The sequence below is a fragment of the Aurantimonas sp. NFXS3 genome (assembly GCF_049132005.1).
In the GTDB taxonomy this organism is placed as follows: Bacteria; Pseudomonadota; Alphaproteobacteria; order Rhizobiales; family Rhizobiaceae; genus Aurantimonas; species Aurantimonas coralicida.
The window spans coordinates 1-230,686 of sequence record NZ_JAGDDZ010000001.1 but is presented as its reverse complement, the minus strand read 5'-3'; the positions used below and the strand labels follow the sequence as shown (position 1 = coordinate 230,686).

191 protein-coding genes, 3 tRNA genes and 2 pseudogenes (1 of these 196 cut by a window edge) are annotated in these 230,686 nt (G+C 67.4%); 91 read left to right on the top strand and 105 right to left on the bottom strand.

All coding sequences use genetic code 11. The features are described 5' to 3' along the window. Window positions 1-882 carry the 3' end of an HAD-IIB family hydrolase gene (locus J3367_RS00980; protein ID WP_024349163.1) on the top strand. 1,200 nt of this gene lie to the left of the window's left edge, so 882 of the gene's 2,082 nt are visible here — the last part of the coding sequence; its start codon lies beyond the left edge, outside the window; its stop codon occupies window positions 880-882. Next, the gene (locus tag J3367_RS00975) at window positions 879-1,742 is read left to right on the top strand and encodes a glycosyltransferase family 2 protein (RefSeq protein ID WP_024349164.1); all 864 of its coding nucleotides are present in this window, start codon (window positions 879-881) and stop codon (window positions 1,740-1,742) included. The genes J3367_RS00980 and J3367_RS00975 overlap by 4 nt, the downstream gene beginning before the upstream one ends. Before the next feature lie 36 nt (window positions 1,743-1,778). Here the strand turns inward: J3367_RS00975 and J3367_RS00970 are convergent, their stop codons facing one another. From J3367_RS00970 to J3367_RS00960, 3 genes are all read right to left on the bottom strand, one after another. After that, complete coding sequence (locus J3367_RS00970) at window positions 1,779-2,903, bottom strand: glycosyltransferase (protein WP_024349165.1); 1,125 nt, start codon at window positions 2,901-2,903, stop codon at window positions 1,779-1,781. A gap of 241 nt (window positions 2,904-3,144) precedes the next feature. Beyond that, window positions 3,145-3,759 carry a hypothetical protein gene (locus tag J3367_RS00965; protein ID WP_024349166.1) on the bottom strand — a complete coding sequence of 205 codons (615 nt, stop codon included), beginning with the start codon at window positions 3,757-3,759 and terminating at the stop codon, window positions 3,145-3,147. A gap of 98 nt (window positions 3,760-3,857) precedes the next feature. Next, window positions 3,858-4,154: an HNH endonuclease gene (locus tag J3367_RS00960; protein ID WP_024349167.1), complete on the bottom strand. Its 297-nt coding sequence runs from the start codon at window positions 4,152-4,154 to the stop codon at window positions 3,858-3,860. Window positions 4,155-4,421: 267 nt separating this feature from the next. Here J3367_RS00960 and dinB point away from each other — a divergent pair, with 267 nt between their 5' ends. Further along, window positions 4,422-5,543, top strand: coding sequence for a DNA polymerase IV (gene dinB / locus J3367_RS00955; protein ID WP_024349168.1), 1,122 nt, complete (start codon window positions 4,422-4,424; stop codon window positions 5,541-5,543). A 123-nt stretch (window positions 5,544-5,666) separates the two neighbouring features. Here the strand turns inward: dinB and J3367_RS00950 are convergent, their stop codons facing one another. From J3367_RS00950 to J3367_RS00895, 12 genes are all read right to left on the bottom strand, one after another. Further along, window positions 5,667-6,491, bottom strand: a complete 825-nt coding sequence (locus tag J3367_RS00950) for a manganese catalase family protein (RefSeq protein ID WP_024349169.1) — start codon at window positions 6,489-6,491, stop codon at window positions 5,667-5,669. A gap of 66 nt (window positions 6,492-6,557) precedes the next feature. Next, window positions 6,558-7,007: a DUF2383 domain-containing protein gene (locus J3367_RS00945; RefSeq protein WP_024349170.1), complete on the bottom strand. Its 450-nt coding sequence runs from the start codon at window positions 7,005-7,007 to the stop codon at window positions 6,558-6,560. A gap of 362 nt (window positions 7,008-7,369) precedes the next feature. Beyond that, entirely contained in the window at window positions 7,370-7,579 is a 210-nt protein-coding gene (locus J3367_RS00940; RefSeq protein ID WP_060576852.1) for a hypothetical protein, read from the bottom strand. 30 nt (window positions 7,580-7,609) lie between these two features. Beyond that, the gene (locus J3367_RS00935) at window positions 7,610-9,082 is read right to left on the bottom strand and encodes a mannitol dehydrogenase family protein (RefSeq protein ID WP_024349171.1); all 1,473 of its coding nucleotides are present in this window, start codon (window positions 9,080-9,082) and stop codon (window positions 7,610-7,612) included. A gap of 118 nt (window positions 9,083-9,200) precedes the next feature. Further along, window positions 9,201-10,205, bottom strand: coding sequence for an ABC transporter ATP-binding protein (locus J3367_RS00930; protein ID WP_024349172.1), 1,005 nt, complete (start codon window positions 10,203-10,205; stop codon window positions 9,201-9,203). Window positions 10,206-10,217: 12 nt separating this feature from the next. Next, a complete protein-coding gene (locus J3367_RS00925; RefSeq protein WP_024349173.1) occupies window positions 10,218-11,048 on the bottom strand; it encodes a carbohydrate ABC transporter permease in 831 nt (276 codons plus the stop codon). 13 nt (window positions 11,049-11,061) lie between these two features. After that, on the bottom strand, window positions 11,062-11,934 hold the full coding sequence (locus tag J3367_RS00920; RefSeq protein WP_024349174.1) for a carbohydrate ABC transporter permease: 873 nt from the start codon (window positions 11,932-11,934) through the stop codon (window positions 11,062-11,064). A gap of 286 nt (window positions 11,935-12,220) precedes the next feature. Continuing rightward, on the bottom strand, window positions 12,221-13,555 hold the full coding sequence (locus tag J3367_RS00915; protein ID WP_024349175.1) for an ABC transporter substrate-binding protein: 1,335 nt from the start codon (window positions 13,553-13,555) through the stop codon (window positions 12,221-12,223). A gap of 256 nt (window positions 13,556-13,811) precedes the next feature. Beyond that, window positions 13,812-14,321: a 2'-5' RNA ligase family protein gene (locus tag J3367_RS00910; RefSeq protein ID WP_024349176.1), complete on the bottom strand. Its 510-nt coding sequence runs from the start codon at window positions 14,319-14,321 to the stop codon at window positions 13,812-13,814. Between the two features lie 86 nt (window positions 14,322-14,407). Beyond that, window positions 14,408-14,758 (bottom strand): hypothetical protein, encoded by a 351-nt coding sequence (locus J3367_RS00905; protein ID WP_024349177.1) that lies wholly within the window; start codon window positions 14,756-14,758, stop codon window positions 14,408-14,410. 84 nt (window positions 14,759-14,842) lie between these two features. Continuing rightward, window positions 14,843-15,385 (bottom strand): sterol desaturase family protein, encoded by a 543-nt coding sequence (locus tag J3367_RS00900; protein ID WP_024349178.1) that lies wholly within the window; start codon window positions 15,383-15,385, stop codon window positions 14,843-14,845. A gap of 128 nt (window positions 15,386-15,513) precedes the next feature. Then, on the bottom strand, window positions 15,514-16,119 hold the full coding sequence (locus tag J3367_RS00895) for a DUF2585 family protein (RefSeq protein ID WP_024349179.1): 606 nt from the start codon (window positions 16,117-16,119) through the stop codon (window positions 15,514-15,516). A gap of 193 nt (window positions 16,120-16,312) precedes the next feature. Between J3367_RS00895 and J3367_RS00890 the strand changes: the two genes are divergently transcribed. Next, the gene (locus J3367_RS00890) at window positions 16,313-17,116 is read left to right on the top strand and encodes a fatty acid desaturase (protein WP_202814795.1); all 804 of its coding nucleotides are present in this window, start codon (window positions 16,313-16,315) and stop codon (window positions 17,114-17,116) included. Window positions 17,117-17,161: 45 nt separating this feature from the next. Here the strand turns inward: J3367_RS00890 and J3367_RS00885 are convergent, their stop codons facing one another. From J3367_RS00885 to J3367_RS00855, 7 genes are all read right to left on the bottom strand, one after another. Further along, a complete protein-coding gene (locus J3367_RS00885) occupies window positions 17,162-18,385 on the bottom strand; it encodes an MFS transporter (RefSeq protein ID WP_024349181.1) in 1,224 nt (407 codons plus the stop codon). Between the two features lie 120 nt (window positions 18,386-18,505). Beyond that, a complete protein-coding gene (locus tag J3367_RS00880; protein ID WP_024349182.1) occupies window positions 18,506-21,865 on the bottom strand; it encodes a DEAD/DEAH box helicase in 3,360 nt (1,119 codons plus the stop codon). 159 nt (window positions 21,866-22,024) lie between these two features. Next, on the bottom strand, window positions 22,025-23,071 hold the full coding sequence (locus J3367_RS00875) for an Ldh family oxidoreductase (RefSeq protein WP_024349183.1): 1,047 nt from the start codon (window positions 23,069-23,071) through the stop codon (window positions 22,025-22,027). Between the two features lie 3 nt (window positions 23,072-23,074). After that, the gene (locus tag J3367_RS00870) at window positions 23,075-23,944 is read right to left on the bottom strand and encodes an ABC transporter permease (RefSeq protein WP_024349184.1); all 870 of its coding nucleotides are present in this window, start codon (window positions 23,942-23,944) and stop codon (window positions 23,075-23,077) included. Continuing rightward, window positions 23,941-24,750, bottom strand: coding sequence for an ABC transporter ATP-binding protein (locus tag J3367_RS00865; RefSeq protein ID WP_024349185.1), 810 nt, complete (start codon window positions 24,748-24,750; stop codon window positions 23,941-23,943). The genes J3367_RS00870 and J3367_RS00865 overlap by 4 nt, the downstream gene beginning before the upstream one ends. Beyond that, entirely contained in the window at window positions 24,750-25,778 is a 1,029-nt protein-coding gene (locus tag J3367_RS00860; RefSeq protein WP_024349186.1) for an ABC transporter substrate-binding protein, read from the bottom strand. Before J3367_RS00860 ends, J3367_RS00865 begins: the two co-directional genes overlap by 1 nt. A 62-nt stretch (window positions 25,779-25,840) precedes the next feature. After that, window positions 25,841-26,773, bottom strand: a complete 933-nt coding sequence (locus tag J3367_RS00855) for a fumarylacetoacetate hydrolase family protein (RefSeq protein WP_024349187.1) — start codon at window positions 26,771-26,773, stop codon at window positions 25,841-25,843. A 238-nt stretch (window positions 26,774-27,011) separates the two neighbouring features. Here J3367_RS00855 and J3367_RS00850 point away from each other — a divergent pair, with 238 nt between their 5' ends. Continuing rightward, entirely contained in the window at window positions 27,012-27,692 is a 681-nt protein-coding gene (locus J3367_RS00850) for a FadR/GntR family transcriptional regulator (RefSeq protein WP_024349188.1), read from the top strand. Window positions 27,693-27,699: 7 nt separating this feature from the next. Here J3367_RS00850 and J3367_RS00845 read toward each other — a convergent pair whose 3' ends face one another. Next, window positions 27,700-28,386 (bottom strand): fumarylacetoacetate hydrolase family protein, encoded by a 687-nt coding sequence (locus J3367_RS00845; protein WP_024349189.1) that lies wholly within the window; start codon window positions 28,384-28,386, stop codon window positions 27,700-27,702. 107 nt (window positions 28,387-28,493) lie between these two features. Here J3367_RS00845 and J3367_RS00840 point away from each other — a divergent pair, with 107 nt between their 5' ends. After that, window positions 28,494-29,210, top strand: coding sequence for a FadR/GntR family transcriptional regulator (locus J3367_RS00840; protein WP_024349190.1), 717 nt, complete (start codon window positions 28,494-28,496; stop codon window positions 29,208-29,210). A 28-nt stretch (window positions 29,211-29,238) separates the two neighbouring features. Here the strand turns inward: J3367_RS00840 and J3367_RS00835 are convergent, their stop codons facing one another. Continuing rightward, complete coding sequence (locus J3367_RS00835; protein ID WP_024349191.1) at window positions 29,239-30,222, bottom strand: ABC transporter substrate-binding protein; 984 nt, start codon at window positions 30,220-30,222, stop codon at window positions 29,239-29,241. 116 nt (window positions 30,223-30,338) lie between these two features. On the opposite strand from J3367_RS00835, the gene J3367_RS00830 reads away from it, so the two are divergent. Further along, window positions 30,339-31,040, top strand: coding sequence for a class II aldolase/adducin family protein (locus J3367_RS00830; RefSeq protein WP_024349192.1), 702 nt, complete (start codon window positions 30,339-30,341; stop codon window positions 31,038-31,040). A 4-nt stretch (window positions 31,041-31,044) separates the two neighbouring features. On the opposite strand, the gene J3367_RS00825 is transcribed toward J3367_RS00830, so the two are convergent. Further along, window positions 31,045-32,271, bottom strand: coding sequence for a LysR family transcriptional regulator (locus J3367_RS00825; RefSeq protein ID WP_024349193.1), 1,227 nt, complete (start codon window positions 32,269-32,271; stop codon window positions 31,045-31,047). Between the two features lie 251 nt (window positions 32,272-32,522). On the opposite strand from J3367_RS00825, the gene J3367_RS00820 reads away from it, so the two are divergent. From J3367_RS00820 to J3367_RS00795, 6 genes are all read left to right on the top strand, one after another. After that, window positions 32,523-34,349 (top strand): thiamine pyrophosphate-binding protein, encoded by a 1,827-nt coding sequence (locus tag J3367_RS00820; protein ID WP_024349194.1) that lies wholly within the window; start codon window positions 32,523-32,525, stop codon window positions 34,347-34,349. 114 nt (window positions 34,350-34,463) lie between these two features. Next, window positions 34,464-35,450 carry a tripartite tricarboxylate transporter substrate binding protein gene (locus J3367_RS00815; protein ID WP_024349195.1) on the top strand — a complete coding sequence of 329 codons (987 nt, stop codon included), beginning with the start codon at window positions 34,464-34,466 and terminating at the stop codon, window positions 35,448-35,450. 40 nt (window positions 35,451-35,490) lie between these two features. Further along, on the top strand, window positions 35,491-35,955 hold the full coding sequence (locus J3367_RS00810; protein WP_024349196.1) for a tripartite tricarboxylate transporter TctB family protein: 465 nt from the start codon (window positions 35,491-35,493) through the stop codon (window positions 35,953-35,955). A gap of 18 nt (window positions 35,956-35,973) precedes the next feature. Further along, window positions 35,974-37,515 carry a tripartite tricarboxylate transporter permease gene (locus J3367_RS00805; protein ID WP_024349197.1) on the top strand — a complete coding sequence of 514 codons (1,542 nt, stop codon included), beginning with the start codon at window positions 35,974-35,976 and terminating at the stop codon, window positions 37,513-37,515. Beyond that, a complete protein-coding gene (locus J3367_RS00800) occupies window positions 37,512-38,990 on the top strand; it encodes an aldehyde dehydrogenase family protein (RefSeq protein ID WP_024349198.1) in 1,479 nt (492 codons plus the stop codon). Before J3367_RS00805 ends, J3367_RS00800 begins: the two co-directional genes overlap by 4 nt. Continuing rightward, complete coding sequence (locus tag J3367_RS00795; RefSeq protein WP_024349199.1) at window positions 38,977-40,113, top strand: AbrB family transcriptional regulator; 1,137 nt, start codon at window positions 38,977-38,979, stop codon at window positions 40,111-40,113. Before J3367_RS00800 ends, J3367_RS00795 begins: the two co-directional genes overlap by 14 nt. Window positions 40,114-40,370: 257 nt before the next feature. Here the strand turns inward: J3367_RS00795 and J3367_RS00790 are convergent. Then, window positions 40,371-40,444: transfer RNA gene (locus J3367_RS00790), tRNA-Gln, on the bottom strand. Between the two features lie 809 nt (window positions 40,445-41,253). Here J3367_RS00790 and J3367_RS00785 point away from each other — a divergent pair. Both J3367_RS00785 and J3367_RS00780 read left to right on the top strand, forming a co-directional pair. Further along, a complete protein-coding gene (locus tag J3367_RS00785; RefSeq protein WP_244495397.1) occupies window positions 41,254-42,579 on the top strand; it encodes a Ppx/GppA phosphatase family protein in 1,326 nt (441 codons plus the stop codon). Continuing rightward, a complete protein-coding gene (locus tag J3367_RS00780) occupies window positions 42,576-43,343 on the top strand; it encodes an RlmE family RNA methyltransferase (RefSeq protein WP_024349201.1) in 768 nt (255 codons plus the stop codon). Before J3367_RS00785 ends, J3367_RS00780 begins: the two co-directional genes overlap by 4 nt. Window positions 43,344-43,374: 31 nt before the next feature. On the opposite strand, the gene J3367_RS00775 is transcribed toward J3367_RS00780, so the two are convergent. Then, window positions 43,375-44,763: an MFS transporter gene (locus J3367_RS00775; protein WP_024349202.1), complete on the bottom strand. Its 1,389-nt coding sequence runs from the start codon at window positions 44,761-44,763 to the stop codon at window positions 43,375-43,377. 193 nt (window positions 44,764-44,956) lie between these two features. Between J3367_RS00775 and J3367_RS00770 the strand changes: the two genes are divergently transcribed. Further along, on the top strand, window positions 44,957-45,994 hold the full coding sequence (locus J3367_RS00770) for an MBL fold metallo-hydrolase (protein WP_024349203.1): 1,038 nt from the start codon (window positions 44,957-44,959) through the stop codon (window positions 45,992-45,994). Window positions 45,995-46,061: 67 nt separating this feature from the next. Here the strand turns inward: J3367_RS00770 and J3367_RS00765 are convergent, their stop codons facing one another. Then, complete coding sequence (locus J3367_RS00765) at window positions 46,062-46,301, bottom strand: excalibur calcium-binding domain-containing protein (RefSeq protein WP_024349204.1); 240 nt, start codon at window positions 46,299-46,301, stop codon at window positions 46,062-46,064. Between the two features lie 191 nt (window positions 46,302-46,492). Here J3367_RS00765 and guaB point away from each other — a divergent pair, with 191 nt between their 5' ends. After that, window positions 46,493-47,998, top strand: a complete 1,506-nt coding sequence (gene guaB / locus J3367_RS00760) for an IMP dehydrogenase (RefSeq protein ID WP_024349205.1) — start codon at window positions 46,493-46,495, stop codon at window positions 47,996-47,998. Window positions 47,999-48,052: 54 nt separating this feature from the next. Here the strand turns inward: guaB and J3367_RS00755 are convergent, their stop codons facing one another. The 9 genes from J3367_RS00755 to J3367_RS00715 form a co-directional block, all read right to left on the bottom strand. After that, on the bottom strand, window positions 48,053-48,358 hold the full coding sequence (locus tag J3367_RS00755) for a hypothetical protein (protein ID WP_024349206.1): 306 nt from the start codon (window positions 48,356-48,358) through the stop codon (window positions 48,053-48,055). A 133-nt stretch (window positions 48,359-48,491) separates the two neighbouring features. Beyond that, window positions 48,492-49,172, bottom strand: a complete 681-nt coding sequence (gene rpe, locus J3367_RS00750) for a ribulose-phosphate 3-epimerase (protein ID WP_024349207.1) — start codon at window positions 49,170-49,172, stop codon at window positions 48,492-48,494. A gap of 21 nt (window positions 49,173-49,193) precedes the next feature. Next, window positions 49,194-50,135 carry a CbbX protein gene (gene cbbX / locus J3367_RS00745; RefSeq protein WP_029702687.1) on the bottom strand — a complete coding sequence of 314 codons (942 nt, stop codon included), beginning with the start codon at window positions 50,133-50,135 and terminating at the stop codon, window positions 49,194-49,196. Window positions 50,136-50,263: 128 nt separating this feature from the next. Further along, a complete protein-coding gene (locus J3367_RS00740) occupies window positions 50,264-50,686 on the bottom strand; it encodes a ribulose bisphosphate carboxylase small subunit (RefSeq protein WP_024349209.1) in 423 nt (140 codons plus the stop codon). Window positions 50,687-50,800: 114 nt separating this feature from the next. Then, window positions 50,801-52,261 (bottom strand): form I ribulose bisphosphate carboxylase large subunit, encoded by a 1,461-nt coding sequence (locus J3367_RS00735; protein ID WP_024349210.1) that lies wholly within the window; start codon window positions 52,259-52,261, stop codon window positions 50,801-50,803. 174 nt (window positions 52,262-52,435) lie between these two features. After that, window positions 52,436-53,518 (bottom strand): class II fructose-bisphosphate aldolase, encoded by a 1,083-nt coding sequence (fba, locus tag J3367_RS00730; RefSeq protein WP_024349211.1) that lies wholly within the window; start codon window positions 53,516-53,518, stop codon window positions 52,436-52,438. A gap of 34 nt (window positions 53,519-53,552) precedes the next feature. Continuing rightward, window positions 53,553-55,553 (bottom strand): transketolase, encoded by a 2,001-nt coding sequence (tkt, locus tag J3367_RS00725; protein WP_035694443.1) that lies wholly within the window; start codon window positions 55,551-55,553, stop codon window positions 53,553-53,555. Window positions 55,554-55,579: 26 nt separating this feature from the next. Next, window positions 55,580-56,455 (bottom strand): phosphoribulokinase, encoded by an 876-nt coding sequence (locus J3367_RS00720; RefSeq protein WP_024349213.1) that lies wholly within the window; start codon window positions 56,453-56,455, stop codon window positions 55,580-55,582. 55 nt (window positions 56,456-56,510) lie between these two features. After that, a complete protein-coding gene (locus J3367_RS00715) occupies window positions 56,511-57,548 on the bottom strand; it encodes a class 1 fructose-bisphosphatase (RefSeq protein WP_024349214.1) in 1,038 nt (345 codons plus the stop codon). Window positions 57,549-57,677: 129 nt separating this feature from the next. Here J3367_RS00715 and J3367_RS00710 point away from each other — a divergent pair, with 129 nt between their 5' ends. Further along, the gene (locus J3367_RS00710; RefSeq protein WP_024349215.1) at window positions 57,678-58,670 is read left to right on the top strand and encodes a LysR family transcriptional regulator; all 993 of its coding nucleotides are present in this window, start codon (window positions 57,678-57,680) and stop codon (window positions 58,668-58,670) included. Between the two features lie 10 nt (window positions 58,671-58,680). On the opposite strand, the gene fni is transcribed toward J3367_RS00710, so the two are convergent. Further along, window positions 58,681-59,751, bottom strand: coding sequence for a type 2 isopentenyl-diphosphate Delta-isomerase (fni, locus tag J3367_RS00705; RefSeq protein WP_024349216.1), 1,071 nt, complete (start codon window positions 59,749-59,751; stop codon window positions 58,681-58,683). Between the two features lie 148 nt (window positions 59,752-59,899). Between fni and J3367_RS00700 the strand changes: the two genes are divergently transcribed. Beyond that, window positions 59,900-60,856, top strand: coding sequence for a polyprenyl synthetase family protein (locus J3367_RS00700; protein ID WP_024349217.1), 957 nt, complete (start codon window positions 59,900-59,902; stop codon window positions 60,854-60,856). A 109-nt stretch (window positions 60,857-60,965) separates the two neighbouring features. Here the strand turns inward: J3367_RS00700 and J3367_RS00695 are convergent, their stop codons facing one another. The 7 genes from J3367_RS00695 to J3367_RS00665 all read right to left on the bottom strand — a co-directional run bounded on the left by J3367_RS00695 (window position 60,966) and on the right by J3367_RS00665 (window position 69,901). Further along, window positions 60,966-61,955 (bottom strand): phytoene/squalene synthase family protein, encoded by a 990-nt coding sequence (locus J3367_RS00695; protein WP_024349218.1) that lies wholly within the window; start codon window positions 61,953-61,955, stop codon window positions 60,966-60,968. Between the two features lies 1 nt (window position 61,956). Next, a complete protein-coding gene (locus J3367_RS00690) occupies window positions 61,957-63,471 on the bottom strand; it encodes a phytoene desaturase (protein WP_202814793.1) in 1,515 nt (504 codons plus the stop codon). Then, window positions 63,468-64,652 (bottom strand): lycopene beta-cyclase CrtY, encoded by a 1,185-nt coding sequence (crtY, locus tag J3367_RS00685; protein ID WP_024349220.1) that lies wholly within the window; start codon window positions 64,650-64,652, stop codon window positions 63,468-63,470. The genes J3367_RS00690 and crtY overlap by 4 nt, the downstream gene beginning before the upstream one ends. Before the next feature lie 11 nt (window positions 64,653-64,663). Further along, window positions 64,664-65,941, bottom strand: a complete 1,278-nt coding sequence (locus tag J3367_RS00680) for a glycosyltransferase (protein ID WP_024349221.1) — start codon at window positions 65,939-65,941, stop codon at window positions 64,664-64,666. A gap of 206 nt (window positions 65,942-66,147) precedes the next feature. Further along, window positions 66,148-67,707 (bottom strand): ATP-binding protein, encoded by a 1,560-nt coding sequence (locus J3367_RS00675; RefSeq protein ID WP_009208337.1) that lies wholly within the window; start codon window positions 67,705-67,707, stop codon window positions 66,148-66,150. Between the two features lie 197 nt (window positions 67,708-67,904). Beyond that, complete coding sequence (locus J3367_RS00670; RefSeq protein WP_024349222.1) at window positions 67,905-68,588, bottom strand: D-lyxose/D-mannose family sugar isomerase; 684 nt, start codon at window positions 68,586-68,588, stop codon at window positions 67,905-67,907. Continuing rightward, entirely contained in the window at window positions 68,585-69,901 is a 1,317-nt protein-coding gene (locus tag J3367_RS00665) for a glycerate kinase type-2 family protein (RefSeq protein WP_024349223.1), read from the bottom strand. Before J3367_RS00665 ends, J3367_RS00670 begins: the two co-directional genes overlap by 4 nt. A 218-nt stretch (window positions 69,902-70,119) precedes the next feature. Here J3367_RS00665 and J3367_RS00660 point away from each other — a divergent pair, with 218 nt between their 5' ends. From J3367_RS00660 to J3367_RS00650, 3 genes are read left to right on the top strand one after another with little or no spacing between them, the layout of a single operon-like run. Then, entirely contained in the window at window positions 70,120-71,541 is a 1,422-nt protein-coding gene (locus J3367_RS00660; RefSeq protein WP_024349224.1) for a cytochrome ubiquinol oxidase subunit I, read from the top strand. A gap of 13 nt (window positions 71,542-71,554) precedes the next feature. Then, window positions 71,555-72,556: a cytochrome d ubiquinol oxidase subunit II gene (gene cydB / locus J3367_RS00655; protein ID WP_024349225.1), complete on the top strand. Its 1,002-nt coding sequence runs from the start codon at window positions 71,555-71,557 to the stop codon at window positions 72,554-72,556. Next, window positions 72,553-72,705: a DUF2474 domain-containing protein gene (locus J3367_RS00650; protein WP_202814792.1), complete on the top strand. Its 153-nt coding sequence runs from the start codon at window positions 72,553-72,555 to the stop codon at window positions 72,703-72,705. Before cydB ends, J3367_RS00650 begins: the two co-directional genes overlap by 4 nt. Here the strand turns inward: J3367_RS00650 and J3367_RS00645 are convergent. From J3367_RS00645 to J3367_RS00625, 5 genes are all read right to left on the bottom strand, one after another. Beyond that, on the bottom strand, window positions 72,702-74,165 hold the full coding sequence (locus J3367_RS00645) for a UdgX family uracil-DNA binding protein (protein ID WP_024349226.1): 1,464 nt from the start codon (window positions 74,163-74,165) through the stop codon (window positions 72,702-72,704). The genes J3367_RS00650 and J3367_RS00645 overlap by 4 nt on opposite strands. Window positions 74,166-74,268: 103 nt before the next feature. Next, the gene (locus J3367_RS00640) at window positions 74,269-75,513 is read right to left on the bottom strand and encodes a putative DNA modification/repair radical SAM protein (RefSeq protein WP_024349227.1); all 1,245 of its coding nucleotides are present in this window, start codon (window positions 75,511-75,513) and stop codon (window positions 74,269-74,271) included. Between the two features lie 203 nt (window positions 75,514-75,716). Next, a complete protein-coding gene (locus J3367_RS00635; protein WP_024349228.1) occupies window positions 75,717-76,523 on the bottom strand; it encodes an FAD binding domain-containing protein in 807 nt (268 codons plus the stop codon). A gap of 136 nt (window positions 76,524-76,659) precedes the next feature. Further along, window positions 76,660-79,005 carry a xanthine dehydrogenase family protein molybdopterin-binding subunit gene (locus tag J3367_RS00630; protein ID WP_024349229.1) on the bottom strand — a complete coding sequence of 782 codons (2,346 nt, stop codon included), beginning with the start codon at window positions 79,003-79,005 and terminating at the stop codon, window positions 76,660-76,662. A 94-nt stretch (window positions 79,006-79,099) separates the two neighbouring features. Further along, window positions 79,100-79,588, bottom strand: a complete 489-nt coding sequence (locus J3367_RS00625) for a (2Fe-2S)-binding protein (RefSeq protein WP_024349230.1) — start codon at window positions 79,586-79,588, stop codon at window positions 79,100-79,102. Window positions 79,589-80,112: 524 nt separating this feature from the next. Here J3367_RS00625 and J3367_RS00620 point away from each other — a divergent pair. From J3367_RS00620 to J3367_RS00565, 12 genes are all read left to right on the top strand, one after another. Continuing rightward, window positions 80,113-82,050, top strand: coding sequence for an autotransporter assembly complex protein TamA (locus tag J3367_RS00620; protein ID WP_024349231.1), 1,938 nt, complete (start codon window positions 80,113-80,115; stop codon window positions 82,048-82,050). Next, window positions 82,050-88,325 (top strand): translocation/assembly module TamB domain-containing protein, encoded by a 6,276-nt coding sequence (locus J3367_RS00615; protein WP_024349232.1) that lies wholly within the window; start codon window positions 82,050-82,052, stop codon window positions 88,323-88,325. Before J3367_RS00620 ends, J3367_RS00615 begins: the two co-directional genes overlap by 1 nt. A gap of 171 nt (window positions 88,326-88,496) precedes the next feature. Next, window positions 88,497-88,721: a hypothetical protein gene (locus tag J3367_RS00610; protein ID WP_024349233.1), complete on the top strand. Its 225-nt coding sequence runs from the start codon at window positions 88,497-88,499 to the stop codon at window positions 88,719-88,721. Window positions 88,722-88,857: 136 nt separating this feature from the next. Beyond that, window positions 88,858-90,219 carry an NAD-dependent succinate-semialdehyde dehydrogenase gene (locus J3367_RS00605; protein WP_024349234.1) on the top strand — a complete coding sequence of 454 codons (1,362 nt, stop codon included), beginning with the start codon at window positions 88,858-88,860 and terminating at the stop codon, window positions 90,217-90,219. Window positions 90,220-90,442: 223 nt separating this feature from the next. Further along, a complete protein-coding gene (gene pgi, locus J3367_RS00600; protein ID WP_081651807.1) occupies window positions 90,443-92,095 on the top strand; it encodes a glucose-6-phosphate isomerase in 1,653 nt (550 codons plus the stop codon). Next, window positions 92,092-94,590: a glycogen/starch/alpha-glucan phosphorylase gene (locus J3367_RS00595; protein WP_155898371.1), complete on the top strand. Its 2,499-nt coding sequence runs from the start codon at window positions 92,092-92,094 to the stop codon at window positions 94,588-94,590. The genes pgi and J3367_RS00595 overlap by 4 nt, the downstream gene beginning before the upstream one ends. A gap of 156 nt (window positions 94,591-94,746) precedes the next feature. Then, complete coding sequence (gene glgC, locus J3367_RS00590) at window positions 94,747-96,018, top strand: glucose-1-phosphate adenylyltransferase (RefSeq protein WP_009208321.1); 1,272 nt, start codon at window positions 94,747-94,749, stop codon at window positions 96,016-96,018. Next, window positions 96,018-97,469 carry a glycogen synthase GlgA gene (gene glgA / locus J3367_RS00585; RefSeq protein WP_024349237.1) on the top strand — a complete coding sequence of 484 codons (1,452 nt, stop codon included), beginning with the start codon at window positions 96,018-96,020 and terminating at the stop codon, window positions 97,467-97,469. Before glgC ends, glgA begins: the two co-directional genes overlap by 1 nt. Beyond that, window positions 97,466-99,094 carry an alpha-D-glucose phosphate-specific phosphoglucomutase gene (locus J3367_RS00580; protein ID WP_024349238.1) on the top strand — a complete coding sequence of 543 codons (1,629 nt, stop codon included), beginning with the start codon at window positions 97,466-97,468 and terminating at the stop codon, window positions 99,092-99,094. The genes glgA and J3367_RS00580 overlap by 4 nt, the downstream gene beginning before the upstream one ends. Before the next feature lie 13 nt (window positions 99,095-99,107). Continuing rightward, entirely contained in the window at window positions 99,108-101,162 is a 2,055-nt protein-coding gene (gene glgX / locus J3367_RS00575; protein WP_024349239.1) for a glycogen debranching protein GlgX, read from the top strand. A 122-nt stretch (window positions 101,163-101,284) separates the two neighbouring features. After that, entirely contained in the window at window positions 101,285-103,153 is a 1,869-nt protein-coding gene (gene mutL / locus J3367_RS00570) for a DNA mismatch repair endonuclease MutL (RefSeq protein WP_024349240.1), read from the top strand. Window positions 103,154-103,250: 97 nt separating this feature from the next. Continuing rightward, on the top strand, window positions 103,251-103,463 hold the full coding sequence (locus J3367_RS00565; protein WP_024349241.1) for a DUF2093 domain-containing protein: 213 nt from the start codon (window positions 103,251-103,253) through the stop codon (window positions 103,461-103,463). 19 nt (window positions 103,464-103,482) lie between these two features. On the opposite strand, the gene lpxK is transcribed toward J3367_RS00565, so the two are convergent. From lpxK to J3367_RS00535, 6 genes are all read right to left on the bottom strand, one after another. Further along, on the bottom strand, window positions 103,483-104,511 hold the full coding sequence (lpxK, locus tag J3367_RS00560; protein WP_024349242.1) for a tetraacyldisaccharide 4'-kinase: 1,029 nt from the start codon (window positions 104,509-104,511) through the stop codon (window positions 103,483-103,485). Continuing rightward, window positions 104,511-105,839, bottom strand: coding sequence for a lipid IV(A) 3-deoxy-D-manno-octulosonic acid transferase (gene waaA / locus J3367_RS00555; protein ID WP_024349243.1), 1,329 nt, complete (start codon window positions 105,837-105,839; stop codon window positions 104,511-104,513). The genes lpxK and waaA overlap by 1 nt, the downstream gene beginning before the upstream one ends. Then, window positions 105,836-106,609, bottom strand: a complete 774-nt coding sequence (locus tag J3367_RS00550) for a lysophospholipid acyltransferase family protein (protein ID WP_244495391.1) — start codon at window positions 106,607-106,609, stop codon at window positions 105,836-105,838. The genes waaA and J3367_RS00550 overlap by 4 nt, the downstream gene beginning before the upstream one ends. A gap of 54 nt (window positions 106,610-106,663) precedes the next feature. Continuing rightward, window positions 106,664-106,900, bottom strand: coding sequence for a DUF4170 domain-containing protein (locus tag J3367_RS00545; RefSeq protein WP_024349245.1), 237 nt, complete (start codon window positions 106,898-106,900; stop codon window positions 106,664-106,666). Between the two features lie 110 nt (window positions 106,901-107,010). Next, window positions 107,011-107,808: a 3'(2'),5'-bisphosphate nucleotidase CysQ gene (locus tag J3367_RS00540; protein ID WP_024349246.1), complete on the bottom strand. Its 798-nt coding sequence runs from the start codon at window positions 107,806-107,808 to the stop codon at window positions 107,011-107,013. Then, the gene (locus J3367_RS00535; RefSeq protein ID WP_024349247.1) at window positions 107,805-109,148 is read right to left on the bottom strand and encodes a TldD/PmbA family protein; all 1,344 of its coding nucleotides are present in this window, start codon (window positions 109,146-109,148) and stop codon (window positions 107,805-107,807) included. Before J3367_RS00535 ends, J3367_RS00540 begins: the two co-directional genes overlap by 4 nt. Window positions 109,149-109,267: 119 nt before the next feature. Here J3367_RS00535 and J3367_RS00530 point away from each other — a divergent pair, with 119 nt between their 5' ends. Then, window positions 109,268-111,160, top strand: a complete 1,893-nt coding sequence (locus J3367_RS00530; RefSeq protein WP_024349248.1) for a monovalent cation:proton antiporter-2 (CPA2) family protein — start codon at window positions 109,268-109,270, stop codon at window positions 111,158-111,160. A gap of 63 nt (window positions 111,161-111,223) precedes the next feature. Here the strand turns inward: J3367_RS00530 and J3367_RS00525 are convergent, their stop codons facing one another. Then, entirely contained in the window at window positions 111,224-111,442 is a 219-nt protein-coding gene (locus J3367_RS00525; protein ID WP_024349249.1) for a DUF2945 domain-containing protein, read from the bottom strand. Window positions 111,443-111,618: 176 nt separating this feature from the next. On the opposite strand from J3367_RS00525, the gene J3367_RS00520 reads away from it, so the two are divergent. Then, window positions 111,619-112,749: a DNA topoisomerase IB gene (locus J3367_RS00520; protein ID WP_024349250.1), complete on the top strand. Its 1,131-nt coding sequence runs from the start codon at window positions 111,619-111,621 to the stop codon at window positions 112,747-112,749. Window positions 112,750-112,769: 20 nt separating this feature from the next. On the opposite strand, the gene J3367_RS00515 is transcribed toward J3367_RS00520, so the two are convergent. The 5 genes from J3367_RS00515 to J3367_RS00495 all read right to left on the bottom strand — a co-directional run bounded on the left by J3367_RS00515 (window position 112,770) and on the right by J3367_RS00495 (window position 118,775). After that, a complete protein-coding gene (locus tag J3367_RS00515) occupies window positions 112,770-113,642 on the bottom strand; it encodes a patatin-like phospholipase family protein (protein ID WP_024349251.1) in 873 nt (290 codons plus the stop codon). Between the two features lie 4 nt (window positions 113,643-113,646). Beyond that, window positions 113,647-115,026, bottom strand: a complete 1,380-nt coding sequence (locus J3367_RS00510; protein ID WP_373279274.1) for a M16 family metallopeptidase — start codon at window positions 115,024-115,026, stop codon at window positions 113,647-113,649. After that, entirely contained in the window at window positions 115,007-116,461 is a 1,455-nt protein-coding gene (locus J3367_RS00505) for a M16 family metallopeptidase (RefSeq protein ID WP_024349253.1), read from the bottom strand. The genes J3367_RS00510 and J3367_RS00505 overlap by 20 nt, the downstream gene beginning before the upstream one ends. A 109-nt stretch (window positions 116,462-116,570) precedes the next feature. Beyond that, complete coding sequence (rsmD, locus tag J3367_RS00500) at window positions 116,571-117,131, bottom strand: 16S rRNA (guanine(966)-N(2))-methyltransferase RsmD (RefSeq protein WP_024349254.1); 561 nt, start codon at window positions 117,129-117,131, stop codon at window positions 116,571-116,573. Between the two features lie 6 nt (window positions 117,132-117,137). Beyond that, a complete protein-coding gene (locus tag J3367_RS00495; RefSeq protein ID WP_024349255.1) occupies window positions 117,138-118,775 on the bottom strand; it encodes a pseudouridine synthase in 1,638 nt (545 codons plus the stop codon). A 193-nt stretch (window positions 118,776-118,968) separates the two neighbouring features. Here J3367_RS00495 and J3367_RS00490 point away from each other — a divergent pair, with 193 nt between their 5' ends. Then, window positions 118,969-119,451, top strand: a complete 483-nt coding sequence (locus J3367_RS00490; protein WP_024349256.1) for a nucleoside deaminase — start codon at window positions 118,969-118,971, stop codon at window positions 119,449-119,451. 69 nt (window positions 119,452-119,520) lie between these two features. Here the strand turns inward: J3367_RS00490 and J3367_RS00485 are convergent, their stop codons facing one another. The 4 genes from J3367_RS00485 to J3367_RS00470 form a co-directional block, all read right to left on the bottom strand. Then, entirely contained in the window at window positions 119,521-120,204 is a 684-nt protein-coding gene (locus J3367_RS00485) for a hypothetical protein (RefSeq protein WP_024349257.1), read from the bottom strand. 181 nt (window positions 120,205-120,385) lie between these two features. Next, a complete protein-coding gene (gene ileS, locus J3367_RS00480) occupies window positions 120,386-123,385 on the bottom strand; it encodes an isoleucine--tRNA ligase (protein ID WP_421459965.1) in 3,000 nt (999 codons plus the stop codon). A gap of 245 nt (window positions 123,386-123,630) precedes the next feature. Next, window positions 123,631-124,611, bottom strand: a complete 981-nt coding sequence (locus tag J3367_RS00475; protein ID WP_024349259.1) for a bifunctional riboflavin kinase/FAD synthetase — start codon at window positions 124,609-124,611, stop codon at window positions 123,631-123,633. After that, on the bottom strand, window positions 124,611-125,501 hold the full coding sequence (locus J3367_RS00470; protein ID WP_024349260.1) for a TIGR01459 family HAD-type hydrolase: 891 nt from the start codon (window positions 125,499-125,501) through the stop codon (window positions 124,611-124,613). Before J3367_RS00470 ends, J3367_RS00475 begins: the two co-directional genes overlap by 1 nt. A gap of 300 nt (window positions 125,502-125,801) precedes the next feature. Between J3367_RS00470 and groES the strand changes: the two genes are divergently transcribed. From groES to J3367_RS00420, 10 genes are all read left to right on the top strand, one after another. Further along, window positions 125,802-126,098, top strand: a complete 297-nt coding sequence (groES, locus tag J3367_RS00465; protein WP_024349261.1) for a co-chaperone GroES — start codon at window positions 125,802-125,804, stop codon at window positions 126,096-126,098. An 83-nt stretch (window positions 126,099-126,181) separates the two neighbouring features. Further along, window positions 126,182-127,840 (top strand): chaperonin GroEL, encoded by a 1,659-nt coding sequence (groL, locus tag J3367_RS00460; protein ID WP_024349262.1) that lies wholly within the window; start codon window positions 126,182-126,184, stop codon window positions 127,838-127,840. 133 nt (window positions 127,841-127,973) lie between these two features. After that, on the top strand, window positions 127,974-128,393 hold the full coding sequence (locus tag J3367_RS00455; protein ID WP_024349263.1) for an RrF2 family transcriptional regulator: 420 nt from the start codon (window positions 127,974-127,976) through the stop codon (window positions 128,391-128,393). Between the two features lie 205 nt (window positions 128,394-128,598). After that, window positions 128,599-129,369 (top strand): sulfite exporter TauE/SafE family protein, encoded by a 771-nt coding sequence (locus tag J3367_RS00450; RefSeq protein WP_024349264.1) that lies wholly within the window; start codon window positions 128,599-128,601, stop codon window positions 129,367-129,369. A gap of 95 nt (window positions 129,370-129,464) precedes the next feature. Then, window positions 129,465-129,647 (top strand): CsbD family protein, encoded by a 183-nt coding sequence (locus tag J3367_RS00445; RefSeq protein WP_024349265.1) that lies wholly within the window; start codon window positions 129,465-129,467, stop codon window positions 129,645-129,647. 270 nt (window positions 129,648-129,917) lie between these two features. After that, a complete protein-coding gene (locus J3367_RS00440) occupies window positions 129,918-130,376 on the top strand; it encodes a (2Fe-2S)-binding protein (protein WP_009208293.1) in 459 nt (152 codons plus the stop codon). Window positions 130,377-130,380: 4 nt separating this feature from the next. After that, window positions 130,381-132,537, top strand: a complete 2,157-nt coding sequence (locus tag J3367_RS00435; RefSeq protein ID WP_024349266.1) for a xanthine dehydrogenase family protein molybdopterin-binding subunit — start codon at window positions 130,381-130,383, stop codon at window positions 132,535-132,537. Between the two features lie 26 nt (window positions 132,538-132,563). Next, on the top strand, window positions 132,564-133,247 hold the full coding sequence (locus tag J3367_RS00430; protein ID WP_024349267.1) for a hypothetical protein: 684 nt from the start codon (window positions 132,564-132,566) through the stop codon (window positions 133,245-133,247). Between the two features lie 171 nt (window positions 133,248-133,418). Next, window positions 133,419-134,807 (top strand): class II fumarate hydratase, encoded by a 1,389-nt coding sequence (fumC, locus tag J3367_RS00425; RefSeq protein ID WP_024349268.1) that lies wholly within the window; start codon window positions 133,419-133,421, stop codon window positions 134,805-134,807. A 204-nt stretch (window positions 134,808-135,011) separates the two neighbouring features. Then, window positions 135,012-135,392 (top strand): DoxX family protein, encoded by a 381-nt coding sequence (locus J3367_RS00420; RefSeq protein ID WP_035694448.1) that lies wholly within the window; start codon window positions 135,012-135,014, stop codon window positions 135,390-135,392. Window positions 135,393-135,833: 441 nt separating this feature from the next. Here the strand turns inward: J3367_RS00420 and hisG are convergent, their stop codons facing one another. The 6 genes from hisG to J3367_RS00390 all read right to left on the bottom strand — a co-directional run bounded on the left by hisG (window position 135,834) and on the right by J3367_RS00390 (window position 141,274). Then, complete coding sequence (gene hisG / locus J3367_RS00415; RefSeq protein WP_024349271.1) at window positions 135,834-136,535, bottom strand: ATP phosphoribosyltransferase; 702 nt, start codon at window positions 136,533-136,535, stop codon at window positions 135,834-135,836. Further along, window positions 136,532-137,701 carry an ATP phosphoribosyltransferase regulatory subunit gene (locus tag J3367_RS00410; RefSeq protein ID WP_373279275.1) on the bottom strand — a complete coding sequence of 390 codons (1,170 nt, stop codon included), beginning with the start codon at window positions 137,699-137,701 and terminating at the stop codon, window positions 136,532-136,534. The genes hisG and J3367_RS00410 overlap by 4 nt, the downstream gene beginning before the upstream one ends. Beyond that, window positions 137,682-139,244, bottom strand: coding sequence for a histidine--tRNA ligase (hisS, locus tag J3367_RS00405; RefSeq protein ID WP_024349273.1), 1,563 nt, complete (start codon window positions 139,242-139,244; stop codon window positions 137,682-137,684). The genes J3367_RS00410 and hisS overlap by 20 nt, the downstream gene beginning before the upstream one ends. A gap of 433 nt (window positions 139,245-139,677) precedes the next feature. Beyond that, a complete protein-coding gene (locus J3367_RS00400) occupies window positions 139,678-139,965 on the bottom strand; it encodes a GIY-YIG nuclease family protein (protein ID WP_024349275.1) in 288 nt (95 codons plus the stop codon). Between the two features lie 391 nt (window positions 139,966-140,356). Next, window positions 140,357-141,001: a DNA-3-methyladenine glycosylase I gene (locus J3367_RS00395; protein WP_035694588.1), complete on the bottom strand. Its 645-nt coding sequence runs from the start codon at window positions 140,999-141,001 to the stop codon at window positions 140,357-140,359. 78 nt (window positions 141,002-141,079) lie between these two features. Continuing rightward, window positions 141,080-141,274, bottom strand: coding sequence for a hypothetical protein (locus tag J3367_RS00390; RefSeq protein WP_024349277.1), 195 nt, complete (start codon window positions 141,272-141,274; stop codon window positions 141,080-141,082). Between the two features lie 429 nt (window positions 141,275-141,703). Here J3367_RS00390 and J3367_RS00385 point away from each other — a divergent pair, with 429 nt between their 5' ends. Beyond that, complete coding sequence (locus J3367_RS00385; protein ID WP_029702714.1) at window positions 141,704-142,567, top strand: L,D-transpeptidase; 864 nt, start codon at window positions 141,704-141,706, stop codon at window positions 142,565-142,567. Between the two features lie 148 nt (window positions 142,568-142,715). Next, window positions 142,716-143,450: a L,D-transpeptidase gene (locus J3367_RS00380; protein ID WP_228238449.1), complete on the top strand. Its 735-nt coding sequence runs from the start codon at window positions 142,716-142,718 to the stop codon at window positions 143,448-143,450. Window positions 143,451-143,514: 64 nt separating this feature from the next. Here J3367_RS00380 and glcF read toward each other — a convergent pair whose 3' ends face one another. From glcF to J3367_RS00360, 4 genes are all read right to left on the bottom strand, one after another. Continuing rightward, entirely contained in the window at window positions 143,515-144,858 is a 1,344-nt protein-coding gene (gene glcF, locus J3367_RS00375) for a glycolate oxidase subunit GlcF (RefSeq protein ID WP_421459958.1), read from the bottom strand. Between the two features lie 63 nt (window positions 144,859-144,921). After that, window positions 144,922-146,163, bottom strand: coding sequence for a glycolate oxidase subunit GlcE (gene glcE, locus J3367_RS00370; RefSeq protein ID WP_024349281.1), 1,242 nt, complete (start codon window positions 146,161-146,163; stop codon window positions 144,922-144,924). Between the two features lie 2 nt (window positions 146,164-146,165). Continuing rightward, complete coding sequence (locus J3367_RS00365; protein ID WP_024349282.1) at window positions 146,166-147,659, bottom strand: FAD-linked oxidase C-terminal domain-containing protein; 1,494 nt, start codon at window positions 147,657-147,659, stop codon at window positions 146,166-146,168. A 79-nt stretch (window positions 147,660-147,738) separates the two neighbouring features. Next, the gene (locus J3367_RS00360; RefSeq protein WP_024349283.1) at window positions 147,739-149,037 is read right to left on the bottom strand and encodes a DUF3422 family protein; all 1,299 of its coding nucleotides are present in this window, start codon (window positions 149,035-149,037) and stop codon (window positions 147,739-147,741) included. Here J3367_RS00360 and J3367_RS00355 point away from each other — a divergent pair. From J3367_RS00355 to J3367_RS00330, 6 genes are all read left to right on the top strand, one after another. Further along, a complete protein-coding gene (locus tag J3367_RS00355; protein WP_228238453.1) occupies window positions 149,027-149,977 on the top strand; it encodes a (Fe-S)-binding protein in 951 nt (316 codons plus the stop codon). The genes J3367_RS00360 and J3367_RS00355 overlap by 11 nt on opposite strands. Window positions 149,978-150,091: 114 nt before the next feature. Further along, entirely contained in the window at window positions 150,092-151,528 is a 1,437-nt protein-coding gene (locus J3367_RS00350) for a LutB/LldF family L-lactate oxidation iron-sulfur protein (RefSeq protein WP_421459953.1), read from the top strand. After that, a complete protein-coding gene (locus J3367_RS00345; protein WP_024349286.1) occupies window positions 151,525-152,199 on the top strand; it encodes a LutC/YkgG family protein in 675 nt (224 codons plus the stop codon). Before J3367_RS00350 ends, J3367_RS00345 begins: the two co-directional genes overlap by 4 nt. A 135-nt stretch (window positions 152,200-152,334) precedes the next feature. Further along, complete coding sequence (locus J3367_RS00340) at window positions 152,335-152,706, top strand: hypothetical protein (protein WP_024349287.1); 372 nt, start codon at window positions 152,335-152,337, stop codon at window positions 152,704-152,706. A gap of 130 nt (window positions 152,707-152,836) precedes the next feature. Next, entirely contained in the window at window positions 152,837-153,502 is a 666-nt protein-coding gene (locus tag J3367_RS00335; protein WP_024349288.1) for a LysE family translocator, read from the top strand. A gap of 90 nt (window positions 153,503-153,592) precedes the next feature. Next, entirely contained in the window at window positions 153,593-153,805 is a 213-nt protein-coding gene (locus J3367_RS00330; protein ID WP_024349289.1) for a hypothetical protein, read from the top strand. Between the two features lie 113 nt (window positions 153,806-153,918). On the opposite strand, the gene J3367_RS00325 is transcribed toward J3367_RS00330, so the two are convergent. Then, window positions 153,919-154,716 (bottom strand): SDR family NAD(P)-dependent oxidoreductase, encoded by a 798-nt coding sequence (locus J3367_RS00325; protein WP_024349290.1) that lies wholly within the window; start codon window positions 154,714-154,716, stop codon window positions 153,919-153,921. Window positions 154,717-154,845: 129 nt separating this feature from the next. On the opposite strand from J3367_RS00325, the gene J3367_RS00320 reads away from it, so the two are divergent. The 4 genes from J3367_RS00320 (at window position 154,846) to J3367_RS00305 (ending at window position 159,692) form a co-directional block, all read left to right on the top strand. Further along, window positions 154,846-155,592 carry a 16S rRNA (uracil(1498)-N(3))-methyltransferase gene (locus J3367_RS00320; RefSeq protein WP_024349291.1) on the top strand — a complete coding sequence of 249 codons (747 nt, stop codon included), beginning with the start codon at window positions 154,846-154,848 and terminating at the stop codon, window positions 155,590-155,592. Window positions 155,593-155,722: 130 nt separating this feature from the next. Then, the gene (locus J3367_RS00315) at window positions 155,723-157,096 is read left to right on the top strand and encodes a glutamate--cysteine ligase (RefSeq protein ID WP_024349292.1); all 1,374 of its coding nucleotides are present in this window, start codon (window positions 155,723-155,725) and stop codon (window positions 157,094-157,096) included. Between the two features lie 169 nt (window positions 157,097-157,265). Beyond that, window positions 157,266-158,273, top strand: a complete 1,008-nt coding sequence (locus J3367_RS00310) for a hypothetical protein (protein WP_024349293.1) — start codon at window positions 157,266-157,268, stop codon at window positions 158,271-158,273. 111 nt (window positions 158,274-158,384) lie between these two features. Next, window positions 158,385-159,692 (top strand): hemolysin family protein, encoded by a 1,308-nt coding sequence (locus tag J3367_RS00305; RefSeq protein ID WP_024349294.1) that lies wholly within the window; start codon window positions 158,385-158,387, stop codon window positions 159,690-159,692. 100 nt (window positions 159,693-159,792) lie between these two features. Here J3367_RS00305 and J3367_RS00300 read toward each other — a convergent pair whose 3' ends face one another. Then, on the bottom strand, window positions 159,793-160,071 hold the full coding sequence (locus J3367_RS00300; RefSeq protein ID WP_024349295.1) for a DUF1127 domain-containing protein: 279 nt from the start codon (window positions 160,069-160,071) through the stop codon (window positions 159,793-159,795). 175 nt (window positions 160,072-160,246) lie between these two features. On the opposite strand from J3367_RS00300, the gene J3367_RS00295 reads away from it, so the two are divergent. Then, on the top strand, window positions 160,247-161,200 hold the full coding sequence (locus tag J3367_RS00295; RefSeq protein WP_024349296.1) for a LysR family transcriptional regulator: 954 nt from the start codon (window positions 160,247-160,249) through the stop codon (window positions 161,198-161,200). A 32-nt stretch (window positions 161,201-161,232) separates the two neighbouring features. On the opposite strand, the gene J3367_RS00290 is transcribed toward J3367_RS00295, so the two are convergent. Next, window positions 161,233-162,042, bottom strand: coding sequence for a pentapeptide repeat-containing protein (locus J3367_RS00290; RefSeq protein ID WP_244495390.1), 810 nt, complete (start codon window positions 162,040-162,042; stop codon window positions 161,233-161,235). Window positions 162,043-162,192: 150 nt separating this feature from the next. Between J3367_RS00290 and xseA the strand changes: the two genes are divergently transcribed. From xseA to J3367_RS00275, 3 genes are all read left to right on the top strand, one after another. Continuing rightward, window positions 162,193-163,836: an exodeoxyribonuclease VII large subunit gene (xseA, locus tag J3367_RS00285; RefSeq protein ID WP_024349298.1), complete on the top strand. Its 1,644-nt coding sequence runs from the start codon at window positions 162,193-162,195 to the stop codon at window positions 163,834-163,836. A gap of 201 nt (window positions 163,837-164,037) precedes the next feature. Beyond that, window positions 164,038-164,820, top strand: coding sequence for a glycosyltransferase family 25 protein (locus J3367_RS00280; protein WP_051141492.1), 783 nt, complete (start codon window positions 164,038-164,040; stop codon window positions 164,818-164,820). Continuing rightward, window positions 164,817-166,157 carry an O-antigen ligase family protein gene (locus J3367_RS00275; RefSeq protein WP_421459944.1) on the top strand — a complete coding sequence of 447 codons (1,341 nt, stop codon included), beginning with the start codon at window positions 164,817-164,819 and terminating at the stop codon, window positions 166,155-166,157. The genes J3367_RS00280 and J3367_RS00275 overlap by 4 nt, the downstream gene beginning before the upstream one ends. Before the next feature lie 107 nt (window positions 166,158-166,264). Here J3367_RS00275 and J3367_RS00270 read toward each other — a convergent pair. Then, window positions 166,265-166,341 (bottom strand) — tRNA-His (locus tag J3367_RS00270). Window positions 166,342-166,605: 264 nt separating this feature from the next. Further along, a complete protein-coding gene (locus J3367_RS00265) occupies window positions 166,606-167,067 on the bottom strand; it encodes a phasin (RefSeq protein WP_009208261.1) in 462 nt (153 codons plus the stop codon). A gap of 286 nt (window positions 167,068-167,353) precedes the next feature. Between J3367_RS00265 and J3367_RS00260 the strand changes: the two genes are divergently transcribed. The 4 genes from J3367_RS00260 to J3367_RS00245 all read left to right on the top strand — a co-directional run bounded on the left by J3367_RS00260 (window position 167,354) and on the right by J3367_RS00245 (window position 175,325). Continuing rightward, entirely contained in the window at window positions 167,354-171,403 is a 4,050-nt protein-coding gene (locus J3367_RS00260) for a PAS domain S-box protein (RefSeq protein WP_421459941.1), read from the top strand. Window positions 171,404-171,646: 243 nt separating this feature from the next. Next, entirely contained in the window at window positions 171,647-172,690 is a 1,044-nt protein-coding gene (locus J3367_RS00255) for a Fe(3+) ABC transporter substrate-binding protein (protein ID WP_029702721.1), read from the top strand. A 142-nt stretch (window positions 172,691-172,832) separates the two neighbouring features. After that, window positions 172,833-174,524 carry an ABC transporter permease gene (locus J3367_RS00250; RefSeq protein WP_024349302.1) on the top strand — a complete coding sequence of 564 codons (1,692 nt, stop codon included), beginning with the start codon at window positions 172,833-172,835 and terminating at the stop codon, window positions 174,522-174,524. A 144-nt stretch (window positions 174,525-174,668) separates the two neighbouring features. Then, window positions 174,669-175,325 (top strand): hypothetical protein, encoded by a 657-nt coding sequence (locus J3367_RS00245; protein ID WP_024349303.1) that lies wholly within the window; start codon window positions 174,669-174,671, stop codon window positions 175,323-175,325. An 88-nt stretch (window positions 175,326-175,413) separates the two neighbouring features. Here J3367_RS00245 and J3367_RS00240 read toward each other — a convergent pair whose 3' ends face one another. Then, the gene (locus J3367_RS00240) at window positions 175,414-177,375 is read right to left on the bottom strand and encodes an acetoacetate--CoA ligase (RefSeq protein WP_024349304.1); all 1,962 of its coding nucleotides are present in this window, start codon (window positions 177,373-177,375) and stop codon (window positions 175,414-175,416) included. Window positions 177,376-177,564: 189 nt separating this feature from the next. Between J3367_RS00240 and J3367_RS00235 the strand changes: the two genes are divergently transcribed. Together J3367_RS00235 and J3367_RS00230 are read left to right on the top strand one after the other, a co-directional pair. After that, on the top strand, window positions 177,565-179,433 hold the full coding sequence (locus J3367_RS00235; RefSeq protein ID WP_024349305.1) for an AsmA family protein: 1,869 nt from the start codon (window positions 177,565-177,567) through the stop codon (window positions 179,431-179,433). Window positions 179,434-179,521: 88 nt separating this feature from the next. Beyond that, window positions 179,522-180,718, top strand: a complete 1,197-nt coding sequence (locus tag J3367_RS00230) for a hypothetical protein (RefSeq protein ID WP_024349306.1) — start codon at window positions 179,522-179,524, stop codon at window positions 180,716-180,718. Between the two features lie 33 nt (window positions 180,719-180,751). Here the strand turns inward: J3367_RS00230 and J3367_RS00225 are convergent, their stop codons facing one another. The 8 genes from J3367_RS00225 to J3367_RS00190 form a co-directional block, all read right to left on the bottom strand. Continuing rightward, on the bottom strand, window positions 180,752-181,573 hold the full coding sequence (locus tag J3367_RS00225) for an ABC transporter permease subunit (RefSeq protein WP_024349307.1): 822 nt from the start codon (window positions 181,571-181,573) through the stop codon (window positions 180,752-180,754). Window position 181,574: 1 nt separating this feature from the next. After that, window positions 181,575-182,537 (bottom strand): ABC transporter permease subunit, encoded by a 963-nt coding sequence (locus tag J3367_RS00220; protein ID WP_155898374.1) that lies wholly within the window; start codon window positions 182,535-182,537, stop codon window positions 181,575-181,577. Between the two features lie 2 nt (window positions 182,538-182,539). Continuing rightward, window positions 182,540-183,685, bottom strand: coding sequence for an ABC transporter ATP-binding protein (locus J3367_RS00215; RefSeq protein ID WP_024349309.1), 1,146 nt, complete (start codon window positions 183,683-183,685; stop codon window positions 182,540-182,542). Between the two features lie 110 nt (window positions 183,686-183,795). Further along, window positions 183,796-184,896 (bottom strand): polyamine ABC transporter substrate-binding protein, encoded by a 1,101-nt coding sequence (locus J3367_RS00210; RefSeq protein WP_024349310.1) that lies wholly within the window; start codon window positions 184,894-184,896, stop codon window positions 183,796-183,798. Window positions 184,897-185,027: 131 nt separating this feature from the next. Then, window positions 185,028-185,504 carry a GNAT family N-acetyltransferase gene (locus J3367_RS00205; RefSeq protein ID WP_192844218.1) on the bottom strand — a complete coding sequence of 159 codons (477 nt, stop codon included), beginning with the start codon at window positions 185,502-185,504 and terminating at the stop codon, window positions 185,028-185,030. A gap of 70 nt (window positions 185,505-185,574) precedes the next feature. Continuing rightward, complete coding sequence (locus tag J3367_RS00200; protein WP_024349312.1) at window positions 185,575-186,357, bottom strand: aspartyl/asparaginyl beta-hydroxylase domain-containing protein; 783 nt, start codon at window positions 186,355-186,357, stop codon at window positions 185,575-185,577. 143 nt (window positions 186,358-186,500) lie between these two features. Beyond that, entirely contained in the window at window positions 186,501-187,919 is a 1,419-nt protein-coding gene (locus J3367_RS00195) for a helix-turn-helix domain-containing protein (RefSeq protein WP_024349313.1), read from the bottom strand. A 118-nt stretch (window positions 187,920-188,037) separates the two neighbouring features. Then, window positions 188,038-188,181, bottom strand: coding sequence for a hypothetical protein (locus J3367_RS00190; protein WP_154653355.1), 144 nt, complete (start codon window positions 188,179-188,181; stop codon window positions 188,038-188,040). A 388-nt stretch (window positions 188,182-188,569) separates the two neighbouring features. On the opposite strand from J3367_RS00190, the gene aceA reads away from it, so the two are divergent. The 9 genes from aceA to J3367_RS00145 all read left to right on the top strand — a co-directional run bounded on the left by aceA (window position 188,570) and on the right by J3367_RS00145 (window position 200,074). Further along, complete coding sequence (gene aceA / locus J3367_RS00185; protein ID WP_024349314.1) at window positions 188,570-189,874, top strand: isocitrate lyase; 1,305 nt, start codon at window positions 188,570-188,572, stop codon at window positions 189,872-189,874. A gap of 180 nt (window positions 189,875-190,054) precedes the next feature. Continuing rightward, window positions 190,055-190,315 carry a hypothetical protein gene (locus tag J3367_RS00180; RefSeq protein ID WP_024349315.1) on the top strand — a complete coding sequence of 87 codons (261 nt, stop codon included), beginning with the start codon at window positions 190,055-190,057 and terminating at the stop codon, window positions 190,313-190,315. 216 nt (window positions 190,316-190,531) lie between these two features. Continuing rightward, window positions 190,532-192,073: a glutamine synthetase family protein gene (locus J3367_RS00175; RefSeq protein ID WP_024349316.1), complete on the top strand. Its 1,542-nt coding sequence runs from the start codon at window positions 190,532-190,534 to the stop codon at window positions 192,071-192,073. Between the two features lie 3 nt (window positions 192,074-192,076). After that, complete coding sequence (locus tag J3367_RS00170; protein ID WP_024349317.1) at window positions 192,077-193,360, top strand: NAD(P)/FAD-dependent oxidoreductase; 1,284 nt, start codon at window positions 192,077-192,079, stop codon at window positions 193,358-193,360. A 112-nt stretch (window positions 193,361-193,472) separates the two neighbouring features. Beyond that, on the top strand, window positions 193,473-193,862 hold the full coding sequence (locus J3367_RS00165) for a response regulator (protein ID WP_024349318.1): 390 nt from the start codon (window positions 193,473-193,475) through the stop codon (window positions 193,860-193,862). 117 nt (window positions 193,863-193,979) lie between these two features. Beyond that, the gene (zwf, locus tag J3367_RS00160; RefSeq protein WP_024349319.1) at window positions 193,980-195,467 is read left to right on the top strand and encodes a glucose-6-phosphate dehydrogenase; all 1,488 of its coding nucleotides are present in this window, start codon (window positions 193,980-193,982) and stop codon (window positions 195,465-195,467) included. An 11-nt stretch (window positions 195,468-195,478) separates the two neighbouring features. Then, window positions 195,479-196,186, top strand: coding sequence for a 6-phosphogluconolactonase (gene pgl / locus J3367_RS00155; protein ID WP_024349320.1), 708 nt, complete (start codon window positions 195,479-195,481; stop codon window positions 196,184-196,186). 31 nt (window positions 196,187-196,217) lie between these two features. After that, the gene (gene edd / locus J3367_RS00150; RefSeq protein ID WP_024349321.1) at window positions 196,218-198,035 is read left to right on the top strand and encodes a phosphogluconate dehydratase; all 1,818 of its coding nucleotides are present in this window, start codon (window positions 196,218-196,220) and stop codon (window positions 198,033-198,035) included. A gap of 77 nt (window positions 198,036-198,112) precedes the next feature. After that, window positions 198,113-200,074 carry a polysaccharide biosynthesis protein gene (locus J3367_RS00145; protein WP_228241185.1) on the top strand — a complete coding sequence of 654 codons (1,962 nt, stop codon included), beginning with the start codon at window positions 198,113-198,115 and terminating at the stop codon, window positions 200,072-200,074. Between the two features lie 105 nt (window positions 200,075-200,179). On the opposite strand, the gene J3367_RS00140 is transcribed toward J3367_RS00145, so the two are convergent. Together J3367_RS00140 and J3367_RS00135 are read right to left on the bottom strand one after the other, a co-directional pair. After that, window positions 200,180-202,126, bottom strand: a complete 1,947-nt coding sequence (locus J3367_RS00140; RefSeq protein WP_024349323.1) for a GNVR domain-containing protein — start codon at window positions 202,124-202,126, stop codon at window positions 200,180-200,182. A 179-nt stretch (window positions 202,127-202,305) separates the two neighbouring features. Continuing rightward, the gene (locus J3367_RS00135; RefSeq protein WP_244495389.1) at window positions 202,306-203,322 is read right to left on the bottom strand and encodes an endo-1,4-beta-xylanase; all 1,017 of its coding nucleotides are present in this window, start codon (window positions 203,320-203,322) and stop codon (window positions 202,306-202,308) included. A 176-nt stretch (window positions 203,323-203,498) separates the two neighbouring features. Here J3367_RS00135 and J3367_RS00130 point away from each other — a divergent pair, with 176 nt between their 5' ends. Beyond that, window positions 203,499-204,812 carry a lipopolysaccharide biosynthesis protein gene (locus J3367_RS00130; RefSeq protein WP_024349325.1) on the top strand — a complete coding sequence of 438 codons (1,314 nt, stop codon included), beginning with the start codon at window positions 203,499-203,501 and terminating at the stop codon, window positions 204,810-204,812. On the opposite strand, the gene J3367_RS00125 is transcribed toward J3367_RS00130, so the two are convergent. From J3367_RS00125 to J3367_RS00115, 3 genes are read right to left on the bottom strand one after another with little or no spacing between them, the layout of a single operon-like run. Continuing rightward, window positions 204,784-205,668, bottom strand: coding sequence for a DUF6492 family protein (locus tag J3367_RS00125; protein WP_024349326.1), 885 nt, complete (start codon window positions 205,666-205,668; stop codon window positions 204,784-204,786). The genes J3367_RS00130 and J3367_RS00125 overlap by 29 nt on opposite strands. 27 nt (window positions 205,669-205,695) lie before the next feature. Continuing rightward, window positions 205,696-206,493: a WecB/TagA/CpsF family glycosyltransferase gene (locus J3367_RS00120; RefSeq protein ID WP_024349327.1), complete on the bottom strand. Its 798-nt coding sequence runs from the start codon at window positions 206,491-206,493 to the stop codon at window positions 205,696-205,698. Next, on the bottom strand, window positions 206,493-207,746 hold the full coding sequence (locus tag J3367_RS00115) for a glycosyltransferase (protein WP_024349328.1): 1,254 nt from the start codon (window positions 207,744-207,746) through the stop codon (window positions 206,493-206,495). Before J3367_RS00115 ends, J3367_RS00120 begins: the two co-directional genes overlap by 1 nt. Window positions 207,747-207,957: 211 nt before the next feature. Here J3367_RS00115 and J3367_RS00110 point away from each other — a divergent pair, with 211 nt between their 5' ends. Further along, window positions 207,958-208,938, top strand: coding sequence for a glycosyltransferase family 2 protein (locus tag J3367_RS00110; protein WP_029702730.1), 981 nt, complete (start codon window positions 207,958-207,960; stop codon window positions 208,936-208,938). Beyond that, complete coding sequence (locus tag J3367_RS00105) at window positions 208,907-210,211, top strand: O-antigen ligase family protein (RefSeq protein ID WP_081651813.1); 1,305 nt, start codon at window positions 208,907-208,909, stop codon at window positions 210,209-210,211. The genes J3367_RS00110 and J3367_RS00105 overlap by 32 nt, the downstream gene beginning before the upstream one ends. Here J3367_RS00105 and J3367_RS00100 read toward each other — a convergent pair. Beyond that, entirely contained in the window at window positions 210,201-211,409 is a 1,209-nt protein-coding gene (locus J3367_RS00100) for an acyltransferase family protein (protein ID WP_024349331.1), read from the bottom strand. The two genes, J3367_RS00105 and J3367_RS00100, sit on opposite strands and share 11 nt — an antisense overlap. Before the next feature lie 209 nt (window positions 211,410-211,618). Between J3367_RS00100 and J3367_RS00095 the strand changes: the two genes are divergently transcribed. The 4 genes from J3367_RS00095 (at window position 211,619) to J3367_RS00080 (ending at window position 214,546) form a co-directional block, all read left to right on the top strand. Next, window positions 211,619-212,086 (top strand): DUF2948 family protein, encoded by a 468-nt coding sequence (locus J3367_RS00095; RefSeq protein ID WP_009208227.1) that lies wholly within the window; start codon window positions 211,619-211,621, stop codon window positions 212,084-212,086. A 91-nt stretch (window positions 212,087-212,177) separates the two neighbouring features. Continuing rightward, window positions 212,178-213,470 carry a histidinol dehydrogenase gene (hisD, locus tag J3367_RS00090; RefSeq protein ID WP_024349332.1) on the top strand — a complete coding sequence of 431 codons (1,293 nt, stop codon included), beginning with the start codon at window positions 212,178-212,180 and terminating at the stop codon, window positions 213,468-213,470. Window positions 213,471-213,477: 7 nt separating this feature from the next. Continuing rightward, window positions 213,478-213,966, top strand: a complete 489-nt coding sequence (locus J3367_RS00085) for a UPF0262 family protein (RefSeq protein ID WP_009208225.1) — start codon at window positions 213,478-213,480, stop codon at window positions 213,964-213,966. A gap of 100 nt (window positions 213,967-214,066) precedes the next feature. Further along, window positions 214,067-214,546: a low molecular weight phosphatase family protein gene (locus J3367_RS00080; protein WP_024349333.1), complete on the top strand. Its 480-nt coding sequence runs from the start codon at window positions 214,067-214,069 to the stop codon at window positions 214,544-214,546. 35 nt (window positions 214,547-214,581) lie between these two features. Here the strand turns inward: J3367_RS00080 and yihA are convergent, their stop codons facing one another. The 5 genes from yihA to rpmH all read right to left on the bottom strand — a co-directional run bounded on the left by yihA (window position 214,582) and on the right by rpmH (window position 218,374). Beyond that, window positions 214,582-215,244, bottom strand: coding sequence for a ribosome biogenesis GTP-binding protein YihA/YsxC (gene yihA, locus J3367_RS00075; protein ID WP_024349334.1), 663 nt, complete (start codon window positions 215,242-215,244; stop codon window positions 214,582-214,584). 14 nt (window positions 215,245-215,258) lie between these two features. Beyond that, window positions 215,259-215,897, bottom strand: coding sequence for a CatB-related O-acetyltransferase (locus J3367_RS00070; RefSeq protein WP_024349335.1), 639 nt, complete (start codon window positions 215,895-215,897; stop codon window positions 215,259-215,261). 85 nt (window positions 215,898-215,982) lie between these two features. Further along, on the bottom strand, window positions 215,983-217,812 hold the full coding sequence (yidC, locus tag J3367_RS00065; protein WP_024349336.1) for a membrane protein insertase YidC: 1,830 nt from the start codon (window positions 217,810-217,812) through the stop codon (window positions 215,983-215,985). After that, window positions 217,812-218,207 carry a ribonuclease P protein component gene (gene rnpA, locus J3367_RS00060; protein ID WP_024349337.1) on the bottom strand — a complete coding sequence of 132 codons (396 nt, stop codon included), beginning with the start codon at window positions 218,205-218,207 and terminating at the stop codon, window positions 217,812-217,814. The genes yidC and rnpA overlap by 1 nt, the downstream gene beginning before the upstream one ends. Before the next feature lie 32 nt (window positions 218,208-218,239). Next, window positions 218,240-218,374, bottom strand: a complete 135-nt coding sequence (gene rpmH / locus J3367_RS00055) for a 50S ribosomal protein L34 (protein WP_024349338.1) — start codon at window positions 218,372-218,374, stop codon at window positions 218,240-218,242. Between rpmH and J3367_RS00050 the strand changes: the two genes are divergently transcribed. The 4 genes from J3367_RS00050 (at window position 218,364) to J3367_RS00035 (ending at window position 222,739) form a co-directional block, all read left to right on the top strand. Next, window positions 218,364-219,470 (top strand): TVP38/TMEM64 family protein, encoded by a 1,107-nt coding sequence (locus J3367_RS00050; RefSeq protein WP_421459919.1) that lies wholly within the window; start codon window positions 218,364-218,366, stop codon window positions 219,468-219,470. The two genes, rpmH and J3367_RS00050, sit on opposite strands and share 11 nt — an antisense overlap. Then, window positions 219,471-220,898: a dihydrolipoyl dehydrogenase family protein gene (locus J3367_RS00045; RefSeq protein WP_024349340.1), complete on the top strand. Its 1,428-nt coding sequence runs from the start codon at window positions 219,471-219,473 to the stop codon at window positions 220,896-220,898. Between the two features lie 36 nt (window positions 220,899-220,934). Then, the gene (locus J3367_RS00040; protein WP_024349341.1) at window positions 220,935-222,506 is read left to right on the top strand and encodes a sensor histidine kinase; all 1,572 of its coding nucleotides are present in this window, start codon (window positions 220,935-220,937) and stop codon (window positions 222,504-222,506) included. Window positions 222,507-222,662: 156 nt separating this feature from the next. Further along, a tRNA-Arg gene (locus J3367_RS00035) sits at window positions 222,663-222,739 on the top strand. On the opposite strand, the gene J3367_RS00030 is transcribed toward J3367_RS00035, so the two are convergent. After that, window positions 222,710-224,314, bottom strand: a complete 1,605-nt coding sequence (locus J3367_RS00030) for a recombinase family protein (RefSeq protein ID WP_421459917.1) — start codon at window positions 224,312-224,314, stop codon at window positions 222,710-222,712. The two genes, J3367_RS00035 and J3367_RS00030, sit on opposite strands and share 30 nt — an antisense overlap. Window positions 224,315-225,080: 766 nt before the next feature. Here J3367_RS00030 and J3367_RS00025 point away from each other — a divergent pair. Next, entirely contained in the window at window positions 225,081-225,899 is an 819-nt protein-coding gene (locus J3367_RS00025; RefSeq protein WP_421459915.1) for a hypothetical protein, read from the top strand. Between the two features lie 250 nt (window positions 225,900-226,149). Beyond that, entirely contained in the window at window positions 226,150-227,532 is a 1,383-nt protein-coding gene (locus J3367_RS00020) for a hypothetical protein (RefSeq protein WP_421459913.1), read from the top strand. 288 nt (window positions 227,533-227,820) lie between these two features. Here the strand turns inward: J3367_RS00020 and J3367_RS00015 are convergent. The 3 genes and pseudogenes from J3367_RS00015 to J3367_RS00005 form a co-directional block, all read right to left on the bottom strand. Continuing rightward, window positions 227,821-228,678: pseudogene (locus J3367_RS00015) on the bottom strand (IS30 family transposase); the annotation flags it as partial. 474 nt (window positions 228,679-229,152) lie between these two features. Next, complete coding sequence (locus tag J3367_RS00010) at window positions 229,153-230,025, bottom strand: metallophosphoesterase (RefSeq protein WP_421459911.1); 873 nt, start codon at window positions 230,023-230,025, stop codon at window positions 229,153-229,155. Next, window positions 230,022-230,686 (bottom strand): annotated as a pseudogene (locus J3367_RS00005) (peptidase); the annotation flags it as partial. The pseudogene J3367_RS00005 and the gene J3367_RS00010, both read right to left, overlap by 4 nt.

Genomic DNA, 230,686 nt, shown 5'->3' with positions numbered 1-230,686 from the left:
GCGCTTCACGCGACCTACGCCGCCAACGGCGCCAGGGCCGTAGATGCCTATGACTGGACGCGGCATGCCGAGCGCTGCCGGCAACTGGTCGAACGGCTGGTCGCCGGTGCGAAGCCGGCGCAGATCATCCACCAGCCGCAGCTGCTCGTCTGCGACATCGACAACACGCTGACCGGCTCGGACGCCTGCATCCAGGCCTTCACCCGCTGGCATGCCCGCGAGACCGCGCTCGACTTCGCGGTCGCGACCGGACGCTCGCTGCACAGCGCGCTCTCGATCCTCGAACAGCAGGCCGCGCCGAACCCCAAAATCATCATCTCCTCGGTCGGCACCGAGATCTATTTCCTCGAGCCGAACGGCGTCACCTACCGCCGCGACCGCGACTGGAGCCGGCGCATCGCCACCGGCTGGCAGCGCCGGCGGATCGCCGCGGCGCTGGCCGACTATCCGGGCATCGCTCCGCAGGCGCCGCTGGAGCAGCGCGCCTTCAAACTGAGCTATCTGGCCGAGGGCGACCGCAGCATCGTCGCCGGCATCCGGGCGCATCTCCAGCGCCGCGGACTGGCCGCCGCCGTCATCCACAGCCATGGCCGCTATCTCGACATCCTGCCGGTCACCGCGTCGAAGGGCGCGGCGATCACCTATCTGCGCCAGCGCCTGTCCCTGCCCGACGAGGCGGTCTTTGCGGCCGGCGACAGCGGCAACGATATCGAGATGCTGCGCTCGGTGCCGCAGTCGATCATCGTGGCGAACTATTCCGACAGTCTCGCCAGCCGGTCGGACCTTTCCCATTCCTATGTCGCGCGGCAGAGCCATGCCCGCGGCATCATCGAGGGCGTGACCCATTTCCGGAGCCGCGCCGGACGGGCGCCGATCCAGTGACGACCAGCCTTCTCACCCTGACGCGCAACCGGCGGCGGCATCTGTTGAACCTGATGGAGAGCCTGCGCCGGCAAAGCCGCAAGCCGGATGAACTCGTCATCGCCTGCATGCAACCGGCGATCGAGCCGGACCTGCCGGAGATCGGCATCCCTGTGCGCCAGTTCACGGTGCCGGGCGACGACCTGCCCCTGGCCGCCGCGCGCAATCGCGCCGCCGAGGCGGCGACGGGCGAGACGCTGATCTTCCTCGATGTGGACTGCGTCGCCGCACCCGGCCTCGTCGACCGCTTCACCGATGCCTGCGCTGAGACCGACGGCTTCTTTCTCGGCGAGGTCCTGTATCTGCCGGGCGGCGCCATCGACGGCGCGCTGGATTTCGACGCGCTCGACGCCGTCGGCATCGTGCACCCGTCCAAGCCCGACATGCCTCGCACCGGCCTGCGGCGCGAGGCGAATACGGGCGAGTTCTGGGGTCTGTCCTTCGCGGTGCGCAAGGCCACCTGGGCGCGGCTTGGCGGCATGGACGAACGCTTCGTCGGCTATGGCGGCGAGGAGACCGACCTTGCCGCGCGTCTCGATCCGGCCGGCGTGCCGCTCTACTGGACGGCCGGGGCCCGTGCCTATCATCAGCACCACACGGTCCATGTGCCGCCGCTGCCGCATTTCGACGCCATTCTGGCCAATGCCCGCCGCTTCCACGCCAAGCATCGGCGCTGGTGCATGGATTATTGGCTCGGCCAGTTCGCCGAGCGGGGCCTGATCGAATGGGACCCGGCCGGCGACGAGATCGTCGCGCGGCGCCGGCCGACACCCGAAGAGTTGGCAGCCGCCCGCCAGCCGGACAGCGTCCGCTTCAGCTAGGGCACGAAGCGGACGCCGGACGGGGCTTCCTGCGTCCTAGCCGGTGGCCGCCAGCGGCTGCTGGCCCTCGCCCCACAATTCGTCTGTCAGGCTTTCCAGCCAGTTTGCCGCTCTCTGTGCGGCATCCTTGCGGTAGAGCGGTGCGATCCGCGCCGGGTCGAGCTGTCGCGCCTCCTCCATCAGGCCCTGCCAGCCGGCGAGATCGCCTGGCCAGCGCTGTGCGTGAACGGCGGCGCCCACCGCGGCCATCGCCTCGGCCTTGCGGGTCTGCTCGTTGAAGTAGCGCCATTCCGGGGCGATCACGAGCGGCCGGCCGACCCGCGCGATTTCGGTGACCGTATTGTCCCCCGCCGACGCCACGACGATATCGGCCGCCGCCAGATAGTCGGTGACGTTCGACACCCAGCCGAGTTCGCGCAGATTGGAAAAGTCGGTCTCGTGGCCCTCCTTGAGCGTCGGCCCGAGCACCAGCCAGTCGGCCTCCGGCAGGGCGCGCGCGCCGACGGTGAGCGGCGCATAGGGCGTGCCGGCGCCGCCGCCGCCGGTCAGGACGACGATGGTTTCGCGCTCCGGATCGAGGCCCAGCTTGCGCCGCGCCGCCTCGCGCGTCGGCACCGGATCGCGGGTCGTGCAGAGACCGCCCGAATAGAAGGTCTTGGCGCGCAGATGCGCCGGATAATCGTCCTGTTCGAGGCTCTCGTCGAAAGGCGCCAGCATGCCGACGCTGGATTCGTAGCTGGCGATGTGGCCGGTATCCGAGCGGTCGCCATGCATGCGGATCTGCACCGCCGGGACCGAGGCGATCCGCGACAGGAGCGCGATCTCCGACGAGACGTCCACGACGAACAGCCCGACGTCACGTGCATCGAGATGATCGATAATGGCGCGCATCGTGCCGCGCATTTCCTTCAGACCCAAGGGCACGCAGTGCAGCGCCGGCGGTGTCGGCTCGGCATAGAGCCGCTCCGTCGGCACGCCGGCGCCGATCATGTTCGGCAGCGTGATCAGCTCGATGTGCCGCGAGAAGCCCTCGAACAGATGCGGTCCCGCGGTCAGCACGGAGACCGGCCGCGTACGCGAAAACGCCTCGACCAGCGCCATCGTCCGGTTGGCATGCCCGCGCCCCTGGTGATGCACGAAAAACGCGATCGGCCTGGTCATGCCCGGCCCTCCCGCTGGATGAGGGACCGCGGGTCGGTGCGGCTCGCGAAATGGATGTCGAACGCTGCCATGTCGTGCTTTCGATCAATGGGAAACAGGACATGGCAGGTAGCGCGGCGGCCCGGCACGGCTGCCGATTCATGGTCGCGGCAAACGAAAATTCCGCATCGCGGGAGCAGCCAGAACACGAATATGCCGCCGCAACGGCAGGACACTTCGCGAAAGCGACGATGCGTCGCGGTCAGGAAAGCGGATGCAGCCGCGCCCGGCCCTCGTCCTGCATCCGCTCGAAAAACGCCCGTTCGCGGTTCCAGCGATGTCCGTCCCAGCCGTCGAAGCCGAAGCCGTAGACGTCGATCGGGCCGCCGAACGTCTCGAGCGCCCAGAGGAGCGCGATGAGACCGGTGGACGGTGCGCTCATGTCGCGTTGCGGCCGCGTATAGCCGATGACGCCGCATGCCCGCAGGAAAATGTCGACGCCGACCGGTGTCACGGCCCGGCCATCCGCACGCAGCATCGCTTCCGCCTCCGGCGCCCAGTTGCGCGCATCGGGGACTTTGCGTTCGGCCTCGGTGAGGGGCGGCGCGATCAGATCGTCCTTCGCCGGATGGATCGGCAGCAGGATTTCGCCGGCCTGCGCCAACGCCGCACGTGCGAGAAAGTCCGGATCGTCCAGCCATTCCCGCATCTGCCCGCCGCAATTGATCAGGAAGAGATGGGTCGTGCGACTGCCATTGACCCCGCCGAGGCCGAAGCAATTGTTGATGCGGATGACGCTGTCGCTGGCGTCGATCGCGGCGGAGCGGTCCCGCTCGTGCGGGGCGTTGCCGACAAGGCTGATGCTGGGCTGGGTCATGGCAGGCCGGGTTTTTCGATTGCGGGCGAAGGCGCGTGGCAACAGCGATGCAGCGCGCGCTAGGTTCCACGCGGATGTGCGGCCCGCTGTCGCCGTCCTCAGCTCTTCTTGCGGGTCGGCGCGTGGAAATCCGGCGGCTTGCCGGCGATCCACCCGAGGAACCGCGCAATGTCGGGATGCTGCGACAGGGGGATCCCGTCCGCCGTCATCCGGTCGAGCTCCGCATTGGTGAAGCTGGCATGGATGGTGCGATGGCAGATCGGATGGACCGGAACGACCTGTCGTCCGCCGCGGCTCTTGGGCTGCGGATGATGCCATTCGATGCGGCGGCCCAGCGGCCGGCCGCACAGCCAGCACTCCTCCGCCTCGTCACGCCTGCCCTTCTGCCCCGCCATGCGCGCTATCTAGGTGCGGCGTGCCGTGGCGCCAATCGCCGGAGGCGACGCGTTCGGCAGGACATGATGTCACGGTTTTGCTGCAGCCAGTCCGGCGTGTTTCTGCTAGGTCGAACAAACGCCGAACCGCCACGCCCAGGTGCGCGCCGCGCGGAGCCTTAGCCCGCCGGCGCGACCGCGCAGGGCGGAATGTCGGACGGATGTGGTGACGACGGCAGGCGGATGGACGAGGCGCCCCCAGACAACGCGATCGTGCGGGAAACGCACATGCCGGCGGTGGACGACGCGCCGGACGCGCAGCCCGTCGCGACCGTCAGGCAGCGCAAGATCATCCATATCGACATGGACGCCTTCTATGCCTCGGTCGAGCAGCGGGACGATCCGTCCCTGCGCGGACGCCCCGTCGCGGTCGGCGGCTCGCGCGAACGCGGCGTCGTGGCGGCGGCAAGCTACGAGGCGCGGGTGTACGGCGTGCGCTCCGCCATGCCCTCGGTCACCGCGCGGCGGCGCTGCCCCGACCTGATCTTCGTCAAGCCACGCTTCGAGGTCTACAAGGCGATCTCGGCCGAGATCCGGGCGATCTTCGCCGAGCACACGCCGATCATCGAGCCACTGTCTCTGGATGAGGCTTATCTCGACGTCACCGAGAACCTCCACGACATCCCCTCCGCCACGCAGATCGCGGAGATGATCCGCGCGCGCATCCGGGAGGTGACCGGGCTGACCGCCTCGGCCGGCGTGTCCTACAACAAGTTCCTCGCCAAGCTGGCCTCCGACTACCGCAAGCCGGACGGGATCTTCGTTGTCACGCCGGCCATGGGTCCGGGCTTCGTCGAGGATCTTCCGGTCGGCCGATTCCATGGCGTCGGTCCGGCAACGGCCGCCAAGATGCAGCGCTTCGGCATTCACACCGGGCGCGACCTCCGCGACAAATCGCTGCCCTTCCTGCAGGAGCATTTCGGCAAGACCGGCCCCTATTACTATTCCATCTCGCGCGGCGTCGACGAACGCCCGGTGCGCGCCAATCGCATCCGCAAGTCGGTCGGCGCGGAAAACACCTTCGGCGCCGATCTCTTCGCCTTCGACGAGATGCGCGAGGCGCTGCAGCCAATCCTCGACAAAGTCTGGCGCTATTGCGAAACCAGCACCATTCGCGGCCGCACGGTCACGCTGAAGGTCAAGTTTGCCGATTTCCAGCAGATCACCCGCGCCCGCTCCGCGGTCCAGCCGGTTGCCTCGCGCGACGATCTCGAGCGCATCGCCCTGGCTCTCCTCGGCGCGGCCATGCCCTTCGACAAGGGGGTGCGGCTCCTCGGCGTCGCCCTCTCATCGCTCATACGCGAGGGTATGCCGGACGACACGCCGACGCAGTTCAGCCTGCCGCTTTGAACCAGAGCGCGCGAACGACAACGCCGGCCCCGTCGCCGCCAAGGGCGGTACGAGACCGGCGCGTGCCGCATCGGATATCAAGGAGTGCCGGGTGGGAATTGTCCCGCCCGGCACGTTTCAGGCTCAGATCTGTTCGGTCTGGGCGCCGGAATTCGGCTTGGCCTTGCCGAGCGTCGGCTTCTGGCCGAGCGGCTCCGGCTGCGCCTTGACCGAGAACTCGCCGCGGCCGTCCAGGGACGGACCGGAGGCCCAGCGACCCTGCGGGGCGTCTTCGTCGAGATGCGTGTTGAGGTAGTAGTAGGAGTGCTCGGTCGCCTCGTGGCTCTCCGGCGTGGAGTTCGGCACCGGCAGCGACGCCGTCAGGCCGCCCATCTCTTCCAGCACGGCCAGCCACTGCTGCTGGTGCATGGTGTCGCGGGCGATCAGGAAGGACAGCATGTCCTTCATGCCGGCATCCTCGGTCCAGTTGTAGAGCCGCGACGCCAGCACGCGGCCGCCGGCCTCTGCGGTGACATTCGCCATCATGTCGGCGGCGATGTTGCCGGTGGCATAAACATGGCTGAGGTCGAAGGGCACGCCGTTCGCGTTCACCGGCATGGCCGACAGGCCCGAGGACAGGAGATGGCGCGGATTGGCGCCGCCGAGAATGGCGTGGACCACCGGATCCTTGGCCGCTTCCTCCTGCGCGCTCACCGGGGCGCCCTCGAGGTTCAGCGCGACCGCATGGCCGAGGAACTCGATATGGGACAGCTCTTCCGTCGCGGTCGACATCAACAGATTGCGGATGCGGTCGTCACCGCGCGCGCCCATGGCCTGGAAGAAATACTGCATGGCGACGCGGATCTCGCCCTCGATGCCGCCGATCGCCTGCTGCAGGAGCTTGGCGAACTGCGGATCGGGCTTGTCGACGCGGACGGTGTACTGGAGCTTGGACGAATGGTGAAACATGATCTGTCCCTTCAGTTTCAGTGAATCTGGTTCAGTGGGGCCGGCGGATGCCGGGATATCCTGAGATCAGAGGCTGGCCGCCGTGCTGTCCATCCAGGCGCGGTGACGCTCCTCGTCGGCCAGCGCGCTGGCGAAGAACGCCTTGGACTTCGGCACCGCATCGCCATGGTCGGCGGCGCGCTGATAGGCAGCGACGGTGTCGTCCTCGTTGGTCTTCATGGCCTTGAGGATCGTGGCGTCGCCCATGAGGCCGGCCAGCGCGACCTTGCCCGTGGTCAGGACCTGCTTCATGTCGCCCGAGGTCGGCGGATCGAACGAGAGTTCGCGGGCCATCTCATGCAGCACGTCGAGATGCTGCTGGTGATCCTTGCGGAAGGCCGCAACCTGCGTCGCAAGGCTCTTGTCGCTCAGATTCTCGATGCAGGTTTCATATGCCGCGATGGCGTCGTGCTCGAGAATGATGAGATCGCGAACCAGCGACTTGATGTCGGTCTCTGTTCCAACTGTCGTAACCATGATCGTCTCCTTTGTCGGCGCATGCGCGGTTCACCCTGCGAACTGGCGGGTTGATGCGCGGATCGCTCAGCCGAGCGTTCCTCGTTGCCTGACCCGAGAAAGGCGGTGACCGCGTCGAACGTTTCATCCGAGTTGCTTGTGCGGCTAAAGGAAAGGGCATCCGCGGGACGGATAGGTGCCTACGGAGCTGGCGCGCATGCGCGACTAAACTTCCAAGCCGGTAATGAATCCGAGTAGCTCTGAGGAATATATTCGCGTAGGCCGCGACTATACCGGCAGCGCTCTGCGCGGGGCACCATCAAGCGCGGTCGGCGATGGACCATCGCCGACCGCGGATCATAACATGACAAATTTGATCATGATTAATCGCCCAGCGCGCTCGTGGCGCCCTGCCACGGCGATCCGTAATCCTTGCGAAACCTTGCGGGCCGGCAGCGTAGCCGACCTGATCCAAGGATGCGGAAATCGGCATGAAGAAGCGATCCGCCGGCTACGGGTTCGACCGGATCGACCGGATCGACCTGCATGGGGAAGCTCGACGGGGTGGCGCCCGTGTCCGTATCCTCGCCCATGTCCGCGTCCGCAAGCGGGGAACGCGTCAGTCAGTTTTGCCCGAGATAAGTCCGGAGCGTGTCGGCGGTGCCTTTCGCCGCCAGCATGCGCAGCCACTCCGCGAAGGGCTCGGCAAAGCGCGGCTCGTCCTTCAGCCTGCCATAGACGGCTTCCATCGACAGCCAGGCCATCGGGTCGGTTTCGGCGGCCCGGGCCCGTTCGGTCAGGTGATCCCAGTCGGGATCGTTCGGCGCGATCGCCGCGCCGGAATCGGTCACGCCCCGGCAGTAGCGGCACCACAGCGCGCTTTCGAGCGCCAGGCCCGTGGGGCTGCGCCCGGCCTGCAGATTGTCGAGCACCGACGGCACGATGAATTTCGGCTGGCGGTTCGAGCCGTCGAGGCACAGGCGGCGGATGGTATCGCCGATCTTCGGATTGCCGAACCGGCGCTTGATCAGGGCGTAATAGGCGCCGAGATCGGTGTCGGGCACCGGCGGCAGGATCGGCAGGATGTCCTCGGTCTCGACCTTGTCGAGAAAGCGCGCGACGAGATCGGTCTGCATTGCCTCATGGACGAAATGCACATCCAGCAGCCCCGCCGGATAGGCGATGATCGCATGGCCGCCATTGAGGATGCGGATCTTCATATGCTCGTAGGGTGTGACGTCGGGCACGAACTGCACGCCGACCTTCTCCAGCGCCGGGCGGCCGGCGGGAAAATCGTCCTCCAGCACCCATTGCTTGAATTCCTCGCAATAGACCGGCCAGGCGTCGTCGATGCCCAATGTCTCGCGGCAATGGTCGATCTCGCGCTGGCTGGTCGCCGGGGTGATGCGGTCCACCATGCCGTTCGGAAAGGCGACATTCGCCGCGATCCATTCGGCCAGCGCGCCATCCACCAGCCGCGCCATGCCGATGACGGCGCCCGCGCAGACCTTGCCGTTATGGGGAATGTTGTCGCAGGACATCACCGTGAAGGGCGGAACGCCGCGCGCATGCCGCGTCCTCAGCCCCGCGCAGATCAGGCCGAACACCGTCGTCGGCGCCTCGGGGTTCTGCGCGTCGGCGACAATCGCCGGATGGGCCGGATCGAATTTGCCGTCCGGGTCGATGAAATAGCCGCCCTCGGTCACCGTCAGGGAGACGATCCGGATCGCCGGATCCGCGAGCTTTTCGACGATCGCCGGCGTGTCGCCCACCGGCAGCATGTCGATCATCGCGCCGGTCACCCGGGCGCTGGTGCTGGCATTGTCCTGCTCGACGACGGTGGTCAGGTAATCCTGCCCCGCCAGCCTGTCGCGCATGGCCTGGTCGGAGGGCATGACGCCGGCGCCGAGGATCGCGAAATCGTGCCCCTCCCCCATCTCGAACAGGGCGTCGAGATAGACCGCCTGATGGGAGCGATGGAAATTGCCGATGCCGAAATGCACGATGCCGGCACGCAAGCCCGAGCGGTCGTAGCTCGGCACCGCGGCCTTGCCGGCGATGTCGGGAAGATTGGCGGCGCAAAGCCGGACGCTCATGGCAGGTCTCCTCGGGCTGATCGTCGTGGCTGCCAGACGCTCGGCGTGCGCAGGAACGGCAGGACATTGTGCGGGCGCAAACGGTTGCGGGGCGGAGGTCCCGCCGGCCGCCCTCCTCCTAGCGGACGGCCAGACCCTGGCCGTCGAAGCGGTGCAGCTTGTCTTCCTGCGGGGTCAGATAGACCGTGTCGCCGTGATGGACAGGGAACTCGCCGCCCGCGCGAACGGTCAGCGGCTCGTGGTGAATGGGCGATTCCACGTGCAGGAAGGTGTCGGAGCCCAGATGTTCGGCGACCTTCACGGTGCCCGTCCAGCTTCCTTCCGTGGTCGACAGCGTGACGTGCTCCGGCCGGATGCCGATCGTCTCGACGCCGTAGCGCTGCGCCTCCGCACCCGTCACGAGATTCATCTTCGGCGAGCCAATGAAGCCGGCGACGAAAGTGTTCTGCGGCGCCGTGTAGAGGTCGAGCGGCGAGCCCACCTGCTCGACCTTGCCGGCGCGCAGGACGACGATCTTGTCGGCCATGGTCATCGCCTCGACCTGGTCGTGGGTCACGTAGACCATCGTCGTCTTCAGCCGCTGGTGCAGTTCGGAGATCTCCAGCCGCATGCCGACCCGCAGCGCCGCATCGAGATTGGAGAGCGGCTCGTCGAAGAGGAACGCCGCCGGCTCGCGCACGATCGCCCGGCCGATGGCGACGCGCTGGCGCTGACCGCCGGACAATTGCCCCGGCCGCCGGTCGATATAGGCGTCGAGATTGAGCGTCTTCGCCGCGTAGTCCACCCGCCGGTCGATCTCCGACTTGTCCATATTGGCCATCTTCAGCGGAAAGGCGATGTTCTTGCGCACGCTCATATGCGGGTAGAGCGCATAGGACTGGAACACCATGGCGAGGCCGCGCCTGGCCGGCGGCAGCTCGGTGGCGTTCTGGCCGTCGATCATGATCTGCCCGGCGGTGACATCCTCCAGCCCGGCGATCAGCCGCAGGAGGGTGGACTTGCCGCAGCCGGACGGGCCGACGAAGACCACGAACTCGCCGTCCTCGATCTTCAGGTCGAGTTCTGGAATGATGACGACGTCGCCGAAGGTCTTGCGAACCTTTTCGAGGTGGATCTGTCCCATGGCGGAAGCTCCTTACTTGACGGCGCCGAAGGTGAGGCCACGCACAAGCTGTTTTTGCGAGAACCATCCGACGATGAGGATTGGCGCGATGGCAAGCATCGAGGCCGCGGAGAGCTTGGCGTAGAAATTGCCCTGCGGGCTGGAGAACGAGGCGATGAAGGCAGTCAGCGGCGCCGCGTTCGAGGTCGTCAGGTTCAGCGTCCAGAACGCTTCGTTCCACGACAGGATGATGTTTAAAAGCACCGTCGAGGCGATGCCCGGCACCGCCATCGGCGCCAGCACCTGGGTGATCTCCTTGCGCAGATTGGCGCCGTCCATGCGGGCCGCCTCGAGGATCTCGCCGGGGATCTCCTTGAAGTAGGTGTAGAGCATCCAGACGATGATCGGCAGGTTGATCAGGAACAGGACGACGATCAGGCCGAGCCGGGAATCCAGAAGGCCGAAACGCACGAACAGCAGGTAGATCGGAATCAGCACGCCGACAGCCGGCAGCATCTTGGTGGACAGCATCCACAGGAGGATGTCCTTGGTCCGCTTGGTCGGCGAGAAGGCCATCGCCCAGGCCGCGGGAATGGCGAAGATCAGCCCCAGCGCCGTCGAGCCGAGCGACAAATAGATCGAGTTCATCATGTAGTGGAGGTAGTTCGACTGGGTCTGGATGGTCCGGTAGTTCTCCAGCGTCCATTCGAAGCCGACGAAGACCGCCGGGGTGGAGATCGCCTGCAGCTCGGTCTTGAACGAGGTCAGGAAGGTCCACAGGATCGGGAAGAAGATCACCAGCCCGACGAACCATGCGAGTACCGACATCGAGATCTTGCGGCTCGTGGTCATGCGACGTGACATCTGGCAGCCCTCCTCAGGCGTCGAGATTCTTGCCGATCAGGCGGACGAGGAAGATCGCGACGATATTGGCAAGGATCACCGCCACGATGCCGCCGGCCGAGGCCGCGCCGATATCGCCGTAGGAGGTCGCCTGCTGCGCCACGAGATAGGTGATGTTGGTCGATTGCGATCCCGGCCCGCCCTGCGTCGTCACCAGGATCTCGGCATAGATCGACAGGAGGAAGATCGTCTGGATGAGGATCACCACGGTGATCGCCCGGCTCATATGCGGCAGGGTGATGTAGAAGAAGATCGACAGCGCCCCCGCCCCGTCCATCTCGGCCGCCTCCTTCTGGTCGGTCGACAGGGACTGCAGGGCGGTCAGGAGGATCAGCGTGGCGAAGGGCAGCCACTGCCAGGCGACGATGATGATGATCGACAGAAGCGGCACGTCGGTCATCCAGTCGATCGGCGTGAAGCCGAGGCCGGTCAGGAACTGGCCGATCACCCCGTAGACCGGGTTCATCATCATGTTCTTCCAGACCAGCGCCGCCACGGTCGGCATGACGAAGAACGGCGCAATCACCAGAAGCCGGACGAAGTTCACCCCGTAGACGTCGTGGTCGAGCAGCAGGGCGACGAGGATGCCGCCGCCCACCGTGATGGCGAGAACGCCGAGCACCAGCACCAGCGTGTTGCCGAGGGCTGCGAGAAAGGTCGGATCGGTAAGGAAGTAGCTGTAGTTCTCGAAGCCGACAAAGGGCTGCGAGAGCGGGTTGTAGAGCGTGTAGTTCAGCGTCGAGAAGTACAGCGTCATCGCCAGCGGCACGATCATCCAGATCAGGAGGACGATCACCGCCGGCGCCATCATCGCGCGGGCCGCGGCTTTGGTGTGCAAGGTGGCCATGACACTCCCCCCTCTGCCGCACCGGGTGATGCGGAGCCTGAAGTTCGAACCCGGTCGCCGGCCACGCGGACGGCGTCACGGCTTTCCTGGCAGGTCGCACGGGCCCGGCGATGGTGTCGGGCCGCGCGTATATTGCAGGGCGGGCCAACGGAGAAATCTGCGGACGCGGTCGGGGCGGTTTCGCGCTCCCGTCATCGCCCGCGAACCGGCGGCCCTGTCGGCAGGGCGGCTCGTTCGGCGGCCGCCCTTGCCCATGATCGTCCGCCGGGCGTCGCGCGCGCCGGGATCAGTTCTTGATGTAACCGCCGCGGGTCATCTCGCGGACCGCGATCGCCTGCGACTGCTGCAGCGCCTGCTCGACGGTCGATGCCCCCGACAGGGCCGCGGCCATCTGCTGGCCGACCGCCGTGCCGAGCCCCTGGAACTCGGGGATCGCGGCGAATTGCAGACCGACATAGGGCTTGTCGTCCGTCATCGACGGATCGGCATTGTTGATCGCCGTCAGGGTTGCGTCCGCGAAGGGCGCAGCCTCGGTGTATTCCGAGTTCTCATAGAGCGAGGTGCGGGTGCCGGGAGGCACGTTGGCCCAGCCTTCCTTCTCGGCGACGAGGGCGAGATATTCCTTGGAGGTCGCCCAGCCGATGAAGGTCTGCGCGGCGTCGGCCTTTTCCGACGATGCCGGGACCGCCAGCGACCAGGCCCACAGCCAGTTGTAGCCGTTGTTCGGGCAGTTCTCGATGCCGCAGGGCGCCGGCGCGAAACCGACCTGATCGGGCACCTGGCTCTGCTTGGGGTCGGTCACGAAGGACGCGGCGACCGAGGCGTCCATCCACATGCCGCATTTGCCCTGGCCGAACAGCGAGAGATTCTCGTTGAAGCCGTTGGAGGCGGCGCCCGGAGGACCGTATTTGTTCATCAGGTCGACATAGAGGGTGATGGCCTTCGTCCAGCCTTCGCCCTCGAATTGCGGCTGCCAGTCGGCATCGAAATAATTCGCGCCGAACGAGCGGGCCATGTTGCCGAGGAAGCCCATATTCTCGCCCCAGCCGGGCTTGCCGCGCAGGCAGAGGCCGTAGACGCCGGCATCCTGATCGGTGATCTTCTCGGCCGCCTCGGCGATGAAGTCCCAGGTCGGCTGCTCGGGCATCTCCAGCCCGGCCTTCTCGAACAGGTCGGTGCGATAGAGCGTCAGCACGCTCTCGGCATAGAAGGGTGCCGCGTAGAGCGTGCCGTCGACCGACAGCGCGTTGCGGATCGCCGGGATCAGATCGTCCGCGTCGTAATCGTCTCCGAGACCGTCCAGCGGCTTCAGCCAGTCCTGCTTGGCCCAGATCGGCACTTCGTAGGTGCCGATGGTCATGACGTCGAACTGGCCGCCATTGGTGGCGATGTCGGTCGTCACGCGCTGGCGCAGGATGTTCTCCTCCAGCGTCACCCAGTCGAGCTTGATATCGGGATGGGCCGCCTCGAATTCCGACGACAGCCCCTGCATGCGGACCATGTCGCTGTTATTGACGGTACCAATCGTCAGGGTTGTCTGGGCATGGGCCGGCGCCTGCCAGGCGAAGGCCGCCAAGGCAGTTGCAGCTGCAAGTACCGTCTTGGTCGTCGAATAGTTCATCTCGGTCCTCCCGGTTCACTCGACTGGCCGTTGACCGGCTCTCTTCCGATTTGCGAACCAGTCTGCCTTGGGAATACCGGAACGGCAATACGTCCATCGCCGATGAGTTGGCCGCCGCGGGCGGCGCAGTTTGGCGCAACCGCAAGATGGTATCGTTTGAAACGGCATCGTCCGTCGACCTTACGGCTGGCATCGGCCTCGGTCGGAACGCCTGCGAGGCGACGGTGACGTTGTGGGACGCAGCCCCGGTTCGCGGTCAGCCCGCAAAGGCAAACTCGCCGGCGGCCTCCCATGGCCCTCCCCGGTAATGCCACAGCAGCAGGCCGGTGGCCGTCACCTCGAACGGCTCGAACGCCGCCGACATCGCGGCATGAAGCGCCCTGGCTTCGGCAGCCCGGACCTTGTTCTGGATCGTGACATGCGGGCGAAAGCCCTGCGCGTCCTGCCGTGTCAGATGCCCGGACCAGAGCCGTGCGAGATCCTGCCGGAGCCCGGCCAGGGCGGGGCTGTCGATGGCATAGGCCGTGCCCTGCCCGAGGAACCGCAGCGACGTCACAGGCATTGCAAAGGCCGGTCGCTCCGCCGCCTGCGCGGCAAGCACATCGCAGATCTCCCGGTATTGTCCGCCCGGCAGATGATGGAACAGGGTGAGATGCGCCGGGATCAGATTGCGCTCCGGCGGAAAATGCTGCCGCCGCTCCCGGTCGAAACGCGCAAAGCTCGCCGCATCGAAGCGCAGTGTCAGGATCAGCGGCGCGTCATCCATGGCGTCGATCGTCACAACGCATGGCGGGTCGTGCCGCGAAAGGCCCGCAGCCCTGCCCACCAAGACGGTGGCGGCACCCGGCTTCGCTACCCGTCGCCAAGGCTCTCATACCATTCGGCATAGGCGGTCCCCGCCACCATCCGCCGATTGAGGTCGGGCGCGCCGTCCGTCCACCAGACGGGCCCGCGTTCGCCGAGGCTCGTCTTCGCCGCGTCCACGCGTTGGCGCGCCTCCGCCTTCAGGGCGGCATCGTCCTTGGCGTCGCGGACCGCACGCCGGGCAGACATCAGTTCGTTGACGAGATGCTGGCGCCGTTCGGGATCGAGCGACGGGTCGCTCGATCGCCAGAGCCGGCCCCGCACGACGAAATAGCGTCCGTCCGGCGTGGTCGGATACGTCTTGCCCGATGCCGCGGCGGCCTTGCCGTTCTGCGCCATTACGACACCACGGGCAGGTGCCGGACACACCGCCGGCTGCCGATGGCAGCCCTCCGCGCCTCGCGATCCGGCATGGTCGGGTGCCTAGTTGCGCACGGGTGCATGGGCCGAGCCCTGCGCCGTCACTGAGCGGTCGATCCGCTCGCGATCCAGCACGCCGGAGGCGCGCAGCTCCGCCTTCAGCTTGTCGATCGGCGGGGCGTAGAGAAACCCGAAGGAGACGCAATGGTCGCGCCCCTCCACCGCGTGGTGAAGCCGGTGGGCCTGCACGAGGCGCTTGGCATAGCCGCGATGCGGCACGTAGCGGAACGGCCAGCGCTGGTGCACCAGCCCGTCATGGGCGACGAAATAGAGAAGCCCGTAGAGCGTGATGCCCCATGCGATCGCAAGGAGAACGGGCGAAAGCGCCTGTCCGACGAAGAACAGGGCGACGGCCATGAGGCTGAAGACGACGGCGTAGAGGTCGTTCTTCTCGAAGAAGCCTTCGGTCTCCTCGTGGTGGGATTTGTGCCAGCCCCATCCGCTGCGCCCGTGCATGACGAATTTGTGCATCGCCCAGGCAAACGCTTCCATCGCGGCCACGGTGGCGATCACGATCAGGGCGTAGAGGAGAATCTCGAAAAACATGGCGGCTCTGCAGGTTGCGGGCTCGCGCTCTGGCGCGCGCCCATGCTGTCAATATGGCGAGGAGGTACCGTGCTGCCAAGCACCGGCCGGACGCGTAAAAACCGCGCAAGGGCGATGGCGCGGACGGCTCAGACGGCGCCCAGCACCCTCAGCGTGCCGAGCACCAGACCGTCATGGATCGACACGACCAGCGCGATCTCGACCATTACGGCCGCCAGCAGCGTGGCGCGCCAGCCCAGCAGCCGGGCGATGAAGAAGCCGAGGGTCACGCAGGCCGTATCGCTCAGCGAATTGACGATACTATCGCCGGCATAGGCTCCGGGCTGGCTCGTTTCGTTGAACAGCCGGACGACCGGCGGCGTGTTCTCGACGATCTCCCAGACAACGCTTCCCAGAACGACGACCACCAGCTTGGAGCGAGCCGGCCATCCGGGCTTGAGCCCGTCGACGAAGACATAGAGTCCCGCCCCGAACAGGACATGCATGAAGGAATAGGGGTCGGTCAGATGCTGGGAATTCGCCACCAGCTCGAAGCTCGATGACCAGAGGCGCAAGGGCTCCTGCACCGGCACCAGCGGACGCCCGAACAGCCAGAGGGACAGCGCCGCGAGGGCGTTGGCGGCAAGGCAGAGCAGCACGCAGAGCGCAAGCGATGGCCGGCCCGCACCTCCGGGTCCGGTGGTGGCGAGCGCATCGAGCGAACTGTCTCTGGCATTCGGATAGGCGAGTTTCATGCCTGCCTGGATATGGGAGGTTCGGCGCAATGGTCACGCCCGATGCGACAGTGTCGCATTCAAGGACGCGTCATTCTCCGGATCTCGGCTGCGAGGCCGCCTTGTACCTCCCGTGATCGGCTGGGAGGCGCACCCCGGCCCGAGTCCCGCAGCAAGGGCGAAACGCCGCAGTCCGCTTTCCATGGACGACCGGATGTTTAGCTTTGCCCCGATGAACGATGTCGCCATCCCGGCCGGACAGGCCCCCTCCTCCGCGCGCACGCGCAAACCGGTGCTGCGACCGTTCCAGGCGGCGATCGGCCTGACGCTGGCGGGCTGCGTTCTGGCGGCATGGATCGCCATCCATGTCGGCGCGGTGTTCTTTCTCGATGTCGGATGGCGGACGCTGCCCCTCGTGCCCGTCCTCATCGCCGTGCAGTGCTGGCTGACCGTCGGGCTCTTCATCGTCGCGCATGACGCCATGCACGGCTCGCTCGCTCCCGGATGGCCGCGCCTGAACGCCGCCATCGGCGCCTTCATCCTGACGATCTATGCCGGCTTTGCCTGGCGCCGGGTCCGGGGCGCGCATATGGCCCATCACGACGCGCCGGGCACGGCCAACGATCCGGATTTCTTCGTCGAAGAGCCCGACCGCTTCTGGCCCTGGTTCCGCGCCTTCTTCCTGCGCTATTTCGGCCGGCGCTCGATCCTGTTCGTGTGCACAGTGGTCGCCGTCTACATCCTGGTCCTGGGTGCGCCCGTGCTCAACGTCGTCCTGTTCTACGGGCTTCCGTCCCTGCTCTCGTCGCTGCAGCTCTTCTATTTCGGCACGTTCCGTCCGCACCGGCACGAAGAGGACGGTTTCGTCGACGCGCACAATGCGCGCTCCAACGAGTTCGGCTACATCGCCTCGCTGCTGTCCTGCTTCCATTTCGGCTACCACCACGAGCACCATACCGAACCCTGGGTGCCGTGGTGGGGGCTGCCCAGCCAATGGCGGCAGCGCCAGACGTCCTGAGGCCGGCCCGGCAGACGTGCCCTGCCGATGCAGTGATGGCCAGCGTCAGCCGGCGGGTCGATACCGGTCGGTGTCGAGCCTTGGCAGGAACCAGGCCAGGAGCCCCGCCAGCGGCAGGAACGAGCAGATGCGGTAGACGGTCTCGATGCCGTAGCTGTCGGCAAGGCCGCCGAGGATCGCCGCGGCGATGCCGCCCAGGCCGAAGTTCAATCCGTAGAACAGGCCGCCGATGAGGCCGATCCGGTTGGGCAGCAACTCCATGGCGTAGATCAGGATCGAGGCGAAGGCGCTGGCCATGACGAGGTTGATCGCGATGGTCAGGACGCCCGTCCAGAACAGGTCGGCATAGGGCAACAGCAGGGTGAGAGGCAGCGGCCCGAGCACCGAGATCCAGATGATCCGGTAGCGGCCGATGCGGTCGCCGACGATCCCGCCGATCAGCGCGCCCGCGGCGGCCGAGATCAGGAAGATGAACAGCATCATCTGCGACTGCGGGATCGACAGGCCGAACCGCTCGATCAGGTAGAAGGTGTAGAACGACCGGAAACTCTCCGCATAGGCGTTCTTGGAGAACATCAGCAGCGTCAGCACCGTCAGGCCGATGGCGATCGTCGCCGTGCCATGCCGCGGCAGGTCGGCCTGCTGGCTGGCCAGCGACGCGCGCAATTCGGAGAAATGCCGGCTGATCGTCGCCTGCTGCCGGCCGATCCAGGTCAGGAGCAGCATGGCCGTCAGCGCCGCGGCGGTGAACCAGGCAAGGCTCGGCTGCCCCAGAGGCACGATGATCAGCGCGGCGAAGACCGGGCCGAGGGCACCGCCCGCCTGCCCGCCGACCTGGAAGATGCCCTGTGCCAGCCCCTGCCGGCCGCCGGCCGCATAGCGGGCCATGCGCGTCGCTTCCGGGTGGAAGATCGAGGAGCCGATGCCGATCAGCGCCACGGCGAAGAGAATGGCTCCGTAGCTCGTCGCGAAGGCGAGGCCGAGCAGGCCCGACAGGGTGAACATCATCCCCATGACCGGCGAATAGGGCGCCGGTCGGCGGTCCGTATAGAAGCCGACCAGCGGCTGCAGCAGCGATCCGGCGATCTGGAAGGTCAGCGTGATCATGCCGATCTGCCAGAAATCAAGCCCGTAGCTGCGCTGGATGATCGGGTAGATGGCCGGGATCAGCGACTGCATGAGGTCGTTGAGGAGATGCGCGACACCCAGAACGACCAGAACGCCCGTGTAGGTCCGGGGCTTCAGGGACATGGCAGGAGCGGTGTTCATTCGGGCAATCCGTCATTCGCCGACGCAGGCCGCAACGATTACAGCAAACGGCGGCGGCAGACAGTATCAGATCGTATGCTCCCCTGAATATCGCCGGGGGGTGAGAAATCCCGGCCCGGCTTACGCTTCGTCCGATCCCTCGGCCGCCGGCATCGCTGCCGCCAGGCGATCCAGCAGATCGTTCGCGTGCGCCAGCGGGTCGGCTTCGTCGTCCTCGGGCGCCGGGAAGATCAGCCGGCTCTTCGACCATTCGGCATCGTCGAGCCGGTCTTCGATCCCGGCATCCTGCAGCGCCGCAGACATTGCCGGCGTAAAGCTCAACGCCGTCGCCTTCGGGCCATGGTCGAGCTTCGCGACCCCGGCCGCGCGGCAGCGAAGCCGGAGCTCCGCGAGCCCGAAATGGGTCAGGAGCGTTGCCGGCATCGGCCCGAACCGGTCCACGATCTCCACCCGCAACGCGTCGAGCGTCGCCGCGTCCGAGACCCGTTCGAGCAGCAGCGCCAGCTCGATCCGCATATCCGGTTCGGGAACGTAGTCGGACGGGATCGTCGCCGGCAGCCCAAGGGAAATCACCGGCCGGACATCGTCCGGCTCCGGCCGGCCCTGCGCAAGCGCGACGGCGCGTTCCAGGATCTTGCGATACAGCCCGATGCCGATCGTCTGGACGTGACCGGCCTGCTCGTCGCCCAGGAGTTCGCCCGTCCCGCGCAGATCGAGGTCGCGCGCGGCGATGTCGAAGCCTGCACCGAGCGTGCTGAATTCCTCCAGTGCCTCGAGCCGGCTTCGGGCGTGCTCGCCGAGCTCCCTGCCAGCTTCGGTGGTCAGGAGGACGTGGCCGCGGCGGGCGCCCCGGCCGACCCGGCCGCGCAACTGGTGCAGTTCGGCCAGACCGAAGCGGTCGGCATGGCACACCACCATGGTGTTGGCATTGGCGACATCGAGCCCGCTTTCCACGATGGCCGTCGCCAGAAGAATGTCGTGCTCGCCATGGGCGAAGGCCAGCATCGCGTCCTCCACCTCGTCGGGCTTCATCTTGCCGTGCAGCGTGACCGTCGTCTGCTCCGGCACCAGCGCCTGCAGCTTCGCCGCCATCGGCTCGAGATCCTCGATGCGCGGGCAGACGACGAAGCTCTGCCCACCGCGCGCGCGCTCCGCCGCCAGGGCGTCGCGAACGGCGGCGTCGTCGAACGGCCCGACCCGCGTCTTCACCGGGCTTCGCCGGTTGGGCGGGGTCGCGATGATGCTGAGATCGCTCAGCCCGACGAAACCGGACTGGAGGGTGCGCGGAATGGGCGTCGCCGTCATCGTGAGAATATGGACGCCGTCGGCCAGCCCACGCATGGCGGTCTTCTGCTCGCTGCCGAAGCGCTGTTCCTCGTCGATGATCACCAGCGCCAGATCGTCGAAGGCGAGATCATCGGCGAGGATGGCGTGGGTCCCGACGATGATCTTCGCGGTCCCGTCCTGCATGGCGGCCTTGGCGGCATCGGCCTCGTCCTTGCCGACGAGGCGCGACAGCCGGACGATCTCGACGCCCTGAGCACCGAAGCGGACAGAAAACTCGCGAAAATGCTGCTGGGCCAGAACCGTCGTCGGCGCGATCACCGCAACCTGCCTGCCGGAGAACACCGCGGCGGCGGCGGCGCGCAGCGCCACCTCGGTCTTGCCGTAGCCGACATCGCCGCAGACCAGACGGTCCATCGGACGGCCGGAGGCCAGATTGTCGAGCACGTCCAGGCACGCATTGTTCTGGTCCGCCGTCAGTTCGTAGGCGAAGCGCGCACAGAACCGCTCGAAGGAGACCCGGTCGGGCACGATCTTCGGCGCCTTCGCCTCGGCCTTTTCCTTCAGCCGTTCGACCATGCGGTCGGCGGTCACCGAAATCGCCCCGAAGATCTCGTCACGGCGCTTCTGCCACGTCCGGCCCTTCAGATCGTCGAGCGTCACGTCGGTGGAGGCACCGCCATAGCGCCAGACCGCGCCGATGTCGGACATTGGCACCAGCAGCGCCTCGTCATTGCGGTAGCGCAGGCTCAGGGCCTCGCCTTCCGGATCGCCGCCATTGCCGTTCGGATCGATGGGCACGAGGCCGTCGAGAACCGCGACCCCGTGTTCGATATGAACGACCCGGTCGCCGGTCAGGAAGGTATCGACCTGCGGCGCGAACCCGTCCGACGGGCCGGCGACCGCGGCAGCTGCCTTCTGGCCTTCGAGGTTGCGGAGGCTGATGACGGCGACACCGCTTTCGGCGGCGACGAACCCTTCCGTGATCGGTGCGTCGAAGAGCAGCAGCGACGACGGCGCGGCGTTGCAGATGGCATCCCAGTCCGCGGCCGGCTCGAAGGCGCCGTCGAGCGCCGTGCCGGCCTTGCGGGCGGCCGATCGCATGACGCGGCCGTCCGGCCCCGCCAGAACGATGCGGTAGCCGTCGTCACGCAGCGGCGTCACGAAGGAGGCCAGTGCCTTGTAGGGCTGGCGCTCCGTCGCGAAGACCGGCACGGAATAATCCGCCTCCAAATCGTCGACGAGCGCCGTCACCCGCTCCGCGACGAGCGTGTCCCATGTCTCGCGATCCAGATGATCGGCGTGAACGGCGTGCCGGTGCGGATCGTCCGCATCGATCCGCTGCAGGGCATCGAAGACCTCGTCGGCGCGGATCTCGGCGCCGGTCTCCAGCACCATGTCCGCATCCTGCAGATAGTCGAAGACCGTCTCAGCCCGTTCGTATTGCCGGCAGAGGAACCGTTCGCTGTCGGCCGCGCCGGTCTGGAGCGTTTCGCCATCGATTTCCTGCCGGCCCGTGGCGCCGTCGTCGGCTCCGACGATCTCGCTGGCGGGATCGACGATGAGGCAGTCGGTTTCGGTGACGGATCGCTGGCTGACCGGATCATAGGAGCGGATCGCGGTCACCACCCCGTCCTCATGCTCGATCCGGCACGGCCGCGGCGCCGCGGCAGGGAAGATCTCCAGCACCTTGCCGCGAAACGCCGCCTCGCCCGGCTCGTCGACCCGGTCATCGAGCCAGTAGCCGAGATGCTGCAGCTTCGCCTGGAGGGCCGTCTGGTCGAGCGTCTCGCCGACCCGGATTTCCAGATGCAGCCCCTCCCAGACCGACTTCGGCGGCACCTTGCGGATCAGCGCCGCCGGGGTGGTGATCAGGACGGAGGGACGCTTCTCCTCGTCGAGAAGCCAGCGCAGCATCGCCATCCTGTTGCCGGCGGTCGCCACCGTCACCGGCAGGCCGTCGCCCGGAAACCCGTCCGGCGCGTCGAGCTCGCAGACCGAGCCGGGACCCGCCAGAATGCTGGCCAGGGCGAAGATGTCGTGCCGGCGCCGGCCGGTCTCGGCGATGTAGATCAGCGGGCGCCGGTCGTCCGAGACCCGCCTTGCGATCATGGCGGCGACGACCCCGATGGGATGCAGCGGGAAGACCCGTTTGTTCCCGCTCCTGCGATCCTGGCTCGTCGTCGAATGATGCATGTCCCGCCCTTTGAAAAATCCGCACCATCGAACGGGCGGGAGGGCAAAACGATCCGCGACATATTGCTCCGAATGATGGACCGCGCGAACGGCGTGCCGATCGATTGGCAGTCGGCGCAGCCGTGGGGAGGCTGGGTAAAAGCGTCGAAGCAACCGTCCTCAGAGCGAGGCGATGGCCAGATCCTGCGCGATGCGGTCGAGCTCGCCCCGCAACGCCGGGTGCAGGGCGATGCCGTCGGCCACGCGCTGCGTGCGCGCCGCCTCGCGTCCGTCGCCGGGCACGCGAACCGCCGGATAGCCCGGCAGCGGCGTGGAGGCGCGCATCTCGGCAAAGACGCGGTTCGCCGTCGCGGTGAAGTCGCCAAGGTCGCCGAAGGCCGCAATGTCGATGGCTGCGACGAACTGGCCCGTATTGGTCGGGCTCTCGGTGTCCTTGGTGAAATCCACCACGTCCCCCCCGAAGGCGGCACCGTTCAGGACGCCCGCCAGAAGCCCTATGACCATGGCGAGACCGTAGCCCTTGGGTCCGCCGATCGGCAGGAGGAACCCCTCGTCCTTCCGGTTCGGGTCGGTCAGGGGCTTGCCGTCGCGGCCGACCATCCAGCCCTCGGGCATCGGCTCGCCCTTCTGGGCAAGGGTCTTGATCTTGCCCATCGCGGCGACGGTGGTCGCCATGTCCAGAACGAAGGGGTCCGCCCCGCCCGGCGTGGCGAAGGCGATGGGGTTGGTGCCGAGAAGCAGGTCGGTACCGCCATAGGGCGCGACGTGGTTGGCGCTGCCGACGGCGGCGCAGATGCCGATCATCCCGGCCTTTGCCTGGGGGCGCACATAGAGGGCGGCGGGCCCGGCATGGTTGCCGCCGCGCACGCCCACCCAGCCGATCCCCGCCTGTCGCGCCTTGGTAATCGCCATGTCGCAGGCCTGCGCCATCGCCAGCTGGCCGAGGCCGTTGTCACCATCGATCAGCGCCGTGGCGACGGTCTCGCGCAGGACATGCGGGTTCGCGGCCGGGTTGCAGCCGCCGTCCCGCAGGCGGTTCACATACTGGCGCAGACGGAACAGGCCATGGGTGTCGTAGCCGAGAAGATCCGCCTCGACCATCAGCTCGGCCACCGAGCGGGCATCCGCTTCGGGAACCCGGAGGCTGGTGAAGGCACGGGCGGCGAAATCCGCCAGCGCCGCCCCCGAAACAGGTGCCCCGGTCACGCCCTAGCCCTCCGTGACGGTCGAGACACGTTCCTTGTGCCAGAACACGAAGCGGCGCTGGACCCAGCTCACGAAGGCGAAGAGGCCGAGCCCCACGAAGGACAGGTAGAAGATCAGCGAGAACACCCGCGGCGTGTTCAACTGGCTGGCCGCGATGCGGATCAGCTCGCCGAACCCCTTGCCGCCGCCGAGAAACTCGGCGGTGATCGCCCCCGCCATCACGCCGACCGAGCCGATCTTCAGGCCGGTGAAGATCTGCGGCAGTGCCATCGGCAGCTTCATCTTGGTCAGCGCCTGCCAGCGGGTGGCGCCCATCGTCTTGAACAGGTTGCGGCTGTTGGTGTCGGCGGCATGCAGCCCGGCCGCGGTTCCCACCACGATGGGGAAGGTCGCGATGAAGGCACCCAGCGCCACCTTGCTGTCGATGTCGAAGCCGAGCCAGGCGACGAAGAGCGGCGCGAAGGCGACCTTGGGCATGGTGTCGATGGCCACGAGATAAGGCATGATCGCCCGCTCCCCGAAAGCCGTCTCGCCGACGATCACGCCGAGGCTGAAGCCGATCGCGATGGCGAGGAGGAAGCCGTAGAACACCTCCTTCAGCGTGATCCAGAGCGCCGGCAGCATGTAGCCGCCGGTCAGGATGTTCTTGCCGACGAAGATCATGTCGGCCAGCGTCTCGCCGGGCGTCGGCAGGATGATCGGGCTGACCAGACCGAAACGGGTGATGAGGTCCCAGACCAGCACGAAGACCCCGAACACGAACAGCATCTGGATGCTGCGCGGCACGCTGTCCAGCCAGCCGACATGGACCGTCCAGACCGTATCGTCTTCTGCCGTCGGCGCCCGGTCGGCGATCCGTTCGAGACCCGTCATATGAATGCCTCCTTGTCCAGACGGCTCCGGATATGTTCGACGATCTCGCCGAATTTCGGCGTCGTCATCATGTCGAGCGTGCGGGGACGGGGCAGGTCGATCTCGACCACTTCGGCAATTCGGCCGGGGCGCGGCTTCATCACATAGACCACGTCCGACAGGATCACCGCTTCCTGGATCGAGTGGGTGACCAGGAAGGCGGTCGCGTTGCGCGACATGCAGATGCGCTGCAGCTCCATGTTCATGAAGTCGCGGGTCAGTTCGTCCAGCGCACTGAACGGCTCGTCGAGCAGCAACACGGCCGGCTCGGTGATCAGCATCCGGCAGATCGAGGCGCGCTGCGCCATGCCGCCGGACAGATCGCCCGGATAGGAATTCTCGAACCCCTTCAGGCCGACCAGTTCGAGGAGTTCGCGGGCCGGCTCCTGCGCGGCCTTGGCCGCCGCCCGTCCGTCACGGATCTCGATCGGCAGCACGATGTTCTGCAGCGTGGTGCGCCAGGGAAACAGCGTCGCCTGCTGGAACATCATGCCGATGTCGCGGCGTGGGCCGGTCACGGGGCGGTCCTGGAGAACCACCCGCCCCGTGGATGGCGGGATCAGCCCCGACATGATCTTCAGCAAGGTCGACTTGCCGCAACCACTGGACCCGATCACGGCCGAGAAACTGCCCCGGGTCAGGGTCAGATTGACCCCTTCCAGTGCCGTGATCGCATTGCGGGCGTAGGTCTTGCCCACGTTTCGGAGCTGATAGACGAGCTCGCTATGGCTCTCCGTCGGCTCGATCAGGGTTGCGGCAGCCTGCATTACTGTGCGCTCCCGTTGACCTTCATCGTGAAGTCATTGGTGTACGCTTCGGTCAGGTCGGCCAGCGGCTCGGCCATTTCACCACCGGTGACCTGGACCTCCTGCCATTCTTCCCAGACTTCGGGCGGCTGGTAACCGAGGCCCTTGGACTGGTCGACCGGGACGGTCTTGCTGCGCACCGCATCGAACAGGGCCGCGGCGAAGTCGCGATCCTCGCTCTCCTGCGGATTGCCGGCCGCCATGTGCTCCAGCACCTTGTCGCGATTGGCATCGTCGAGGGCGAAGACATGCCCCTTGTGGATCGCCCGCACGAACTTCTCGACCAGCTCCGGATCGTCGCGGATCAGCTCGCCGGTCGTGGCGAAGCCGTTGCCGAAGAAGCGCGCATATTCCGACGGCGTGATGTCGCGCACCGCCTGCCCGCGCTGGTTCAGGATCGCGGCATCCGCGGTCGAGGACGAATAGGCGGCAATGGCATCCTGCGAAAAGGCCGCGACGGCCGGGCCGCCATCGCCGACGGTCAGGAAGGTGTAGTCAGTGCCTTCGGTCAGGCCCGAACCCGACAGTACGTTGCGGGCAAATCCGACCTCGGCCCCGTCCGCGGTGCCGGTGCCGACGACCTTGCCCTTCAGCTCTTCCGGAGCCTGGATCTCGCTGGCTTCCGGCACGACGATGCCGAAATTGGACCGGGCGGCGAAATTGTAGATGAACACGACGTCGACGCCGCGGCTGCGGGCGGCGAGGACCGGTCCCGGACCCGGCCGGCCGAACTGGGCCTGGCCCGAGGACAGGGCCTGCAGGACGGCGCCGGAGCCGTTGATCGCCTCGACCGAGACGTCGAGACCTTCCTCCGCGAAATATCCTTCGCCGATGGCGACGAACACGTTGAACGAGTTGATGGCGGAGGGGCTGGGCTGGACGAAGGTGACCTTCGTCATGTCCTGTGCGGATGCGGGCCCTGCCATGGCCAGCGGTGTCGCCGCCATGGCCCCGGCCAAGAGCGCTGTGAAGATTCGTCTGTTCAGCATGTCATTCCTCCCAGAATGTTAGATGCGCAGTCTCCTACCTCCAGCTCTGTCGGCCGGTTGGTTCATGCAGGGCGGACCGTGTTGGTCAGACGCCCGATTCCATCGATTTCGCAGACCACCTCGTCGCCATCCGTCAGGAAGCGGGGCGGCTCCATCGCATAGCCGACGCCCGACGGGGTGCCGGTCGCCAGGACATCGCCCGGCTCCAGCGTCAACCCTTCCGAGAGCGACGCGATCAGCGCGGGAATGTCGAAGATCATCTGCGCCGTCGTGCTGTCCTGGCGGCGCTCGCCATTCACGAACAGCCGCAGGCCGGTGTTCTGCGGGTCGGGAAATGCGTCCTTCGTCACCACCACCGGCCCCATCGGGCAGGACCCGTCGAGCCCCTTCCCCTTGAAGTACTGCCCGCCATGGCGGCGCTGCACGTCGCGCGCGGTGACGTCGTTGAGGATGGTGTAGCCGAAGACATGCGCATAGGCGTCGTCCCTGGCGATGTCGCGGCCCGCCTTGCCGATGATGACCGCAAGCTCGACCTCGTAGTCGATATGGGTCGAGACATGGGGAAACAGCGGAATGGTCGCGCCCTCCCCGATCACCGCCGTCCTCGGCTTGGTGAAGAAGACCGGCACTTCGGTGACGTTCACGACGGCGTTCTGCGCCCGGGCGCCCTCGGCGATATGCTCGGCGTAATTGCGCCCGACGCAGAAGACGTTCTTTTCCGGACGCGGCAGCGGCGCGAGGAGGTCCGCATCGCCCGGCGCAACGATCAGGGCGCCAAGCGCCGCCTCGCCGGCCTCGGCCGCGGAAACCAGCCTGGCCAATGCCGCCAGCGTCGCATCCCCGCCCTCGATCAGCGCCTGGAGGCGCCCGTCCAGCAGCGCAGGCTCGCTCGATCCCGCCGCCGCGGCGGCCGCCGCCACCGGCAGATACCCTCCGGCAGGCATCTCCACCGCGCAGGCCGGTCCCGAAGAGAGCTTGATCGTAGCAAGACGCATTGGTTCAGATGTCCATCGTTTTGAAGGCGTACAGGCAGTTGGCGATGTCACGATGCCGGACAGGCGACCACCGGACGAAAAGGCGCCATGTCACGGCGAATACACAGCAATTACAGTGCGCCGGACCCTGTTGGCCGGCCCGGCGGGCGTCTGACTTGACGAAGCGATGCTAGCAGGTTTTCTGGCGCCGGATAGTTTTCGCATTTAACCAATGCGACAATTGGTCTAGCATCGCGCCATGATCACCGTGTCCCTGGCCGAGCAGATCAAGCAGTACATCGCCGAGCGGCGCTTCCGTCACAACGAACGGCTGCCGCCGGAGCGCGAGCTGAGCCGGGAGTTCGGCGTCACGCGCGGCGAGCTGCGCAAGGCCCTGGCCGAACTGGAAAGCGACGGCCTGATCTGGCGGCATGTCGGCCGCGGCACCTTCATCGGCGCGCGGTCCGTCCTGAACCTCGCCGACATGGCCTATCTGGGTGAACTGGCGAGCCCGGCCCAGGTGATCGCCGCGCGCCTCGCGGTCGAGCCGGAACTGGCGCGGCTTGCGGCGGTCCACGGGACACGGTCGGATTTCGAGGAAATCGATGCCTGCCGGGTCCGCTGTCGTACAGCTTCGGACTGGCGCAGCTACGAGGCATGGGACAACAAACTCCACCACGCCGTCGCCAAGGCGACCCACAACAAGCTGCTGATCCACCTGTTCGACATGTTGAACGTTGTGCGGCGGTCCACGGTCTGGGGGCAGCCGCGCACGACCAGCCTGCCGTCCCGCGACCACAAGAGTTTCCCGGAACACGACGCGATCTGCGCGGCCATCGAGGCCCGGGATGCCAATGGCGCCGCGCAGTGCATGCGCGCCCATCTCGATTCCGTGCGCGACCGGGTGCTGCCGGCCATTTCGGGCCGACAGCCGGTCTGAGCGATGATCAGACGACGGTGACTTTCAGATCGCCGACGCCGGCGACATGGCATTCCATGACGTCGCCCTTGACCACGGCGCCGACGCCCGAGGGCGTGCCGGTCATGATGACGTCGCCGGCCGCGAGCTCGAAATAGTCCGACAGGTAGGAGATCATCTCGGGCACCTTCCAGATCATCTGGTTGAGGTCCCCGGTCTGCTTCGCTTCGCCATTCACCTTGAGCTCGACCAGGCCGGACGCGGGATGCCCGACCTCCGACACCGGGCGCAGGGCGCTGACCGGGGCCGATGCCTCGAACGCCTTGCCGATTTCCCAGGGGCGGCCCATCTTCTTGGCCTCGCCCTGCAGGTCGCGCCGCGTCATGTCGAGGCCAACGCCATAGCCCCAGACGTGATCGAGCGCCGCATCCACCGGGATGTTCACGCCGCCAGACTTCAGTGCCACGACCATTTCGATCTCGTGGTGCACGTCCTCGGACTTGGGCGGATACGGGAAACTGTCGCCGACCGTCAGATTGTTCGGGTTCTTCTGGAAGAAGAACGGCGGCTCCCGGTCCGGATCATGCCCCATCTCGATGGCATGGGCAGCGTAGTTGCGGCCGATGCAATAGACGCGGCGAACGGGGAACTCCGCGTCCGACCCTTCGATCGGAAGGGTGACGACCGGGGACGGATTGATCGCGTAGTTCGGCATGAAGACGGCTCTCCTTGAAGCAACGATGTCCTTGCATCCCAGATTCCACCCGGCTAATCAATCGAAATCAATCCGCGTTTAGCGAACCAATAGAGACCGTTTTGGCCATGCTCGACGATTCCAGCCCGCCGGCACAGCGTGCGGATGCCCCGGATGCGCAATTGTCGGGCCAGTCGGCACTGGCGCAATTGCGCGCCTTCATCGCCGACCGCAGGCTGCAGCCGGGCCAGCGCCTGCCGCCCGAACGCGTCCTGTGTGTCGAACTCGGACTGAAGCGCAGCGATCTGCGCCAGGCGCTGGGCGTGCTGGAGCAGGAAAACCGGCTGTGGCGGCATGTCGGCAAGGGCACCTTCCTGACCGATCAGGAGCCCGATGACGCTGCCGGCCCCTTCGACCAGCTGGCCCGCAAGGTCAGCCCCGCCGACGTGATGCGCGCCAGGGCGGCGTTGGAGCCGGCGATCGCCCGCGACGCGGCGCTGCACGCCTCGGCCTCGGCAATCGGCCGGCTGCAACTGACCACGGACCGCACGCGGCAGGCCGCGACATGGCGGGAATACGAGGCGCTGGACAACGAGTTTCACCGCCAGATCGCCGAGGCCAGCGGCTCGACCACGCTTCTGGCGCTGTTCGACCAGCTGAACACCCTGCGGCGCATGGTGTCCTGGGGCCGCGTGGTGCGCGAAGGCCCGCGTCCGCCCGCCGAGCACGGCAGTTTTGCCGAACACGACCGCGTCGTCGACGCCATTGCCCAGCGCAGCCCCGACGCCGCCCAGAACGCCATGCGCACCCATCTGCGCTCCGTCGAAGACCGCCTGCTGCGCTAGCCGATCGGAGCCGGCGCAGCCCAGGCGCTCAGATCAGGAATGCCTCATGCGTGGAGGGGTGGAACAGCTCTTCCGGCGTCAGCTGGCGGCTCGACAGACCCTGGGCGTGGTGCTGCTGCAGGAAGGCATCGAGCGTCGGCCGATTGGCAGCGATGCCGTAGGACCAGAAATCCTCGCCCATCAGGTCGCGCGCCCGCGCCAGTTGCTCCTCCACGAAGGGCAACGTCACCTTGGTGGCCGAGGTGTCAGCCAGCTGCACCAGCGCCAGTGCCTTCGCCTCGGTCATCGCCTTGAGCACCGCGCCCGGCAGCCAGGGATGCGCGTCGGCAAGTTCCTTGCGGACCCCGACAATGTGCATGATCGGGAAGATCTGCGTGCGCTCGTACCAGTCCATCGCCGCGGCGGTGGGATCCGGGAACAGCCAGCCGACATTGTTCTCGGCCCCATGGCATGACGGCATGCGCGGCGTGATGATCGCCTCGATCTCGCCGTCGAGCAGCAGCTGCGACAGCGACTTGTCCTCCGGCGCCGTTTCGATGCGGATCGCATCCGGCAGCTTCAGCGCGATCTTTTCCGGCCGCCCCGGCTGCTCCAGCCCGCCGCGCACCCAGGTCACGTCCTCCGGCTCGACGCCATGTTCCTGCAGAATGGCGCGCACCCAGACATTGGCGGTGAGCTGATATTCGGCGACGCCGATGCGCTTGCCCTTGAGGTCGGCGGGAGACTTGATCCGGTCGGTGCGGACGTAAAGCGAGGTGTGGCGGAAGGCGCGGGAGAGGAACGCCGGCACACCGACATAGGGGCAGTCATCATTCGCCGTCTTCACCGTGAAGCTCGACAGCGACAATTCGCAGATGTCGAATTCGGCGTGGCGGAAGGCGCGGAAGAAGATCTCTTCGGGCGACAGCACCATGCAGGTCGGCTCGACGCCGTCGATCTGGACGCGGCCGTCGACGATGGGCCGGGCGCGATCGTAGTCGCCGACGGCGACGGACAGGTTCAGCTTGGACATGCGGGGATTCCTCCTGTTGTTTCCGGATTGTGCTGGGGAATGGCGCAGGTGCGGCCGCTTGCGTTCGCGCGTCGCATCGGCTCCCCTGCCGCGCCATGGGACGGAGAGGCGGGCAGATGAACAAGGCAGTGCTGATCGACGAACTGGTTCTGGCGAACCGCATCCTCGCGCATGAAGGCGTGCTCGACGCGTTCGGCCATGTCAGCGTGCGCGATCCCGACGACGCGAACGCTTTCTATCTCTCCTGCTCGCGCAGCCCGGGCCTCGTCGCGGCCGGCGACATCATGCGCTTCGATCTCGACGGCAAAATCCTGGAGGGCGACGGCAAGCCCTATCTGGAGCGGGTGATCCACGGCGCGATCCTGAAGGCCCGGCCCGATGTCGCCTCGGTCGTCCACCATCACGCGCCATCGGTGCTGCCCTTCGCGCTGGTGGAGACAAGGCTCAGGCCGGTCTTCCATCTCGGCGCCGTCGCCGGCGAGACGGTGCCGGTGTGGGACAGCCAGGACGCGTTCGGCGATACGAGCCTTCTGGTCTCCGACACGCCGATGGCCGCCTCTCTCGCGGCCGCGCTCGGCGATCGGCCGGCGGTGCTGCTCAAGCGCCACGGCGCCGTCTGCGTCGGGCGCGATATCGCCCAGGCGGTCTTCGTTTCGATCTGCATGCGCGACAATGCGGAGCTTCTCGCCAAGGCGCTGGCGCTCGGCGGGCCGTCCTATCTGACGCCCGGCGAGATCACGCAGGCCGCAGCCAAGCACGATGACGGCGCGCCCGTCGCCCGCGCCTGGGAGTACTGGGCGTCGCGCGTTCGAGGGTGACACCTCAGGCCGGAGCATGGGGCCGCGCCTCGCTGATCTCGGAGGCGACCCCGCGCAATTCGTCGAGCAACGCCGCGGCCAGCGGGGTCGGCACATAATCGGCCCGCATGGTCAGGCCGACCTGCCGGTTCGTGCACTCGATCCTGACCGGCAGGATCGTCAGCGTGCCGGCCTCGACCTCGTGATGCACCTGATGGCGCGACAGGATCGCGACCCGCTCGCCATTCATCAGCAGTGTGCGCACGGCAACGACGGAATCGGTCTCGATCACCCGCTTGGGCGCGTCCAGCCCGAAGGCGCGCAGCGCCGCCTCGAACTGCAGACGCAGCGGCACACCCTTGAAGGGCAGCACCCACGGAAAACCCAGACAGTCGGCAAGGTTCACCCTGCGGCGTCCGGCGAGCGGGTGGCGCGCACCGACGACCATCACGACGTCGTCCTCGAACAGTTCCTCCGACACGATGCCTTCGACCGGCGCCGGGCGCCGGATCGTGCCGACCAGCACGTCGATGTCGCCCTGGCGCAGCGCCATCAGCAGTGAGCCATAGGTCCCGTCGACGATCGCGATCTCGGCTTCCGGGTAACGCATCAGCAGGCGCTCGACCGCGACGGGCGCAAGGCGGACACGGGTCAGCGGCAGCGCGCCGATGCGGATCTGCCCACCGGTCGCGCCTTTCAGGATCTCCACTTCCTCCAGCCCCTGTCGGATCTCGGAGAAGCACAGTTTCACCCGGCGCAGCAGCGCCTCGCCGGGCGGGGTCAGCCGCATGCCCGCGGTCGCGCGGTGAAAGAGCGGCAGGCCGGCACGGTTCTCCAGCGCCCGGAGTGATCGGTTGAGAGCCGGCTGGGACAGGCCGGCATGGCGCGCGCCGGCGCTGACGGTGCCATGCGCGGCGACAGCCAGTAGGGCGGCAAATTCGTGGTCGGCGGCATGGATTGTCAGCGACGGCCGGGGACGGGCCGCCTCGCCGGACATCGCCGGCAGTTCGAGTTCTGCGATCCGCAATTGCTCCTGCGCCCGGCCGATACGCCTGACGAGCAGGATGCCGGCCTCGCTGGCGGCCAGGCGGCGCGAGGAGCGATGAAACAGCGTGATGCCGAGCTCGGCTTCCAGCGATTGGAGCGCGCGCGAAACGGCCGGCTGCGACAGCCCAAGCTGCCGCGCCGCATTGGCGATGGCCCCGCCCTCTGCGATTGCGAGCGCCACCCGAAGCTTGCGCAGCTTCGCCAACCGATCCTCCCCTCAAGCCGAAAGTGCATCCGATTGATGCCGATCCGCCATTGTTTTCAGAATGATGTAGCATCGCGGAAATCGCCAGCACATCTGGCTATAACTGTTTCGCATGGATGAAATGCAGAAGGCATTATCCCTCAGCCGGCTGCGGCCGCACAGTGTCGACAGAAGACAACGACAAGCGAGCGTCGCGGGGCCTTTCAAACCCGTTTCGACAGCGCGCGGTTCTCGGGGGGAATGCGGACTTCATGGACGACGCCGGCCGACACACGCCTGCAACCCGGCACGCGAGCGACCTCATCGAGCGGCCGGCGGGACACGAGGATCGCCCTGCGGAATGGGGCAGCGACGTCGTGGCCGCGACCGTGCGGGCGCTCGGCCTGCCCTACGTTGCCATGGTGCCGGGCTCGAGCTTCCGCGGCCTGCAGGATTCCATCGTCAACTATCTCGGCAACAGCGACCCCCAGATCGTGCTCTGCCTGCACGAGGAGCATGCCGTGGCGATCGCCGACGGCTATGGCCGCGCGACCGACAGGCCGATGGCGGTGGCGCTGCATGCCAATGTCGGGTTGATGCATGCGGCCATGTCGGTCTTCAACGCCTGGTGCGATCGTGTGCCGATGGTGATCCTCGGGGCCACCGGACCCGTCGATGCCCACAAGCGTCGGCCGTGGATCGACTGGGTCCACACCGCCGCCGACCAGGGTGCGCTGGTGCGCTCCTACGTCAAATGGGACAACCAGCCGGGTTCCGCCGAGGCCGCCGTGGAGGCGGTGCTGCGCGCGCATCAGATCGCCACAACGGCCCCCTTCGGCCCGACCTATGTCTGCCTCGACGTATCGATGCAGGAGGAACGGCTGGGCCGGGAGGTGCAGGTGCCGGCGCCGGGCCGCTTTGCGCCGCCGGACCTGCCCTCGGCCTCGCGCACCACGCTGCGTTCGGTCGTCGCGGCACTGGCGGGTGCCAAGAAGCCGCTCTTCCTGTTCGGCCGCATGTCCCGGTCGCAGGCCGACTGGGACGCCCGCATCGCGCTGGCCGAAGCGACCGGTGCGGCGGTGATGACGAGCATCCACAACCCGTCCTGTTTCCCCACCGACCACCGGCAGCATCTTCTTGCACCCTGCGGGGAGCAGCGCTCGGCGCGCGAGCGCGCCCTTGTCGCCGAAGCCGATCTGATCGTCAGCTTCGACTGGCTCGATCTCGCCGGCTATCTGCGCAGTTGCACCGACAATGCCCAGACCCAGGCGCCGATCGAAACGACCATCGTCAGCTGTTCGCTCGATGCCACGATGACCAATGGCTGGAGCATGGACCACCAGGCGCTCGCCGCGGTCGACATCTCGGTGATGGCGCATCCGGACGCCTTCGCCGCCGACCTTCTCGACATGCTGCAGGAGGCGCAGCCACCCGCGACCGACTGGGATTTCTCCGGCCCGCACTGGACGTCGCGCCTGCCCACCGCACCGCTCGGCGACAGGGACGGCTGCATCTCGCTCGGCGACTTCGCCATGGCGATCCGCCGGCACGGGATCGACAACGATGTCACCTTCGTCCGCCTGCCGCTCGGCTGGCCGCGCGCTGCCAGCCATTTCACCCATCCCCTCTCCTATCTCGGCAAGGACGGCGGCGCGGCGGTCGGCGTCGGCCCGGGCCATGCGGTCGGCGCCGCCCTCGCCCTGCGCGATACCGGCCGCATCGTCACTGCGGTGCTGGGCGACGGCGACACGCTGATGGGCATCAACGCCCTGTGGACGGCGAGCCATTTCGGCCTGCCGCTGCTGATCGTGGTCGCCAACAACGCCTCATACTTCAACGACGAACTGCATCAGGAGCGCGTCGCCAACAGCCGCGAGCGGCCGGCGGAAAACCGCTGGATCGGCCAGCGCCTGACCGATCCGGAGATCGACGTCCTGGCGATGGCCGGCGCGCAGGGCTTCCAGACCATCGGCCCCGTTCGCACACGCGCCGCACTCGACGACGCGCTGCAGGCCGGCGCGAAGACGGTCGCATCCGGCGGCCGGGTCATCATCGATGCCCGTGTCGAGCCCGGCTATGCCGGCGACTTCGGCGAATGATCCGGGCCCGGCACCGAAGACGGAGGAATTGCTGCCGGCCTTGAGCACGCAGCGAACGCAGAAGCCGGCGAACCAGAAGATCGGCATCGACAACAACATCCAGGGGAGGTGACCATGAACGGCAGACACATCACGAAGCGGCTTGCAGCCGCGGCGCTTACGGCGACCATCGTCGCTGCGGCAAGCCCGGCATTCGCGGAATTCCCGGACAAGCCGATCACCATGTATATCGGCTTCAACCCGGGCGGCGCCGTCGATACGACCGCCCGGCTCCTGCAGAAGAACCTGGAGGCAGCGCTCGGCGTCCCGGTGATCGCGGTGCAGAAACCCGGCGGCGGCGGCACCGTCATGGCGACCACGCTGATGCATCAGAAGGCCGACGGCTACACCATCGGCATGGGCGCGAGCGCCGCCTACGCGCTGGCCCCGCTGCTCAACACCGACATCCAGTACGACATGATCGACGACTTCGCCCATATCGCGACCGTCTCGATCCCGCAGGACGCCCTCGTCGTGAAGAAGGACGCGCCCTGGAACACCTACGAGGATCTGGTCAAGGACGCCAAGGACAACGGCAAGGCGCTGTCGCTGTCGTCCCAGGTCTCCGTCTCGCGCCTCATGGCCATCGCCATCGAGGAGAAGGAAGGCATCGAGATCGAGGTGGTCCCGGTCAAGGGCGGCTCGGCCGGCATCCAGCAGGTGCTCGGCGGCCACACCGACATGACCTGGGGCGCATCCGGCTGGCACGCGCAGGTCGAGGCCGGCGAGATGAAGCCGATCCTCTCGCTCGGCTACGAGCGCAATGCCGACTTCCAGGACATCCCGACCGCCAAGGAACTCGGCATCGACTATGCCTTCGTCGACACCTTCATGCTGTCGGCGCCCAAGGGCCTGCCGGAAGACGTCGAGAAGAAACTCGCCGATGCCGTGAAGACCGCGCTGTCGCCGGATCTCGTCAAGGAACTGCGCGAGAAGATGTATCTGTCGGCCGACTATCGCGGGCCGCAGGAAACCGACGACTATCTCACCATGCAGCGCGATGAGGTGAAGCCCTTCGTCGACAAGATGATGGCCGAGGGCGGCGAGAAGCCGGCCGAGTGATCGGCCGGGCCTGACGAACGAAAAGACGGGAGGGGAGTCCGTGCGCAAGGCCGACATGTTCGCCGGCGTGTTCCTGATCGTCGCCGGGCTGATCGCGATCTACGTGGTCATCCCGGCGGAGATCGGCGGCCGTTCAGCCTACGGCCTCGGGCCGGACTTCTTCCCCCGCGTCCTGATGTGGCTCTTCGTCCTGTTCGCCGTGCTTCTGGTCGGCCACAGGGCGTGGACCGCCTGGCGCGGCAGGCCCGAGACCGAGGGCCCCGCACCGATGAAGCGTGCGGACTGGATGTTCATCACCGGCATCTCGGTCTTCCTCGCCGTGACCTGGCAGCTGATGGTGCATTTCGGCTTCGTCGTGGCCGGCATTTTCGTTCTGGGCGTCGTCGGCGTGCTGATGGGTAGCCTGCGGTCCAACCCGGTGCGCCTCGTCCTCGTCACGCTCGCCGCACCGCCGGTCATCTTCTACGGCTTCAAGCACCTCTTCCTCGTCTATCTGCCCAGCTGATCTCGAAGGCGAACGACAATGGACACGATCCTCGCCGGCATTGGCGACGCCTTCACCCTGATGAACTTCGCCTACATCGCCTTCGGCGTGTTCATGGGCATCATGGTGGGTGCCATTCCCGGCCTCAACGGGCCGATGGCGATCGCCGTCGCCGTGCCGCTGACCTACTACATGGACCCGCTCGCCGCCGTCGCCTTCCTGATCGGCATCAACAAGGGCGGCACCTTCGGCGGTTCGATCTCCGCAATCCTCCTCAATACGCCGGGCTCGCCCGAATCCACCTCGACCGCCTTCGACGGCTACCCGCTCGTCAAGAAGGGCAAGGGCATGAAGGCGCTGAAGATGGCGCTCTATTCCTCGGTCACCGGTGACATCTTCTCCGACCTCGTGCTGTTCACCGTCGCCGCGCCGCTCGCTCTCGTCGCGCTGCGCATGGGCCCGCCCGAAATGGCGGCCGTCTTCGCCTTTTCGCTGACGATCATCGCCGGCCTGTCGGGCAAGTCGATGCTCCGCGGCCTGCTCGCGGCGATCCTCGGCGCCTTCGTCGCCTGCGTCGGCCTCGACATCGAGACCGCCCAGCCGCGCCTGACCTTCGGCATGGGCGAACTGATTGAGGGCGTGCCGATCATACCGCTGACGATCGGCCTTCTCGCGCTGTCCGAGATCATCATCCAGGTCGAAGCCCGCGTCCTTGGCCGCGAGAAGAATGTCGGCACCTACAACGTGTTCGGCAAGGACATCCCGCCGGAGGACAAGCGCGTCAGCTGGGCCGAATATCGCAGTTGCCTGCGCACCATCATCCGCTCTGCCGTGATCGGCACCGGTGTCGGCGCCATGCCCGGCATCGGCGCGATCGTGGCGGGCTTCCTCGGCTACGGCGCGGCGCGCCGCGCTTCCAGGAATCCCGAGGAATTCGGCACCGGCAAGCTCGAGGGCGTCGCCGCGACGGAAGCCGCCAACAGCGCGGTGGTCGGCGCCAATCTGATCCCGCTGCTCGCCCTCGGCATTCCCGGCAGCCTGTCGGCGGCGATCCTGATCGGCGCCTTCCTGATGCACGGCGTCGATCCGGGGCCGCTGATCTTCCGCGAGCATGGCCGCCTCGTCTACGGCATCTTCGCGGCCATGTTCATGGCGAACTGGATCAATTTCGTCATCGGCAATCTCGGCCTGCGGCTCTTCGCGCTGATCGTCAGCGTGCCGAAATCCGTCATCCATCCGGTCGTCGTTCTGCTCTGCATCGCCGGCGCCTATGCCAATGGCAACTCGATGTTCGCGGTCGCGGTCATGATGGTGGCCGCCGTCTTCGGCTATCTGATGCGCAAATTCGACTTCTCCTTCGCCACCTTCATCATCGGCTTCGCCCTCGGCGAAACCTTCGAGCAGTCGGTGCGCCAGTCGGTCATCCTGTTCAAGGACCAGCCGCTCGACCTCTTCACCCGGCCGATCGTGGTGTTCTTCGTGGCGCTCACGATCTTCTCGGTCTGGCGCATCCTGCGATCCAATCTGAGCCGGCCCCTGCGGCCACAAGCGGCCGGCGCCCCCCAGGAAGCCACCTCATGACCGCCGCAACGAACCCCGCGAGACGGACCGTGACACTGCCGGAGCATCGCGATCTCTATTACGGCGGGCGCTGGATGCCGGCGCTGTCGGGCGAGACGCGCGACACGATCAATCCCGCGACAGGCGAGAGTTTCTGCACCGTCGCCTATGGCGGAGCCGCCGACATGGACGCGGCGATCGAGGCCGCGCACGCCGCCTTCCCCGCCTGGCGCGACACCGCCCCGCTCGAACGCGCGCGGTGTCTGCGGAAGATCGCGGACATCATGCGGGCGAACCGCGACGCGCTTGCCCTCATCGACGCGGCCGACAGCGGCAATCCGGTCACCGCCATGGCGAGGGACATCGACATCGCGACGTCGCAGCTCGACTTCTTCGCCGGCCTCGTCACGGAGATGAAGGGCGATACGATCCCGATGGGGCCGGACGCCCTGAACCTGACCGTCCGCGAACCGGTCGGCGTGGTCGGTCGCATCGTCGCCTACAACCACCCGCTGATGTTCTGCGCGGCGAAGATGGCGGCACCGCTCGCCGCCGGCAACACGGTCGTCATCAAGCCGGCCGAGCTCGCGCCGCTCTCCGTCCTGCGCTTCGTCGAGCTGATCGAAGGCGTGCTGCCGCCGGGCGTGTTCAATATGGTGCATGGCGGCGTCGCGGCCGGCCAGCGGCTCGCGAGCCACGGCAGGATCGCCAAGGTCGGGCTGATCGGCAGCGTCGCCACGGGCCGCGCCGTCATGCGCGCTGCCTCGGACACGCTGAAGGGCGTGATGCTGGAGCTCGGCGGCAAGAACGCGCTGATCGGATGCCCGGACGCCGATGTCGAGCGCACCGCGCGCGGCGTCGTCGCCGGCATGAACTTCGCCTGGTGCGGCCAGTCCTGCGGCTCGACCAGTCGCGCCTTCCTGCACGAGGACATCCACGACGCGGTTCTGGCTCGCGTCGCGGAATTGTGCGCCGACTTTGTGCCCGGCGACCCGACTGATCCCGCCACCAATATGGGCGCCCTCGCCTCGAAGGCGGCGCAGGAAAAGACGCTGCGCTATATCGAGATCGCCAGACGCGAAGGCGCACGCCTCGTCTGCGGCGGCAAGGTGCCGGACGTGCCGGGCCTTCGGAGCGGCTTCTTCGTCGAGCCGACCGTCTTCGCCGACGTCACGCCCGACATGACTATCGCCCGCGAGGAGATCTTCGGCCCGGTCCTCTCCGTCCTGAAATGGCGCGACGAGGCGGCGATGATGGAAGCGATCAACGCCGTCGAGTTCGGCCTGACCTGCGCGATCTTCACGAAGGATCTTGCCCGGGCGCATCGTCTGGCACGGCAGGCGGAAGCCGGCTTCGTCTGGGTCAACAAGGCCGGTCCGCATTTCCTCGGCGCCCCCTTCGGCGGCGTGAAGCAGTCGGGCATCGGCCGCGAGGAATGCATCGGCGAAATGCTCGATTTCACCCGCGAGAAGAACATCCACATTGCGCTCGACTGACAGTGTCGAAGCTTCGGACGGCTCGGCGCCGACGGGATCCGAGCTGAAGCCGGACGCGCCGAAGGGCGGCGTGAAGACGGCGCTCGCAACGCTCGCCGTCGCTGCGACCGGCGGCTGGCTGGCAAGCCTTGCAGGGCTGCCGCTGCCGTGGCTGATCGGCGCGCAGCTCGCGCTCTGCATCGTCGCGCTGATGCGCATCGAGCTGTTCGGCGCGCCGCCCCACTGGCCCCGCGCCAGCCGCGACATTTTCCTGCCCGTCCTCGGCGTGATGATCGGCAGCGCCTTCACCATGGAGATCCTCGCCCAGGTGCCGGAATGGTGGCCGAGCCTCGTCGTGCTGTCGGTTTTCCTGGTGGTGGCGCACGCGCTGGTCTTTGCGATGTTCCGGCGGATCGGCGGCTACGATCTGCCGACGGCGTTCTTCGCCTCCTTCCCCGGCGGCTTCGTCGAGGCGACGCTGATGGGTGCGGAAGCCGGCGGCAACCAGCGCATCATCCTGGTGCAGCACTTCCTGCGCATGTCGCTGATCGTGCTGCTGGTGCCGCTGCTGTTCTGGTGGGCAAGCGGCCATGCGGTCGGCAGTGCCTCCGGCACGGCGATGGGGACGCGCGGCAGCATTGCGCCCGTCGAACTCCTGATCCTGATTGTCGCCGGCATGGCGGGAACGCTGATCGGACGCAGGCTGAGATTCCCGGCCCCCGACATATCCGGCGCGATCGCCGCCAGCGCCATAGTCCATCTCGCCGGCTGGTCGGACGGCCAGCTGCCGCAGATCCTGATTGCGCTGACGCAGCTCATGGTCGGCACGTCGCTCGGTGTCGGCTTCGTCGGCATCGGGCGCGGCGAGATTGCGCGGGCCATCGGCCTGGCGTTCGGCGCCTTCGCACTGGTCTTCGCCATGGCCTTCGCGGTCGCCGTCGCCATCCACGCTTATGTCGACCGCGACGTCCAAACGCTGATTCTCGCCTTCGCGCCGGGCGGCCTCGCCGAGATGAGCCTCGTCGCCCTGTCGCTGCATCTCAGCGTGCCCTTCGTCACGCTGCACCACATCTACCGCATCTTCTTCGCCGTCGCCGTCCTGCCCCGGGCCTACCGCTGGCTTACCCGCGATGGAGCATCATGACGCGCCGCTCCGAAATGCCGTGGCGCAACAGCAAAGCGCGGGCGGGACATTCCGCATCGAAGCTGAGTGGCCGCGTCGTTCGAGATTGCTGATGTCATGCCGTCGAGCCACTGCCCGGATCCCTTGAGCTTGGAGCCCGGGATCGGCCGCATGGGCATCACCTCTGGGCTACAGGTTTGGGCCCAAAGCACGCAGATGGCACCGAGAGGATTCTCAGCGACCAAAAACAATAGCGATTACAATGACTTGAGATAGACTGGCTGGGGAACCTGGATTCGAACCAGGACTAACGGAGTCAGAGTCCGTGGGTCTACCGTTAACCTATTCCCCAACGGTCAGCCGAGCGTCGCCGCGGCGTGACGGCCTCCATATACTCATGTGAGGGGCGGCTGTGAACCCTTTGTCGGGGAAAATTTCGCATCCGGCGTCATGCGCGCGTTCGGCGGCCCTCCAGATGCCTGGCACCGGGGCTTCCGGCGGCAATCGTCGCCCCGTTTTTCGCCTGCCCTTGCACCTCACCCCCGGCTTGGTACACTCGCCTTAACCAAGCAACCTGAGGCGTTGCCCGTTCGAGCGCGGCGCCGGAGAGACAGTGTGAGTGACCATGAAATCGGTGGGAGAAACCGTCCATCGTTGATTCCAGCCGGAAGGCCCAGAGCCCCGGCCTATCGTCCGCATGCCGAGACGCCCTCGCCCGACGCCGCGACGGGTCCGGAACGCCGCACGGCGGTGCATTCGTCGGCGAAGGCGCCGGACAGCGCCGACAGCCCGGCGCGGAGCGCGGGCAGGTCGGCTTCTGCACCGGACGAAGGAGCCCGGCACGGGCATGAGCGCGGGACGGCGGACACCCTGAACGACCGCCCTGCCCCTGAACCCGGCAATGCCGATGGGCCGGGCGACAATGGTCCGCGCGGCCCGTCCGGCTCCGGACGGAAGGATCAGCGAAAGGAACGGGCCCGCCCCGGCCAAGGAGCCGCGTCCGGGCAGCGCGCCTCCGCGCCCGAGACATCCGGGTCGAGCGAGCCGGCGACGCCGCACGCCCGCAAGGATGAAGCCGCCCCTCGCGGAGCATCCGCCGATGCGCCGCCGACGGGCGCGCAGGCTGATTCTGCCTCCTCGACTACCGTCGACGGCGCGCCGCTGACCAAGCGCAAGCGCCGCCGGCGGCGCAAGGCTGGCAAGAACGCTGCGGCCCCGCCCGCGGCCCGCGTCGACGCGCCTGCGGACACCGCCGCGAACGAGGCGCCGGCGGATCCACCCGCGCGGCCTAAGCCGGGGCGCAAGCCGCGTCGGCGCCGGTCGCGGCGCTTTGCCGGGGCCAGCGGACCGCCCGCGCCGGCCCATGAAGATACCGGCTCGCCAGCCGCGCCGCTCAGTCAGCCTGCCCCCCGCCCCGCAGCCAACGACCACGCGGCGCCCGCGGTGCCTGCCGCGCCCATGCCGCCGCCCGTGCGGCGGGCGCCGGTCTATGCCGCCCTCGATCTCGGCACCAACAATTGCCGGCTCCTGATCGCCATTCCGACCCGGCCCGGCCAGTTCCGGGTGATCGACGCCTTCTCGCGCATCGTGCGCCTCGGCGAAGGCCTCAGCCGCACCGGCAGCCTGTCGCGCGGCGCCATGGACCGGGCGATCGCAGCGCTGGCGATCTGCGCCCAGAAACTGTCGGCGCGCGATGTCGTGCGTTGCCGCCTGATCGCGACGGAAGCCTGCCGCGCCGCGGCCAACGGCGCCGAATTCATCGAGCAGGTGGCGCGCGAGACCGGGCTGGAACTGGAGATCGTCTCCCGCGAGACCGAGGCGCGGCTGGCCGTGTCGGGCTGCGGATCGCTGATCGAGCGCTCGGCCCGCGGCGCGGTGCTGTTCGACATCGGCGGCGGCTCGTCGGAGATCGCGCTGCTCGACCTGCGCGGTCGCGACACCCGCCGGCTGTCGAAGCAGATCGTCGCCTGGACCTCGCTGCCGGTCGGCGTGGTGACCCTGGCCGAACGCCATGGCGGCCGCGATGTGACGCCCGAGATCTTCGAGGCGATGATCCAGGAAACCGTCGAGATGATCCGCGGCTTCAAGGGCCGCGACAAGCTCGGCGCGCTGGTCGGCACCGATCGCTTCCACCTCCTGGGCACCTCCGGTACCGTCACGACGCTGGCCGGCGTGCATCTGAAGCTGGAGCGCTACGACCGGCGCCAGGTCGACGGCCTCTGGCTGACGGATCTGGAAGCCGACGAGCTGGTCGCCCGCATTGCCGGCTGGAGCTTCGAGGAACGCATCGCCAACCCTTGCATCGGCAGCGATCGCGCCGATCTGGTACTGGCGGGCTGCGCGATCCTGCAGGCGATCCGCAGGGTCTGGCCGGCCCCGACGCTGCGCGTGGCCGATCGCGGCCTGCGCGAGGGCCTTCTGATGGAAATGATGGTCGCTGACGGCGTCTGGCGCCGCAGGGATCCGACAAGGAATACCGGGACATGAGCGGCGGACGCAGCGACAGTCGAGGCATGACCGTCAAGGTCAAGAAGAAGCGCGGGCTCAAGCTCTCGTCCCGGCGCTGGCTCGAGCGCCAGCTCAACGACCCCTATGTGCGGCGCGCCAAGGCCGACGGCTATCGCTCGCGCGCGGCCTACAAGCTGATCGAGATGGACGACCGCTACAAGCTGCTGAAGCCCGGCCACCGGATCGTCGATCTGGGCGCGGCGCCCGGCGGCTGGTGCCAGGTCGCCGTCGATCGCACCGGCTCGACGGCCGCGGACGTGCGGGTCGTCGGCATAGACTATCTGACGGTCGAGCCGGTCGCCGGCGCGACGATCCTGCTGATGGACTTCCTCGACGATGCAGCGCCCGACAAGCTGATGGAAACCCTCGGCGAGGCGCCGGACATCGTCCTGTCGGATCTGGCCGCGCCGACCACCGGCCATCGTCCGACCGATCACATCAGGACCATGCATCTCTGCGACGTCGCCGCCGACTTTGCCATCCGCACCCTGAAGCCGGGCGGGCACTTCCTCGCCAAGACCTTCCAGGGCGGCACCGAGCGCGAATTGCTGACGCTGCTGAAGCGCCACTTCGTCAGCGTCCATCACGTCAAGCCGCCCGCCTCCCGCGAGGGCTCGGTGGAGCTCTACATCCTCGCCAAGAGCTTCAAGGGCAAACGCGCCGAAGCCGAGGAATTGGGCGACGAGGTCGAAGATCCCCGGATCCATGACCAGGCCGACGAGGACGCCGGCCCGCTCGGCTGAAGCTTTCTGACGTGTCGGGAGCCGTGCCGCCCTACTCGGCCGGCACCCGGCGGCCCGACACCTCGCTGCCCGCCTCGCGCCCCATCGGGATGAAGGCGAAGGCCGCCGACATGGTGACCAGCCCGACGACGAGGAAGGCGGCGGAGAAATCCACCGGCGCGGCCATGTCGCGGCCCGACATCACCATGCCGATCTCGAGGACTGCTCCGGCCAGCGCGACACCCGTGGCGATCGCCACCTGCTGCAGTGCGCCCATCATCGCGGTGGCGTCGCCCGTCGATTCGCGCGGCACGTCGGCAAAGGCCAGCGCGTTGATCGAGGTGAAGAACAGCGAGCGGAAGAACCCGCCGACGAGCAGCAGCGGGATCAGGACGGCCAGCGATATGTCGGGCCGGTAAAGGCCCAGCGCCGCCGTCAGCGCACCGCCGACGATGGTCGTCACGACCAGCGTGGTGCGGAAGCCGAAGCGCTGCAGGATCGGCTTGGCCAGGAGCTTCATGGCCATGGCGCCGCCGATGGCAACGCAGGTGACGAGGCCCGATTCCAGCGGCGTATAGCCGAAGCCGAGCTGCAGCATCAGCGGCAGGAGGAAGGGCACCGCGCCCGAGCCGATGCGGAACAGCGCACCGCCGGTGACGGCCGCGCGCAGCGTGGTGATCCTGAGCAGCGACAGCCGCAGCACCGGCTGGTCGATGCGGCGCGCATGGCGCACGAACAGGCCCGCCGCGACCGCGCCGGCGAGCGCCATGGCGACACCGAAGGCCGGCGGCAGTGCCGGCAGCGACACCACCGACAGGCCGAAAACGATGCCGGCGCAGGCAAAGCCCGACAGGAGGAAGCCCGGCCAGTCGAAATGCACGCCCGACACCCGGTCGACCTTGGGCAGGAACCGCCCGGCCAGCCAGATGCCGACAACGCCGATCGGCAGATTGATCAGGAAGATCCAGCGCCAGTCGGCATAGGTCGCGATGGCGCCGCCCACCGGCGGTCCGATCAGCGGCCCCATCAGCGCCGGAATAGTGAACCAGGCCATGGCGCCGACGAGGTCGGATTTCGGCACGGCCCGCACCAGCAGCAGCCGCCCGACCGGCGTCATCATCGCGCCGCCCATGCCCTGCAGGAAGCGCGCGACCACGAAGGCGCCGAGCGAATCCGCCATGGCGCAGGCGAGCGAACCGAGAACGAACACCGCGATCGCCAGCCGGAAGACGAGCTTCGGTCCCCAGTGATCGGCGATCCGCCCGGAGATCGGGATGAACACCGCCAGCGACACGTAATAGCTGGTCAGGGCGAGCTTGAGCGCGATCGGGCTCGTGCCGATGTCTGCGGCGATCGCCGGAAGCGAGGTCGCGATGACCGTCGAGTCCATGTTCTCCATGAACAGCGCGACGGCGAGCACGACCGGAACGATGCGGTTCAACTGCGGTCCTCGGGGTATGGGTAAGGCGGGCTTAGGGACGCTGGGAAGACATAGGCCGAAGCCGGCGAAATGGCAGCCCGTCCGCCCGGCGCCTCTTCAACAAGCCGTGCGAATGGTTGCCGGCCGTCTTCGACGGGCCAGTTGGCATGCGTGCACCCATTCTCATTCCGATCTTCGACGATACGAGGTTTCCATGAGCAAGCCCACCGATGCACGATCTCTCTTCAGCCGCCGCACGGCCCTGCAACTCGCAGCCGCCGGCGGCGCGGCCATGACCGGCATCATGCAGGGCCGCGAAGCCCATGCGCAGGACCAGTCGACGGCCGCAGCGGCGGCCAGCGAACGGGCGCGCATGCCGTCGCCGGGCTGGCACCGGATCGAACTCGGCGATGCCCGCATCACCACCATCCTCGACGGCCTGCGGCCCGGCGAAGGCCCCTACCCCACCTTCGGCGCCGACCAGAGCCAGGAGGCGATGGCCGAGCTGATGCGGGCGAACTACCTGCCCGAGACCCAGTTCGTGAACGGCTTCACCCCGGTTCTCGTCGAACTCGACGACAATCTCGTCCTGTTCGACACCGGTTTCGGCGAGTCCGGCAAGGAGAACGGCTTCGGCAAGCTGGTCGAGCGGATGGCGGAAGCCGGCTACGGCCCCGACGACGTCACCATCGTGGTCCTCACGCATTTCCACGGCGACCACATCCAGGGCCTGATGACCGGCGGCGAGCCGACCTTCCGCAATGCCCGCTATGTCGCCGGCCAGGCCGAGTTCGACTGGTGGACGTCGGACGAAGCCAGGAACGGCGATCGGGCCGGTGGCGCCAAGCTGGTCGAACAGATGGTCGTGCCGCTCAAGGACAAGATGACCTTCGTCGCCGAGGGTGACGAGGTCGTGTCCGGCATCACCGCCATAGAGGCCTTCGGTCACACCCCCGGCCACCTGATCTTCGAGATCGCGTCCGGCGACCGCCGCCTGTGGCTGACCGCCGACACCGCCAACCATTTCGTCGCCTCGCTCCAGAAGCCGGACTGGGAGGTCAAGTTCGACCAAGACAAGGACGCGGCGGCCGCAACCCGCAAGCGTGTCTTCGACCGGATCGCCGAGGAACGCATTCCGTTCATCGGCTACCACATGCCCTTCCCGGCCATCGGCTATGCCGAAAAGCTGGACGGCGGAGGCTACCGGTTCATTCCGGAAACCTACCAGCTGGATGTCGACGCGGACGCCTGATCGGCGATCCGACGTTTCCAGACCGGGGCGGAGCCATCGGCTCCGCCCCGGTCCTTGATGCTCAGAATCAGCGCGAACAGCCGATCTCGGCCATGATCGCCACGACATCGGCACGCGACCGGCAGACATTCTCGCAAGGGATGCCGTCATTGTCCCCGTCGGCCCGCGGATGCTGGCCGGCGCACCATGCGATCACGGCTTCACGGCAGCTTCGATAGCTCTTGCAACTGGCGGCATGGGCTTCGGCGCCGAGCGCCAGAATCATCAGGGCTGCCAGCCCCAATGCGCGGAATTGTCCGATGGTCATGTCTGGAAGATACCGTTCCTAAGCTGTCCTTACGACCATCTCCCAGAGCCGGCACACCGCGTCAAGCGGACGGGGGTGCCGAATGTCAGCCCCGCTTTCCAATGTCATGATGGCGTGCTAGCAGCCCTTGCCAATCCTTCTCCCGCCGACTCGCGCTCCTGCCGGCGGACGCATCGTTCAAGAGGACTGGCATGGCCCGCATCATCGACACCGCAACCGGCGGCACAGCACTGACTTTCGACGACGTCCTGCTGCAGCCGGGGCATTCGGAAGTCATGCCGGGCCAGGTCGACGTGCGCACCGCGATCACCCGCACGCTGAAGCTCAACATCCCGATCCTGTCTGCGGCGATGGACACGGTCACCGAGGCGCGGCTGGCCATTGCGATGGCGCAGGCCGGCGGCATCGGCGTCATCCACCGCAATCTCACCCCGGTCGAGCAGGCCGAAGAGGTTCGCCAGGTCAAGAAGTTCGAAAGCGGCATGGTGGTCAATCCGGTCACCATCGGGCCCGACGCGACGCTGGGCGATGCTCGCGCGCTGATGACCCAACACAACATCTCCGGCATTCCGGTGGTCGAGAATGGCGGTTCGGGCGGTCAGAACCGCGGCAGGCTGGTCGGCATCCTGACCAATCGCGACGTGCGCTTCGCTTCCGACGATCGCCAGCCGATCCACGAGCTGATGACCAAGGAAAAGCTGATCACGGTCCGCGACAATGTCGATCAGGACGAGGCCAAGCGGCTCCTGCATCATCACCGCATCGAGAAGCTGCTGGTCGTCGACGACCAGCACCATTGCATCGGGCTGATCACCGTCAAGGACATCGAGAAGTCGCAGCTCAATCCGAGCGCCTCGAAGGACGCCCATGGCCGGCTGCTCGCGGCAGCCGCCACCAGCGTTGGCGACGACGGCTTCGAGCGCGCCGAGCGGCTGATCGACGCCGGCATCGACCTGCTCGTCATCGACACCGCCCATGGCCATTCCCAGAAGGTGCTGGACGCCGTCGCGCGGGTGAAGCGCATGTCCAACGAGGTCCAGATCCTCGCCGGCAACGTGGCGACCCCGGACGGCACCAAGGCGCTGATCGACGCGGGCGCCGACGGCGTCAAAGTCGGCATCGGCCCCGGCTCGATCTGCACCACCCGCATCGTCGCCGGCGTCGGCATGCCGCAGCTGTCCGCCATCATGGGCGCCGCCGAGGAAGCCAACAAGGCGGGCATCCCGGTCATCGCCGATGGCGGCATCAAGTTCTCGGGCGATCTGGCCAAGGCGCTGGCCGCCGGTGCGTCGGCCGCGATGATCGGCTCGCTGCTGGCCGGCACCGACGAGAGCCCCGGCGAGATCTACCTGCACCAGGGCCGTTCCTACAAAGCCTATCGCGGCATGGGCTCGGTGGGTGCCATGGCGCGCGGCTCGGCCGACCGCTACTTCCAGGCGGAAGTGCGCGACACGCTGAAGCTGGTGCCCGAGGGCATCGAGGGGCAGGTTGCCTACAAGGGGCAGGTCGCGGCCGTGCTGCATCAGCTGACCGGCGGCCTGCGGGCGGCCATGGGCTATGTCGGGGCGGCGACGCTGGAGGATTTCCGGCGCGATGCGCGCTTCGTGCGCATCTCCAATGCGGGCCTGCGCGAGAGCCACGCCCATGACGTGACCATCACCCGCGAGAGCCCGAACTATCCGGGCCAACTGGTCTGAGAAGAGAAGTCGGCGCTTCCTGCTTATCGCGGGAGCGCTGCAGCGGTCCGAGTGTCAGACCCGGGCGACCCGCTCGGTCTGCTGCACCGGCGGCACCAGGTTCGAATTGGCGATCGGCTTCGGCCAGGTCCGCGCATGGGACAGATGGCCGTCGGCATAGGCGATCAGGACGTCGCCCGGTCGCGGGATCGAGCGCATGAAGAAGCTCTCGCGTACCGGAACGATCCGCGGGCCTGCGGCATCGCGCACCGTGATCTCCCGCCTGGCGATATCGACCTGCAGGATTTCCGTCACATCGACGAGATTGTCGAGGTGCCGCGTCCGCCCGGTTCCGTTTCTCAGCTTCTGAACAGGCATCATCAACTCTCCATCCCGGATATAGCCAAGGACGGAACGAGAGAATATTCCTGTCGGTTCCCTTGCTAAACTCGCCGAAATCACTGTCCGGCTAACGACGCTGGCAGTCGAGACAACTCCTCCGTTCGCCATCCGCTCAGGCGGCGACGGCCCCGCTCCCCGCCGCGCGGATCGCCGCGATATTTGCGCGGTAATGCTCGGGCGTGCCGCCCTTGAACACCGCCGATCCGGCGACCAGCACGTTCGCGCCGGCCTCGACGACCAGCGGCGCGGTCTCCGGCGTCACGCCGCCGTCGATCTCGATATGGATGTCGCGGTCGCCGATCATCGCCTTCACACGCCGCACCTTTTCCACGACTGAAGGAATGAAGGCCTGGCCGCCGAAGCCCGGATTGACGGTCATCAAGAGCACCAGGTCGAGCCGGTCGAGCACATAGGCGATGACGTCCTCGGGAGTCGACGGGTTGAGCGAGACACCGGCCTTCTTGCCGAGATTGCGGATCGCCTGGAGCGACCGGTCGAGATGCTTCGTCGCCTCGGCATGGACGGTGATGTAGTCGCAGCCGGCTTCGGCGAAGGCTTCCAGATACGGATCGCACGGCTCGATCATCAGATGGCAGTCGAAGATCTTCTGCGAGGCGCCGCGCACCGCCTTGATGACCGGCGGGCCGAAGGTGATGTTCGGCACGAAATGGCCATCCATCACGTCGAGATGGATCCAGTCCGCCCCGGCCTGGTCGACGGCCACCACCTCTTCGCCCAGGCGCGCGAAATCGGCCGAGAGGATCGAGGGGGCGATGATGACGGGCTTGGCCATTTCAGTCTCCTGCCTGTTCTGTCAGCCCGGCGCCGAGGCCGGTTCCGGGTCCGCGCCGGCGAAGACGCGGCTGGCGGCGATGTCAGCTGCTTCGATGCGCGAAAGCGCCTCTGCGTTCAAGGGCCCCCCGTCCAGCTCGAACAATCGGTTGGCCTGGCGCAGCCGCGCCCGGTCGAGGGCGTTGCGGATCGAGCGGGCATTGGCGAAATGCGGCTGCGTCCGGCGCCGCGCGATATAGCGGGCGAGAACCGCCTTCGCGTCCCCGGTGAGATGGTAGTTCTGGCGCTCCAGCATGCCGACCGAGATCTCCAGCAATTCGTCGTCGGAATAGTCCGGAAAGTCGATGTGGTGGGCGATGCGCGACCGGAAGCCGGGATTGCTCGCGAAGAAGGTGTCCATCCGGTCGGCATAGCCGGCGAGGATCACCACGAGGTCGTCGCGCTGGTTCTCCATCACCTGCAGCAGGATCTCGATCGCCTCCTGGCCGTAGTCGCGCTCGTTCTCCGGCCGGTAGAGATAATAGGCCTCGTCGATGAACAGGACGCCGCCCATCGCCTTCTTCAGGATGTCGCGGGTCTTGGGAGCCGTATGGCCGATATACTGGCCGACCAGATCGTCGCGGGTCACCGACACCAGATGCCCCTTGCGGATATAGCCGAGGCGGTGGAGGAGGTTCGCCATCTTCATCGCCACCGTGGTCTTGCCGGTGCCGGGATTGCCGGTGAAGCTCATGTGCAGCGTCGGCGTGTCGTGGGCGAGGCCCAGCCGCTTGCGGGCCCGCTCGACGAGCAGCAGCGCCGCCGTCTCGCGAATGCGCTTCTTGACCGGCGCCAGGCCGATCAGTTCGCGGTCGAGCTCGTCCAGAACATCGGCCACGCCGGCATCGCGATATTCCTGCCGGAGATCGATGGCCGTGGGCGTGTCCTCGCCCGGCGCGTCCTGGGTCTCGGATTCTGCATCCATCGTCCTGCTCCTCAATCCATCGCGCAGCGGTCACAGGCTGGAATGGCGGGCGAAGCCGCCCTCCCCGTCTGCTGCTCTACCCGCATCCTCCCTCTCCCCGCCGGGAGAGGGAGCGGCTCAACCGACGACTACTCGGCGTAGCGGGCGCCTTCCGGCCTGTCGGCAGCGTAGGATTCCGTCGTGTAGCGGATGGTGCGGCCTTCCATTTCCGAGCGGCGAAGCCGGAAGCCCGGTTCGTTGGCCGGCCGGTTGACGATGAAGGACAGCTTCACCGACTCCCATCCCGCGGTGGAATCGAAGGCCGACATGCGAATGTAGCGGTCGCCATGGACCTTGCGGCACTCGGTGAACTCCATCATCACGCCGGCCGCATCGGCGATGTCGAACATCGGGTGGCCCCACATGTCCCAGTAGGTATTGCGCGGATGCGGGTCGTCGGTGTGCTCCAGATTCACCGCCCAGCCATTGTCGAGGCAGTACTGGATCTGCGCGGTGATCTGCGTGTCGGTGAGGTCGGGCAGGAACGAGAAGGCCCCTTGGGTGATGCGCATGGTTGATATCCTCTTCGAGTTGCGGCGCCGGGCTTCGCAAGCCGCGCCGGCCGGGTTCGAACGATGGGGAGGACGGGGCGTTGGGAGGCTCGCCCCGTCCTGACGCGGGATGGATCAGGCCGAGGCCGTCGCCGTCACCGCGTAGTCGGGGGAATCGGTCGAGGTGTAGTTGAAGGTCACGTCCTTCCACGTCTCGAGCGCCTGCTGCAGCGGCGTGCAGCTTCGGGCCGCCTCCTGCAGGATCTCCGGTCCCTCATTGACGATGTCCCGGCCCTCGTTGCGGGCGAGAACCATGCATTCCAGCGCCACCCGGTTGGCGGTCGCGCCGGCGGCGATGCCCATGGGATGGCCGATCGTGCCGCCGCCGAACTGCAGCACGGTGTCCTCGCCGAGAAGATCGAGGAGCTGGTGCATCTGGCCGGCATGGATGCCGCCCGAGGCCACCGGCATCATCTTGTTCAGCGAGGCCCAGGGCTGGTCGAAGAAGATGCCGTTCTCGAGCTTCCGGTGGGTGAACTCGTCCCGGCAGATGTCGTAATAGCCCTTGGTCGTCGCCGGATCGCCTTCCAGCTTGCCGACGACCGTGCCGGCATGGATGTGGTCGACACCGGCCAGCCGCGCCCATTTGGCGATCACGCGGAACGACACGCCGTGGGTCTTCTGGCGGGTATAGGTCGAGTGGCCCGCCCGGTGCAGATGCAGGATCATGTTGTTGCGCCGCGCCCATTTGGCCATGGACTGCATGGCGGTCCAGCCGATGACGAGGTCGATCATCACGATGTTTGAGCCGAGATCCCGGGCGAACTCGGCGCGCTCGTACATGTCCTCCATGGTGGCGGCGGTGACATTGAGATAGGTGCCCTTGATCTCGCCGGTGGCGGCCTGGGCCTTGTTCACCGCCTCCATGCAGTAGAGAAACCGCTCGCGCCAATCCATGAAGGGCTGCGAGTTGATGTTCTCGTCGTCCTTGGTGAAGTCGAGCCCGCCCTTCAGCGCCTCGTAGACGACGCGGCCGTAATTGCGGCCCGACAGGCCGAGCTTGGGCTTCACCGTGGCGCCGAGCAGCGGCCGGCCGAACTTGTCGAGCCGTTCGCGCTCGACGACGATGCCCGTCGCCGGCCCCTGGAAGGTCTTCACATAGGCGGTGGGCAGGCGCATGTCCTCCAGCCGCAGGCCCTTCAGCGGCTTGAAGCCGAAGACATTGCCGATGATCGAGGCCGTCAGATTGGCGATCGAGCCGTTCTCGAACAGGTCGAGATCGTAGGCGATATAGGCGAAATACTGGTCGCCGGTGTTCGGCACCTGGTCGACGCGGTAGGCCTTGGCCCGGTACTTCTCGGCCGCCGTCAGCCGGTCGGTCCACACGACGGTCCAGGTCGCGGTGGAGGATTCGCCGGCCACCGCCGCCGCCGCCTCGATCGGATCGACGCCGTCCTGGGGCGTGATCCGGAAACAGGCGATGACGTCCGTCTCCTTGGGTTCGTAGTCGGGCTCCCAGTAGCCCATCTTGCGGTATTCCATGACACCGGACTTGTAGCGGTCCTTGCCCTTGATGGTCTGCGAGCCCTGATCCATGACGGTCCTCCTTCGTTGATCCCGGTTGCGTCCGCAGCGCCGTTTCCGGCGGATTTCGGACAAGCGTCTCCCTTCGGCGCGAAAGGGGTTTCGCGCCGTCCATTCAGGCAATGCTGTCAGTTTCGGTGCCGCAGGGCCCGGCCGGTCAGGTTACCGGCCGGGAGAGTTGTCGCCTCAGGCGGCGGCGGCGTGCGCTTCGATGCGCGGGTCGAGTTCGCCGCCGGCATAGCGGGCGGCCATGGCGTCGAGCGACAATACGCGGATCTTCGAGGCCTGACCGGCACAGCCGAAGCGCTCGTAACGGTCGAGGCAGAGGGTCTTGAGCGCGTCCATGGCGGGGATCATGAACTTGCGCGGATCGAACTCCTCCGGCTTCTCCATGGCCACCTTGCGGAACTGCCCGGTCATCGCCATCCGGCAGTCGGTGTCGATGTTGACCTTGCGCACGCCGTGCTTGATGCCGCGCACGATCTCGTCCACCGGCACGCCGTAGGTCTCGCGCATGCGGCCGCCATACTGGTTGATGATGGCCTGCAGCTCTTCCGGCACCGAGGACGAGCCGTGCATGACGAGATGCGTGTTCGGCAGCTTGGCGTGAATCTCCTCGATGATGTTCATGGCGAGGATGTCGCCGTCCGGCTTGCGGGTGAACTTGTAGGCGCCGTGCGAGGTGCCCATGGCGATCGCCAGGGCGTCCACATGGGTCTGCCGCACGAAGTCCACCGCCTGGTCCGGATCGGTGAGCAGCTGGTCTTCCGACAGCTTGCCCTCGAAGCCGTGGCCGTCCTCCTTCTCGCCCTCGCCGCTTTCCAGCGAACCGAGGACGCCGAGCTCGCCCTCGACCGAGGCGCCGACCCAGTGCGCCATGCGCGTCACCCGTTCGGTGATCGCGACGTTGTACTCGTAGGAGGCCGGCGTCTTCATGTCGGCCTCGAGCGAGCCGTCCATCATCACCGAGGTGAAGCCGTGGCGGATCGCCGTCAGGCAGGTCTGCTCGTCATTGCCATGGTCCTGATGGATGCAGACCGGGATCTGGGGGAACATCTCCACCAGGGCCTCCATCATCTTTTCCAGCATGATGTCCTTGGCGTAGGACCGGGCGCCGCGCGACGCCTGCATGATGACGGGGGCGTCGCTCTTCGCGGCCGCCTCCATGATCGCCAGACCCTGCTCCATGTTGTTGATGTTGAAGGCAGGCACGCCGTAGCCGTTCTCGGCGGCGTGATCGAGAAGCTGGCGCAGTGTGATCTTTGCCATGTCTAGATGTCCCTCCTGAACCGGTCCGGTGCCATCACGCGATCTCCAGCGCCGCGTCGACGACGGCCTGCGGCGTGATGCCGAACTTCTCGTAGAGCTGCGGCGCGGGTGCCGAGGCGCCGAAGCCGGTCATGCCGATGAAGCGGCCGTTCTCGCCGATCCAGCGATCCCAGCCGAGCCGGGCGGCCGCCTCGATGGCGATGCGCGGCGCCGTGCCGAGGACCGACTTGCGGTAGGCCTCGTCTTGCTCCTCGAAGAGATCGAGGCAGGGCATCGACAGCACCGCCGCCTGCTTGCCGGATTCGGCCAGCGTCTTGGCCGCGGCGAGCGCGATCTCGACTTCCGAACCGGTGGCCATGATGGTCACGTCGCGCGGGCCGTCGGCCTCCTTCAGGACGTAACCGCCGCGGGCCGAGCGGTTTTCGCCGACATCGCCGGCGCGCACCGTCGGCAGGCCCTGGCGGGTCAGCGCGAGCACCGATGGGCGATGGCGCTCGGTCAGCGCGATTTCCCAGCACTCGGCGGTCTCGATCGCGTCGGCCGGACGGAAGACCAGAAGGTTCGGCGTCGCCCGCAGCATCGCCAGATGCTCGATCGGCTGATGGGTCGGGCCGTCCTCGCCAAGGCCGATGGAATCGTGGGTCAGCACGTAGACGACGCGCAGCCCCATCAGTGCCGACAGGCGGATCGCCCCGCGGGCATAGTCGGCGAAGACCAGGAACGTGCCGCCATAGGGCACGAAGCCGCCATGCAGGGCCAGACCGTTCATCGCCGCGGCCATGCCGTGCTCGCGCACGCCGTAATGGATGTAGCGGCCGGAGAAGTCGTCCGGGGTGATCGACTGCATGCCCTTGGTCAGGGTGTTGTTGGAGCCGGTCAGATCGGCCGAACCGCCGATGGTCATGTCGGTGACGCGGTTGATGACCTCCAGCGCCATCTCGGACGCCTTGCGGGTGGCGACCTTCGGCGCGTCGGCCGACAGGGCCTGCCGGAAGGAGGCGAGCTCACCGGCCAGGCCCGACGGCAGCGTGGTGGCGACGGCGGACTGGAAGCGCTCGCGATCGGCGCTCGACGCCAGCCGCTTCTCCCAGATCTCGCGAGCCTCGCGGCCGCGGGTGCCGACCTCGCGCCAGCCCTTGACGACCGCCTCGGGCAGCTCGAAGGGCTCGGACTTCCAGACCAGCTGCTCGCGGGCCAGCGCGATCTCCTCGTCGCCCAGTGCCTCGCCATGAGCCTTGGCGGTGCCGCCGCGATTGGGCGCGCCGTAGCCGATGATGGTCTTGCAGGCGATAAAGGCCGGCTTGTCGCTCTTGCGCGCCTCGGCGATCGCCGCCTCGACGGCGTCCGCGTCGTGGCCGTCGACGGCCCAGGTGTTCCAGCCGGCCGCCTTGAAGCGGGCGATCTGGTCGGTGGCGGTGGCGATGTCGACCTTGCCGTCGATGGAGATGCCGTTGTCGTCCCACAGGACCACGAGCTTGGACAGCTTCAGCGTGCCGGCCAGATCGATGGCCTCGTGGCTGATGCCCTCCATCAGGCAGCCATCGCCGACGATGGTGTAGGTGTAGTGGTCGACGAGGTCACCGCCGAAGCGGGAATGCATCATGCGCTCGGCGAGCGCCATGCCGACGGCGGTGGACAGGCCCTGGCCGAGCGGCCCGGTGGTCGTCTCGATGCCCAGCGCATGGCCGTATTCGGGATGGCCGGCGGTGCGGCTGCCGAGCTGGCGGAAATTCTTCAGCTGCTCGATGTCCATGTCGGCATAGCCGACCAGATGGTGCAGCGCGTAGAGCAGCATCGAGCCGTGGCCGGCCGACAGGACGAAGCGGTCGCGGTCCGGCCAGTCGGGGCGCGACGGGTCGATGTTGATGAACTTCTGGAACAGGACGGTGGCGACGTCGGCCATGCCCATCGGCATGCCGGGATGACCGGACTTCGCCCGCTGCACGGCGTCCATGGCGAGGGCGCGGATGGCGTTGGCCATGTCGCGGGGATTGCGGTCGGTGGTTTCGGGCGATGGTTTCGCGGTCGAAGACATGGTTTGCATTCCTTTCGTCGAAGGCCTCAGGAGGCCCGTCGGCGTCTTTCCATCAGCTGCAGGATCAGCGGCGTCAGGATCAGTTGCATGGCGATGTCGAGCTTGTTGCCAGGCGCGACGATGGAGTTGGCGCGGGACATGAAACTGCCGTGGATCATCGAGAGCAGATACGGAAAGTCTATCCCGCGCGGGTTGGCGAAGCGAATGACGATCATCGACTCGTCGGCCGTCGGAATCCAGCGAGCGATGAACGGATCGGATGTATCGACGATGGGCACCCGTTGAAAGTTGATATCGGTCCGCGCGAATTGCGGGCAGATATATTTCACATAGTCGGGCATCCGACGCAGGATGACGTCCATCACCGCATCCGTCGAATAGCCCCGGCTGGCCTTGTCCCGGTGGATCTTCTGGATCCACTCCAGATTGATGACGGGCACCACGCCGATCTTCAGATCGGCCAGCGGCGCGAGATCGACTGTATCGGTCTTCACGCAGCCATGCAGGCCCTCGTAGAAAAGTAGGTCGGACTCCTCGCCAAGCGAGCTCCACTGCGAGAAGGTGCCGGGCGCGCTGCCGTAGATCTTCGCTTCCGCCTCGTCGTGGATGTAGTGCCGGGTCTCGCCGCGCCCCTTGCGACCGAACTCCGAGAACACCTCCTGCAGCCTGTCGAGGATGTTCGCCTCGGGGCTGAAATGGGAGAAGTTGCGGTTTCCGTTCCTCTCCTCCTCGGCCATCTTCTCCTTCATCGCCTGGCGGTCGTAGCGATGGAACGCGTCTCCCTCGATATAGGCCGCCTTGACGTGCTCGCGGCGGAAGATCTGGTCGAAGATGTTCTTGACCGACGTCGTGCCCGCTCCGGACGAACCGGTGATCGCGATGATCGGATGCTTGGTCGACATGCGATGTCCTCCCCCCGGCCCGACACGCTCCCTCGCGCCGGGCCATTCCTCCTGCCTAGGTCCTGAACAGGCTGCGTTTGCCGAACAGCGGCGAGCGATCGGTCAGCGCCGACGGATCGGCCACGTAGCGGGCGACGCGGTCCACCTCGTGCTTCGAGCCGAAGACCAGCGGCGTGCGCGCATGCAGGTCACGCGGCACGATGTCGAGAATGCGCGACGACCCGTCGGTGGCGGCGCCGCCGGCCTGCTCGACGCAGAAGGCGACCGGATTGGCCTCGTAGACGAGGCGCAGGCGCCCCTCGGTGTAGCCCTTCCGGCCGTCGCCCAGATACAGGAAGATGCCGCCGCGCACGAAGATGCGGTAGCAGTCGGCCACCATCGAGGCGATCCAGCGCATGTTGAAATTGCGCTCGCGCGGGCCTTCCTCGCCGGCCAGGCAGTCGTCGATATAGCTGCGGATCTGCGGGTCCCAATGGCGGTAGTTCGCGGCATTGGTGGCGAACTCGCTGGTCTCCTCGGGGATCGCCACCGAGCCGATATGCTCGACGAAGCCGCCGAAGCTCGGCGAGAACAGGAACACCCGCGTTCCCTTGCCGACCGACAGCACCAGCAGGAGCTGCGGCCCGTAGATGAAGAAGCCGGCGGCAAGCTGCCGGTTGCCCGGCTGCAGCAGCGCGCTGGTCGGATCGGAGCGATGCTCATCGCCCACCGGCAATAGCGAGAAGATCGTGCCGATCGAGACATTGGTGTCGATGTTGGACGAGCCGTCCAGCGGGTCGATCGCCAGGGCGAGCGGCGCGGCCGGGTCGATCACCACCGCGGCGTCCTGCTCCTCCGAGCCGTAGACGGCGATCGCCGAGGCCTTGGCGGCATCGAGGAACATCTGGTCGGCGACGATGTCGAGCGGCTTCTGCACGTCGCCGCCGGCATTGGTGTCGCCGCCGCCGGACCGGGCTTCGACGCCCCCCGCGATGATCGTGTTGCGAAGCTTGATCGAGGCGGCGCACAGCTGGCGAATGGTATCGGCGACCTGCCGGCCGATCGGGTCGGACCCGCATTCGGATCCCAGATGTGCGTCGAGAGACGATGACATGCATTCCTCCTGAGTGGCGTCGAGCGCTTCGGCTCCGTCCACTCGTCTATGGGTGGATGGTGGATTCTGCGAGCGCATAAGTAAAATTCATTCTCTTTACGGCATCAGTAAATTCTTTTAGAAGAGGCCATGCGAACCCTGACACTGCGCCAGTTGCGATCGATCCAGGCGATCAACGAGCACCGTACCATCGCCGCGGCTGCGCGCCAGTTGGGCCTGACCCCGCCGGCCGTGACCCTGCAGGTGAAGCAGCTGGAGGACGATTTCGGCCTGGCGCTGTTCGACCGCACGAATGACGGCATGCGCCTCACCGCCGCCGGCGCCGCGGTGCTGGGCGCGGCCAACGCCATCGAGACGACCCTGCGCGCGCTCGCCGACGAGATCCAGGCGATCAAGGGCGTCAGGTCGGGCACCATCCGGCTCGGCGTCGTCTCCACCGCGAAATATTTCGCGCCCCGGCTGATCGCCGCCTTTCGGCGGGACTATCCCGACATCGAGATCCGGCTGATCGTTGGCAACCGGCTGGAGATCATCGAGCAATTGCGCGCCTACCGGCTGGACATCGCCCTGATGGGGCGCCCGCCGGTCGAGTTCCCGGTCGAGGCGACGGTGTTCGGCGACCATCCGCTGGTGATGATCGCGCCGCCCGACCATCCGCTGGCCGCCGCCCGCGAGATCACCCGCGAGCGCCTGCTCGAAGAGACCATCATCATCCGCGAGCCCGGCTCGGGCACGCGCGCGGCACTGGCGATCTTCTTCGGCGACCATCCCGACGCGCTGGAGACGCGCACGGCCGAGATGGGCTCCAACGAGACCATCAAGCAGGCGGTGATGGCCGGGCTCGGCATCGCCTTCATCTCGGCCCACACCATCGCCTTCGAGGTGGAGACCGGACGGCTGGCGATCCTCGACGTGTCGCACATGCCGATCCGCCGGCAATGGTTCGCCGTCAGCCGCAAGGAGCGCATTCCGGCGCCCGCCGACATCGCCTTCAAGAATTTCCTGATGCAGCGCGGCGCCAGCTATCTGCCGCTGCTCGACCGGCTCTATCCCGCCGAGGCCGGCGATGCGGCTTCACCGCCAGCAACAGACGAGACCGCAGGGGCGTCGTCCCCCGCGTAAGACCGGCAGGTCAGAGCGATCCCGGGCCAGCGGGCGACAGCAGCACGGCGCGCCGCAGCGCCGCCAGATCGGCCGATCCGGTGCAGAAGCAGGCGATCCGCAATTGTGCGATCACCTGCCGGAAATGCGCCACGGCGGCTTCCGGCGATGCGTCCGCGCTGCCGAGCGAGGCGGCGGCCTGGCCGGCGAGATCGGCGCCGAGGCGGATCGCCTTGGCGGCGTCCAGCCCGTCGCGGATGCCGCCCGAGCCGATGACGACGGTCTCAGGACAAGCGGCCCGCACGTCGACGATCGCCCGCGCCGTGGAGATGCCCCAATCGGAGAAGGCCAGCGCCGTGGCGCGTTGCGCCGGGTCCGGCGAACGCTCGGCCTCGACGGCCGCCCAGCTCGTGCCGCCGGCCCCGGCAACGTCGATGGCGTGGGCGCCCGCATCGACCAGCCGCCGCGCGACCGTCGCCGAAATGCCGGCCCCGACCTCCTTGACCACGATCGGTACCGGCAACGTGCGCGCCAGCTCGCCGATGGCCGCAAGGACGCCGCGCCAGTTCGTGTCGCCGCCCGACTGCACCGCTTCCTGCAGCGGGTTGAGATGCACGATCAGCGCGTCGGCATCGATCATGTCCACGGCCCGCCGCACCTCCGTCAGGCCGTAGCCGAGCACCAGTTGCGCCGCGCCGACATTGGCGAGGATCGGCACGTCCGGCGCCGCATCGCGCAACTGCCGGTCGAGCCCGCCCGAGGCGCGGCCCTCGATGGCGATGCGCTGCGAGCCGACCGCAAGGGCGATGCCGAGAGCCTGCGCCGCCTCGGCGAGATTGCGGTTGATGCGCGCCGCCCGTTCCGGCCCGCCGGTCATCGACGAGATCAGCAGCGGCGCTGCGAGCCGGCGGCCGAGAAACTGCGTCGACAGGTCGATCTCGGCCAGCGAGATCTCCGGCAGCGCGACATGTTCGAAGACGATCTGCGACAGGCCGCTGTCGGCCCGCCGCGCCGCCAGCGAGGGATGCAGCACGATGTCGAGATGATCGCTCTTGCGCGCGGCGATGTCGCCGGCGGCCGATGTGTCTCCTGAGACGCTCACGTAACCCTATGTCCTATCGTCGCAGATTGCGAAACCGGACGCTCCCCGGTCGTCGCGTTTGCCAATGATCGTGTTAGCATCAGTTGCAACGTTACGTGTAGCGAATGACCCGTGACAAAATGCCAGAACCGAAGGCGACCCTCCCGGCATGACGTGCAATGAAACCGACGGCTTCAGGACCGAGGCTGCCGCCCTGATCGCCAGGATCGATGCGCGGCTGGCGGTGCTGGTGCCCCGCGCCCTGCCCGGCCAGACCGGGCTCGACCTGGCGATCCGCGAAAGCGTGCTGGCGCCCGGCAAGCGCCTGCGGCCGATGATGGCGGCGCTGACGGCAGGCGATCTCGGCGGTGACGAGGCCGTGGCGGTCGATGCCGGCTGCGCCGTGGAGATGGTGCATGCCTCCTCGCTGATTCTCGACGACCTGCCCTGCATGGACGACGCCACGATGCGCCGCGGCAGACCGGCCGCCCATGTCACCCACGGCGAGGATGTCGCCGTCCTGTCGGCGATCGCCATCCTGTCCGGCGCCTACGAGATGCTCGCCAGGGTAGAGGGCCTGTCGCCGGCCGCGCGGCTCGAGGCGGTGACGGTGCTGACCCGCGCCGTCGGCGTCGAAGGCCTCGTCGGTGGCCAGTTCGCCGACCTGCGCGGCGGCCGCGCCGAACGGCCGCTCCACGAGATCGCGGCCACCAACGGCCGCAAGACCGGCGCGCTGTTCCTGGCCGCCGTGGAGATCGGCGCGATCGCGGCGGGTGCCGGCGAGACGACCCGCGCGCATTTGCGCGGCTTTGCCACCGAGCTCGGCCACGCCTTCCAGCTTCTCGACGATCTGCTCGATGGCGGTCCGAGCGCCGCGACGATCGGCAAGGACGTCAACAAGGATGCCGGCAAGTCGACCATCGTCTCGATGCTGGGCCGTGCCTCGGTGGAGCATCGGATCGAACGGCATGTGGAAGCTGCCCATGGCGAGCTGACCCTGGTGTTCGGGGCGTCGAGCCGGCTGCATCGCCTCACCGACGCGATCGTTGCCCTGCCCGGCGGAGCCGCCGCCGACACGGCGTGCGACAAGACGCGTTTTCGCGAACCCGAAGCCGGCGCGCGCTGACGATCCCGTTCGCTGGGCCGACACGCGTCGCCGAATGCGCTCTCGCCGATCTCGTTCGCGTCCGAAGCCTGCGCCAGTGCAGCAGAACTGTCCGCCGGGCTGAGCCGGCCTAACTCGCGGGGCGCGTCAGCCTCGGCCGGGTCCACAGCGCCTCGGAGCGACCCGCCGGCCCGCCACGCCGCGCCAGCGCCGCCTTGGCTGCGCCGCGGGCGACATGGCCGAGTTTCTGCCGCCGCCCGGTGGAGACGCGTGCGTCCCAGGCATGGGCGCCCAACCCCTTCACCTGCATGCCGATCTCGCGATAGACGCCATGCGCCGTCGCGACCGCCCAGGCCGAGCGTGGCGGCAGTTCCCGCAGGCCGTGGAAGGCCGAGGCGTAATAGGGCTCGGCGAGATCGATCAGCCGGTTGGCGACCAGCGACACCACCGGCCGCTGGCGCGGATCGGCGAGATCGCCGGGTTTCAGATCGGCGTCGGCCAGCCATTCCGCCGGCAGATAGACCCGCCCGACCCGGGCATCCTCGACGATGTCGCGGGCGATGTTGGTGAGCTGGAAGGCGATGCCGAGATCACTGGCGCGGTCGAGGGTCATCTCGTCCTTCGCCCCCATCACCATGCTCATCATCACGCCGACGACGCCTGCGACATGGTAGCAATAGGTCAGCGTATCGGTGACGGTCGCATAATGCCGCTCCTCGACATCCATCCGGTAGCCTTCGAGATGCTGCAGCAGCAGCTCCTGCGGCAGGCCGTGCCGGGCCACGACATCGGCGACGGCACGAAAGCTGGGATGCGAGGTCGGCTCGCCGCGCAGGGCCGCCAGCGTCTCCGCCTCCAGCAGCGCCAGCCGCTCCGCGCCCGAGCCGAGCGGGCCGAGCGGCCGCCGGGCAAAGCCCAGCACCTGGTCGTCGATGGTGTCGTCGCAATGCCGGCACCAGGCATAGAGCATCATGGCGCTGCGCCGGGTCTCGGCATCGAACAGCCTGGCCGCCGCCGCGAAGCTCCTGGAGCCCTTGGCGATCGTATCCTCGGCCATGGCCGCCAGATCGGCCCGCGCCGCCGGATCGAGCGGCACGGCGATGGGTTGGGAGGCGAGCATCTCAGGCTCTCGAATCGGCGATCATCAGCCCGGCCGTCGCCTTGGCGGACCCGACGACACCCGGCACGCCGGCGCCCGGATGGGTGCCGGCGCCGACGAAATAGAGATTGGGGATGTCGGCATCGCGATTGTGCGGCCGGAACCAGGCGCTCTGGGTCAGCACCGGATCGAGCGAGAAGGCCGAGCCGACATGGGCGTTCAGCTCGTCGCGGAAATCGAATGGCGTGAAGATGCGGCTGGTCACGAGGTCGGCCCTGAGATCGGGAATGTAGCGTTCTTCGAGATAGTCGAGGATGCGGTCCCGATATTTCGGCCCCTCGATCTCCCAGTCGATGTCGGTATTGCCGAGATGCGGAACCGGGGCGAGGACATAATAGCTGCCCGCGCCCTCCGGGGCCAGCGAGGGATCGGTGGCGCATGGGCTGTGCAGATAGAGCGAGAAATCGCCCGGCAGTTCCCCGCCCTTGAAGATCTCGTCGATCAGCGGCCGATAGCGCGGCCCGAAGCAGACCGTGTGGTGCTGCAGCTCCGGCCGGTGACGCTTGAGGCCGAAATAGATCACGAAGAGCGACATGGAGAAGCGCCGCGCCTTGAGGCGCTTGGCCTCCTTCTCGCCGCGCCGGGTGCCCGCCATCAGCGTGCCGTAGGTATGGACCACGTCGGCATTGGAGGCGATGCGGTCGGCCTCGAAGCGGCGACCGTCCTTCAGCACCACGGCCTTCGCCCTGTCGCCCTCCACCTCGATCTGCGCCGCTTCGGCCGACAGTTCGACCCGGCCGCCCATATCCTCGAACAGCCTGACGAGGCCGCGGACCAGCGCGCCGGTGCCGCCGCGCGGAAACCAGACGCCCCATTCGCGCTCCAGCGCATGGATCAGCGCGTAGATCGAGGAGGTGGCGAAGGGATTGCCGCCGACCAGCAGCGAGTGGAAGGAGAAGGCCTGCCGAAGCTGCTCGTCCTCGATATATTGCGCCACCTTGGAATAGACGCTGCGCCACGCCTGCAGCTTCGCCAGCTGCGGTCCGGCCTTGACCATGTCGCGGAAATTGAGGAACGGCACCGTGCCGAGCTTCTCGTAGCCCTCGCGGAACACCTCCCGCGAATAGGCCAGGAACTTGCGATAGCCCTCGATGTCCGCCGGGTTCTTCGCATGGATCTGGCGATCCAGCTCGTCTTGGTCGTTGGCATAGTCGAAGCTGTAGCCGTCTTCCCAGCACAGGCGGTAGAAGGGCTTCACCGGCAGGAGCTCGACATAGTCCGCCATCTTCCGGCCGGCGGCCGTGAACAGCTCTTCCAGCGCCGAGGGATCGGTGATCACCGTCGGGCCGGCATCGAAGACGAAGCCCTGATCCTCGTAGACATAGGCGCGGCCGCCCGGCTTGTCGCGCTTCTCCAGAAGCGTCGTCTGGATGCCGGACGCCTGCAGGCGAATGGCCAGCGCCAGCCCGCCGAAGCCGGAGCCGATGACGATGGCCGTGCGCTCGCCCGCTCCCGCGCCGTTCATCGTTGCGCTCATGCCAGTTCCCCTGTGAGGCGGTGCCGTGCCAGCACCTTCAATGCGTTGCCGACGGGCACGGGCGGCCGCCCCGTCATGATGCGGACCATGTCCAGCCGTGAGAGCCGCGCCGCGTAGAAGCGGCCGATCAGCGTGTCGGGCAGCCGGTGGAAATGCTGCAGGATCTCGTAGCGCTTCGACGGGACACCGGCGAAGAACAGGAGACGGTTGAGCAGGCGAAAGAAGCCCCGCCCCCGCCAAGCCGCCATCGAATGCGCCCGCGTCGCGGCAAAGACCGCGCCGGCCGACAGGTCGGTGAGGCCCGCGAGCCGGTCGGCGAGACGCACCGCGTCGGGCAGCGAATAGCCGGTGGTCGGATGGAACAGCGCCGCCGCAAGGCCCGTCGCCGGCACACCCTTTCTGTCGGCCCAGAAGGCCTCGATGTCGCCGTCGAGCGCGATCGGCAGGACGCCGCGTTCCTCACGCAGCACCGCTTTCGCCGTCCAGCCATGGGTCGCGAGGTAATCTGCGATGGTCGCGCGCAACCGGTCCTCCGACAATGCCGGCCCGTCGGCGTAATAGGTGTCCTCGACGAGCAGCGTCGTCGCCGTCAGCGGCAGCACGTAGACGAAGCGATAGCCGTCCTCCTGCGCCACCGTTGCGTCCATGATGATCGGCCGCGACAGGCCATGCGGCGCTGCGAGTTCGATCTCCTGACCGAGAAATTTCTGGAAGCCGAGGGTCAGATGCGGGCTCGGCGCATGGCCGCGGCCGTCGATGACGCAAGCAGCGGCGATCTCGCGCCCGTCCTCCAGGCTGAGCGTCGTCGGCGTGACCGCCCGCACTGGGGCCTGCGTCTCGATCCGGTCGCCGAGTTCTGCGTCGATCTCCGCCCGGAACTGTTCCGAGGACACGCTGCGATAGCCCGTTGCGATCCGGCGTCGGCGCTGGGGAAAGCGCACGTCATAGGCATCCCAGCGATAGCGGACGAAGGGTGCCAGCCAGTCATGTTCGGCGGCGCTGAGGTCGCCGGCATGAAACGACCATGTGTGGTTGCCGCCGACTTTCTCGCCGGCCTCGAAGACGCGGATCGACAGCTCCGGGCGCGCCCGCGCCAGCCGGTATGCCGCAAGGCCATTGGCCAGGCCGCCGCCCACGAACGCCACGTCGATCGGTCTGTCGTGGCGCTCGACGCCGTTCATGCGTTGCCTTCCTACCCGGTGACGGCAGATCTGCCGGCCACCGCATCCTCGATGATGTCCGCCGCGCGCCGCGTGCCGCCGGACATGCGGATGTCCCGGCCGATCCGCTGCGCCGCGTTGCGGAACCTAGGCTCCGCCAGCAGCCGCTCAAGCGAATTGCGCAGTTTCGCGCGGGACAGAAGGACGCGGGGCAGCCGCTCGCCGACGCCGTGATGGACGATCCGCGCGCCGATCCCCGGCTGGTCGAAAGCGATCGGCAGGGCCAGCATCGGCACGCCGGCTTCCAGCGAATCCAGCACCGTGTTCATGCCGGCATGGGTCACGCAGACCGCAGCGCACGACAGCATCGCCCGCTGCGGCACGAAATCGGTGACGATATCGGCATCGATGCGCGCCGCGGACCGCGCATCCAGCCGGCCGCAATGGGCGACGACGCATTGCGCGCCCAGATCGCGGCAGGCGCCGGCCACGGCGCGAAAGATGCCGGCGCGGTGGCCCTGCAACGTGCCGAGCGAGGCGAAGACGAGCTGCCGTTCCGGGTCGAGCCGCGCCTGAAGCTCGGCCGGCAGGTCCGGCGCGCCTTCCGATGGCGGGCGGATCGGGCCGACGGCGTGGCGGTGGGCGTCGTCGGGACGCGGAAAGTCGAAGCTTGGTACGAGCTGCGAAATCTGCGCCAGCGAGGACAGGCAATCGGCATGCCCGGCGTGGGGTCCAAGACCAAACCGCTCCGCCCAGCCAGCGATCATTCGGCGCTGCGCGGTCATCAGGAGGTCGGCGACGCGTTCGCCGCCGCGATTGCGCTTCAGGCCCTTTTCGCTCGGATCATAGGGCCATGGCAGGAAGGGCAGCGGCACGGCGGGATCGGCATGCACCGGCAGGGCGGCGGCGACCGAAACGAAGGGCAGGCCGAGATGCCGGGCGAGAAGCCCGGCCGCCGGCTCCATCTGGTCGCCGAGGATGGCCGTCGCGCCGATCCGGCGCAGGATGTCCGGGGCAAAGCGGCAGAGCTGGTCGGTCAGGCCGGCCGCGTCGGAGACCGTACGCAGGATGCCGAGCGGCCCGCTCGGCCGCGCCGCCCGGGCGATGATCCGCTCCAGGCGATCCGGGCCGCCCGCCCCGGCCTCGTGGATCGCGATGCCCTCCGGCGCCTTAGCCGCGAGCAGCTCGCCCGCCCCGCCATTGACGACGAAGCTCGCCCGGTGTCCGCGCCGGACCAGTTCCGCGCCGAGCACCGCGAAGACCTGCAGATGGCTGTAGTAGGGCGGACAGATCAGCGCGAAATGAGCCATGGCGGCGAATTGCGTCCGGTTCAGCGTGAATGGCGAAAGACATGCGGCGACGCGTTGCAGCCCGGCCGAGCACCGGCACCCGCAGGATCGGCTGCCCCGTCTGCTACCACGTTTCTGTCCCGAGCCATCCCTGCGACGTCCGGTCCCAGCGTGATGATTGCAGGACCGCGGCTCGGCGTATCAAGGCGAGCGCGGCCGTCCCGGTGTCAGCCGCGCGCCAGCCGCGCCGCCCGGCGGGCCCGCGCCTCGTCGGCCGCATCCAGCTTGACCTGCGGCAGCTTGGTCCGCCAGTCGGTGCCGGTGATGCCGACGACGCGGTTGCCGCGGAAATCGGCTTCGGCGGTGATCAGCCCGCGCTCGGCCATGAAGGACAACAGGAACCGGCCGCGCGACGGCGAATGGCTGCCATAGGCGCGGGCCAGCGCCGCATCCTCGGGGCATTCCGCCTCGTCGCGGGCGGCGCGCGCCAGCATCATGAAGACGCCCTGCATCTCCTCCGGCAGATCGGCGGCCCGGTCGACGACCCCCTGCCATTCCTCGTCGTCGGTCTCGCAGGACACGCCCGCCCGTGCCAGCGACAGGCGCCGGCGGAAGGCCGCCATATCGGTCTCGGCACCGCGCAGACGCTTCAGCCGGCAATGGGTGAGGAAGTCCTGGTAGAGCACCGGCACCGGCCGGAAGGCCGCGTCCGGGTCCTGCAGCATCTCGGCGAAGATCGCATCGACGGCGGCGGCGCGCTCTTCCGGCGAGCGGGGATCGTCGTCGATCGGCTCGTGCCGCTCCGAGACGGACGGGGCAGCGGCCACCCGCTCCAGAAGCTCGCGTGTGGCGATCGCCGCGGCGGCGCCCTCGATGCGCGGCGCGGCGTTGGATTGCGGGCGCTCGATGGCGCGCCGTTCGGCCGCCTTGTCCTCTTCCGTGGCAGTGAAGATCAGGTCTTCCATCGCCTCGCGCGGCGTCTCCGGCAGCGGCATCAGCGACGGCCGCCCGCTGCGCCCCGCCGTCTCGACGGGACCGATGCGGATCGGCATGGGCCGCCGCGACAATGCCGGTCCGAGCGCCACGAAATTGCCGGTCTCCAGATCGCGGAAACGTTCGGCGGCGCGCCGGTCCATGCCCAGCAGGTCGGCGGCGCGCTGCATGTCGATGTCGAGGAAGGTCCGGCCCATCAGGAAGTTCGACGCCTCAGCAGCGACGTTCTTGGCGAGCTTGGCCAGGCGCTGGGTGGCGATGACCCCGGCCAGGCCGCGCTTGCGACCGCGGCACATCAGGTTGGTCATCGCGCCGAGCGAGGCGCGACGGGCTTCTTCCGAATGCTCGCCGGACATGGCCGGCGCGAAGAGATGCGCCTCGTCGACGGCGATCAGCATCGGGAACCAGTGCGCCCGGTCGGCATCGAACAGGCCGTTCAGGAAGGCCGCCGAGCACATCATCTGCACCTCGGCGTCGAGCCCTTCCAGATCGAGCACCACCGAGGCGCGATGCTCGCGGATGCGCCGCGCGATGCGGGTCAGCTCGGCCGGCGTGCGATTGGCGTCGACGACCACATGGCCGTAGCGCTCGGCCAGCGACACGAAGTCGCCTTCCGGATCGATCACCGCCTGCTGCACCCAGTCCGCGCTGCGCTCCAGAAGGCGGCGCAGCAGATGCGACTTGCCCGAGCCCGAATTGCCCTGGACGAGCAGACGCGTCGACAGCAGCTCCTCCAGATCGAGCTCCGCCGGTTCGCCGGTTTGGGTCGTGCCGAGATCGACGGCAACGGTCATTGCAGGCCTTTCGGTGCTGGCGATGTCGTGAACGACCGCCTGCCTTGGCGGCGCGGTCCGGTCGTCGAGGGGACGTGGCCGGAACCTATCACGCCCGCCCCGGCGAGAGTCGAGACGGCGAGGACCTGTCCACAGGAAGGCGCGACTGTCGGACGGCGTCCCGCGCCGAAGCAGGCTTCAACGAAGCCGTGGCAGGCTCAGAGCCATGTGTCGTAGTCGGAGACCAGCAGCAGCATCGGGTCCTCGTCCTCCTCGATCTCGGAAAACCGGCCGAGCGGCTCGCGGAAGACATTGTCGGTCAGATCGTCGTTGACGGTGGAGACCTCGCCGATCAGGACGTCGCCGCCCTCGCCCCAGAAGGCGTGCCAGTTGCCGGGCAGCAGCGTCACGCTTTCGCCGGGCTCCAGCATCAGGACGCCGCCGGCCGGCAGCCGCCGAGTGATCCCGTCGGTGACGACGGTGACCTCGGCGCTCTCGTCGACGGAGCCGTCGGGCGCGCTTTCATGCATTTGGATCGCCAGCTTGGCGCCGCCGCGATTGATGATGTCCTCGGCTTTGACGATGTGCCGGTGCATCGGCGAATACTGGTCGTGGCGGGAGATCATGATCTTCTCGGCATAGAGCATGCCGCCGCCGGCCTTCAGATCCGCCGCGTCGCCGTTGCGCGTGGTGAACAGGAACAGCCCCATCCGGTCGAAATCGCCCTTGCCGTAATCGGTCACGTCCCAGCCGAGCCGGCGCTCCACGATGGTCGACAGATCGGCCCGCCGCGCCTTCATCTCGTTCGGGGAGAGATAGGCGAAGGGCGGCATGACGTAGCCGAAGGAACGGATGTAGGAATCCGCTTCCCTGAGGATTTCGTTGACGCGGGAACGCTTCATGCCGGCCTCCCTTCGGAGCTCGCCGCCGGATCGACGAGGATGATCCGGCAGTCGTTGACATTGGTGTGGGTCGGGCCCGGCACGAACAGGCCGTCGATGGCCTCGAAGAAGCCGGTCGAATCGTTCGCCGCCAGTGCCGCCTCGGCGTCGAGCCCGGCGGCCGCCGCCTTGGCGAGCGTGTCCGGCAGGACGAAGGCGCCGGCCGGATCGCTGGCAAGGCCGGTCCCGCCATCGGTGCCGTCCGTGTCGCCGGAGAGCGCCGCGATGCCGGGATGGGCGCCAAGCGCCAGCGCCAGGGCCAGGGCATATTCCTGGTTCGGCCCGCCGCGGCCCTCGCCGCGGATCGTCACCGTCAGTTCGCCGCCCGACAGGATCGCGACCCGGTCGCCGGCCTCAACGGCCTCCAGCGCGATGCGGGCATGTTCGGCCGCCACGTCCCGCGCCTCGCCCTCCACGTCGGCGCCGAAGCTGACCACCCTGTAGCCGAGCCGCTCGGCGGTCTTCGCGGCGGCGTCGAGCGAGGCCGCAGGGGTCGCCACGATCTTGTATTCGGCCTGCTCGAAGACCGGATTGCCCGGCTTCGGCGTCTCGTTGGCCGGATCGTCCAGCGCGGCCTTGCAGGAGGCCGGCAGGTCGATGCCGCGCTTTTCGATGATTGCCCGCGCATCAGCGAGCGTCGTTGCGTCCGGCACGGTGGGTCCGGAGGCGATGACGCTCGGATCGTCGCCGGGCACGTCGGAGATCGCCAGGGTGATCAGCCGCGCGTCGCCGCAGGCATGGGCGAGGCGCCCGCCCTTGATCTGCGACAGATGCTTGCGCACGCAGTTGATCTCGCCGATGCCGGCGCCGCTGCGCAGCATCGCCTTCGTCACGGCCTGCTTGTCGGCAAGCGAGATACCCTCGGCCGGCAGCAGCCAGTTGGCCGAGCCGCCGCCGGAGATCAGTGCCAGCACGAGGTCGTCCGGCCCGGCCGCTTCGGCCAGCGCGACGACCTTCGCCGTCGCCTCCAGCCCATGCGCGTTGGGCAGCGGATGCCCGGCTTCGACCACCGGGATCGGCCCGGCGTCGAGCGCATAGCCGTCGCGGGTGACCGCGATGCCGGTGAGCCGGTCGGCCGGCACGCCGTGCGTCTGCGTGTAATGGGCGACCGCGGCGGCGGCCATCGAGGCCGCGGCCTTGCCGGCGGCGAGGATGACGATGCGCCCCGGCGGCGGCGGCGGCAGATGCGCGGCGAGAATGCTCGCCGGATGGGCCGCCGCAACGGCCGCCTCGAAGATCGTCGTCAGGTCCCCCGACCATCCCGTCGTGTTCATGCAAATCCCTCCCCGCATCGTCCCGGGGCATCCATACCAGAAGAACGGCACGGGGAAACCGCACAAGTGGGGATCGAGATCGGGTCACGGCGCGCGGAAAAAGCCGCACGGCCTCGCGCCCATACGCTGGCAAAATGGTCGCAGAGGCCTACTCTGACCTTGTCGCAGCGTCCATCTTGGGTGCATCCACGCGCCAGATAAATGTTGAAGGCAAAACCATGTTCGAAGGTTTCGACCCGGTCACCCTCGCCCGCTTCCAGTTCGCCTTCACCATCTCGTTCCACATCATATTTCCGGCCTTCACCATCGGCCTCGCCTCGTTCCTCGCGGTTCTCGAGGGCCTGTGGCTGGCGACCGGGCGGTCGGTCTACATCGACACCTTCAACTACTGGATCAAGATCTTCGCCCTGAGCTTCGGCATGGGTGTCGTCTCCGGCATCGTGATGAGCTACCAGTTCGGCACCAACTGGTCCGTCTTCTCCGACAAGACCGGGCCGATCCTCGGCCCCATGATGGGCTACGAGGTGCTGTCCGCCTTCTTCCTGGAAGCCGGCTTCCTCGGCATCATGCTGTTCGGCCGCAAGCGCGTCGGCGACAAGCTGCACTTCGCCGCCACGGTCGTCGTCGCCCTCGGCACGCTGTTCTCGGCCTTCTGGATCCTCTCGGTGAACTCCTGGATGCAGACGCCGGCCGGCTTCAGCTACAATGCCGCCGGCCAGTTCGTGCCGGAGGACTGGTGGGCGATCGTCTTCAACCCGTCCTTCCCCTACCGGCTGGTGCACATGGTGCTGGCCGCCTATCTCACCACGGCCTTCATCGTCGGCGCGGTCGGGGCGTTCCATCTGCTGCGCGACCGCAGCAACCAGATGGCCCGCACGATGTTCTCGATGGCGCTGTGGATGGCGACCATCGTCGCGCCGATCCAGATCGTTGCCGGCGACCTGCACGGCACCAACACGCTGGAGCACCAGCCCGCCAAGATCGCCGCGATCGAGGGGCATTTCGAGACGAATTCCGACGGTGCGATGCCGCTCACCCTGTTCGGCATCCCGAACATGGAGGAAGGCCGGACCGACTATGCCGTCAACGTGCCCTATCTCGGCTCGCTGATCCTCACCCATTCGCTCGACGGCGAGGTGCAGGGCCTCGACGCCTTCCCGCGCGAGGACTGGCCGAACTCGACGGTGATCTTCTGGACCTTCCGGGTGATGGTCGGCATCGGCTTCGCCATGCTCGGCATCGGCCTGTGGTCGCTGTTCAAGCGCTTCCGCGGCTCGCTCTACGATTCGCCCTGGCTTCAGCGCGCCATGATCGCCATGGGGCCGATGGGCTTCGTCGCGGTGATCTGCGGCTGGGTCACCACCGAGATGGGGCGCCAGCCCTTCACGGTCTTCGGCCTGCTGCGCACCGCCGAGAGCCATTCGCCGATCGCCGCCGAAGCGGTAGGCACCTCGCTGGTGGCGTTCATCGTGGTGTATTTCGTGCTGTTCGGCGCCGGCACATTCTACATCATGCGCCTGATGTCGAAGCTGCCCAGCCCGGCAGAGGACGACACGCCGGATCACCATCCGACGCGCTCGGCCGGCATCACGCCCGCCTTCTCGCTGGAAGGCCGCAACAAACCCGAACCGGCGGAATAGGAGGCCGACGCAGATGGATCTCGCTGTACTCTGGGCCTTCATCATCGCCTTTGCGGTCATTGCCTATGTCATTCTGGACGGCTTCGACCTGGGCACCGGCATCCTGTTCCCGCTGCTCGGCCGGCACGAGAACCGCGACACCGCCATGAACACGGTGGCGCCGATCTGGGACGGCAACGAAACCTGGCTGGTGCTGGGCGGCGGCGGCCTGTTCGCGGTCTTCCCGCTGGCCTACGCGATCATCATGCCGGCCATCTACGCGCCGGTCATCGCCATGCTCCTGGCGCTCATCTTCCGCGGGGTGGCCTTCGAGTTCCGCTTCAAGACGGTGCGCGGTCGCTGGATGTGGGACGTGTCGTTCTTCGTCGGCTCGATCGTCGCCGCCTTCAGCCAGGGCGTTGCCCTCGGCACGCTGGTCCAGGGCATCGACATCGACGGCCGCGCCTATGCCGGCGGCTGGTTCGACTGGCTGACGCCCTTCTCGTTGATGACCGGCGTTGCCGTCGTGGTCGGCTACGCGCTGCTGGGCGCCACCTGGCTGGTCATGAAGACCGAGGGCGAACTGCACGACATCGCCCGCCGCTACGCGTGGATCTCGGCGGTCGGCACCATGGTCCTGATCGGCGTGGTCAGCCTGTGGATGCCGTTCATGGAAGACCAGTTCTATCTGCGCTGGTTCACCTTCCCGCAGATCTTCTACGTGGCGCCGGTGCCGATCCTTGTCGCGCTGGCCACCTTCAGCCTGTTCCAGTCGCTGGCGACCGGCAAGGAGATCCGGCCGTTCCTGTCGGCGCTGGCGATCTTCGTCCTGTCCTTTGCCGGGCTCGGGATCACCTTCTATCCCGACATCATCCCGCCCCATGTCACCATCTGGGAGGCGGCCGCACCGGAATCCTCGCTGATGTTCCTCCTTGTCGGGGCGACGGTGCTGATCCCGCTGATCCTCGCCTATACCGGCTATTCCTACTGGGTCTTCCGCGGCAAAGTCCGCGAGGGCGAAGGATACCACCATTGACGGCGCGGCACGGCGACCGCCCGGAGACCGGGGACGCGGCGCCGGGTAGCCTGAAAAGCCGGCTCGGCTGGTTCGCGCTCCTGTGGCTCGGCGGCGTCGCCGCCGTCGCCACGGTCGGCTACGGCATCCGTCTCGTCCTGATCGGCTAGAGCGCCAGTTCCGGCACCGTCTCGCGCACCAGCGCCATGTCCGCGTGGAAGGCTTCGCGCTCTCGCTCCTGCGTGGCCTTGTCGGGCAGCCTCAGGATGTAGGACGGATGCACGGTGACCAGCGCCCGGGTCCCCTCGTCGAGGTCGATCAGCTTCGACCGCGTGTCGCGGATCGTCACGGTCTTGCCGAGGACGGCGGAGGCCGCCGTCGCGCCCAGCGCGACGATCAGCTTCGGCCGGATCAGGTCGCGTTCGAGGTCCAGCCACCAGCGGCAGGCCCGCACCTCGCCGCCATTCGGCTTGGCGTGGATGCGCCGCTTGCCGCGCGGCGCGAACTTGAAGTGCTTCACGGCATTGGTCACATAGGCGCGGCTGCGGTCGATCCCGGCCTCGCTCAGCGCCGCGTCGAACACCTTTCCCGCCGGCCCGACGAAGGGCTCGCCGGCAATGTCCTCCTGGTCGCCCGGCTGCTCGCCGACGAAGATGACCGGTGCATCCTCCGGCCCTCGCCCGAATACCGTCTGCGTCGCCGGCTCCCACAGCGGGCAGGCGCGGCAGTGGCTGGCCGCCTCCCGCGCCGCGGCGATCGATGTCGGGCGCTCGCCCGCAGGCTGCGCCGCCAGCTCGGGTTGTCGTGCCATGTCGCGCTCCTTCTGGCGTTCGTGCCGCAGGCTGGGCAAGGTCGGCGCGGTCTCGATCATTCGCCGCGACGCGGCCTCGGCCCTGGCGATCAGCGGCTTGATCAGCGCCGTCTCGGGCATGTTCGCCCAGTATTTCTTCGGCATCTCGGCGCGCATGGCGTTCACCTTGAGCCGCGCCGGGTTGAAGATCGACGCGTAATAGGTGAGCCACAGCGCCTCCATGTCGTCGCCCTCCGGCCGCATGTCCTTCGTCGCGCCGGGCAGGAAGGTCAGCTCGCTGCCGTCCCAATGGGCGCTGCGCTCCGGCGTCAGGATGGTCCAGACCATCCCGGCGAAGCGCCGGGCGAAGAACGGCGCGGTGTGTTCGACGATGTGGTGGAACGGCTCGAACCAGGCGACGTAGTGGCGGCGGCCTTCGTCGTCCTCGATCTCGCGAAAGCGCACGAAGGCCTTCATCTTGTGGCTGTCGCGGCGGACCGCCTTTTCCATCTCGGCGGCGCGCAGGATGTCCGGGTCCGACGCGATCTCCAGGAGCTTCTTTTCGCGTTGCAGGCGCCACAGCAGGCGATAGGCGAAGACGAAGCGGTCGGCATCGGCATGGCAGACCAGCTTGGCCGCCAGTTCGGGAAACGCCTTCGGCGCGGTCGGCTGCGGCGCGCCGGCGGGCGCCGGGGGCAGCGGCTCGGCGAAGAGGCCCGCGGTTTCGTCACCGACCGTGAAGCTCATCTCATCCGGCGGCACGCCGAGCGCCAGCGCCGTGCGCGCCGCCTGGCGCCACGCGTCGAAATCGGCGGAGAAGGAAAGACACGCAACATACATGGGATCGGGCTCGCCTGCGGGACGAAATGAAACCTGCATGACGGTGCCGCGGTTCCCGCCGATGCCCCGCGGCCCGGTCGGCGGCTTGTGTAAGGCGCGACGCTCAGAACAGTTCGAGCTGGGCCGTCCGCTGCACCTTCGGCACGAAGCGTTCGCGCAAACCGGCGCTGTCCGTCGCCGCGCCCGGCGACCAGTCGAGCGCCTCGATGAACGGCCGAACCTTGTCCACCGACTGGCAGAGCCGCGCCACGTCGTCGAGGCGCAGGCTGCGATGCCGCCGCGTCGACAGGATGCGGTTCACCGCCCGCGTGCCGAGACCCGGCACCCGCAAGAGCATCTCGCGGTCGGCACGGTTGACGTTGACGGGAAACCGCTCGCGATGCTTCAGCGCCCAGGCGAGCTTCGGGTCGATCGCCAGATCCAGCATGCCCCCGTCGCCGCCCGCGACGATTTCGCCGCGGTCGAAGCCGTAGAAGCGCATCAGCCAGTCGGCCTGGTAAAGCCGGTGCTCGCGCATCAGCGGCGGCTTGGAGAGCGGCAGCCGGCTCGAGGCGTCGGGGATCGGCGAGAAGGCCGAGTAATAGACGCGCTTCAGATGATAATTGCCGTAGAGATTTTCCGACCGGCCAAGGATCGCGTCGTCGTCCGATCCGTCGGCGCCGATGATCATCTGGGTCGACTGGCCGCCGGGCGAAAAGCGCTTCGGCTTGGCACGGTCCCGCTTCTCGCCCTTGTGCTCCTCGATCTTGGCGCGCAGATGCCCCATCGACCTGCGGATATCGCGCGGGTTCTTTTCCGGCGCGAAGGCTTCCAGTGTCACGTCGGTCGGCAGCTCGATGTTGATCGACAGGCGGTCGGCGAACAGCCCCGCCTCCTCGATCAGCGCCGGTGCGGCGTCGGGGATCGTCTTCAGGTGGATGTAGCCGCGGAAATTCTCCTCCAGCCGCAGCTTGCGGGCGATCCGGACCATCTCCTCCATCGTGTAGTCGGAGCTGCGGATGATGCCGGAGGAGAGAAACAGCCCCTCGATGTAGTTGCGCCGGTAGAAGGACATCGTCAGGTCGACGACCTCCTGCACCGAAAAACGCGCCCGCGGCACGTTCGACGACGAGCGATTGACGCAATAGACGCAGTCATAGACGCAGAAATTCGTCATCAGGATCTTGAGCAGCGAGATGCAGCGCCCGTCCGGAGCGTAGGCATGGCAGATGCCCGAGCCTTCGGTCGAGCCGATGCCGCCGGACTTCGACGAGTCGCGGCGGGTCGAGCCGCTGGACGCGCAGGAGGCGTCGTATTTGGCGGCGTCCGAGAGGATCGCCAGCTTGTCGATGAGTGTGGTCTTGGCCATCCCGCCTGTATAGGGTTCTCGGAATGTTCCTGCGAGCGGTCGCGGCCGGATTGCCCTGCTACAGGCTGTCGCAGGTGGTCACTCCGGAGCCGCTCCAAGCGCTTCGGGCTGCGCTAGATGCGAGGCGCCATCCTGTACGAGCCCACAAACGAAAACGGCCGGGCTGAAGCCCGGCCGTCGCATCATGGAAGGGTTGCCGAAGCCTAGTGCGACTGCGCCTTGGCGACCGCGCGCTTGGTGACGACCTTGACGAGGTTGGCCCGGTAATCCGACGAGCCGTGCAGATCGGCCAGCATGTCGCTCGGATCGACCGACAGCCCCTCAATGGCGGAGCCGTCGAAATTCGCCGACAGCGCCTGCTCGGCGGCTTCCCAGCGGAACGTGCCGTTCGAGCCCGCGCCGGTGACGCCGACCTTCACGCCATCGCCACGCTTGGCGACGAATACGCCGCACATGGCGTAGCGCGAGGCCGGGTTGCGAAACTTCTCGTAGCCGCACTGGTCCGGCGCCTCGAAGGACACCGCGGTGACGATCTCGTCCTCTTCCAGCGCGGTCTCGAACAGGCTGACGAAGAATTCGTCCGCCGGCATTTCGCGCTTGGAGGTGTGGATCGTCGCGCCCATCGCCTTCAGGGCGGCCGGATAATCGGCGGCCGGATCGTAATTGGCGACCGAGCCGCCGATCGTGCCCATGTGGCGCACGGCAATGTCGCCGATCAGCCCGGCCAGCGAGGCAAAGCCCGGACAGGTCGACTTGATGCCCTCATGGGCAGCGATCTCGGCATGGGTCGTGCCACCGCCGATGCGGATCGAGCGGCCCTCGACGCTGATGCCCTTGAGCTCGGCGACGTGGCGCAGATCGACCAGCGCCGTCGGGGCGGCGAGGCGTTGCTTCATGGTCGGGATCAACGTCATCCCGCCGGAGAGGAACTTGCCCTCCCCGCCGCTGTCGCCGACCAGCCGGACGGCCTCGTCGAGGGTCGAGGGGCGATGATAGGTGGTCTCGTACATCTCAGGTCTCCCTTGGCGCCGGGTCGCGCCTGTCCTGTCCAGGCGCGGGCCGCGCGGCGCGGCTGTCTCGATGGGACCAGGGGTCCCGGAAGGCTGCCGGCGGCCAGTCTGCGGCCGCCGGACGATCAGGCCGCCGTCAGGTGACGGCGTGGAGCGCCCGCCACACCTTCTGCGGCGTCGCCGGCATGGTCAGGTCGTTGTTGCCGATGGCATCGGTGATGGCGTTGATGACGGCCGGCGGCGAACCGATCGCGCCGGCCTCGCCGCAGCCCTTCATGCCGAGCGGATTGCCGGGGCACAGCGTCTCGTTGGTCGACACGTCGAACATCGGCAGATCCCAGGCCCGCGGCATGGCATAGTCCATGTAGGACGCCGTCACGAGCTGGCCGGTCTCGTCGTAATGGGCGCCTTCCAGCAAAGCCTGGCCGATGCCCTGGGCGAGACCGCCATGCACCTGTCCCTCGACGATCATCGGATTGATAACCCGGCCGAAATCGTCGGCCGCGACGAACTGCACGATCTCGGTGGTGCCGGTCTCCGGATCCACCTCGACCTCGCAGATGTAGCAGCCGGCCGGGAAGGTGAAGTTGGTCGGATCGTAGAACGCGCCCTCCTTCAGGCCCGGCTCCATGCCGTCCGGCAGATTGTGGCCGGTATAGGCGCCGAGACAGACCTCGTGCCAGCCCAGCGACTTGTCGGTGCCCGCGACCTTCACCTCGCCATTCTCGATGACGATGTCGCCCTCGTCGGCTTCCAGGAGATGCGCGGCGATCTTCTTGGCCTTGGCCTCGACCTTGTCGAGCGCCTTGTGGATCGCCGACATGCCGACCGCGCCGGAGCGCGAGCCATAGGTGCCCATGCCGAACTGCACCTTGTCGGTGTCGCCATGGATCACCTGGACGTTGTCGACCGGCAGGCCGAAACGCTCGGCGACGAGCTGGGCGAAGGTCGTCTCGTGGCCCTGGCCGTGGCTGTGCGAGCCGGTGAGAATCTCGATCGTGCCGACCGGATTGACCCGGACCTCGGCCGATTCCCACAGGCCGACGCCGGCGCCGAGCGAGCCCACCGCCTTCGACGGCGCAATGCCGCAGGCCTCGATGTAGCAGCTCATGCCGAGGCCGCGCAGCTTGCCGCGGGACTGGGCCTCGGCCCGGCGGGCCTCGAAGCCGGCGACGTCCGCCGCCTGCATGCCGGCATCCAGCGTCGCGTCGAAATCGCCGGCGTCATACGCCATGATGACCGGCGTCTGGTGCGGGAAGGAGCGGATGAAGTTCTTGCGGCGCAGTTCCGCCGGCGAAACACCGAGCTCGCGCGCTGCCGTCTCCATAGTCCGCTCGATGACGTAGGTCGCCTCGGGCCGGCCGGCGCCCCGATAGGCGTCCACCGGCACGGTGTTGGTGTAGACGGCCCTGACATTGGCGTGGATCGCCGGGATGTCGTACTGGCCCGACAGCAGCGTCGCGTAGAGATAGGTCGGGGTCGCCGACGAGAACAGCGACATGTAGGCGCCCAGATTGGCCACCGTGTCGACCTTGAGGCCGAGGATCTTGTTGTCGGCGTCCAGCGCCATCTCGACTTCGGTCACGTGGTCGCGGCCGTGGGCGTCGGTCAGGAACGCCTCGGTGCGATCGGACGTCCACTTCACCGGCACGCCTGTGCGCTTGGATGCCCACAGGCAGACGATCTCTTCGGGATAAATGTAGATCTTGGAGCCGAAGCCGCCGCCCACATCCGGCGCGATCACCCGCAGCTTGTGCTCCGGCGCGACATTGTAGAAGGCGCTCATCACCAGCCGGGCGACATGCGGATTCTGCGAGGTGGTCCAGCAGGTGTAGTGGTCGTCGGCGGCGTCGTAATGGCCGAGTGCCGCGCGCGGCTCCATCGGGTTCGGCACCAGCCGGTTGTTGACGATGTGCAGCCTGGTGACGTGGGCGGCATTGGTGAAGGCCGCGTCGGTCGCGCCCTTGTCGCCCAGCTCCCAGTCGAAGATCAGGTTGTTCTCGGCTTCCGGATGGAGTTGCGGCGCGCCATCCTTCAGCGCCTCGACGGCGCTGACCACGGCCGGCAGCTCGTCATAGTCGACCATCACCGCTTCGGCCGCGTCGCGCGCCTGCATCTGGGTTTCGGCGACCACCACCGCGACGGCCTGGCCCACATGGCGGATCTTCTCCACCGCCAGCGCCGGCCAGGCGCCCATCTTCATCGGCGTGCCGTCCTTGGAGGACACCGCCCAGCCGCAGATCAGATTGCCGATGCCGTCGCCCTGCAGCTGCTCGCCGGTCAGGATGCCGATGACGCCCGGCATTCCCTTGGCCTCGTCCATGTCGATGCCGGAGATCGTCGCATGGGCGTGGGGCGAGCGCACGAACGCCGCGTATTTCATGCCCGGCACGACCATGTCGTCGACATAGCGGCCACGTCCGGTGATGAACCGGCGATCCTCCTTGCGCAGAACCTTTGCGCCGATGCCTTCGATACCCATAGAAAACCTCCCAATTTTCGCCGGGGGCCGGGATCACCGTCGGGATCGCTGCGGCCGCCCTGATCCGTGGCGACCCGAAGGCCGCCCTGCCTCCCTATTCGGCCGCGACCTGCTGCGGCTGCGATGCGCCGGCGGCGGCCAGGATCGCCTTGACGATGTTGTGGTAGCCGGTGCAGCGACAGATGTTGCCCTCCAGGCCGTCGCGCACCGCCTTCTCGTCGAGCGCGCTGCCGTGCTGGCGGATCAGGTCGACCGCCGTCATGATCATGCCCGGGGTGCAGAAGCCGCACTGCAGGCCGTGATGCTCGCGGAAGGCCGTCTGCACCGGATGCAGCTCGGCGCCGTCGGCCAGTCCCTCGATCGTCGTCACCGAGGCGCCCGAGGCCTGGACGGCCAGCATGGTGCAGGACTTCACGGCCTTGCCGTCCACATGGACCACGCAGGCCCCGCACTGCGAGGTGTCGCAGCCGACATGGGTGCCGGTCAGGCCGAGATTTTCGCGCAGGAAGGTGACGAGCAGTGTGCGGTCTTCGACCGCGCCCTTCATCTCCCGACCGTTCACCGTGATCGTCACGTCACTCATCGATATCCTCCCCGGGGGTCTGATCGCATCGTCCCGCATCGCTGCCGGACGGGCGAATGTCTGCGAGGCGTCGACTACCCACGCCACGGCTCCGGCGCGAGCTTGCCCTTTGCCGGGGATCGCTTCAAGCGCTTTTCAGAATCGTTCCATGGTACGGCGTCGCCGGCGCGGGTCTGGTTGCAGCCGAAACCACCGGTGCGGAGAGGCCGGCGCCTGCCCTTCAAATCGTCTGCCGCCCGACCTCGCGGCCAAGCGTCGCAATGACGTTCCGACAGGTGTGACCCCGGCGGCACGGGACCGGCGGAAATCAGCTACACGTTAACGTCACCGGACGAAATATCCCCGCCAGTAGGTTGTTATTTCATCAAATCCCAGCATGCTGACCGCCAGCCCGAGGAGGGGTCGCGGCAGCCTTTCGTGCGCCGTCACCGGACATCGTGAAGCCGGCTTCGGGTGCCGCTCCAACGGTCAATGCGGTCAACGGGAAACTGGCGTCTTTGCGGTATCGGTTCCACACCAGCCACATGCTTGCACGCGCTGCCCTCGGGGCGGTGCTCGTCATGGCGGCTCCGCAGCGCGCCGCGGCCTTCGAAATCTTCGGATTCAAGTTCTTCGAGGACGAGACCGACGACGCCACCGATATCATCAACCCGATCTCCTACACGGCATCCTTGTCGCTGGCGCCGGGCGTGACCGCTGACGGCGACATCGAAACCGCCCTGAAGGATGCCTCGGTCCTCGTCTCCGACGCCAGCGATCCGGTCTCCGGCTCGCTGGGCCTGATCGCCAAGGCGAAGACCGACCGCAAGCGCCTCGTCGCGACGCTCTACGAGAACGCCCGATACGACGGCCTCGTCGACATCTTCATCGAGGGCCGCAACCTCGCCGACCTGCCGCCGGACACGAAATTCGACACCTCGCGCCCCGTGCCGGTGACGATCCGCGTGACGCCCGGTCCGGTCTACGAACTCGGCCGCGTGGCGATCACCACCGGCGGCCTGCCCGTCGATCCGGCCGAATACGGCCTGGTGCGCGGCGGCTCGGCGAACTCCGTCGATGTCCTGGAAGGCGAGGCGAAGCTCCTGCGCGACCTGCGCAACCAGGGCCGCCCCTTCGTCGCCGTGACCGGCCGCGAGACCGTGGCGGACGCCGCCACCGACGAGCTGGACTATTCCCTTGACGTGTCGCCCGGCGACATCGTCCCCTTCGGCGAGACCTGGGTGGACGGCACCACCGACGTCGATCCCGGCTTCGTCGCCTACATGGCCGGCGTGAAGGCCGGCGAGGTCTTCTCGCCCGACGAACTGGCCGCGGCCCGCAAGCGCCTCGTCGAGCTCGGTGTGTTTTCCAGCGTGACGGTGAAGCCCGGCGCGGCCCAGGCCGCCGACGGCACCCTGCCGGTGCAGGTCGAGGTGGCCGAGCGCAAGTTCGGCTTCTACGGCCTCGGCGCCACCTACTCCAACACCGAGGGCGCCGGCGCCTCGGGCTATGTCGGCTATCGCAACCTGTTCGGCCGGGCGGAATCGATCCGCCTCGACGCCTCGATCTCGCGCATCGGCGCCACCGCGATCAGCGACGAGGCCCGCGAGATCAGCGGCCCGGACTACGCCACCTCGCTGGTGTTCAAGAAGCCCGGCGTGCTCGGTCCCGATTCGGTCTATATCGGCTCGATCGAGGCCGGCCGGCAGCAGCCGCTGGCCTATGACCGCGAATTCGTCGCCGTCACCAGCGGTGTCGAATACAAGATCGACGAGCAGCAGAAGCTGAGCGCCACGGTGCGCGGCGAATACGAGACCATCGGCGACTTCCTCGGCGAGCGGGACTATCTCCTCGCCTCGGTGCCGGTCACCTACACCTTCGACAGCCGCGACAACGAGTTGAACCCCACCGAGGGCATCTTCGCCAAGGCCTTCGCCGAGCCGACCTACAATGTCGACGACGGCGCCGCCTTCGTGAAGACGCGCGTCGATACGTCGAGCTACCTGTCACTGACCGAGAACGACAGGCTCGTTCTCGCAGGCCGCGTCGGCTACGGCACCATCTTCGGCGCCGATCTCGGCGAAGTGCCCAACGACCGGCGCTTCTTCGCCGGCGGCGGCGGCTCGGTCCGCGGCTACGAATTCCAGTCAATCGGCCCCTATTATCCGTCCAGCGTGCCGGCCGGCAGCGGCTTCAATCCCGACTTCACCGACACGCCCACCGGCGGCCTGTCGCTGTTCGAAGCCTCGCTCGAAGCCCGCGTGGCGGTGACCGACAAGATCCAGATCGTACCCTTTGTCGACGGCGGCACGGTGTCGGACGACCTCGTGCCCGACTTCAACGAGTTCAAGCTCGGCGCCGGCGTCGGCCTGCGCTACCTGACCAGCTTCGGGCCGATCCGCGTCGACGTCGCGGTACCGCTCGATCCGGGCCCGCGCGACGCCAGCTTCCAGTTCTACGCCGGAATCGGACAGGCCTTCTGATGATACGTGCCGGACGCTTCCTGCAGATCGCGGCGACCCTCGTCCTGGGTGGCTTCGTGGCGCTTGCCCCGAGCCGCCCGGCGCAGGCCCAGCAGTTCCTCGCGACCCAGATCGAGAACCTCGTCTCGACCGACACCATGCAGGTGAAGATCGAGGGACTGTCGGGCGCGCTGAGCGGCGACATCCGCATCGAGAACGTCACCGTCTCCGATCCGCAAGGCGTCTTCCTGACAGCCAGCGACCTCGCCATGGACTGGTCGCCGCTGTCTCTCGTTCGCTCCAACGTCTCGATCGACGCGCTGACTGCCGGCAGCATCGTCCTGGAACGCCTGCCAACCGGCCAGCCGGAAGCCGCGCCCGGCGAGGAATCCGGCGGTTTCTCGCTGCCTTCGATCACCGCCGATATCCGCCGCCTGGCGATCGACGAATTCGTGCTCGGCGAGGCGATCGCCGGAACCCGTGCCCGGCTGCGCGCCGAAGCCAGCCTGCAGCTTGCCGCCGATCCGACCGATCTGAACGTGAAGGCCGACATCGAGCGGCTTGATCAGCCCGGCCAGATCGCGCTGGAGATCGGCTATGCGCCGGCCGAGAACCAGCTCAAGATCGACGTCAAGGCCAGCGAGCCGGCGGGCGGCCTCGTCGCGACGCTGCTCGACATTCCCGACCGCCCGGCCGTCGACCTGACCATCAACGGCTCCGGGCCGCTGTCGGCCTTCATGGCCAACGGCTCGCTGGAGGTCGGCGCAGAGACCGCGGCCACCCTCACCGCCCGCGCCGACGATGTCGATGCCGGTCTGCGCGTCTCGGCCTCGCTCAACGTCGCCGCCGAACGCTTCGTACCCGAACAGTTCCAGCGCTACGTCGCCGGCGGCACGGCGCTCGACCTGCAGATGGTGATCCGCGACGACGGCACCTACGCCATCGAGCAGGCGGTCCTCTCCTCCGACGCACTGTCGGCAACGGCCGGCGGCACGCTGGACCTGTCGGGCACCGCCAACGACCTGAATCTGTCGGTCGCCTCGCGCGACAGTGATCCGATCCCCTTCGTGTTCGGCGAGGCGCCGGGCGAGACGAGGATCGAGCTTGCCGGCATCGACGGCACGCTGAAGGGCGCCCTCTCCGCCGCAGCGCTCGACCTGACGCTGCGCCTGCCGCGCGCCGGCTCCGGCGAATATCAGGCCCAGGGGATCAGCGCGAAGATCGCCAGCGCCGGCTTCGACCTCACCGGCTTCCGGGGGGCCTTCGATGCCGATCTGGAGGCCCAGTCCGTCGCCGCGCCCGACGGCATCCAGCAGCGCTTCCTCAACGGCCCGGTGAAGATCGCGCTTGCCGGCGACCTGACCGACACGGGACTGACCTTCCGGCCGAGCGAGGCGGTAACCGATGTCGCCAATCTGCAGATTGAAGGCCAGGCCGCGCTGAATTTCTCGACCTTTGCCCTCGATGTGCAGTCGCGCTTCCAGACCAGCGCCCTCTCGGCCGCCGTGGTGCCGCTGGCCGGCGAGGAACTTGCCGTCGGCGGCCGCTTCGCCCGCACCCCGGACGGCGCGCTGAGCGCCGAGGCGCTGACCGTGCGCGGCGACGGCCTGACGATCGATGGCACCGCCGCCCTCACAAATGATGCGGTCTCCGCCGATATTTCCGGTTCCCTCAACGAGGCCGGCTCCGTCAGCGGTGCCCTCGCCGGTGCCGCGACATTCAGCCTGACCGCCTCCGGCCCGGTCGAAAAACCCGACCTCGATCTGCAGATCTCCGGCAACGGCCTGTCGATCAATGGCCGCGAACTCGCCGACCTGAAGGTCGAGGCCCGCGGCACGCTCAACCCGGCCTCGCCCTCGGGCAGCGTCGCCATCACCGGCACCCTCGACGGCCAGCCTCTGTCGGGCAACGCCACCGTCGAGACGCTGGACAATGGCGACCGCCGGATCACCGACCTCGCCATCCGCCAGGGTCCCAACAGCATCACCGGCGATCTGCGCCTGACCGACGCCTTCGCCCCGGTCGGCACCCTCGCCATCGACGTCAGCGACATCGGCCCGCTGGCAGCGCTCGGCAGCCTCGACGCGTCCGGCGACGTCGTCGGTCAGGTCGACCTCACTGTCGAGAACGACGGCATGCCCGTCGCCGCCATCGACCTGACCGGCGAGCGCCTCTCCGTTGCCGGCAACACGCTCGACGGCGCCCGCATCGACCTGTCGGTGAAGGACTATCTCGGCATTCCGCGCCCGACCGGCACTGTCACCGCCCGCACTATTGCAGCACCCGGCATTGCCGTCAGCGACCTCGAGGTGGCGCTGCGCGAAGACGAACAGGGCACCGATCTCGTCGCCGAGGCGAAGGTCAACGCCGTGCCCTTCGCCCTGGCCGGCAACGTGCTGTTCGAGCCCGACACGACGCTGGTCCGCCTGACCCGCTTGACCGCCGACATCGAGGACGCCGCGATCCGTCTCGCCGAAGAGGCCATCGTTCGGATCGAGGACGGCGTGACGACCCTTTCCGGCATCCGCGTCGATGTCGGGGACGGCGACCTTTCCCTGGATGGCAGCGCCGGCGAAACCCTCGACCTCGCGCTGCGCCTGACCGACGTGCCGGCCGCCGCCGCCAATCCCTTCGTGCCGGGCCTTGCCGCCGCCGGCACCATCGGCGGCACCGCCACCGTCTCCGGCGCGGCAAACGATCCCGCCGCGACCTTCGCCATTATCGGCACCGACCTCGCCGTCGCCAGTTCGCGCGCCGCCAGCGTACCCGCGATCCAGGCGAACCTCACCGGCAGCTATGCCGGCGGCACCCTGACCCTGCAGACCGCAAGGCTCGATCTCGGCGACGGCTCGCTCGACGCGTCCGGCACGATCGGTGACCAGCTCGATCTTGAGGTCGCGATGGATGCCGTCCCGGTGGCGCTGGCCAACGGCTTCGTCGACGGGCTCGACGCCGAAGGCACGCTGACCGGCACGGCGACCGCCACCGGTCCGCGCAGTGATCCCCAGGCGACCTTCGCCCTGTCCGGAACCGGCATCACCGCCGAGGAGATCGCCGCGGCCGGCATCGATCCGCTGACCCTCGATGTTGCCGGCGCCTATGCCGACGGCACCACGACCCTCGACCGCGCCGAACTGATCGTCGGCGATGGCTCGCTCAGCGCCTCCGGCACAATCGGCGAACAGCTCGACATCGAACTGGCCATGCGCCGCCTGCCGGTCGGCCTGGTCAACGGTTTCGTCCCCGGCCTCGACGCCAGCGGCACCCTGTCCGGCACCGCCTCGGCGTCGGGTTCGACCATCGAGCCCGAAGCCGTCTTCGACGTCTCGGGCACCGGCATCACCACCCGGCAGATCGCCCGCTCCGGCGTTGCGCCGCTGGCCCTGCGCCTGACCGGCACCTACGCCGACGCCACCGCCGCGCTGGAAACCGCCGTCATCAATGTCGGCGACGGTTCGTTGGTTGCCACCGGCCGCGTCGGCCAGAATCTCGACCTCGACGTGACCATGACCAATCTGCCGGTCGGGCTCGCCAACGGCTTCGTCGATGGCTTGGCCGCCCGCGGCACGGTCTCCGGCAAGGGAACGGCCACCGGCACGCTCGACAATCCGACCGCCAGCTTCGACCTGACCGGCACGGGCATCACCGCCGACGCCATCGCCGAGAGCGGCATCGACCCGCTGACGGTGGACGCCGCCGGCCGCTATGCCGACGGCACGCTGACCCTCTCGGAAGCCGAGATCGCCGTCGGTGACGGCTCGCTGACCGCCGAGGGCACCGTAGGCGAGACCCTCGACCTGCGCGTTGCCGTCAATGCCATTCCGGTCGGGCTCGCCAATGGCATCGCCCCCGATCTCGGCGCCGAGGGCACGATCTCCGGCACCGCGACCGCCACCGGTTCGCTTGCCGATCCGCAGGCCCGCTTCGACCTCACTGGCTCTGGCATCACGACTCGCCAGATCGCCCAGTCGGGCGTCGCGCCCTTCGCCCTCGACGCCGCCGGCGCCTATGCGAACGGTACCGCCACCATCGAGCGCGCCGACCTGACCGTCGGCGACGGCTCGCTCAAGGCCACCGGCACCGTCGGCGAGCAGCTCGACCTCCGCCTTGCCATCGACGCCCTGCCGGTCGGCCTTGCCAACGGCTTCGTCGACGGCCTCGACGCCGAAGGCACGATCACCGGTTCGGCCACGGCCACCGGCTCCCTGTCCGATCCGCAGGCTCGCTTCGATCTCGCCGGCAGCGACATCACCACCCGCCAGATCGCCCAGTCCGGCGTCGCGCCCCTCGTCCTCGACGCCGCCGGCTCCTATGCCGATGGGACGGCCACCATCGAGCGCGCCGACGTCACCGTGGGTGACGGCTCGCTCCGGGCCACCGGCACGGTCGGTGAGCAACTGGACATCGATGTCGCCATCGACGCCTTGCCCGTTGGGCTTGCCAACGGCTTCGTCGACGGCCTCGGCGCCCGCGGCACCATCTCCGGCTCGGCCTCGGCCACGGGCTCGCTCACCGATCCCGACGCCAGCTTCGACATCACCGCCTCCGACGTGTCTGTCGCCCAGAGCCGCGCCGCCGGCGCGCCGGCGCTGCAGGCGGTCGCGGAAGGCCGCTATGCCGGCGGCACGCTGAACCTCGGCAATGCCCGTATCGACGTTGGCGGCGGCGCCATCACCGTCACCGGTTCGGCCGGCGCCAATGCCCTCGACATCACCGCCGAGATCAGCGCCCTGCCCGCCTCGATCGCCAGCGCCGCGGCGGCCGGCATCGCCCCGCAGGGCACCATCAACGGCACAATCCGCGCCACCGGCGCCCCGTCCAACCCGTCGGTCACCTACGACATCAATGCCAGCGGCGTGTCGATCCAGCAGACCCGCGCCGCCGGCGTCGGCGCCCTGGCCGTCACCACCAGCGGCCGCTTCGCCGACCAGGTGGTCACCACCGACACCAGCCTGACCGGCGACGGCCTCGACTTCAGCGCCAGTGGTTCGGTGAACCTTGCCGGCGGGCCGCAGCTCGACCTGTCGCTGAACGGCTCGGCGCCGCTGTCGCTCGCCAACCGGATCCTCGCCGAAGGCGGCCGCTCCGTGCAGGGCACCGTCCTCGTCGATGCCCGCGTGACCGGCCCCGTGTCCCAGCCCGCGATCGTCGGCACGGTCTCGACCACCGGCGCCCGCTTCATCGACACCGGCGCCAACCTCGCCCTCAACGACATCTCGACGACCATCTCGCTCGACGGACGCACCGCGACGATCCGCGCCTTCGACGCGAACCTGTCCGCCGGCGGCACGCTCGACGTATCCGGCACGGTTGGTCTCGACGGCGGTTTCCCGGCCGACATCACGATCCGGCTCGACGGCGGCCGCTACAACAAGGGCGAACTCGTCACCGCCAGGCTCGACGCCGAACTGACCATCACCGGGCCGCTGACGGGCACGCCGCGTCTGGCCGGCACCATCAATGCCGAGGAGATCAACGTCCTCGTGCCGGAAAACCTGCCGAGCTCGCTCGCCCGCATCGACGTGACCCATCGCAACGCCGCCCCCGCCGTCTACGAGCAGCAGCGCGAGATCTCGCCCGAGCGCGCCGATGGCGGCAACAGCGGCGGCGGCATCGATCTCGACCTGACCTTCAACGCGCCCAATCGGGTGTTCGTGCGCGGCCGCGGCCTCGACGTCGAACTCGGCGGCCGGATCTCCATCACCGGCTCGGCCGCCTTCCCGAATGTCGTCGGCGGCTTCGACCTGCAGCGCGGCCGCTTCTCCATCCTCGGCAAGCGCCTCGATTTCGACCGCGGTCGGCTGAGCTTCACCGGCGGCCTGACGCCCTATCTCGACCTCGTGGCCCGCTCCACCGCCGGCGACGCCACCGTATTCATCACCGTCACCGGTCCGGCCGACGATCCGAGCTTCAACTTCTCCTCCGAGCCGACCCTGCCCCAGGACGAGGTGCTGGCACGGCTGATCTTCGGCCAGGGCACCTCCGACCTGTCGCCGCTGCAGATCGCCCAGCTCGCCGAAGCCGCGGCCTCGCTCGCCGGCGTCGGCGGCAGCAGCGGCCTTCTGGAGAATCTGCGCTCGCAGCTCGGCGTCGACGATCTCGACATCCGCACCGCAGCCGACGGCACCACCGCGGTGGGTGTCGGCAAGTATCTGAACGAGAACACCTATGTCGGCGTCGACACGAGCGGCCGGGTGACCATCGATCTCGATCTCGGCTCGGGCCTCAGCGCCCGCGGCGCGGTGACCTCCTCCGGCGGCGGCGAGGTCGGCGTCTTCTACGAAGGCGAGTTCTAGACGTCCGACCCGGATCGCGGTGACGCAGTGTCGCCGCCGCCAGGCGTCTCGCGACGACATTCTCGGATGAACCTTTCTCGCCGTCGGCCCGTTGGGGACCCAGAAGGCACGAGCGCGCCGGCATGTCCGGCCCGCCGCGCCCGCCCCGAAACGACAGGCAGGAGACCGACAATGATGTCGTCGAAATTCGATCACCCGACCCATGGCTCGTACGACAAGCCCGAGGACGTCCTGAAGGACGACCGGCTGTCCGACGGCGAGAAGGAAACCATCCTGTCGGAATGGCGCTCCTCGCTGCAGCAGATCCTGAAGAACGACCCGAACGTGCCCGAGGTGAAGGCCACCAGCGAGTCCCTCGATGCCGCGATCGAGAAGCTGTCGGCCGCACGCACCTGATCCGTCGCCGTCGGCTTCGCCCGACGGTCCGATCCGCGCCTCTGTCCGGGCGCCGGCTTCGTGCTAACTAGCGAAGCGGCCCGGCCGGACGGCGCGGACCGGTGCATGAAACGACGCGTGACCATCAGGAGAGACCATGCCCACGAGCATCAATCCGGCGACGGGCGAGACCATTGAGGAATTCGCCGCGCACACCGACGCCGATATCGAGCGCACCCTCGCCAATGCCGATCTGGCCTTCCGCGACTGGCGCAAGACCTCCTTCGCCCGGCGCGCCGAGGTCCTGATGCGGGCTGCCGACCAGATGGACAAACGCAAGACCGAGCTCGCCCGCATCGCCACCATGGAGATGGGCAAGCGGCTGAAGGAGGCCGAGGCCGAGGTCGGCAAATGCGCCAACGCCCTGCGCTTCTATGCCGAGAACGCCGAGAAATTCGTCGCCGACGATGTGCGGGACGGTCCCGCCGGCCGCAATTTCGTGACCTATCTGCCGATCGGCCCGGTTCTGGCGGTCATGCCGTGGAACTTCCCCTACTGGCAGTGCATGCGCTTTGCCGCCCCGGCGATCATGGCCGGCAATGTCGGCATCCTGAAGCACGCCTCCAATGTCAGCCAGTGCGCGCTGGAGATCGAGCGCATCTTCCTCGACGCCGACGCGCCGCAGGGCGTCTTCCAGACCCTTCTGATCTCCTCCTCCAAGGTCGAGGGGATCCTCAAGGACAGCCGCGTGCGCGCTGCCACCCTGACTGGCAGCGAGGGCGCCGGCTCGGCCGTCGCGTCCACGGCCGGCTCCGAGATCAAGAAGACCGTGCTCGAACTTGGCGGCTCCGACCCCTTCATAGTCATGCCCTCCGCCGACATCGCCAAGGCGGTCGAGGTGGGCGTCACCGCCCGCATGCAGAACAACGGCCAGAGCTGCATCGCCGCCAAGCGCTTCATCGTCCATGAGGACGTCTACGAGGATTATCTCGGCCGCTACACCGAGGCCGTCGAAGCCATCAAGCTCGGCGACCCGATGGCCGACGACACCGGCATGGGCCCGCTGGCCATGAAGGCCGGCGTCGACGACCTGAAGGACCAGATCGACAGATCGGTCAGCGCCGGAGCCAAGCTCGTGACAGGCGGCAAGGCGCCGGAGGGTCCGGGCTATTTCTTCCAGCCGTCGATCCTCGCCGACGTGCCGGAGAGCGCGCCGGCCTATCGCGAAGAGCTGTTCGGCCCCTGCGCGATCATGTTCAAGGTCAAGTCGATCGACGAGGCCATCGGCCTCGCCAATGATTCCGAATTCGGTCTCGGCGGTTCGGCCTGGACCACCGAGCCGGCAGAGCAGGAACGCTTCATCCGCGAGCTCGACCAGGGCGGCACCCACATCAACCGCATGACCGCATCCGACCAGCGCCTGCCCTTCGGCGGCGTCAAGCGCTCCGGCTACGGCCGCGAACTGGCGCACGAAGGCATGCTGGAATTCATGAATGTGAAGACCGTCACGATCGACTGAGACGACAGCGGAAGGGGTCGGCAGGTTTCGCAGCTGCCGGCCCTTCTTTCACGAAATCGAGCGCCGCGAATTGCAGCATCGCCAAAATGTGCCCTATAATAGGGCACATCAGGCCATGAGCGGCGCCGACCCGGCGTTTGCCTCCTATCCACAACCGGCATAAAAGGCCGCAGGCAGGCGCTTTCTTGCGACGACCGCATCACACATCATGGCAGGGCAATTCATGAGCCAGACGTCCGATTCCGGCGCTCCTCCTGCGGCTGCGGAACTGACCGGCATGGCCCGGCAGGCCGCCGATCGCGGCATCCGCTCGCTGTTTTCCGACGATCCGAGCCGCTATTCGGAATTTTCCGCCGCGCTGGGCGATCTCGTCCTCGACTATTCCAAGACGGCCATCGACGACGATACCCGTGACGCCCTGATCGCATTGGCCCGCAGCCGCGGTGTCGAGGTCCGGCGCGACGCCATGTTCGCCGGCGAGCCGATCAACTTCACCGAAGACCGCTCGGTGCTGCACATGGCGCTGCGCGCCGAGCCGATGGACGGCTTCCGCGCCGCCGGCAACCCGGTCAGCGGCGCCGTGGCGGACGTTCTGAAGGCGATGAGCGCCTTCGCCGAGGGCGTGCGCAACGGCACCATCACCGGCGCCCGCGACACGCAGATCACCGACGTGGTCAATATCGGCATCGGCGGCTCCGATCTCGGCCCGGCCATGGCGACCCTGGCGCTGGCGCCCTATCACGACGGGCCGCGCACGCATTTCGTCTCCAATGTCGACGGCGCGCATATCGCCGACACGCTGAAGACCCTGGACCCCGCCTCCACGCTCTTCATCATCGCGTCGAAGACCTTCACCACCATCGAGACCATGACCAACGCCGCCGCTGCGCGCCGCTGGATCAGCGACGCGCTGGGCGAGGACGCGGTGGGCGAGCATTTCGTCGCCGTCTCCACCGCGCTGGACAAGGTCGCCGATTTCGGCATCGCCTCGGAGCGCATCTTCGGCTTCTGGGACTGGGTCGGCGGTCGCTACTCGATCTGGTCGGCGATCGGCCTGCCGCTGATGATCGCCATCGGCGCATCTGGCTTCCGCGACTTCCTCGCCGGTGCCCGCGAGATGGACACCCATTTCCGCACTGCGCCGCTGGACCAGAACCTGCCGGTCCTGCTCGGGCTCGTCGGCTATTGGCACCGGGCGCTCTGCGACTATCCGACCCGCGCTGTCATCCCCTACGACCAGCGGCTCTCGCGCTTCCCCGCCTATCTCCAGCAGCTCGACATGGAATCGAACGGCAAGCGCGTCGGCCTCGACGGCGAAACCGTTCCCGTGAGCGGTCCGGTGGTCTGGGGCGAGCCCGGCACCAACGGCCAGCACGCCTTCTTCCAGCTCATCCACCAGGGCACCGACATCATTCCCGTCGAGTTTCTGGTCGGCGCCAATGCCCACGAGCCGGCCGAGATGCGGGTCCATCAGGATCTGCTGCTGGCCAATTGCCTGGCCCAGAGCGAGGCGCTGATGCGCGGCCGCACGCTCGACGAGGCGCGCCGGCAGCTTCTCGACGGCGGCATGGAGCCCGAGCAGGCCGAGCGGATCGCGCCGCATCGCGTATTCCCGGGCGACCGGCCGTCGATCACCCTGCTCTACCGCCAGCTCGACCCGGCCACGCTCGGCCGCCTGATCGCGCTCTACGAGCACCGGGTCTTCGTCGAGGCCCAGCTCTACGGCATCAACGCCTTCGATCAATGGGGCGTCGAACTCGGCAAGGAACTGGCCAACCGGCTGGTTCCCGTCATCACCGGCGAGACCTCGGCAGAGGGGCGCGACAGCTCCACCGCCGGTCTCGTTGCAGCAATCCACAAACTGAGGGGGTCATGATGGCCGACATGACGAACGAGGTCGATTCCGCCCTGGACGGAACCGGTGCCCCGACACCTGCACCCCGCAAGAACGACCCGGAGACGCTGGCCCGGCAGATCGTCGAGAAGCTGACCTACGCCGTCGGCAAGACCCCGGCCGAGGCGCGGCGCTACGACTGGCTCGAAGCGACGACACTGGTCATCCGCGACCGGATCATCGACCAGTGGATGGAATCCTCCCAGCGCGCCAAGACCAGCGGCGAGAAGCGCGTCTGCTACCTGTCGATGGAATTCCTGATCGGCCGCCTGCTGCGCGATGCGATCAACAATCTCAACCTGACCGAGCCGATCCGCGAGGCGCTGTCGCGCTACGGCGTCGATCTCGATCTCGTCGAACTGCTGGAGCCCGACGCCGCGCTCGGCAATGGCGGCCTCGGCCGCCTCGCCGCCTGCTTCATGGAGTCGATGGCCTCCACCGACATTCCCGGCTTCGGCTACGGCATCCGCTACGTCCACGGCTTCTTCCGCCAGGAAATCGCCGACGGTGCGCAGGTGGAGTTGCCCGAAACCTGGCTCGCCCATGGCAATCCCTGGGAGTTCGAGCGCCGCGAACTCGCCTACGAGATCGGCTTCGGCGGCAAGGTCACCACCATCCAGGAGCCCGGCCGCCCGGCCCGGCAGGTCTGGCGCCCGGCCGAGCGCGTTCTCGCCGTCGCCTACGACACGCCGATCGTCGGCTGGCGCGGACGCCGCGTGAACACGCTGCGCCTGTGGAGCGCCCAGCCGCTCGACCCGATCCTGCTCGACGCCTTCAATTCCGGCGATCACATCGGCGCCCTGGTCGAATCCAACAAGGCCGAGGCGATCACCCGCATCCTCTATCCGGCCGACTCCCACCAGGCTGGCCAGGAACTGCGCCTGCGGCAGGAGTATTTCTTCTCCTCCGCCTCGCTGCAGGACATCATCCGGCGCCATCTCCACGCCAACGAGAATCTGTCGAACCTCGCCGACAAGTTCTCGATCCAGCTCAACGACACCCATCCGGCGGTCTCGGTCGCCGAGCTGATGCGGCTCCTGATCGACGTGCACGGCCATGAATGGGCCGAGGCCTGGGAGATCACCCGCAACACCTTCTCCTATACCAACCACACGCTGCTGCCCGAGGCGCTGGAGCACTGGCCGATCCATCTGTTCGAGCGGCTCCTGCCGCGCCAGATGCAGATCATCTACGCCATCAATGCCGGCGTCATCCGCGAGGCGGCGCAGGAAAAGGGCTTCGACGACTCCCGGATCGCCGCGATCTCGCTGATCGACGAGGGCAATGGCCGGCGCGTGCGCATGGGCCAGCTCGCCTTCGTCGGCAGCCATGCCGTCAACGGCGTCTCGGCCCTGCACACCGAACTGATGAAGGAGACGGTGTTCCACCATCTCCACCTGCTCTATCCCGACCGCATCGAGAACAAGACCAATGGCGTGACCCCGCGCCGCTGGATCATGCAGGCCAACCCCGGCCTCACCGAACTCGTGACCGATGCGATCGGCCCGGCCTTCCTCGACGATATCGAGAAGATAGCCGATCTCGATCCGCTGGCCGACGATGCCGCCTTCCGCGAGCGCTTCGCGGCGGTCAAGCGCCGCAACAAGGAGCAGCTCTCCAACCTCATCGGCGAGCGCATGGCGACGCAGGTCGATCCGGGCGCGATCTTCGACATCCAGGTCAAGCGCATCCACGAATACAAGCGCCAGTTCCTGAACATCATCGAGGCGATCGCCCTCTACGACCAGATCCGCTCGCATCCCGAGCGCGACTGGTCGCCCCGCGTCAAGATCTTCGCCGGCAAGGCGGCGCCGAGCTACGCCCAGGCCAAGGAGATCATCCACCTCGCCAACGACGTCGCCCGCACGATCAACAGCGATCCGGCGGTCCGCGACCTCCTGAAGGTGGTGTTCATCCCGAACTACAATGTCAGCCTCGCCGAGATCATCATGCCGGCGGCCGACCTGTCGGAGCAGATCTCGACAGCCGGCCTCGAGGCGTCCGGCACCGGCAACATGAAGTTCGCCATGAACGGCGCGCTGACCATCGGCACCCTCGACGGCGCCAATGTCGAGATGCTGGAGCATGTCGGCGAGGACAACATCTTCATCTTCGGCCTGACCGCCGAGGAAGTCGCCCAGCGGCGGCGCGAGGCCCATAGCGGCCGCTCGATCATCGCCGAGCTTCCGCTGCTGCGCGAGGCGCTGGACGCCATCTCCTCGGGCGTCTTCTCGCCGGAGGACCCGGCGCGCTACCACAACCTGGTCTCGAACCTCTACAACAACGACTGGTGGATGACCTGCGCCGACTTCCAGGCCTATTGGGACACCCAGCGCCGTCTGGACGTGCTCTGGCAGGACCAGGACGAGTGGCAGGCCAAGGCCGTGCGCAACACCGCGCGCATGGGCTGGTTCTCCTCCGACCGTTCGATCCGCGAATATGCCCGCGACATCTGGAAGGCCGGTCCGGACGCCTGATTCCCATAGCTGAGGCGATTGATCGCGATCCGGCATGGCGTCGGGCCGCGTCTGCGCTATGTTCGACATGCGTGGGGGAAGAACGATCGGGTGCCGGGCCAGTCAGCCGGCCATCCGGAGAGCCGTCTGCCCCATGGATGATCCAGGGAGGAGTTCATGGCAGAGAACAGACGCGCCGGACCGCTGGCCCGCGAGACGATGGCCTACGTACTGGCCGGCGGACGCGGCAGTCGGCTGATGGAGATGACCGACAGCCGCGCCAAGCCGGCCGTCTTCTTCGGCGGCAAGACGCGGATCATCGACTTCGCGCTCTCCAACGCCATCAATTCCGGTATCCGCCGCATCGGCGTCGCCACCCAGTACAAGGCCCACAGCCTGATCCGGCACCTGCAGAACGGCTGGAACTTCCTGCGGCCGGGCCGCAACGAGAGCTTCGACATCCTGCCCGCCAGCCAGCGCGTGTCCGAGGACCAGTGGTACGCCGGCACCGCCGACGCCGTGTACCAGAATATCGACATCATCGAATCCTACGCGCCGCGCTACATCGTCATCCTGGCCGGCGACCACGTCTACAAGATGGACTACGAGATCATGCTCCAGCAGCATGTGGATTCGGGTGCGGACGTGACGGTCGGCTGCCTCGAAGTGCCGCGCATGGAGGCTGTCGCCTTCGGCGTCATGCATGTCGACGAGAACTACAACATCACCGATTTCGTCGAGAAGCCGGCCGATCCCCCCGCCATTCCGGGCCGTCCCGACACGGCGCTGGCCTCGATGGGCATCTATGTCTTCGAGACCAACTTCCTGATGGACCAGCTGCGCCGCGACGCCGCCGATCCCGGATCGAGCCGCGACTTCGGCAAGAACATCATCCCGCATATCGTCAAGCACGGCCGCGCCGTCGCCCATCGCTTCAACCTGTCGGTGGTGCGCTCGGAGAACGAGCCGGACGACGAGGCCTACTGGCGCGACGTCGGCACGGTAGACGCCTACTGGCAGGCCAATATCGACCTGACCGACATCATCCCGCCGCTCGACATCTACGACCGCGACTGGCCGATCTGGACCTATGCCGACGTGGTGCCGCCGGCCAAGTTCGTCCATGACGAGGACGGCCGCCGGGGCTCGGCGATCTCCTCGCTGGTCTCGGGCGACTGCATCATCTCCGGCGGTCAGCTGCACCGCTCGCTGCTGTTCACCGGGGTGCGCCAGCGCTCCTATTCCATGCTCGACCACGCGGTCGTGTTGCCCCAGTGCCGTATCGGCCGCCACGCCCGCATCACCAGGGCGGTGCTCGACCGCGGCGTGGAAATCCCCGACGGCCTGGTGATCGGCGAGGATCCCGAGCTCGACGCCAAGCGGTTCCGCCGCACGGCGAACGGCATTTGCCTCGTCACCAAGCCGATGATCGACAGGCTCACCTACTGATGACCACCGGCGTGCTCTCCGTCGCCTCGGAAGTCTTCCCGCTGATCAAGACCGGCGGGCTGGCGGACGTGGCGGGGGCGCTTCCCGCCTCGCTGGCGGCCCACGACTTTGCCGTGCGCACGCTGATGCCGGGCTATCCCGATGTCATGCGGCAGATCGACAACGCCGACATCGCCTGCCGTTTCGACGATCTCTTCGGCGGGCCGGCGCGCGTCCTTGCGGCGACCGCCGGCGGGCTCGACCTTCTCGTCCTCGACGCGCCGCATCTCTTCGACCGGACCGGCGGTCCCTATGTGTCGAGCGCCGGCCACGACCACGCCGACAACTGGGCCCGCTTCGCGGCGCTGTCGAAGGCCGGCGCCGAGATCGGCCAGGGTGCGATCCCGGGCTTCGCACCGGCGATCGTCCATGCCCATGACTGGCAGGCGGCGCTGACGCCGGTCTATCTGGCGGTGTCCGGCAAGCCGCGGCCGCGCACCGTGGTGACCATCCACAACCTCGCCTTCCAGGGCAATTTCCCCTATCAGATCTTCCCGCGCCTTGGCCTGCCGCCATCCGCCTGGTCGATCGAGGGCGTCGAATATTACGGCAATGTCGGCTATCTGAAGGGCGGCCTGCACGCTGCCGACGCGGTCACCACCGTCAGCCCGACCTATGCCGAGGAGATCCTGACGCCGGGCGGCGGCATGGGGCTCGACGGCCTGTTGCGCGGGCGCGGCGAGCGGCTGGTCGGCATCGTCAACGGCATCGACACCGAGGTCTGGAACCCCAAGACCGATCCCGACATCCCGCATCATTACAGCGCCCGCTCGCCCAAGGCGCGCCAGCGCAACAAGCGGGCGCTGGAGACCGAGTTCGGCCTCGCCCATGAGGACGGCCCGATCGTCGCCGTGGTCAGCCGCCTGACCTGGCAGAAGGGCCTCGACCTCGTCGCCGACGCCTGCGACGACCTTGTCGAACGCGGCGTGCGCATGGTCGTGGTCGGCTCCGGCGAGCCGATGATCGAGGGCAGTTTCCAGGCCGCCCATACCCGGCATCCGAACAAGATCGGCGTGCGCATCGGCTATGACGAGGCCTTGTCCCACCGGGTCCAGGCCGGCGCCGACGCGATCCTCGTGCCGTCGCGCTTCGAGCCCTGCGGCCTCACCCAGCTCTACGGCCTGCGCTATGGCTGCATTCCGGTGGTCGCCAAGGTCGGCGGCCTCGCCGACACGGTGATCGACGCCAACCACGCCGCCATCACCGCCGGCGTTGCCACCGGCTTCATCTTCGCGCCGCCCACGCGCGACGACCTCATCGACGCCGTCGACCGGATGCAGCGGCTGTATGCCGACCCGGCCGCCTGGCGCCAGCTACAGCTCAGCGCGATGCAATCCGACGTATCCTGGCGCAGCAGCGCCGGGCACTACGCCCAACTCTTCCGCGATCTTATCGGAGACCAGCGGCCATGATCGAGACGATCGCCACCAAGCCCTTCAACGACCAGAAGCCCGGCACCTCGGGCCTGCGCAAGAGCGTCCCGCACTTCCGCCAGGCCAATTACGCCGAGAATTTCATCCAGGCGATCTTCGACGCCGCCGACAGCCATGACGGCGAGACCCTGGTGATCGGCGGCGACGGCCGCTTCTACAATCGCGAGGTGATCCAGACCGCGATCCGCATGGCTGCCGGCAACGGCTATGGCCGCGTCGTCGTCGGCCGCGGCGGCATCCTGTCGACGCCAGCCGCCTCCAACCTGATCCGCATCCGCAAGGCGGCCGGCGGCATCATCCTGTCGGCCAGCCACAATCCCGGCGGCCCGAAGGGCGATTTCGGCATCAAGTACAATGTCGCCAATGGCGGTCCGGCGCCGGAGAAGATCACCTCCGCGATCTTCGAGCGCACGCGGACGATGTCGCAGTACCGCATCTGGTCCGGCGACGCCCCGAGCCTTGCCGAACTTGGCGAGACAAAGCTTGGCGACATGGTGGTCGAGGTCATCGACCCGGTCGCCGACTATGCCGCGCTGATGGAAAAGCTGTTCGATTTCGGCCAGATCCGCGACCTCATCGCCTCCGGCTTCACCCTGCGCTTCGACGCCATGCACGCCGTGACCGGCCCCTATGCCAAGGAAATACTGGAGAACCGGCTCGGCGCACCGCTCGGCACGGTGATCAATGGCGAGCCGCTGGAGGATTTCGGTGGCGGACATCCCGATCCCAACGCGGTCCACGCCGCGACGCTGATCAACCAGCTGATGGCGCCCAACGGACCGGATTTCGGTGCGGCTTCCGACGGCGACGGTGACCGCAACCTGATCGTCGGCAAGGGCATCGTCGTTTCGCCCTCGGATTCGCTGGCGGTCTTGGCCGCCAACGCCCATCTGGCGCCGGCCTACACGGACGGTATCGCCGGCATCGCCCGCTCCATGCCGACCAGCCAGGCCGCCGACCGGGTCGCCGCCAAGCGCGGCATCGGCATGTACGAGACGCCCACCGGCTGGAAGTTCTTCGGCACGCTGCTCGATGCCGGCAAGGTGACCATCTGCGGCGAGGAGAGCGCCGGCACCGGCTCCGACCATGTCCGCGAGAAGGACGGCCTGTGGGCGGTGCTCTTGTGGCTCAACATCCTGGCCGTGCGCCGCGAGAGCGTGCAGGCGATCCTGGAAAGCCACTGGGCCGAGTTCGGGCGCAATTACTACCAGCGCCACGACTACGAGGAGGTCGACGCCAAGGCGGCCGAGGGGCTGATGGGCTCGCTGCATGATCGCCTCGCCTCCATGGCCGGCCAGCGCTTCGGCACGCTTGTCGTTTCCGAGGCCGACGATTTTTCCTACAAGGACCCGGTCGACGGCTCGGTCGCCACCGGCCAGGGCGTGCGGATCGTCTTCTCCGGCGGCTCGCGCATCGTCTACCGCCTGTCGGGCACCGGCACCAAGGGCGCTACCCTGCGCGTCTATATCGAGCGCTACGAGCCCGACCGCACCCGCCACGACATTGCCCCCGAACAGGCGCTGGCCGAGCTCATCGACACGGCCTCGGCGATCGGCGAGATCGGCAAGCGCACCGGCCGCACGGCGCCGGACGTCATCACCTGACCGCAGGGACGGCATGACCTACGCAATCACGGCCGAGCGCGGCAGGCCCGCCGCGCTCGGCGCGACGCTCGACGGCGACGGCGTCCATTTCGCCGTCCACTCCGAGAATGCCGACGCCATCCAGCTCTGCCTCTTCGACCCGACCGGCACGCGGGAAACCGCGCGGCTCGTCCTGCCCGGCGAAAAGGACGGCCGGCACTACGGCTTCGTGCCGGGCCTTGCGGCCGGCGCCCGCTACGGCCTTCGTGCGCTTGGCCCCTACCGACCGAAGGACGGCCATCGCTTCGACCCGTCCAAGCTCCTCGCCGATCCCTATGCGGTGCAACTCGACCGCCCCTTCCTCTATCATCCGGTGCTCGCAGCCCCGCCCGAGCGCCAGCTCGACAGTGCGCCCTACATGCCGCGGGCGCTCGTCACTGCGCTCGATCGCAGCGCCGCGCCCCTGCCCTTTGCCGCCCCCGGCCTGACCTACGAGGTGCTGGTCCGCGCCTATTCCCAGCGCCATCCGGATGTCCCGGCCGAGATCCGCGGTACCGTCGCCGCCCTCGCCGAACCCGTCTTCCTCGATCACATGGAGAAGCTCGGCGTCGAGACCGTTGAGCTGATGCCCCTCGCCGCCTGGATCGACGAGGGCCATCTCTCGGCACACGGCCTGACCAATGCCTGGGGCTACAATCCGATCACCCACATGGCGCCCGACCCGCGGCTTGCGCCGGGCGGCTTTGCCGAGATCCGCCGGGTGGTCGATGCGCTCCATGCGCGCGGCATCAAGGTGCTGCTCGACGTCGTGCTGAACCATTCCGGCGAGGGCGACGAGAACGGGCCGACGGTCTGCTATCGCGGCCTCGACAATCTCCTCTACTACCGCCACGCCGAGGACGAGCCGGGCCTGCTCGTCAACGACACCGGCACCGGCAACACCCTTGCCACCCACCGCGAACCGGTGGCGCGGCTGTGCATCGACGCACTGCGAACCTGGGTCGAGGCGACCGGCCTCGACGGCTTCCGCTACGATCTCGCCCCGGTGATGGGACGGCTGGACGACGGCTTCTCAGCCGACGCGCCGTTCTTCCGCATGCTCGCCGCCGATCCCGTCCTGAAGCACCGCATCCATGTCGCCGAACCCTGGGACATCGGTCCCGGCGGCTACCAGGTCGGCCGGTTTCCCAAGCCCTGGTTCGAATGGCAGGACAAGTTCCGCGACGATGTCCGCCGCTTCTGGCGCGGCGATGCCGGCATGGTCGGGGCGCTGGCGACGCGCCTCGCCGGCTCGGCCGATCTCTACGACCGCGACGGCCGCCGCCCGTCGAGCGGCGTCAATTTCATCGCCGCCCATGACGGCTTCTCGCTGGCCGATATCGCCGCCTATGCCGAGAAGCACAACGCGGCCAATTGCGAGGGCAATCGCGACGGCCACAACGACAACCACTCCTGGAACAACGGCGTCGAGGGTGAGACCGACGATCCGGCCATCCTCGACGCGCGCGGCAAGGACATCCGCGCCATGCTGGCGACGCTGATGGTCGCGCGCGGCACGCCGATGCTGGTGGCCGGCGACGAATTCGGCCGCAGCCAGGGCGGCAACAACAATGGCTATGCCCAGGACAACGAGATCACCTGGCTCGACTGGGCGCGGGCCGACACGGATCTCGCCGCCTTCGTCGCCCGGCTGTCGCAACTGCGCCGTGCCCATCCGGCCCTCAACGCCGACCGCTTCCTCACCGGCCGCCCGGTCGAGGGCGGCGACGTCGAGGACGTCGTCTGGCTGCGCGAGGATGGCGCCCCCATGGAGCCCGGCGACTGGTCCGATCCGGAAAGGCGCTTCCTCGGCATGTCGGTCTATGCGCCGCGCGGCGAAGACGACATCGAGAGCGAGCGGGCGGTGATCTATCTCAATGCCGGCGACGCCGACATCGCGGTCACGCTGCCGCCGCCGCGCCCCGACCACGCCTATTGCCTGCATCTCCAGTCGGACTGGCCGCAGCTCGAACCCCGGCGCATCGACGCGGCGGACGGGCTCATCGTCCAGTCCCGTTCGGTGTTCGTCATCCTCGAGGAGCGGCTCTGATCGCCGCGCCGTCCACAGGCGTGGCACCGGACCGGTTTGCTGCGGCCCCGGCGAGCCGGTAAGAACGGCAGGCGCGCGGCGATGCTCCGCGCCCCCTTGACCGCGAACCGGGCCCGTATCCCATGCCCATCCAGCAGCTCTCCGATGCCCTGATTGACCAGATCGCTGCCGGCGAAGTCGTCGAGCGGCCGGCCAGCGTCGTCAAGGAGCTGGTCGAGAACGCCCTCGATGCCGGCGCAAGGCGCATCGAGATCGCCACGGCCGGCGGCGGCAAGAATCTCATCCGGATCAGCGACGACGGCTGCGGCATTCCGGCCGCCGAGATGCCGCTGGCGGTGCGCCGCCATTGCACCTCCAAGCTCGCCGGCGGCCTCGACGCTATCGGCACCCTCGGCTTTCGCGGCGAGGCCCTGCCCTCGATCGGCTCGGTCGGCCGGCTCAGCCTGAAGTCCCGGGCCGCCGGCAGCGACGAAGCCTACGAGATCTGCGTCGAGGCGGGCCGCCCCTCCGAGCTGCGCCCCACCGCCCTGTCCCGGGGCACGGTGATCGAGGTCCGCGATCTCTTCCACGCCGTGCCCGCCCGGCTGAAATTCCTGAAGAGCGACCGGGCCGAATCCAGCGCGATCACCGAGATCGTCCGGCGCATCGCCATCGCCTTTCCGGGCGTCCGCTTCGAGCTGTCCGGCCCCGACCGCACGACGACGGTGTTCGAGGCGGTGCCCGGCGACGCACCGCTGCCGCGCATCGCCGACGTGCTGACGCAGGACTTCGCCGACAATGCCATCCCGGTGGACGCCATGCGCGAGGACGTGCGGCTGCGCGGCTTTGCCGGGATCCCGACCTACAATCGCGGCAATGGCCAGCAGCAATTCTTCTACGTCAATGGCCGGCCGGTCCGCGACAAGACGCTGCATTCGGCCCTGCGCGGCGCCTATGCCGACGTTCTGGCCCGCGACCGCCATCCCGTCGCGGTCCTGTTTCTCGACCTCGACCCGGCCCTCGTCGACGTCAATGTCCATCCGGCCAAGGCCGATGTGCGGTTCCGCGATCCAGGGCTGGTGCGCGGCCTGATCGTCGGCTCGCTGCGCCAGGCCTTCAACGAGGCCGGCCTGCGTTCGGCGACCACCAACGCCTCCGGTCTGATGGCCCGCTTCCGGGGCGCCGCCCCCGCCGAGCCGGCACCGGTGACGCCGGCCCCGCGCCGTTTCGACGGCTTCGCGCCCGGCGGCTTCGCCGCGCCGCGCCAGGCCGCTTATGCCGCCGAGGCCTCGCCCTACCGGCCCCTCGATATGGGCGCCGATGCCGCGACCCTCGACCGCGCAGCTGACGCCGGCTCCGCCGCCACGCCGGCGCCCGCCGCCTACGCTGCCGCCAACACCGAGCCCACCGAGGACGGGGCGAACGGGGCCGACCATCCGCTGGGTGCGGCCAAGGCGCAGTTCCACCGCAACTTCATCGTGTCCGAGACCGAGGACGGCATCGTCATCGTCGACCAGCACGCCGCCCATGAGCGCCTCGTCTACGAGGCGTTGAAGACGGCCCTGCACGGCCGCCCCCTCGCCTCGCAGCTGCTGCTGATCCCGGAGATCGTCGATCTGCCGGAGGACGACGTCGATCGCCTCGCCGAGCAGGCGGAGACCTTCGCCCGGCTCGGCCTCGGCATCGAGCGCTTCGGTCCCGGCGCGGTGGCCGTGCGCGAGACGCCGGCGATCCTCGGCAGCGTCGATTGCCAGCGTCTGGTGCGCGACCTCGCCGACGAGCTCGCCGAGGCCGGCACCGCCGACGCCGTGCGCGGCCGCATTGACCATGTCGCCGCGACCATCGCCTGCCACGGCTCGGTGCGCTCGGGACGGCTGATGAAGCCGGAAGAGATGAACGCGCTCCTGCGCGACATGGAGGCGACGCCCGGCTCAGGCCAGTGCAATCACGGCCGGCCGACCTTCATCGAGCTGAAGCTCGCCGACATCGAGAAGATGTTCGGCCGCCGCTGAAGGCGAGGCGGTGCCATTTGACGGCTCCCCGGCCCGGCGTTAGTCAGAAGCCGACCGACCGGCTGGCAATGCCGGTCCACCGACAGCGGAGACATCCATGAACCGCATGGAGAATGGCGGCGAGGCGAAGCTGCGCTACGGCACGCCCGATTTTCAGGTCGTGCGGCCCGGCGCCTATGTGCGCTGCGCCGTGACCGGCGAGGCGATCCCGCTCGACCTGTTGCGCTACTGGAGCGTCGAGCGCCAGGAAGCCTATGTCGACGGCGAGGCCTCGTTCCGCCGCGAAAAGGAAGTCGCCAGCAAGGGCTGAGACGGACCGCTCCGGCCGCTCAGCCGAATTTGCGACGACGGAAGGCGCGCCGCGTATCGCGGATGATGCGGGCGCCGAGGCTCTGCGGCGCGAAGCCGAGCGCCACGTCGAGCACCTCGCATTCCTTCAGGAACAGCTGCATCGCGGCGGATCCCGTTGCCAGCCGCACCGCATCCTTGCGCGTCGTCACCATCTGCAGGCCTTCGCGCCAGGCCGAGGCCGACAGATCGTCCATGTCGTCGCTGGAAAAGACATGGTGGTCGGGAAAGTCGCGGGTCTCGACGATCTCGGCGCCGAGCGCGGTCAGGCTGGCGTAGAATTTCGCCGGATCGGCGATGCCGGCGAAGGCCAGCACCCGCAGCCCGGCGAAGCGGGCGCCGTTCTCCGGCTCCAGTGCCGCCTCGAAGATCGGCTTGTTGCCCCGCGCCGTCTGCCGGATGACGGCATCGCCGGCGCTGCCCTCGCCGATCACCAATAGTGCGTCGGCATAGCGGATCTGGTCGATGAGCGGCGCGCGTACAGGCCCGGCCGGCACCACGGCGCCATTGCCGAGACCACGCCGCGCATCCACCGCGATCAGCGCGAAGTCGATCGCCAGCCGGGCGCTCTGGAAGCCGTCATCCATGATGATGAAGTCGACGCCGCGCTCGGCGAGCAGCTTCTGCGCGGCCTGCCGGCGGTTCACCGCGACGCAGGTCGGCGCGACGCTCGCCAGGAGCAGCGGCTCGTCGCCGACCTCGGCCGCGCTGTGATGGGCCGGATCGACCAGCACGGCGCCGCGGCTGGCCCGCCCGTGGCCGCGCGACACGAAGCCGGGGCGCAGCCCCTCGGCGAGCGCGGCGCGCCCGAGCGCCATGGCGGTCGGCGTCTTGCCGCCTCCCCCGACGGTAAAGTTTCCGACGCACAGTACTGGCACCCCGACATCGGCGCGCTCGCCGTGCTCCAGATTGCGCCGGGCCACGCGCCCGTAGACCGCCGCCGCCGGTGCCAGCATCAGGCTCTGCCAGGCTTTCGGCCGCCACCAGAAGGGCGGCGTCTCGGCCCGCATCATCGCGGCGCCGCCGGACGGTTGCAGCGGTCAAGGCCCACCGACAGCTTCAGCGGATGCAGGAACGGCTGCAGTGCCTGCATGGTCCGCGGCAGCGCGCCGCGCATCTCCTCCACCGTCGTCGCCGAGGCCCGCTTCATGCGGGCAAGCGCGGCGGGATCGTCGAGGATCTGCACAAGGCAGGCGGCCAGCGTGTCGCCGTCGCGCACGATCTTGGCGCCGCCATTCTTCAACAGCCGCTGATAGGCGTCGCGGAAATTCTGGACATAGCGGCCCGACAGGATCGCGGTGCCCAGCATCGCCGCCTCGAGCGGGTTCTGGCCGCCCTCGCCGGTCACCGACTTGCCGAGAAAGGCGATGTCGGTGAGCCGCAGATAGAGCCCCATCTCGCCCATCGTGTCGCCGAGCAGGATATCGGTTTCCGCATCGGGAAGGTCGCCCCGGCTGCGCCGCGCGACCTTGAGGCCGGCGCCGGTCAGCTCGGCCTCGATCTCGTCGCCGCGCGTCGTGTGGCGCGGCACCACAATCGTCAGAAGGCCGGGATGGCTTGCGGCCAGCTTGCGATGCACCTCGCCGGCCAGCGTCTCCTCGCCGGCATGGGTGGAGAGCGCCGCCCAGCGGGGCCGCTCGCCCAGCGCCGCGATCATCTCGTCCAGCGCCGCGCCGGGGCTTGGCGGCGGAGCGGTATCGGCCTTCAGATTGCCCGCCACCGAAACGGCCCGCGCGCCCAGGAGATGGAAGCGCTCGCCGTCCACATCCGACTGGGCGACCACATGCGCCAGTGTTTCCATCAGCGCCTCGGCGAGCCACGGCGCCGACTTCCAGCGCTTGAACGAGCGGTCCGACAGGCGCGCATTGACCAGCACCTGCGGAATGCGCCGCCGGTTCAGCTCCATCAGCGTCGTCGGCCAGATCTCGCTTTCCGCCACGATCGCCACGTCCGGGCACCAATGGTCGAGGAAGCGATGGATGGAGGGGCCGAGATCGAGCGGCACATATTGGTGGATGACGCAGTCGCCGAGCCGTTCGGCGACCAGCGTCGCCGAGGTCATCGTGCCGGTGGTCATCAGGACGGAGATGCCGTCGGCCGCGATCGCCCGCACCAGCGGCGTGACCGCGGCGCTTTCGCCGACGCTCGCCGCATGCACCCAGACCAGCGGACCGGCCGGGCGCTCGACACTGGCATGACCGTAGCGTTCGCGGCGGCGCAAGGGGTCTTCCTTGCCCCGCGAGGTGCGGTAGCCGACATAGGGGCCGAGCAGCGGATAGACGAGCGTGCCGGCCGCCCGGTAGGAGGCGAGTGCGGCGCGGGCCAGGAAATCGCTCACGCAACCCTCCCGACCAGCCGCTCGGCCGCGACATTCGCCGCCTCGATCGCCAGCGTGATCTCGCGCCGCTTGGCCTCCATCTCCTCCGCGTCGGCATCGGCCGCCACATGGATCGGTTCGCCGACCACCACCGCAATGCGGCCGAAGGGCAGCGGCACCGTCGTCTTGTCCCAGGAACTCTCGACCACGTAGCGCCGGCTGGTGACCGCCGCCGACGGCAGGACCGGCCGGCCGGAAATCCGCGCCAGCGTGACGATGCCGAGCCCCGCGTCGCGCGGCACGCCCTTCGGCACGTCGGCGATCATGCAGACGCCGAAGCCGCGGGCGAGATAGCGGCGCAGCGCGATCAGCGCCTTGGCCCCGCCCTTCTGGGCCCGCACCGGTCCGGCGCGTCCGCCCGAGCCGCGCACCGTCTCAATGCCGAAGCGCGCGACCACGGCGGCGTTCATCTCCGCGTCGGCATTGCGCGACAGGAGCGCGACATAGGGCAGTTCGGCCGGCCGGAAGAACGGCGCCAGAAGATGCTGCCCGTGCCACAGGCCGACGATCGCCGGATGCTCGGCGGTCAGCCGGGCCCGCCAGTCGGTCGAGCCAGGCGCTTCCCTCTGGGTCGCATGGACGAGGCGCAGACCGCGATAGATCGCGCTGCCGCCGACCGCCATGGTCGCCGGGCTGCGGAGCAGGCGCCGGACGCGCTTGCGCCACGCGCGCAGGGTCCCCCGCGGGCGTTTCGGCGGAGCGCCGTCCTCGCCGGTTCGAGCCTGTGCCATCAATTCATCCGACATCGACGTCAGCCTGACCGCCTGTCCGGGGACAGACCGGCCTCACTGCTTGTCCGGGTCCATCAGCCGGTGCATGTGGACGATGAAATACCGCATGGCGGCGTTGTCCACGGTCTGCTGCGCCTTCGACCGCCAGGCCGTCAGGGCCGAGGCGTAGTCGGGAAAGATGCCGACGATGTCGAGATTGTCGAGGTCCTTGAAATCGACGCTCTGGAGATCGTCCAGTTCGCCACCGAAGACCAGGTGAAGAAGCTGCTTGGGTTTCTGCTCTTCCATCATGTCCTCTTTCGTCCTGCACCGCGCCGCGCGCGGCGCAGACTGGGGTGTTGTTACCGGGTGCAGCCTTGTCCTGCACCAAAATACCGTCCGCTCCAAGGCGGCGGCGCCGTTCAGTCGGGAACGGCCTCGGCGAGCCTTTGCAGCCGCGGCATCGCCGCCAGCGAGGCGGCCATCAGGATCTCGTGCCGCCGCCCCTCGCTGCGATAGACGGTCGGCAGGCCGGCCCGGCCGCACAGGAGGCCGCCCGCCCGCTCGATCAGGAGATCGGCGGCGGCGATGTCCCAGTCGCTGGCGCGCGGCCGGATCAGCGTCCCGTCGAGCCGCCCGCAGGCCACCAGCGCCAGCCGGTAGGCCAGCGACGGCACGGCCTTCTCGCTGGCGAAGGCTTCGCCATCGGAGGCCTCGACGCGCTTGCGCATGGAATCGGGCATCGCCAGCCGCATCCGCTCGCCCGGCCCCGGCTCGGCAACGGCGCAAGGGGCCCCGTTCATCAGCGGCGTGCCGTCGGCGGTCACTTCGAAGATCTCGCCCATCGAGGGCGCCACGATGACGCCGACCACCGGACGGCCGTTCTCGACCACGGCGATCGACACGCACCAGGTGTCCTCGCCGCGCAGATAGGCCCGCGTGCCGTCGATCGGATCGACCACGAAGAAGCGGCTGCCGGTGCCCGTCCGTGCGTCGCCCGGCTGCATCTCCTCCGACACCCAGCCATAGTCCGGCCGGGCGCCCACCAGCGTGTTGCGCAGCATCAGATCGACGGCGAAATCCGCCTCGCTGACCGGGGAATTGCCCTCCTTCCACCAGACCTTGGGGTCGCGGCGAAAGAAGCCGAGCGCGATCTCGCCGGCCTCGACGGCCGCCGCCTTCACCAGTTCCAGATCGTCCTGGTAGCCCGACAAGATCACGCGCCCGCCACGGTCATGGAGCCGATCCGCAGGGTCGGCACCACGGTGGAGAACCGTTCGTCGAGATCGTCGGCCGCCGTCAGCGAGGCCAGCATGTCGGTGAGGTTGCCGGCGATGGTCAGCTCGGATACCGGCGTGGTCAGCTCGCCATTCTCGATGAGATAGCCCGAGGCGCCGCAGCTGTAGTCGCCGGTCACCAGATTGGTGCCGTGGCCGATCAGCTCGTCGATATAGAGCCCGGTGCCGGTCTCGTGGATCAGCGCCTCGCGCGACATCCGCCCGGGCGACAGGAGGACGTTGCTCGACGAGGGCGACACGCCGTTGCCGCCGCGTGCCGCGCGGCCGTTGCTCTGAAGGCCAAGCTCCGTCGCCGTCGCCGTGTCGAGCAGCCAGTTGCGCAGGATGCCGTTCTCGACCAGCGCCATCGGCGCGCCGCGCACGCCCTCGCCGTCGAAGGGGCGCGAGCCCGGCCGCCGCGGTAAAAGCGGGTTGTCGGTCAGCGTGAAGCTTTCCGGCAGGATCGCCTGCCCCATGCGGTCCTTCAGGAAGCTCGTGCCGCGGGCGATCGCGGCGCCGTTGACCGCGGCCACGATGCTGCCGATCAGCCCCCGCGCGATGCGCGGATCGTAGAGGATCGGCATGCGGCCGGTGGCCGCCGTGCCGGGGTTGAGGCGCCGCACGGTCCGCTCGCCGGCGCGCCGGCCGATGGCCTCGGGGTCGTCGAGATCGGCGTAATGGATGCGGGAATCGAAATCATAGTCCCGCTGCATGCCGACGCCGGTGCCGGCGATGACGCTGATCGAGCGCGAAAAGCCCGAGCGCATGCGGTGGCCGGCAAAGCCCGAAGAGGTCGCCAGCACGAGGCCGGCCGCGCCTGCCGAGACCGAGGCCCCACCGGAATTGGTCACGCCGGCAACGCCGCGCGCGGCCTCTTCCATCGCCAGCGCCTCGTCGATCATCGCCGTCGTGGCCAGATCGGTGTCGTCGTAGAGATCGAGACCAGGATCGTCGCGGCCGTCGGCCAGGCGGTCGGCATCGGCGAGCCGCGCGAAAGGATCCTCCGGCGAGACCTTCGCCATGGCGATCGCTCGCTCGACCAGCGGCTGCGGATCGCTGTGGATGTCGCCCGAGACGGTGGCGACGCGCCGACCGACGAAGACGCGGAGCGACATGTCCTCGCTCTCGGAATTCTCCGTGTCCTCGACTGCGCCGAGCCGGACCGAAACCGATCGCCCGAAGGAGCGGACCACCGCCACGTCGCAGGCGTCGGCCCCGGCCTTTCGTGCGGTCTCGATGAGCCGCTCGGCGACCGAAAGGAGCCGCGTGCTGTCGTCGTCCATGAACCTGCCTGCTGGTGTTCGTCACCGAACCATTTATTGTGCGATGCCATAGCCATCAAGGCGTCATTGCACGCGATTGCAGCCGGCCGCGCGTGCAGCAACCGGGAACGGGAGCTTCGGTGGAGCACACAACCTCGATCTTTCTGGAAGTCGTGCTGCTTCTGGGCGGCGGAATCGTCGCAGGTACGCTGTTCCAGCGCATCGGGCTCGGCACGGTTCTGGGCTATCTGTTTGCCGGCATTCTGCTCGGCCCGGTCTTCCGCGTCGTCGCCGATGGCGAGGAGATCCTGCATATCGGTGAGCTCGGCGTCGTTTTCCTGCTGTTCATCATCGGACTGGAACTGAAGGTCGGCCGCCTGTGGGCGATGCGGCGCCAGATCTTCGGCCTCGGCCTTGCCCAGGTGGTGCTGTCCGGCCTGGTGCTGGCGGGCGTCGCCTTCCTGTTCGACTTCTCGTGGCAGGCGAGCGTCCTGATCGGCTTCGGCCTCGCTCTGTCCTCTACCGCCTTCGGCCTGCAATTGCTCGACGAGGCCGGCGAGACCAATACCCGCCACGGCCAGTCGGCCTTTTCGATCCTCCTGTTCCAGGATCTGGCCGTCGTACCGCTTCTGGCCGCGATCCCGTTCCTGGCGCCGGCCTCGGGCGACACGGCGATCGACCCGGTCGAGATCGCCATCTCGGTCGGTGCCGTCGCGGCCCTGGTGGTCGGCGGCCGCTATCTGCTCAATCCGCTGTTCCGCCTCATGGCCACCTCCGGCGCCCGCGAGGTGATGCTCGGCGCCGCGCTCTTCGTGGTACTGGGATCGGCCATGCTGATGGAGGCGGCGGGCTTCTCCATGGCCATGGGCGCCTTCATAGCCGGCGTGCTCCTGGCCGAATCCACCTATCGCCACGAGCTCGAAGCCAATATCGAGCCGTTCCGAGGCCTGCTGCTGGGCCTGTTCTTCATGGGGGTCGGGCTGTCGCTCGACCTGGCCGTCGTGATGCGCGACTGGCTGGCGATCCTCGCCCTGACGCCGGCGCTGATGCTGGCGAAGGCGGCGATCATCTATCTTCTGTCGCGGGCCTTCGGCGAGACCGGCAACACCGCCACTCGCGTCTCCGGCCTGCTGGCCCAGGGCGGCGAGTTCGGCTTCGTGCTGTTCACCGCGGCCTCGGCGGGGCTGCTCATCTCCGAGGCGACGGCCTCGTTCCTCATCGCCATCGTCACCCTGTCGATGATGCTGACGCCGCTGACCACCTGGCTCGGACGCCGGCTCAGCACCGAGGCGAATGGCGACGAGGAGGTGCTGGACGAGGATTTTGCCGGCGCCGGCGCCTCGGTCCTGATGATCGGCTTCTCGCGCTTCGGGCAGATGACGGCACAGGTGCTGCTGTCGAGCGGTACCGACGTGACCATCATCGATTCCTCGGCCGAACGCATCCGCACGGCGGAGGCCTTCGGCTTCCGCATCTATTTCGGGTCGGGGCTGCGCAAGGACGTCCTGGAAGCGGCCGGCATCCGCAAGACGCGGCTGGTCGCCATCTGTACCAACAAGCGCGAAACCACCGACCGGATCGTCGACCTGATCCGCGCCGATTTTCCCAATGTCCGGCTCTATGTCCGCGCCTATGACCGCAGCCACGCTTTGTCGCTGCGCGCCCGCGGCGTCGACTACGAGATCCGCGAGACGGTGGAATCCGCCCTCGCCTTCGGGCGGGCGACGCTCGACGCCCTGGGCATCGAGGACGAGCTGGCCGACCGGATCACCGAGGATGTGCGCCGGCGCGATCTCGCCCGTCTCAAGCTGCAGGAGGCCGAGGGCTTCTATGCTGGCACCGACATGATCACGAACCGCGTCGTCACGCCTGAGCCGCTGGTCAAGCCGCGCCCGGCCCTCAAGGACATCGAGCGCTCGCCAACCGATGATGACGCCGGCGCGAGCCCGGAAGACGGGGCGCCGATCAAGCGCCGCCGCGGACGCCCCTTTCGCGGGCGCCGTCGCGACTTCGGCAAGATCCAGTCGCGCTGACGCGCGACGGCCGCAGCGTCATCCACCGAGGGCGGCGCTATGATGGCGCCGGAAAGCCGGAGCTCAGTCCGGCTTGGACAGCTCCGATTCCGACTTCAGCACCCGGCTGCCATCCTCCTGCTCGATCATGTAGGCGGGGTTGTCCGCGTCGGCATTGCGGGTGATCTCGCTGCCCTCGATGGTGCGGGTGACCTTTTCGGTGAAGGTGTCGCTGACCTTCCCGGTGCCGGTCCCGGCTCCCCAGTTCCATTCGACCCATTCGCCCTTGCGGTACTTGGCCATCGGCTCGCCTCCTGTTGATTGGATAGGCGCGAAGCGATCTCGCGGCGGATGCGTTCCCGCAGGGCTTTGCGTCCGGGCCGGCCAAATCGCCGCAGAGCGGGCGCGGAACCGGAATCCGAAGGCCGCCGTTTGCAGACTCGTCCCGGCCTTGCGGCCTTCCATCCATCGGCCCCGTCATGAACCCTCGCCTTGCCTATCACGCCGAACAATTCGGCCTCGCCCTCACCGATCCGCACCGGTTCGAGGTCGAGCGCCGCAAATGCGGCAAGGGGTTCAAGATCTGCTTTTCCAACGGCGAGCCCATCGCCGACAAACGCCTGCGCAAGCGGGTGAAGGCCCTCGCCATTCCCCCGGCCTGGACCGAGGTGAAGATCTGCATGGACGAGAGCGGCCACATCCAGGCGATCGGTCGCGACGAGAAGGGCCGGCTGCAATATCGCTATCACGACGAATGGGTGAATGTACGCGACGCGGTAAAGACCGAGCGGCTGCTGCGCTTCGGCCATGCCCTCCCCCGGCTGCGCCGCCGCGTCGAGAAGGACATGCGCCGCCGCAAGCTCGACCGCCTGACCACCTCGGCGATCGCCACCCGGCTGATCGACCTGACCGCCATGCGGCCCGGCCACGAGAAATATGCCAGCGATGGCGGGCGCGGCGTCGCGTCCCTGCGCAAGGACAATCTGCGTATCGTCAAGAAGGCGGCGGTGCTGAAGTTCGTCGCCAAGTCCAACAAGCCGCAGCGCATCGAGATCGTCGACCGGCCGATGGTCAAGTCGCTCAAGCGGGTCCGCAAGGGCAAGGGCAAGCGCCTGTTCCGCTTCCCCGATGCCCGCAAGGAGCAGCGCGAGCTGACCGCCAACCTCCTCAACGACTATCTGCACGAGGCCGCCGACGCGCCGGTCTCGGCCAAGGACTTCCGCACATTCCACGGCTCGGCCGAGGCGCTGCGCTATCTGGTCGAGGATGCCGGGGACAAGGTGAACAGCAAGTCGAAGCGCAAGCGCGCCGTGGCCGCGGCCATGCGCTCGGTCTCCACGGTGCTGCGCAACACGCCGGCCGTTGCCCGCGCGTCCTATGTCCACCCGCAGATCGTCGCCGCCTTCGAGGCCGGCGAATTGTCGCCCGACCTCCTGAAGGGTCGCTGCCGCGAGGGGCTCACCCGCGTCGAGACCGGGCTGATGCGCTTCCTCGAACAGGCAGCGCGCAAGCCGGTCACGGCCGGGCAGAACGAGACCCTGAACGAGGCAGCGGAAACGCCGCCACAAACCGGTCGGCTGGACGAGCGGGTCCTCGAAGCCGCCGAGTAGGCGGCCGCCGACAGTGTGGCCTATCCGGCCTTGACCGACGTGATCCCGTGCTGACGCCGACCGCTGTTCCTGGACGAGAGCAGCGCGTCGAGCGACCGCTTGGTCTCTTCCTTCACCGGGCTGGTCTCGTCGAGGATCTGTTTGGTGCGCAGGAAGTCGAGGACGCCGTAATGCGACACCGGCGGGCAGATCAGGAGGTCCGGCGGATGCATGTGGACCTTGGTGTCGATGATCGACTGCATCATCAATTGCGAGGCCCCGAACAGCGCCTCCAGCGGCGTCGGCATGATGTCCGGCCCGCCCTTCGGGCCGCCATTGACGTCCACGGCGATGACCTTGTCCACCTTGCCCTGCAGCCGGTCGAAGGGCAGCGGGTTGAAGATGCCGCCATCGATCAGGATCCGCCCGTCCCGGCGCACCGGCCGGAACACCGCCGGCAGGGCGGCCGTCGCGGCCAGCGCGCTGAACAGTTCGCCGGAATCGATCTCGCACTCCAGCTTGCCGTAGAAATCGGTGGCCATCACCCCGAGCGGAATCTTCAGCTCGCTGAAATGCAGCGGCAGATCGAGCGGCAGGAAGGCCCGCACCACGCGCTCGGCATTGAGCTGGCCGAGGCGCAGCCCACCATCGGCAAGGAATTCCTGGAAGCTGCCCGGACGGGTGCGCCAGAGCCGGCCGAAGACGAGGCTCTTGCCGGCAAAGCAGTCGAGGACGAAGTCGCGGACGTCGCGGCCGCTCATGCCGGAGGCGCGGCCGGCCCCCATGATGGCGCCGATCGATGAACCGACGATGCGATCCGGCACGAGCCCGAGTTCGTCGAAGGCTTCGAGCACATGGATATGGGCGAGCCCGCGCGCGCCGCCGCCCCCTAGGGCGAGCCCGAGCGTCGTCACGCCGTCAGGCTCCCGCGGGACCGACGGTGATGATCGTCGGCGGCGCCGACAACAGCGCCTCGGCCTGCGCCTTGACGTCATCGAGCGTGACCGCGTCAATCAGGTCCTGGCGCTTGTCGATATAGTCGATGCCGAGATCGTCGAGCTGGATGCCGAGCAGCGTCGAGGCGATCGCCGCCGAGGAATCCAGATTGCGGATGGCGTAGGCGCCCTTCACATAGGCTTTCGCCTTCGCCAGCTCCTCGGCCGTCGGGCCGTTTTCGGCGAGATCGGCCAGCTGCTCGCGGATGATCGCGATGCTTTCCTCGGCCTTTTCCGCCCGGGTCGCGGTGCTGATGCCGAGCACCGCCGCATGGTCGTAGCTGGCCAGGAACGAACCGGCGCCATAGGCGAGGCCGCGCTTCTCGCGGATTTCCTCGTAAAGCCGCGACGTGAAGGAGCCGCCGCCCAGGATGTGGTTCATCAGATAGGCGGCGAAGAACTCGTCATCGTCGCGCATCACGCCCGGCAGGGCCATCTGGATCGTCGTCTGCGGCACCGCCAGGTCGACGGCCTCGGTCTTGCCGAGGACCGGCTGGATATCGGCCACGGGCTTCAGCTCGGGCGTTTCGGGCAGCGCGCCGAAGACTTCGTCGAGCCGCTTGCCGAGTTCGTCCGGCGTGATGTCGCCGACGACGCCGACATAGAGATTGTCGCGCGCGAAGATGCGCTTTCTGAATGCCTCGAGGTCGGCGGCGCCGACGGTTGCCAGCGTCTCCAGCGTGCCCTTGGTCGGCCGCGCATAGGGATGATCGGCGAAGACCGTGCGCGAGAAGGCCTTGCCGGCGAGCTCGCCGGGATCGTTCTGCTCGGCGAGGATCCCGGCCATGATCTGGCCGCGGATCCGCGCCACCGGCTCCTCGTCGAAGCGCGGATCGTTGATCGATGCCTTCAACAGGGCGAAGGCGTCGTCATTGACCTCGGTGATGGTCCGGAAGCTGCCCGAGAAATTGTCCAGGCTGGCGTCGTAGCTCAGCGACACGCCGAGATCGTCGAGCCGCGCCTGGAATTCCTGGCTGTCGATGTCGCCGGCCCCCTCGTCGAGGAGACCGGACATCAGGTTCGCAGTGCCTTCCTTGCCGGGATCGTCCTGGGTCGAGCCGCCGCCCTTGAAGGCGAATTTCATCGCGATCAGCGGATTGGTGTGATCCTCGACGAGCAGCGCCTTGATGCCACCGGGACTGGTGACCGTCTGGATATCGACGGCCTCGGCGGTGCCGACCGATGCGAAGGACAGGCTGAACGACAGGGCCAGGGCGGCGATCGTGCCACCGAGCGCGGGGACGAATGACTTCAACGGGAGATTCCTTCTGCGAAGGGGAAGATCAGGAGCGCGTGTCGGCATCCGGCTGGGCCTCGGGTCTGAGATAGCCGGTGACCGAGCGCTGCGGCCGCAGATATTTGCGGGCGACGGCGTTGACGTCCTCGACGGTCACCGCCTCGATGCGCTCGGGCCATGCCTCGACATCCTCGATGGTGCGGCCGGTGGCCAGGGCCGCGGCATAGCGGCGGGCCATGGAGGTCTGGCTGTCGCGCAGATAGATCATGTTCTTGCGCACCCGGTTCTTGGCCCGGTCCAGTTCCGCCTCGGTAACGCCGTCTTCGATCAGCGTTGCGATTTCCTCGTCGAGCGCCGCCTCGACGGCATCGAGGGAAGCGCCGTCGCGCGGCGTGCCGTAGACGACGAACTGGGCCTCTTTGAGCGCGGTGCCGCCGTAATAGGTGCCGGTGGCGGCCGCCAGCGCCCGGTCGACGACCAGCCCGCGATAGAGGCGACTGGTGGTGCCGCCGCCCAGAATGTCCGCCAGAATGTCCAGCGCCTCGGCCTCGCCGTTCTCGTCCGTCGTTTCCGACGGCACCAGATAGGCGGTCTGCAGCGACGGCTGTGTGACGCGCGGATCGGTCAGCGTCACGGTGCGCTCAGCCAGCGGCTCCGGCTCGACCGGACGAACCCGGTCGCCCGGATCGGCCCGCCGCTCGACCTTGCCGTAGGTCTCCGCGACGAGATCGCGGACCTCGGCGACGTCGACGTCACCGGCGATCAAAAGGGTCGCGTTGTTCGGCGTATAATATTTGTCGTAGAAGGCGATCGCGTCGTCGCGCGTCAGGCCTTCCATCTCCTGCCGCCAGCCGATCACCGGCGTGCCGTAGGGGCTGTTCTGGAACAACGCCGCCTGCACGGCTTCCGAGAGCTGCGAGCCCGGATCGTTGTCGATCCGCATGCGGCGCTCCTCCAGGATGACGTCGCGTTCCGGCAGGACCGCCTCCTCGGAGAGTACGAGGTTCTCCATCCGGTCGGCTTCCATCTCCATCACCATCGCCAGCGCGTCGGCCGGCACCTGCTGGTAGTAGCCGGTATAGTCGGAGGTGGTGAAGGCGTTCTCCTGGCCGCCGATATCGGCGACACGGCGCGAGTACTCGGCGGTGGGGTGATTCTTCGTGCCCTTGAACATGAGGTGTTCGAGGAAATGCGCGATGCCGCTCTTGCCGGGCGCCTCGTCCGCCGAGCCGACATGGTAATAGACCATCTGGGTGACGATCGGCGCCCGATTGTCGGGCAGCACTACGACCTGCAGGCCGTTGTCGAGGGTGAAGGTGGTGAGATCCGGCCCGTTTTCGCGCGCCGCGGTCTCGGGCGTCGTCGGCGCCGTGTCGGACGGATCGGTCACCTCGGCCTGCGCCGGGGCCGGCTCTGTCTGGGCACCGGCCGACAGCGTCAGGGGCAGCACGAAAGCGACGGCGAGCGCCGGCAGGCCGATGGGGCGGAAGTGATGCGTCATCGTTCGGTCTGATCCTCGTTGTTGCACCCTGTTGCAAGCCTCGCGACTATGCCGGATGCCGAGAATCCTTGCCAATTAAGGTTTGTTTAGGTCGCCGTGAGGATGGCGGTCAGCGGCCCGGGGCGACAAGAAAGCGCAGCACCGTCTCGCCCATGGCGCGTTCGTCGGTCTGCTCGAACCCGCCCGGCACCTCGAACGGCGCGGCCAGCGCTTCCTCGACGATCACCAGCGCCCCCGGCTTCAGCCAGCCGCCGTCGCGCGCCGAGACGAGCGCCGCCGTGCCGAGCCCGCGCCCATAGGGCGGATCGGCCACGACGCAGTCGAACGGCTCCATCGTTCCCACGATGCCGAGGCTGGTGGCGTCGCGCCGGAAGATCTTGGACCGCCCCTGCAGGCCGAAGGCCTCGATGTTCTCGCGGATGAGACCGCGGCCCTCGACGCCCTCCTCGACGAACAGGCAGAAGCGGGCGCCGCGCGACAGCGCCTCGATGCCGAGCGCCCCGGTGCCGGAGAACAGGTCCAGCACCCGGGCGCCGTCGAGCTGGAAGCCTGCCCGGTGCGTCAGGATGTTGAACAGGGTCTCGCGGTTGCGGTCCGTAGTCGGCCGGATCGTATCGGTCTTCGGGACGGCCAGCCGCCGCCCCTTCAGTTCACCCCCGACGATGCGCATGCCGGATCAGCCCTTGCGCGGCGGACGCGGCGGGCGCCCCGGACGCTGCGGGGCATCGCCGCCGGAGCGCGGCGGACGACCGGCGGGCTTGCCAGCCCCACCACGCGGCGCCGACGGGCCGGACGGCCGTTCGCCGCGGGACGGGCCCCGGTCGGGCCGGCCAGCCTGCGAGCCCAGCGCTTTCTTGGTTCCCTGCGGCCGTGCGCCCGGCGCCATCCAGACATTGGCGCTGCGCTTGGGCGCATCGATCGGCCGCTTGGGCGGGCTGGCCGCGTCGTCGCGGCCGCTGGCTGCGTCGCGATCGCCATAGGGCTTCTTCGGCCCCTCGAAGCGCTTGCCCGGACGCTCGCCGAACGGCTTGCGGTCGCCGCGATCGTTACGCTCGGGCCGTCCGGCACGGGTATCGAGCCGGCCCAGCGCATCCTCGCGCTTGGCCTCGCGGACCCGCTTCTTGTTCGGCGCGGTCTCGCTGGCGGAAATCCACTCGTCGGCCTTCTTCGGCCGCTCCGTGCGCTCGGCCTCGACCGGGCGGTTGGAGAAGGGCTTGGCCACGGGCGCGTCGAAATCGGCGCCTGATTCCTCGATCAGCCGCTCGCCGAGCTGGTCGCGCAGCATGCGGCCCTTGATCTCCTGCACCGACCCTTCCTTGAGGTCGCCGAGCTGGAACGGGCCGAAGGACAGCCGGATCAGCCTGTTCACCTCGAGGCCGAGATGCGCCAGCACCTTCTTGACCTCGCGGTTCTTGCCCTCGCGCAGACCGAGCGTCAGCCAGACATTGGAGCCCTGCTCGCGGTCCATCGTCGCCTCGATGGCGCCGTAGAAGACCCCGTCGATGGCGATGCCCTGGCGCAGCTCGTCGAGGCGCGCCTGGGTGATCGCGCCATGGGCGCGCACGCGGTAGCGCCGCAGCCAGCCGGTCGCCGGCAGCTCCAGGATCCGGGCGAGCCCGCCATCATTGGTCAGGAGCAGCAGCCCCTCGGTGTTGATGTCGAGGCGTCCGACGGTGAGCACCCGCGGCATGTCGCCGGGCAGGCGGTCGAAGATCGTCGGCCGGCCCTCCGGGTCGCGGTTGGTGGTCACCGTGCCCGCGGCCTTGTGGAACAGCCACAGCCGTGTCCGCTCGATAGCCGGCAGCGGCGCATTGTCGATCTCGATCCGGTCGGAGGCCGTGACGACGACGGCCGGCGTGTCGAGGACCTTGCCGTTCAGCTTGACGCGGCCATCGGCGATCATGCCTTCGGCGTCGCGGCGCGAGGCGATGCCCGCACGCGCCAGGCGCTTGGCGATCCGCATCTCGCCAACGGCGGATTCGGTCTCGGCGCGCGGCGCACGATCGTCGCGCGGCGCCCGCTTCGGCCGGTCGTCACGCACCGGGCGGCGCTCGCCGCCGGGCCGCTCCGTGCGATCGCCTCTCGGCGCATCATGCTGCAGCCGTCCGAAGCTGCGGGGCTTCGCCCCCTCGCCCTTGTCGTCGCGCGCGCCGCCATGGGAGAACATGCCGCGGCTCTTCGGCGTGAAGGGCTTGCCACCCTCGCGCGGCTTCGGCCGGTCACCGCGCTCGCGGTCACCGCCACCTGCGCCCCGTTTGCCACCGGGTCCGCGTCCGCGACCTTTTCCGTCGTCGCCGTTCGTCGTATCGCTCATGCAACTGCCTCTCATGCGGCGGCTATCTGCTCGGACCGGCGCTCGGCGCCGGCTCACCACCGTCGAGATGGTGAAAGGATCGGTGGCGCGGTTCGCCCCTGAGGAGCTGGAACGCTTGCGCCGACCCGCGAATGGATTAGCAGGTGGCTCTACAGCATCGCCCGTCAAAGGGGAACGGGATTCGGACCGCGCCATGCGGCCGGATCGACAGACCAAGGAGCCGCCTCTGCCCCGCCCGACCTTCATGGACATCGCCCTCGAGGAAGCCCGTCTGGCCGCGGCGCGGAACGAGACGCCCGTCGGTGCGGTCATCGTGCGCGGCGACGAGGTCATCGCCCGCGGCGGCAACGAGACCCGCCAGCGCAACGATCCCACCGCCCATGCCGAGATCGTCGCGATCCGTGCGGCGGGTGCCCGCCTCGGTTCCGAACGCCTGCCGGACTGCGATCTCTACGTGACGCTGGAGCCCTGCGCCATGTGTGCGGCGGCGATCTCCTTTGCGCGCATCCGGCGGCTCTATTACGGCGCGGCCGATCCCAAGGGCGGCGGCGTCGATGCCGGGCCGCGCTTCTTCAGCCAGCCCACCTGCCACCACGCGCCCGAGGTCTATTCCGACATCGCGGCCCGCGAGAGCGCCGAGCTTCTGCGCGGTTTCTTTCGAGCGCGGCGGTCCTGACCGCGCCCGCCTACCGGCGACACCGCATGCGCGTGTCTCAGGAACGAACCGCCCGGCGAACGGGCGTGATCAGAACGGCAGGAGGTCGCGGATCTTCGAGCCGAGGCCCTCGCCGCTGCCGCGCAGGCGCCGTTCCTTGACGCTCTCGTCGACGCCCGGATCGCCGACCGGGGCGGTGGCCGCGGGCTGGCGATAGGCGACCGGCGGCTCGCTCAGATATTTGCGCTGGGCCGGGCTGCCCTGTGCGCGCTCCTTGAGGCGGGCACGCACGAGTTCGCCGCGACTGCGCAGCTGCTGCGGCGTCAACAAGGGCGCGTCGTCGTTGTTCTTACCGAAATCGAAGCCGTCGCTGCTGGTGCGATCGAGATAGGCCTGCGTCACGCCTTCCTTGCGGGCGGTCGCGACATCCGCCGGGATCGGTCCATCGCCCTGATAGGCGGCGGCCTGCAGGCGGGCGCTGCGCTGTTCGGGCGATTCCGGCCAGTTCGGATCACCGGTCGTGTTGCGCGCCGTCTGCGGCGCCGGAAGGACACCGGTGTTCTCGGGCTTCACCAGCTCGGGGCGCGGCGCATAGGCGATCTCGGCGCTCTTGTTGTCGCCGCCGAGGCTGACGACGTTGTTGAGATCGTCGAACAGCGTCTCGCCCTGCGACTTGCCGGTGCCGTAGGTCGGTCCCAGACAGCCGGTCAGCGCCAGGCTGGCCGCTCCGATAGCCGTAGCGCGAAGCGCATTGCGGACTGTCTTCGATGTCATCCGGTACGGCCCCCTAGCCGATCATTTCCGCCCCCCATACCGGCATGCGGCCGGTCGGGCAGACCCTGCGCATGTCACGGAAATCTGGCGAATTCCGGGCGCAGTTCTAGGCTGCTGCAATGGGTTCTGCAAGCGTGCGGCCACCGCCGGGGCCGCCGCACGCTGTGATTGACCGCCGCGTTCAGGCCGCCGTCAGCCGCCGCGCCGCCTTCAGCTCGTGCAGCGCCGCCGCATCGCGCGCCGACACGTCCGGGAAGGCCGGGTCGGAACCGACATCGCCGGTGATCTTCCACGAGCGGGCGCATTTGGTGCCCTCCGCCTTGCGAAAGACGACGGCGACGCCCGGCGTGTCGGCCAGACGGAAGGCATCCGCCGGGGCCGGCTCGGCCGAGATGACGACACCCGAGGTGATGGCGATCTCGGCGAAGTCGACCGAGGCCGCCTCTGCCCGCAATTCGGCATCCTCGACATGGACCACCGGCGAGGCTTCCAGCGACGAGCCGATCACCTTCTCGCGGCGCTTTTCCTCCAGCGCGCCCATGACGACGCGGCGCACCCGGCGCAGCTTCTGCCAGCGGGCGGCCAGCTCGCCGTCGCGCCAGGCCGGATCGACGTCGCGGAAGCTTTCCAGATGCACGGACTTCGCCTCCGGATAGCGCGACAGCCACGCCTCCTCCATGGTGAAGGGTAGCATCGACGCCATCCAGGTCACCAGGTGGTCGAACAGGATGCGGACCACCTGCAACGACGCCTTGCGGCGCGTCGAGGACAGCGGATCGCAATAGAGCGCGTCCTTGCGGATGTCGAAATAGAACGCCGACAGCTCCACCACCACGAAGTCGAGCAGCGTCCGGCTGATCCGCTTGAAGTCGAAGGAATCGTAGCCCTTGCGCACGATCTCGTCGATCTCGGCCAGCCGGTTGAGCATCAGCCGCTCCAACTCCGGCATCTCGGCCAGCGGCACCGTCTCCCCCTCGTCGTGGGAGAGCGTGCCCAGCATCCAGCGCAGCGTGTTGCGCAGCTTGCGGTAGCTGTCGATGTTGGTCTGCAGGATCGTCTTGCCGAGCCTCAGATCCTCCGAATAGTCGGAGCTGACCACCCAAAGCCGCAGGATGTCGGCGCCGGACTGCTTGATGACATCCTGCGGGGTGACGACGTTGCCGAGCGACTTCGACATCTTGCGCCCTTCCTCGTCCATGACGAAGCCATGGGTGAGGACGGCGTTATAGGGCGCCCGGCCGCGGGTGCCGCAGGATTCCAGCAGCGAGGAATGGAACCAGCCGCGATGCTGGTCCGAGCCTTCCAGATAGAGGTCGGCCGGCCATTTCAGGTCGGGCCGCTTCTCCAGGCAGAAGGCGTGGGTGGAGCCGGAATCGAACCACACGTCGAGGATGTCGCGGACCATGGTCCACTTGTCGGCATCGTGCTCGTTGCCGAGGAAGCGCTCCTTGGCGCCGTCGGCGAACCAGGCGTCGGCGCCCTCGGCCGCGAAGGCTTCGAGGATGCGGGCGTTGACCGCCTCGTCCTTCAGCACCTCGCCATTCTCGTCGGCGAAGACGCAGATCGGCACGCCCCAGGCGCGCTGGCGCGACAACACCCAGTCCGGCCGGTCGGCGATCATGCCGCGCAGCCGGTTCTGGCCCGACGCCGGCACGAAGCGCGTCGCGTCGATGGCGCCGAGCGCACGGTTGCGCAACGTGTCCTCGGTGCCAGCGTTTGCCGACTGGCCGTCGAGGCCGTAGCCGCCGAGGTCCTTGTCCATATGGACGAACCATTGCGGCGTGTTGCGGAAGATCACCGGCTTCTTGGACCGCCAGCTATGCGGATAGGAATGCTTCAGCCGCCCGCGAGCGAGCAGATTTCCGGCCTCGATCAGCGCGGCGATGATCCGCTTGTTGGCGTCGCCCTTCTTGCCCTTGTCGTCGATGACCCGTGCAGGCCCGCCCTCGGCGTCCGGGCCGAAGCCCGGCGCGTCCTTGGTGTAGAAGCCGTCGTCGTCGACGGTGAAGGGGATGGTTGTGTCGATGCCGCGCTTTTCGAGGTCGCGGCGCGCATCCATCCAGGCGTCGAAATCCTCGCGGCCATGCCCCGGCGCGGTGTGGACGAAGCCGGTACCGGCATCGTCGGTGACATGGTCACCCTCGAGCAGCGGCACGGCGAAATCGTAGCCGCCGCCGACACCCTTCAGCGGATGATCGCAGACGAGGCCCGCGAGATCGCCGGCCGGAACGTCCGCCACGCGGCGATAGCCGTCCTCCGGCACCCGCGCCTTGGACAGGACGTCGGCGGCCAGTGCGTCGGCCAGCACCAGCCGGTCGCCGGCCTTCGCCCAGCGCGGATTCTCCGCGTCTTCCCCGGCCGTCACCTCGTAGAGGCCGTAGGCGATGCGCGGCGAATAGGCGATCGCCCGGTTGCCCGGGATCGTCCAGGGGGTGGTCGTCCAGATGACCACGGCCGCACCGGCAAGCGCCTCGCTGCCGCGCACCGGGAACTTGGTCCAGATCGTGTCGGACTCATGGTCGTGATACTCGACCTCGGCCTCGGCCAGCGCGGTCTTTTCCACCACCGACCACATGATCGGCTTGGAGCCGCGATAGAGCTGGCCCGACATGGCGAATTTCAGGAGCTCGCCGGCGATCACCGACTCCGCCCCGTAGGCCATGGTCAGATACGGGTCCTTGAAGTCGCCCTCGACGCCGAGGCGGCGGAACTCCTCGGTCTGCACGCCCACCCAATGGGCGGCGAAGTCGCGGCATTCCTTGCGGAACTCGTTGACCGGCACCTCGTCCTTGTTCTTGCCCTTGGCCCGGTACTGCTCCTCGATCTTCCACTCGATCGGCAGGCCGTGGCAGTCCCAGCCCGGCACGTAATTGGCGTCGTAGCCGCGCATCTGGAACGAGCGGGTGATGACGTCCTTCAGCACCTTGTTCAGGGCGTGGCCGATATGGAGGTTGCCGTTGGCGTAGGGCGGCCCGTCATGCAGCACGTATTTCGGCCGGCCGGCCGATTCCCGGCGCAGGGTGCCGTAGAGGTCCATCGCGTCCCACTTGCCGATCCATTCCGGCTCGGCCTTGGGCAGGCCGGCGCGCATGGGAAACGGCGTTTCGGGCAGGAACAGCGTTTTGGCGTAGTCGATCCCGGTGGCGGAACCGGCCGCAGTGTCGTTCTTGGTGTCGCTCATGAATTCAGCCATGTCGTCTGCCGCGGTCGTGACGGCGGCGCGAGAAAAGGAGGCGTGGTGGCGCAAATGGCCGGCAACCCGGACCTTCTCCGGCCTGGCCGGTCAGAAGGCCGGGCGACTAATTCGGCCCGGACGGAGTATTGCGCGTGGATCCAACATGGCGTGGCTTTAGCAACTCCGCGCCCAGATGGAAAGAACGCGCCGCCGCAGGGCGGGCGTCGCCGCCCCTGGGCGAGGGTGAAGGCTCAGAACGCCATGCGGCGGTCGAGGCCGCCGAGCGGCGCGACGCCGGCGAGCATCGCGCGGGCTTCTTCCGCGTCGCGATCCATCTGGGCAATCAGCGCCTCGGCGCCGTCGAAGCGCTCCTCGCCGCGCAGGAAACCGAACAGCGACACCGAAACGGTCTCGCCATAAAGATCGCCCGAAAAGTCGAACAGGAAGGTCTCGAACAGCGCCGCGCCATTGTCGAAGGTCGGGCGGCGGCCGAAGCTCGCCACGCCGTCATGCAGCGTGCCGTCGGCACGGCGCAGGCGCACCGCGTAGATGCCGTGCTTCAACAGGCTGTCCGGCTCGATCACCATGTTTGCGGTCGGATAGCCCAGCGTGCGGCCGAGCCTGGCACCGCCGACCACCTCGCCGGCAATCGTCCAGCGGTAGCCGAGCAGCCCCGCGGCCTCGGCGACGGCGCCCTCCCCGAGGCGGTCGCGGATCCGGCTCGACGACACCGTCTCGCCGCCCTCGTCGACGAAGGCCGGCACAAGGGTGGCGCCGAAGCCATGCATCCGACCCGCCCCGGCCAGCGTCTCGGGCGTGCCGCCACGCTTGGCGCCATAATGGAAGTCGAAGCCGGCGACCACGTGATGGGCGCCCATCGCCTCGACCAGCACGGTCTCGACGAAGGCTTCCGGCGCGAGGCCGGCAAACTCGCGGGTGAACCCCTGTTCGACCACCGCGTCGAAGCCGAGCATCTCCAGAAGGCGCGCCTTCATCGGTGCCGGTGTCAGCCGCGCGACAGGCTGGTCGGGCCGGAACACCGAGCGCGGATGCGGCTCGAAGGTCAGGCAGACGAGCGGTCGTCCTTCGGCCGCCGCGATGGTCCGGGCCTCTCCCAGGACGGCCTGATGGCCGCGATGCACGCCGTCGAAATTGCCCACCGCCACCACGGCGCCGCGCAGATCCGCCGGCACGTCCGCGACCGAGCCGAGACGCGCGATCGCGTCTGGCATCATGTCAGGGCAGCCATGAAGTAGCGCGCCGTCAGGCCGCGTTCCGACAGGACGGCGGCGACGGTCTGCGTCGCCGAATCCGCCGACGCCAGTTCCTCGCCATGGATGCCGTCGGTGATCAGCAGTGCGTCGGCGCCGAAATCATTGGCGCCCTTCACGTCGGTCATCAGCCCGTCGCCGATCGCCAGCACCCGCGACGACGCCCCGAGATCGAGGACGCGCGACGCGACGTCGTAGATCGGCCGGTGCGGCTTGCCGGCAAGGCGCACCGTGCCGCCGATCAGGCCGTAGTCGCGCGCCAGCGCCCCGGAACACGGGATCAGCCGTTCGCCGCGATGCACGACGATGTCCGGATTGGCGCAGATCATCGGCAGGTCGAGCGCCTGCAGCCGGGCCAGCATGTCGGCATAGTCTGCCGGCGTCTCGACCTCGTCGTTGTAGAGGCCCGTGACGATCACCGCCCTCGCCTCGGCCTCGCCGACCAGATCGACGTCGATGCCGGCGAAGAGGTCGTAGTCACGCTCCGGCCCGATATGGAAGACCGGACCCGCGACATCGGCGATCAGGGCGCGCGTCGCGTCGCCGGAGGTGACGATGGCGTCATAGGCGTCGTGGGAGAAATCCATCGTGCCGAGCTGCGCGACCACCCCGGCCGACGGGCGCGGCGAGTTGGTCAGGAGCACCACCTTGACGCCCGCCGCACGCGCCGCCGTCAGCGCCGCCTCGGCGGCCGGATGCTTGACGACGCCATTGTGGACGACGCCCCAGACGTCGCAGAAGATCGCGTCGTAGTCGCCGGCGATCTCGGCCAGCGCGGCGATCGGCCGGACGTCCTGCGGCGGTCGGACGGTATCCGTCCCGCGGCCGGTGTCGGAGAGAGAAGTTTCCATCGGTGTCCACGCTGCCATTGCCTGTCCCGTGCCGATAGAGGCGGCCTGCCGACCGGTCAAGGCGAAGCGCTGTCGCAAGCGCCCGCACCTGCCGCGTCAACCCCGCCCAGGGATGCCGGGCCGATCCCGGACGGCGATTAACGAAACTTCGATGACGCGATGCGCCGACCGCTTGACACCGCGCCGGCTGCGACACTATCTCCATCGTCGTTAGCACTCGCCCCAGGTGAGTGCCAGTTGTTCACGCCGGATGCCGAAAAGCGGGTCCGGCCATATCCGTCAACGAAGGGTTCAACGAACATGGCAGCTGTGAATTTCCGTCCTCTGCACGACCGCGTCGTGGTCCGTCGGGTGGAATCCGAAGCCAAGACGGCTGGCGGCATCATCATTCCGGACACCGCCAAGGAGAAGCCGCAGGAAGGCGAGATCGTCGCCGTCGGTTCCGGTGCTCGTGACGATTCGGGCAAGGTCGTGCCGCTGGACGTGAAGGCGGGCGATCGCGTCCTCTTCGGCAAGTGGTCGGGCACCGAGGTCAAGCTGAACGGCGAAGACTTCCTGATCATGAAGGAATCCGACATCATGGGCGTCGTCGCCTGATCAGGCGCCTGCGATTTCCGTAATTCCACGAAACTTCGAAACGGCGCGGCCTGATCAGATGGCGCGCCCGGGAGAATACGAACATGGCAGCTAAAGAAGTAAAGTTCGGCCGCGACGCACGTGAGCGCATGCTGCGTGGCGTCGACATTCTTGCCGACGCGGTCAAGGTGACCCTCGGCCCGAAGGGCCGCAACGTCGTCATCGACAAGTCCTTCGGCGCCCCGCGCATCACCAAGGACGGTGTCTCGGTCGCCAAGGAGATCGAGCTCGAGGACAAGTTCGAGAACATGGGCGCCCAGATGGTGCGCGAAGTGGCCTCGAAGACCAACGACAAGGCCGGTGACGGCACGACCACCGCGACGGTTCTCGCCCAGGCGATCGTCCGCGAGGGTGCCAAGGCCGTTGCCGCCGGCATGAACCCGATGGACGTCAAGCGCGGCATCGACGCGGCCGTTCTGAAGGTCGTCGAGGCGCTCGGCGTTGCCGCCCGCTCGATCGACACCTCGGACGAAGTCGCCCAGGTCGGCACCATCTCCGCCAATGGCGAGAAGGAAATCGGCGAGATGATCGCCTCGGCCATGCAGAAGGTCGGCAACGAGGGTGTCATCACCGTCGAGGAAGCCAAGACCGCCGAGACCGAGCTCGAAGTCGTCGAAGGCATGCAGTTCGACCGCGGCTACCTGTCGCCGTACTTCGTGACCAACCCGGAGAAGATGGTCGCCGAGCTCGAGGATTGCTACATCCTCCTGCACGAGAAGAAGCTCTCCAACCTCCAGGCGCTGCTGCCGGTCCTCGAGTCCGTCGTGCAGTCCTCCAAGCCGCTCCTCATCATCGCCGAGGACGTCGAGGGCGAGGCCCTGGCCACGCTGGTCGTCAACAAGCTGCGTGGCGGCCTGAAGATCGCGGCCGTCAAGGCACCGGGCTTCGGCGATCGCCGCAAGGCCATGCTCGAGGACATCGCCGTCCTGACCGGCGGTACGGTCATCTCCGAGGACGTCGGCATCAAGCTCGAGAACGTCACCCTCGACATGCTCGGCCGCGCCAAGAAGGTCTCGATCACCAAGGAAAACACCACCATCGTCGATGGTGCCGGTGAGAAGACCCAGATCGAAGCCCGCGTTGGCCAGATCAAGGGTCAGATCGAGGAGACCACCTCGGACTACGACCGCGAGAAGCTCCAGGAGCGTCTCGCCAAGCTCGCAGGCGGCGTCGCCGTCATCCGCGTCGGCGGTGCGACGGAAGTCGAAGTCAAGGAGAAGAAGGACCGCGTCGACGACGCCCTCAACGCGACCCGTGCGGCCGTCGAAGAAGGCATCGTGGCCGGTGGTGGCGTCGCGCTGCTGCGCGCTTCCAACGCCGTCACCATCAAGGGCATCAATGCCGACCAGGACGCCGGCATCGCCATCGTCCGCAAGGCGCTTCAGGCTCCGATCCGTCAGATCGTCCAGAACGCCGGCGCGGAAGGCTCGATCATCGTGGGCAAGATCCTCGAGAACGAGTCCCTGTCCTTCGGCTACAACGCCGCGACGGGCGAGTATGGCGACATGATCCAGATGGGCATCGTCGATCCGGTCAAGGTCGTTCGCTCGGCTCTCCAGGACGCGGCATCGGTCGCCGGCCTGCTGGTCACCACCGAAGCCATGATCTCGGAGGCTCCGAAGAAGGAGTCGGCCGGCGGTGGCGGCGGCGGCATGCCCGGCGGCATGGGCGGCATGGGTGGCATGGGCGGTATGGACTTCTAAGAAGTCCGAACCGGCCGGACATTCATCCGGACTATCGAGGGGCTCGGCATCGCCGGGCCCCTTTTTCATGTGCCCTGCCCGCCTGCGGCAGCACCGGCTTGCCCGGCCGCGCCCGCCTTGCGATAGACATGCCATGATCTCGCAGCGCGCCCGCTACGCCATCCGCTCCCTGAGGAACATCGCGCCGCGGGCCGCGCCCGTATCGGCCGCCGTCATCGCCGCCGAAGAGCAGATTCCGCGCAAGTTCCTCGAAGCGATCCTGGCCGAACTGAAACAGGCCGGCCTCCTCGTCAGTCTGCGGGGGGCGCGTGGCGGCTACCGACTGGCGCGGCCCGGCGACCAGATCAGCTTCGCCGATGTCCTCCGCGTCGTGGACGGTCCGCTGGCGCTCGCCCCTTGCGCGTCCCGCACCGCCTATCGCCGCTGCGAGGATTGCCGCGACGTGGAGACCTGCGAGACCCGCACCGCGCTTCTGGCGGTGCGCGACGCCACCGCCGCCATTCTGGAAGCCCGGCATTTCGGCGAAGGGGAGCGGGCCGACGATCCTGCCTAGTCCGGGACGCGCCCCGTCCGCCCGGGCATCCGCCCTGGCATGTGCAGTCACACCACCGCCCCGCAGGCGTCGAAGATGTCCGATCTCATGGGTCGGCGAAATACGCACAGGATGTGCGCGCGGCAGGCCCTCCGCCGAACTTCTATTCCTATCCACGAGATAGGAATAAGATAGCCTGATCCGGTCTCCAACGACCGGGTCTTCCATGAGCGACTTCCTCCTGTTTCTTGCCGTCGGCTTCCTCGCCCAGCTCGTCGATGGCGCGCTCGGCATGGCCTACGGCATCGTCTCCTCCACCGTGCTCCTGTCCTTCGGCGTCGCGCCCGCCGCGGCCTCGGCCTCGGTCCACACGGCCGAACTCTTCACCACCGCGGCGTCGGGCACCGCGCATCTCGCCAACCGCAATGTCGACTGGAAGCTGTTCTGGCGCCTCGTGCCCCTCGGCATTCTCGGCGGCGTTCTCGGCACCTACGTCCTGACCAGCATCTCCGGCAGTATTCTGCGCCCCTATGTCGGCGCCTATCTGGCGGTGATCGGCGTCTATCTCCTCGTCCGCTCGTTCCGGAAGATCCCCAGCAGGCCGGTCTCGCCCGCGACCTCCATGCCGCTGGCCGCCTGCGGCGGCTTCCTCGACGCGGTCGGCGGCGGCGGCTGGGGACCGATCGTGACCTCCGGCCTGCTCGGCGCCGGCGGCCAGCCGCGCTACGTCATCGGCACGGTCAACACGGCCGAGTTCCTCGTCACCCTCTCGGTCTCGCTGACCTTCGTCTTCGCGCTCGTCACCGGACATTGGGAGGAGGCCGGCGACCTGACGACCCACGGCCTCGCCATTCTCGGCCTGATCGTCGGCGGCGTCGCGGCGGCGCCCTTCGCCGGCGTGATCGTGCGCCGGATCCCGGAGACGGCGCTGTTGCGCATCGTCGGTCTTCTCGTCTGCGGCTTGGCCATCACCCAGATCGTCGGCCTCATCCGCTGAACTTGCCGCAGTTTTCCCGGAACAACCGCACCCGAAAACCGTTTGGATATCGAAGCTTGGCAGACACTGCCGGCAACGAAGCAAAGGAATGTCCAATGGTCGACAAGAACGAAGTCAAGGGTGCCGCCACCGAAGCCGGTGGCAAGCTCAAGCAGGCTGCCGGCGACCTGACCGGCAACGAGCGCCTGAAGGGCGAGGGTGCGGCCGACGAAATCGAAGGCAAGACCCAGAAGAATTACGGCAAGGTCAAGGACGCGGTGAACGACCAGACCAGCTGATCGCGCTACGAGCCGCAGACGTTTCGAGAGGCCGTCCCCATGGGGCGGCCTTTTTCATGTGCAGACCCCGCCGCACGTCCACCATTGGGCCCCGCGTGACGCACTGTGTGCGCCGCAGCAATTCCGAACCCTCCTCCCCTCTCGACGACGGTGCGGCCACCCGATTGTGGTTGCCGTTTCCCGCTGTTCGGCTATTTTGGAATCAATCCAAATCATGACGGAGCCGCGTGGCGGCACCTGCCTGACCGGCCGCCCTGAAGGAGGCTTCCCTTGATCAGTTTCACACTCAACGGCGAACAGAAGACGTTCGACGGCGATCCCGACACGCCCCTGCTCTGGGTCATCCGTGACGCCGAGCGCCTGACCGGCACCAAATATGGCTGCGGCATCGCCCAGTGCGGCGCCTGCACCGTGCATCTCGACGGCATGACCCGGCGCTCCTGCATCACGCCGATCTCCACCGTCGACGGCTCCAGCGTCACCACCATCGAGGGCGTCGAGGGCGCGGAAGCGGAGGCCGTGCAGGCCGCCTGGACCGCCATCGACGTGCCGCAATGCGGCTATTGCCAGTCCGGCCAGATCATGTCGGCGGTCTCGTTGCTGCAGTTCAATCCGACGCCGAGCGACGAGGACATCGACAACGCCATGGCCGGCAACATCTGCCGCTGTGCCACCTATCAACGCATCCGCCAGGCGATCCACGACGCCTCCGACACGCTGGAGGGCTGATCCCATGGGTATCCAGACCATCAACCCGACCCGCCGCAACTTTCTGATCGGCACCGGTCTCGTCATCGGCGTGGCGCTGGCCTCGCGGACCAAGGCCGCCGCTGCCCTGATCCAGGGCGCACCGGCCGGTCCCGCCGGCCCGGCCAGCGAATTCAACGCCTTCGTGCGCATCGCCCCGGACAGCACGGTCACGGTCCTGTCGAAGCATATCGAGTTCGGCCAGGGTCCCTATACGGGCCTGACCACGCTGGTCGCCGAGGAACTCGACGCCGACTGGAGCCAGATGCGCGCCGCCGCGGCGCCCGCGGACGAGACCTACAAGAACCTCGCCTTCGGCCTGCAGGGCACCGGCGGCTCGACGTCGATTGCCAATTCCTACGAGCAGATGCGCAAGGCCGGCGCCACCGCACGGGCCATGCTGGTCGCCGCGGCGGCCGAGGAATGGGGCGTACCGGCCGAGGAGATCACCGTCTCCAAGGGTCGCATCGCCCATGCGGCCTCCGGCAAGGAATCCGGCTTCGGCGAACTCGCCGACAAGGCCGCCACCATGGATGCACCTTCCGATCCGGTCCTCAAGGATCCGAAGGACTTCGTCCTGATCGGCACCGACCGGCCGAAGCTCGACACGCCGGAAAAGACCAATGGCAAGGCGGTCTTCACCCTCGACGTCCTCGCCGACAACATGATGATCGCCATGGTCGCGCATCCGGCCCATTTCGGCGCCACGGTGCAGAGTTTCGACGATACTGCGGCTCGCCAGATCCCCGGCGTCGTGGACATCCAGCAGATTCCGCAGGGCATCGCGGTCTATGCCGAGAACACCTATGCCGCCCTGAAGGCGCGCGATGCGCTGAAGATCGTCTGGGACCTGACCACCGCCGAGTCGCGCTCCAGCGAGGAGATCTACGAGGATTACCGCGCGCTGTTCTCCGGCGAAGGGCTCGAGGCGGCCAATGAAGGCGATGTCGACGGCGCCTCCTCGGCGAACGGCATCACCACGATGCACTCCGACCTCGTCTTCCCCTTCCTCGCCCATGCCCCGATGGAGCCGCTAGATGCGGTGCTGATCAAGCAGGAGGACGGCTCGATCGACTGCTACAACGGCTCGCAGTTCCCCGGCCAGGACAAGGCCGCGATCGCCGAGGTCTGCGGCGTCGACGCGTCGAAGGTGCGGGTGAACATGCAGCTTGCCGGCGGCAGCTTCGGCCGCCGCGCCCAGTTCGGCTCGCCCTACATGCGCGAGGCGGCAGCCGCCTTCAAGGCGTCCGGCATGGACCGTCCGATCAAGCACATGTGGACCCGCGAGGACGACATTCGCGGCGGCTTCTACCGTCCGATCTACGTTCACGCGATCAAGGGCGCCATCGATGCTGAGGGCAACATCGTCGCCTGGGACCACAAGATCGCCGGCCAGTCGATCATGAACAAGACCGAGCTCGACGAGACGACGGTCGAGGGCGCCTCGGACCTGCCCTATGCGATCCCCAATCGCCGGGTCTACGCCCATCAGACCGAGCTGCCGGTGCCGATCCTGTGGTGGCGCTCGGTAGGCCACACCCACACCGCCTTCGCCGTCGAGACCTTCCTCGACGAGATGCTGGAAAAGGCCGGCAAGGATCCCGTCGAGGGGCGCCTGGCGCTGCTCGGCGAACACCCGCGCCACACGGCCGTCCTGAAGAAGGTCGCCGAGATCGCCGGCTGGGGCACGCCCGCGCCGGAAGGCCGTCAGCGCGGCGTCGCGGTCCACAAGAGCTTCAACACTTATGTCGCGGAGATCGCCGAGGTCTCCATCGGCGAGGACGGGGCTCCCAAGGTCCACAAGGTCTGGTGCGCGGTCGATTGCGGCGTTGCCGTCAATCCGAACATCATCCGGGCCCAGATGGAGGGCGGCATCGGCTACGGCCTCGGCGCGATCCTCTACGACCAGATCACGCTCGGCGACGGCGGCCGCGTCGTCCAGTCCAACTTCCACGACTATCGCTCGCTGCGCATCAACGAGATGCCCGAGGTCGAGGTCGCCATCATCCCTTCCAGCGAGCCGCCGACGGGTGTCGGCGAACCCGGCACTCCGCCGATCGGACCGGCCGTCGCCAATGCCTGGCGTCGCCTGACCGGCCAGCCGGTGCGCCGCCTGCCGATCGTCGGCAATCTCGTCTCGTGAACGACAGGACAGCATCTGTGACGTCAATGACATCCCTGGCCGGCCGCTTCGCCGGCATCCTCGTCGCCGCTGGCCTCGTCATGGGTCCGGCCGGTGCGCAGGAACGCGCGCCCGCGGCGCCCGAACCCTCGACGCCTGCCGTCGCGCCCCAGGCCGATCCCGAGCGGACCCTGAAGCCGGTCTCGGCCTTCGACGGGATCGCCGACGAGACCCAGCGCTCGATCGCCATCTTCGAGGAAACCGGCAAGGTGCTCCTGCATCCGCGCTGCGTGAACTGCCATCCGGCGGGCAATTCGCCGCTCCAGGGCATGGAGATGCGCGAGCATCAGCCGCCCGTCGTGCGCGGCGATTCCAATTTCGGCGCCCCCGGCATGATGTGCAACACCTGCCATGGTCCCGAGAATGTCGAGGTGGTGGCGCAGGCCGAGGGCATCCGCTCGATCCCCGGCAATCCGAACTGGCATGTCGCGCCGATCGAGATGGCCTGGGAGGGCCGTTCGCTGGCCGAGATCTGCGTGCAGATCAAGGATCAGGACCGCAATGGCGGCAAGACCCTGGCCGAGCTCGTCGAGCACATGGCCGCCGACGATCTGGTCGGCTGGGGCTGGAATCCGGGCCAAGGCCGCGAGAAGGTGCCGGGCACGCAGGAGCAGTTCGGCGCGCTCTACGAGGCCTGGGCCGCGACCGGGGCCCATTGCCCGGCCGGCTGACCGGCCAGCATCCATGACGAGATCTTGCAGGCGGGTCCCCAGGGCCCGCCTGTTTCGTTTGGGGCTTCGCCGCCGGCCTAAACCGATTTTACCCTGCGTCCGCCCCTTCCGATCCGGCGGCGCGCCCGGTAAGCCATGCCCGACCTGTACACGAGCTGCGAAGGGCAGAAGATGAGCACCCGTACCGAAACCGATTCCATCGGCGCCATCGAAGTCGAGGCCGACCGCTACTGGGGCGCCCAGACCGAACGGTCGCGCAACAATTTCCGCATTGGCGGGGACCGCCAGCCGTTGCCGCTGATCCACGCCCTCGCCCTCGTCAAGAAGGCTGTGGCCCGGGTGAACACCTCGATGGGCCGCCTCGACGGCCAGATCGCCGACGCCATCGAGAGCGCCGCCGACGAGATCGTCGCGGGCAAGCTCGACGACCACTTCCCCCTCGTCGTCTGGCAGACCGGCTCGGGCACCCAGACCAACATGAATGTCAACGAGGTCATCTCGAACCGGGCGATCGAGATGCTCGGCGGCACCATGGGCAGCAAGAAGCCGGTGCATCCCAACGACCACGTCAACATGAGCCAGTCGTCCAACGACGTCTTCCCGACGGCCATGCATGTCGCGACCGTCCTGGAGACCCGCCGCCTGCTGCTGCCGGCGCTCGACCGGCTGCACGGCTCGCTGGACGCCAAGGCGAAGCAGTATGCGTCGATCATCAAGATCGGCCGCACCCACACCCAGGACGCCACGCCGGTGACGCTCGGCCAGGAATTCTCCGGCTACGCCGCGGCGCTGGAACTCTCCAAGAAGCGCATCAACGACGCTCTCGACGGTGTCCTGGCGCTGGCCCAGGGCGGCACCGCTGTCGGCACCGGCCTCAACGCGCCCGAGGGCTTCGATACGGCGGTCGCCGCCGAGGTCGCCAAGCTCACCGGCGAGGCGTTCCGCACCGCGACCAACAAGTTCGAGGCGCTGGCCTCGCACGGCGCACTGACCTTCTTCCACGGCGCGCTCAACTCGCTGGCCGCCGATCTGATGAAGATCGCCAACGACATCCGCTTCCTCGGCTCCGGCCCGCGCTCCGGTCTCGGCGAACTCAACCTGCCGGCCAACGAGCCCGGCTCGTCGATCATGCCGGGCAAGGTCAACCCGACCCAGGCCGAGGCCATCACCATGGTCGCCACCGAGATCTTCGGCCACGACACCACCGTGACGGTGGCGGCGTCGCAGGGCCATTTCGAGCTGAACGTCTTCAAGCCGGTCATTGCCAATGCCGTCCTGTCCTCGATCCGGCTCCTGGCCGATTCCATGGTCAGCTTCGCCGAACATTGCGTCGACGGTATCGAGGCGAACGAGGAGCGCATCCAGAGCTTGATGGAGCAGTCGCTGATGCTGGTGACCGCGCTGGCGCCGACCATTGGCTACGATGCGGCCGCCAAGATCGCCAAGACGGCGCATCAGAACGGCACGACCCTTCGCGAGGAAGCCGTCGCGAGCGGCCTCGTCTCCGAGGCGGATTACGACCGGATCGTCGATCCGCGCACCATGATCGCGCCGGGCTGATCCGGGTGACAGACGGCGACGATCGATGCCTGCCTATCGGTCGTCGCCACCAGAACTGCGATTGTATCGTTTTTGGTTGACGAATTGTCGGCGCCGGGCCGGGATGCAAGTTCCGGCGCGGCAGTTTACCTGTGCATCGGTTCAACCGACAAAGGCACTGCGGAACATCATCCACCGCAACGACGCCGCCCAGGAGACATCGCCATGAACGCCAATCTCATCCTTCTCGGCAGGGTTCTCCTGTCGATCATCTTCATCTTGTCGGGCTTCGGCAAGCTCGCCGGTGCCGCAGGCTTCTCCGGCTATCTGTCCAGCCTCGGCGTGCCCGCACCGCTCGTGATGGCCTATGTCGTCGGCGCCTTCGAGCTTCTGGCCGGCATCGCGGTCCTCGTCGGCTTCCAGACGCGGGCCGTGGCGATCGCGCTGGCCGCCTTCTGCGTCGCCACCGGTCTCCTCGCCCATATCGACGACCAGACCGCGCTGCTCAAGAACATTGCCCTCGCCGGCGGCTTCCTCGCCCTTGCCGGCGCCGGTGCCGGCGCGCTGGCCGTCGACAAGCCGAAGCGCGAAAGCCGCTACGCCTGACGAGCCCAAAGGTCCGAAGAACGGCCCAGCCGCTCCGGTCGCCAACGCGCCGGGGCGGCTTTTTCGTGCGCACGCCCCAAAACCGGCATCCGCCGAACGGGGATTCCTTTACGTAAGTTCTATTGCCTTATAGAATTCTCTTCTTATAGCATCGCGGCGCGTGAGATTCGCCACGTGAGCCAGCAGGTTCGATGGGGGAAATATGACGGAACGTGTCAGTATCAATTCCGGTCAGGTCAGCCGGGAATACGTCGCCTGGATGTTGATGGAAAAGGTCATCCATTCGGAGGCCGACATCAGACGCAACAGTCCTGACCGGAAATATGTTCTCGATCTCTTCGTAGAATGCCTGCAGGCGACGGGCGGCCACAGACCCGGATAGTCTTGATCAGAACAGACCGCCGCTTCCCTACCGGGAGCGACGGTGCCACCGGGCTGATGTCAGTCCGGCGCCGAACCGAACCGGGCGGCCAGGGCGTCCGCTTCGGCCACATCCTGGCGGTCGCGCGCAACCAGCGAGCGGATCAGGCAGGCCTGCGACCGCAAAATCACCCCGTCGGACAGGATCTTGAGATGGTTCGCGGTCAGGGTGGAGCCGGTCGAGGTGATGTCGACGATGACATCCGCCGAGCCCGCAGCGGGGGTGCCCTCGGTCGCGCCGAGGCTCTCCACGATACGGTAGCTCTGGATCCCGTTGCGCCGCGTGAAGAAGCTCTGGGTCAGCCGCCAGTATTTCGTTGCCACCCGCAGGCGGCGCCCGTGCCGGGCCCGATAGCCGCCGGCCACGTCGTTCAGGTCTTCCATCGTCTCCACGTCGACCCAGGCATCGGGCACGGCCACGACCACGTCGGCATGACCGAAGCCGAGGCGGGCCACCGTTTCCACCATTTGGTCGGGCTCGGCGATGGTCTCGCGGATCAGATCCTCGCCCGTGATGCCGAAATCGATCGCCCCGTCGCGCAATTCGCGGGCGATCTCCGAGGCCGACAGCAGCAGTACTTCCAGTCCCGGCGCACCGGTGACGCTGGTGCGGTAGCTGCGCGAATCCTCGGCCGACGCCACATGGATGCCGGCCCCGGCCAGCGCCGCGACGGCCTTGTCCTTCAACCGCCCCTTGGACGGGATCGCGAGGGTGAGCGTCATGCCGCGTCTCCCGTCCGGCTGGCGATGCGGTCGAGCCAGAGCGAAAAGCCGACGGCCGGCACCGGCCGCTCGGCGCCGAGAATGCTCAACAGCCGGTCATAGCGCCCGCCGCCTGCCAGCGGCTCGTCCGACCCCTTGCGGCGCGCCTCGAAGACGAGGCCGGTGTAATAATCGATCGGCCGACCGAAGGCGGCGCGATAGCGCACTGCGGCGAGATCGACGCCGGCCGCCCGCAGCGCGAGATTGCGGGTCTCGAAGAAGGTCAGCGCCCGGCCGAGATCGAGCCCGGCCGCGCCGGCAAGATCGCCGATCACCGTGCCGGCCTCCGACAGGGGGGCGTCGATGGCCAGGAACCGGCGCAGGAGCTGCAACGAGCCCTCGCTGAGCCGGGCCTCGGCGATCGCTACCTTCTCGATCAGCCGCGCCGCGACCTCGCCCGGCGAGCGCCCGGAATGGGGCGGCAGCCCCGCTTCCTCCATGCGTTCGCGAATTTTGAAAGTCAGCGCGCCCTGCTCGCCGAGACGGGCGAGTTCGGCAAATTCCGGATCGAGCGTGTCCAGCGCGCCGCTGCCGCCACGTGCGAGCGCGGCGAGCGCCGCTTCCAGCTGATCGTCATGGCCGAAGGTGCGCACCAGACGGCGCTGCCAGCCCTCCGGCAGGCCGAGCGCCCGCAGGAACGCCTCGAACAGGCCTTGGTCGCCGAGAACGAGATCGAGCTCGCCGGCTTCGAGACCGCAGGTCTCCAGCCCCGCCAGGGCGTCGGCCAACGCCCGCGCATCGGCGGTCGCGGCGTTCTCTTCGCCCAGATCCTCGATCCCGGCCTGGTAGAACTCGCCCGGTCCGGTCGGCCGCTGGCGGAACACCAGCCCGACATAGCTGTAGCGGCGCGGCAGCGTCGCGCCGTGGCCGACATGGTCGCGGCAGACGGGGATGGTGAAGTCGGGCCGCAGGCACAGGGTCTCGCCGGCCTCGCCCCGGGTCAGGAAGATGCGCCGGCGCAGCGCCTCGCCGGCCGTGTCGAGATAGGGGTCGGCCGGCTGGATGATCGGCACATCGACGCGCGCCGCGCCGCGTGCGGCGAACAGAGCGCCGAGCTCGGCTTCGTAGGGCGCGCCCGTTCCGGCGCGTGTCTCGGCGCTCACGGTCTCAGGCTCCGCTGCCGGCATCGCCGCCGGAACGGCCATTCTGACGCGCCAGGATCGCCTTCACCGCCGCGACCATGTCGGCCTCGTCGACCATTTCCTGACCGGCCCGCGCCTCGCGCCATTCGGCATTGTCGGTGATCTCGGCGGACAGTTCCTTGCCGAGCGCCAGATCCTTGACCTGCACCTTGCCGGCCGCCTTCTCGTCGCCGCCCTGGATGACCACCACGGGAGCGTTGCGCCGGTCAGCATATTGCAGCTGCTTGCCGAACTGCTTGGGGTTGCCCTGGAACACCTCGACCGGCACCGGCGTCGCCGTCGGATTGCCGTTCTCGTCGGTGTTCAGTGCCGCGCGCAGCGTCGTCGCCATGGCCTGGTAGTCGGCCATCCGGTCGCGGTCCATCACGGTGACCACCACCGGCCCGGTCCGCTCGGCAGCATCCAGGCGGCCGAGATTCTTCAGCGCCGTCATCAGGCGGGAAACGCCGATGGAAAAGCCCGTCGCCGGCACCGGCTGGCTCATGAAGCGCGACACCAGCCCGTCATAGCGCCCGCCGCCGCCGACCGAGCCGAACTGGACCTTCTGGCCCTTCTCGTTGGTGACGTCGAACAGCAGCTCCGCCTCGAAGACAGGCCCGGTGTAATATTCGAGACCGCGCACGACGGAGGGGTCGATCGAGACCCGGCCCAGATAGCCAGCACCGTCCAGATACGCCTGGATATCGTTCAGCTCGGCAATGCCCTCGCCCATCCGTCCTTCGCCGGCCTCACCGGGGAATATGCCGGCGAGCTCATCGATCTTCGATGCGCCGACAAAGCCGAGGATCTTTCCCGTCTGCGCGTCGTCCAGCCCGGCGCCCGGCGTGAAATCGCCCTCGCCTTCCTGCCCGCCGTCCCAGCGTCCCTTGCCGAGCAGCAGCTTGACGCCATCGGGGCCGAACTTGTCCAGCTTGTCGATCGCCCGCAGCACCGTCAGGCGGCGGCCGGCATTCTCGTCGCCGCCAAGGCCGATCGCCTCGAGGACACCGTCGAGCACCTTCCGGTTGTTGACGCGGATGACATACTGGCCGCGCGGGATGCCCAGCGCCTCCATCGTGTCGGCCATCATCATCGCCATCTCGGCATCCGCCGAGACGTTCGGTGCACCGACGATGTCGGCGTCGAACTGCATGAACTGGCGGAAGCGGCCCGGCCCCGGCTTTTCGTTGCGGAAGACGTAGCCGGCACGGTAGCTGCGATAGGGCTTGGGCAGGCTCTCGTAGTTCTCCGCCACATAGCGGGCGAGCGGCGCCGTCAGGTCGTAGCGCAGGCTCATCCACGCCTCGTCGTCGTCCTGCAGCGAGAACACGCCGGCATTCGGCCGGTCGGCATCCGGCAGGAACTTGCCCAGCGCGTCGGTATATTCGAACACCGGCGTCTCCACCGGCTCGAAGCCGTAGGTCTCGTAGACCCGGCGGATCTTCGCCAGCATGGCGTCCTGGGCGCGCAGATCGCTGGCGTCGCGATCGACGAAGCCGCGCGGCACCCGTGCCTGGACCCTCGACGGTTTCTTCTTCTTGTCGGCCATGAATGCGCTGCGTCCAAACGGTTTGACGGGCGCTCGGATGCACCCTTTCCTGCGGGCGATCCCCTACCCCGTGCGCCCGATTTCGGCAAGGCAAGGCGGTTTTGCAAGGCGCGTGGTGGCGGGGGACGGCGTAAGCGCGGCGAGACGGCAGATCGGAGAAGTGGAGGGCAACGTCAACGATTTGGCATGGGTCCTCGGGTCAAGCCCGAGGATGACGACCTTGTTGGAGGTCTTCGCTACACTTCAGCGGCTGTGACCTTTGCAGGGGCTGAGGACCTTTCGGTGCCACCGGTTTCGGCGCGTGCACAGACGGTGGCGATTGGCAGCAAAGCTCAAATCTCGGCGTCATCCTCGGGCTTGACCCGAGGACCCATGCCTCGCCATCTCAGCTTCCGCTCCGGTGAAAACCACCAACGCACCCCCGCGCAACGCCTCACCACCCCATGCCGCGATAGAGTTCGTTCCACTCGGGGTTCATCGCCTCGATCAGGTCGATCTTCCATTGCCGCCGCCAGCGCTTGAGGGATTTCTCCCGCTGGATCGCGCTGCCGATGTCGACATGGTCCTCGTACCAGACCAGCCGCGTCACCCCATGAGCCTTCACGAAGCCTCGGGTCAGGCCGCTCTTGTGCTCATACACCCGCCGCGACAGGTCCGACGTGACTCCGATATAGAGCGTGCCGTTCTTCTGCGACGCCATGATGTAGACGGTGCCGGCCATGGGGTGGAGCGTCGATGGTCACAGCGGCGGCGTCAAGCGGGTGAGGGTTCTGAGGCGTATGTGGCGGCGGAACCGGCTTGGCATGGGTCCTCGGGTCAAGCCCGAGGATGACGACCTTGTTGGAGGTTTTTGCTAGGCTTCAGCGGCTGTGACCTTTGCAGCGGCTGCGGGCCTTTTGATGCCACCGGTTCTGGCGACTACACAGACGGTGGCGGTTGGCGGCATCGCTAAAATCTCGGCGTCATCCTCGGGCTTGACCCGAGGACCCATGCCTCGCCATCTCAACTTCCGCTCCGGTGAGGCTCACCGCGTTAGCCTGCCGTGATACCGTAACCACCGCTACCGCGACGTTCACCACTAACGCAACGCCGCTTATGCCCACGCCCCCCCCTCACCCCGGCGCCGTGAACGCATCCCGAGCCGTCTCGCAGTCATCGCGCATGCAGCAGCCGTCGATGTGGTCGTTGACGAAGCCCAGCGATTGCATGAAGGCGTAGACGGTTGTCGGGCCTACGAAAGTGAAACCGGCCTTCTTCAGCGCCTTCGACAGGCGTGTCGAGGCGGGGGTGACGGGGTTGGCGCGCAGCCATTCGGCGGTCACCGTCGCCGGCCGCTCGTCCGCATCCGGCGCGTGGCGCCAGAGGAATCGTGCCAGCGAGCCGTGCTCGGCGCGCAGCGCATCGGCGCGCCGGGCATTGTTGATCGCCGAGACGATCTTGCCGCGATGCCGGATGATGCGGGCGTCGAGGACGATCCGCTCCACGTCCGCCTCGTCCATCGCCGCCACCCGCGCGATCGTGAAGCCATGGAACAGTTCGCGGAAGGCCTCGCGCTTGCGCAGGATGGTCAGCCAGGAAAGCCCCGCCTGAAATCCTTCCAGGCAAAGCTTTTCATAGAGCCGGTCGTCGTCAGCGGTCGGCCGGCCCCATTCCTCGTCATGGTAGCGACGATAGAGATCGTCGCCGCCGTGCCAGGCGCAGCGCAGCAGGCCGTCCGGGCCGCGGATCAGGCCGTCCGGCGGCGGCGCGTCTTGCATCGATGGGTCCATGGCGCATGTTTTCGCAGGCGCCCGTCGAAGTGGCAAGCTACCGCAGCGATGCGCCGCCCGCCGGCTTCAGGCGTTGGTCGAGCGGCCCGACGCGCAGCGATAGCGCTTCAAATGCCATTTCGGCCGCGCCTTCAGATGCTCGACGGCGGCAGCCTGGCCGAACAGGGCGCATTGCATGATGGAACCGTCGAAGGCGACCTGCTCGGGGCGGCAGTCGGCAGGGGCGGAGTTGAGGCAGACGATCAGGGTCAGAGCGATCATGGCAGGGCTCCTATGGCCGGTCCAGCGGCCATGGCGAAGGGGTTGCGATCGCAGCCTTGTGCGACCGGTTCATGCCATTGCGTGCGTTCGTCCCGCATCCGGGTTCTGGTGCCCGTCATGACGACCTTTGGACGCCGGTATCGAATCTAGCAAGAATGCTGCATTGCACAATGCCTGAAATTTCGGCGTGCGCTTTAATTCGGCACAGTGTGGCAGGCGTGCTGCATCACCTCGGCGCGCCGCCCCCGCGCCGGCCTCACAACGCGCCCTTAACCACGCTCCGAAACCGCTGCTTAACCTTATGAAACTGTTTCCGTTTTCGAGGGCGTTTCGGACCGGCGCGTTTACCATTCCCTTGCCCTTTGCAGCGAGGCTCGGTGTCGAGGCGGCAGGCGCAAGCCGGCCCCGATCCGGCAATCGAGGGACATCATGGCGATACCGATATCCGCCCGGCGCGCACTCGTCGGCCTGCTGGCGATCCTGGCATGCCCCGCGGCGAGCGAGGCGCAGGAGCGATACCGCAGCTTGCCGCCGGTCGAGATCGCGCCCGATCTGGCCGACCGCTGGCTACTGCAACTGTCGCCCGGTGACGGCGTCGCCCGCAGCTATCAGCGGGCCGCCGCGTCGGGTGTCGTCCTCGGCGGCCGCCGCGGCGCTGCGGCGCCCTCGGCCGGCGCCCGCGTCGTCGTGCGTCCGGGCTCCGCGCAGCAGCGCGTCCTCGGCCAGGCGCCCGGCGTGCGGGGCGGCTATCTGCCCGGAACGCGCAGCGCCGCACCGGTGACCGGACGCCAGCAGGCCGCGCTGGCGACCCGCAATCTTCCGGCTCCGAACGCCATCGACCCGCAATTCCTGCCCCAGACCGTGCCGTACCGCGGCAAGGAGGCGCCCGGCACCATCGTCGTCGATACCAGGGCGAAGTTCCTCTACCATGTCGGCCGCGACGGCACGGCGCGCCGCTACGGCGTCGGTGTCGGCAAGCCCGGCTTCGGCTGGAAGGGCCGGCATCCGATCACCCGCAAGGCCGAATGGCCGAGCTGGACGCCGCCCAAGGCGATGATCGCCCGCGAACGCAAGAAGGGGCGGATCCTGCCGGCCCACATGAAGGGTGGCGAAGCCAACCCGCTGGGCGCCCGCGCGCTCTATCTCGGCTCCACACTCTACCGGATCCACGGCACCAACCAGCCCTGGACCATCGGCCGCGCCGTGTCCTCGGGCTGCATCCGCATGCGCAACCAGGACGTGATGGATCTCTACGAACAGGTGAAGGTCGGAACGAGGGTCGTTGTGCTCTAACGGCAACAGCCCCGACTTTCCTCAACGGAATGCGGAACTCGATGCGACCAACGCGGCGAGAATGCGTTCAAACCATGGCACAATGACGACAACGAGGCGCGGGACACGGTGGGCTTTGCTCCGCCCCGCCAAACGAGAGGAGCCTCCCATGCAGAACTGGACACGATGGGCCGGAGCCGGCCTGACGGCGATCATGGCCCTGGCGGTGACCGGACAGGCCAGCGCCGAAGACGTGCGCCGCTACGACCACGCGACCAACAAGTGGGTGACGGTCAGCGCCGAGCGCGTTGCCGCCCGCACGCAGCACCGGGCCCTCGCCCAGCGCGGCCCGGCGGCCCAGTATCACCGCCGGCAGGTGCGCATCGAGACGCGCGAGAAGCCGGGCACCATCATCGTCGATTCCCAGCGCAAATATCTCTACTTCGTCGAGGGCAACGGCATGGCGACCCGCTACGGCGTCGGCGTCGGCCGCGAAGGCTTCGGCTGGTCGGGCCGGATGAGCGTCGGCCGCAAGGCCGAGTGGCCGGGCTGGACGCCGCCGCCGTCGATGATCAAGCGCGAGCGCGCCAAGGGCCGCATTCTGCCGGCCCACATGAAGGGTGGCCCGGCCAACCCGCTGGGTGCACGCGCGATGTATCTGTATCGCGGCGGTCGCGATTCGCTGTTCCGGATCCACGGCACCAACCAGCCCTGGACCATCGGCCAGAACATGTCCTCGGGCTGCATCCGCATGATGAACCAGGACGTCGAGCACCTGTATGAGCGCGTGCCGAACGGCACCAAGGTCATCGTCATCGGCCCCAGCGGCCAGGGCCCGAAGAACGTCTATACCGAAGTCGGCGTCGTGCGCGAAAACGTCATCGCCTCGATCTTCGGCGGCTGAGTCCAGCGCCCGGTCGCTTCGACATCACGGCCCGCCGGCGACGGCGGGTCGTTTTGCGTTAGGGCTACTCCGCCGCGACGAGGCCGGGCTCGCCGCGGGGCTGGACGGCAGCGAGGCTTGCCGGCTTCTCGCCGCCAAAGGCCCAGTCGAGGAGCTCGATCGTGTGCAGGATCGGAATGCCGGTGCCCGAACCGATCTGCGTCATGCAACCGATATTGCCGGTGGCGATCGCCTGCGGCGCGATGCTCTCGATGTTCTTCACCTTGCGGTCGCGCAGGGTGGCGGCGATCTCGGGCTGCAGGATGTTGTAGGTGCCGGCCGAACCGCAGCAGATATGGCCCTCGGGCACGTCGCGAACGGTGAAGCCGGCCTGCGCCAAGAGCACTTTCGGAGCTTTCGTGATCTTCTGGCCGTGCTGCATCGAGCAGGCCGAATGATAGGCCACCACCAGATCGGTTGCGTTGACCGGCAGCGGCAGTTCCAGCTCGGAGAGGAACTCGGTGACGTCCTTGGCCAGCCCTGAGACCCGTGCCGCCTTCTCGGCATAGGCCGGGTCCAGCCGCAGCATATGGCCGTAATCCTTGATCGTCGTGCCGCAGCCCGACGCGGTGATGATGATCGCGTCGAGGCCGTCGGCGTCTGCCGTGCGCGACCAGACGTCGATGTTGCGGCGGGCGAAATCCAGCGCCGGCTCTTCCTGGCCCATGTGATGGACCAGCGCGCCGCAGCAGCCCTCCCCTTCCGGCACCACCACCTCGACACCGAGCCGGTTCAGAAGCCGCACCGTCGCCTCGTTGATCTTCGGATCGAGCACCGACTGGGCGCAGCCGCGCAGCAGCGCCACCCGCTTCCTGCGCGCCCCCTCGGCCGGCCGCACGCCCGGCGCGTTGACCTGCGACTTCGCCGGCACGGCGCCCGGCGCCAGCTTCAGCATCGCGGCCAGCGGCTTCAGCGGCTTGATCGCATCGAACAGCCCGGCGAAGGGCCGGCCGATGCGCGCCATGACGAGGCTCGCGCGGAACCGCTCGGGATAGGGCAGCGTCATCGCCAGGATCCGGCGGATCATCCGGTCGGCCAGCGGCCGCTCATAGGTCCGCTCGATATGGGCGCGGGCATGGTCAACGAGATGCATGTAGTTCACGCCCGACGGGCAGGTCGTCATGCAGGCGAGGCAGGACAGGCAGCGGTCGATATGGGTGACGGTCTTCTCGTCGGCCGGCCGGTCGTTCTCCAGCATCTCCTTGATCAGGTAGATGCGCCCGCGCGGGCTGTCGAGCTCGTTGCCGAGGGTGACATAGGTCGGGCAGGTCGCGGTGCAGAAGCCGCAATGCACGCATTTTCGGATGATCTGCTCGGAATGCGCGGTCTCGGGATCGGCGAGCTGCGCGGGGGTGAAGGTGGTTTGCAAAGGTCTGGCCCATGAAAGAGTCTGGAAACGTCGTCGATGCGAACCGCCGGCGCGGCAGCCCGCCTAGCCCATCCGCCCCGGATTGAGCACGCCGGCGGGGTCGAACTGCTGCTTCAGCCGGCTGGCGAGGCCCGCCAGCGGCCCCGGCTGCGGCTGGAAGACGGCGGTCGCCGCCCGCACGCTTTCGGAGGCGCGCACCAGCGTCGCATGGCCGCCGCCGAAGCGCCGGATCGTCTCGCGCACCAGTTCGGCCTCCGGCTCGCCTTCCATGCGCAGCCAGACGAGACCGCCCTGCCAGTCATAGAAGGCGTCGATCGCTGCCTGCATGCGCAGGCTCATGACGATCTCGTGGCCGCGGGTCGGGGTGACGGACAGGCGCCAGACCGGCTTGTCGGTGCCGTCGACGAAGGGCCGGATGTCGCGCACGTCGCGCCAGACCGCCCGCGATGCCTCACCCTCCAGATGTTCGACCTTGCCGACCTTCTCGAGCGCGGCGCTGAGATAGGCCGAACGCGCCGCGACGGACGGGCCGAAGCCCTCCAGCCGGATCAGCGTCGCCGCGTCGTTGCCGAGATGGCCGTCGGCAACGCGCGAGGCGACATACATCGGCAGATGCGCCGCGCCCGAGGCCTCCGCCGACGAGCCCATCGCCGCCGCCATGGCGCCGGTCGCCGCGTCGTCGGCGAGACCGCGCAGCACGATCGTCGTCTCGGTCTCGGTCTTCGGCAGCACCTTCAGCGTCACGTCGGTCATCACCGCCAGCGTGCCGAAAGAGCCGGTGAGCCCCTTGGAGAGATCGTAGCCGGTGACGTTCTTCACCACCCGGCCGCCGGACTTGAACATCTCGCCACGGCCGGACACTGCATGGACGCCGAGGATGTGATCGCGGGCCGCGCCGTGCTTCAGCCGCCGCGGCCCGGCGAGATTGCAGGCGACGACGCCGCCGATCGTGCCGAGGCCCGGCTCCAGCCCATGCAGCGGACCGTAGTCGAGCGGCTCGAATTCCAGGCGCTGGCCGGCCTCGTCCAGAAGCCTCTCGATCTCGGCGATGGGCGTGCCGACGCGTGCCGACAGGACCAGCTCTTCGGGTTCGTACAGGGTCACGCCGGCCATCGCCGACAGCGACAGGGTGCACGCCGCCTGCACCGGCCGTCCAAGACCGCGCTTGGAGCCGGTGCCCTCGACCGCCAGCGGCTCTTCCTGCGACACCGCCGCCGCGACGATGTCGCGGAGCTGGATCGCGGTCTCGGGGCGCAGGATGGACGCGGCGGGGCCGGCCGCGCCGGTTGAACGCAACTCGCTCATGGTCAGAACCTCGGCAGGTCGGGAAAAGCCACCTGCCCCTTGTGGACATGCATCCGGCCGAGTTCGGCGCAGCGATGGAGCTGCGGGAAGACCTTGCCGGGATTGAGCAGATGCTTGTCGTCGAAGGCGCATTTGACCCGCTGCTGGTGGCGCAGATCGTCCTCGCTGAACATTTCCGGCATCAGGTCGCGCTTTTCCACGCCGACGCCGTGCTCGCCGGTCAGAACGCCGCCGACCTCCACGCACAGGCGCAGGATGTCGTTGCCGAACTCCTCGGCCCGGTGCAGCTCGCCCTCCTTGTTGGCGTCGTAGAGGATCAGCGGATGCAGGTTGCCGTCGCCGGCATGGAAGACATTGGCGACGCGCAGATCGTATTTTTCCGAGAACGCCTTCATGCCGGCCAGCACCCGCGGCAGCTCCTTGCGCGGAATGGTGCCGTCCATGCAGTAATAATCCGGCGAGATGCGGCCGACCGCCGGGAACGCCGCCTTGCGCCCCGCCCAGAACGACGCACGCTGTTCTTCCGAATTCGAGACCTTGGTGACGGTGGCGCCATTGGCGTCGGCAATTGCCGCAACCTCGGCCAGGAGATGATCGACCTCAGCGCCCGGCCCGTCGAGCTCGACGATCAGCAGCGCCTCCACGTCGCGCGGATAGCCGGCATGGACGAAGTCTTCCGCCGCATGGATGGCCGGCCGGTCCATCATCTCCATACCCGCCGGTATGATGCCCTTGGCGATGATCGCGGCCACGCACTCGCCCGCCTGTTCGGAGGTGGGAAAGCCGATCAGCACCGCCCGCGCCGTCTCCGGCTTCTGCAGGATGCGGACCGTGACCTCGGTCACGACGCCGAGCAGGCCTTCCGAGCCGGTCATCAGGCCGAGGAAATCGTAGCCCTCGGCCTCCAGATGCTTGCCGCCGAGGCGCACCACCTCGCCCTCGATGGTGACGAACTCGATGCCGAGGACGTTGTTGGCGGTGAGTCCGTATTTCAGGCAGTGCACGCCGCCGGAATTCTCCGCGACATTGCCGCCGATCGAGCAGGCGATCTGCGAGGACGGATCGGGCGCGTAGTAGAACCCCTCGCCTTCCACCGCCTTGGTGATGCCGAGATTGGTCACGCCCGGCTGCACCACGGCGCAGCGATTGTCGTAGTCGATCTCCAGCACCCGGTTGAACTTCGACAGGACCAGGAGCACGCCGTCCTCGAGCGGCAGGGCGCCGCCGGACAGCGAGGTGCCGGAGCCGCGCGGCACCACCGGGATCTCGTTGGCGTGACAATATTGCAGGACCCGGGCGACCTGCTCCACCGTCGACGGCAGCACGACCACCAGCGGCATCTGGCGATAGGCGGTCAGGCCGTCGGATTCGAACACGGCCATCTCGTTGGCGGCATCGACCACGCCCTCGCCCGGCACGATCGCGCGCAGGGCGTCGACGATCGACTGGCGGCGGCCGAGGATCGCCTCGGACGGCTTGGGCATCATCACGGACATCGGCTCACTCCCATTAGAGAGGCGAAACTAGGCGCCGCACGGGCCGGCGTCCACAGAAGGAACGATAGGCGTCTGCGGCTCAATGACCGTCCTCGCCGCCCTGCATGTGATGCTTGCGGATACTGCGCACGACCAGCCAGACCCCGAGCAGCGCGATCGGCACGAAACCGGCGACCAGCACCGTCGCGGAGACCGGCAGTCCCTGATATTCCAACGCCTTGGCGACATAGCCGAACAGCCCGACGACGTAGTAGCCGATCGCCGCGACCGACAGGCCCTCGACGGTCTGCTGCAGGCGCAATTGCAGCCGCGCCCGCCGGTCCATGGAGGCCAGCAGGTCGCGGTTCTGGTGCTCCAGTTCCACGTCGATGCGGGTGCGCAAAAGGTTTGCGGCGCGGCTGAGCTTCTCCGACAGATTGGCCTGCCGCTCCTCGATGGCGCGGCAGGTGCGCATGGCCGGCCCCATCCGGCGCTTCAGGAAGGCGCTCCAGCTCTCCTGCCCGGCGATCGGCTGCTCGCCCACGGAGACGAGGCGCTCGCTGACGATCTCGTCATAGGCCCGGCTGGCCCCGAACCGGTAGAGCACCGAGGCCGCGGAGGCCTCGACCTCGGCCGCCGCCAGGGTGATCTCCTGAAGCAGTTGCCGACTGTCCTCGTTGCCGCCCTTCATCTCCTCGGTGATCGACATCAGCCGGCTTTCGAGCGAGGCCACCATCGGCCCCACCGAATGGGCGAGCGGCAGGCCGAGCAGCGCCAAAGTGCGGTAGATCTCGACTTCCACCAGGCGCATGGCGAGCGCGCCGGCGCGTTGCGGTGGCAGCCCGTCGTCCAGCACCAGCATGCGCGTCATGCCGTCGCCGTCCTGGCGAAAATCCGTCGCCGCATGGGCGAGCCCGCTCTCCATGATCGAATGGCAGTAGCTGGACTTGTCGAAGCTCTCGAGCGCCGCCTGGCCGGCAGCGTCGTTCGGCCGCAACTCCAGATGGACACCGGCGATGAAGGGTCCCGGCGCCTGGAACTCGGCGCCGAAGGGATGGCCCTCGACCGGGTCGCCGAAATGTTCGGGCGGCGGCCCTTCCCAGGAATAGGTGCAGAATTCGGTGTGCCGCTCCCAGCGCAGCTTGCCCTTGCCGAAGGCGAAGGAATGGGTCCGGGCGTCCTTGGCCGGCGGCGGCACGCCGCGGCGCACCGACATTTCGGCGAGGATCGCCAGATCGCTTTCGCCGTGATCCTCGTTCATGAAGGCCAGCACCACGAGCGCCCGCGGCAGCTCGATCAGCGGAAACGGCCTGGCATGCAGTTCGCCGAGGACGGCGGCCCGGCGCGGATCGGTGGGAAAGCGGTCGAGCGACGCCTGGCGTAACGTGATGCGGCCCATCTTTTCCCCTTTGTGGTGCCGCTCTTGCTACCCGATCGGCCAAGTCCGGTCCAAGCAGGAATTGCGATTGTCGACAAACCGGCTCAGAACGTTTCCAAACTGCAACGTTGCCGACGCCGCCGCCAATGTGCGACGAAGGACGTACGAGGAGAAGCCATTGAGCGAGAATGCCGTTCGCAGCGAGACCCGTCCGCAAGTCGCGCTGTTCGTTACCTGTCTGGTCGATCTGTTCCGTCCGAGCGTCGGCTTCGCGGCCATCAAGCTTCTGGAAGAATCGGGCTGCGACGTCGTCGTCCCGACGGCCCAGACCTGCTGCGGCCAGCCGGCCTACAATTCCGGCGACCGGGCCGACACGAGAGCCATCGCCGAACAGGTGATCGCCACCTTCGAGGGGTTCGACTATGTGGTCGCCCCGTCGGGATCGTGCGGCGCCATGCTGAAGAAGCATTATCCCGAGCTCTTCGCCGGCGATGCCGAGTGGGAGGCGCGCGCCCTCGCCTTTTCCGACAAGGTGTTCGAACTCGTCAGCTTCCTGGCGGACGTGCGCGGCATGACCGGCGTCACCGCCAGGGTCGAGGGCACCGCCACCTATCACGATTCCTGCTCGGGCCTGCGCGAGCTCGGCGTCAAGGCGCAGCCGCGCATGCTGCTCGACAGCGTCGAGGGGCTGGAACTGACGGAACTGCGCGATTCGGAAGTCTGCTGCGGTTTCGGCGGCACCTTCTGCATCAAATATCCCGACGTCTCCAATGCCATCGTCACCAAGAAGGCGCGCAATGTCGGCATGACCGGCGCCGACATGCTGCTTGCCGGCGACCTCGGCTGCCTGATGAACATGGACGGCAAGCTGAAGCGCGAGAATATCGGCGTCGAGGTCCGTCACGTGGCCGAAGTCCTCGCCGGCATGACCGACGCTCCGCCGATCGGCGGCAAGCTGTGAGGCGTCAACGCCTGCAGCAAAGCGGCAGAACGCTCGTCCCGGTGGCGGCCGCCGCCCCGTGGACGGCCGCGCAGCGTCGCGCCCCAGACTTCATGCCCGAATAGGCTCCGCCCCATGCAGATCACTTCGCATACGTTCAAGGCCAATACCGTCAAGGCGCTCGCCGATGTCGAGCTGCAGCGGGCTCTCGGCCATGTCGAGAAGGGCTTCATCGACAAGCGCCAGACCGCCGTCGACGCCCTGCCCGAATTCGACGCCCTGCGCGACAACGCCGTCGCCATCAAGAATCACACGCTGAAGCATCTCGACCTCTATATCGAGGCCTATGTGGCCAAGGTCGAAGCCTCGGGCGGCATCGTGCATTTCGCCGAGGATGCGGACCACGCCCGCAAGATCTTCCTCGACATCGCCCGCAAGCGGAACGCCAAGACCGTCACCAAGGGCAAGACAATGATCTCCGAGGAGATCGGCCTCAACGCCTTCTTGGAAGAGAACGGCATCGTGCCGGTCGAGACCGATCTCGGCGAATACATCATCCAGCTGCGCGGCGAGCATCCGAGCCACATCATCGCCCCGGCCGTCCACGTGACCCGCGACCAGGTCGAGGCGGATTTCCGCCGCGTCCATGTCGATCTCGACCCGAACCGCAATCTGGTCGAGCCGGAGACGCTGCTTGGCGAGGCCCGCCAGATCCTGCGCCGCAAATATGCCGAGGCCGACATCGGCGTGACCGGTGCGAACTTCCTGATCGCCGAGACCGGCTCGTCGGTCATCGTCACCAACGAGGGCAATGGCGACCTCACCCAGCTTCTGGGCAAGTGCCACGTCGTGCTGGCCTCGATCGAGAAGCTGGTACCGACGCTGGAGGACACCGCCCAGATCCTGCGCATCTTGGCGCGATCGGCCACCGGCCAGGACATGAGCGTCTACACGACGCTCTCGACGGGGCCGAAGCGGGACGCCGATCTCGACGGGCCGGAGGAATACCACGTCATCCTCCTCGACAACGGCCGCTCCAACATGCTGGGCACCGAGTTCGAGGAGATGCTGCGCTGCATCCGCTGCGGCGCCTGCATGAACCATTGCCCGGTCTATCACGCCGTCGGCGGCCACTCCTATGGCTGGGTCTATCCCGGCCCGATGGGCGCGGTGCTGACGCCGTCGCTGATCGGTGTCGACAAGTCCGGCCATCTGCCGAACGCCTCGACCTTCTGCGGCCGCTGCGAGAGCGTCTGCCCGATGCGCATTCCGCTGCCCAAGATGATGCGGCACTGGCGCGAGAAGGAGTTCGAGAGCCATCTGCAGCCCAGGACCCAGCGCACCGGGCTCGGCGTCTGGGCGTTCTTCGCCCGGCGGCCGGCGCTCTACCGGGCAGCGGTGTCGATGGCGATGCCGCTCCTGAAGCTGGCGGCGGGCCGCAAGCGGCGCTTCGCCTCGCTGCCGCTGGCCGGCGGCTGGACCAAATGGCGCGACCTGCCGGCGCCCGAAGGGCGGACCTTCATGCAGCAATACGCCCAGAAATCCCATGCGACGACGGGGGACAAACGATGAGCGCATCCACCCGCGAAGCCGTCCTCGGCCGGATCCGCCGCTCCAACGGCGCCCGTCCCAACGACCCCGAGCGCAGGCGCATCGTCGAGGAGCGCATGGCCGGCGCACCCGTCGGCATCGTGCCCCAGCGCGGCCAGCTGCCCCAGGACGAGCAGGTGGCGCTGTTCATCCGCATGGCCGAGCGGGCCAACGCCACCACCGCGCGGATCGCCGGCTATGGCGACTTGGCCGGGGAGGTCTCCCGCTGGCTGCGCGAGAACAATTTCCCCGCCGATCTCAGAATGTCCGAAGACCCGCGCTTCGCCGACGCCGATTTCGACGCCACGTCCCTCACCATCCGCAAGGGCGTCAGCGACGGCGACGATCTCAATGGCCTCTCCCATGCCGAAACCGCCATCGCCGAAACCGGCACGCTGGTGCTCGTCTCCGGTCCTGAGAACCCGACGAGCCTCAACTTCCTGCCGGAAAACCACATCGTCGTGGTGAAGGCCGACAGCATCGGCGGCGAGATGGAAGCCGTCTTCCCCATGCTGCGCGCGCGCTACGGCAAGGGCGAGATGCCGCGGTCGCTGAATTTCGTCACCGGCCCGTCGCGCTCCGGCGACATCGAGCAGACGCTGCTTCTGGGCGCCCATGGCCCGCGCGCTTTGCACATCGTCATCGTCGACTGACGCGGCGCGCGGCGGTTTGCACCGACCGTGCATGACGCTGGGGAAATATTTCCGCCGGACGGGATGAGCTTTGACACAAACCGGGCTAGGCTTTCCCTCCCGCGCCCGTACCGGGCGCGGCCAGGGGAGGCGGCGATGACCGGATGGACATGGACGGGCCTTGCGGCAATCGCGGTCACGGCAGCGCTTCCCATGGGATCCGCCAGCGCGGCGTCCTGCCGGGACTTTCCCGGCCTGCGCTCGCAGGAATCGGCACGGTCGGTCACGGTGACCTTCGTAAACCGCACCGAGGAATATCGCAGCGTCGACTGGCTCGACTTCGACGGACAGCCGGTCAGTTACGCCAACCTCAATCCCGGCGAGAGCTTCCGGGTCGAGACCTATCGCACCCATCCCTGGATGCTGACCGACGGCCCCGGCAATTGCATCGAGATCTTCATGCCCGGACGCCGCGACGCGCAACGCTTCGACATCACGGTCCCTTCGGACGGCAGCGGCGGCGACTGACGCTTCTAGAGCGGTGGAACCGGGCGACGGCCCAAATTCCAGGGGGCCAGCCCCGCGCAGGCGCAGCCCCGCTTGACCGCGGCGCGGCCGGGTGGCTCTCTTCCGCATCCCGGTCGCCAGCGGAGCGTTCATGCCCATTGATCCCGCCACGCTTGCCGCCTTTGCGCTGGCCTCGTTGATCCTTCTCGTGATCCCCGGACCGACGATCATCATGGTCGTCGGCCAGGCACTGGCGCATGGCCGCAACGTCGCGCTGGCCAGCGTGCTGGGTGTGGGACTTGGCGATCTCGTGGCGGCCAGCCTGTCGCTGATCGGCGTCGGCGCGCTTCTTTCGGCGTCGGCCACGGCCTTCGTCGCCCTGAAATGGGCGGGGGCGCTCTATCTGGTCTGGATGGGCCTGCGCATGTGGCGCAGCACCCTGTCGCGCGCTTCGCAGGCGCCGAACGATTTCGATCCCGTCGCCGCGGGACTGCCGGAGACAGGTACGGTGCGGCCCAGCCACATCTTCCGCGACGCCTTTCTGGTCACCGTCTTCAATCCCAAGGGGATCGTGTTCTTCGTGGCCTTCGTGCCGCAGTTTCTCGATCCCGCCCGGCCTTACTGGCCACAGGCCAGCATCCTCGTTACGCTCTTCGTGCTCCTGGCAGCCGGCAACGCCTTTCTCTATGCGCAGCTCGCCGTGCGGGCCCGCGATCTCATCCGACGCCCGTCGGTGATGCGCTTCGTGGTCCGCATCGGCGGCTCCTGCCTGATGGGCGCCGGCATCGCCGCGGCACTGGTCGCCCGGCCGGTCTGACGCGCCGCCCGCCCCGGCAGAATTCGCTCCCGCGTGGAACAGGGTGCCGGTGACGCCGTTTCGTTGGCAATTCCGAATGGAGCATCCGAGATGAAGACGCTGAACGAATCCGCCATGGACAATGCCATGCACGCAGGCCCGCGCGACCGCGCCGAGGACAAGGATGCGAAAGACAACGCGGCCTCCGGTGGCGGCGATCGGCCGATGACCGACGAGGAAGAACTCGACGAGGCGCTGGATGAGACCTTCCCGGCCTCCGATCCGGTCGCGCCGAGCCGCATCGACGGTCCGATCAAGCCGTAACACCAACAGACGCAGACAAGCGCCGCGCCACCTCGAGGGCTGCGCGGCGCTTTTCATTTGCGAAAACAGACAAAGGCCGGCGGGAGCGATCCCGCCGGCCTTTGTCGGTCCGGTCAGTTCTGGACGGCCTGCACCGAGCCGCCATCGACCCGCATGTTCGAGCCGTTGATGAAGGAGCCCCGCTCCGAGACGATCAGCGCGATCGCGGCGGCGACCTCCTCGGCCCGGCCGCGACGCTTCAGCGCGATGCCCGGACGCTCCTCCTCCAGGAAGCTCTCGACGGCTTCCTCGAAGGAGACCCCCAGTTCCTTGGAGCGCTTCTCCATCATGCCGTCGGTCATCTGGGTCTCGATGAAGGCCGGCGAGACGGTGTTGCAGAGGATACCGTGCTCGGCTTCCTTGTAGGAGAGGTTCTTCACGAAGGCCGCCAGCGCTGCCTTGGCGGTGTTGTAGGTCGCCTCATCCCAATAGGGCTGCACGGCGTTTTCCGAGGTGATGCAGACGAAGCGGCCCCAGCCATTCGCGCGCATGGTCGGGAAGGTCGCCCGGGCGACGCGCACCGCCGACATGAAGTCGATCTCCCAGGCTTCCAGGTAATCGGCGTCGGCGACCTCCAGCGGATGCCCCTTGGCGCCGGTGATGCCGGCCGTATGCAGGACGATGTCGATCCGGCCGAAGCGATCCAGCGCCTGCCTGGCCATCGCATCGACCGCGGCCTGGTCGGTCACGTCGGCGGCCACGCAGATATAGTCCGCGTCGAGGGAGGCGGCGTCCTTTTCGAGCCGCGTGATCTCCTTGTCGGAGAGCACCAGCTTGCAGCCTTCCGCGGCGAGGATGCGGGCGGTTTCGAAGCCCATGCCGTCGGTGGCGCCGGTGATCAGCGCGACGCGATCCTTGATCTGGAGATCCATGCGGTGTCCTTGCTTTGTGTCTGAGGGTTTCGCGTGACAATGACTGCGGGGAGATTAGGTTTCGCCGCCATGCGGACACGATGCCGCATCCGGGCCGTGCCACGGCCCGAGGGAAGGACGATTCGAGACATGCCCAACCACGACTTCAAGAGCCCGCGCCTGTATCTCGACGCGGATCTGGTCGCCAAGACCCCGGTGCCGGCAACGCCGGTGCAGGCCAACTACCTCCTCAACGTCATGCGGCTCGGCGAGGGCGCGAAGGTGCTGGCCTTCAACGGCCGCGACGGCGAATGGCGCTGCGATCTGGTCAAGGCGGCCAAGAAGAAGCTCGACCTCGTCCCGCGCAAAAAGGTGCGGGACCAGACCCCGCCGGCCGACCTGCATTACCTCTTCGCACCGCTCAAGCACGCCCGTCTCGACTACATGGTCCAGAAGGCCGTGGAGATGGGGGCCGGCGTGTTGCAGCCTGTGATGACCCAGCATGTGCAGGCGACCCGCCTCAACACCGAGCGCATGCGCGCCAATGCGATCGAGGCGGCCGAGCAATGCGGCATCCTGTCGATCCCCGAATGCCGTGAGCCGGTCAAGTTCAACGACATGCTCGACCGCTGGGACAGCGGCCGGCGGCTGATCTTCTGCGACGAACGGGCCGATGCGGCGAGCCCCATCGATACGTTGCGTGCGCTGCCCGAAGGCCTGCACGCCCTGGTGATCGGCCCGGAAGGCGGCTTTTCGGCCGACGAGCGCGAGCGGCTGAACGCCGCCGACTTCGTCACCGCCATCTCGCTCGGCCCCCGCATCCTGCGGGCCGACACGGCGGCGGTGGCCGCCATGGCGGTGCTGCAGGCCGCCATCGGCGACTGGCGGCAAGGTTGAGGCACGCCGCACTGGCCACACCGTCAACACGAATTATGTTGCGGTCCGAGGGGAAAATCGGCAGTGCCGATATTCCCGTGGCGGGACTCCGCCTGCCGGCAGGACCGGCTGAACCATTCGAAGGACGAGCATGGCGCGCGATACGACCGATCTGACGCCGGTCACCTCGGTCGAGGATCTGACCGCTCATCTGGCGACAGGCGAAAAGCCGGCCTCGCAGTTCCGCATCGGGACCGAGCACGAGAAATTCGGCTTCTACACCGAGGATCTGTCGCCGGTGCCCTACGAGGGCGAGCGCGGCATCGGCAAGCTTCTGGAGCGCATGCAGGCGCTGTCTGGCTGGGAAGCGATCATCGACGACGGCCGCATCATCGGCCTGTTCGGCAGCGCCGGCCAGGGCGCGATCTCGCTGGAGCCCGGCGGCCAGTTCGAGCTGTCCGGCGCGCCGCTGGAGACGATCCACGAGACCTGCCGCGAATCCAACGCGCATCTCGCCCAGGTCCGCTCGGTCGCCAAGGAGCTCGGCATCGGCTTCCTCGGCATCGGCTCGTCGCCGACTTGGACCCTCGACGAGACCCCGGTCATGCCGAAGTCGCGCTACGAGATCATGCGCCGCTACATGCCCAAGGTCGGCACCCGCGGTCTCGACATGATGTTCCGCACGGCGACCATCCAGGTCAATCTCGACTTCTCGTCGGAAGCCGACATGCGTCGCAAGATGCAGACCAGCATGAAGCTGCAGCCGATCGCGACGGCGCTCTTCGCCAACTCGCCCTTCACCGAGGGCAAACCGAACGGCCTCTGCTCCTGGCGCTCCGACGTCTGGTCCGACGTCGACAACCAGCGCTCCGGCCTTCTGCCCTTCGTCTTCGAGGAGAATTTCTCCTATCGCGACTATGCCGAATGGGCGCTCGACGTGCCGATGTATTTCGTCACCCGCGACGGCCGCTACACCGACGTCACCGACGTCACCTTCCGCCAGTTCATGGACGGCGCCCTGAAGGGGCGCATTCCCGATCCCGAGCCGCAGCTCGGCGACTGGACCAACCATCTGTCGACGCTGTTCCCCGATGTGCGGCTGAAGACCTTCCTGGAAATGCGCGGCGCCGATGGTGGACCGTGGCGGCGCATCTGCGCCCTGCCCGCCTATTGGGTCGGCCTGCTCTACGACGAGGCGACGCTCGACGCCGCCGAGGCCCTGACGAAGGACTGGACCTTCGAGGAAGTCTCGGCGATGCGCGAAGCGGTACCGCGCGACGGCTTCCGCACCCCGTTCCGCGATTCCAGCGTCCTGGAACTGGCCCGCGAGACGGTCCGGCTGTCGCGCCAGGGCCTCGTTGCCCGCAACCGGCGCAACGAGGAAGGCAATGACGAGAGCCATTTCCTCGCCCCGCTCGAAGAGGTCGTCGCTCGCGGCACCACGTCGGGCGAAGAGCTGGTCCGGCTGTTCGAGGAACAGTGGGACGGTTCGATGGAGCGCGTCTTCAAGCATCTGACCTACTGAGCGCCTGCCGGCCGAGCGGCCGCAGCCCCGCCCTTCGACTGTTCCCGCCTGTTGCAGTCCGACGCTGCAACAGGCGGTCTTGCTTTGTGATTGGCTTTCCCCCGGCGGTTTGACAGGATGATCGGTCTGTGCCCCGTTCTGCCTGGGCACGCCTGCGAGCGAGGTCGCCATGACGGACTTTTTCGACTGGTTGACGGTGAATGACGGCGGTCTCGGCACCGACAGGCTCGCCGATGCCTTCAAGCTGAGCCGCAAGGAGATCCGCCAGACCACGGAAGCCCTCGCCCCCGCCTTCACCCTGGCGCTGCAGCGGGCGATGTCGGACCCGAATGCCTGGTCCGAGGTGTCCCGGCACTTCCTGCCCTTCATGAACGCCGTCGGCACGCCCGGGCCGGAGACCGCCCGCAGCCCGGCGGCCAAGAACCTTGCCGACAATCTGTTCGGCTCGCGCGACATCTTTCTGGAGGTGGCGCGCAAGGTCTCGACCATGAGCGACATCGCGCCCGACACGGTCGAGAAGCTGATGCGCAGCCTCTCGGTGATGAGCATCCAGACGATGATGCAGATGATGCTGGCCAACATGGCGCGCCAGCAGCCGGCCGGATTTGCCGAAGGCAACTACCCGGTCGCCATGGCCGAGATGATGCGGCGCAGCGCCAACGCCATGGAAGCCATAGGCCGGCCCTCCGACGAACCGCATCGGCGCAGCGGCCCCGGCACCATGGGCTCGGACTATCTCACTGGCCTGTTTTCCGACGCGCTCAATGGCCGCCTGCCCTGGCTGCCGCCGAGCACCGGCGAGACCGGCGCCCGCGCCAGGCCTGCGGACCGCACGAACGAGACGCCGGCGGCCTTCGACCCCTTCCAGCCCTTCGACGCCATGATGGCGCATTTCGCCAGCGGCATGTCGGGCGCGGATACGAGCGGCAGCGCAGGCTCGCAGCCCACCGAACCCGAGGCCCGTACGCCGGCGCAGGAGCCGGCGCCCGAAGCGACGAGCGAGGCCAAGGCGTCGGACGAGGCAGCTGGTGGCTTCGACGATCTCGCCCGGGCCGGCATGACCATGCAGGAAGAGTTCGCGCGGCAGATGCTCGACCTGTTCCAGGGCACCGGATCGGAAAAACCCGCCGACGACGCCAGCGACGGACCGGCCTCCGGCGACAGCCGCAAGACCTAGCCGGCGGGAGGGCCGAGCCGGGCGCTGCGTTTCCCTCGCGCCGCGGCGCGCTAGGTCACAGCGTCCAGGGCCGCCCGTCCGGCGGCCTGCCCCGACAACACGGCCATCTCCTTGCTCATCTTCTACGCCTTCATCATCGTCCTCCTGGTTCTCATCAACGGCTTCTTCGCCATGTCGGAGCTCGCCGTGGTCTCGGCGCGAAAGTCGCGTGTCGAGCAGATGCGCGACGAGGGTCGGCGCGGCGCCGCCAGCGCCCTCAAGCTGATCGAGGACCCGACCGGCTTCCTGTCGACCGTCCAGATCGGCATCACCCTTGTCGGCATCTTCGCCGGCGCCTTCGGCGGTTCGACCTTTGCCGGGCCGCTGGCCGGGATCATCGAGGACTGGCCGTTGATCGGCCCCTATGCCGGCACCGTCGCCTTCGTCGCAGTGGTCATGGTCATCACCTATCTGTCGCTGGTGGTCGGCGAACTGGCGCCCAAGCGTTTCGCCCTCAGCCGGGCCGAGGCGATCGCCATCAAGGTCGCCCCGATCATGGCGGTCATCGCCAAGGTCGGTGCACCCATCGTCTGGCTCCTGCGGGTCTCGACCAACGCCATCACCAGTATCTTCAGCGACGGCGAGCGCGACGATGGCGTCACCGAGGAGGACGTGCGGGCGATGATCGCCGAGGGCACGCAGATCGGCGTCTTCAAGCCGAAGGAGCGCGAGCTTCTGGAAGGCGTGATCCGCATGGCCGACCGCAATGTGCGTTCGATCATGGTGCCGCGGCCGGGCGTCGTGTGGGTGGCGGTGGACGATGGTCCCGCGGCGGTCTTCGAAAAGATCCTGGAGGCCAACCATTCCCGCTATCCGGTGATCGACACGGAGACCGACGACGTCGTCGGCGTCGTCCAGACCAAGGACATGCTGGAGCAGCAGCAGGAGACCGGCACGGTCGATGTCGCCTCGGTGATGCGCGAACCGCTCTATGTCCACGAGACGATGCCGATCTTGCAGCTTCTGGAGCGCTTCCGCGCGGCGCAGATCCACATGGCCATCGTTCTCGACGAATATGGCTCCTTCGAAGGCGTCGCCACGCCGACCGACATTCTGGCGGCCATCGCCGGCTCGCTGCCCGAGGGCGACGACCACGACCCGCATGTCGTCGAGCGCGAGGACGGCTCGCGCCTGATCGACGCCGCGATCCCGATCCACCTCCTGGAAAGCGCCATCCCGGAACTCGAATTCCCCAAGAAGCGGGATTACGAGACCATGGCCGGGCTCGTGCTGGACCGGCTGGGCCGCATCCCCGAAGTCGGCGAACACTTCCAGTGGAAGGGCTGGCGCATCGAGGTTGTCGACATGGACGGGCACCGCATCGACAAGCTCCTGATGATGGCAACCGACCAGGCACCGGCCAGGCCGACCGAGGGCTGATCCTCGCCCGCCTGCACTGGCGGGCTGAACGCAAAACGCGGCGACCGGACTGGCCGGCCGCCGCGTAAATGTCTCGAAGAATATCGGGCGGGGCTTGGCCCTATTCCCAGTCGTAGCCGCCGCGACGGCGCCGCGCGGCCGCGACCGCCAGCCGCCACGTCGGGTCCTCGCGCCAGTCGGTATGGAGGGCGTCGTGAATATCGTCGCGCCGCAGGCCGATATCCTTCAGCATATAGTCGGACATCTCGCTCATCGCGCGGACCTTGCGGCGATTGAGCATGGTTTTGACGATCGCACGGGCCGCCACGACGAGCAGCTTGGCTGCCTGCGCCGGGTGAGCAAGGGTCGGGCTGAGCCGCGTCTTCGTTGTGATCGCCATGGCCGTGTCTCCTTTCGTGCCATCGGGGGATCGGGAAAAAGGCGGGAGGCCCTCCGCATGCGACGGACCGGCGCTCCCAAGTTCTTCCTGACAGCGACGAAGATATGCGCCCGCTATTGATCAGACCAACGAATGTTAATAATCTCAGCCATCATCATCGGTGATGGGAAAAGCCATGAGCACGCCCCTCGATCTCGACCATCTGCGCACCTTCGTCGCCATCGTCGACGCCGGCAGCTTCACCCGTGCGGCGGACGACGTGTTCAAGACCCAGTCGGCCGTGTCGATGCAGATGCGGCGGCTGGAAGAGCGCCTTGGCGTCAGCCTGTTCGAGCGCAACGGCCGCACCATCCGCATCACCAGCGAGGGCGCCCGGCTGCTGACCTATGCAAGGCGCATGCTGGCGCTGAGCCAGGAAACCCTGTCGGCCTTTGACGACGAGGCCATGCAGGGTCATGTCCGGATCGGCCTGCCGGACGATTATGCCGAGCGCTTCCTGCCGGAAATCCTCGCGCGGTTCTCGCGTTCGAACCCGCTGGTGGAACTGCAGATCGCCTGCGAGCCCTCCTCCAACCTGGCCGAACATATCGACAAGGGCCGCCTCGACGTGGCTTTGGTGTCGGACTGCTACCCCGGTGCGTCACTGCCGGAGATCGTGCGCCGCGAGCCGCTGCATTTCGTGACCTCGGCCTCGCACGACACCCATAACGAGGAGATCCTGCCCCTGGCGCTCGGCCGGCCGGACTGCGTCTGGCGCCGTGAGGGCTGCGAAGCCCTCGGCCGGATCGGCCGGCGCTACAAGGTGCTGTTCACCTCCTGGTCGGCGCAGATCGTCACCTCGGCCGTCCTCTCCGGCCTGGCGGTCAGCGTGCTGCCCGAATGCGCGCTGCGACCCGGCATGCGGGTGCTGGGCGAATATGAGGGCTTCCCAACCCTGCTCGACACCGAGATCGGCGTCGTGAAGTCGCGCAATGCCGACGGGCCGGTGATCACCGCGCTGGTCGAGCATATCCGCGAGAGCCTCGCCAATCTGTCGCCGCCCGACGGCAAGGCCCGCCCGTCACGCCTGCCGGAACTGCGCCCCATGCGTCCGGCGCTGGGGAATGGCCGGCTGAAGGTCGCCGGCTGACGGCAGAGCAGAACGGCACGAACGGGGGCCGCCTAGCGGCGCAGATTCTTCGCCGTGCCGCGAATTTCGTCCAGCTTTGCCGATCGCAGTTCGGCATCGGCAAAGTCGGCGCCTTCGACCATCGTGCCGTTGAAATTGGCGCCCGAGGCTTCGAAACGCGTCAGATCCGCGCCCGACAGATCGGCGTCGGTGAAGTCGGCAAACTCGGCCGCGGCGCGCGACAGATTGGCGCCGGAAAGGTCCGCTTCGGTCAGATCGGCGGAGTTGAGGACGCCGCGCATCAGGCCCATCGACTGGTTGCGCATGTCGGCGGAAAAATCCGCGCCGCTCATGTTCGCCCGCACGAAGGAGGCGCGACTGAAATCGCCGGCGATCCGCGCCGCCGACAGATCGGCGCCGTCGAATGTCGCGTCCTGCATCTGCGACTGGAACAGGCTGGCGCCGGACAGATCCGCCCCGGTGAAATTCGCCCCAAGGCCCCAGGCCTGGTCGAGCTTGGCCCCGGCGAGACCGGCGTTCGAGAGATCCGTGCCGTTGAGATAGGCGCTGGTCAGGTCGGCGCCGGCCAGATCGAGCCTTGAGAGATCGAGGCCATTCAGTTCGGCCCGGCTGAGATCGGCGGGCTCGGCTTTCGTCGCCCTCGCCAGTAGCGCCTCGACCTCGGCGCGGGTCATCGCGGCTTCGGTCATGCGCGGCGAGGTCAGGTCGAGACCCCGCATCATGTCCTGCCCCGAGGCCGGCACCACCAGCAGCGACACCGCCAGGAGAATGAAGAGAATCAGGGAGAAGACGGCCGGACGCACATGGCGCCGCCGCCGCTCCGTCGCACCGGGCCGTTCCATCATGTGCTCCCAATCGGCCAGATCGTCAGACGACCCTGACACCCGACCTGCCCCAGGGTCAAAGCGCATCGCGGTGATCAGCCAGGCTTGGCATCGGGCATTCTCGGCACATTCGCTTGACCCGGGCGCCGTGGTCCTGACACTGGAGGCATGAGCCGCAGCCCCGAATCCGCCCCCATGTCGAACGTCGCCGAATACAGCGTCTCGGAAATCTCCGGCGCGCTGAAACGGACCGTCGAGGAGCGCTTCGGCCATGTCCGCCTGCGCGGCGAGGTCTCCGGCTATCGCGGTCCGCATTCGTCCGGCCACGCCTATTTCTCGCTGAAGGACGACCGCGCCCGGATCGACGCCGTGATCTGGCGCACTGCCTTTTCCAAGCTCGCCTTCAAGCCCGAGGAAGGGCTGGAGGTCGTCGCCACCGGCAAGCTGACCACCTATCCGGGCTCGTCGAAATACCAGATCGTCATCGAGCAGATCGAGCCGGCCGGCGCCGGCGCGCTGATGGCGCTGCTCAACGAACGCCGGCGCAAGCTCGAAGCCGAAGGCCTGTTCGCCGCCGAGCGCAAGCGGCCCCTGCCCTTCATGCCCCGCGTCATCGGCGTCGTCACCTCTCCGACCGGCGCCGTCATCCGCGACATCCACCACCGCATCGCCGACCGCTTTCCGGTGCATCTCCTCGTCTGGCCGGTGCGGGTGCAGGGCGAGACCTCCGGCGAGGAGGTCGCCCGCGCCATCGAGGGCTTCAACACCTTTCCCGAAGGCGGAGCCATCGCCCGACCGGACCTGATCATCGTCGCGCGCGGCGGCGGCAGCCTGGAGGATCTCTGGGGTTTCAACGACGAGGTGGTGGTGCGGGCCGCCGCGGCCTCGGCGATCCCGCTGATTTCTGCCGTCGGCCACGAGACCGACTGGACGTTGATCGACCATGCCGCCGACATGCGCGCGCCGACGCCGACCGGTGCCGCCGAGATGGCGGTGCCCGTGCGCGCCGATCTCGTCGCGGCGGTCGCAGCGCTCGCCGCCCGTCATTCGGGCGCGATCTCCCGCCGGCTCGACCAGGACCGCCGCGCCGTCGCCGCTACCGCCCGCGCCCTGCCCTCGCCCGACATGCTGCTCGCGTTGCCGCGCCGCCGGCTGGACGAGGCATCGACCTCGCTCGGCCAGTGCCTGCGGGTGAACCTGTCGGAGAAGCGCCGGGCCTATGGCGAGGTCGCGACCCGGCTGGCGCCGTCCAGCCTCGAGGCGCTGCTGCGCGAAAAGCGCGCCGATCTGCGCCATCACCAGAGCCATGCGGCCCATGCCGTGACCGGGCTCGTGCAGCGCAAGCGTCAGCGTTTCGAACGCATTGCCGCCGACCTGCAGCCGCACCGCATCAATGCCCGGGCCGAGGCCGCGCGCCTGCGTCTCGGCACGCTCGGCGAGCGGCTGACCGCCGCGCAAGCCTTGGCCGCCACCGGACGGCGCCAGGCCCTCGCCTCCGCATGGCGGGTCGCCGACAGCCTCAACCCGATGCGGGTGCTGGAGCGCGGCTACACCATCGTGCGCGGACCGGACGGCGAGCCGATCGTGCGGGCGTCGGGGCTGGAGCCGGGCATGGCCTTCGAGGTGCAGTTCGCCCATGACCAGCGGCGCAGCGCGGTGGCGACCGGCGAGTCCGGTGCAATTGTCGCGCCGATCGGTCCGGGCGATGCGGCACCAGAGCCCGCGGCAGCGGAAACGGAACCGCCAAAACTGCGGGCGAAGCGACGTCCGGCCGCCAAAGCCGCCGAAGAGGATCAGGGCACGCTGTTCTGAGGCCGGGCCGGAGCGCTTGGCGCAACAACGGCCCGAGGAACAGGACGCCGCCGGGTCGGGCGCTCCGGCTCTGGATTCATCAGCCGGAATCTGCTTTTCCACGCCCCGAGGCTTGCGGCGCGGCGGCAAACGGTTCCAACACCTTTTCGCGCTAGCACGGAACATGCTCTGAAGCGGCACGGGACCCGGCTGGGCGGTCGGATGCGATCCACCGGATGCCGGTCCCAGCATACAATCGAGGCGAAGGCACTGCGGTTTTTCGTTATCAATCTCGACCGGTCGACCGAGCGATGGCACGAGATCGCCCAGTCGGCCGCTGACATCGGCGTTGACGTGACCCGGGTTCCCGGCACCGACGGCGCGGCCATTCCGGTGGCCGAATGGCGCGATGTCGATCACGACCGCTTCCGACGCAGCCATGGACGGATCATCCTTCCGGGCGAATATGGCTGCTATCGCAGCCACCTTGCGGCCCTGCAGGCGGTGATCGATTCCGGCGAAGCGGTCGCGGTGATCTGCGAGGACGACATCGTCCTGAAGCCCGAGACGCCTGCCGCCGTCGCCGCCATCCTCGAACAGAAGCCGGACCTGCACGTCCTCAAGCTCGCCAATCATCGCATCCGCGGCTTCGTCTCCCATGGTGGCGAGGGCATCGGGAAATTCGGACGTTGCGTTCACGGCCCGCAGGGATCGGCCGCCTGCTACGCCGTCACCCGCGAGGGCGCCCGGATCCTGCACGACGCCCTCCAGACCATGTGGCTTCCCTGGGACATCGCCTTCGAGCGGGGCTGGGCGCTGAACGCACGGATTTACACGGTTCCGCGCAAGGTCATCGGCTTCAGCAAGCTGAGCCGCGGCTCGACCATCACCACCAGCCGGAGTTCCGACTACAAGAGCTCGAAGATCCCCCTCTTCCAGCGCACGCCCACCCTCCTGTTCCGCGCCGTGGATTATGTGCGCCGCGCGGCCTACGCCTTGAGATGAGCGACGGCCTGACACGGGCAGCGCAGGCGGCGATGCCGACGCTCACGGTTCTACTGATGCTCGGCCTGGTCTCGGCCGTCTGGGTGGAGAGCGACCTCTATCGCTATTGCGCGCCGTTTCTCCTGCTCCAGGCCCTTGTCACCTTCGTCAGAACCGACGAGCGGCCGGCAATCGGGATCATGGGCTGGCTGTGCATCGCCTGGGTGGTCTACATCCTCCTGCGCAATGCCGCCGTCTTCGTGCTGACCCCCGACATGGCCGGTGGCTCGGCCGAGGGGATCTATCTCTTCCCGCTGGTCTACCCGACGCTGGGCTACGCCTTCTTCCTGAACTGGCAGCGGATGCCCGCGACGGCCTGGGCGTTCCTGGTGATCAGCCTCGTCGCCCTTCTGGCGAGCCTCGAGCCGCAAACGATGCTGTCGGGCGATCGCGCGCCGCTGCTCTTCCACGGCAATCCCATCCATGCCTCGGTCGGCGCCGGTCTGATCGCGCTGGCGGCCATCTGCTTCGGCCTCTATCTCGCGCGGCCGGGACCGCGCCACCGGGGCCTGCGGATCGGCGGCATCGCCCTTTGCGTCCTCGTCGCCGGCCTGTGCTTTCTCGGCATTGCCGGCGCGTTTTCCAAGGGCGTCTGGCTGGCGCTGCTGGGTGCCCTTCCGGTCCTGTTCGCCATGGTCTTCACCGAGCGCACGCAATTGCGGCACTGGCTGCTCCTGGCCGCGGTCATGGTCGCCGCGGCGATCCCGTCGGTGCTGTTCTATCCGGAGATCTCGGCCCTGATCGCGCCGAACATCGCCACCGCCGTCGCGTTTGTCGCGGGGGCGACCGGCAGCGGCGATCCGCTAGCCGCGGTGGATGCGCTGATCGCCTCGGGCAATGTCCCGTTCAGTCTCCACGAGCGGCTGATGATCTGGATGAATGGCTGGGAGATCTGGCGCACGAACCTTGTCCTGGGAACCGGGATCGCCTGGGAAGCGCTCTGGGAGACAACCAGCTATGCGGGCGTCGGCTACCACCTCATGCACAATGGCTATCTGGAGGTGGCCGTGCGCTACGGCCTCGTCGGCCTCGGCTTCTATGCCGTTCTCATGGTCTGGAGCCTCCGCCAGGCCTTTGCCTGCCGCGCCCGCGGCCTGATCCCGTCATCGGCGTTGGTGCTCTACGTGACGGCGACGGCGTTCTTCGCCCTGACCATGCTGACCAATTCCAACAACCGGCTGGCGATCGGCGAATCCTTCATGCTGGTCGCGGCCGGCTTCGGCTTCTGCTGCTTCTACCGCCTGCAGCAGGCGGCGCGGGAGGCAAACTCCGCCGGGCGTGCAGCCCGGGCCGGATAGGCGCACGCACTCTCGCCGCCGCCATGGAAGGCAGCGCGCGCAGGCCTGCTGCGCCGAGACGCAGCCATTCGCTGCGTCACCGAACCGATATCAATGTGGAAAAGGGATGGTACGGTTGGGTGGTCTCGAACCACCGACCTCCGGAGCCACAATCCGACGCTCTAACCAACTGAGCTACAACCGCACAACGGGATTTCGCCCGCGCAGTGACGAGATAAAATCTTTCGCCCCGCGGTGCAAGCCCGGATCGGAGCGAAGGTCGGAAAAGTCCGTCATCGGTTTTCGCCAATGGGACAGACCGGCTTTCCTGACCCGCATGTGGCCGCGGGGTAGGCATTATCGAGCGCCCGGTGCCTATGAAGACGTCGGGCGCCTGTCGCCGGGACGAGGCCCGGCTTCATCGCTCAGCCGGCGGAAGGCAGATGCCCCGCCGGCCCATGGCGAAGAATCAGCGGGCGTTCTTCGAGGCCTTCTCGAAGGCATCGCGGCCCGGCTTCATCATGTCCTTGGCGACCGACTGGGTCAGCGCCTGCATGTCCTTGGACTGATCCGTCGCCATCTCGATCTGCTTGCGGACATAGGCCGTCTGCATCTCGATCACTTCGGCGAAGGACTTGGCGGACATCATCTTGTCGAGATGCTGGAAGCCGGCCTCGGCGTTCGAGCGCATCGCGTCGATGGCCTTCTTCGACAGCTGGAGCGAACCCTGATGGGCGTTCTCCATGGTCGATTCCAGTGCCTTGGTCGCCTCGTCGGCCGCCGACTTCATGCGGCTGTAGGCTTCCTTGGACTGCTCCATCGACTTCTGCGTCATGGCGCGGAAGGTCTCGTTCATCTGCGAGGGATCCATGCCCATCATCTGCGGGTTCGGCATGGCGAAAGGATCCTGGGAATTCTTGGCGTCGGCCATCTGGGTGTCTCCTCTATCTGGGTAACTATCATTTGGCCGCTGCGTCCCAAAACGCCTGCGACTGCCTTTTACTTAATCACTATTTTTGTGCAGTGCAACATTCAGCGTCCGGATATTCCGCAAACTGCCCACTCGTTAACCCTCAATCGCAACTCCTCGCCCCGCAAGCCGGAAGAATCTGGATTCGTCGGAAGCCGGCTATTATGAATCCATTCTTAAGATCGGCTCTGGAACCGTCCCTCACGACTCAACATATGAGCGTGAAGAATGTTTGGAAGCGTTGCTTATGGCGACATCAACGGTGCCAATCGCAGTGGCGATCATGGCCCATCGGACGCTGCGCGAGGCCAGTGACGCGGGCATGCCGCTTGCTGTCTTCACGTCCGACCTGATCCGTCTCCTGTGGGTGAACACCACCGCGGCCGAGCTACTGGGCCTGTCCGCGGCCGGGCCGCAATCCTCCGACGCCACGCCGAATACCGCCATCATCCGCCAGATCCGCGCCTCCGGCCGCATGCTCGCCCGCACCGGCGCGGCGAAAGCGCGGGTCACCTCGCCGGCGCGGTCCGGACTGGGCCGTCCGCTGAACGCCGAACTCGTCGCAATCACCGACGACACCTTCGGCGAGGCCGTGCTGGTAACGATCGCCGATCCGTCCGCGACGCCCCGAAACGCGGCAGAGACCGCCCGCGACCTTCTGTATGAAAGCGGCATGACCAACGCGACGGTTCTCTCGGCCAGGGGTGACGTCGCCGCGGCCGGAGACGACGCTGCGGCCGTCGCGATTGACGCCTCGCAGATCGCCGAATTCCTCGCCTCGGCGGACGACCACCGCACCATTGCTGCGAGCGACGGGAGCAGCACCGTCCTCGCACGCCTTGCCGGCGGCCATGTTCTGGCCTGGACGCAGAGCCCGTCCGAGGCTTCGGCTTCCGGCGCTTCGTCCGCCGACGCCGACGCTGCCGAGATGACCCAGCCGGTCGCCGACCCGCCGGAGGCCGCTGCACCGGAGCGCGAGCTCCAGTCTCCCGAGCACGACCGCAAGATCGGTATGAGCGCGATCCTGCAGCGCTGGTACTTCCGCAACACCGGCGCAGCCGATGCGGAGCGCACGCAAGCCGCCGAACAGGCCGAACAGTCCGGGTCTCCCGGAGAAAGCGAATCCATGCCATCCGGCGACGATCGTATGGCGACGCCCGCCGAGACGCCCGGCCCCGGCCCGCAGCAGCCCTACGGCGCGCGCTCCGGCCACAGCGGGTCCATCGACCGCCCGGCGGACGCGGCCCCGTCCGAGCCCCGCCGCATGCGCTCCATCTGGGGCCCCGCGCCGACGCCGCCGACCGACGAGCGCGAAAGCGGGACGCCGACCGAGGCACAGGAAACGCCAGAGACGCTGGCGCCTGCAGCCGAGGGACCGGACGATGTGGAGTCGGAGGTTACGGAGTCGGCCCCGATGGCGACTGAGCCCCACTCCGAGGCTGTGGCCATTGATGCGCCCGACGCCGCGGCGCCGGCCATTCCCGACACAGAAGACGACGCGGCGGAGCCGGCAATGCCCGACGTCGAAGACGACACGGCCGATGAGGATGCGGCGCCAAGCCCGCCCGCCCCCCGCGGGGCCCGGCCGGTGCTGGCCTCCGATTTCCGCTCCTATCCCGACACCGGGAGCGCGGCGGACGGTTCCGGCCCCGCCTTCGAGCCGCGTTTCGACGTGGCGCCGGTGCGCTTCGTCTGGCGCATCGACAGCGAAGGCCGCTTCCGCTCGCTCTCGCCGGAATTCGCCGCCGCCGTCGGGCCGCGCTTTGCCGACGTGATCGACCGCCGTTTCGAGGAAGTCGCGGAAGAATACGGGCTCGATGCGGATGGCGACATTCGCCGGCTGCTGGCCAAGCGCGACACTTGGTCCGGGCGCACGCTGGAATGGCCGGTGGAGAATTCGACCCGGCGCGTCCCGGTCGAGCTGGCCGCCCTGCCCGTCTATGCCCGCGACCGCAGTTTCGATGGTTTCCGCGGCTTCGGGATTGTGCGCCTTGCCGACGCGGTCGAGGCACCCGTTGCGGTGGCGCAGGAAGAGCGCGTCGAAGAGGCCGCGCAGGAGCGACAGGATCTGACGCTGGAGGGCGGGGCCCGGGCTCTCCTGAAGCGCATCTCGGCGGAGGAGCCGCCGGCACCCTTCGGGCGCCGCGATCCCGACGCCCGACCGACGCCGGAGACCGGCGACCGTGCCGAGAAGATCATTCGTCTCGAGGAGCGCCGCCGCTCCAAGGACAGCCATCTCAGCCAGTCCGAGGAAGCGGCGTTCCGCGCCATCGGCGAAACCCTCGGCGACGAGGACCGCATCGGCGGGCTGGAAGGCGCGATCCGCACCGCCAGCCGCCGCATCGGCGAGTTCGAGGACGAGGCCCGCGACGCCGAGCCCATAGAAGCTGCCTTGGATTCGAATGACGATCTCGAATCGATCGACGCACCCGACGCAATCTCGGCAGGCGACGATGACGCGCCGACTGCCGAGACCGAGGACGCGGCGTTGAACGCCGATTCCGGCGATCAGTCCCACGATGCCGCCAGTGCGCCGGAGCAGGAGGACGCGGACGCGTCCGCGCCGCTGCCCGAAGCGCCGCGCGGCATCGCACCGGCCGAACAGCCGTCCCTGCCGGATGTCGCCGCGCAGGCCGACGACAACGAGCCAGCTTTGGTCGCCCCCGTCGAAGCCTCGGCGCAGCCCGCCGATGAGGCGGCCGCGGAGCCCACCGTCACCGAGGGCGCGGACGAGCCGGCCGACCCGGTCGACGCAGACGAGGACGACACGGACGAGCCTGAACTGCCCGATCACGCCCAGCTCCTGGCCGATCTCGCCACCGTCTATGGCTGCCTGCCGCTGCCGGTTCTCGTCCAGATCCGCGAGACCCTGGTCTACGGCAATCGCGAATTTTTCGACCTGACCGGCTATGACGACATCCCCGCCCTTGCCGAGGCCGGCGGTCTCGCCCGCTTGTTCGACGGCGACGACCGGGCGGCGGGTTCGGGCGAGGTCGCGATCCGCCGGGTCACGGGCGAGACGCTGGCGGCGCGCAGCCACATGCAGCGCTCCACCATCGCCGGCCGTTCCTGCCTGGTCATGTCCTTCTTCGCCTCGCCCAGCCTCAGCGCCGCGGCGCTGCGTTCCGAGCAGGATGCCCCGCCGCAGACCGCCGACGCGGTCGAGACGGACGCCGGCCTGGTTGCCGAGGTGGAAGAGCTGCAGGCGGTCCTGTCGGCGGCCACCGACGGGGTCGTCCTGGTCGATCGGGAGGGCATGATCCGCTCCATGAACCGGGCGGCGCACGCCCTGTTCGGCATCGGTGCGGACGATGCGGCCGGCCGGCCGTTCGTCACGCTGCTTGCCCATGAAAGCCAGAAGCCGACGCTGGAGCACATCGAGACGCTGCGCACCGCCGGCGCCACGGCGCCGCGCGACGAGGGACGCGAAGTCATCGGCCGCGTCGCCGAAGGCGGCTTCGTGCCCCTGTCGGTCAGCTTCGGCCGGCTGCCGGAAGAGCGCGGCTGGTGCGCCGTCATCCGCGACATCTCGAGAGCCAAGCGCGTCGAGCAGGAGCTGATCAAGGCGCGCAGCGAGGCCGAGGCGGCCAGTCTGCAGAAGAGCCAGTTCCTGGCCAATGTCAGCCACGAACTGCGCACGCCGCTCAACGCCATCATCGGCTTTGCCGACGTGATCGCCACCGAGTGCTTCGGCCCCATCGGCAACGAGCGCTACCTGGAATATCTCGACGACATCAAGCGATCGGGCCATCACGTGCTTGATCTGGTCAACGACCTTCTCGACATCTCCAAGATTGAGGCCGGCAAGCTCGAACTCGCCTTCGAGGCGGTGTCGCTGAACGAGGTGATCGGCGAGGTCGTCGCGCTGATGCAGCCCCAGGCCAATCGCGAACAGGTCATCGTGCGCTCCAACCTGCCCTCCTCGGTGCCGCCGGTCGTCGCCGACCGCCGTTCGATGCGGCAGATCGCCCTCAATCTCGTCTCCAACGCGGTGCGCTTCACCCCGGCCGGCGGGCAGATCATCGTCTCGACCAGCTATTCGCCCGAGGGCGACGTGGTGGTGCGCTTCCGCGACAGCGGCATCGGCATGAGCGAGGACGAGATCGAGATTGCGATGATGCCGTTCCAGCAGGTCAATCCGGGTAACCGGCGACGCGGCGAAGGGACCGGTCTCGGCCTGCCGCTGACCAAGGCGCTGGCCGAAGCCAACCGCGCCGGCTTCGCCATGTCCTCGACGCCGGGCGAAGGCACGCTGGTGGAAATTTCGTTTCCGTCCCAGCGGGTTCTCACCGACTGACGCCTCCGCGACCGGCCGCCGGAACCGGGCCGTCGCCGACAGCCTAGTTTAGAATTCTTCTAATACATTGATTTTACTGGCCTATCGATCGGCAGGGTGTTGCGCTGGCCGGCGCCATCCGGCATAGGTGAGTGGCTGCCGCAAGATTTAGCGGCCATCGCCATTCAACGATCTGCGGATCGCCTGCCTGTCAACGTCGCGTTCGCCGCCTATCGGCATCGCGCAGCATGGGAAGAGATTTTCATGATGCCCAGCATCTCCCGCCGCCTCGCCCTGTCGACGGCCGTTCTGGCCTCGGCCTTCGCGCCGGCTGTCGCCAGCGCCGCCGACGTCAACATCTACACCTCGCGCCAGCCCGAGCTGATCCAGCCGCTGCTCGACGCCTTCACCGAGGAGAGCGGCCTCACCACCGCGACGATCTTCATCGACAAGGGCCTGGAAGAGCGGATCGCGGCCGAGGGCGCCAATTCGCCGGCCGACGTGATCATGACCGTCGACATCGGCCGCCTCGACGCCGCCAAGCAGGCCGGCGTCGTCCAGCCGGTCGAGGACGAGATCCTCGAGAAGAACATTCCGGAAGCCTATCGCGACAGCGAGAAGGAATGGTTCGGCCTCACCGCCCGCGGCCGCGTCGTCTACGCCTCCAAGGAGCGCGTCGATGCCGATGCACTGACCTACGAGGAACTGGCCGATCCAAAGTGGAAGGGCCGGCTGTGCACCCGCTCGGGCCAGCACCAGTACAACATCGCCCTGATCGCGGCCTATATCGCCCATAACGGCGAAGAGGCGGCGCGCGAATGGGTGACGGGCCTGCGCGACAATCTCGCCCGCCGGCCCGAGGGCGGCGACCGCGACCAGGCCAAGGCGATCTTCGCCGGCGAATGCGACGTCGCGCTGGGCAACACCTACTATGTCGGCAAGATGGCGACCAACGAGAAGGAGCCGGAGCAGAAGGAGTGGGCGGACGCCATCAAGGTGATCATGCCGACCTTCGAGAACGGCCTGACCCACGTCAACATCTCCGGCGTCGCGCTGGCCAAGAACGCGCCGAACCGGGACAATGCCGTCAAGCTGATGGAATTCCTGTCCGGCGACGAGGCGCAGAAGATCTACGCCGAGCTGAACTACGAATATCCGCTGGAGCCGGGCATCGAGGCGTCCGAACTGGTGAAGTCCTTCGGCGACCTGAAGCCCGACACGCTGCCGCTCGACGAGATCGCCAAGTTCCGCACCAAGGCCTCCGAGATGATCGACGAGGTCGGCTACGACAACGGGCCGCAGAGCTGAGCCCATCTGACATGCTAACAGGACGGCGCCCGGGCGGGTTTTCCGCTGCGGGCGCCGCTCCGTTGTCTCCACATGGCCCGGCCGCGACGCGCCTTCATCCAGGTGCATTCGCGAGACCGGGCCTCATCGCGTCAAGCCCGCCATGTCCGCCACCGCCCCGCTCCTGAGACCCGGCATCCGGGCCCGGTTCCGCCTTCGGCGGGGGCGCGACCGTGGCTATCTGGTGGGCGCGTCGGTGGTCGCGCTGACGGTGATCCTGCCGCTGATTGCGCTTCTGGTCATCGCCCTGTCGGGCACATCGGCCAACTGGCGGCATCTGGCCGAGACCATCCTGCCGGAAGCCAGCCGCGTGACGCTGCTCCTGATGGCGGGCATCGCGATGCTTGCCGGTTCGGTCGGCGTCGTCACGGCCTGGCTGGTGGCGACCTTCCAGTTTCCCGGCCGGCGGATCTTCTCCTGGGCGCTAGTGCTGCCGCTGGCGGTGCCGACCTACATCGCCGCCTATTGCTTCGTGGAATTCCTGCATTTCGCCGGCCCGATCCAGACCGCCATCCGCTCGGTCTTCGGCTTCCAGTCCTCGCGCGACTACTGGTTTCCCGAGGTTCGCTCCCTGCCCGGCGCCATCGTCATTCTCTCCTCGGTCCTCTACCCCTATGTGTTCCTGACCGTGCGCATGGTCTTCGTCATGCAGGGCCGCAAGGCCGGCGACGTCGCCCGTACACTGGGCGCCTCGCCCGCCGCGGTCTTCGGCAAGGTGCTGTTGCCCATGGCGCGGCCGGCGATCGCCATCGGCGTCGCACTGGCGCTGATGGAAGCCGTCAACGACATCGGCGCCGTGGAGTTTCTGGGTGTGCGCACCCTCACCTTCGCGGTCTATTCGACCTGGCTGAACCGCGGCGATCTCGCCGGCGCGACCCAGATCGCTCTGTTCATGCTCCTGGTCATCGTCGCCCTCGTGCTGGTCGAACGCTACGCCCGGCGCCAGCAGCGCTTCAGCATCCAGCGGGCCGACCGGCCGCAGACCGGCCGCGAGCATCTGGCCGGCTGGAAGGCGGCGCTGGCGATGCTCGCCTGCTTCGTGCCGATTGCCGCCGGCTTCGGCGTGCCGCTGCTCGTCCTCGGCGATTTCGCGATCAACCGGCTGGACCAGCTCGCCGATCCGCAGCTCTGGCGGGCCCTGCGCCATACGGTGTCCATCGCCGCCGCCACCGGCGTCGTCACCGTGGCCGCCGGCTTCGCCATGGCCTACGGCATCCGCCTGACTGGCTCGAACCGTCTCGCCAGCCTCGTGCGGGTCGCTGCCCTCGGCTATGCGGTGCCCGGCACGGTGCTGGCCATCGGCATCCTCATCCCGCTCGCCGCCTTCGACAATGCCGTCGATGCGCGCATGCGCGAATGGTTCGGCATCTCCACTGGCCTGCTTCTGTCCGGATCGGGCTTCGCCATCGTCTATGCCTGCTTCGTGCGCTTCATGGCGATGGGCCACGGCGCGCTGGAAAGCGGCTTTTCCAAGCTGTCGCCGCATCTCGACATGGCGGCCCGCACCCTGGGCCGCGGCCCCGGCGGCGCTTTACGACAGGTGCTGCTGCCGCTGATGCAGCCGGCGCTGCTGACCGCCTTCCTGCTGGTCTTCGTGGATGCCAGCAAGGAGCTGTCGGCGACGATCCTCCTGCGGCCCTTCGACTTCGAGACCCTGGCGACCTTCGTCTATGCCCAGACCTCGCGCGCCGCCTTCGAGGACGGCGCCATCGCGGCCCTCCTCATCGTGCTCGTGGGGATCCTGCCGGTGGTGATCCTCAACCGCTCGATCGTGCGCGAAACCGAGCGCGGATAGCGCGCCGCGCAACGCCTCCAATCTGTTTCGGCTTCCTGACGGAATTCCGTAACGGCATGATAAAAAACGATCATTCCTTACGGAACCTGCGCCCCGGCGCTCACGTTCTCTCCGCCAGTTGCCAACAATAGGAGGAAACAAGTCATGAAACGCATGTCTCTTCTGCTCGGAAGCGCCGCCCTTATAGCCCTGCCGATCAGCGCGGCCTCGGCCGACTGTCGCGAGGAAATCGCCATGCTCGGTGGGACCGGCACGACGGCTTCCATCTCCGGCTCCGCAGGCGATATGGCCGGCTCGGCCAGTGCCTCCGGCACGGCCGACGGCAAGACCACGAACTTCGAAACCGGCGCCGGCCTCGACACCGGCGATGGCGAGGTGACCAAGGACGGCAGCATGGCGCCGCTGCAGAGCGACGCGGACGCTTCGGCCACAACCGGGACCGGGACCGGCGGCGCTGCGAGCGCTGAATCCACGAGTTCGGCCGCATCCGGTCAGGCCGGGGCTTCCGGCAGTGCATCCGGTGGCGCGATTGCCAAGGACGGCTCGACCATGCCGATGGAGAGCGAGACCAGCGGCGACACCGCCATGTCCGGCCAGGACAGCGCGTCGCAGCAGGACGGTGCCGAGACCGCGGCCAATGCCGCGGCCGGCACCGACCAGGCTGCGGGCGAGTCCTCTATGACCGCCGACGCCTCCGCAAGCGGCACGCCGCTGGAGCGGGCCGAGATGGCGCTGGCCAAGGGCGACGAGGAAGCCTGCATGGCCGCGATCGAGGAAGCCAAGGCTGCCAAGGCGCAGTAATCTGGCCTCCTGCACATGACGAGGGCGCCGGCATCGCTGCCGGCGCCCTTTTTCATGGCACGCGCAAAATTGCTATGACTGCCGCGCCTCAGGTCGTCAGCTCTTCCCGCCCCGCAAATTCCTCCAGCGCTTCGGGGTTGGCGAGCGCTTCCTTGTTCTTCACCGGCCGGCCCTCGACGACTTCGCGCACCGCGAGTTCGACGATCTTGCCGGATTTCGTGCGCGGGATGTCCTGCACCTGCAGCACCTTGGCCGGCACATGGCGGGGCGACGCCCCCTCCCGAACGACGCTCTTGATCCGCTTGATCAGATCCTCGTCGAGGGTCAGCCCCTCCGCCAGGCGCACGAACAGCACGACGCGCACGTCGTCGTCCCAGGGCTGGCCGATGCAGATCGCCTCGATCACCTCGTCCATCTGCTCGACGACATTGTAGATCTCGGCCGTGCCGATCCGCACGCCCTGGGGATTGAGCGTGGCGTCCGAGCGGCCGTGGATGATCATGCCGCCATGCTCGGTCCATTCGGCGAAATCGCCATGGCACCAGATGCCGGGGAAGCGCGCGAAATAGGCGTCGTGATAGCGCGAGCCGTCCGCATCGTTCCAGAAGCCGATCGGCATCGACGGGAAGGCCTTCGTGCAGACGAGGTCGCCCTTTTCGCCGCGCACCGGCTCGCCGTCGTCGTTCCAGACGTCGGTGGCCATCGCCAGCGCCGGTCCCTGGATCTCGCCGACATAGACCGGCAGCCAGGGCACGCCCATCACGAAGCAGGCGGCGATGTCGGTGCCGCCGGAGACCGAGGCGAGATGCAGATCGGGGCTGATGTCGGAATAGACATATTCGAAGCCTTCCGGCGACAGCGGCGAGCCGGTCGAGGACAGCACCTCGACCACCGACAGATCGTGGGTCTCGGCCGGCTTCAGGCCGAGCTTGCGCGAGGCGTCGATGAACTTGGCGCTGGTGCCGAAGAAGGTAGCCTTCTCCTCGGCCATGTAGTCGAAGATCACCTCCGGCTTCGGATGGAAGGGCGAGCCGTCGTAGAGCAGCAGCGTCGCGCCCGAGGCGAGCGCGGTGACCAGCCAGTTCCACATCATCCAGCCGCAGGTGGTGAAGTAGAAGAACCGCGCCCCCGGCCGCACGCCGCAATGCAGCTGATGCTCCTTCAGATGCTGGACCAGCAGCCCACCCGCGCAATGGACGATGCATTTGGGCACGCCGGTCGTGCCGGAGGAAAACAGGATGTACAGCGGATGCGAGAAGGGCAGCCGCTCATAGGCGATCTCCCTTGGCGCGTAGGGCGCGATGAACGCGTCCAGCGAAACCCCGCCCGGCGTCGCCCCGGCCACCTCCTCGGCCTTGCCGAGATACGGCACGACGATGGTTTTCGCGGCGCCCAGCTTGCCGGCGATGGCGGCCAGCTTGTCGGCGATCTCGATGGTCTTGCCGGCGTAGTAGTACCCGTCGCAGGCGATCAGCAGCTTGGGTTCGATCTGGCCGAAGCGGTCGAGCACGCCGCGCTCGCCGAAATCGGGCGAGCAGGACGACCAGACGGCGCCGATGGAGGTCGCCGCGAGCATGGCCGCGATGGTCTCGGGCATGTTCGGCATCATCGCCGCGATCCGGTCGCCGGCGACGATGCCCTCGGCGCGGAACGCCTGAGCAAGCCGTGACACCAGCGCCTCGAGCTCGCGCCAGCTCAGCCGCCGGCGCACCTTGTCTTCGCCGCGAAAGACCAGCGCATCGGCGTCGGGCCGGTCCCTGGCGTGGGCCAGGAGGTTCTCGGCAAAGTTCAGCCGCGCTTCGGGGAAGAACCGGTCGTCGCGCATCGTGTCACCAGCCACGAGGCTCGGTCCGGCCTTGTCGCCGACGACGCCGGTGACATCCCACAGAACGTCCCAGAAGGTCGCTCGGTCATCGACGGACCAGCGGTGCAGCGCCGTGTAATCGGCAAAGTCCCGGCCGGTCCGCGCGCCGGCTTCCTGTGCGAAGCGCGTGAGCGGATGCTGCGCCACCCGCGCCGCGTCCGGTTTCCAAAGCAGCCGTCCAGCCATTCCCGCCTCCCAGTGATCGTGCCTTGCTGGTGCCACACCGCCTTGCCATTGGCAACGCTGGCGAATTCGCCGCCGGCGCCCGCCCGTCCACCGCCCGTATCCACATCCGAACGTTCCGTAAGGGCGCGCTCCCTCTGGTTTCGCGCGACGCCTTGGACTAGAACGGCTCGAAAATCTGAAAGGAAATCGGTGGCGCGCAATTTCTCCCTGGACCGGCTCGCGAAACGGGCTGATGCTCCCGGCGGGAGACGGCGGGGAACGAAACGACTGGCCGCTGCCGGCGTCATTCTCGTCACGCTGCTTCTGACGGCGTTTCTGACCCTCCCGCAGCTGGCGATCGACACCGATGCGGCGCGCGACGATCTCGTCGCGCGGCTCCAGACCATGACCGGCGAGACCGTCACGGTCGAGGGCGACGTCACCTTTTCACTCCTGCCACGCACCCGGCTCGTGGCACGTCATGTGCGGATCGGCACGGCCAACGCCTTTACCATCGACACCGTCGTTGCCGATCTCGATGCGGTGGATGCCCTGATCGGCACCGCCTCGATCGCGCGCGTCGTTCTGGTGCGGCCTGAGTGGCGCCCGCTTCCCGAGACCGAGCCGGCGCTCGAAACTGCCGAGCCTGTGCTTGTTCCGGCCGCCAACGGCATGGCGGCGCCGCACCAGGGCGGGCCGCTGGACGGCCCGCGACGTTTGGTGCGCACGCTGCTCGAGCGGTTTCACGATCTGGAAACGCTGGAAATCCGTTCCGGCGTGTACCGGCCGCGGGCCGGCGACAGCCGCGCCGGCATCAGCAACGCCAATCTGATCGTGGCGCAGGCCTCCTCCACGTCGGCGATCTATGTGTCCGGTTCCTTCATCTGGAACGGCCAGCCAAGCGAGCTCGATCTCCGCCTTGCCGCGCCCAAAGCGCTGCTGTCCGGGGACCCGAGCGAGGTCCGGATCGCCCTGTCGTCTCCGCCTCTCACCGCCAGCTTCGACGGCGAGGCGACCCTCGATCGCAACGCGACCATCTCGGGCGCACTGCGCATCGATGCGCCGTCGCTCAGCCGCAGCATCGAATGGCTCGGCGAGTCGCGACCCGACACGCCCGATATCGGCCCGGTCGCCCTCGACGGCACGCTGCTTCTGGCCGGCAGCCGCGCCAATCTGCAGGACACCCGCATCACCATTGCCGGCAGCCGCGGCCAGGGTGTGATGGAAGCCGAGTTCGGCGGCGACAAGCCACGGGTGCGGGGCACGCTGGCCTTCCAGACGCTGGATTTCGATCCCTTCACCCGATCCATCGCGCCATTGCCGCGCAACGTCCTCGACTTCAACCGTCCCATCGACCTCGCCTTTGCCGACGAGATCGACCTCGACGTGCGGCTGTCGGCGGCGCAGGCGAATTTCGCGCATGTGCCGATGTCCGAGATCGCGGCGGTCGTTGCCCTCGACGACGGGATCGCCAAGCTCGACATCGGCGACGCGCAGGTTTTCGGTGGCCGCGGCCAGGCCAGCCTGACCTTCCACTCCACCTCCGAACGCCCGACGGCGACGGGCAGCCTGACCCTCAGCGGGATCGACACCGACGCGTTTCTCGGCGCCCTCGACGTCACCACCCTCGGCGTCGGCGGCCGGTCGGATCTCTCCGTCAGCATGAAGACGCCGGTCAGCGACTGGGAGACGATCATCCGCCATGTCCGCCTGGAGGGGCAGATCAGCGCCCGGGGCGGCGCCATAAGGGGCCTCGCTCCACAGGTCTTCGCGACCCCCGAAGCGCGGCCCCTGCTTGCCGGCACGGCGGGGGCGACGGTGCCCTTCGACACCATGGAACTGGGTCTGTCGGCCGCGGGCCCGCGACTGCGGATCGACGATCTGGCGATCGCCAACGGCGCCGGCCTTCTGACCGCCGTCGGCAGCGTCGCCCTCCATGACGAGGAGATCAGTCTGCGCGGCACCTACAATGCGGATGCGCAGCAGACCGCCTCGGCTGAGCGCGAATTCACCACATCGAAACCGGTTGCGTTCATCCTGCAGGGGCAATGGCCCAACCCGAGCGTCACGACGCGGTAGAGCCCTCCCCGGTCCGCCGACAAGGCGTATGAGGCACCGGTGGCGGCGATCCGCGGGTCCGCGCTCGGCCAGCAACGGACGCTCCGACATGCTTCGCGCACCGCTCATCCTCATTTCCGCAACCCGCTGCTGGGGGCCGCTTCTGCCCCTCGCCGCCGCCCTGATGCTGTCCGCGGCCGCCCATGCCGCGCCCGCCGCGGATGCCGGGGCGGGCGACCGCCCGGACTGTGCGATGCGCTATCATTCGGCCCTGCAGACCATCCGGACCGGCGCCTTCGCGGCGATCAAGCCGGCCCGCGCCATTGCGTTCAAGGGCGACGATTCGCTCCCCGAGGGCCCGATTTTCCGCGCCTCCGCCAGGCGTGGCTCGGCCGAGGCGAAGGCACTGGCGGAAGCCTCCGGCATTGCCCGCAACCGCGGCCGCGCAAGCTGGGTCGGCAGCGCCAACGACCGCTGGATCGCCGATCGCATCGTCACCGATCTCGGCGAATATGTGAGCCAGGGCCCCTCGCCCTATCTGTGCAGCGGCGTCGCCAACTATCTCGAGACGCTGAAGAGCTACATGGACCGCATCGCGACCAGCCCGGCCAAGGCTGCCGGACACCGCGCTGTCCAGACGGCGGCGACGCAGGACAGCGTCCGGGCCGCATTGGTCGCCATGGGTCCGGTGCCCACGCCCCGCTTCGCGCCGCCGCTGCGCGGTCATCCGCTGGTCTTCGACCTGCGGCAGTCCAAGGGCCTCGAACGGTCCGCGCAGGCCGTCGCCTTCGGCCCGCATTTCGATCCAGCGCTGCCGCCGCTGGCGATGGCGGAGACCGCGCGTCCGGCCCTTGAGACCGACGCCGACCGGCTGGCCGTCCTCGATATGCTGATCGACACTGCCCGGACCAACGGCTTCCTGGCCGGCCCTTCCGCCGTCGCCGAGACGGCCGCCGAACCGGTTGCGGGCGCCCGGCTGAAGGCCGATCCGGCGATCACCGGCGCCATCGGTGGCGAACGCGCGAAACGCCCGGTTCTGGCCCGTCTGGAAGCGCTGCAGCCGCGGGTCGTCGGCCGCTCCGCCGAGATCGGCGACGCGCTGGTGCGCAGCGCCCTGACCGAAGCCTTCGCCGATATCGAGGCGCTCGACCATCTCGCCCACCGCCCGCGCGGCGGCTACGACCCGATGCTCGCCGCCATCGCCGCCACGATGGACGCGATCACCACGGCGCATGGCGAAGCCTGCGACTGCACCGGCGCCAACATGGCCGCCGCCACTGCTGGCACGGCATCGGCGAACCGCTGAGCCTGTCGAACCGTCGCCAGGACTGCCGGCAGATCAGCCGGCGGTCGCCGCCAGATGGGCGTCGCGGGCCTTCTGCACCTCGCGGCGCTTGTTGAGGATCGCCGCGATGATGACGCCGACCGAGACCACGGCGATCAGCAAGGTGCAGACGGCGTTGATCTTCGGCGTCACGCCCAGCCGCACCTGGCTGTAGATCTTCATCGGCAGCGTCGTTGCGCCCGGCCCCGAGGTGAAGCTGGCGATGACCAGGTCGTCCAGCGACAGGGTGAAAGCGAGCATCCAGCCGGCGGCGACGGCCGGCCAGATCACCGGCATGGTGATTAGGAAGAAGGTCTTCCAGGGCGGGCAGCCGAGATCCTGCGCCGCTTCCTCGAGGCTGCGGTCGAAGCTGATCAGCCGCGACTGCACGACCACCGCGACGAAGCACATCGAGAAGGTGATGTGGGCGATGGTGACGGTCCAGAAGCCGCGGTCGAAATCCATCGCCACGAACAGGAGCAGCAGCGACAGGCCGGTGATCACCTCCGGCATGACCAGCGGCGCATAGACCATGCCGGCAAAGAGCAGCCGGCCGCGGAAATCGAAGAAGCGCACCAGCGTCGTCGCCGCCAACGTGCCGAGGATCGTCGCGACGCTGGCCGACAGCAGCGCCACGCGCAGCGTCACCCAGGCCGCGTCGAGCAGCGCCTGGTCGTTCCACAATTCGCGGTACCAGACGGTCGAGAAACCGGCCCAGACCGTGACCAGCCGCGAGGCGTTGAAGGAGTAGATCACCAGGAGAAGGATCGGCAGGTACAGGAAGGCGAAGCCGAACACGACCGAGACGATGTTAAAGGGCGACCAGTTCCGCGTCACGTCAGCCGTTCCCCGTTGTCTTGGCCTGTGCCCGCTGGAACCAGACGATCGGCAGCACCAGCACGATCAGCAGAAGGATCGCCACCGCCGACGAGACCGGCCAGTCGCGATTGGAGAAGAACTCGTTCCAAAGGGTGCGCCCGATCATCAGCGTGCGCGAGCCGCCGAGGAGATCGGGAATCACGAACTCGCCCACCGCCGGAATGAAGACCAGCATGATCCCGGCCAGGACGCCCGGCCGCGACAGCGGGAAGGTGATCGTCCAGAACGCCTTCACCGGCGGACAGCCGAGATCGTTGGCCGCCTCGATCAGGCGGTAGTCCATCCGCTCCAGCGAGGCGTAGATCGGCAGCACCATGAAGGGCAGGTAGGAATAGACGATGCCGATATAGACGGCGATATTGGTGTTCATGATGACCAGCGGATCGGAGATCACGCCGAGCCACATCAGGAACTGGTTCAGGAGCCCGTCGGTCTTCAGGATGCCGATCCAGGCATAGACGCGGATCAGGAAGCTCGTCCAGAACGGCAGGATGGTCAAAAGGATCAGCACCGGCCGCAGGCCGCCCGGCGCCCGCGCGATGCCATAGGCCAGCGGATAACCGATCAGCAGCGTGATCGCCGTGGCGATCCCGGCGATCTGCAGGCTCGACAGATAGGAATTGATGTAGAGCGGGTCCGACGTCAGCCAGACATAATTGTCGATCGTGAACTGCTGGAGATTGTCCCAGAAGGTCGACAGGTTCTCCAGCGAGAAGGACGGCACATAGGGCGGCTGCGCCAGCGCGATCTGCGACAGCGAAATCTTGAAGACGATCAGGAACGGCGCCAGGAAGAACACCAGCAGCCAGACGAAGGGAACGCCGACGACGAGGCTGCGATAGAGCCGCGCGCCGCGGCTGCGCAGCTTGTCCCGTGCAGGTTCCGGTGGCGCGTCGGCCGGGATCAGGGGTTCTACCGCCATGGCTAGCCGGCCAGGACGATGCCGGAATCCGGCGCGAAGGTCAGCCAGACCGCCTCGTCGTAGCCGATCTGCTCGGACGCCCCGCGCACCGAATTGAGCGTCGCGGCGCGCACGATGTCGCCGCTCTCCAGCCGGACGTTGAACAGGGTCATGTCGCCGAGATAGGCGATGTCCCAGATTTCGCCGTGGAGCGCGTTGATCGACACGTCCGCCGGCTTCTGCCGGGACAGCCGCATCTTCTCGGGGCGAATGGCGAAGAACGCCTCGCTCCCGGTGGCGAGATCGCCGGCGGTCTCCGCCTCGATGGTCACGCCGCTGGTGGTGGCGATCCGGGTGGTGCCGCCGGCACTGCTCTCGATCGTGCCGGCGAGGATGTTCACCGAGCCGATGAAATCCGCCACATAGCGGGTGGCCGGCGCCTCGTAGATGATCTCGGGAGTGGCGACCTGGACGATGCGCCCCTGGTCCATGACGGAAATCCGGTCGGCCATGGTCATGGCCTCTTCCTGGTCGTGGGTCACGATCAGGAAGGTCAGGCCCATTTCCTGCTGCAGATCCATCAGCTCGAACTGGGTCTCTTCGCGCAGCTTCTTGTCGAGCGCGCCCAGCGGCTCGTCGAGGAGCAGCACCTTCGGCCGTTTGGCCAGCGAGCGGGCGAGCGCCACGCGCTGCTGCTGGCCGCCGGACAATTGCTGCGGCTTGCGCGCGGCGAAACCGTCGAGCTTGACCAATTTCAGCATCTCGGCGACGCGGTCGTCGCGCTCCGACTTCGCCATCCCGTCCTGCTTCAGGCCGAAGGCGATGTTGCCGGCAACGTCCATATGGGGAAACAGCGCGTAGCTCTGGAACATCATGTTGACGGGCCTGCGATGCGGCGGGATGCCGATCAGGCTCTGGCCGTCGAGGCGCACGTCGCCCTCGCTCGGTTCCTCGAAGCCGCCGAGCATGCGCAACAGGGTGGACTTGCCGCAGCCGGACGGCCCCAGCAGCGCGTGGAACTCGCGCCGGTAGATGCCGAGCGACAGGTCGTCGACAGCCTTGAACTCGCCGAAGCGCTTGGTGACGCGATCGAACTCGATAACCGGCGACTGCGTCGCGTCGGCCCAGGGCGCGAAGCTGCGACGGATGTTGCCGAGGGATTTCTGCACCGTCGCCACCTCGTCCGTGAATCGACCCGTTGCACCGCCCGGTGATCATGGCGATGGCCCGCTCCCGGCCAGAGGCCGGAAGCGGGTGCGCTCATGTCGGGCGAAGCGCCTTACTGACCGGTCTGGACCGTCGTGAAGGCGCGGTTGATGAGCCGCTGCGTGCGGGCGTCGTAGGCTTCCTTGGTGTAGAGATTGGCGAGAACCTCGTCGCTCGGATACACCGCCGGATCGTTGATGATCGCGTCATCGACGAATTCCTGGCTGGCCTTGTTGCCATTGGCGTAGACGACGTAATTGGTCGCCTTGGCGATGACCTCGGGGCGCATCAGATAGTCGATGAAGGCGTGGGCGTTCTCCGGATGCGGCGCGTCGGCCGGGATCGCCAGCTGGTCGAACCACATGCGGGCGCCCTCCTTGGGAATCGAATAGGCGATCTCGACGCCCTGCCCGGCTTCGGCCGCGCGGTCGCGGGCCTGGAAGATGTCGCCCGAATAGCCGTAACCGACGCAGATGTCGCCATTGGCCAGCGCGTTGATGTATTCCGACGAGTGGAACTTGCGCACGAAGGGGCGCACCTTCAGCAGCATCTCCTTGGCCTGCTCGATCTCGCCCGGATCGGTCGAGTTCGGATCGAGGCCGAGATGGTTGAGCGCCGCCGGCATCACCTCGGTTGGTGCGTCGAGCATCATGATGCCGCAATCTGCCAGCTTCTTGGCATATTGCGGATCGAAGATCAGGTCCCAGGAATCGGTCGGCGGATTGTCGATCCGCTCCGCGACCATCTTCTTGTTGTAGCCGATCCCGGTGGTGCCCCACATGTAGTTGACCGAATAGTCGTTGGCGTCGCCATATTCGCCGACGCGGTCGCTGATCACGTCCCACATCTTGTCGAGATTGCTCAGCTTCGACTTGTCGAGCTTCTGGATCAGGCCGGCCTCGATCTGGCGGACCAGATATTCGGAGGACGGCACGACGACGTCGTAGCCGCTGCCGCCGGCAAACAGCTTGGTGTCGAGGATGTCGTTGGAATCATAGACGTCGTAGACGACCTTGATCCCGGTCTCCTCGGTGAAGTCCGCCAGGATGGAATCGTCGATATAGTCCGACCAGTTGTAGACATTGACGACCTTCTCTTCCTGAGCGGTCGCCGTTCCGGCGCCTATGGCGAGGGTTGCGGCAGCAGCCCCCAGCATCGCGATCAGTCGTGTCATTCGGTCAGGACCTCCATAAGATGTGTATCGGAAGCGGGCATCGTCCCCGCCGGGTGTCGGCGCCAAGTTAAGAACATCGGCGCGCCAATTCCTAGCCCTTGCGCGCCCTTCCGGCGTGTTGCCGGGCCGCTTCAGCTTTCCCGTGGGCGGATCATGAAGCGGGCGTCGCTGCCATAGTCCGCAAGGGCCCCGGCCGGCAGCGTGTCCGACGCATCGATGAAGCCGAAGCGGGCCCAGAAGGGCACCGTGCCATAGACCGAGACCAGCGCCGCCGACGGATAGGACGCGGCCTGTTCGAGCAGCAGTTCGACACCCGGCGCGGCCAGGCCCTGCCCGCGCATTTCGGGCGCCACCACCACGTCGTGGATGAAGAACCGGTCGGCGGGCGTCGGCAACGTGCCGAGCAGCGTGTTCAGCTTGGGTGGCGGGCCCTTCGTCCAGGGATGGGCGAGCGTGTAGCCGCAGACGATGCCGGCCGGGTCGGCGAGAACGAGGCAGCCTGCCGGACAGAGATTCAGGCGGTCGGTGAAGACCGCCTCCTCCTCCGGCAATCCGGGGTGGACCCGGTCGGCCAGCGCGATCGCGGCGCGCAGATCGGAGCGCGCCATGGGGCGCCACCGGGCCGTGTCGTTCCGCGCCGTCATCCGCATGCCGTCCCGTCCTACAGCCGACCGCCGGTCAGCGGTGCTTCGTGCCCTCGCCGTAGAACAGCTTTTCCCAAGCCTTGTGGGCCTTGTAGCCCTCGCGGATGAAGGGCGTGAAGACCGCCATGTTGAGGACCGCCTTGTTGGTCGTCTTGGCCGGCTGCTTCAGCGGCTTCTCAAAATCGACGAACAGCACCACCCGCACCTTGTCCGAGTGGTTCCAGGCCTCGTGCTCATAGGCGTCGTCGAAGATCAGCGCCTTGCCCTCTTCCCAGTGGCAGGTGCGGTCGGCGACCCGGATGCCGATCTTGTCCGGCTCGTCGGGGACCAGCAGGCCGAGATGGAAACGCAGGACGCCGTTATACGGACCGCGATGCGGCGGCAGGTGCTTGCCCGGCTCGAAGATCGAGAACATCGCCGATTTCATGCCGGGGATCTTCTGCAGGATGCGCCAGGTCTCGGGACACTGGCGGATCGCCTCCTCCGACTTGATGCCGTAGCCGCACAGGAAGAAGGTCTTCCAGTTCTGGTCCGACGAGATCGAGCGCACTTCCGACGAGATCTCGTGGAACGCCGGCAGTTCGCCCTTGCGCACCAGGACATTGTCGAGCTCGGCGCGGATCGCCTTCCACTCGGCCTCGACCTCGCGCGCCCATGGAAAGTCGTCGGTCTCGAAGACCGGCGGATTGCCGACGGCCGAATGCTTCAGATTGAGCTTCTCGGCGCCATCGACGAGCCGCTGCACCGAGCGTGCGACGAAGCCGTCGCGGGTCATCGTATCGTCCAGACCTTCGGTCTTCTGCTTCTGCTGGCTCACAGGCTTGTCTTTCGTTGTGTTCGCATTCCCGCCGGCCACCGCCGGGCGATGTCCGCCTTCGCCGCAGGTCCCCGCGCTCGCCCGCTAATTGTGACGGTACGCTGACACCTGCAAGGGCGCGTCGCGCTGCATCTGGCCCCTGTTCACTGGAAATCAAATGCCGACAGGCCGGTGACCATTTCGTCGAGACCCAGCGGGCGGGTCAGCGGCGGCTCGGCGCGGGCAAGGCACGCCTGCCGCTCGCACAGCCGGCAGGCCGGGCCGATGCCGACCGTGGCGGGCTTGGTTCCCAGATGCCGGCCATAGACCGTCTCGTCCTTGTAGCCAATGTCGCAGCCGATCAGGATGGCCGTCCGCCGCGGACGCTCGGCAAATCCGGCCTGCAGCCCTTCCAGCGTCCGAGCGACGAGCAGGAACTCGGCGCCGTCGGGCATTTCGGCGCTCTCGACCAGGATCTGCCCCGGCTGGGCGAAGGCCGCGTGGATCGGCAGCTTGGGACAGCCGCCGCCAAAGCGCTGCACCGGAAAGCCGCGGGCGCCGGCCCGCCGGAACCGGTTGCCGGCATTGTCCACCTCGAGCAGGAAGAACGGCACGCCCGGCGCGCCCTGGCGCTGCAGCATGGTCAGCCGGTTGGCGGCCTGCTCGAAGGACACCTGGAAGCGGCCGCGCAGGACGTCGATGTCGTAGGCCGAGCGCTCGGCGGCGGCCTGGAAGGCGGCATAGGGCATCATCAGCGCATGGGCGGCGTAGCGCAGCAGCTCGAACCGTGCCAGCCGGCGCGCCTCGTCGCTCGAAAAGGCGAAGGTCGCGGCCTCCGCCGAGATCACCTCACCGAAGGCCAGGAGGCAGGATTCCAGCGCCACCTCGCGCAGCCGGTCGGCCGGGGCGAGACGCTCGGACAGGAACAGCCGGCGCGAGTGCCGGTCGAAGCGGCGGCGCCAGTTCGGCATGGTCTGCACCGGCAGCACCCGCACGGAAATGTCGTGCTCCTTGCGCAGCCAGGTCTTCAGCGCTCCCATCAGGTCGTCGCCGGCGGTCAGTGTCTGGTGCAGGGCCTCCGCGGCACTTTCCAGCGCGGCGAAATAGTTCGGCCGGGTCTCGAACACCTCGCGGACCTCGTCGATCGGCAGCCGCGCGCCGGCCAGCCCGGTGCCGCGCCCCTCCCGCGCCAGGAGGTCGGACAGGTCGGAGAGCCGCCCATGCTGCTCGCGATAGGCGCGATAGAGCTTGATCACGCCGGCCGCCGCGTTCGGCGCGGCTTCGGCGATCTCCAAGAGTTCCTGCTCGCCGGGAAGTTCGCCGGCGAGCAGCGGGTCGGAGAAGACCCCGCGCAATTCGGCGACGGAGCCCTGCTGCTCGCCCCGCAGATCGCCGATATCGACCTCGTAGGTCTGCGACAGCTTGAGGATGAGCTGCACTGTCAGCGGGCGCTGGTTGCGTTCGATGAGGTTCAGATAGGACGGCGAGATGCCGAGTTCCTCGGCCATCGCGGTCTGGGTCAGGCCGAGACCGTTGCGGATGCGGCGGATGCGCGGTCCGGCGAAGATCTTGTTCTCGGCCATCAGGCGCCTCCCGGGAAGAAAGAGCGCGCCGGATCGTCAGGGGCCAAGGAATCGTCAGGGGTAAGGGAGTGGAAGGGGTGCGGCCGGGTGCACCGGCCACCGGGTGCGGAACGGCCGTTCAGGCGCCCAGATGCGTGCCGCCGCCCTGCATGCGACGCAGGCAGGCAGGGCCCGGTCCGCGCATGTAGTGACGCTCGGGATGGTAGGCCGCCAAAGCGTTGCTCAGGCCCAGAAGACGCAAAACCACACGCACCGCACTCATCGTCCGCTCCAAATCTCGACCGGTCGTCCGCCGACAATTGGCAGCATGACCGGGAAAGGTTTCGATTGATGGAATCCAAGGCGATATTGTGTTGGTGGATCATGTCTTTCACGAAAATCCATACCCCTGTGACGCCACAGCAACGGCCTTGAGCGCCCCGCGCCGACGGCCGCGGGCGACCGCAATGCGCCATCCCGGCCTATGACAATTTTTACATCGTGACAATCGCAGCCTGTGAAGGTCCTGACAAGACGACCCGAATAAGCCTGCGATCCGACCGCCGGGCGCTTCTCAGCACATACTGGCGATGTCATGTCTCTCCCCAGGCGCTGCCAGTGGCTTGTCACAGTCGCATCGGCAGCCGGAATTCAGGAGAGGATCGACCGCCATGACCGATTTTTACAATCTCGTCCCGTCTGCCCCCGAAGGCCGCTTCGACAATGTCGAGCGCAACTACACGCCCGAGGACGTCCAGCGCCTGCGCGGTTCGGTCCAGATCCGCTACACGCTTGCCGAGAACGGCGCCAACCGGCTCTGGGAGCTGATCCACTCGGAAGACTTCGTCAATTCGCTCGGCGCGATGACCGGCAACCAGGCCATGCAGCAGGTCCGCGCCGGCCTGAAGGCGATCTACCTCTCCGGCTGGCAGGTCGCCGCCGATTCCAACACCGCCTCGTCGATGTATCCGGACCAGTCGCTCTACCCGGCCAATGCCGCGCCCGAGCTCTGCCGCCGCATCAACCGCACCCTGCAGCGTGCCGACCAGATCGAGCATGCCGAAGGCGCGAAGTCCGTCGACACCTGGTTCGCCCCGATTGTCGCCGACGCCGAGGCCGGCTTCGGCGGCCCGCTCAACGCCTTCGAGATCATGAAGGCCTTCATCGAGGCCGGCGCGGCGGGCGTGCATTTCGAGGACCAGCTCGCTTCCGAGAAGAAGTGCGGCCATCTCGGCGGCAAGGTGCTGATCCCCACCCAGGCGCATATCCGCAACCTGACCGCGGCGCGGCTGGCGGCCGACGTGATGGGCGTGCCCTCGCTGGTGATCTGCCGCACCGACGCCGAGGCGGCCAAGCTGATCACCTCGGACATCGACGAGCGCGACCAGCCCTATGTCGATTATGACGGCGGCCGCACGCCGGAAGGCTTCTACCGGGTCAAGAACGGCCTCGAGCCCTGCATCGCCCGGGCGATCGCCTGCGCGCCCTATTCGGACCTGATCTGGTGCGAGACCTCCAAGCCCGACCTCGAACAGGCCCGGCGCTTCGCCGAGGCGGTGAGGAAGGAGCATCCGAACCAGCTCCTGGCCTACAATTGTTCGCCGTCCTTCAACTGGAAGAAGAACCTCGACGACGCGACCATCGCCAAGTTCCAGCGCGAGCTGGGAGCCATGGGCTACAAGTTCCAGTTCATCACCCTGGCCGGCTTCCATCAGCTGAACCACGGCATGTTCGAACTGGCCCGCGGCTACAAGGACCGGCAGATGGCCGCCTATTCGGAGCTGCAGGAAGCCGAGTTCGCCTCCGAGGCCGACGGCTATACGGCGACGAAGCACCAGCGCGAGGTCGGCACCGGCTATTTCGACGCCGTCTCCATGGCCATCACCGGCGGCCAGTCCTCGACGACCGCCATGGGCGAATCCACCGAGAGCGCGCAGTTCAAGAAGGACCAGCATCTCAGCGTGGCAGCCGAGTAGCCCCCTCGCGCAAGTCGGTTGGCCAACCTCCGGCCACTTGCGCAAACGGAGCGGGACACGCGCGGGAGTTTCTCTTCCCGCTTCCGCGGCCCCCAGTCTCCCGCTCCCCCGGAACGCTCCCCCGAGCGGCGTTCCGGGACCCCACGACACCGACATGACGACCAACCAAGGAGACAGACGATGAGTGCAGTCGCTATCGACGAAAGCCGCCCCCGCACCCGCGTCAAGGAGCGGGCGGAGGAGCAGTCCTCTTCCATGGACGAGGCCCAGCAGGCCGCGATCCGCATGCTGGCCAATGACCTTCACCGGCTGAACCAGTCCGTGATGAAGGCGGTCGAGGCCGGCGTCTCTGTCGAACTCGTGCGCTCCGCCCGCCACCATTCCGGCAACGGCAATTGGGGCGACCTGCTGATCCCGGTCGTGGTCAAGACCGGGGGCTGAGTACCCGGCGGACGCCCGCCGAACGGTGTCGGCCGAGATCACGCAAGCGACGCCCGTTCCCTGCACAGCCGGGGAGCGGGCGCTTTGCGTCGGGGATGCGGGGCTGATCATCGCCAAGACGGCGCATCCCGGCGCGGGCCCCGCCTTCCCTCACCCCCGTCCGGCACGCTACACTCCGGCCCAATCCGCCCGAGAGGCGCTTCCCCGCAGGATGGCATGACCAGCACGAAACCTCCGAAATCGCCGCGTCCGAGCGGACCCGCACGGATCGATTACGGCCGCAAGACCGGCCGCGTCGGCGGCAACGAGGCCAGCGCCGTCAAGGGCGCGCCGAACGCCAAGCGCGATCCCGCGCCGGTCAAGGTGCCGGCGAATGACGGCGCCCATCTGGAATCCAAGCGCGGCGTCGCCTCCATGCACGAGGCCTCGGGCTGGCTCGCCGCACGCGGCATCGACGATCTGGAATGCATCACCCCGGATCTGGCGGGCGTCGCCCGCGGCAAGATGATGCCGGCCAAGAAGTTCACCGCCAACACCTCGCTGGCGCTGCCGTCGGCGCTGTTCATGCACACGATCTCCGGCGAATATCCCGAGGAAAGCGGCGAGTTCCGCTATTCGCCCGGCGACGGCGACCTCAAGCTCGTGCCCGACCTCTCCACCCTGTGCCGGGTGCCCTGGGAGAGCGACCCGACCGCCCAGGTGATCTGCGATCTCGTCGACCAGAACGGCGTCGCCGTCGGCTACACGCCGCGCAACGTTCTGAAGCGGGTGATGGCGCTTTATGACGCCAAAGGCTGGAAGCCGGTCGTCGCACCGGAGATCGAATTCTACCTCGTCTCCAAGAATGTCGACCCGGACTACCCGCTGGTGCCGCCGATCGGCCGCTCCGGCCGGCAGATCCAGTCGGGCCAGTCCTATTCCATCGGCGGCGTCAACGAATTCGACGAGCTGATCGACGACATCTACGACTATTCCGACGCGCAGGGGCTGGAGATCGACACGCTGATCCACGAGGAGGGCGCCGCCCAGCTCGAGATCAATCTGCGCCATGGCGACCCGCTGGAGCTCGCCGACCAGGTCTTCATGTTCAAGCGCACCATCCGCGAGGCGGCGCTCGGCCAGGACATCTACGCCACCTTCATGGCCAAGCCCATTCAGGGCCAGCCGGGCTCGGCCATGCACATCCACCAGTCGGTGATCGACAAGGAAACCGGCCGCAACGTCTTCTCCAACGAGGACGGCTCGGCCTCCGACCTGTTCTTCGCCTTTCTCGGCGGCATGCAGCGCTACGTGCCGGCGGCGCTGATCATGATGGCGCCCTATGTGAACTCCTATCGCCGCCTGACCTACGGCATGGCCGCGCCGACCAACACCGCCTGGGGCTACGACAACCGCACCACCGCCTTCCGGGTGCCGACCTCGGACGCTGCCGGCCGCCGCGTCGAGAACCGCCTGCCTTCCTCCGATACCAATCCCTATCTCGCCATCGCGGCCTCGCTCGCCTGCGGCTATCTGGGCATGGTCAACAACCTCACGCCCGAGGGCCCGACCGACCGGACCGTTAATGAGGACGGCGTCATCTCGCTGCCCCGCGGGCTCCTGGAAGCCCTGGCGATCTTCGAGGCCGAGAAGGATTTCGACACTGTCTTCAGCCCGGAATTCGTCGGCACCTATGCCGGCATCAAGCGCGGCGAGCACGAGACCTTCATGCAGGTGATCAGTCCCTGGGAACGCGAGTTCCTGCTCCTGCAGGTCTGAGCCTTGCCCGCCTATCAGTCTCCCATCGCCCCCGGCCGCTCCTGGTACGAGGACAGCATCGATCGGCCGAGCTATCCGGCTCTGGACGGCAGCCGCAAGGCAGACGTGCTGGTCGTCGGCGGCGGCTTCACCGGCCTGTCGGCGGCGCTGCATCTCGCCCGCACCGGCGTCGACGTGGCGGTGCTGGAAGCGCATCGCTTCGGCGATGGCGCCTCGGGGCGCAATGGCGGACAGATGGGCACCGGCCAGCGGCTCTGGCCGATGGAGATCGAGGCGGCCTACGGCTTCGAGCGATCCAAGGCCCTGTTCGATCTCGCCGAGGAAGCCAAGGCCCATCTGACCGAGTTCATCACCGCCAACGGCATCGACGCCGACTACCGCGAAGGCCAGCTTTCGGTCGTCCACAAGCGCCGCTACCTGAAGGATTACCGCGCCCAGGTCGAGGAGCTGACGACCCGCTACGCCTATCCCCATGTCAGCTTCATGGACGCCGACGAGACCGCCGACCGGCTCGGCTCGCGCCGCTATCTCGGCGGCATTCGCGACACCGGCACCGGCCATATCAACCCGATGAAGCTGGTCGTCGGCAGCGCCCGGGTCGCGGCCGAGGCCGGGGCGCAGCTCTTCGAGAACAGCCATGTCGAGCGGCTCGACCGGCGTGATGGCCGGATCGTCGCCGTCACCGCCCATGGCGAGGTCAGCGCCGAGCGCGTGCTGATCGCCACCAATGCCTATGGCGGGGGCCTCGATCCGCAGGTCGACGCCCATGTCATGCCGATCGGCTCCTTCATCGGCGCGACCGAGCCGCTGGCCGATCCCGACGCGGTGCTGCCCGGCGGCGAATCCTGCGACGATTCCCGCTTCGTCGTGCGCTATTTCCGCAAGAGCCGCGACGGCCGCCTGCTCTTCGGCGGCCGCGAGGCCTACACCTCCGCCACCGGCGACATCGGCCGGCACATCCGCAAGCAGATCGCCGAGGTCTATCCGCATCTGGCCGATGTGCGCCTCAGCCATGCCTGGGGCGGCTCTGTGGGCATCACCATGGAGCGCCTGCCCTATGTGCGCAGCCTGGCACCGGGGATCACCACCATCGGCGGGTTTTCCGGACATGGCGTCATGCTCGCGAACTTCGCCGGCCGCCTCTATGCCGAGCGCGTCAACGGCAATCGCGACCGCCTCGCCGACTTCGAGGCGCTGCGCATTCCCGCCTTTCCGGGGGGGCGGCGACTGCGCGCACCACTGCTTTTCCTTGCAATGACCTGGTTTTCCCTGCGCGACCGCTTCTAAAACCCGGCCCGCGCGACATATTCGGATCGTGCGCGGCAGGACCCATCGCCCGCAACCGGCAGGCAGGCAGCCCAACCGACGCACCATGACGGCCCCAGGAGCAGACGACACGATGCCAGATCTCGACATTCTCAAGGGCCGCACGGGGCTGATCGTCGAGGACAACATGATCATCGCGCTCGATGCCGAGCAACTGCTGCTCGACAACGGCATGGCGCGGATCCTGACCGCCGCGAATGTCGCAGAGGCCCTGCGTCTGATCGAGGCTGAAACGATCGATGTCGCGCTGCTCGACGTCAATCTCGGCTCGGAAACCAGTTTTGCGCTGATCGCGCCGCTGAATGCGCGGAGCGTGCCCTACATCTTCGTCACCGGCTACGGCGAGAATCTCGATCTGCCGCCGGAGGCCGGCGCCAGCGAAGCGATCAACAAGCCCTATGACGACGTCCGCATGCTGGAGGCGGTCACACGGGCCTTTGCCAGGCGCGAGGCCGCGGCCTGAGCGCCCGGCGCGAATGATTTTCGCCGGCCCGCCGCGGCTATGGAATAATTCAATCGATTAGATTACACAGCGGACGGAACGGCTTCCCCCGCTCATTGTCTTGCAGAGGGACGATACATGTCCAGCCAGATCATTCCCGTCGACCCGTTCGACTATGTCGTCTTCGGCGGCAATGGCGACCTTGCCGAACGCAAGCTGCTGCCGGCGCTCTATCATCGCGATCATGACGGGCAGATGCCGCAGGATTCGCGGATCATCGGCGCCTCGCGCACCCATATCTCCGACGAGGAATACCGGGCCTTTGCCCGCGAGGCGATCGCCAAGCACGTCAAGCCCGAGGACACTCACACGACGTCCGTCGAGCGTTTCGTCTCGCGCCTGCACTACCGCCAGGTGGATGCCCGCGCCGACGAGGGCTGGGACGAGCTGAAGGCTCTTCTGGAAGGCGCCGAGGATGGCAACGGCACGCGCGTGCGCGCCTTCTACCTGGCGGTCGGCCCGGCGCTGTTCGCCGATCTCGCCTGCCGTATCGGCGAGAAGGGTCTGGTCCACGCCAACACGCGGCTGGTCGTCGAGAAGCCCGTCGGCCGCGATTTGGAATCGGCCCGTGAACTGAACGACATCATCGGCCGCTACTTCACCGAGGATCAGGTCTTCCGTATCGACCATTATCTCGGCAAGGAGACGGTGCAGAACCTGATGGCGCTGCGCTTCGCCAATGCGCTGTACGAGCCGATCTGGAACTCCGCCCATATCGACCACGTCCAGATCACCGTGGCGGAATCGGTCGGGCTGGAAGGCCGCGCCGGCTATTACGACAAGGCCGGCGCGCTGCGCGACATGGTGCAGAACCACATCCTGCAGCTGATGTGCCTGGTCGCCCTCGAGCCGCCCCCGACGCTGGACGCCGACGCCCTGCGCGACGAAAAGCTGAAGGTGCTGCGCGCCCTCACCCCGATCGATGCCTCGAATGTCGAAAGCCGCACCGTGCGCGGCCAGTATAAGGCCGGCGCCTCCGATGGCGCCGCCGTGCGCAGCTATCTCGACGATCTCGGCGAGGCCCAGAGCGACACCGAGACCTTCGTCGCCATCAAGGCCGAGATCGGCAACTGGCGCTGGGCCGGCGTGCCCTTCTACCTGCGGACCGGCAAGCGCCTGTCCGAGCGCATGTCGGAGATCGTCGTCACCTTCCGGCCGATCCCGCATTCGATCTTCGCCGGCCTCTCGGGCAGCATCCAGCAGAACCAGCTGGTCATGCGGCTGCAGCCCAATGAGGGCGTCAAGCAATGGGTGATGATCAAGGACCCCGGTCCCGGCGGCATGCGCCTGCGCCACGTCCCGCTGGACATGAGCTTTGCCGAATCCTTCCGGGTGCGGAACCCGGACGCCTATGAGCGGCTGCTGATGGACGTCATCCGCGGCAACCAGACCCTGTTCATGCGCCGCGACGAGGTCGAGGCGGCCTGGAACTGGATCGACCCGATCCCGCAGGCCTGGGCCGAGAAATCCATGAAGCCGCAGGGCTACACGGCCGGTACCTGGGGCCCCTCCTCCGGCGTGGCGCTGATCGAGCGCGACGGCCGCACCTGGCACGAACCCGACTGAGGCGATCCGGAATGAGCACAGCCCCCGTCCTGCACCGCTACCGCGATGGCGACGCTTTGGCCGAGGCCCTCGCGGTCGGCGTGGCCGCCGTCCTCGCCGGCGCCATCGCTACCCGCGGCACGGCGACCCTGGCGGTCTCCGGGGGCTCGACGCCGAAGCGCTTCTTCGAGCGTCTGTCGCAGGCCGAGATCGACTGGCCGAATGTCAACGTGCTCCTGGTGGACGAACGCTGGGTGCCGGCAACGAGCGATCGCTCGAACGCCGCGCTGGTCGCCGACAAGCTCTTGAAGAACCTCGCCGCGGCGGCGCATTTCATTCCCTTCTATCTCGACGCCGAAACGCCGGAGGACGCGCGCGAGGATCTCGCCGAGCGCTTCCGGCGGCTGGCCCGCCCGCTCGACGCCGCCGTGCTCGGCATGGGCACGGACGGCCATACCGCCTCCTTCTTTCCGGGCGGCGACAATCTCGATGCCGCCATCGACCCGCAGACCACCGAGCCGGTCGTCGCCATGCGTGCGCCCGGGGCCGGCGAGCCCCGCGTCACCCTGACCCTGCCGATGCTGGTGGAAGCGCGGCTCCTGGCGATCCACATCGAGGGCGAGGAGAAGCTCGCCGTCTACGAAAAGGCATTGGCCGGCGGCCCCGTCGAGGAGCTGCCGATACGCGCGGTCCTCGAAGCACCGCGCAAGGACCCGGCCAACGTCTTCTGGTGTCCCTGACGCCCCTTTCACCGTCCAGGAGGTCAATCCCATGACCGTCGATCCGCGCATTGCAGAGATCACCGACCGCATCCGAGAGCGTTCCGCGCCGACGCGCGAACCCTATGTGGCGCGCATCATGGCCAAGGGCGCCGAGGGACCGAAGCGCTCGACCCTGACCTGCGGCAACCTCGCCCATGGCTTCGCCGCCTGCGGCCCGCTGGACAAGTCCCGGCTGTCGGGCGACCAGACGCCCAATCTCGGCATCATCACCGCCTATAACGACATGCTCTCGGCCCATCAGCCCTTCGAGCGCTATCCCGAACTGATCCGCGAGGCGGCCCGCGCCATGGGCGGCACCGCGCAGGTGGCGTCCGGCGTTCCGGCCATGTGCGACGGCGTCACGCAAGGCCAGGCCGGCATGGAGCTGTCGCTGTTCTCGCGCGACGTGATCGCCATGGCGACCGCCGTCGGCCTCTCCCACGACATGTTCGACGCCGCAGTCTATCTGGGCGTCTGCGACAAGATCGTGCCGGGCCTGACCATCGCTGCTTTGACCTTCGGCCATCTGCCGGCGATCTTCGTGCCGGCCGGGCCGATGACCTCGGGCCTGCCCAATGACGAGAAGAGCCGCATCCGCCAGCTCTACGCCGAAGGCAAGGTCGGGCGCGAGGAACTGCTCGCCGCCGAATCCCAGTCCTATCACGGCCCCGGCACCTGCACCTTCTACGGCACCGCCAATTCCAACCAGATGCTGATGGAGATCATGGGCCTGCACACGCCGGGCTCGTCCTTCGTCAATCCGAACACGCCGCTGCGCGATGCGCTGACGCGGGAAGCGGCTAGGCGCGCCCTGTCGATCACCGCGCTGGGCAACGAATACACGCCGGCCGGTCTGGTGGTGGACGAGCGCGCCGTGGTCAACGGCGTCGTCGGGCTGCACGCCACGGGCGGCTCGACCAACCACACCATGCATCTGGTCGCGATGGCCGCGGCCGCCGGCATCAGGCTGACCTGGCAGGACATTTCCGACCTGTCGGACATCACGCCGCTGCTGGCCCGCGTCTATCCGAACGGCCTCGCCGACGTGAACCATTTCCAGGCGGCCGGCGGCATGGGCTTCCTGATCCGCGAACTGCTCGATTGCGGCCTCCTGCACGAGGATGTGCGGACCGCATGGGGCCATGGCCTGCGCGCCTATACGGTCGAGGCGCGGCTGGCGCCGGACGGCGAGACCGTGCTGCGCGAAGCCGCCCCCGCCCACAGCGGCGATCCCAAGGTGCTGACCACCGCCGACCAGCCCTTCTCGTCCAATGGCGGCTTGCGCATGCTCAAGGGCAATCTCGGCAAGGCCGTCATCAAGGTTTCCGCCGTCCGGCCCGAACGCCGCATCGTCGAGGCGCCGGCGAAGATCTTCCACGACCAGAACGACATGAAGGCCGCCTTCGATTCCGGCGAGCTCAACCGCGACTTCGTCGCCGTGGTCCGCTTCCAGGGCCCCAAATCCAACGGCATGCCGGAACTGCACAAGCTGACGCCGCTGCTCGGCGTCCTCCTCGACCGCGGCCACAAGGTGGCGCTGGTCACCGATGGGCGGATGTCGGGGGCCAGCGGCAAGGTGCCGGCGGCGATCCACGTCACGCCGGAAGCCAAGGCAGGCGGGATGATCGCCAGGCTGGTCGATGGCGACATGGTGCGCCTCGATGCCGATGGCGGCACGCTGGAAATCCTCGTGGACGCCGACGAACTGGCAGCGCGGCCCCTCGCCGACCCCGATCTCAGCGGCAACGAATTCGGCATGGGCCGGGAATTGTTCGCCACCTTCCGGGCGGCAGTGGGCACGGCCGACGCAGGCGCCAGCGTCTTTTGACGGCTTCCGCAGCGCGCGTTCGCATGATAGCGCACTAAATGGTCTGCCCGAGGAGGCGGAACCATGGATTCCTGTTGATGAATTTCGCCAAGAGCATGCTGGCCATCTCCCTGCGACAGCTCGGTATCGTCCACGACATCCTGATCGCCGCGGTATCGATGACCATCGCCATGTCGATCGCCTGGGGATGGCAGCCGCTGTTCAGCGTCTGGCAGATCTGGCTTCTGATCGGTGCCTATACGGCACTGAGCGCGGTCTGCTTTCCGTTCTTCTCGCTCAACAGCGGCGCCTGGCGCTACGCCTCGCTGCTCGACGTGCTGTCGATCGTCAAGGCGGTCACCTTCATCAACCTCGCCTTCCTGCTGCTGCATTTCCTGCTGTTTCGCGGCGCCTTCCTGCCCCGCTCCACGATCGTGATCTCCTGGTTCATCATGATCGTCGGCCTGGGCGGCCCCCGCCTCGCCTACCGGCTGATGAAGGAGCGCCGCCTCGACCGCCGCAGCCTCGCCGCCTCGGCCATCGCCGGCACCAAGCGCGACCTCCTGCTCTACGGCTTCAACGACAATGCCGACCTGTTCATCCGCAACAGCCGCCGCAACCGCCGGCAGGACGCCATCGTCGGCATCATCGACGAGAAGTCCAAGAACCGGCGCCGGCAATTGCATGGCATCCGCGTGCTCGGCACGCTGGCGGAACTGGAACAGACCATCGCCTGGGCCGAGAAGCGGGGCACGCCGGTCGGCGAACTGGTGGTCACCGAGGTCGACATTCCGGCCGCGCGGCTGTCGCGCATCGTCGCCACCTGCGCGCCGCTTGGCGTGACAGTCAAGCGGCTGCCCGACATCAGCCAGACGGGCATCGTCGACGAGAACCGGCCGATCGAGCCGCTTCCGATCGCGCTGGAAGATCTTCTGGGGCGCCAGGAGGTGGATCTCGACATCGCCGAGGTCGAGCGGCTGATCAAGGACCGGCTGGTCATCGTCACCGGCGCCGGCGGGTCGATCGGTTCCGAACTCGTGCGCCAGATCGCGCGCTTCGCGCCGCGCCGTCTCGTCCTCGTCGACAATTCCGAATTCAATCTCTGGTCGGTCACCCGGCAGATTTCCGATGAATTCCCCGGCGTCCCGATCCTGCCGCGGATCGTCGACGTGCGCCACGGCAACCGCATCCGGGCGCTGTTCGCCGAAGTCGGGCCCGACGTCGTCTTCCACGCCGCCGCCCTCAAGCACGTGCCCATCGTCGAGGACAATCCGGTCGAGGGGATCGACACCAACCTCCTGGGCACCCGCAACGTCGCTGATGCCACCCTTGCCGCCGGCGCCTCGGCCTTCGTGATGATCTCGACCGACAAGGCGGTGAACCCGTCCAACGTCATGGGCGCGACCAAGCGGGCCGCCGAAGCCTATTGCCAGGCACTGGATCTCGATCAGGACGCGACCCGCTTCATCACGGTGCGCTTCGGCAACGTCCTCGGCTCAACCGGCTCGGTGATCCCGCTGTTCCGCTCGCAGCTGGAAAAGGGCGGGCCGCTGACGGTCACCCACCCGCACATCACCCGCTTCTTCATGACCATTCCCGAGGCGTCGCGGCTGATCCTGCACGCGGCGGGCCACGGCATGACCGACACCCGCGCCAAGGGCCAGATCTTCGTGCTCGACATGGGCAAGCCGATCCGCGTCGCCGAACTCGCCGAGCGGGTGATCCAGCTGGCCGGGCTGAAGCCGCATATCGACATCGACATCCGCTTCGTCGGCTTGCGCAAGGGCGAGAAGCTCTACGAGGAACTGTTCGGCGAGGGCGAGACGCGCGAGGAGACCGGCCGCGCCGGCCTGCTCATCGCCGGCTCTCGCGTCAGCGACGTGAAGCTCCTGTCGCGCAGCTTCGCCAATATCGAGGGTGCGGTCGCAGCCGGCGATGCCGAGCGCGCGCTGGAGATCCTCAGGCGCATCGTGCCGGAATACCAGCCGGCCATCATCGACGACGATACAGGCGCCGACCCGGCGCGTCTGGCACAGCCGACACCGCCGGCACCGGCCTGATCCTCATCGCAACACCATCGCGGGACGCTGGCTGAACGGCCTGCGCTGGCGACAGCACGCGCTCGCCCCCCACGTCGTCGATCCGCCGCGGACCGCGCGCCGGGACTACAGCGCCTGACGGCGGCCGCGAATGTCGGCGATGTGCTTCTTCACCGCGGCGATGTCGTTCTGCAGCCGCACGACTTCCTCGTCGTCGCCCGCCTGCGGCATCTCGCTGTCGGCGGGATCGGGAAGATCGCCGCCCAGCGCACGAATGCGCTCGCGCAGCGTCCGGCGCCGCGCGGCCGGCGGCAGGGCCTCGTCTTCGCCCGCACTGTCCGCTTCCGACGCGTTTTGCGTCGGAGCCGCGGCATCCTCTGCGTCATTCGCCGGGACCGGCCGATCCTCCGACGCATCGGTCCCGACCGGTGCCGGGTCGGCCTCGTCGGACACGGGCTCTTCGGCAACCGGCATCGCCTCGGCCATGCGCCGTTGATCTTGCGCGCTCGCATGGACCGATGGACGGAAGTCGTCGTCCGCAGTCTCTGTGCCGGCGGTCATGGCGCCCTCCCCGGGGGCCAGAACGATGGCCGTGGAATAGCCGCCGCCATTGCCGAAATGACCGGTCGCGGCCGAGCCGTAGGACGTGCTGAAGCCCGTTGGGCGTGGCCGTGCGGCCATCTCCGCCCGCATCCGCATGGCGTTGCGATACTGCTCGGAGATCGCACCGACACCGGCCAGGAACACGCCGACCAGGAAGCCCAGCATGCCGCCGGCCCCGACCACCAGGCGCCGCGACAGGCTGGAGGGCCGCAGCGGCGGGGTGGCTTCCGAGATCACCCGGACATTGGCCGTGTTGATGCCCTGCTGTTCACCGGTTTCCCGGGCGCGCAGCAGGTAGGATTCATAGACTGCCCGCGACGCCTCGACCTCGCGCTGCAATTCGCGTAGCCGAACGAAGGAGCCGCTCGTCGCCACCTGATCGGACTTCAGCTCGTCGAGCTGCCGGGTGAGATCGCTATTGGTGCGCTCGGCGCGGGCAAGATCGGTCTGCGCCCCGGCAACGATCCGGGCGAGCTCGGAGCGGATGGCGTCGCGCGCCGAGGCCAGCGACTGGCGGCTGGCGATGAGCTGCGGATGCCGGGGGCCGAGAGTGGCCGCCAGCGATGCGGTCTTCTGGGCGAGGTCCGAATAGGTGGCGCGCAGACGCGTCAACGCATCCGAGGTCAGCTCTTCGGGAAACGCGCCTTCGACCACGTCGTCGACACTGGCCCTGGACATCTGCTCGGCCTTGACCCTGAGGGCGGTCACATTGGCCCGGCCGCGCGACAGTTCGTCGTTGATCCGCAGGATGTAGCTGTCGTCGACGAGCTGCCCGCCGACGCCGACGAGCTCGTTCTCGGACTTGTAGTCCTCTACCGCCCGTTCGGCGGCCGAGACCTTCTCGCGCAGTTCGGCCAGGCGCGAGGAAAGCGCGTTGGTCGCCCGCCCCGCCGTATCCGACTGGACCTCGGCCAGATGGTCGATGAAGGTATTGGCGACCAGACGCGACAGCCGGGCGGATTTCTCGGGGTTTTCGGTCGTCACCGAGATGTTGAGGATGAAGCTCTTGGCATCGCGCGAGACGCCGGTGACCTCGCGCAGATTCTCCATCGTCTGCAGGAAGCGTTCGTTGGTCGATGCGGTGGTGGGGGTGGTGAGGCCGAGGCTTTCCAGCGACGGCAGCAGCGATTCGCCCTGGCCGTTGAACTCGGGATCCGACGTCAGGTCGGCGCTCTCGACGATCTTGGCCATCATGTCGTTGGAATTGATCACCGCGATCTGGCTCTCGATCAGGGCGAGCGTCGCCTCCGTCGGCAGGCCGTTCGGCGTGACCTCGTTCTGCACCACCTTGATGTCGCGGGGATCGGCGAAGATCTGCGAATAGGCGGTGTATTTCTTCGGCATCGACAGCGCGAAGGCGACGCCGAGCAACAGCCCGAAGATGGTCGTCAGGATGATCAGCCGCCGCGCCGACCAGACCGACTGGAAGACATGCACCGGGTCGATCAGCGAGCCGTTGGAATCCTGCATCTGCGGTCCTGACGGGCGCGCGGCATACGGTGCGTTCGGGTTCGTCTCGGATGAGAACATAGCCATATCGATCCGCAGAATAGCCGTCCGGATCAAGTGCCGGAGCTTGCCGACCGACTCTGGGCAATCATGGCTAATGAACGGTTAAGACGCACGTCCCTAGCGGAACTTTCCGTCGGTCAGCCGGCCCGCAGGCGCGATTTCAGCAGTTCCATCCATGGTTTCGGGCGCAGGTCGCGGTCGAGCGGAAGCGGCCGGTCGGGATGGCCGTCCGGCCGCGGCAGCACATCCGGCACCCAGCTGTAGCGGTCGGTGATGCCCCAAACCGTCACCGCCTGGGGCGGCTTCCAGGCGAAGATCGCGTCGAGAAGGTCGGAGACCAGCCCATAGGCGGTCTCGTCCTGCGCCGCGTTGCTCGGCGGGGTTTCCCAGTCGATGATATCCAGCTCGGTGACCATCAGCCCGACGCCGAGCCGGTCAAGCTCCTTGTGGAAGCGTTCGAGCCCCTCCTTGTCGATCTGACGGCCCGCATACAGATGCCCCTGCATGCCGACGCTGTGGACCGGCACATTGCCGTCCTGCAGCTGGCGCACGATGCCGAGCATGATTTCCCGACGGGCGTCGAAGCGCGGGCCGACGAATTCCAGATCGTAGTCGTTGATCACCAGCCGCGCCTGCGGATCGGCCCGGGCCGAGGCCGCAAAGGCGATGGGGATATGCTTGGGCCCCAGCTTGTCCAGCCAGACGGTCTGGCGCAGCGGGCCTTCGGTCGCCGGATCGTTGGCGATGACCTCGTTGACGACATCCCATCCGGTCAGCCGGCCCTTGTAGCGGTCGCCGATCCGTTCGATGTGGTCGACCAGCGCGGCCTCCGCCGCGGCCGGCGTGTCGAGCCGCTCCACCCAGTCCGGGGTCGCGCCCCACCAGACATGGCAGGTGCCCCGGCTGAGCCGGGTGTTCTGAAGGGCGAAATCGACCACCCGGTCGGCGGGCTCGAAATTCCACTGGTCGGGCGCGGGATGGACGAGGCTGAACTTCAGCCCGTTCATCGGCATGATCAGGTCGCAATGATCGAGAAACGCCTGCTTGTAGCCGGGGTCGACCTCCATGAACTCGGCCTGGATGGCGCCGCCCAGCGGCACGCCGCCGGCCGCTCGCGCACCCGTTCCGGCGGCCGATGCCGCACCCGGCGCCAAGGCCAGCGCGGCCCCGGCACCCAGAAGGGAACGGCGCGTTAAACTTCCCGCGCTAGTCGGGGACGAGCCGCCGGGCGCCGCCGCTTCCGGCTGGTGCACGCTTCGCAGCTTGGAACGTGCATCGCGCCCGCGGTGGTGTATCGTCATCTGCCTATCGCTCTCCCGAAGGTTGGAGCATGCCACGCACAGCAGTCTGGATCGAAAGCTTTAAGGGCAACCTAAGCGTGATCCGCGATTACGCCTGGTTGCTCAGCGGATCCGCCGGCCGGCTGGTCCTGTCGCTCGCCTATTTCGTCAGCATCGCCAATGGCCTGTCCGTCGGCGATTTCGGCCTGTTCGCCACCGCGTCGGCCACCGGCATCGTCCTGTCGCGCATCGGCGGCTTCGGCTTCGTCTCGCCGCTCTACCGGGTGGCGACGGTGCGCCAGCGTCTGGTCGGCACCTACACGGCCGGCCTCATCGTCGCCTTCCTCCTGTCGCTACCCGTCGTCGCCATTGCCGCCGCCGGCTTCTATGCCGCCTTCTTCGACGGCGAGATGGGCATTGCCGCCTTCGTCGCCGTGGTCACCGCGGAAATCCTCTTCTGGCGGGCGCTGGAAGTGGTGGTCATCGTCAATAACGGCCTCGGCCGCTTCGGACGGGGCGCCAGCATCGTCATCGCCGGTTCGGCGATCCGTGCCGCCGCCGCGGTCGGCTTCGTCCTTGTCGGCAGCGGCACCCTGCTGGAATGGTCCTGGATCTACATGACGGCCAATGCCGTCGCCGCGCTCTTCGCCATTGTCGGCTTCTACCCGCGCCAGCGGCTGCGCTTCCGGCCGGCACTCTATCTGGGGCGCTGGCGCGACAGCCTGTCGGTCGCCGGCGCCGAGATCATCTTCTATCTGCAGTCCGAGCTCGACAAGCTGCTGGTCCTGTCGCTGGGCGGACCGCAGATGGCCGGCATCTACGCCATCCTGATGCGCCTGATCGACCTGACGGCGCTGCCGATCCGCTCGGCCAACACGATGATCGTGCAGAAGCTGATGAAGAGCCCGGGCTGGATCTCCGACTGGAAGAGGCGCTGGGGGCTGGAAGCGATCGTCGCGGTCGTCTCGGTCGCCGGGCTCGCGGTCCTCGGCGGCATCCTGCACCTCTACCCCACGCTCCTCGGCCGCAATGTCGCCGACGCCGCGCCGCTGGTCCTCGTCGCGCTTTTCGTCCCGGCCTTCCGCAATCTCATCGAATACGAGAGCGAGCTGCTCTATGCCCGCGGCAAGACCGGTCTGCGCGCGCTGATCCTGGCCATCGTCGGCCTGATCAAGGCGGGGCTTCTGGTGGTGCTGCTGCGCGCCGCGCCCGACACCGAACGCTGGATCCTCGGCCTGAACGGGCTGTTCCTGGTGCTGTGGATCGTCTCGGCGTCCTCGACCTACGCCGCCTTCGACTGGTCGCGCCCGCGCCGCCGCCGGTCGCGCCGCTGGCTCAGATCAGCCCCACAGCCCGGCGAATGAGCGCCGGGTCCGTCCCGGTGAAGGACTGGATGCCCGCCGCGACCTGATGCGGTGCGAGCCCGCGCGAGAAATCGGCCAGCGCCTCGGAATCCAGCGCCGCGCCGTTCCAGTACATGTGGCAGAGTTCGACATCGGTCGGGGCATGCCGGTCGGGCCGGTTCTCCAGCTCGGCGACGAAGCGGCCATAGAGCGTGCATTCCGACAGCGCCCGCCCGCCGACCAGGGTGCTCATCCACGAACGGCCGCCGACCGTCTCCATGCGGGTCTTCATCTCGCGCACCGTGTCCGTGCGCCACGGAAGCAATGTCCCGATATAGCCCTCGTCGGTCGTTGCCGGCGCGTCGATCCCGAGCATGGCCCCGGCCCGGCGCGACCAGGCGCGGTGTTCGCTGCGGGCCGGTTCGTCGAGAAAGGCCACGGCGCCGGGACGCCGGAAGAAGTCGACACCCCCGTTGCGGTGAAACCAGCCGAGATCGAAGGGCCGCAGGAAGACGACGTCGGAATCCACCGACACGACGACCTCCTCGTCGAGGAGCGCGGAAATGGCGAGACGGCGCAGTTGCTGCACGTGCCAGCCCCGCAGCGGCGGACCCTTGGGCGTCAGCCAGATGCGGCGACGCCCGAGCGACAACGGATCGGGAAACGGCCGCAGCCATCGCGGCAGCAGATCGCGTTCGTCGACGATCTCCCGGCGCGGGCCGGCCAGTTGCCGGAACAGGGCGACATCGGCCCCCTCGACCATGATCAGATGACGGCGATGGCCGGTGACGCGCTGGTCCATGCTCTCGCACAGCAGGCGACAGCGCTCGAAATCGCCGCGATAGCTCGACGTCACAATGGCCGACTGCAAGGTCATCGTCTCCGTCCCGCGGGCCTCAAAACATCAGCCGATCGGGTGACGCGGCGCGAACCTATCGCGCAGAATCCCGAGGAGAAAGGCTGGATTGCCCAGAATGTAGCGCCGCCACAACCGCGCCGGCTCGAGCGCCAGACGCCACACCCATTCCATGCGCAACCGCCGCACGAGCGCCGGGGCGCGCGACACGTTTCCGGCGTAGAAGTCGAACAGCGCACCGACCCCGACGAACAGGCGACCGTGCCGCGAATTCAATGTGTTGACCAGGAAGAGCTCCTGCGCCGGCACGCCCATCGCCACCAGCACGATGTCCGCATCCGCATGCTCGAGCGCGGTCAGGACGACGGCCTGTCCCGCCGCATCGAAATAGCCGTCGGAGATGGTCACATAATCGTGGCGGGGCGCGATCTCGCCGAATCGCCCTGCCGCGCGTTCGGCAACGCCCGGCGCGCCACCGATTAGCGCCACCCGCAGCGGTCGATCCAGCGCTGACAGAAGCCGCGGGACGAAGTCGGTGCCGTTGAGGTTTTCGCGAAAGCGCGCGCCGTAGAGAAGCCGCGCGGCGATGTCGACGCCGATCCCGTCCGGCAGCACCAGACAGGCGGCCAGCGCCTTCCAGTAGTCAGGCTTCGCGCGCACCAGATTGACGCAATGGGCGTTGAGGAAGGCAATCCGCGTCGGCCCGCTCTCGCTGCTCAAGGCCGCGTCCAGCCGGCGAATGGCGTCCGCTCCGGTGATATCTGCCACCGCGATCCCGGCGATCCGGCGCTCGGGCATCGCCGCCTGCGGGGATGCCTCTTGGGGCAGGTGCTGTCCGCCGTCCATCAGGCCGGATCCCGGCCGGCCAGGGCGACCGGCCCGGCTTCGTCGGCCACGCGCGCAGTGTCCCGCTGCCCCGTGCAATCTGCCTGGCGGGTCAATGCCGTGCGCAGCATATCGAGACCGGCGGCGATGCCGGCATCCAGCGCGGCGGTCTGCGACCGCACGAAGTCGGCGCCATCCATGCGCACGGTCTCCCCGGCGCGCTCGGCTGCCACCAGCTCGACCAGCCGGTCGGCGAAATCCTGCGGATCGTCGGCGGTGCGGACATTTGCCGGCACGGCACCGACCCCGCGCAGCGCCTGCGGTGTCGCGACGGCCGGCATGCCCTCCTCGAAGGTCTCGATGGTCTTGAGCTGGATGCCGGTGCCGCCCCTCGTCGCCAGCGCCAGCACCCGCGAGGCGCCGACGAAGGCCTGTGCGTCAGCGACCCGGCCGAGGAAGGAGACGTTGCCGGGCAGCGCCGGCGGCGTGCCGTCGAAGTTGCCGGCGATGGCGACGCGGATGTCGGACGGCAGGCGCGGCACGACATGCGCCAGGAACCAGTCGAGACCGACGCGGTTGGGCGCCCAACTCCAGGTGCCGATCAGCCCGACGTCATGGGTCCGCACGCCGTCGTCGACACGAGGCGAGCGTCCCGTCGTCAGGGCCAGCGGCCGGCAACGGGCGGTTCCGGCGAGACCCAGCGCGGCGAGATCCTCCTCGCTCAGCGTGTGGATGACCGCCGCATCGCGGCAGATGCGGTGTTCGACCCGGCGCAAGAGCGCGGCCTCGCGGGCATAGAGCGCCCGCGTGTGGAGACGACCGGCATTGCGGGCATTCTCGGCGGCCGAGCGATGCTCGACATTGTGGGCGATGAAGATCGACGGCTTGTCCCGCGCCAGAAACGGATAGGCAGCGGGCATCTGCACCGAGCTCAGCACGTAGCCGTCCACCGGGCCGGCCTCGGCCAGCCGCGCGCGCAGCCCGTCCCGCGTCAGCCCGGCCACCTTGGCGGCCGACACCGGCAGGTTGCGCAGCGTCGCGGCGCCCACCCAGCCGATCTTCTGCGACAGCGACGCAGCGGCGTTCTCGATGGCCAGTTCGCCGAGACAGATCTCGTCCGCGCCCGGCTGCCGGCTGCCGGGCCGGCGAAAGCCCGCGAAGCTCAGCCGCACGCCCTGCCGCCGGTAGGACTGCGCGATCGCGTGATTGGCGATCTCGAATCCGGTCGACGGCCGGCCGTCCGGCAGCAGCGAGGAGAGAAACAGAAGATGCATCCGACAAACCAGGGGTGTGCGCTGCAAGGAGCGGAATGCTGGCACGGAAGGATTGAAGGAATATCAATCCGCCGGATCAAACCCGGCAGGTTCGTGCCGAAAACGAGGATTTCCCGGCACGGCGGCGCGCGATCTGAGGGAAATCGATCCTTTCTTCACCTTTCTCTGGTCTGCTCGCGCCGAACCGCGGACAATCGCCCGAGCGAGATCGATGACCGACGCCATCACCATCGCATGTGAATCGCCCGGCCTCGATGGCGACGCCTTCGCGATCGTCGTCACCCTTCCGACCTTCCGCCGGCCCGAGCACCTCCTGAAGACGCTCGCCTCCCTGGCCGCGCAGCGGACCACCCGTCCCTTCGCCGTGATCGTCATGGAGAACGATGCCGAGGGCCGTGCCGGGCTCGATGCCGCCCGCCCGCTGTTTGCCGACGGTCAGCTGAACGGTCTGGTCCTGATCGCCCATGAACGTGGCAATTGCGCCGCCTACAATGCCGGCTGGCAGACCGCCCTGACGCGGTTTCCGGCGATGCGCCATCTTCTGGTCATCGACGACGACGAGATCGCCGATCCGGACTGGATCGACCGTCTCGTGGCAACCTCCGACAGGCTCGATGTCGATATCGTCGGCGGGCCGCAGGTGCCGGTCTTCGAGGACGGGGCCAGCACCCGCTACGCGCGCCATCCCGTCTTCACGCCGCATTACAGCGAGACCGGGGCCGTCCCGATCCTCTATTCCTCGGGCAATGTCGCGATCCGCCGCAAGGTGCTCGAGACGATCGGCGCACCCTTTCTCGACACAGCCTTCAACTTCATCGGCGGCGGTGACAGCGACTTCTATACGCGGTGCCGACAGCGCGGCTTTTCCTTCGGATGGTGTGCCGAGGCGCCGGTTCTGGAGACGACGCCAGCGCGCCGCACCGAGTTTTCGTGGCTGAACGCCCGCGGCCTGCGCAATGGCGCCATATCCTCGATCATCGAGCGCCGGCAGACCGCGGGCCGTCGCAACGGGCTGCGCCGCGTTGCCAAGAGCGCCGCGCTGCTGGCGGCCTCGCCGCTGCGCTCGGCAGGGCTGGCCCTGCGCACGCGCTCGCCGGTGATCGGGCTTTATCACATGCAGGTCGCCATCGGCCGGCTGATGGCGGAATTCGGATGGGTGAATGAGCAATATCGCCGTCCAGAACAGAACTGACTTTCGCTCCTTCGGCGACACCCAGTGGTGGACGGATACCGTCCGCATGCTGCTGGGTGCCGGGATCTTTACGGCGCTGCTGGTCACCGTCACGCCCTTTGCCGTCACCTTCACCGGCGATCAGGACGCCGGCAGCCTGGCCAACCAGCTGGGCTACGCCTCCATGGCGCTGGTCGTCTTCGCCGGCCACGCCCTCCTCACCGACCGCACGACGCTGCTGGCGCTGGCCCGCCCCATGTGGCTCATCATGGCGGCGTGGCTGCTCGTCAGCGCCCTGTGGGCGGACAGTCCGGAAAACGCCCTGCGCGGCGCCGCCTTCACGCTGCTGGCGATGGCGACCGTCAGCGCCATCCTGTGCTTCCCCAAGGATGTACGCGCCTTCCGCACCGCGCTGACGCTTGCCATGCTGGCCGTGCTGGCGCTGTCCTATTTCGGCGTCATCGCCATGCCGGGCCTTGCCCTGCACGACGGCTCGGGCTCGGAGCCCCAGCATGCGGGCTTGTGGCGCGGCGCCTATTCCCACAAGAACGTCGCCGGCGCGGTGTTCGCCGTGGTGTTCTTCTGCGGTGTCTATCTGTTTCGCTGCGGCCAGCGCTGGTCCGGTTTCGCCATTGCGCTTCTGGCCGCCTTCTTCGTTCTGAAGACCGGCTCCAAGACGTCGATCACGCTGCTGCCCGTGGTCGCCGCCATCGTCATCCTCGGGTCTCTCACCGGCCGCTGGCTGCTGACCATCGGCATCGCCCTGACCTTGACCGTCATGGCGTTCCTGACGATCGGCACGGTCCTGTCGCCGCTGTTCGACCAGATCGTCCAGGCGGTGGTGCCGGGCACCACCTTCACCGGCCGCATGGATCTGTGGCGCTTTGCCTTGGAAGTCTTCGAAGGGCATGAATGGACCGGCTTCGGCCTCAACGCCTTCTGGCAGAGCCAGGTCGTCTACGGCACCGAGCGCAATTTCGAACTGTCCTGGGATCCGCGCGGCAGCCCCAATGCCCATAATGGCTATCTCGACATCGCCATCTCGATGGGCCTGCCCGGCCTCGTCCTCGCCGTGATCGTGCTGGTCGTCCTGCCCCTGTGGGATTTCACCCGTGTCGGACGCGATCGCGAGAGCCAGCGGCTCGGCCAGCTCTTCCTGATGGTCCTGGCCTATCTGCTGCTGAACGCGTTTCTGGAGAGCTTCCTGTTCGACCGGGCGAACCCGATCTGGATGGCAGTCTGTTTCGCGGTCATCGGCCTGCGGCTTTTGTCACGTCACTCGGTCAGGGCGTAGAGCCGTCCGCGACAGGCTTGTCTGCCGGATGTCCGGAGACCGGAGCAGGCTTGCGTGACAGGCGCTTCTGGCCATAGGCCATGCCCGGTCGCTCGATGAGCCGCCAGGTGATCGCGCTCATGACGATCGTGCCGGCCAGGATGATCGCCAGCGCCGTCAGCGACTGCCATTCCGTGCTGCCCATCAGGCGCTTGCCGTCCGCCGCCGCCGAGAAGATCGGCCAGCCGGTCCTCTCGCCGAGAACTGTCGCGACGTTCTCGGTGCGCGAGATGACGAAGGCGTGGGTCATGTAGACCGAGTAGGAGATCGCCCCGAGAAAGGCGATCGGCCCGGCCTTCAGGAGGCGGCTCACCGCGCCGCCCTCATGGCCGAAGACATAGATCGCGAAGGCGAAGACCAGGGGCGCGGCCACCGACAGCACCGATCCGCCAAGTTCGCTGACGAAGACCACGACCAGCAGGACGCAGGCGAGCTCGGCCAGCGTCCAGGCGGTGCCCCCGACGGCCACCCGCCCCCCGGCCCGTGGCCAGATCACCAGCCGCAGGACGGCGCCGAGCGAGAAGCCGGCGAGACAGCGCAGCCAGCCGAAGCGAACCGTCGTGTCCATCGTGCCCTCGACCAGCGCGATGACGACGAGCCCGCCGACGATGGTCACCGCCATCAGCGGCAGCATTGCGCGCGGCGCGCGGATGACCATGAGCGCGAACAGGCCATAGGCCAGAAGCTCGGCCGAGATGCTCCAGCTCGGATAGTTCCAGCCGAGCGAATCCACGGTGCCGAAGGAATGGCTCATCAGGAGATTGTGGACGAGGGCCACCACCGAATTGCCGCCGACGAAGGCCTCCGACGGGCCCCGGGTCACCAGCATCAGGCACTCGAAGGCGACGAACAGCGCCAGCATGAAGAGATGCAGCGGATAGACCCGGAACAGCCGCAAGCCGAAGAAGCGGCCGAAATTTTGCTCCCCGCGCAGCCGGTCGTAAAAGGCGTGGGCAATGACGAAGCCCGACAGGACGAAGAAGAAGTCGACGAAGAGATAGCCGTGCCGGAAGAAGGCGGTCTCGTGGACGATGCCGGCGACCGGGGCGTGGAACAGGACGACCAGCAGCGCGCAGATACCGCGCCAGCCATCCAGCGCTTCGAACCGCGCCGGCTGGCTGCGATCCTGAACGGCGGCCTCGCGCTGTTCGTCGTGCATGGCAATCCCCCCGGATGCCCGCGCCGATCGGCGGCGCCGTCGGCTCTCGCGGTCGTTGGACCGGGCCAGATTGGGCCAGAAACGTTAAGCTTTTGGTCATGCCTCGGTGCAGGGCGCGGCGATGCGCCGGATGTCGGGCCGAGATGCCGTTGCGGTCGGTGCCGGCGCGCCCTAGGTTCCGCGCTGCCAACACGGAAAGAACCCTTCGCATGACCGACCGCCTGCGCCTCCTCGCCGTCGACACCGACGACCTGGCGATCATCTCAGCCTATTGCCAGGACGCGGTGGTCAAGCCGAAGGACTGCCAGCACCGGGCCGCCGCCGGCCAGTTCATCGTCGAGATGAACCGCTTCGTCTGGGAGACCTCGCAGGGCGTGTCCCGCTTCCGCCTGTTCAAGAAGGCCGAATATGAGCGCCGCCGCGCGGTGCTGCATTTCGACCGGGTCACCGAGGTCAAGCATACCGGCCTCGCGCCCGCCTCCGACGACGTGCTCGTCCTCCTCGCCATCCGCTTCACTGTGACGGAAGCGCCCTCGGGGATTGTCGAGCTTGTCTTCGCCGGCGGCTCCGCGATAAGGCTGACCGTCGAGGTGATCGAGGCGCAGCTCGCCGATATCGGCGGCTCCTGGAGCACCGGGTCGAAGCCGGACCACAACCGGCCAGACCGGATCAGCTGACGGCCGCATGGCTGGCGCGCCCTGCCGCAAGGCAGGTGGAACCGCGACGGCCCGACGGCGTCCGACGAGAGTGACGGAAGGGGTTCGCAGAGTGCCGTCGAGGCTCAATACCGACGATTCCGGTTTCGAGGCGGAGTTTCGCGCTCTGCTCGGCGCCAAGCGCGAGCAGGCGGACGACGTCGATTCCGCGGTCCGCCACATCATCGCGCGGGTGCGCGAAGAGGGCGACGCCGCCCTGATCGATCTGACGCGCCAGTTCGACGGGCTCGACCTGACACCCGAAGTGCTGCGGGTCGGCCAGGACGAGATCGACGCCGCCCATGCCGCGACGCCCGACGAGACGCTGGCGGCGCTGACCACGGCCCATGATCGCATCTCCAGCCACCATGCCCGGCAGATGCCCAAGGATGACCGCTATGTCGACGCGATCGGCGTCGAGCTGGGCAGTCGCTGGACGGCGGTGGATTCGGTCGGCCTCTACGTTCCCGGCGGTCAGGCGAGCTACCCCTCTTCCGTGCTGATGAACGCCGTGCCGGCGAAGGTCGCAGGCGTCGAGCGCATCGCCATGACGGTGCCCGCCATGCGCGGCGTCCTCAACCCGCTGGTCCTTGCCGCGGCGAAGATCTGCGGCGTCAGCGAAATCTACCGGCTGGGCGGAGCGCAGGCCGTGGCGGCGTTTGCCTACGGCACCGAGACCATCGCGCCCGTCGCCAAGATCGTCGGTCCGGGCAACGCCTTCGTGGCTGCCGCCAAGCGGCAGGTCTTCGGCACGGTCGGCATCGACATGATCGCCGGCCCGTCGGAAATCCTCGTCATCGCCGACGGCCGGAACGATCCGGACTGGATCGCCGCCGATCTGCTCAGCCAGGCCGAGCATGATGCCGCCGCCCAGTCGATCCTGATCACCGACGACGCGGACTTTGCCGACGCGGTCGAGGCCGCCGTCGAGCGGCAGCTCAAGACCCTGTCGCGCGGTACGACGGCGGCCGCGAGCTGGCGCGACCACGGCGCCATCATCCTCGTCGGCTCGCTCGACGAGGCCCCGGCCCTGTCCGACCGGATCGCGCCGGAGCATCTGGAACTGGCAGTCGACGATCCCGAAGCCCTGTTCGCCAGGCTGCGCCACGCCGGCGCGGTCTTCCTCGGCCGGCATACGCCGGAAGTGATCGGCGACTATGTCGGCGGCTCGAACCATGTTCTGCCGACCGCCCGCTCGGCGCGCTTCTCCTCCGGCCTGTCGGTGCTCGACTTCGTCAAGCGCACGTCGATCCTCAAGCTCGGCCCGGACCAGTTGCGCGAGCTCGGCCCGGCGGCGATCGAACTCGCCCGCGTCGAAGGGCTCGACGCCCATGGCCGGTCGGTCGCGATCCGGCTGAACCTTTGAGGATGGCATGAGCGAAGCGGACGGCACGGGCGATGGCCATCTGATCGACGTCGAGCTCGACGACACGATCGGCCGGGCGACGCCCGACGTCGAGCACGAGCGTGCCGTGGCGATCTTCGACCTGATCGAAGAGAACGTCTTCAATCCGGTTGGCGCGCCTCAGGGCGGCCGCTTCAAGCTGAAGCTCTCCCTGGCCGACAAGCGTCTGGTCTTCGACATCCGCGACGAGAACGATGCGCCGCTGGTCGCCCATATCCTGTCGCTGACCCCGTTTCGCCGGGTCATCAAGGACTATTTCCTGATCTGCGACAGTTATTACGAGGCGATCCGCTCGGCCACGCCCCAGCATATCGAGGCCATCGACATGGGCCGGCGCGGGATTCACAATGACGGCTCCCAGACCCTCATGGAACGGCTGAAGGGCAAGATCGACGTCGATCTGGATACGGCGCGGCGGCTGTTCACCCTTATCTGCGTTCTCCACTGGCGGAGCTGACCCCGGCCATGGCGTGGCGAGTGACGGCATCGGGGCGAGATCGGGATGCGGGGTCCGGTGGGACCCGGCACCGTTCCGCTTTTGCCGGGAGGCCCTGCCCATGAGCCCGGCCGGCGAAGGCGGCGACAAACGGCGCATTTCCTCGGTGCTGTTCGTCTGCGGCATGAACGCGATCCGCTCGCCCATGGCCGAGGCGCTGGCGCGCTCACTGCTTCCCCAGTCGGTTTATGTCGCCTCCGCGGGCGTGCGCGACGGACAGCGTGACCCGTTCGTCGACAGCGTCCTGGCGGAAAAGGGGCTCAGCCTCGGCGATCGGCGGCCGCAGCGGCTGGAGGATCTCGAGGACAGCTATTTCGACCTGATCGTCACCATGGCGCCGGAAGCCCATCACGCGGTCCTCGACGCCACCGGCACAGCCTCGGTGGATGTCGAGTTCTGGCCGATGCCCGACCCGTCGGTCGCCACCGGCAGCCGCGAGCAGATCCTGGAAGCCTATCGCGCCGTGTGCAGCCGTATCGACGACCACATCCGCAAGCGCCTGCTGCAGGATCAGGCGACGCCAGCCGCACCGAAGGACTGACGCGGACCGCGGCCGAACGCCGGAGGCGCCCTGCCCTATTCGGCTAGTGCGGCGATTTCGGCCTTCAATTCGTCGAGCCCGACACCCTTTTCCGACGATGTCGAGAGAATCCGCGGAAACGCCGCCGGGTGCCGCTTGATGCCGAGCGCCGTCGCCTCGATCAGCTTCGGCACGCCGGTCGCCTTGATCTTGTCGGTCTTGGTCAGGACGATCTGGTAGGAGACGGCCGCCTTGTCGAGCAGGCCCATGACCTCCTCGTCGTTCTTCTTGATCCCGTGCCGGGCATCGATCAGCAGGAAGACCCGCTTCAGGCTGGCGCGGCCCCGCAGATACGAGAAGACCAGCTTGGTCCAGGCGTCGACATGGTCCTTCGGGGCCTTGGCATAGCCATAGCCCGGCATGTCCACCACCGCGATCGGCGGCAGCTCGGCGGTCTCGCCGCCATAGCCGTCCGGCACGAAGAAGTTCAGCTCCTGCGTCCGGCCCGGCGTATTCGAGGTGCGCGCCAGGCCCTTCTGGGCGAGAAGCGCATTGATCAGCGACGACTTGCCGACATTGGAGCGACCGGCGAAGGCGATCTCGGGCGGGCCTTCCGGCGGCAGGAACTTCATCGCCGGGACACCGCGCACGAAGACCCAGGGCTGGCCGAAGAAATGCGCGGCGGCCGGCGGCGGCGGCGTGTTGGCGTCGTCGGTCATGTCCTGATCCATCGTCATTTCGCCTCTTCCAGCGCGTCTATGTCGCCGCCCCGGATCGCACCGAGATTGCGGCTGATCCTGTCGGCCGGCCAGTTCCACCACGCGATTTCCAGGAGGCGCCGGACGGCGTCGTCGGGAAAGCGCATGCGGATCGTTCTGGCCGGATTGCCCCCGACCACGGCATAGGCCGGAACGTCCTTCGTGACCACCGCATGGGCTGCGATCACCGCCCCGTCGCCGACGGTGACCCCCGGCATGATGGTCGCCTTCTCGCCGATCCACACATCGTTGCCGATCCGCGTATCGCCCTTCACCCCGTCGAGGATGGTCTGGAAATCGAAACCGGCTTCCCAGCCCTTGCCGAAGATCTGGAAGGGGTAGGTCGAGATTCCGCCCATCGCGTGATTGGCGCCGTTCATCACGAAGGACACGCCGCAGGCGATGGCGCAGAACCGGCCGATGATCAGCCGGTCCTCGATGAACGGATAGAGATGACCGACGCAGGCCTCGACGAAGCGCTCAGGTCCGGCCGGGTCGTCGTAATAGGTGTAGTCGCCGATCTCGATCTGCGGGTTGTCGACCAGCGGCTTCAGGAAGCCGACACGCGGATGCCCGGCCAGGGGGTGCGGATCGGTCGGGTCGGGTCCGTGCATGCTCGGTCCTTTTTGAGGACGGCACCCCCGAACGGCGTCGTCCCGCGCGGCGCGACCCGAAGGCCGCATCGCACGGGACGTCTGCTCAGCCCTCGGAGGGCTTTTCCTTTCGTCGGAACATCCCGCGCAGATTGTCCCAGAGTTCGATCTTGGTGCCGTTGCGCTTCATGATCACCGACTGCTGGATCACCGAAAGCAGGTTGTTCCAGGTCCAGTAGATCACCAGTCCGGCCGGGAACGAGGCCAGCATGAAGGTGAAGACCACCGGCATCCAGGTGAAGATCATCTGCTGCGTCGGGTCCGGCGGCGTCGGGTTGAGGCGCATCTGGATGAACATCGTGATGCCCATCAGGATCGGCCAGACGCCGACCATCAGAAGCTGCGGCATCTCCAGCGGGATCAGGCCGAACAGATTGAAGATGCTGGTCGGATCGGGCGCGGCCAGATCCTGGATCCAGCCGAAGAACGGCGCGTGCCGCATCTCGATCGTCACATACAGCACCTTGTAGAGCGCGAAGAACACCGGGATCTGGATCAGGATCGGCCAGCAGCCTGCGGCCGGGTTGATCTTCTCCTCCCGGTAGATGCGCATCATCTCCTGCTGCTGCTTCTGCTTGTCGTCCTTGAAGCGCTCGCGCATCTCCATGATCTTCGGCTGCATGTTCTTCATGCGCGCCATCGACTTGTACGACTTGTTGGCCAGCGGGAAGAAGATGAGCTTCAGCACGACGGTGACCGCGAGGATTGCGACACCGAAATTGCCGATCATGCTGTAGAACCAGTCTAGCGCATGGAACATCGGCCGGGTGATGAAATAGAACCAGCCCCAGTCGATCAACTGGCCGAACTGGCGGATGTTGTAGCGCTCTTCATAGCTGTCGATGTCGCTGACGACCTTGGCGCCGGCGAAGGTGCGCGAGACGTTGGTCGCGGTGGCGCCCGGCTCGACCGTCACCGGGTCGGCGACGTATTCGGTCTGATAATGCGCGCGGCCGTCGGTCATGTAGAGAAAGCGCGACTGGAACGGGCGGCCTGCCTCCGGGACCAGCGTCGTCGCCCAGTACTTGTCGGTGATGCCGAGCCAGCCGCTGGAGGATTTCGGCGGCGTGTAGCGCAGGTCGTCCTCGATGGTGGAGTACGAGATCTCCGACAGGCCGTCATCGCCGAAGACGCCGATCAGGCCTTCGAACAGGACGTAGACCGAGGCGACTTCCGGCTTCGCATAGCGGGTGACCCGGCCGTAGGACGACAGGGTCAGCGGCGCCGAGCCCTCGTTGCGGATCGTGTCCTCGTAGGTGAACATGAACCGGTCGTCGACGGAGATGGTCCGCTCGAAGGTGACGCCCGCGCCGTTCGTCGCGGTCAGCGTGACCGGGCTGTCGGGCGTCAGGGACTGGCCGCCTTCGGCCTGCCAGACCGTGCTCGGCCCGGGAAGCTCGCCGGCATCGCGGCCGAGATAGCCGAATTCCGCGAAATAGCCCGACGGCAGACGCTCCGGCGACAGGAGCACGATCGTCGGGGACGAATCGTCGACGGTCTCGTGGTAGTTCTTCAGGCGCAGATCATCGAGCCGCGCACCGGTCAGATTGATCGAGCCGGACAGGGCCGGCGTGTCGATGGCGATTCGGTTGCCGGCGGCGATGGCCTGCTCGCGGGTCTCGCCGGTCGTCGGCAGAGCACCCCGATCCGGCACGACGCTTTCGCGGCCCGACGGTGCGGCGACATTGTCCTGCGGCGTTCCGGCGGGCGTCTGCGGCGTCTGCAGCGAGCCGTCGTTCTGCGCAACGTTGGACTGCGCGGCCTCGTTCTCGAGCCGCTGGGCTTCCATGCGCGGGCTGACGACCAGAAACTGCCACCCGACCAGCACCCCGATCGACAGGATCATGGCGATCAGGAAGTTGCGGTTGTTTTGCATCAGTCAGACCCCGATGGACGCTTCGACGGGCGCCGTTCCGTTGTGGCCGGCTCTCGCTGCGGCTGCTTCATCCTGGCGACCCGACGCGACAACTCGTCCTTGAGCTGCTCGAAAGGCAGCGTCAGCACATCGCGGCGGGCGACGACCACATAGTCGATCCCCGGGGCCATGTCAGCCTGCACATCGAGACGAATCGCCTCGCGCAGCCGCCGCCGGATCCGGTTGCGGACCACGGCATTGCCGACTTTCTTGGTCACAGTGAGCCCGACACGAGGTGGAGCCGCGTCGCCGCGGTCCAGCGCCTCGATGAAGAAGGACGGGCCGTTCAGACGACGGCCCCGGCGCGCGGCGAGAAACTCCGCGCGCTTTGTCATGCGGCCGACAGCCTTCGGCATCTCGCCTGGCCGCGACCTGCTCACGTCTGGTGTCAGGCCGACAGCCGCTTGCGGCCGCGTGCGCGGCGAGCGGCGATGACCTTCTGGCCACCCTTGGTCGCCATGCGCGAGCGGAAACCGTGGCGGCGTTTGCGGACGAGCCGGGACGGCTGATAAGTGCGCTTCATCGTTTCACCCCCGCACCTTGCGGCACGGGCCCTTCATGTGTTCCGGAAACTGGGTTCGCGGTACAAGACGCTGCACGCAACTATCCGTCGCGCGGAACGCTGCCCGCTCGTGTGCGCGGCTTATAGGAAGGAAGAGCGGGAAAAGTCAATCACCGACGCGCAGGTCACGGCGAACGGATCGATTCCGGATTTTGCGCAACATGGCGTGATCTGGCTCCGTTTTGCGCCGCCGCCCTTTCGGTTTGCCGCGCCCCGCGCGATGTTGCGGGCCACGCCAGACGGCGGCGCGGGCGACCCCGGCCGCGCCAGCAGAAAAATCGGACGCCGCATGAGACCGCATCTCGACACCAAAACCGGGCCGCCGCCGCTGGTGCGCTATCTTCCCGTCGCGGTGATCGTCGCGGGCCTCGCCTTGGCCTACGCGCTCGAACTGCACCTTTATCTCTCCCTCGACGTCTTCCTCGACAGCCGCGAGCGCCTGCGCGACTTCGTCGCCGGCCATATTGTCCTCGCCTCGCTCGGCTTCGTCACGCTCTATGCCCTGCTCGTCGCCTTTGCCTTCCCGGCGGCCTCGGTGGTGACGATCGCCGGCGGCTTCCTGTTCGGCTGGCTTCTCGGCGGCGCCCTGACGGTGATCGGCGCGACCATCGGCGCGACGGCGCTCTTCCTGGCCGCGCGGCACGCTTTCGGTGATGTTCTGCGGCGGCGGGCCGGCGGCGCCATCCGGCGTTTCGCCGAGGGTTTCCGCGACGATGCCTTCGCCTATCTCCTCGTCCTGCGGCTGACGCCGATCCTGCCTTTCCTGGCGGTCAACGTCGCGCCGGCCTTCTTCGAGGTCTCGCTGCGCACCTATGTCGTCACCACCTTCCTCGGCATCATTCCCGGTGCCATGGTCTATGCCTTCCTCGGCAGCGGCCTGAACCAGACGCTGGTCAATGTGGGCAGCGGCGATGTCGAGATCGCCGACCTCGTGACCATGGAAATGACCATCGGCCTTGCGGGACTGGCGGCACTCGCGATCCTCGGCCTGGTCCTGAAGAAGACCTTCTTTCGCCGGCGCGCCGCGTCCGCGGAGAACAAGAACGGCGAGCGCTGAATGGCCGAGATCCTCACACCCGACATCTGCGTCATCGGCGCCGGCTCCGGCGGCCTGACCACGGCGGCGGCCGCGGCCGCCTTCGGCGTGCCCGTCGTCCTGGTCGAACGCGGCAGGATGGGCGGCGACTGTCTCAATTATGGCTGCGTGCCGTCCAAGGCCCTGATCGCGGCCGGCAAGCACGCCGCCGCGATCCGCGAGGCGCCGGCCTTCGGCGTGTCGACTGGCGACCCGCTCGTCGATTTTCCGGCGGTCAAGGATCATGTCGACGCCGTCATCGCGGCCATCGCGCCGAACGATTCGGTCGAGCGCTTCGAGGGCCTCGGCGTGACCGTCATCAAGGCCGATGCGACCTTCGTCGACCCGAGGACGATCTCGGCGGGCGGCCAGCTCATCCGCCCCCGGCGCTTCGTCATCGCCACGGGCTCGTCGGCACTGGTGCCGCCGATCGACGGCATTGCCGCGACGCCGTATCTGACCAACGAGACGATCTTCGGCCTGCGCGAGCGGCCCGAACATCTCCTTATTATTGGCGGCGGGCCGATCGGCATGGAAATGGCACAGGCCCATCGCCGGCTCGGATCGCGGGTGACGGTGGTCGAGGGCAGCAAGGCGCTGGGCCGCGACGATCCCGAACTGACCGAAGTGGCGCTCGCCGCGCTGCGCCGCGACGGTGTGACCCTCATGGAGAGCACCAAAGTGGTGCGGGCCGAAGGTAATGACGGCGCCATTCGTCTGACCATCGACCCCGCCGATGGCGACCGCCGGACGATCGAGGGCAGCCATCTTCTCCTGGCGGTCGGGCGGTCGCCCAATCTCGACGGGCTTGGGCTGGAAGCGGCCGGCATCGCTTATGACAAGCGCGGCATCACGGTCGGCGCGGATCTGCGCACCAGCAACCGGCGCGCCTATGCCATCGGCGACATCGCCGGCGGGCCGCAATTCACCCATGTGGCGAATTATCATGCCGGCCTCGTCATGCGGGCGCTGCTGTTCCGGCTGCCGGTCCGCACGAACCACGACAATCTGCCCCATGTCACCTTCACCGATCCGGAGGTCGGCCAGGTCGGGCTGACCGAAGCGCAGGCGAAGGAGCACGGCCTCGCCGTCGAGATCCTGCGCTGGCCCTATGCCGAAAACGACCGTGCCCAGGCCGAGCGCCGGACCGAAGGTCTCGTCAAGCTCGTGGTCGGCCGGCGCGGCAAGATCGTCGGCGCCGGCGTCGCCGGCGCCCAGGCCGGCGAGATCACCAATCTCCTGGCGCTGGTGGTCGGCCGGGGCCTGACGGTCGCGGCCCTGCGTGACTTCGTTTCGCCCTACCCCACCTTGTCGGAAATTGGCAAACGGGCGGCCACCGCCTACTATCAGCCCTATACGCGGCGTTCCCTGGTGCGCCGCGCCGTTGCCTTCCTGCAGCGGTTCGGCTGACCGGATCGGCAGGCGCTCCGGCAGCGGACCGCACGGATGGCTGTGGATGGCAGCGAAAGGACAGACTGCGACTTGCCGCTGACGCCCGACAGACCCGCGGACGGCGCGACGACGCGCGCCAGCGTGCCGACTGTGCGGCACCGCATTTCCAACCGCCTCCTGATCATCACCATGCTGGCCGTCATGCTGGCGGAGGTGCTGATCTTCGTCCCGTCCATCGCCAATTTTCGCGAGGAATGGTTGTCCGACAGGATCGCAACTGTCGCGGTGGCGGGCCTCGCCTCGCGGGGCCGCGACAGCGAGGACGCCGCGCCGCTGAGCCCGGACGAGGAGGCCGGCCTCCTGCGGGCGCTCGACGCCCTGCTCGTCGCCATCATCGAGGGCGACGCCTCGCGGTTGCTGGCCCGCGACCCGCGACTGGATGCCGTCGACCTGCAGATCGATCTGGGCAATCGCGGCCCATGGAGCGCGGTCACCGGCGCCTTCGACACCCTTTTCTTCGGGGGCGATCGCATCATGCGGATTTCCGGCCCGGTCGGCGACCGCTCCATGCTGGCCGAGATGGTGATGTCGGAAGCGCCGCTGCGCCGCGACATGCTGGTCTATTCGCGCAACATCCTGCTGCTCTCACTGGCCATCGCCAGCTTTGCCGCGCTCCTGGTCTATGCGGCCATCAGCGTCTATCTGGTGCGGCCGATCCAGGCGATGACGACGGCGATGGTGCGCTTTGCCGAGCAGCCGTCCGACCCCCGGCGGATCCTGCGGCCGAGCGGCCGCGACGACGAGATCGGCGTCGCCGAGGCCGAGCTTGCCGACGTCCAGTCGCGGCTCGCCGAGACCCTGCGCGAACAGCGCCATCTCGCCGATCTCGGCCTCGCCGTTTCCAAGATCAATCACGATCTGCGCAACATTCTCGCCTCGGCGCAGATGATCTCCGACCGCCTGTCCACCGTGAACGATCCGCGCGTCCAGCGGGTCGCCCCGATGCTGCTGCGCAGCCTCGACCGGGCGCTGCACTATACCCAGTCGGTGCTGGCCTATGGCCGCGCCGTCGAGACGGTCCCGGTCAAGCGCCGCATCCGCCTCAGACAGCTCGTCGACGACGTCTTCCAGATGCTGACGATCTCGCCGCAATCGCCGATCGAACTCGTCAACGCGGTAGACGCAGGCATGGAGCTGGATGCCGATCTCGACCAGCTGCACCGTGTCCTCCTCAATCTGTGTCGCAACGCCGCGCAGGCGCTGGAGGCCGAGGACGACGATCTGTCCTCGCTGGTGCGGCGCGTCACCGTGTCGGCCACCGGCGGGCCGACCGAGGGCCTCGTCATCGCCGTGGACGACACCGGCCCCGGCCTGCCAGCCCGCGCCCGCGACAATCTGTTCCGCGCCTTCCGGGGCTCGGCCCGGACCGGCGGAACCGGCCTCGGCCTCGCCATCGCTGCGGAGATCATCGAGGCCCATGGCGGAACGATTCGCCTGGCCGAGACCAATGCCTCGGGAACCCGGTTCGAGATCGCCCTTCCCGGCACCGCCGCCCCGGCCCGCCCGGCCCCCGGGCGCCCGCCGCGCAATGGAGCAGAGGCACCGGCGACACCCGACGCGCCCTGAAAGGCCCGCAACTCCCGTCACCCGAGCGTCACGAACGCCGGATAGACAGGCCATGCAGCGACGACGAAAAAATGCCTCGGTGGACGGCTTGCATTCCGCGAACCGAGCCGTTAGGAACCCCTCAAGAGCGGGCGGCAGACGCGGCCCCTTCTGGATGCGCCCGTAGCTCAGCTGGATAGAGCACCAGACTACGAATCTGGGGGTCAGAGGTTCGAATCCTTTCGGGCGCACCATTCTTGAATACCAATGGGCACTGCCAGTCCTCCTTCACTGTGAGCGGCAACAAGGGCGCGAAGCCCGTCGCGTTGACCGGACAGCGTCGCGTTATCGTCACCAACAACTATGCGATCGATGATCGATCGAATGTACGCCTTTCGAAACGGGACCTCTCCGTTGCGCACGCGATCTCTCATATAGTTCGAGAACGCCACAATCCGCTTCGGGTCCAAGGCGAACGCCGCGCCGATTCGGCGTCGGACCCGCTCAATACCCGCAGCAGCAATATCCCGATCCTTCTTTGCCGCCGCCAGCTTCGCGCCCAATTCTGGGTCGGACGCTTCAGCAAGACCGTGCTCGACCATCGACATCAGGCGGTTGATTCGTTGCCTGGCATTGGCAAGGTCTCCTTCCATCCGAAGTAGTTCACCGGAATTCTGGCTGGCGGCTCTGCGATCCGATTCAAGCCGAGTTAGAATTCCCTCAAGCCGCGCTGGAGCCAAAGCTTCTGTGATCAGGGCTTCCGTCACCGCTTCATCGACCAGATGCATGGAATGCGAGCATCCTTCGCAAGCGACCGTTCCCCGCGCCTGTCGGTTCGCGCAAGCGTAGTATTGGTAACGGCCGGATTTTCCCGTCCGCATCGTCATAGCCGCCCCGCATTTTGCGCACTGCAAGAGACCCGTTAGAAGAATCGGCCCGGTGACGACGCGCGGCGCCGCGAGTTTTGGGTTCCGGCTACGAAGTGATGCCTGCACCGCCTCGAACCGCTGAGGGTCTATGATTGCAGGACAGGAAACGCTGATATGGTCATCTGTGGATCGTTTGATACGGGTATTGGAGTCGACGGTGTTGTACAGATACATTCCGCGGTACGCGGTGTTTGTCAGCAATCCATGCAAAGGCCCAACGTGCCAGAGTTTGCCGCGCCGAGTGCGATAGCCCCGACTATTGAGGTACTGAACGATCAACTTGACGCCCATCGGCCCGGACCTTTGATCCCCCTCTTCTGCGAGTCGGAAGATAAGTTCGACGATCGGCGCCTCCACCTCGTCGACCGCATGCCTCTTTTTATCTTTCTTACCGCGACGTTCTGCGATCTCAGTCTTATAGCCGTAGGGTGGCGCCGATCCGTTCCAGAAGCCGAGCTTGGCATTCTGTATCATCGTTCCCCGAACGCGCGTCGCCGTTTCCACACTGCTGTTTTCATCGATAACTGCGATAATCTGCCGGACCACGTCGCCGACCGCGCCGCTGTCATTGGGTTGTGTGACCGAATAGATTTCGACAGCGTTCCGGCGCAGCTCGCGGATCGTCAACTCTGCCATCGCCGCATTGCGATAGAAACGTGAACGGTCGTGGACGATGATTGCATCGAATGGCGCGGGTTTTGACTTGGCGTCGAGCAACATTCGCTGGAACTCCGGCCTCCCATCGTCGCGCGCCGAGGCACCCCGATCTATGTAGATTTCGCACAGTGTCCAACCTTTGGTCTCAGCAAAAGCTTCAATCCGCTCACGTTGGACGTCGAGGCTAACACCCTCATTGGCTTGGCGCTTTGTCGAAACACGGACATATCCGACAGCTAGCATGGTGGCTCTTTCGTCTTGTTTCGAATGTCGTGGCCTTCGCAAGGGTATATGGCTGCGAAGCGGATCCATTCTAGCTTCAGAAGGCGCAGTTCCTCATCCGACGGCGCTCCCACACCGTGTTTCCATTCAGTCCGTATTATTTCCGGTTTCTGCCGCGATCTCGTCATCCGAGATCCATGGCGCATCCGAAGAATTGTACCGGTGATTTAAGTCGAGGTAGGTGCTGATGTCCGACTGAGCGTGCTGAACGGACTTAAATTACCGATGCAAGCGACGTTTGCGCGCACAGATCGGTGATGGCCAGTTTCGAGACCAGCTCTCTTCAAATCCGAATCATCGCTGCCGTAGGACCGGCAGCAAGTGGCCCGCTCGGCCGACGTAAACTTAGTCAGATCATATCCAGGGTCGCTCCGCTGTTAGCGGAGGCGCGCCGGGAGGGCGAAAGCTGGGATCGGATTGCTTCCGTGATGTCCGACGGTCTCGAAGCAATCGGAAGGCCGCCGATTACACCCGCGACGCTTCGAGGAATGATTAGGCGCACCCCTCCGGTTGCACGCCATCCTCACCCTGCTGCCGCCACTACTGCCGGCCTGACAGACCGATCGCCCTATGCTCGGACAGCGAGCCAAAGCCAGGAAAAGTCGGCTCTCTGCAGCGATCTCGACTTAAATCACCGATCCAATCCGCCAGACCGCGTTCACTCAAACTCCGTCGTTGATCGGATTCGCCGGCTTCGTCGTATTAATGAGAACGGATTGGACCAACCATGAGTTTAGAGAATACACCAGAGGCCTTTCGAGGTTGGATTTTCATCTTTATCAGCGAGAAAGGGGGCGTCAGAAAGACCGCGACACTCAGCGCATTCGTCTCTCATATGTACGAGATGGTGCCGGCGTTTCCGATTTTTGAGATTGACGATCAGCCACGCTTGAAGCGCTGGTTCGGAGACAAGGTTCAGACGCTTCGTCTCCCAGATCTTGCGACGGTGCGCCACGATGATCTGGCTGACCAAATGGTTCTGACACCGCTCATCGACAGCATTCTGGATCAAGATGCCGAGAATATCGCAATCGACGTCGCAGGCAGTGTCGATGGAAGAGTGCTGGAGGCGTTCGTTCTGATGGACTTCATGGGTGCAGCTCGAGACGCAGGCTACCGGATTGCCGCGTTCGTACCATACAACAGTGAGAGCGATGCAATTGCACTCGCGTCACGAACGATCGATCGGGTTTCAGTTGCCTTGCCGGGTACGCAGATCGTACCGGTCCACTCCGTTGATGGCGGCAGTTTGGAGCATTTGCCGGCTGTCACCGCGCGACATCTCGCCTCTATGCAAAAGGAGCGCACAACCATCGTTCACCCTCGGTTGCTGCCTCGTGCGCTCGCTGCGGTAGAAGCGACGCGACGCAGTCCCTACGATCTCGCGGCAATGCCTGATAAGGAAGCTCTCCGGATGCTCGCAGAAACCGGCATTCCCCGAGCTTTAGCGCGCGGTGTTCACTCCGGGCTCGTTTGCTGGCAGGCGGAAATCCTTGACGAATTCGATCGCCTGCCATTCGGGGTACGAGATGAAGCGGAAGCTTGATCCGCGCATCGAGAACATACGTGTTCGCAGGAAGCAACTGCGAACACGTTTCGCCAGTGCGTCGTCAGACGAGCAGATCCTGCGGTGCTTTCAAGAGTTGCCAAACCAACTGTCAAACTCTGAACTCCTCGAATGGATCAGAGCACGGGATCGTTCCTCGGCAGCAGCGGCCATCGCCGAATGGAAATACCGCCATCCAGCGCTTGCTTGGGTTGCATCAATTCTGGACCAATACAAATGGTAGCATCACATGTGTAATCCGAACCGACAAAACCCATTTCCTTACGGAAATCCAATCATCATTGGGTATCGCAAAAACTTACAATTCAGCAAAATTTATGATGATGAACAAATAGAACGTGAAGCGTTGATCGCGCATAATGATATATTGATGGAGATTGTCGCATTCTGGACATCCGCACATAAAAAAGTTGATTTTGTCGACTATTCCGAACTGATCAATCGCGGAATAGTGTCCATCGGTTCTCCAGTTTCTCCAAATAGCCCTACCGGCCGTGAGAAATCAGTTTGTGATAACCACTACTTTACGAGCTTGATCTGGCTCACCCCGGGCTTCAACATTGATCGCGTCGCCGCGAACAGGCCAGTCATAGCCCAATCGATCGAAGAGGTCGCAGCACTGGCTTTCGAAGCTCAATTAGCTAAAACGTTCGATGTCTTTTGTAAGGTGTTTGCAAAGAACCCTAAAACAGATGGCGCAACCATTCGAGATGCCCTCTATTATCATATCAAGATTGGACTTCAGCAAAACAATGTAACTGGACATTCTGACGAAAGTGGTGCTGCGGGCGAAATGGAAGATGCGACACGAGAGCGGGGAAATGAACAAATACGAAGATTTTCGAATCGTGGCCGGAAGTTTTTAGCGAAACTGGGCGCGACGACAGCGGACGTTGGCATGCCCGTCCCTGACAAAACATTTTCATTCCGGGCTACGGACGATCTTCTCCACGCCGGCCTCAGTGATGTCGAAATGCTAGAGAAAGAAAAAAATGAAACAATCCGCACCGAGATGGCTATCTTACTTTCTCTTTCTCGGATACGGAATTTGGCGCGTAGATTGCATCAGGCGCATCTGGACATACGACGAGATCAGGAAGTGCAGCAGACCCGAGGGCAACCTCCCCACGATATCGTCGATCGCGTAAGTCATCCGCAATTTGCAGTAAACACTCTCGTAGAAGAACCTGCTCGGCAGCTGCAAATTCTTACTCGAATCGCGGAGCTTGCGTACTGGAAAAATGGTCAGGATCACTCTAGAGCGCTGCTGTGGCTGGCAACGGATATCGCGTTACGCTACGAGGTCGACATTTTACAGCTGTTTCCCACAAGGGGAGTCTGGCGTTCGATGCCGCAGGCTGCTTGCGCGGTGGCTGCTTACAATCGACGGGGTGAGCTTCCCGACGGAAATACATTTACCGGCGTCTGCGCCTACTGGGGGCTCCGCGCATTGCTCGACAAGCATTCTACTGTCGAGGATGATCGACGGCCGTTGCGAAATATCATCAGCCGTTCATCTGAGTCGCTTCTGCCAGACGCGCTTCGAGATTATGCCCTTGGTGAGTCCCCTGCGCCGCTGGGCATTGAAGCAGCTGAACGGTTTCGCAACTGATCCATCACCGGCGTTATCGGTGGCTGTACAGTGCAGGAGTGGGTACGTCGGCGGAGTTGCCCAATTGCAGGCCAACTTTCTCCGAGCGTTTTGGCAAATGCGGACGACGGTCGCGCTTGGAACAAGCGCGGTTGCCGACAAGGCCATCGACACCGACGGCATCCGTTCGTTCGTCGCCGACCGAAAGGCGTGTGCAAACAGACTGCGACCTTCGATCCGCAAGGACACCTTCGCCTTCAGCCGTTGGGTCTACCGCCCGGGTGGATTCCAGCGTGAAGCGCAACATGCTCATGAGAAACGGATTCTGACATCCTTGCCAAGTTCGTGGAGGAGGCACTGGAAGGGCGTGATGAAGCCGAGGCATTTTCGCGGCGTGGTGTTGAGGCTGACAATGGCGTCCTGGAGATCCGCTTCGGACAGGGTGTCGAGATCGAGCCATCTGGGCAGCCATCGTCGCAATCGTCCGTTGGCGTTTTCGACGCCTCCCTTCTGCCAGGAAGCGTAGGCGTCGCAGAACCAGGTCGACATGCCGAACAGGTCGTCGAGCAGGCGGTGGCGGGCGAAAGCGGTGTCGTTATCAAACGTCACCGAGGAGCGCAGGCAGGGAGCGACACGCCGGAAGACGGCTGTCATCGCTGTGATGGTTTCGGCGGCGGTCTTTCCGTTCAGCCTCGTGGCGAGCGTCACACGGGTCTTTCGCTCATGAAGGACGAGAACCGGGCGAGCGCGCTTGCAGATGACAAGATCAGCCTCCCAATGCCCGACCTGTCGGCGATCCTCGACCTCGGCCGGACGGTCATGGATGGAGCGGCGGTTCTTGATCGTATCGCGTGACAGGCGTGCTCTCATCGAGCGGCGCGTTCTGCGCCGGCGGAGGAGATAGCGCCAGAGCTCCTGGGCCTTCTGCGAGGCGCGATAGACGAAGGCGTAGATGGTCTTGGTGGCGAGCCCGCGCAATCTCGGCTCCGCACCATTCTTCAGCCAGCCCGCGATCTGCTCCGGCGACCAGCCTTCCGACAGGCGCTCGATAACGAACTGGCGCAGGCGCCCGTCACTCTCCAGCACGGCATCCCGTCTCCTGCGCTCGATATCGGCTCCGTCGGCTACGACTGGCAGATAGTTGCCGCCTGGCAGCGCATTGCGTTCCTAGCGGCGTCGCATCACGGCCTCCTCGCTCGGACTTTTAAATCAGTCGCGTTATCCGTTGCCAACCAGATTTATGAGTTGTAGCGCCTAAGAGATCGACGTCTTCTAGGGAGGTCGTACCGCCCTGCCCGAACACAGCCGTCTGGTAGCTTGGCTAGGGATCACTGGCCTGATCGGTACCGGGCGTCCGCCCACGGAGACGGGACGCAGGAAGAAGTCGACAGACAGTTCGCAAGGCTCAGCGTCAACGAGGTGATAGGTAAAGATCCGGACCGGAGGCTTTCCCTTGTTTCCCGCCCAGCTTGTGCAACAATCCGTTTGGCATTGTCGCGTTCTGCCGCAAACTGACTCGTAGTGACTCACTTCGTCACGCCCGCAATGAAGAAACAGGCTTATCTGGATTAAACAGATTCCGCAGTAACGTGGGAGCTAGGGCCTCAAGTCGCTCTGTAGCAATGCCGACCGTTCTGATTGTCACTCGGGATGCGAACAAAAGGGAGGACCGGAGCCGACTGCGAGCAATCTGGCACTTTGCAGTTCCTTGACCTCCAATGCCAGTTCGACAACCCGGTTCGCAACGAACCCCGTCGCCTCATCGGCACGGCCAAGCGGGTTCGCAAGGATCCGCGTTTCTCCGACCCCGTAGTCGCGGGCCGCATGGATATGCCCGTGGATCCAGATCCGCGGCCGCCATGTCTCGATCGCAGGCTCGAGGTCCGACGCGTAGCAATGGTCCAGCAGGTCGTGCGGAAGCGCGAGGGAGCGCAGGCTCGGCGCATGATGCGTCACCACGACTGTACGGCGTGGATCGATGCCACGAGCAAACGCGTCGCCCAGGAACCGGCACGAGTCACGGTGCCAGGCGAGCGTCCTTGCCGGCGTAATCCGCCGCGAGCGCCGGGTCGACGAGATGCGGTGGATGAAGTGGTAGTCGTTCATCCCGCGCCTTGCCGCCGCATGGGCCTGCGCTCGGCTGACGTGCAGGTGCGACCGCAGATCGGTCCACAATGTTGCGCCGAGGAATGTCAGGCCATTGATCGTCGCGGCCTCGTTGGACAGGAGCGTGATCCCGAGCCTGTCTGCCAAGTCACGACCGGCCTGAAGCTCGTCCTCGACGGTGAAGCCATTCGGCGAGCCATCGCGGTACCAGTCGTGATTGCCGGGGACATAGACCGTCGGCACGCCGGCAAACCGCTCTCCCAGCCATTTGAGCGAGGCCGTCAGCCTGCCAGCGCAGTCGCCCGCAATAATGGCAATGTCGAACGGCGTGGTGATCTCGGTTGCCGGATCGAAGGAGCGGCCGCCGTCATTCTGATGCAGGTCCGACAGGACGAGCAGCCGGGTCATGCGGGGCCTCCGTGGTCAGGATCCATGAAGCCATGGTTCCTTGCGAACTCTGCGAGCGCCGCCCGTCCGAGAACACGGCGATCGAGCGCAAGATCGGCCAGCGCTTCAATCGCCGCCCGGTGCCGGCGCACGAGAACGATCGTCTCGGCGTAGAGCCGTGCCAGTCGACGGTGGACGGCCGCGCCGTCGATTTGTGCGCCATGCACGAGCGTGCCGCCGAACCCGAGGGAGGTCTCCGCGTTCGCAACGATGCGGGTCACCTGGGCAAGGTCGGAACTGGCAGAGCCACCGGCTCCGGCCGAGGGAGAACCGAGGATAACCTCTTCGGCGGCACGACCGGCCAGCATGCAGACCGCTTCCTTGACGACATCACCGGGAAGGCCCTCGAACGACGCCTCGTCGACATCGAAGACAACGGCGCCGCCGCTGTGTTCCGTCTCGACGAGCGAGAGCGACGTCGGCACTTGCTCGAATTGCATCCGGGCAACGGCGTGGCCGGCTTCATGGATGGCAATGCGCCGGCGGACAGCCGGAGCACGCTCATCGCCGGGAACGGCAACCGCGATCAGATCCTCGGTCTGGAGGGACCGACCGGCAAGCCGGGCCCGACGCCGTGCATCGCGGGCAATGCGCACGACATCCGCACCCGACAGCGTTCCGG

Bases quoted from the DNA above. Each gene is read 5' to 3' on its own strand.
- J3367_RS00970 (WP_024349165.1), bottom strand. From the start codon at position 2,903: ATGACCAGGCCGATCGCGTTTTTCGTGCATCACCAGGGGCGCGGGCAT.
- J3367_RS00965 (WP_024349166.1), bottom strand. From the start codon at position 3,759: ATGACCCAGCCCAGCATCAGCCTTGTCGGCAACGCCCCGCACGAGCGG.
- J3367_RS00960 (WP_024349167.1), bottom strand. From the start codon at position 4,154: ATGGCGGGGCAGAAGGGCAGGCGTGACGAGGCGGAGGAGTGCTGGCTG.
- dinB (WP_024349168.1), top strand. From the start codon at position 4,422: ATGCCGGCGGTGGACGACGCGCCGGACGCGCAGCCCGTCGCGACCGTC.
- J3367_RS00950 (WP_024349169.1), bottom strand. From the start codon at position 6,491: ATGTTTCACCATTCGTCCAAGCTCCAGTACACCGTCCGCGTCGACAAG.
- J3367_RS00945 (WP_024349170.1), bottom strand. From the start codon at position 7,007: ATGGTTACGACAGTTGGAACAGAGACCGACATCAAGTCGCTGGTTCGC.
- J3367_RS00940 (WP_060576852.1), bottom strand. From the start codon at position 7,579: ATGGGCGAGGATACGGACACGGGCGCCACCCCGTCGAGCTTCCCCATG.
- J3367_RS00935 (WP_024349171.1), bottom strand. From the start codon at position 9,082: ATGAGCGTCCGGCTTTGCGCCGCCAATCTTCCCGACATCGCCGGCAAG.
- J3367_RS00930 (WP_024349172.1), bottom strand. From the start codon at position 10,205: ATGGGACAGATCCACCTCGAAAAGGTTCGCAAGACCTTCGGCGACGTC.
- J3367_RS00925 (WP_024349173.1), bottom strand. From the start codon at position 11,048: ATGTCACGTCGCATGACCACGAGCCGCAAGATCTCGATGTCGGTACTC.
- J3367_RS00920 (WP_024349174.1), bottom strand. From the start codon at position 11,934: ATGGCCACCTTGCACACCAAAGCCGCGGCCCGCGCGATGATGGCGCCG.
- J3367_RS00915 (WP_024349175.1), bottom strand. From the start codon at position 13,555: ATGAACTATTCGACGACCAAGACGGTACTTGCAGCTGCAACTGCCTTG.
- J3367_RS00910 (WP_024349176.1), bottom strand. From the start codon at position 14,321: ATGGATGACGCGCCGCTGATCCTGACACTGCGCTTCGATGCGGCGAGC.
- J3367_RS00905 (WP_024349177.1), bottom strand. From the start codon at position 14,758: ATGGCGCAGAACGGCAAGGCCGCCGCGGCATCGGGCAAGACGTATCCG.
- J3367_RS00900 (WP_024349178.1), bottom strand. From the start codon at position 15,385: ATGTTTTTCGAGATTCTCCTCTACGCCCTGATCGTGATCGCCACCGTG.
- J3367_RS00895 (WP_024349179.1), bottom strand. From the start codon at position 16,119: ATGAAACTCGCCTATCCGAATGCCAGAGACAGTTCGCTCGATGCGCTC.
- J3367_RS00890 (WP_202814795.1), top strand. From the start codon at position 16,313: ATGTTTAGCTTTGCCCCGATGAACGATGTCGCCATCCCGGCCGGACAG.
- J3367_RS00885 (WP_024349181.1), bottom strand. From the start codon at position 18,385: ATGAACACCGCTCCTGCCATGTCCCTGAAGCCCCGGACCTACACGGGC.
- J3367_RS00880 (WP_024349182.1), bottom strand. From the start codon at position 21,865: ATGCATCATTCGACGACGAGCCAGGATCGCAGGAGCGGGAACAAACGG.
- J3367_RS00870 (WP_024349184.1), bottom strand. From the start codon at position 23,944: ATGACGGGTCTCGAACGGATCGCCGACCGGGCGCCGACGGCAGAAGAC.
- J3367_RS00865 (WP_024349185.1), bottom strand. From the start codon at position 24,750: ATGCAGGCTGCCGCAACCCTGATCGAGCCGACGGAGAGCCATAGCGAG.
- J3367_RS00860 (WP_024349186.1), bottom strand. From the start codon at position 25,778: ATGCTGAACAGACGAATCTTCACAGCGCTCTTGGCCGGGGCCATGGCG.
- J3367_RS00855 (WP_024349187.1), bottom strand. From the start codon at position 26,773: ATGCGTCTTGCTACGATCAAGCTCTCTTCGGGACCGGCCTGCGCGGTG.
- J3367_RS00850 (WP_024349188.1), top strand. From the start codon at position 27,012: ATGATCACCGTGTCCCTGGCCGAGCAGATCAAGCAGTACATCGCCGAG.
- J3367_RS00845 (WP_024349189.1), bottom strand. From the start codon at position 28,386: ATGCCGAACTACGCGATCAATCCGTCCCCGGTCGTCACCCTTCCGATC.
- J3367_RS00840 (WP_024349190.1), top strand. From the start codon at position 28,494: ATGCTCGACGATTCCAGCCCGCCGGCACAGCGTGCGGATGCCCCGGAT.
- J3367_RS00835 (WP_024349191.1), bottom strand. From the start codon at position 30,222: ATGTCCAAGCTGAACCTGTCCGTCGCCGTCGGCGACTACGATCGCGCC.
- J3367_RS00830 (WP_024349192.1), top strand. From the start codon at position 30,339: ATGAACAAGGCAGTGCTGATCGACGAACTGGTTCTGGCGAACCGCATC.
- J3367_RS00820 (WP_024349194.1), top strand. From the start codon at position 32,523: ATGGACGACGCCGGCCGACACACGCCTGCAACCCGGCACGCGAGCGAC.
- J3367_RS00815 (WP_024349195.1), top strand. From the start codon at position 34,464: ATGAACGGCAGACACATCACGAAGCGGCTTGCAGCCGCGGCGCTTACG.
- J3367_RS00805 (WP_024349197.1), top strand. From the start codon at position 35,974: ATGGACACGATCCTCGCCGGCATTGGCGACGCCTTCACCCTGATGAAC.
- J3367_RS00800 (WP_024349198.1), top strand. From the start codon at position 37,512: ATGACCGCCGCAACGAACCCCGCGAGACGGACCGTGACACTGCCGGAG.
- J3367_RS00780 (WP_024349201.1), top strand. From the start codon at position 42,576: ATGAGCGGCGGACGCAGCGACAGTCGAGGCATGACCGTCAAGGTCAAG.
- J3367_RS00770 (WP_024349203.1), top strand. From the start codon at position 44,957: ATGAGCAAGCCCACCGATGCACGATCTCTCTTCAGCCGCCGCACGGCC.
- J3367_RS00765 (WP_024349204.1), bottom strand. From the start codon at position 46,301: ATGACCATCGGACAATTCCGCGCATTGGGGCTGGCAGCCCTGATGATT.
- guaB (WP_024349205.1), top strand. From the start codon at position 46,493: ATGGCCCGCATCATCGACACCGCAACCGGCGGCACAGCACTGACTTTC.
- J3367_RS00755 (WP_024349206.1), bottom strand. From the start codon at position 48,358: ATGATGCCTGTTCAGAAGCTGAGAAACGGAACCGGGCGGACGCGGCAC.
- rpe (WP_024349207.1), bottom strand. From the start codon at position 49,172: ATGGCCAAGCCCGTCATCATCGCCCCCTCGATCCTCTCGGCCGATTTC.
- cbbX (WP_029702687.1), bottom strand. From the start codon at position 50,135: ATGGATGCAGAATCCGAGACCCAGGACGCGCCGGGCGAGGACACGCCC.
- J3367_RS00740 (WP_024349209.1), bottom strand. From the start codon at position 50,686: ATGCGCATCACCCAAGGGGCCTTCTCGTTCCTGCCCGACCTCACCGAC.
- J3367_RS00735 (WP_024349210.1), bottom strand. From the start codon at position 52,261: ATGGATCAGGGCTCGCAGACCATCAAGGGCAAGGACCGCTACAAGTCC.
- fba (WP_024349211.1), bottom strand. From the start codon at position 53,518: ATGGCAAAGATCACACTGCGCCAGCTTCTCGATCACGCCGCCGAGAAC.
- tkt (WP_035694443.1), bottom strand. From the start codon at position 55,553: ATGTCTTCGACCGCGAAACCATCGCCCGAAACCACCGACCGCAATCCC.
- J3367_RS00720 (WP_024349213.1), bottom strand. From the start codon at position 56,455: ATGTCGACCAAGCATCCGATCATCGCGATCACCGGTTCGTCCGGAGCG.
- J3367_RS00715 (WP_024349214.1), bottom strand. From the start codon at position 57,548: ATGTCATCGTCTCTCGACGCACATCTGGGATCCGAATGCGGGTCCGAC.
- J3367_RS00710 (WP_024349215.1), top strand. From the start codon at position 57,678: ATGCGAACCCTGACACTGCGCCAGTTGCGATCGATCCAGGCGATCAAC.
- J3367_RS00700 (WP_024349217.1), top strand. From the start codon at position 59,900: ATGACGTGCAATGAAACCGACGGCTTCAGGACCGAGGCTGCCGCCCTG.
- J3367_RS00695 (WP_024349218.1), bottom strand. From the start codon at position 61,955: ATGCTCGCCTCCCAACCCATCGCCGTGCCGCTCGATCCGGCGGCGCGG.
- J3367_RS00690 (WP_202814793.1), bottom strand. From the start codon at position 63,471: ATGAGCGCAACGATGAACGGCGCGGGAGCGGGCGAGCGCACGGCCATC.
- crtY (WP_024349220.1), bottom strand. From the start codon at position 64,652: ATGAACGGCGTCGAGCGCCACGACAGACCGATCGACGTGGCGTTCGTG.
- J3367_RS00680 (WP_024349221.1), bottom strand. From the start codon at position 65,941: ATGGCTCATTTCGCGCTGATCTGTCCGCCCTACTACAGCCATCTGCAG.
- J3367_RS00675 (WP_009208337.1), bottom strand. From the start codon at position 67,707: ATGACCGTTGCCGTCGATCTCGGCACGACCCAAACCGGCGAACCGGCG.
- J3367_RS00670 (WP_024349222.1), bottom strand. From the start codon at position 68,588: ATGAAGCGTTCCCGCGTCAACGAAATCCTCAGGGAAGCGGATTCCTAC.
- J3367_RS00665 (WP_024349223.1), bottom strand. From the start codon at position 69,901: ATGAACACGACGGGATGGTCGGGGGACCTGACGACGATCTTCGAGGCG.
- J3367_RS00660 (WP_024349224.1), top strand. From the start codon at position 70,120: ATGTTCGAAGGTTTCGACCCGGTCACCCTCGCCCGCTTCCAGTTCGCC.
- cydB (WP_024349225.1), top strand. From the start codon at position 71,555: ATGGATCTCGCTGTACTCTGGGCCTTCATCATCGCCTTTGCGGTCATT.
- J3367_RS00645 (WP_024349226.1), bottom strand. From the start codon at position 74,165: ATGTATGTTGCGTGTCTTTCCTTCTCCGCCGATTTCGACGCGTGGCGC.
- J3367_RS00640 (WP_024349227.1), bottom strand. From the start codon at position 75,513: ATGGCCAAGACCACACTCATCGACAAGCTGGCGATCCTCTCGGACGCC.
- J3367_RS00635 (WP_024349228.1), bottom strand. From the start codon at position 76,523: ATGTACGAGACCACCTATCATCGCCCCTCGACCCTCGACGAGGCCGTC.
- J3367_RS00630 (WP_024349229.1), bottom strand. From the start codon at position 79,005: ATGGGTATCGAAGGCATCGGCGCAAAGGTTCTGCGCAAGGAGGATCGC.
- J3367_RS00625 (WP_024349230.1), bottom strand. From the start codon at position 79,588: ATGAGTGACGTGACGATCACGGTGAACGGTCGGGAGATGAAGGGCGCG.
- J3367_RS00620 (WP_024349231.1), top strand. From the start codon at position 80,113: ATGCTTGCACGCGCTGCCCTCGGGGCGGTGCTCGTCATGGCGGCTCCG.
- J3367_RS00615 (WP_024349232.1), top strand. From the start codon at position 82,050: ATGATACGTGCCGGACGCTTCCTGCAGATCGCGGCGACCCTCGTCCTG.
- J3367_RS00610 (WP_024349233.1), top strand. From the start codon at position 88,497: ATGATGTCGTCGAAATTCGATCACCCGACCCATGGCTCGTACGACAAG.
- J3367_RS00605 (WP_024349234.1), top strand. From the start codon at position 88,858: ATGCCCACGAGCATCAATCCGGCGACGGGCGAGACCATTGAGGAATTC.
- pgi (WP_081651807.1), top strand. From the start codon at position 90,443: ATGAGCCAGACGTCCGATTCCGGCGCTCCTCCTGCGGCTGCGGAACTG.
- J3367_RS00595 (WP_155898371.1), top strand. From the start codon at position 92,092: ATGATGGCCGACATGACGAACGAGGTCGATTCCGCCCTGGACGGAACC.
- glgC (WP_009208321.1), top strand. From the start codon at position 94,747: ATGGCAGAGAACAGACGCGCCGGACCGCTGGCCCGCGAGACGATGGCC.
- glgA (WP_024349237.1), top strand. From the start codon at position 96,018: ATGACCACCGGCGTGCTCTCCGTCGCCTCGGAAGTCTTCCCGCTGATC.
- J3367_RS00580 (WP_024349238.1), top strand. From the start codon at position 97,466: ATGATCGAGACGATCGCCACCAAGCCCTTCAACGACCAGAAGCCCGGC.
- glgX (WP_024349239.1), top strand. From the start codon at position 99,108: ATGACCTACGCAATCACGGCCGAGCGCGGCAGGCCCGCCGCGCTCGGC.
- mutL (WP_024349240.1), top strand. From the start codon at position 101,285: ATGCCCATCCAGCAGCTCTCCGATGCCCTGATTGACCAGATCGCTGCC.
- J3367_RS00565 (WP_024349241.1), top strand. From the start codon at position 103,251: ATGAACCGCATGGAGAATGGCGGCGAGGCGAAGCTGCGCTACGGCACG.
- lpxK (WP_024349242.1), bottom strand. From the start codon at position 104,511: ATGCGGGCCGAGACGCCGCCCTTCTGGTGGCGGCCGAAAGCCTGGCAG.
- J3367_RS00550 (WP_244495391.1), bottom strand. From the start codon at position 106,609: ATGGCACAGGCTCGAACCGGCGAGGACGGCGCTCCGCCGAAACGCCCG.
- J3367_RS00545 (WP_024349245.1), bottom strand. From the start codon at position 106,900: ATGATGGAAGAGCAGAAACCCAAGCAGCTTCTTCACCTGGTCTTCGGT.
- J3367_RS00535 (WP_024349247.1), bottom strand. From the start codon at position 109,148: ATGGACGACGACAGCACGCGGCTCCTTTCGGTCGCCGAGCGGCTCATC.
- J3367_RS00525 (WP_024349249.1), bottom strand. From the start codon at position 111,442: ATGGCCAAGTACCGCAAGGGCGAATGGGTCGAATGGAACTGGGGAGCC.
- J3367_RS00520 (WP_024349250.1), top strand. From the start codon at position 111,619: ATGAACCCTCGCCTTGCCTATCACGCCGAACAATTCGGCCTCGCCCTC.
- J3367_RS00510 (WP_373279274.1), bottom strand. From the start codon at position 115,026: ATGCCGACACGCGCTCCTGATCTTCCCCTTCGCAGAAGGAATCTCCCG.
- J3367_RS00505 (WP_024349253.1), bottom strand. From the start codon at position 116,461: ATGACGCATCACTTCCGCCCCATCGGCCTGCCGGCGCTCGCCGTCGCT.
- rsmD (WP_024349254.1), bottom strand. From the start codon at position 117,131: ATGCGCATCGTCGGGGGTGAACTGAAGGGGCGGCGGCTGGCCGTCCCG.
- J3367_RS00495 (WP_024349255.1), bottom strand. From the start codon at position 118,775: ATGAGCGATACGACGAACGGCGACGACGGAAAAGGTCGCGGACGCGGA.
- J3367_RS00490 (WP_024349256.1), top strand. From the start codon at position 118,969: ATGCGGCCGGATCGACAGACCAAGGAGCCGCCTCTGCCCCGCCCGACC.
- J3367_RS00485 (WP_024349257.1), bottom strand. From the start codon at position 120,204: ATGACATCGAAGACAGTCCGCAATGCGCTTCGCGCTACGGCTATCGGA.
- ileS (WP_421459965.1), bottom strand. From the start codon at position 123,385: ATGAGCGACACCAAGAACGACACTGCGGCCGGTTCCGCCACCGGGATC.
- J3367_RS00475 (WP_024349259.1), bottom strand. From the start codon at position 124,611: ATGCCAGACGCGATCGCGCGTCTCGGCTCGGTCGCGGACGTGCCGGCG.
- J3367_RS00470 (WP_024349260.1), bottom strand. From the start codon at position 125,501: ATGGAAACTTCTCTCTCCGACACCGGCCGCGGGACGGATACCGTCCGA.
- groES (WP_024349261.1), top strand. From the start codon at position 125,802: ATGGCAGCTGTGAATTTCCGTCCTCTGCACGACCGCGTCGTGGTCCGT.
- groL (WP_024349262.1), top strand. From the start codon at position 126,182: ATGGCAGCTAAAGAAGTAAAGTTCGGCCGCGACGCACGTGAGCGCATG.
- J3367_RS00455 (WP_024349263.1), top strand. From the start codon at position 127,974: ATGATCTCGCAGCGCGCCCGCTACGCCATCCGCTCCCTGAGGAACATC.
- J3367_RS00450 (WP_024349264.1), top strand. From the start codon at position 128,599: ATGAGCGACTTCCTCCTGTTTCTTGCCGTCGGCTTCCTCGCCCAGCTC.
- J3367_RS00445 (WP_024349265.1), top strand. From the start codon at position 129,465: ATGGTCGACAAGAACGAAGTCAAGGGTGCCGCCACCGAAGCCGGTGGC.
- J3367_RS00435 (WP_024349266.1), top strand. From the start codon at position 130,381: ATGGGTATCCAGACCATCAACCCGACCCGCCGCAACTTTCTGATCGGC.
- J3367_RS00430 (WP_024349267.1), top strand. From the start codon at position 132,564: ATGACATCCCTGGCCGGCCGCTTCGCCGGCATCCTCGTCGCCGCTGGC.
- fumC (WP_024349268.1), top strand. From the start codon at position 133,419: ATGAGCACCCGTACCGAAACCGATTCCATCGGCGCCATCGAAGTCGAG.
- J3367_RS00420 (WP_035694448.1), top strand. From the start codon at position 135,012: ATGAACGCCAATCTCATCCTTCTCGGCAGGGTTCTCCTGTCGATCATC.
- hisG (WP_024349271.1), bottom strand. From the start codon at position 136,535: ATGACGCTCACCCTCGCGATCCCGTCCAAGGGGCGGTTGAAGGACAAG.
- J3367_RS00410 (WP_373279275.1), bottom strand. From the start codon at position 137,701: ATGCCGGCAGCGGAGCCTGAGACCGTGAGCGCCGAGACACGCGCCGGA.
- hisS (WP_024349273.1), bottom strand. From the start codon at position 139,244: ATGGCCGACAAGAAGAAGAAACCGTCGAGGGTCCAGGCACGGGTGCCG.
- J3367_RS00400 (WP_024349275.1), bottom strand. From the start codon at position 139,965: ATGGCCGGCACCGTCTACATCATGGCGTCGCAGAAGAACGGCACGCTC.
- J3367_RS00395 (WP_035694588.1), bottom strand. From the start codon at position 141,001: ATGCAAGACGCGCCGCCGCCGGACGGCCTGATCCGCGGCCCGGACGGC.
- J3367_RS00390 (WP_024349277.1), bottom strand. From the start codon at position 141,274: ATGATCGCTCTGACCCTGATCGTCTGCCTCAACTCCGCCCCTGCCGAC.
- J3367_RS00385 (WP_029702714.1), top strand. From the start codon at position 141,704: ATGGCGATACCGATATCCGCCCGGCGCGCACTCGTCGGCCTGCTGGCG.
- J3367_RS00380 (WP_228238449.1), top strand. From the start codon at position 142,716: ATGCAGAACTGGACACGATGGGCCGGAGCCGGCCTGACGGCGATCATG.
- glcE (WP_024349281.1), bottom strand. From the start codon at position 146,163: ATGAGCGAGTTGCGTTCAACCGGCGCGGCCGGCCCCGCCGCGTCCATC.
- J3367_RS00365 (WP_024349282.1), bottom strand. From the start codon at position 147,659: ATGTCCGTGATGATGCCCAAGCCGTCCGAGGCGATCCTCGGCCGCCGC.
- J3367_RS00355 (WP_228238453.1), top strand. From the start codon at position 149,027: ATGCGGCCCATCTTTTCCCCTTTGTGGTGCCGCTCTTGCTACCCGATC.
- J3367_RS00360 (WP_024349283.1), bottom strand. From the start codon at position 149,037: ATGGGCCGCATCACGTTACGCCAGGCGTCGCTCGACCGCTTTCCCACC.
- J3367_RS00350 (WP_421459953.1), top strand. From the start codon at position 150,092: ATGCAGATCACTTCGCATACGTTCAAGGCCAATACCGTCAAGGCGCTC.
- J3367_RS00345 (WP_024349286.1), top strand. From the start codon at position 151,525: ATGAGCGCATCCACCCGCGAAGCCGTCCTCGGCCGGATCCGCCGCTCC.
- J3367_RS00340 (WP_024349287.1), top strand. From the start codon at position 152,335: ATGACCGGATGGACATGGACGGGCCTTGCGGCAATCGCGGTCACGGCA.
- J3367_RS00335 (WP_024349288.1), top strand. From the start codon at position 152,837: ATGCCCATTGATCCCGCCACGCTTGCCGCCTTTGCGCTGGCCTCGTTG.
- J3367_RS00330 (WP_024349289.1), top strand. From the start codon at position 153,593: ATGAAGACGCTGAACGAATCCGCCATGGACAATGCCATGCACGCAGGC.
- J3367_RS00325 (WP_024349290.1), bottom strand. From the start codon at position 154,716: ATGGATCTCCAGATCAAGGATCGCGTCGCGCTGATCACCGGCGCCACC.
- J3367_RS00320 (WP_024349291.1), top strand. From the start codon at position 154,846: ATGCCCAACCACGACTTCAAGAGCCCGCGCCTGTATCTCGACGCGGAT.
- J3367_RS00315 (WP_024349292.1), top strand. From the start codon at position 155,723: ATGGCGCGCGATACGACCGATCTGACGCCGGTCACCTCGGTCGAGGAT.
- J3367_RS00310 (WP_024349293.1), top strand. From the start codon at position 157,266: ATGACGGACTTTTTCGACTGGTTGACGGTGAATGACGGCGGTCTCGGC.
- J3367_RS00300 (WP_024349295.1), bottom strand. From the start codon at position 160,071: ATGGCGATCACAACGAAGACGCGGCTCAGCCCGACCCTTGCTCACCCG.
- J3367_RS00295 (WP_024349296.1), top strand. From the start codon at position 160,247: ATGAGCACGCCCCTCGATCTCGACCATCTGCGCACCTTCGTCGCCATC.
- J3367_RS00290 (WP_244495390.1), bottom strand. From the start codon at position 162,042: ATGGAACGGCCCGGTGCGACGGAGCGGCGGCGGCGCCATGTGCGTCCG.
- xseA (WP_024349298.1), top strand. From the start codon at position 162,193: ATGAGCCGCAGCCCCGAATCCGCCCCCATGTCGAACGTCGCCGAATAC.
- J3367_RS00280 (WP_051141492.1), top strand. From the start codon at position 164,038: ATGCGATCCACCGGATGCCGGTCCCAGCATACAATCGAGGCGAAGGCA.
- J3367_RS00275 (WP_421459944.1), top strand. From the start codon at position 164,817: ATGAGCGACGGCCTGACACGGGCAGCGCAGGCGGCGATGCCGACGCTC.
- J3367_RS00265 (WP_009208261.1), bottom strand. From the start codon at position 167,067: ATGGCCGACGCCAAGAATTCCCAGGATCCTTTCGCCATGCCGAACCCG.
- J3367_RS00260 (WP_421459941.1), top strand. From the start codon at position 167,354: ATGGCGACATCAACGGTGCCAATCGCAGTGGCGATCATGGCCCATCGG.
- J3367_RS00255 (WP_029702721.1), top strand. From the start codon at position 171,647: ATGATGCCCAGCATCTCCCGCCGCCTCGCCCTGTCGACGGCCGTTCTG.
- J3367_RS00250 (WP_024349302.1), top strand. From the start codon at position 172,833: ATGTCCGCCACCGCCCCGCTCCTGAGACCCGGCATCCGGGCCCGGTTC.
- J3367_RS00245 (WP_024349303.1), top strand. From the start codon at position 174,669: ATGAAACGCATGTCTCTTCTGCTCGGAAGCGCCGCCCTTATAGCCCTG.
- J3367_RS00240 (WP_024349304.1), bottom strand. From the start codon at position 177,375: ATGGCTGGACGGCTGCTTTGGAAACCGGACGCGGCGCGGGTGGCGCAG.
- J3367_RS00230 (WP_024349306.1), top strand. From the start codon at position 179,522: ATGCTTCGCGCACCGCTCATCCTCATTTCCGCAACCCGCTGCTGGGGG.
- J3367_RS00220 (WP_155898374.1), bottom strand. From the start codon at position 182,537: ATGGCGGTAGAACCCCTGATCCCGGCCGACGCGCCACCGGAACCTGCA.
- J3367_RS00210 (WP_024349310.1), bottom strand. From the start codon at position 184,896: ATGACACGACTGATCGCGATGCTGGGGGCTGCTGCCGCAACCCTCGCC.
- J3367_RS00205 (WP_192844218.1), bottom strand. From the start codon at position 185,504: ATGGCGCGCTCCGATCTGCGCGCCGCGATCGCGCTGGCCGACCGGGTC.
- J3367_RS00195 (WP_024349313.1), bottom strand. From the start codon at position 187,919: ATGGCCGAGAACAAGATCTTCGCCGGACCGCGCATCCGCCGCATCCGC.
- J3367_RS00190 (WP_154653355.1), bottom strand. From the start codon at position 188,181: ATGAGTGCGGTGCGTGTGGTTTTGCGTCTTCTGGGCCTGAGCAACGCT.
- aceA (WP_024349314.1), top strand. From the start codon at position 188,570: ATGACCGATTTTTACAATCTCGTCCCGTCTGCCCCCGAAGGCCGCTTC.
- J3367_RS00180 (WP_024349315.1), top strand. From the start codon at position 190,055: ATGAGTGCAGTCGCTATCGACGAAAGCCGCCCCCGCACCCGCGTCAAG.
- J3367_RS00175 (WP_024349316.1), top strand. From the start codon at position 190,532: ATGACCAGCACGAAACCTCCGAAATCGCCGCGTCCGAGCGGACCCGCA.
- J3367_RS00165 (WP_024349318.1), top strand. From the start codon at position 193,473: ATGCCAGATCTCGACATTCTCAAGGGCCGCACGGGGCTGATCGTCGAG.
- zwf (WP_024349319.1), top strand. From the start codon at position 193,980: ATGTCCAGCCAGATCATTCCCGTCGACCCGTTCGACTATGTCGTCTTC.
- pgl (WP_024349320.1), top strand. From the start codon at position 195,479: ATGAGCACAGCCCCCGTCCTGCACCGCTACCGCGATGGCGACGCTTTG.
- edd (WP_024349321.1), top strand. From the start codon at position 196,218: ATGACCGTCGATCCGCGCATTGCAGAGATCACCGACCGCATCCGAGAG.
- J3367_RS00145 (WP_228241185.1), top strand. From the start codon at position 198,113: ATGAATTTCGCCAAGAGCATGCTGGCCATCTCCCTGCGACAGCTCGGT.
- J3367_RS00140 (WP_024349323.1), bottom strand. From the start codon at position 202,126: ATGCAGGATTCCAACGGCTCGCTGATCGACCCGGTGCATGTCTTCCAG.
- J3367_RS00130 (WP_024349325.1), top strand. From the start codon at position 203,499: ATGCCACGCACAGCAGTCTGGATCGAAAGCTTTAAGGGCAACCTAAGC.
- J3367_RS00125 (WP_024349326.1), bottom strand. From the start codon at position 205,668: ATGACCTTGCAGTCGGCCATTGTGACGTCGAGCTATCGCGGCGATTTC.
- J3367_RS00120 (WP_024349327.1), bottom strand. From the start codon at position 206,493: ATGGACGGCGGACAGCACCTGCCCCAAGAGGCATCCCCGCAGGCGGCG.
- J3367_RS00115 (WP_024349328.1), bottom strand. From the start codon at position 207,746: ATGCATCTTCTGTTTCTCTCCTCGCTGCTGCCGGACGGCCGGCCGTCG.
- J3367_RS00110 (WP_029702730.1), top strand. From the start codon at position 207,958: ATGACCGACGCCATCACCATCGCATGTGAATCGCCCGGCCTCGATGGC.
- J3367_RS00105 (WP_081651813.1), top strand. From the start codon at position 208,907: ATGAGCAATATCGCCGTCCAGAACAGAACTGACTTTCGCTCCTTCGGC.
- J3367_RS00100 (WP_024349331.1), bottom strand. From the start codon at position 211,409: ATGCACGACGAACAGCGCGAGGCCGCCGTTCAGGATCGCAGCCAGCCG.
- J3367_RS00095 (WP_009208227.1), top strand. From the start codon at position 211,619: ATGACCGACCGCCTGCGCCTCCTCGCCGTCGACACCGACGACCTGGCG.
- J3367_RS00085 (WP_009208225.1), top strand. From the start codon at position 213,478: ATGAGCGAAGCGGACGGCACGGGCGATGGCCATCTGATCGACGTCGAG.
- J3367_RS00080 (WP_024349333.1), top strand. From the start codon at position 214,067: ATGAGCCCGGCCGGCGAAGGCGGCGACAAACGGCGCATTTCCTCGGTG.
- yihA (WP_024349334.1), bottom strand. From the start codon at position 215,244: ATGACCGACGACGCCAACACGCCGCCGCCGCCGGCCGCCGCGCATTTC.
- J3367_RS00070 (WP_024349335.1), bottom strand. From the start codon at position 215,897: ATGCACGGACCCGACCCGACCGATCCGCACCCCCTGGCCGGGCATCCG.
- yidC (WP_024349336.1), bottom strand. From the start codon at position 217,812: ATGCAAAACAACCGCAACTTCCTGATCGCCATGATCCTGTCGATCGGG.
- rnpA (WP_024349337.1), bottom strand. From the start codon at position 218,207: ATGCCGAAGGCTGTCGGCCGCATGACAAAGCGCGCGGAGTTTCTCGCC.
- rpmH (WP_024349338.1), bottom strand. From the start codon at position 218,374: ATGAAGCGCACTTATCAGCCGTCCCGGCTCGTCCGCAAACGCCGCCAC.
- J3367_RS00045 (WP_024349340.1), top strand. From the start codon at position 219,471: ATGGCCGAGATCCTCACACCCGACATCTGCGTCATCGGCGCCGGCTCC.
- J3367_RS00040 (WP_024349341.1), top strand. From the start codon at position 220,935: ATGGCTGTGGATGGCAGCGAAAGGACAGACTGCGACTTGCCGCTGACG.
- J3367_RS00030 (WP_421459917.1), bottom strand. From the start codon at position 224,314: ATGCTAGCTGTCGGATATGTCCGTGTTTCGACAAAGCGCCAAGCCAAT.
- J3367_RS00025 (WP_421459915.1), top strand. From the start codon at position 225,081: ATGAGTTTAGAGAATACACCAGAGGCCTTTCGAGGTTGGATTTTCATC.
- J3367_RS00020 (WP_421459913.1), top strand. From the start codon at position 226,150: ATGTGTAATCCGAACCGACAAAACCCATTTCCTTACGGAAATCCAATC.
- J3367_RS00010 (WP_421459911.1), bottom strand. From the start codon at position 230,025: ATGACCCGGCTGCTCGTCCTGTCGGACCTGCATCAGAATGACGGCGGC.